Source organism: Frateuria sp. GZRe12 (assembly GCF_051900535.1).
In the GTDB taxonomy this organism is placed as follows: domain Bacteria; phylum Pseudomonadota; class Gammaproteobacteria; order Xanthomonadales; family Rhodanobacteraceae; genus Frateuria_A.
Genome location: NZ_JBHZGI010000002.1, coordinates 1 through 227826, shown reverse-complemented (window position 1 = coordinate 227826; position 227826 = coordinate 1). Strand labels below are relative to the sequence as shown.

196 protein-coding genes, 1 tRNA gene, 1 other RNA gene and 1 pseudogene (1 of these 199 only partly in view) are annotated in these 227826 nt (G+C 68.9%); 121 read left to right on the top strand and 78 right to left on the bottom strand.

Going from position 1 to position 227826, the window contains the following annotated elements:
• The 6 genes from ACFWZ4_RS06765 to rpoH form a co-directional block, all read left to right on the top strand.
• Positions 1-1336, top strand: partial view of a DEAD/DEAH box helicase gene (locus tag ACFWZ4_RS06765; RefSeq protein ID WP_439703967.1) — the 3' portion only. Its footprint begins 374 nt before the window's first position; only the last 1336 of its 1710 coding nucleotides appear in the window; the start codon falls outside the window, past its left edge; its stop codon occupies positions 1334-1336.
• A gap of 154 nt (positions 1337-1490) precedes the next feature.
• Positions 1491-2168 (top strand): cell division ATP-binding protein FtsE, encoded by a 678-nt coding sequence (ftsE, locus tag ACFWZ4_RS06760; RefSeq protein WP_439703966.1) that lies wholly within the window; start codon positions 1491-1493, stop codon positions 2166-2168.
• Positions 2165-3136: a permease-like cell division protein FtsX gene (ftsX, locus tag ACFWZ4_RS06755; RefSeq protein WP_439703965.1), complete on the top strand. Its 972-nt coding sequence runs from the start codon at positions 2165-2167 to the stop codon at positions 3134-3136. The genes ftsE and ftsX overlap by 4 nt, the downstream gene beginning before the upstream one ends.
• A gap of 105 nt (positions 3137-3241) precedes the next feature.
• A complete protein-coding gene (locus ACFWZ4_RS06750; protein WP_439703964.1) occupies positions 3242-4078 on the top strand; it encodes a response regulator in 837 nt (278 codons plus the stop codon).
• On the top strand, positions 4075-4797 hold the full coding sequence (gene ung / locus ACFWZ4_RS06745) for a uracil-DNA glycosylase (protein ID WP_439703963.1): 723 nt from the start codon (positions 4075-4077) through the stop codon (positions 4795-4797). The genes ACFWZ4_RS06750 and ung overlap by 4 nt, the downstream gene beginning before the upstream one ends.
• 196 nt (positions 4798-4993) lie before the next feature.
• Positions 4994-5845, top strand: a complete 852-nt coding sequence (gene rpoH / locus ACFWZ4_RS06740; protein ID WP_439703962.1) for an RNA polymerase sigma factor RpoH — start codon at positions 4994-4996, stop codon at positions 5843-5845.
• A 141-nt stretch (positions 5846-5986) separates the two neighbouring features.
• On the opposite strand, the gene tal is transcribed toward rpoH, so the two are convergent.
• The 4 genes from tal to ACFWZ4_RS06720 form a co-directional block, all read right to left on the bottom strand.
• Positions 5987-6940, bottom strand: coding sequence for a transaldolase (gene tal / locus ACFWZ4_RS06735; RefSeq protein WP_439703961.1), 954 nt, complete (start codon positions 6938-6940; stop codon positions 5987-5989).
• A gap of 15 nt (positions 6941-6955) precedes the next feature.
• Complete coding sequence (locus ACFWZ4_RS06730) at positions 6956-8257, bottom strand: NAD(P)/FAD-dependent oxidoreductase (RefSeq protein WP_439703960.1); 1302 nt, start codon at positions 8255-8257, stop codon at positions 6956-6958.
• Between the two features lie 128 nt (positions 8258-8385).
• Entirely contained in the window at positions 8386-10551 is a 2166-nt protein-coding gene (locus ACFWZ4_RS06725; RefSeq protein WP_439703959.1) for a primosomal protein N', read from the bottom strand.
• Between the two features lie 368 nt (positions 10552-10919).
• Complete coding sequence (locus ACFWZ4_RS06720) at positions 10920-12116, bottom strand: DUF3667 domain-containing protein (protein WP_439703958.1); 1197 nt, start codon at positions 12114-12116, stop codon at positions 10920-10922.
• Between the two features lie 104 nt (positions 12117-12220).
• Between ACFWZ4_RS06720 and ACFWZ4_RS06715 the strand changes: the two genes are divergently transcribed.
• Together ACFWZ4_RS06715 and sppA are read left to right on the top strand one after the other, a co-directional pair.
• The gene (locus tag ACFWZ4_RS06715; protein ID WP_439703957.1) at positions 12221-13636 is read left to right on the top strand and encodes an MATE family efflux transporter; all 1416 of its coding nucleotides are present in this window, start codon (positions 12221-12223) and stop codon (positions 13634-13636) included.
• An 18-nt stretch (positions 13637-13654) separates the two neighbouring features.
• Positions 13655-15532 (top strand): signal peptide peptidase SppA, encoded by a 1878-nt coding sequence (gene sppA / locus ACFWZ4_RS06710; RefSeq protein WP_439703956.1) that lies wholly within the window; start codon positions 13655-13657, stop codon positions 15530-15532.
• A gap of 52 nt (positions 15533-15584) precedes the next feature.
• Here sppA and ACFWZ4_RS06705 read toward each other — a convergent pair whose 3' ends face one another.
• Entirely contained in the window at positions 15585-15794 is a 210-nt protein-coding gene (locus tag ACFWZ4_RS06705) for a hypothetical protein (RefSeq protein WP_439703955.1), read from the bottom strand.
• 81 nt (positions 15795-15875) lie between these two features.
• On the opposite strand from ACFWZ4_RS06705, the gene ACFWZ4_RS06700 reads away from it, so the two are divergent.
• Positions 15876-16658, top strand: a complete 783-nt coding sequence (locus tag ACFWZ4_RS06700) for an SDR family oxidoreductase (protein ID WP_439703954.1) — start codon at positions 15876-15878, stop codon at positions 16656-16658.
• A gap of 76 nt (positions 16659-16734) precedes the next feature.
• Here ACFWZ4_RS06700 and ACFWZ4_RS06695 read toward each other — a convergent pair whose 3' ends face one another.
• Both ACFWZ4_RS06695 and ACFWZ4_RS06690 read right to left on the bottom strand, forming a co-directional pair.
• Positions 16735-17397 carry a DUF4124 domain-containing protein gene (locus ACFWZ4_RS06695; protein ID WP_439703953.1) on the bottom strand — a complete coding sequence of 221 codons (663 nt, stop codon included), beginning with the start codon at positions 17395-17397 and terminating at the stop codon, positions 16735-16737.
• Between the two features lie 188 nt (positions 17398-17585).
• On the bottom strand, positions 17586-18527 hold the full coding sequence (locus ACFWZ4_RS06690; protein WP_439703952.1) for a DegV family protein: 942 nt from the start codon (positions 18525-18527) through the stop codon (positions 17586-17588).
• Between the two features lie 226 nt (positions 18528-18753).
• Between ACFWZ4_RS06690 and ACFWZ4_RS06685 the strand changes: the two genes are divergently transcribed.
• The 7 genes from ACFWZ4_RS06685 (at position 18754) to ACFWZ4_RS06655 (ending at position 28066) form a co-directional block, all read left to right on the top strand.
• A complete protein-coding gene (locus tag ACFWZ4_RS06685; RefSeq protein ID WP_231323102.1) occupies positions 18754-19545 on the top strand; it encodes an AMP nucleosidase in 792 nt (263 codons plus the stop codon).
• A gap of 275 nt (positions 19546-19820) precedes the next feature.
• Positions 19821-21611 (top strand): thiamine pyrophosphate-requiring protein, encoded by a 1791-nt coding sequence (locus ACFWZ4_RS06680; RefSeq protein WP_439703951.1) that lies wholly within the window; start codon positions 19821-19823, stop codon positions 21609-21611.
• A complete protein-coding gene (locus ACFWZ4_RS06675; protein WP_439703950.1) occupies positions 21608-22756 on the top strand; it encodes an enolase C-terminal domain-like protein in 1149 nt (382 codons plus the stop codon). Before ACFWZ4_RS06680 ends, ACFWZ4_RS06675 begins: the two co-directional genes overlap by 4 nt.
• Positions 22757-22970: 214 nt before the next feature.
• Positions 22971-26117 (top strand): FAD-binding and (Fe-S)-binding domain-containing protein, encoded by a 3147-nt coding sequence (locus ACFWZ4_RS06670; protein ID WP_439703949.1) that lies wholly within the window; start codon positions 22971-22973, stop codon positions 26115-26117.
• Positions 26118-26181: 64 nt separating this feature from the next.
• Positions 26182-26628, top strand: a complete 447-nt coding sequence (locus ACFWZ4_RS06665) for a PPC domain-containing DNA-binding protein (protein ID WP_439703948.1) — start codon at positions 26182-26184, stop codon at positions 26626-26628.
• A complete protein-coding gene (locus ACFWZ4_RS06660) occupies positions 26625-27005 on the top strand; it encodes a sensory rhodopsin transducer (protein WP_231323112.1) in 381 nt (126 codons plus the stop codon). The genes ACFWZ4_RS06665 and ACFWZ4_RS06660 overlap by 4 nt, the downstream gene beginning before the upstream one ends.
• A 53-nt stretch (positions 27006-27058) precedes the next feature.
• Positions 27059-28066: an SDR family oxidoreductase gene (locus ACFWZ4_RS06655; protein WP_439703947.1), complete on the top strand. Its 1008-nt coding sequence runs from the start codon at positions 27059-27061 to the stop codon at positions 28064-28066.
• Between the two features lie 60 nt (positions 28067-28126).
• Here ACFWZ4_RS06655 and grxD read toward each other — a convergent pair whose 3' ends face one another.
• From grxD to ACFWZ4_RS06640, 3 genes are all read right to left on the bottom strand, one after another.
• A complete protein-coding gene (gene grxD, locus ACFWZ4_RS06650) occupies positions 28127-29050 on the bottom strand; it encodes a Grx4 family monothiol glutaredoxin (RefSeq protein WP_439703946.1) in 924 nt (307 codons plus the stop codon).
• A gap of 75 nt (positions 29051-29125) precedes the next feature.
• Positions 29126-29725: an SGNH/GDSL hydrolase family protein gene (locus ACFWZ4_RS06645; protein ID WP_439703945.1), complete on the bottom strand. Its 600-nt coding sequence runs from the start codon at positions 29723-29725 to the stop codon at positions 29126-29128.
• Positions 29726-29815: 90 nt separating this feature from the next.
• Positions 29816-31075: an aminotransferase class I/II-fold pyridoxal phosphate-dependent enzyme gene (locus ACFWZ4_RS06640; protein ID WP_439703944.1), complete on the bottom strand. Its 1260-nt coding sequence runs from the start codon at positions 31073-31075 to the stop codon at positions 29816-29818.
• A 91-nt stretch (positions 31076-31166) separates the two neighbouring features.
• Here ACFWZ4_RS06640 and rsgA point away from each other — a divergent pair, with 91 nt between their 5' ends.
• The 5 genes from rsgA to aceE all read left to right on the top strand — a co-directional run bounded on the left by rsgA (position 31167) and on the right by aceE (position 40221).
• Complete coding sequence (gene rsgA / locus ACFWZ4_RS06635) at positions 31167-32219, top strand: ribosome small subunit-dependent GTPase A (protein WP_439703943.1); 1053 nt, start codon at positions 31167-31169, stop codon at positions 32217-32219.
• 67 nt (positions 32220-32286) lie between these two features.
• Entirely contained in the window at positions 32287-33558 is a 1272-nt protein-coding gene (locus ACFWZ4_RS06630; RefSeq protein WP_439703942.1) for a flavohemoglobin expression-modulating QEGLA motif protein, read from the top strand.
• Between the two features lie 173 nt (positions 33559-33731).
• Positions 33732-36044, top strand: coding sequence for an NADP-dependent malic enzyme (locus ACFWZ4_RS06625; protein WP_439703941.1), 2313 nt, complete (start codon positions 33732-33734; stop codon positions 36042-36044).
• A 260-nt stretch (positions 36045-36304) separates the two neighbouring features.
• The gene (locus tag ACFWZ4_RS06620; RefSeq protein ID WP_439703940.1) at positions 36305-37288 is read left to right on the top strand and encodes a glycosyltransferase; all 984 of its coding nucleotides are present in this window, start codon (positions 36305-36307) and stop codon (positions 37286-37288) included.
• A 209-nt stretch (positions 37289-37497) separates the two neighbouring features.
• Entirely contained in the window at positions 37498-40221 is a 2724-nt protein-coding gene (gene aceE, locus ACFWZ4_RS06615) for a pyruvate dehydrogenase (acetyl-transferring), homodimeric type (RefSeq protein WP_439703939.1), read from the top strand.
• A 310-nt stretch (positions 40222-40531) separates the two neighbouring features.
• On the opposite strand, the gene ACFWZ4_RS06610 is transcribed toward aceE, so the two are convergent.
• Entirely contained in the window at positions 40532-42133 is a 1602-nt protein-coding gene (locus tag ACFWZ4_RS06610; RefSeq protein WP_439703938.1) for an MFS transporter, read from the bottom strand.
• Between the two features lie 305 nt (positions 42134-42438).
• On the opposite strand from ACFWZ4_RS06610, the gene ACFWZ4_RS06605 reads away from it, so the two are divergent.
• Positions 42439-42663, top strand: coding sequence for a hypothetical protein (locus ACFWZ4_RS06605; RefSeq protein ID WP_439703937.1), 225 nt, complete (start codon positions 42439-42441; stop codon positions 42661-42663).
• A 57-nt stretch (positions 42664-42720) separates the two neighbouring features.
• On the opposite strand, the gene ACFWZ4_RS06600 is transcribed toward ACFWZ4_RS06605, so the two are convergent.
• The 5 genes from ACFWZ4_RS06600 to ACFWZ4_RS06580 form a co-directional block, all read right to left on the bottom strand.
• Positions 42721-43053 carry a hypothetical protein gene (locus ACFWZ4_RS06600; protein WP_439703936.1) on the bottom strand — a complete coding sequence of 111 codons (333 nt, stop codon included), beginning with the start codon at positions 43051-43053 and terminating at the stop codon, positions 42721-42723.
• Between the two features lie 85 nt (positions 43054-43138).
• Positions 43139-43807, bottom strand: a complete 669-nt coding sequence (locus tag ACFWZ4_RS06595) for a glutathione S-transferase (protein ID WP_439703935.1) — start codon at positions 43805-43807, stop codon at positions 43139-43141.
• 4 nt (positions 43808-43811) lie between these two features.
• Positions 43812-45434, bottom strand: coding sequence for an alpha/beta hydrolase-fold protein (locus ACFWZ4_RS06590; protein ID WP_439703934.1), 1623 nt, complete (start codon positions 45432-45434; stop codon positions 43812-43814).
• A gap of 114 nt (positions 45435-45548) precedes the next feature.
• Positions 45549-46466 carry an arginine deiminase-related protein gene (locus ACFWZ4_RS06585; protein ID WP_439703933.1) on the bottom strand — a complete coding sequence of 306 codons (918 nt, stop codon included), beginning with the start codon at positions 46464-46466 and terminating at the stop codon, positions 45549-45551.
• 38 nt (positions 46467-46504) lie between these two features.
• On the bottom strand, positions 46505-47761 hold the full coding sequence (locus tag ACFWZ4_RS06580) for an MFS transporter (RefSeq protein WP_439703932.1): 1257 nt from the start codon (positions 47759-47761) through the stop codon (positions 46505-46507).
• Positions 47762-47891: 130 nt separating this feature from the next.
• Here ACFWZ4_RS06580 and ACFWZ4_RS06575 point away from each other — a divergent pair, with 130 nt between their 5' ends.
• On the top strand, positions 47892-48194 hold the full coding sequence (locus ACFWZ4_RS06575) for a DUF3247 family protein (RefSeq protein ID WP_439703931.1): 303 nt from the start codon (positions 47892-47894) through the stop codon (positions 48192-48194).
• A gap of 89 nt (positions 48195-48283) precedes the next feature.
• Here the strand turns inward: ACFWZ4_RS06575 and ACFWZ4_RS06570 are convergent, their stop codons facing one another.
• Positions 48284-50086, bottom strand: coding sequence for an FAD-dependent oxidoreductase (locus tag ACFWZ4_RS06570; RefSeq protein ID WP_439703930.1), 1803 nt, complete (start codon positions 50084-50086; stop codon positions 48284-48286).
• 212 nt (positions 50087-50298) lie between these two features.
• Here ACFWZ4_RS06570 and ACFWZ4_RS06565 point away from each other — a divergent pair, with 212 nt between their 5' ends.
• The 3 genes from ACFWZ4_RS06565 to ACFWZ4_RS06555 all read left to right on the top strand — a co-directional run bounded on the left by ACFWZ4_RS06565 (position 50299) and on the right by ACFWZ4_RS06555 (position 52460).
• Positions 50299-51171 (top strand): LytTR family DNA-binding domain-containing protein, encoded by an 873-nt coding sequence (locus ACFWZ4_RS06565; protein WP_439703929.1) that lies wholly within the window; start codon positions 50299-50301, stop codon positions 51169-51171.
• A gap of 76 nt (positions 51172-51247) precedes the next feature.
• Complete coding sequence (locus tag ACFWZ4_RS06560; protein WP_439703928.1) at positions 51248-51967, top strand: hypothetical protein; 720 nt, start codon at positions 51248-51250, stop codon at positions 51965-51967.
• Between the two features lie 64 nt (positions 51968-52031).
• Complete coding sequence (locus tag ACFWZ4_RS06555; protein WP_439703927.1) at positions 52032-52460, top strand: DUF6491 family protein; 429 nt, start codon at positions 52032-52034, stop codon at positions 52458-52460.
• A 149-nt stretch (positions 52461-52609) separates the two neighbouring features.
• Here ACFWZ4_RS06555 and ACFWZ4_RS06550 read toward each other — a convergent pair whose 3' ends face one another.
• The 3 genes from ACFWZ4_RS06550 to ACFWZ4_RS06540 all read right to left on the bottom strand — a co-directional run bounded on the left by ACFWZ4_RS06550 (position 52610) and on the right by ACFWZ4_RS06540 (position 54874).
• Complete coding sequence (locus tag ACFWZ4_RS06550; protein ID WP_439703926.1) at positions 52610-53431, bottom strand: ferritin-like domain-containing protein; 822 nt, start codon at positions 53429-53431, stop codon at positions 52610-52612.
• A 115-nt stretch (positions 53432-53546) separates the two neighbouring features.
• Positions 53547-53963 (bottom strand): universal stress protein, encoded by a 417-nt coding sequence (locus ACFWZ4_RS06545; protein ID WP_439703925.1) that lies wholly within the window; start codon positions 53961-53963, stop codon positions 53547-53549.
• A gap of 41 nt (positions 53964-54004) precedes the next feature.
• Complete coding sequence (locus tag ACFWZ4_RS06540) at positions 54005-54874, bottom strand: YihY/virulence factor BrkB family protein (RefSeq protein ID WP_439703924.1); 870 nt, start codon at positions 54872-54874, stop codon at positions 54005-54007.
• Positions 54875-55033: 159 nt separating this feature from the next.
• Between ACFWZ4_RS06540 and ACFWZ4_RS06535 the strand changes: the two genes are divergently transcribed.
• The 9 genes from ACFWZ4_RS06535 (at position 55034) to ACFWZ4_RS06495 (ending at position 61363) form a co-directional block, all read left to right on the top strand.
• Positions 55034-55492, top strand: coding sequence for a hypothetical protein (locus ACFWZ4_RS06535; RefSeq protein ID WP_439703923.1), 459 nt, complete (start codon positions 55034-55036; stop codon positions 55490-55492).
• A 163-nt stretch (positions 55493-55655) separates the two neighbouring features.
• A complete protein-coding gene (locus ACFWZ4_RS06530) occupies positions 55656-56111 on the top strand; it encodes a hypothetical protein (protein WP_439703922.1) in 456 nt (151 codons plus the stop codon).
• A gap of 44 nt (positions 56112-56155) precedes the next feature.
• Entirely contained in the window at positions 56156-57004 is an 849-nt protein-coding gene (locus ACFWZ4_RS06525; protein ID WP_439703921.1) for an energy transducer TonB, read from the top strand.
• Positions 57005-57072: 68 nt separating this feature from the next.
• Positions 57073-57825 (top strand): DUF2884 family protein, encoded by a 753-nt coding sequence (locus ACFWZ4_RS06520; protein WP_439703920.1) that lies wholly within the window; start codon positions 57073-57075, stop codon positions 57823-57825.
• Between the two features lie 151 nt (positions 57826-57976).
• Positions 57977-58417, top strand: a complete 441-nt coding sequence (locus ACFWZ4_RS06515) for a PA2169 family four-helix-bundle protein (RefSeq protein WP_439703919.1) — start codon at positions 57977-57979, stop codon at positions 58415-58417.
• A 37-nt stretch (positions 58418-58454) separates the two neighbouring features.
• Positions 58455-59027, top strand: a complete 573-nt coding sequence (locus ACFWZ4_RS06510; protein WP_439703918.1) for a DUF924 family protein — start codon at positions 58455-58457, stop codon at positions 59025-59027.
• Between the two features lie 31 nt (positions 59028-59058).
• On the top strand, positions 59059-59346 hold the full coding sequence (locus ACFWZ4_RS06505) for a DUF2845 domain-containing protein (protein ID WP_439703917.1): 288 nt from the start codon (positions 59059-59061) through the stop codon (positions 59344-59346).
• Between the two features lie 99 nt (positions 59347-59445).
• The gene (locus ACFWZ4_RS06500) at positions 59446-60261 is read left to right on the top strand and encodes a DUF2884 family protein (RefSeq protein WP_439703916.1); all 816 of its coding nucleotides are present in this window, start codon (positions 59446-59448) and stop codon (positions 60259-60261) included.
• A gap of 259 nt (positions 60262-60520) precedes the next feature.
• On the top strand, positions 60521-61363 hold the full coding sequence (locus tag ACFWZ4_RS06495; protein WP_439703915.1) for a mechanosensitive ion channel family protein: 843 nt from the start codon (positions 60521-60523) through the stop codon (positions 61361-61363).
• A gap of 78 nt (positions 61364-61441) precedes the next feature.
• On the opposite strand, the gene ACFWZ4_RS06490 is transcribed toward ACFWZ4_RS06495, so the two are convergent.
• Complete coding sequence (locus tag ACFWZ4_RS06490) at positions 61442-65029, bottom strand: M1 family aminopeptidase (protein ID WP_439703914.1); 3588 nt, start codon at positions 65027-65029, stop codon at positions 61442-61444.
• A gap of 4 nt (positions 65030-65033) precedes the next feature.
• On the bottom strand, positions 65034-65918 hold the full coding sequence (locus tag ACFWZ4_RS06485; protein WP_439703913.1) for an ABC transporter ATP-binding protein: 885 nt from the start codon (positions 65916-65918) through the stop codon (positions 65034-65036).
• Between the two features lie 201 nt (positions 65919-66119).
• Here ACFWZ4_RS06485 and aceF point away from each other — a divergent pair, with 201 nt between their 5' ends.
• The gene (gene aceF / locus ACFWZ4_RS06480) at positions 66120-67928 is read left to right on the top strand and encodes a dihydrolipoyllysine-residue acetyltransferase (protein WP_439703912.1); all 1809 of its coding nucleotides are present in this window, start codon (positions 66120-66122) and stop codon (positions 67926-67928) included.
• A 15-nt stretch (positions 67929-67943) separates the two neighbouring features.
• On the top strand, positions 67944-69776 hold the full coding sequence (gene lpdA, locus ACFWZ4_RS06475) for a dihydrolipoyl dehydrogenase (RefSeq protein WP_439703911.1): 1833 nt from the start codon (positions 67944-67946) through the stop codon (positions 69774-69776).
• A 110-nt stretch (positions 69777-69886) separates the two neighbouring features.
• On the opposite strand, the gene ACFWZ4_RS06470 is transcribed toward lpdA, so the two are convergent.
• Both ACFWZ4_RS06470 and dinB read right to left on the bottom strand, forming a co-directional pair.
• On the bottom strand, positions 69887-70561 hold the full coding sequence (locus ACFWZ4_RS06470) for a hypothetical protein (RefSeq protein WP_439703910.1): 675 nt from the start codon (positions 70559-70561) through the stop codon (positions 69887-69889).
• Between the two features lie 17 nt (positions 70562-70578).
• Positions 70579-71673, bottom strand: coding sequence for a DNA polymerase IV (gene dinB, locus ACFWZ4_RS06465; protein WP_439703909.1), 1095 nt, complete (start codon positions 71671-71673; stop codon positions 70579-70581).
• Between the two features lie 136 nt (positions 71674-71809).
• Here dinB and ACFWZ4_RS06460 point away from each other — a divergent pair, with 136 nt between their 5' ends.
• The gene (locus tag ACFWZ4_RS06460; protein ID WP_439703908.1) at positions 71810-73813 is read left to right on the top strand and encodes a protein-L-isoaspartate(D-aspartate) O-methyltransferase; all 2004 of its coding nucleotides are present in this window, start codon (positions 71810-71812) and stop codon (positions 73811-73813) included.
• An 11-nt stretch (positions 73814-73824) separates the two neighbouring features.
• Here the strand turns inward: ACFWZ4_RS06460 and ACFWZ4_RS06455 are convergent, their stop codons facing one another.
• Positions 73825-74457, bottom strand: coding sequence for a LysE family translocator (locus tag ACFWZ4_RS06455; protein ID WP_439703907.1), 633 nt, complete (start codon positions 74455-74457; stop codon positions 73825-73827).
• Positions 74458-74521: 64 nt separating this feature from the next.
• Positions 74522-75475, bottom strand: a complete 954-nt coding sequence (locus ACFWZ4_RS06450) for a UPF0104 family protein (protein WP_439703906.1) — start codon at positions 75473-75475, stop codon at positions 74522-74524.
• Between the two features lie 236 nt (positions 75476-75711).
• On the opposite strand from ACFWZ4_RS06450, the gene ACFWZ4_RS06445 reads away from it, so the two are divergent.
• The 3 genes from ACFWZ4_RS06445 (at position 75712) to ACFWZ4_RS06435 (ending at position 79535) form a co-directional block, all read left to right on the top strand.
• A complete protein-coding gene (locus ACFWZ4_RS06445; protein WP_439703905.1) occupies positions 75712-77034 on the top strand; it encodes an APC family permease in 1323 nt (440 codons plus the stop codon).
• Between the two features lie 46 nt (positions 77035-77080).
• Positions 77081-79165, top strand: a complete 2085-nt coding sequence (locus ACFWZ4_RS06440) for a beta-agarase (protein ID WP_439703904.1) — start codon at positions 77081-77083, stop codon at positions 79163-79165.
• A gap of 175 nt (positions 79166-79340) precedes the next feature.
• Positions 79341-79535: a hypothetical protein gene (locus ACFWZ4_RS06435; RefSeq protein ID WP_439703903.1), complete on the top strand. Its 195-nt coding sequence runs from the start codon at positions 79341-79343 to the stop codon at positions 79533-79535.
• A 50-nt stretch (positions 79536-79585) separates the two neighbouring features.
• Here ACFWZ4_RS06435 and ACFWZ4_RS06430 read toward each other — a convergent pair whose 3' ends face one another.
• The 7 genes from ACFWZ4_RS06430 to ACFWZ4_RS06400 are packed head-to-tail and all read right to left on the bottom strand — an operon-like array spanning position 79586 to position 86128.
• The gene (locus tag ACFWZ4_RS06430) at positions 79586-80977 is read right to left on the bottom strand and encodes a sugar porter family MFS transporter (RefSeq protein ID WP_439703902.1); all 1392 of its coding nucleotides are present in this window, start codon (positions 80975-80977) and stop codon (positions 79586-79588) included.
• Positions 80974-81933, bottom strand: a complete 960-nt coding sequence (locus tag ACFWZ4_RS06425) for an SMP-30/gluconolactonase/LRE family protein (protein ID WP_439703901.1) — start codon at positions 81931-81933, stop codon at positions 80974-80976. The genes ACFWZ4_RS06430 and ACFWZ4_RS06425 overlap by 4 nt, the downstream gene beginning before the upstream one ends.
• On the bottom strand, positions 81930-82691 hold the full coding sequence (locus ACFWZ4_RS06420) for an SDR family NAD(P)-dependent oxidoreductase (RefSeq protein ID WP_439703900.1): 762 nt from the start codon (positions 82689-82691) through the stop codon (positions 81930-81932). Before ACFWZ4_RS06420 ends, ACFWZ4_RS06425 begins: the two co-directional genes overlap by 4 nt.
• 2 nt (positions 82692-82693) lie before the next feature.
• On the bottom strand, positions 82694-83842 hold the full coding sequence (gene dgoD, locus ACFWZ4_RS06415; RefSeq protein WP_439703899.1) for a galactonate dehydratase: 1149 nt from the start codon (positions 83840-83842) through the stop codon (positions 82694-82696).
• Positions 83839-84486, bottom strand: a complete 648-nt coding sequence (locus ACFWZ4_RS06410; RefSeq protein WP_439703898.1) for a 2-dehydro-3-deoxy-6-phosphogalactonate aldolase — start codon at positions 84484-84486, stop codon at positions 83839-83841. The genes dgoD and ACFWZ4_RS06410 overlap by 4 nt, the downstream gene beginning before the upstream one ends.
• Positions 84483-85406, bottom strand: coding sequence for a 2-dehydro-3-deoxygalactonokinase (locus ACFWZ4_RS06405; protein ID WP_439703897.1), 924 nt, complete (start codon positions 85404-85406; stop codon positions 84483-84485). The genes ACFWZ4_RS06410 and ACFWZ4_RS06405 overlap by 4 nt, the downstream gene beginning before the upstream one ends.
• On the bottom strand, positions 85403-86128 hold the full coding sequence (locus ACFWZ4_RS06400; RefSeq protein WP_439703896.1) for a FadR/GntR family transcriptional regulator: 726 nt from the start codon (positions 86126-86128) through the stop codon (positions 85403-85405). The genes ACFWZ4_RS06405 and ACFWZ4_RS06400 overlap by 4 nt, the downstream gene beginning before the upstream one ends.
• A gap of 386 nt (positions 86129-86514) precedes the next feature.
• Between ACFWZ4_RS06400 and ACFWZ4_RS06395 the strand changes: the two genes are divergently transcribed.
• From ACFWZ4_RS06395 to ACFWZ4_RS06375, 5 genes are all read left to right on the top strand, one after another.
• Positions 86515-87666, top strand: a complete 1152-nt coding sequence (locus ACFWZ4_RS06395) for an aldose epimerase family protein (RefSeq protein WP_439703895.1) — start codon at positions 86515-86517, stop codon at positions 87664-87666.
• A gap of 88 nt (positions 87667-87754) precedes the next feature.
• On the top strand, positions 87755-88939 hold the full coding sequence (locus tag ACFWZ4_RS06390) for a 1,4-beta-xylanase (RefSeq protein ID WP_439703894.1): 1185 nt from the start codon (positions 87755-87757) through the stop codon (positions 88937-88939).
• 115 nt (positions 88940-89054) lie between these two features.
• Entirely contained in the window at positions 89055-91856 is a 2802-nt protein-coding gene (locus tag ACFWZ4_RS06385; protein ID WP_439703893.1) for a TonB-dependent receptor, read from the top strand.
• Positions 91857-91962: 106 nt separating this feature from the next.
• Complete coding sequence (locus ACFWZ4_RS06380; protein ID WP_439703892.1) at positions 91963-93522, top strand: sialidase family protein; 1560 nt, start codon at positions 91963-91965, stop codon at positions 93520-93522.
• 40 nt (positions 93523-93562) lie between these two features.
• Positions 93563-94558 (top strand): glycoside hydrolase family 43 protein, encoded by a 996-nt coding sequence (locus tag ACFWZ4_RS06375; protein WP_439703891.1) that lies wholly within the window; start codon positions 93563-93565, stop codon positions 94556-94558.
• A gap of 56 nt (positions 94559-94614) precedes the next feature.
• Here the strand turns inward: ACFWZ4_RS06375 and ACFWZ4_RS06370 are convergent, their stop codons facing one another.
• From ACFWZ4_RS06370 to ACFWZ4_RS06360, 3 genes are read right to left on the bottom strand one after another with little or no spacing between them, the layout of a single operon-like run.
• Complete coding sequence (locus tag ACFWZ4_RS06370; protein ID WP_439703890.1) at positions 94615-95022, bottom strand: hypothetical protein; 408 nt, start codon at positions 95020-95022, stop codon at positions 94615-94617.
• Positions 95023-95493, bottom strand: a complete 471-nt coding sequence (locus ACFWZ4_RS06365) for a DUF962 domain-containing protein (RefSeq protein ID WP_439703889.1) — start codon at positions 95491-95493, stop codon at positions 95023-95025. It lies immediately after the preceding gene.
• Positions 95494-95505: 12 nt separating this feature from the next.
• Complete coding sequence (locus tag ACFWZ4_RS06360) at positions 95506-96402, bottom strand: phosphoribosylaminoimidazolesuccinocarboxamide synthase (RefSeq protein ID WP_439703888.1); 897 nt, start codon at positions 96400-96402, stop codon at positions 95506-95508.
• Between the two features lie 175 nt (positions 96403-96577).
• Here ACFWZ4_RS06360 and ACFWZ4_RS06355 point away from each other — a divergent pair, with 175 nt between their 5' ends.
• From ACFWZ4_RS06355 to ACFWZ4_RS06330, 6 genes are all read left to right on the top strand, one after another.
• A complete protein-coding gene (locus ACFWZ4_RS06355) occupies positions 96578-96889 on the top strand; it encodes a c-type cytochrome (RefSeq protein ID WP_439703887.1) in 312 nt (103 codons plus the stop codon).
• Positions 96886-97689, top strand: coding sequence for a co-chaperone DjlA (gene djlA / locus ACFWZ4_RS06350; protein WP_439703886.1), 804 nt, complete (start codon positions 96886-96888; stop codon positions 97687-97689). The genes ACFWZ4_RS06355 and djlA overlap by 4 nt, the downstream gene beginning before the upstream one ends.
• Positions 97690-97790: 101 nt before the next feature.
• The gene (rpe, locus tag ACFWZ4_RS06345) at positions 97791-98459 is read left to right on the top strand and encodes a ribulose-phosphate 3-epimerase (protein WP_439703885.1); all 669 of its coding nucleotides are present in this window, start codon (positions 97791-97793) and stop codon (positions 98457-98459) included.
• Positions 98460-99161: 702 nt separating this feature from the next.
• Positions 99162-99851 carry a proteobacterial dedicated sortase system response regulator gene (gene pdsR, locus ACFWZ4_RS06340; RefSeq protein WP_231323229.1) on the top strand — a complete coding sequence of 230 codons (690 nt, stop codon included), beginning with the start codon at positions 99162-99164 and terminating at the stop codon, positions 99849-99851.
• Entirely contained in the window at positions 99848-100405 is a 558-nt protein-coding gene (locus tag ACFWZ4_RS06335) for a hypothetical protein (protein WP_439703884.1), read from the top strand. The genes pdsR and ACFWZ4_RS06335 overlap by 4 nt, the downstream gene beginning before the upstream one ends.
• Before the next feature lie 27 nt (positions 100406-100432).
• Positions 100433-102457 (top strand): ATP-binding protein, encoded by a 2025-nt coding sequence (locus ACFWZ4_RS06330; protein WP_439703883.1) that lies wholly within the window; start codon positions 100433-100435, stop codon positions 102455-102457.
• A 13-nt stretch (positions 102458-102470) separates the two neighbouring features.
• On the opposite strand, the gene ACFWZ4_RS06325 is transcribed toward ACFWZ4_RS06330, so the two are convergent.
• Positions 102471-103418, bottom strand: a complete 948-nt coding sequence (locus ACFWZ4_RS06325) for a pilin (RefSeq protein WP_439703882.1) — start codon at positions 103416-103418, stop codon at positions 102471-102473.
• 119 nt (positions 103419-103537) lie between these two features.
• Between ACFWZ4_RS06325 and trpE the strand changes: the two genes are divergently transcribed.
• The 8 genes from trpE to recD all read left to right on the top strand — a co-directional run bounded on the left by trpE (position 103538) and on the right by recD (position 120856).
• Entirely contained in the window at positions 103538-105013 is a 1476-nt protein-coding gene (trpE, locus tag ACFWZ4_RS06320) for an anthranilate synthase component I (RefSeq protein WP_439703881.1), read from the top strand.
• A 349-nt stretch (positions 105014-105362) separates the two neighbouring features.
• Positions 105363-106880 (top strand): efflux transporter outer membrane subunit, encoded by a 1518-nt coding sequence (locus tag ACFWZ4_RS06315; protein WP_439703880.1) that lies wholly within the window; start codon positions 105363-105365, stop codon positions 106878-106880.
• Positions 106870-108021 (top strand): efflux RND transporter periplasmic adaptor subunit, encoded by a 1152-nt coding sequence (locus ACFWZ4_RS06310; protein WP_439703879.1) that lies wholly within the window; start codon positions 106870-106872, stop codon positions 108019-108021. Before ACFWZ4_RS06315 ends, ACFWZ4_RS06310 begins: the two co-directional genes overlap by 11 nt.
• 41 nt (positions 108022-108062) lie before the next feature.
• Positions 108063-111137: an efflux RND transporter permease subunit gene (locus ACFWZ4_RS06305; protein WP_439703878.1), complete on the top strand. Its 3075-nt coding sequence runs from the start codon at positions 108063-108065 to the stop codon at positions 111135-111137.
• A gap of 43 nt (positions 111138-111180) precedes the next feature.
• On the top strand, positions 111181-111894 hold the full coding sequence (locus ACFWZ4_RS06300) for a hypothetical protein (protein WP_439703877.1): 714 nt from the start codon (positions 111181-111183) through the stop codon (positions 111892-111894).
• Between the two features lie 58 nt (positions 111895-111952).
• Positions 111953-115393, top strand: a complete 3441-nt coding sequence (gene recC / locus ACFWZ4_RS06295; protein ID WP_439703876.1) for an exodeoxyribonuclease V subunit gamma — start codon at positions 111953-111955, stop codon at positions 115391-115393.
• Positions 115390-118947: a UvrD-helicase domain-containing protein gene (locus ACFWZ4_RS06290; RefSeq protein WP_439703875.1), complete on the top strand. Its 3558-nt coding sequence runs from the start codon at positions 115390-115392 to the stop codon at positions 118945-118947. The genes recC and ACFWZ4_RS06290 overlap by 4 nt, the downstream gene beginning before the upstream one ends.
• Positions 118948-119029: 82 nt before the next feature.
• Complete coding sequence (gene recD / locus ACFWZ4_RS06285; protein WP_439703874.1) at positions 119030-120856, top strand: exodeoxyribonuclease V subunit alpha; 1827 nt, start codon at positions 119030-119032, stop codon at positions 120854-120856.
• Positions 120857-120881: 25 nt separating this feature from the next.
• On the opposite strand, the gene ACFWZ4_RS06280 is transcribed toward recD, so the two are convergent.
• The 7 genes from ACFWZ4_RS06280 to ACFWZ4_RS06250 form a co-directional block, all read right to left on the bottom strand.
• On the bottom strand, positions 120882-121928 hold the full coding sequence (locus ACFWZ4_RS06280; protein WP_439703873.1) for a serine hydrolase domain-containing protein: 1047 nt from the start codon (positions 121926-121928) through the stop codon (positions 120882-120884).
• 51 nt (positions 121929-121979) lie between these two features.
• Positions 121980-122657 carry a M15 family metallopeptidase gene (locus ACFWZ4_RS06275; protein ID WP_439704279.1) on the bottom strand — a complete coding sequence of 226 codons (678 nt, stop codon included), beginning with the start codon at positions 122655-122657 and terminating at the stop codon, positions 121980-121982.
• Between the two features lie 92 nt (positions 122658-122749).
• Positions 122750-124264 (bottom strand): serine hydrolase domain-containing protein, encoded by a 1515-nt coding sequence (locus ACFWZ4_RS06270; RefSeq protein WP_439703872.1) that lies wholly within the window; start codon positions 124262-124264, stop codon positions 122750-122752.
• Between the two features lie 67 nt (positions 124265-124331).
• On the bottom strand, positions 124332-125540 hold the full coding sequence (locus tag ACFWZ4_RS06265) for a dipeptidase (protein WP_439703871.1): 1209 nt from the start codon (positions 125538-125540) through the stop codon (positions 124332-124334).
• Between the two features lie 16 nt (positions 125541-125556).
• On the bottom strand, positions 125557-126846 hold the full coding sequence (gene lysA / locus ACFWZ4_RS06260) for a diaminopimelate decarboxylase (RefSeq protein ID WP_439703870.1): 1290 nt from the start codon (positions 126844-126846) through the stop codon (positions 125557-125559).
• A 69-nt stretch (positions 126847-126915) separates the two neighbouring features.
• Positions 126916-129915, bottom strand: coding sequence for a TonB-dependent receptor (locus ACFWZ4_RS06255; RefSeq protein WP_439703869.1), 3000 nt, complete (start codon positions 129913-129915; stop codon positions 126916-126918).
• Between the two features lie 48 nt (positions 129916-129963).
• Positions 129964-131391 carry a transglutaminase-like domain-containing protein gene (locus ACFWZ4_RS06250; RefSeq protein WP_439704278.1) on the bottom strand — a complete coding sequence of 476 codons (1428 nt, stop codon included), beginning with the start codon at positions 131389-131391 and terminating at the stop codon, positions 129964-129966.
• 208 nt (positions 131392-131599) lie between these two features.
• On the opposite strand from ACFWZ4_RS06250, the gene ACFWZ4_RS06245 reads away from it, so the two are divergent.
• The 7 genes from ACFWZ4_RS06245 to ACFWZ4_RS06215 all read left to right on the top strand — a co-directional run bounded on the left by ACFWZ4_RS06245 (position 131600) and on the right by ACFWZ4_RS06215 (position 139469).
• Complete coding sequence (locus ACFWZ4_RS06245; RefSeq protein ID WP_439703868.1) at positions 131600-132751, top strand: DUF819 family protein; 1152 nt, start codon at positions 131600-131602, stop codon at positions 132749-132751.
• A gap of 19 nt (positions 132752-132770) precedes the next feature.
• Positions 132771-134171: a C40 family peptidase gene (locus ACFWZ4_RS06240; protein ID WP_439703867.1), complete on the top strand. Its 1401-nt coding sequence runs from the start codon at positions 132771-132773 to the stop codon at positions 134169-134171.
• Positions 134172-134233: 62 nt separating this feature from the next.
• Positions 134234-135331, top strand: coding sequence for a dipeptide epimerase (locus ACFWZ4_RS06235; protein ID WP_439703866.1), 1098 nt, complete (start codon positions 134234-134236; stop codon positions 135329-135331).
• Complete coding sequence (locus ACFWZ4_RS06230; RefSeq protein WP_439703865.1) at positions 135331-136182, top strand: MurR/RpiR family transcriptional regulator; 852 nt, start codon at positions 135331-135333, stop codon at positions 136180-136182. The genes ACFWZ4_RS06235 and ACFWZ4_RS06230 overlap by 1 nt, the downstream gene beginning before the upstream one ends.
• 71 nt (positions 136183-136253) lie before the next feature.
• Entirely contained in the window at positions 136254-137018 is a 765-nt protein-coding gene (locus ACFWZ4_RS06225; protein ID WP_439703864.1) for a L,D-transpeptidase family protein, read from the top strand.
• Positions 137015-138277 (top strand): dicarboxylate/amino acid:cation symporter, encoded by a 1263-nt coding sequence (locus tag ACFWZ4_RS06220; protein WP_439703863.1) that lies wholly within the window; start codon positions 137015-137017, stop codon positions 138275-138277. The genes ACFWZ4_RS06225 and ACFWZ4_RS06220 overlap by 4 nt, the downstream gene beginning before the upstream one ends.
• A 61-nt stretch (positions 138278-138338) precedes the next feature.
• Complete coding sequence (locus ACFWZ4_RS06215; protein ID WP_439703862.1) at positions 138339-139469, top strand: NAD(P)/FAD-dependent oxidoreductase; 1131 nt, start codon at positions 138339-138341, stop codon at positions 139467-139469.
• Positions 139470-139572: 103 nt separating this feature from the next.
• Here the strand turns inward: ACFWZ4_RS06215 and ACFWZ4_RS06210 are convergent, their stop codons facing one another.
• Both ACFWZ4_RS06210 and ACFWZ4_RS06205 read right to left on the bottom strand, forming a co-directional pair.
• Positions 139573-140208 (bottom strand): Vgb family protein, encoded by a 636-nt coding sequence (locus tag ACFWZ4_RS06210; protein WP_439703861.1) that lies wholly within the window; start codon positions 140206-140208, stop codon positions 139573-139575.
• A 10-nt stretch (positions 140209-140218) separates the two neighbouring features.
• Positions 140219-141439 carry a helix-turn-helix domain-containing protein gene (locus tag ACFWZ4_RS06205; protein ID WP_439703860.1) on the bottom strand — a complete coding sequence of 407 codons (1221 nt, stop codon included), beginning with the start codon at positions 141437-141439 and terminating at the stop codon, positions 140219-140221.
• Positions 141440-141551: 112 nt separating this feature from the next.
• Between ACFWZ4_RS06205 and ACFWZ4_RS06200 the strand changes: the two genes are divergently transcribed.
• The 7 genes from ACFWZ4_RS06200 to ACFWZ4_RS06170 all read left to right on the top strand — a co-directional run bounded on the left by ACFWZ4_RS06200 (position 141552) and on the right by ACFWZ4_RS06170 (position 147587).
• Positions 141552-142346 (top strand): DUF899 domain-containing protein, encoded by a 795-nt coding sequence (locus tag ACFWZ4_RS06200; protein WP_439703859.1) that lies wholly within the window; start codon positions 141552-141554, stop codon positions 142344-142346.
• Complete coding sequence (locus tag ACFWZ4_RS06195) at positions 142334-143179, top strand: DUF2182 domain-containing protein (protein WP_439703858.1); 846 nt, start codon at positions 142334-142336, stop codon at positions 143177-143179. Before ACFWZ4_RS06200 ends, ACFWZ4_RS06195 begins: the two co-directional genes overlap by 13 nt.
• 137 nt (positions 143180-143316) lie before the next feature.
• Positions 143317-143916 (top strand): anthranilate synthase component II, encoded by a 600-nt coding sequence (locus tag ACFWZ4_RS06190; protein WP_439703857.1) that lies wholly within the window; start codon positions 143317-143319, stop codon positions 143914-143916.
• The gene (gene trpD, locus ACFWZ4_RS06185) at positions 143913-144965 is read left to right on the top strand and encodes an anthranilate phosphoribosyltransferase (RefSeq protein WP_439703856.1); all 1053 of its coding nucleotides are present in this window, start codon (positions 143913-143915) and stop codon (positions 144963-144965) included. Before ACFWZ4_RS06190 ends, trpD begins: the two co-directional genes overlap by 4 nt.
• 81 nt (positions 144966-145046) lie before the next feature.
• Entirely contained in the window at positions 145047-145841 is a 795-nt protein-coding gene (trpC, locus tag ACFWZ4_RS06180) for an indole-3-glycerol phosphate synthase TrpC (RefSeq protein ID WP_439703855.1), read from the top strand.
• A complete protein-coding gene (locus tag ACFWZ4_RS06175) occupies positions 145819-146523 on the top strand; it encodes an HAD family hydrolase (RefSeq protein ID WP_439703854.1) in 705 nt (234 codons plus the stop codon). The genes trpC and ACFWZ4_RS06175 overlap by 23 nt, the downstream gene beginning before the upstream one ends.
• Positions 146524-146618: 95 nt before the next feature.
• The gene (locus ACFWZ4_RS06170; RefSeq protein WP_439703853.1) at positions 146619-147587 is read left to right on the top strand and encodes a bifunctional helix-turn-helix transcriptional regulator/GNAT family N-acetyltransferase; all 969 of its coding nucleotides are present in this window, start codon (positions 146619-146621) and stop codon (positions 147585-147587) included.
• Positions 147588-147635: 48 nt separating this feature from the next.
• On the opposite strand, the gene crp is transcribed toward ACFWZ4_RS06170, so the two are convergent.
• The gene (gene crp / locus ACFWZ4_RS06165) at positions 147636-148331 is read right to left on the bottom strand and encodes a cAMP-activated global transcriptional regulator CRP (protein WP_231323291.1); all 696 of its coding nucleotides are present in this window, start codon (positions 148329-148331) and stop codon (positions 147636-147638) included.
• 274 nt (positions 148332-148605) lie between these two features.
• Between crp and speD the strand changes: the two genes are divergently transcribed.
• Positions 148606-149391 (top strand): adenosylmethionine decarboxylase, encoded by a 786-nt coding sequence (gene speD / locus ACFWZ4_RS06160; RefSeq protein WP_091334588.1) that lies wholly within the window; start codon positions 148606-148608, stop codon positions 149389-149391.
• A 105-nt stretch (positions 149392-149496) separates the two neighbouring features.
• Here the strand turns inward: speD and coq7 are convergent, their stop codons facing one another.
• Both coq7 and ACFWZ4_RS06150 read right to left on the bottom strand, forming a co-directional pair.
• Positions 149497-150138, bottom strand: a complete 642-nt coding sequence (gene coq7 / locus ACFWZ4_RS06155; protein WP_439703852.1) for a 2-polyprenyl-3-methyl-6-methoxy-1,4-benzoquinone monooxygenase — start codon at positions 150136-150138, stop codon at positions 149497-149499.
• Positions 150135-151331, bottom strand: coding sequence for a (Fe-S)-binding protein (locus tag ACFWZ4_RS06150; protein WP_439703851.1), 1197 nt, complete (start codon positions 151329-151331; stop codon positions 150135-150137). Before ACFWZ4_RS06150 ends, coq7 begins: the two co-directional genes overlap by 4 nt.
• 131 nt (positions 151332-151462) lie before the next feature.
• Here ACFWZ4_RS06150 and rplM point away from each other — a divergent pair, with 131 nt between their 5' ends.
• The 4 genes from rplM (at position 151463) to ACFWZ4_RS06130 (ending at position 154312) form a co-directional block, all read left to right on the top strand.
• On the top strand, positions 151463-151891 hold the full coding sequence (gene rplM, locus ACFWZ4_RS06145) for a 50S ribosomal protein L13 (protein WP_231323297.1): 429 nt from the start codon (positions 151463-151465) through the stop codon (positions 151889-151891).
• A gap of 8 nt (positions 151892-151899) precedes the next feature.
• Complete coding sequence (gene rpsI / locus ACFWZ4_RS06140; protein WP_439703850.1) at positions 151900-152292, top strand: 30S ribosomal protein S9; 393 nt, start codon at positions 151900-151902, stop codon at positions 152290-152292.
• A gap of 54 nt (positions 152293-152346) precedes the next feature.
• Positions 152347-152420: transfer RNA gene (locus ACFWZ4_RS06135), tRNA-Gln, on the top strand.
• Positions 152421-152734: 314 nt separating this feature from the next.
• Complete coding sequence (locus ACFWZ4_RS06130) at positions 152735-154312, top strand: MASE1 domain-containing protein (RefSeq protein ID WP_439703849.1); 1578 nt, start codon at positions 152735-152737, stop codon at positions 154310-154312.
• Between the two features lie 99 nt (positions 154313-154411).
• On the opposite strand, the gene ACFWZ4_RS06125 is transcribed toward ACFWZ4_RS06130, so the two are convergent.
• Entirely contained in the window at positions 154412-154900 is a 489-nt protein-coding gene (locus ACFWZ4_RS06125) for a hypothetical protein (RefSeq protein WP_439703848.1), read from the bottom strand.
• A gap of 351 nt (positions 154901-155251) precedes the next feature.
• On the opposite strand from ACFWZ4_RS06125, the gene ACFWZ4_RS06120 reads away from it, so the two are divergent.
• Positions 155252-157138 (top strand): chloride channel protein, encoded by a 1887-nt coding sequence (locus tag ACFWZ4_RS06120; protein WP_439703847.1) that lies wholly within the window; start codon positions 155252-155254, stop codon positions 157136-157138.
• Between the two features lie 121 nt (positions 157139-157259).
• Here the strand turns inward: ACFWZ4_RS06120 and rpiA are convergent, their stop codons facing one another.
• The 6 genes from rpiA to ACFWZ4_RS06090 form a co-directional block, all read right to left on the bottom strand.
• Complete coding sequence (rpiA, locus tag ACFWZ4_RS06115; protein WP_439703846.1) at positions 157260-157895, bottom strand: ribose-5-phosphate isomerase RpiA; 636 nt, start codon at positions 157893-157895, stop codon at positions 157260-157262.
• A gap of 53 nt (positions 157896-157948) precedes the next feature.
• The gene (locus ACFWZ4_RS06110) at positions 157949-158416 is read right to left on the bottom strand and encodes an EVE domain-containing protein (protein ID WP_439703845.1); all 468 of its coding nucleotides are present in this window, start codon (positions 158414-158416) and stop codon (positions 157949-157951) included.
• Positions 158417-158534: 118 nt separating this feature from the next.
• Positions 158535-159140, bottom strand: a complete 606-nt coding sequence (locus tag ACFWZ4_RS06105; RefSeq protein ID WP_439703844.1) for a 5-formyltetrahydrofolate cyclo-ligase — start codon at positions 159138-159140, stop codon at positions 158535-158537.
• A 91-nt stretch (positions 159141-159231) separates the two neighbouring features.
• Positions 159232-159416, bottom strand: a non-coding RNA gene (ssrS, locus tag ACFWZ4_RS06100) — 6S RNA.
• A 7-nt stretch (positions 159417-159423) separates the two neighbouring features.
• Complete coding sequence (locus tag ACFWZ4_RS06095) at positions 159424-159741, bottom strand: cell division protein ZapA (protein WP_231323313.1); 318 nt, start codon at positions 159739-159741, stop codon at positions 159424-159426.
• Positions 159741-159965, bottom strand: coding sequence for a TIGR02449 family protein (locus ACFWZ4_RS06090; RefSeq protein WP_231323315.1), 225 nt, complete (start codon positions 159963-159965; stop codon positions 159741-159743). Before ACFWZ4_RS06090 ends, ACFWZ4_RS06095 begins: the two co-directional genes overlap by 1 nt.
• 154 nt (positions 159966-160119) lie before the next feature.
• On the opposite strand from ACFWZ4_RS06090, the gene ACFWZ4_RS06085 reads away from it, so the two are divergent.
• From ACFWZ4_RS06085 to cydB, 4 genes are all read left to right on the top strand, one after another.
• Positions 160120-160686, top strand: coding sequence for a UPF0149 family protein (locus ACFWZ4_RS06085; protein ID WP_439703843.1), 567 nt, complete (start codon positions 160120-160122; stop codon positions 160684-160686).
• Positions 160683-161993 carry an aminopeptidase P N-terminal domain-containing protein gene (locus ACFWZ4_RS06080; protein WP_439703842.1) on the top strand — a complete coding sequence of 437 codons (1311 nt, stop codon included), beginning with the start codon at positions 160683-160685 and terminating at the stop codon, positions 161991-161993. The genes ACFWZ4_RS06085 and ACFWZ4_RS06080 overlap by 4 nt, the downstream gene beginning before the upstream one ends.
• Before the next feature lie 339 nt (positions 161994-162332).
• Positions 162333-163736 (top strand): cytochrome ubiquinol oxidase subunit I, encoded by a 1404-nt coding sequence (locus tag ACFWZ4_RS06075; RefSeq protein ID WP_439703841.1) that lies wholly within the window; start codon positions 162333-162335, stop codon positions 163734-163736.
• 2 nt (positions 163737-163738) lie between these two features.
• Entirely contained in the window at positions 163739-164749 is a 1011-nt protein-coding gene (gene cydB, locus ACFWZ4_RS06070) for a cytochrome d ubiquinol oxidase subunit II (protein WP_439703840.1), read from the top strand.
• Positions 164750-164802: 53 nt separating this feature from the next.
• Here the strand turns inward: cydB and pepQ are convergent, their stop codons facing one another.
• The 8 genes from pepQ to rph form a co-directional block, all read right to left on the bottom strand.
• On the bottom strand, positions 164803-166122 hold the full coding sequence (gene pepQ / locus ACFWZ4_RS06065) for a Xaa-Pro dipeptidase (protein ID WP_439703839.1): 1320 nt from the start codon (positions 166120-166122) through the stop codon (positions 164803-164805).
• Positions 166123-166225: 103 nt separating this feature from the next.
• The gene (locus ACFWZ4_RS06060; RefSeq protein WP_439703838.1) at positions 166226-166573 is read right to left on the bottom strand and encodes a PilZ domain-containing protein; all 348 of its coding nucleotides are present in this window, start codon (positions 166571-166573) and stop codon (positions 166226-166228) included.
• Positions 166570-168702: a DUF1631 family protein gene (locus ACFWZ4_RS06055; protein ID WP_439703837.1), complete on the bottom strand. Its 2133-nt coding sequence runs from the start codon at positions 168700-168702 to the stop codon at positions 166570-166572. Before ACFWZ4_RS06055 ends, ACFWZ4_RS06060 begins: the two co-directional genes overlap by 4 nt.
• Before the next feature lie 69 nt (positions 168703-168771).
• Positions 168772-169119 carry a PilZ domain-containing protein gene (locus tag ACFWZ4_RS06050; protein WP_439703836.1) on the bottom strand — a complete coding sequence of 116 codons (348 nt, stop codon included), beginning with the start codon at positions 169117-169119 and terminating at the stop codon, positions 168772-168774.
• Positions 169116-171362, bottom strand: coding sequence for a DUF1631 family protein (locus tag ACFWZ4_RS06045; RefSeq protein ID WP_439703835.1), 2247 nt, complete (start codon positions 171360-171362; stop codon positions 169116-169118). The genes ACFWZ4_RS06050 and ACFWZ4_RS06045 overlap by 4 nt, the downstream gene beginning before the upstream one ends.
• Positions 171363-171476: 114 nt before the next feature.
• Positions 171477-172637, bottom strand: coding sequence for a radical SAM family heme chaperone HemW (gene hemW, locus ACFWZ4_RS06040; RefSeq protein ID WP_439703834.1), 1161 nt, complete (start codon positions 172635-172637; stop codon positions 171477-171479).
• 2 nt (positions 172638-172639) lie between these two features.
• Complete coding sequence (rdgB, locus tag ACFWZ4_RS06035) at positions 172640-173236, bottom strand: RdgB/HAM1 family non-canonical purine NTP pyrophosphatase (RefSeq protein ID WP_439703833.1); 597 nt, start codon at positions 173234-173236, stop codon at positions 172640-172642.
• A gap of 3 nt (positions 173237-173239) precedes the next feature.
• Positions 173240-173968 carry a ribonuclease PH gene (gene rph / locus ACFWZ4_RS06030; RefSeq protein ID WP_439703832.1) on the bottom strand — a complete coding sequence of 243 codons (729 nt, stop codon included), beginning with the start codon at positions 173966-173968 and terminating at the stop codon, positions 173240-173242.
• A 78-nt stretch (positions 173969-174046) separates the two neighbouring features.
• On the opposite strand from rph, the gene ACFWZ4_RS06025 reads away from it, so the two are divergent.
• The 7 genes from ACFWZ4_RS06025 (at position 174047) to ACFWZ4_RS05995 (ending at position 179183) form a co-directional block, all read left to right on the top strand.
• Positions 174047-174910, top strand: coding sequence for a YicC/YloC family endoribonuclease (locus tag ACFWZ4_RS06025; protein ID WP_439703831.1), 864 nt, complete (start codon positions 174047-174049; stop codon positions 174908-174910).
• Positions 174907-175530, top strand: a complete 624-nt coding sequence (gmk, locus tag ACFWZ4_RS06020) for a guanylate kinase (RefSeq protein ID WP_439703830.1) — start codon at positions 174907-174909, stop codon at positions 175528-175530. The genes ACFWZ4_RS06025 and gmk overlap by 4 nt, the downstream gene beginning before the upstream one ends.
• 183 nt (positions 175531-175713) lie before the next feature.
• Positions 175714-176541 carry an ABC transporter ATP-binding protein gene (locus ACFWZ4_RS06015; RefSeq protein WP_439703829.1) on the top strand — a complete coding sequence of 276 codons (828 nt, stop codon included), beginning with the start codon at positions 175714-175716 and terminating at the stop codon, positions 176539-176541.
• Positions 176538-177308: a lipid asymmetry maintenance ABC transporter permease subunit MlaE gene (gene mlaE / locus ACFWZ4_RS06010; protein ID WP_439703828.1), complete on the top strand. Its 771-nt coding sequence runs from the start codon at positions 176538-176540 to the stop codon at positions 177306-177308. The genes ACFWZ4_RS06015 and mlaE overlap by 4 nt, the downstream gene beginning before the upstream one ends.
• A gap of 20 nt (positions 177309-177328) precedes the next feature.
• Complete coding sequence (gene mlaD / locus ACFWZ4_RS06005) at positions 177329-178189, top strand: outer membrane lipid asymmetry maintenance protein MlaD (RefSeq protein ID WP_439703827.1); 861 nt, start codon at positions 177329-177331, stop codon at positions 178187-178189.
• A 26-nt stretch (positions 178190-178215) separates the two neighbouring features.
• On the top strand, positions 178216-178887 hold the full coding sequence (locus tag ACFWZ4_RS06000) for an MlaC/ttg2D family ABC transporter substrate-binding protein (protein ID WP_439703826.1): 672 nt from the start codon (positions 178216-178218) through the stop codon (positions 178885-178887).
• Entirely contained in the window at positions 178884-179183 is a 300-nt protein-coding gene (locus tag ACFWZ4_RS05995; protein ID WP_439703825.1) for an STAS domain-containing protein, read from the top strand. The genes ACFWZ4_RS06000 and ACFWZ4_RS05995 overlap by 4 nt, the downstream gene beginning before the upstream one ends.
• A gap of 101 nt (positions 179184-179284) precedes the next feature.
• Here ACFWZ4_RS05995 and ACFWZ4_RS05990 read toward each other — a convergent pair whose 3' ends face one another.
• A complete protein-coding gene (locus ACFWZ4_RS05990) occupies positions 179285-180115 on the bottom strand; it encodes an MlaA family lipoprotein (RefSeq protein ID WP_439703824.1) in 831 nt (276 codons plus the stop codon).
• Between the two features lie 191 nt (positions 180116-180306).
• On the opposite strand from ACFWZ4_RS05990, the gene rpoZ reads away from it, so the two are divergent.
• The 7 genes from rpoZ (at position 180307) to ACFWZ4_RS05955 (ending at position 188504) form a co-directional block, all read left to right on the top strand.
• Entirely contained in the window at positions 180307-180597 is a 291-nt protein-coding gene (rpoZ, locus tag ACFWZ4_RS05985) for a DNA-directed RNA polymerase subunit omega (RefSeq protein WP_231323352.1), read from the top strand.
• A gap of 112 nt (positions 180598-180709) precedes the next feature.
• On the top strand, positions 180710-182869 hold the full coding sequence (locus ACFWZ4_RS05980) for a RelA/SpoT family protein (protein ID WP_439703823.1): 2160 nt from the start codon (positions 180710-180712) through the stop codon (positions 182867-182869).
• Positions 182870-182991: 122 nt separating this feature from the next.
• The gene (locus tag ACFWZ4_RS05975; RefSeq protein ID WP_439703822.1) at positions 182992-183375 is read left to right on the top strand and encodes a RidA family protein; all 384 of its coding nucleotides are present in this window, start codon (positions 182992-182994) and stop codon (positions 183373-183375) included.
• 100 nt (positions 183376-183475) lie between these two features.
• A complete protein-coding gene (gene recG / locus ACFWZ4_RS05970) occupies positions 183476-185590 on the top strand; it encodes an ATP-dependent DNA helicase RecG (RefSeq protein WP_439703821.1) in 2115 nt (704 codons plus the stop codon).
• An 83-nt stretch (positions 185591-185673) separates the two neighbouring features.
• Positions 185674-186606, top strand: coding sequence for a nucleoside hydrolase (locus ACFWZ4_RS05965; RefSeq protein WP_439703820.1), 933 nt, complete (start codon positions 185674-185676; stop codon positions 186604-186606).
• Positions 186607-186713: 107 nt separating this feature from the next.
• Positions 186714-186959, top strand: coding sequence for a type B 50S ribosomal protein L31 (locus ACFWZ4_RS05960; protein ID WP_231323361.1), 246 nt, complete (start codon positions 186714-186716; stop codon positions 186957-186959).
• A 249-nt stretch (positions 186960-187208) separates the two neighbouring features.
• Entirely contained in the window at positions 187209-188504 is a 1296-nt protein-coding gene (locus ACFWZ4_RS05955; RefSeq protein WP_439703819.1) for a citrate synthase, read from the top strand.
• A gap of 228 nt (positions 188505-188732) precedes the next feature.
• Here ACFWZ4_RS05955 and ACFWZ4_RS05950 read toward each other — a convergent pair whose 3' ends face one another.
• Positions 188733-189407 carry a hypothetical protein gene (locus tag ACFWZ4_RS05950; protein ID WP_439703818.1) on the bottom strand — a complete coding sequence of 225 codons (675 nt, stop codon included), beginning with the start codon at positions 189405-189407 and terminating at the stop codon, positions 188733-188735.
• 72 nt (positions 189408-189479) lie between these two features.
• Positions 189480-192011 carry a penicillin-binding protein 1A gene (locus ACFWZ4_RS05945; protein WP_439703817.1) on the bottom strand — a complete coding sequence of 844 codons (2532 nt, stop codon included), beginning with the start codon at positions 192009-192011 and terminating at the stop codon, positions 189480-189482.
• Between the two features lie 251 nt (positions 192012-192262).
• Here ACFWZ4_RS05945 and ACFWZ4_RS05940 point away from each other — a divergent pair, with 251 nt between their 5' ends.
• From ACFWZ4_RS05940 to ACFWZ4_RS05890, 11 genes are all read left to right on the top strand, one after another.
• Entirely contained in the window at positions 192263-193321 is a 1059-nt protein-coding gene (locus ACFWZ4_RS05940) for a pilus assembly protein PilM (protein WP_439703816.1), read from the top strand.
• Positions 193321-193959 (top strand): PilN domain-containing protein, encoded by a 639-nt coding sequence (locus ACFWZ4_RS05935; RefSeq protein WP_439703815.1) that lies wholly within the window; start codon positions 193321-193323, stop codon positions 193957-193959. Before ACFWZ4_RS05940 ends, ACFWZ4_RS05935 begins: the two co-directional genes overlap by 1 nt.
• On the top strand, positions 193956-194627 hold the full coding sequence (locus tag ACFWZ4_RS05930) for a type 4a pilus biogenesis protein PilO (RefSeq protein ID WP_209617436.1): 672 nt from the start codon (positions 193956-193958) through the stop codon (positions 194625-194627). The genes ACFWZ4_RS05935 and ACFWZ4_RS05930 overlap by 4 nt, the downstream gene beginning before the upstream one ends.
• Complete coding sequence (locus ACFWZ4_RS05925; RefSeq protein WP_439703814.1) at positions 194624-195166, top strand: pilus assembly protein PilP; 543 nt, start codon at positions 194624-194626, stop codon at positions 195164-195166. Before ACFWZ4_RS05930 ends, ACFWZ4_RS05925 begins: the two co-directional genes overlap by 4 nt.
• Before the next feature lie 53 nt (positions 195167-195219).
• Positions 195220-197418: a type IV pilus secretin PilQ gene (pilQ, locus tag ACFWZ4_RS05920; protein ID WP_439703813.1), complete on the top strand. Its 2199-nt coding sequence runs from the start codon at positions 195220-195222 to the stop codon at positions 197416-197418.
• Between the two features lie 164 nt (positions 197419-197582).
• Positions 197583-198578 carry an AAA family ATPase gene (locus ACFWZ4_RS05915; protein WP_439703812.1) on the top strand — a complete coding sequence of 332 codons (996 nt, stop codon included), beginning with the start codon at positions 197583-197585 and terminating at the stop codon, positions 198576-198578.
• Positions 198578-199507, top strand: coding sequence for a DUF58 domain-containing protein (locus ACFWZ4_RS05910; protein ID WP_439703811.1), 930 nt, complete (start codon positions 198578-198580; stop codon positions 199505-199507). Before ACFWZ4_RS05915 ends, ACFWZ4_RS05910 begins: the two co-directional genes overlap by 1 nt.
• Entirely contained in the window at positions 199504-199998 is a 495-nt protein-coding gene (locus ACFWZ4_RS05905) for a DUF4381 family protein (RefSeq protein WP_439703810.1), read from the top strand. The genes ACFWZ4_RS05910 and ACFWZ4_RS05905 overlap by 4 nt, the downstream gene beginning before the upstream one ends.
• The gene (locus ACFWZ4_RS05900) at positions 199991-200989 is read left to right on the top strand and encodes a VWA domain-containing protein (protein WP_439703809.1); all 999 of its coding nucleotides are present in this window, start codon (positions 199991-199993) and stop codon (positions 200987-200989) included. Before ACFWZ4_RS05905 ends, ACFWZ4_RS05900 begins: the two co-directional genes overlap by 8 nt.
• A complete protein-coding gene (locus tag ACFWZ4_RS05895) occupies positions 200986-202881 on the top strand; it encodes a tetratricopeptide repeat protein (protein ID WP_439703808.1) in 1896 nt (631 codons plus the stop codon). The genes ACFWZ4_RS05900 and ACFWZ4_RS05895 overlap by 4 nt, the downstream gene beginning before the upstream one ends.
• Positions 202878-204560, top strand: coding sequence for a BatD family protein (locus ACFWZ4_RS05890; RefSeq protein ID WP_439703807.1), 1683 nt, complete (start codon positions 202878-202880; stop codon positions 204558-204560). Before ACFWZ4_RS05895 ends, ACFWZ4_RS05890 begins: the two co-directional genes overlap by 4 nt.
• Here the strand turns inward: ACFWZ4_RS05890 and ACFWZ4_RS05885 are convergent.
• Entirely contained in the window at positions 204547-205074 is a 528-nt protein-coding gene (locus ACFWZ4_RS05885; protein WP_439703806.1) for an O-acetyl-ADP-ribose deacetylase, read from the bottom strand. The genes ACFWZ4_RS05890 and ACFWZ4_RS05885 overlap by 14 nt on opposite strands.
• 65 nt (positions 205075-205139) lie before the next feature.
• Between ACFWZ4_RS05885 and ACFWZ4_RS05880 the strand changes: the two genes are divergently transcribed.
• From ACFWZ4_RS05880 to ACFWZ4_RS05865, 4 genes are all read left to right on the top strand, one after another.
• Positions 205140-205595, top strand: a complete 456-nt coding sequence (locus ACFWZ4_RS05880) for a MarR family winged helix-turn-helix transcriptional regulator (protein WP_439703805.1) — start codon at positions 205140-205142, stop codon at positions 205593-205595.
• Between the two features lie 147 nt (positions 205596-205742).
• Positions 205743-206864, top strand: coding sequence for an efflux RND transporter periplasmic adaptor subunit (locus ACFWZ4_RS05875; RefSeq protein ID WP_439703804.1), 1122 nt, complete (start codon positions 205743-205745; stop codon positions 206862-206864).
• Between the two features lie 192 nt (positions 206865-207056).
• A complete protein-coding gene (locus ACFWZ4_RS05870) occupies positions 207057-210158 on the top strand; it encodes an efflux RND transporter permease subunit (protein ID WP_439703803.1) in 3102 nt (1033 codons plus the stop codon).
• A 54-nt stretch (positions 210159-210212) separates the two neighbouring features.
• Positions 210213-210602, top strand: coding sequence for a hypothetical protein (locus ACFWZ4_RS05865; RefSeq protein WP_439703802.1), 390 nt, complete (start codon positions 210213-210215; stop codon positions 210600-210602).
• A gap of 53 nt (positions 210603-210655) precedes the next feature.
• On the opposite strand, the gene ACFWZ4_RS05860 is transcribed toward ACFWZ4_RS05865, so the two are convergent.
• From ACFWZ4_RS05860 to ACFWZ4_RS05850, 3 genes are all read right to left on the bottom strand, one after another.
• Positions 210656-212092: a M20/M25/M40 family metallo-hydrolase gene (locus ACFWZ4_RS05860; RefSeq protein ID WP_439703801.1), complete on the bottom strand. Its 1437-nt coding sequence runs from the start codon at positions 212090-212092 to the stop codon at positions 210656-210658.
• Between the two features lie 128 nt (positions 212093-212220).
• Positions 212221-212622 carry a large-conductance mechanosensitive channel protein MscL gene (gene mscL / locus ACFWZ4_RS05855; protein ID WP_439703800.1) on the bottom strand — a complete coding sequence of 134 codons (402 nt, stop codon included), beginning with the start codon at positions 212620-212622 and terminating at the stop codon, positions 212221-212223.
• Between the two features lie 71 nt (positions 212623-212693).
• Positions 212694-213380 carry a fumarylacetoacetate hydrolase family protein gene (locus tag ACFWZ4_RS05850; RefSeq protein WP_439703799.1) on the bottom strand — a complete coding sequence of 229 codons (687 nt, stop codon included), beginning with the start codon at positions 213378-213380 and terminating at the stop codon, positions 212694-212696.
• Between the two features lie 481 nt (positions 213381-213861).
• Here ACFWZ4_RS05850 and ACFWZ4_RS05845 point away from each other — a divergent pair, with 481 nt between their 5' ends.
• The 4 genes from ACFWZ4_RS05845 (at position 213862) to ACFWZ4_RS05830 (ending at position 218369) form a co-directional block, all read left to right on the top strand.
• Positions 213862-215094, top strand: coding sequence for an efflux RND transporter periplasmic adaptor subunit (locus ACFWZ4_RS05845; protein WP_439703798.1), 1233 nt, complete (start codon positions 213862-213864; stop codon positions 215092-215094).
• An 84-nt stretch (positions 215095-215178) separates the two neighbouring features.
• Positions 215179-215865, top strand: a complete 687-nt coding sequence (locus tag ACFWZ4_RS05840; protein WP_439703797.1) for an ABC transporter ATP-binding protein — start codon at positions 215179-215181, stop codon at positions 215863-215865.
• Between the two features lie 10 nt (positions 215866-215875).
• Positions 215876-217042 carry an ABC transporter permease gene (locus ACFWZ4_RS05835; protein ID WP_439703796.1) on the top strand — a complete coding sequence of 389 codons (1167 nt, stop codon included), beginning with the start codon at positions 215876-215878 and terminating at the stop codon, positions 217040-217042.
• A 10-nt stretch (positions 217043-217052) separates the two neighbouring features.
• The gene (locus ACFWZ4_RS05830; RefSeq protein WP_439703795.1) at positions 217053-218369 is read left to right on the top strand and encodes an ABC transporter permease; all 1317 of its coding nucleotides are present in this window, start codon (positions 217053-217055) and stop codon (positions 218367-218369) included.
• Positions 218370-218417: 48 nt separating this feature from the next.
• Here ACFWZ4_RS05830 and ACFWZ4_RS05825 read toward each other — a convergent pair whose 3' ends face one another.
• The 5 genes from ACFWZ4_RS05825 to ACFWZ4_RS05805 form a co-directional block, all read right to left on the bottom strand.
• Positions 218418-219836, bottom strand: coding sequence for a short-chain fatty acid transporter (locus tag ACFWZ4_RS05825; protein ID WP_439703794.1), 1419 nt, complete (start codon positions 219834-219836; stop codon positions 218418-218420).
• Positions 219837-219899: 63 nt separating this feature from the next.
• Positions 219900-220817: a drug/metabolite exporter YedA gene (yedA, locus tag ACFWZ4_RS05820; protein WP_439703793.1), complete on the bottom strand. Its 918-nt coding sequence runs from the start codon at positions 220815-220817 to the stop codon at positions 219900-219902.
• Positions 220818-220847: 30 nt separating this feature from the next.
• A complete protein-coding gene (locus ACFWZ4_RS05815; RefSeq protein ID WP_439703792.1) occupies positions 220848-221234 on the bottom strand; it encodes a VOC family protein in 387 nt (128 codons plus the stop codon).
• Between the two features lie 143 nt (positions 221235-221377).
• Positions 221378-222244 carry a methylated-DNA--[protein]-cysteine S-methyltransferase gene (locus ACFWZ4_RS05810; protein ID WP_439703791.1) on the bottom strand — a complete coding sequence of 289 codons (867 nt, stop codon included), beginning with the start codon at positions 222242-222244 and terminating at the stop codon, positions 221378-221380.
• 75 nt (positions 222245-222319) lie between these two features.
• Complete coding sequence (locus ACFWZ4_RS05805) at positions 222320-222592, bottom strand: hypothetical protein (RefSeq protein ID WP_439703790.1); 273 nt, start codon at positions 222590-222592, stop codon at positions 222320-222322.
• Between the two features lie 76 nt (positions 222593-222668).
• Here ACFWZ4_RS05805 and ACFWZ4_RS05800 point away from each other — a divergent pair, with 76 nt between their 5' ends.
• The gene (locus ACFWZ4_RS05800) at positions 222669-223010 is read left to right on the top strand and encodes a Rieske (2Fe-2S) protein (protein WP_439703789.1); all 342 of its coding nucleotides are present in this window, start codon (positions 222669-222671) and stop codon (positions 223008-223010) included.
• Between the two features lie 186 nt (positions 223011-223196).
• On the opposite strand, the gene ACFWZ4_RS05795 is transcribed toward ACFWZ4_RS05800, so the two are convergent.
• Positions 223197-224279 carry a polysaccharide biosynthesis/export family protein gene (locus ACFWZ4_RS05795; protein ID WP_439703788.1) on the bottom strand — a complete coding sequence of 361 codons (1083 nt, stop codon included), beginning with the start codon at positions 224277-224279 and terminating at the stop codon, positions 223197-223199.
• A gap of 91 nt (positions 224280-224370) precedes the next feature.
• On the bottom strand, positions 224371-224634 hold the full coding sequence (locus ACFWZ4_RS05790) for a hypothetical protein (RefSeq protein ID WP_439703787.1): 264 nt from the start codon (positions 224632-224634) through the stop codon (positions 224371-224373).
• Positions 224635-224944: 310 nt separating this feature from the next.
• On the opposite strand from ACFWZ4_RS05790, the gene ACFWZ4_RS05785 reads away from it, so the two are divergent.
• The 3 genes and pseudogenes from ACFWZ4_RS05785 to ACFWZ4_RS05775 all read left to right on the top strand — a co-directional run.
• Positions 224945-225379, top strand: coding sequence for a low molecular weight protein-tyrosine-phosphatase (locus ACFWZ4_RS05785; protein ID WP_439703786.1), 435 nt, complete (start codon positions 224945-224947; stop codon positions 225377-225379).
• Between the two features lie 24 nt (positions 225380-225403).
• Positions 225404-227620: a polysaccharide biosynthesis tyrosine autokinase gene (locus tag ACFWZ4_RS05780; RefSeq protein ID WP_439703785.1), complete on the top strand. Its 2217-nt coding sequence runs from the start codon at positions 225404-225406 to the stop codon at positions 227618-227620.
• 40 nt (positions 227621-227660) lie between these two features.
• A pseudogene (locus ACFWZ4_RS05775) lies at positions 227661-227826 on the top strand (UDP-glucose 6-dehydrogenase); the annotation flags it as partial.

The following is a 227826-nucleotide window of genomic DNA, read 5'->3' as shown; positions in this document are numbered from 1 at the left end:
CAAGCAGCGCCAGCAGCTCAAGGACGGCTGCGACATCATCATCGCCACGCCCGGCCGCCTGCTCGACTACTACAAGCAGCAGGTGTTCGGCTTCAACGGCGTCGAGGTGATGGTGATCGACGAGGCCGATCGCATGTTCGACCTCGGCTTCATCAAGGACGTGCGCTTCATCTTCCGCCGCCTGCCGGCCCGCGAGCAGCGCCAGGTGCTGCTGTACTCGGCTACGCTCAGCCACCGCGTGCTCGAACTGGCCTACGAGCACATGCACGAGGCCGAGAAGCTGGTGGTGGAGACCGACAACGTCACCGCCGACAAGGTGCGCCAGGTGGTCTACTTCCCGGCCAAGGAAGAGAAAATGCCGCTGCTGCTCAACCTGCTGGAGCGCGAGAAGCCCAGCCGCAGCATCGTTTTCGTCAACACCAAGGCCGCCGCCGAGCGCATCACCGATCGGGTCAAGCGCCAGGGCTACCGCGTCGGCGCGCTGTCCGGCGACGTGCCGCAGCTGAAGCGCCAGAAGCTGCTGCAGCGCTTCCAGGAAGGCCAGCTCGACATGCTGGTGTGCACCGACGTCGCCGCGCGCGGCCTGCACATTCCGGCGGTCAGCCATGTCTTCAACTACGACCTGCCGCAGGACGCCGAGGACTATGTGCACCGCATCGGCCGCACCGCGCGCCTGGGTGCGGAGGGTGATGCGGTCAGCTTCGCCTGCGACCTGTACGCGATGAGCCTGCCGGATATCGAGACCTACATCGGGCAGAAGATACCGGTGGCGACGGTCGAGGCGGACATGCTGGTGATGCCCAAGCCGCGCGAGATCGACCCGCAATTCGCCGCCGAGGCGGCCGCCGACAGCGCGCAATTCGGCGACAAGGTCGAGCCGCGCGGCGACGAGCGCAAGTCGTCCGGTGGTCGCTCGCGCCAGGGCGGTCGCGGTGGCGAGCGTGGTTCGCGCGACGGCCGTCCGCCGCGTGCCCCGCGTCCGCCGCGCGCCGAAGGCGAGGTCGCCGTCGCGACCGAGCCGCAACCGGGCGTGGTGGCTGCCGGTCCCGCGGCACCGGACGCCGCGCCGGCCGTGGATGGGGACGGCGCGCGCAAGCGTCGGCGTCGCCGCGGTGGGCGAGGCCGCCGCCGCGAGGGCGGCGAGAATGCTGCGGCCCAGACACAGGCTGCGCCGGAGAACCGCGCGTCGCATGGCGAGCGCAAGCCGCCGCGCGAGCGTGGCGCAGGTCCGTCACGGCCGTCGCGACAGGTGACGGTGCAGTCGGGCGTGGGTGATGCGCCCTCCAAGAAGCCGAGCTTCTTCCGCCGTCTGACGCGCCTCTTCACCGGGCGCTGAGCGCACCGAACCCGCCGGGTGCGGCAGGAGCCCATTGCAGGTGATGCCGCTGGAGGCATCGCCACGCAGGTGGGCTCCTGCATCGGGAGCCCGCCTTTCCGACCCGTGCATCCCGTATCCTTTGCCCCTGGTGCGGGACAAGGAACCACACGCGGTGATCCGCTTCGACCAGGTGAGCAAGCGCTACGAGGGCGGCCATGAGGCGCTTTCGCAACTGTCCTTCGAGGTGGCGGCGGGCGAGATGGCCTTCGTCACCGGTCATTCGGGCGCCGGCAAGAGCACGCTGCTCAAGCTGATCGCGTTGATCGAGCGGCCCTCTCACGGGCAGATCGTGGTCGACGGCCAGGCCCTGGCCAAGGTCGGCCGCGGCGGCATCCCGAAGTTGCGGCGCCGGCTGGGCATGGTGTTCCAGGACCACCGCCTGCTGATGGACCGCACGGTATTCGCCAACGTGGAGCTGCCGCTGCTGATCGGCGGCATCGCGCCCGCCGAACGCAGCCGTCGCGTGCGCGCCGCACTGGAAAAGGTCGGCCTGCTTTCCTACGAGCGGCAGCTGCCCGACTCGCTCTCCACCGGCGAACAGCAGCGCGTCGGCATCGCGCGCGCCATCGTGGCGCGCCCGGCGGTGCTGATCGCCGACGAACCGACTGGCAACCTCGACCCCCAGTTGGCGGTGGAGATCATGGGCCTGTTCGCCGAATTCCAGGACATCGGCACCACTGTGCTGATCGCGAGCCACGATCTTCCCTTGATCAAGCGCATGCACAAGCGCGTGGTGGTGCTCGACCACGGCCGGCTGGTGGCCGACATCCCGGGCGAGGAGGTGCTGTGAACGCGCCTGCCGCTACCGAAAAGGCCGCGCCGCGCAGCGAGCGCAGCCAGTCCCGCCGTTTCGCCGGCTGGCGCGAGCACCACGGCTGGAGCGCGGTGGCGAGCCTGCGCCGGCTCGGTGGCCGCCCGCTTGGCACGCTGATGACCGTGGCCGTGCTGGGCCTGGCACTGGCACTCCCGCTCGCGTTCTACCTGTTGCTGGCCAACGTGCAGTCGATGGGCGGCGCGCTGGGCCAGAACCCGGCGATCAGCGTATTCCTGAAGACAGACCAGGCCGGTGCGCAGGCCAATCTGCTGGCCGGCGAACTGCGCGGCCGCGCCGACGTGACGGCAGTGACCGTCAAGTCCCCGCAGCAGGGCCTGGACGAACTTGCCACGCTGCAGGGTTTTTCCGGCGCCGTGCACGCGCTCGACGAGGCCAATCCGCTGCCGTGGGTTCTGGTGGTGCAACCCAGAGCCGGGCTCGACGCGGCCGCGGTGGGGTCGCTGGTCGAAGCGCTGCGCGATGAGCGCGCGGTCGACCTGGTGCAGGATAGCGGCCAGTGGCGGCAGCGACTCGATGCGCTGCTGGGCGTTGGCCATCGCGTGGTGCTGGTGCTGGCCGCCTTGCTCGCGCTGGCCGCGCTGCTGGTGGTCGGCAACACCGTCCGCACCGACATCGCCAGCCGGCGCGAGGAGATCGGCGTACAGATGCTGCTGGGCGCCAGCCGCGCCTTCGTGCGCCGGCCGTATCTGTATGCGGGCATCTGGTACGGCCTGTTCGGCGGCGTGCTGGCCTCGCTGCTGGCGCTGGCGATCGAACTGTCGCTCGCCGGCCCGGCGGCGGAACTGGACCGCGCCTATGGCGGCAGCCTCAACCTTGGCGCGCTGCCGTGGTGGCTGCTGCTGGCCGTGCCGCTGGCCTCGGCCGTGCTGGGCTGGATCGGCGCGCGGCTGGTCAGCGCGCGGCAGTTGCGCAAGGCCGCCTAGGCTCCCTTAGTGACCGCCTTCGCAACCCGTGCAAGGCGTGATGGTGCAAGATAGTCCCGGGTGCGCGCGGGGCGTACACGGGGTTCGGATGTGGATGGGTGGGGCATGAATGCAGACGTTGGCAGCCGCAGCGCCGGCACCGCTCCGCGGGTGCTGGTGGTGGATGGCTCCAAGGTGGTGCGCCAGCTGATCACGCGCGTGCTCAAGACCGAATTGCCGGAAGCCGAACTGGTCGATTGCGGTAGCGGCGCCGAGGCGCGCGAACTGATCGAGCGGGGTTCGTTCGACTTCATCACCATCGCGTTGCGCCTGCCCGACATGGACGGGCTGGAACTGGCGCGCCACGTGCGCGAATCGGCCCAGGCCTATGTGCCGATCGTGGTGGTTTCCGGCGATGTCGACGCACGCCTGCACAAGCGCGAACTGGGCGACGTCACCGACTATTTCGACAAGTCGCTGGGCTTCCAGGCGTTGGCCGACTTCATCCGCGGCTACGTGCGGCCGGAAGCGACCGCCGAGGGCACCGTGCTGTACGTGGAGGACAGCCGCGTAGTGGCGCTGGCCACCCGCCGCATGCTCGAGAAGATCGGCCTGACCGTGCGCCACGTGGTCAGCGTGGAGGACGCCCTGGCCATGCTGGAGACCGATCGCGCGCAAGGCCGGATCGGCGCCGACGTGGTGCTCACCGACGTCAGCCTGAAGGGCGAGCTCACCGGCGGCGACCTGCTCGAACGCATCCGCAGCCAGTTCGGCTATGGCAAGGGTGCGCTGCCGGTGCTGGTCATGACCGGCGACGAAAACCCCGCCAACCAGGCCGCGCTGCTCAAGGCTGGGGCCAACGACCTGGTCGAGAAGCCGGTCGAGGAAAAGCTGCTGGTCACGAAGCTGTTGTTCCAGTTGCGGGTGGCCCGGCACCTGCGCCAGCGAACCGAAGGCGCGTGAGCGATACCGCCGAAGCCGAACGCGTCCGCCTGGAGCCTTCCTGGAAGGCGCGCCTGGGCGATTACCTGGAACGCCCGGACATGCGCGCGCTGGCGGATTTCCTTCGCACTGAGAAGCGAGCCGGCAAGGTGCTCTATCCACCGGGGCCGGAGATCTTCAATGCCTTCGCCCACACGCCCTTCGACAAGGTGCGCGTGGTGATCCTGGGCCAGGATCCCTATCACGGCCCCGGCCAGGCGCATGGGCTGTGCTTCTCGGTGCGGCCCGGCGTGCCGGTGCCGCCTTCGCTCAACAACATCTTCGCCGAGATAGAGCGCGACCTCGGCATCCCGCGCCCGGACCACGGCTGCCTAACCCCTTGGGCCGACCAGGGCGTGCTGCTGCTCAACAGCGTGATGACGGTCGAGCAGGGCCGCGCCGGCGCGCACCAGAACAAGGGCTGGGAAGGTTTCACCGACGCCGCCATTGCGGCGCTCGACCGCGAGCGCGAGGGGTTGGTGTTCCTGCTCTGGGGCGCCTATGCCCAGCGCAAGGGACGCCTGGTCGACCCGAATCGCCACCTGGTGCTGAGTTCGGTGCATCCCTCGCCGCTGTCGGCCCATCGTGGCTTCATCGGGAATGGCCACTTCTCCGCCACCAACCGCTATCTGGAAAGCCGCGGACAGCCGCCCATCGACTGGTCGCTGCCACCACGCGACGCGCTTTCCCTACGCGCCTGAGCGCGCCAGCGGGTCAGTTCACGACCGATAGATCGCCCAGGGTAAACAATGGCTGCACGACCGCACAGCAAGGGCTGGCCGCGCCGCCCATATTGCTGTACGATTCGGTACATTAAATCTCGCAGCGAACTTTTCGCCCCTTTAGCACTCTCTATACTAGAGTGCTAAGCTGCGATTTACTTGCCGGAGGTTCCACATGTCCCAAGCCTTGGTGACCGCCAACCTGCCGATCCCCAGCGTTGTTGGCAGTCTGGACGCCTATATTTCCGCCGTGCACCGTATCCCGGTGCTCAGCCACGACGAGGAGCAGGCGCTGGCGCGCCGCTTCAACGAAGAAGACGACCTGGGTTCGGCCAAGAAGCTGGTGATGTCGCACCTGCGTTTCGTGGTCCACGTAGCCCGTGGCTACTCCGGTTACGGCCTGCAGCTGGGCGACCTGATCCAGGAAGGCAACATCGGCCTGATGAAGGCGGTCAAGCGCTTCGACCCGGACCAGGGCGTGCGCCTGGTCAGCTTCGCGGTGCACTGGATCCGTGCCGAGATGCACGAGTTCATCCTGCGCAACTGGCGCATCGTCAAGGTTGCCACCACCAAGGCCCAGCGCAAGCTCTTCTTCAACCTGCGCAAGAGCAAGAAGCGCCTGGGCTGGATGAACGCCGAGGAAGTGCGCGTGGTGGCCAAGGATCTCGGCGTGCCGGAAGCGACCGTGCGCGAGATGGAATCGCGCCTGTCCGGTCGCGACATCGGCTTCGAGGCACCTGCCGACGCGGACGACGATGCCAAGCCGGCACCGGCGGCCTTCCTGGTCGACGATGGCGCCGACCCGTACGACAACGTGTCCGACGCCGATCAGGCCGACAACCAGCTGGAGACGCTTTCCAGCGCGCTGTCCAAGCTGGATGAGCGCTCGCGCGACATCATCCAGCGTCGCTGGCTCAACGAGAACAAGGCCACGCTTCAGGACCTGGCCGATGAGTACGGCGTATCGGCCGAGCGCATCCGCCAGGTCGAGGCGAACGCGATGAAGAAGATGCGCGCGCTGTTCTGATTTGCGCCATCACCGCAGATGACAAAAGCGGCCCTCGCGGCCGCTTTTGCCTTTTGCGCTTCTGCTTCTTCTCTCTCATCCGGAGAGGGGATTCGGGGTGAGCCGGACCGCTCCGCCCCTCCCCGGAAGAAGCAAGGAGCGTCAGAGCCGCTCGGCCAGCAGCTTCTCCAACTGGCGCTGGTCCGCAGCGAACTTGCGGATGCCTTCGGCCAGCTTGTCGCTGGCCATCGCATCCTCGTTCATGCCCCAGCGGAAGCGCGCCTCGTCGATGGCCGGGGGACGTTCCGTACGGGTGCCATCGTCGGCCATGCGGCGCGGCAGTGGCTCGTCCGACGCATCCAGTTGCTCCATCAGGTCGGGACTGATCGTCAGGCGGTCGCAGCCGGCCAGGGCCTGGATCTGGCCGACGTTGCGGAAGCTCGCGCCCATCACCACGGTCTCGTAGCCGTGGGTCTTGTAGTAGTGGTAAATGCGTCGCACCGACTGCACGCCCGGGTCCTCGTCAGGCGCGTACTGCTTGACCCCGGTATTGGCCACGTACCAGTCCATGATGCGGCCCACGAACGGCGAGATCAGGAACACGCCCACCTCGGCGCTGGCCACCGCCTGTTCGAACGCGAACAGCAGGGTCATGTTGCACTGGATGCCGCGACGCTCCAGTTCGCGCGCCGCGCGTACGCCTTCCCAGGTCGAGGCCAGCTTGATCAGGACGCGGTCGCGCTTGATGCCGGCGTCCTCGTACAGCCCGATCAGCCGCTCGGCCTTGGCGATGCTGGCGTCGGTGTCGAACGACAGTCGCGCATCCACCTCGGTGGACACGCGCCCGGGGACCAGCTCCAGGATCTTTCGCCCGACCGCCACCGCCAGGTGGTCGCCGGCATCCACCAGCTGCTGCTCGCGCGAATGGCTCTTGGCGCGCGCCCAGGCCAGCGACTCCTCCAGCAGGGGGGCGAAACTGCTCTGCGTGACCACCTTGAGCAGCAGCGACGGGTTGGTGGTCGCGTCGACCGGCCGCCAGCGGGCGATCGCATCGATATCGCCGGTGTCTGCGACGACGGTGGTGTATTGGCGCAGTTGTTCGAGTTGGGAAGGCACGATGGGGTCCGTGTGTCAGGGGATGTCGGAGGGGCGCTCGTCCGCGGTGGGCACGTCATCCGCGTCGGCACCGGTGACGATGCGGGCGTGGCGCTCGTAGGTCCAGTAGGCCCAGGCCCAGTCCAGCAGCACCACCATCCGGTTGCGGAAGCCGATCAGGAAGTAGATGTGGGCGACGAGCCAGACCCACCACGCCGGCGGGCCGGAGAGCCGCAGCCGTCCGAATTGTGCCACCGCGGCCATGCGCCCGATGGTGGCGAGCGCACCCTGGTCCCGGTAGTGGAACGGAGCGGGCGTCGACTCGGCGTCGACGCGCGCGCGGATGCACCGCGCAACGTGGTGACCCATCTGCTTGGCTGCCGGTGCCACGCCTGGCACCGGCGAACCGTCCGCACGCTCGACGCAGGCCAGGTCGCCGATCACGAATACCTCCGGATGCGAGGGCAGGCTGAGATCTGCTGCTACGCGCACGCGGCCGGCGCGATCGACCGGCGCGCCAAGCCGGCGGCCGAGCGGCGAGGCGGCCACGCCGGCTGCCCACAGCACGGTATGGGCGGCCAGCGGCGTGTCCTGCAGGCACACGCCGGCGTCGTCGATGGCGGTCACCGTGGTGCCGGTACGCACCTCCACGCCCAGGCGCTCGAGCTGCTGCTGCGCCTTGGCAGACAGCGCCGGATCGAACGCCGCCAGCAACCGTGGACCGGCCTCGACCAGCACCACGCGCGCGCTGTGCGGCGTGCTGCGTCGGAACTCGCGCGGCAGCGTGTGGCGGGCGATCTCGGCCAGCGTGCCGGCCAGCTCCACGCCGGTCGGGCCGCCGCCCACCACCACGAAGTTCAGCCAGGCCCGGCGTTCGGCCAGGTCGTTCTCGCGCTCGGCCCGCTCGAAGGCGAGCAGCACGCGGCGACGGATCGCGAAGGCATCGTCCAGCGTCTTCAGGCCGGGTGCCCAGCGCGCCCATTCGTCGTGGCCGAAGTAGGCGTGGGTGGCGCCGGTGGCGACGATCAGGAAGTCGTAGTCCAGCGACTCGTGGACGAAGCGCACGCGGCGCGCCTGGAGATCCACGTCCAGCGCTTCGTCCAGCAGCACGGTCACGTTGTCCTGCTTGCGCAGGATCTGCCGCAGGGGCGCGGCGATCGAGGGCGCCGACAGCCCGGCGGTGGCGACCTGGTAGAGCAGCGGCTGGAACAGATGATGGTTGCGTCGATCGACCAGGGTGACGCGTACCGGGGCACCGGCGAGGTCGCGGGCGGCGGCCAGCCCGCCGAAGCCGCCGCCGAGGATCACGACGTGGGGAAGCGCCGGGCCGTCGTCCATGGGCCTGCCTCATGCAAGGATGCGTGCGCCCATTGTCCCACCGCGGCATGCGGAAGCCGAATCCCCTGCCATGCGCGTCCCACCGCGCGGCCGCGCGCAGGTGCGCTCCTGCATCGATCAGGGAACCGTCAGTAAAGGTCGATCGGGTCGACGTCGATCGACCAACGCACCTTGCGCGCCGACGGCAGCGCGGCCAGCGCGTGCTGCCAGGGCCGCAGCGCGGCATGCAGCGGGCCGCGGGCGTCGGCCTCGACCAGCAGCTGCCCGCGATGGCGCCCGGCGCGCAGCGGCATCGGCGCGGGCATGGGTCCTGCGATGCGCAGCGACGGATCGGCCGGCAGCGCCGCGTGCGCCTCGGCGAGAAAGGCATCGACCGCTGCGCGCTGGTGCGCTTCCACGCGCAGCAGCGCCTGGTGGCTGTAGGGCGGCAGCAGCGCATCGCGCCGCTCGGCCAGCAGTTCGCGCGCGGCCGCGGCGTAGCCGTGCGCGAGCAGGCCGCGCAGCAGCGGGTGTTCGGGATGGTGGGTCTGCAGCAGCACGCGGCCAGGCTTGCGCGCGCGCCCGGCGCGGCCGGCCACCTGCACCACCAGTTGGGCGAGTCGCTCGCCCGCGCGGAAATCGATGCTGTGCAGACCCTCGTCCACGCCGACGATGGCGACCAGCGTGAGGTTGGGCAGATCGTGCCCCTTGGCCAGCATCTGCGTGCCGACCAGGATCGCGGGCGCGTCGTCCTGCAGCCCGTCCAGCAACTGCTCGAACGCATCCCGACGGCGCGTGGTCTCGCGGTCGATGCGCAGCACCGGCACGTCGGGAAAGCGTGCGGTGAGCGCTTCCTCCAGCCGCTCGGTGCCCTGGCCTTGGGGCTTGAGTTTGGCACCGCCGCAGGCAGGGCAAGCCGGCGGCACGCCCGCATGGCGGTCGCAGTGGTGGCAGACCAGGGTGCGGCGTTGCGCGTGCAGGGTCATCGGGCGCTCGCAGCGCGGGCATTCGGCATGCCAACCGCAGGCGTGGCACAGCAGCACCGGCGCATAACCGCGACGGTTGCGGAACACCAGCGCCTGTTCGCCGCGGCCGACTGCCTCGGCCACCGCGGCCAGCAGCGCGGGCGACAGGCCGTGGTCCAGCCGCTGCGCGCGCATGTCCACGATCTGCACCTGCGGCGGGCGCACCGCGCCCGGCCGCGCGCGCAGGTGCAGGGAGCGGTAGCGGCCGGCCTCGACGTTGGCGAGCGTCTCCAGCGACGGCGTGGCCGAGCCCAGCAGCACCGGGACGCCCAGCGCGCGGCCGCGCACCAGCGCCAGGTCGCGGGCGTGGTAGCGGAAGCCTTCCTGCTGTTTGTAGGCGCCGTCGTGTTCCTCATCGACCACGATCAGGCCGGCCTGCGGCAGTGGCGTGAACACCGCCGAGCGGGTGCCCAGCACCACGCGCGCCTCGCCGTTGCGTGCGCGCAGCCAGGCGCGCGCGCGCTCGCCCTCGGCCAAGTTGGAATGGATCACCTCCACCGGCACGCCCAGCCGCTCGCGCAGGCGGCGCACGGTCTGTGGGGCCAGCCCGATTTCCGGCACCAGCAGCAGCGCCTGCCTGCCTGCCGCCAACGCCTGGGCGATCAGCGCCAGGTAGACCTCGGTCTTGCCGCTGCCGGTGACGCCGTCGAGCAGGAATGGCTGGAAGTGGCCGGCGGCGCCGGCGACCGCCGCCACGGCAGCCTCCTGTTCGGCGCTCAGCGGCGGGGCGGGGGAGGGCGCCGGCTCCGCGGCCTCGGGTGCACGCTGTTCGACCAGTGCCGCCTCCAGCAGGCGCCGCGCGGCGGGGCGCCAGCCCGGCAGGGCGAGATCCAGCTCGGCGGCGCCCAGCGGCGCCACGGCGAGCAGGTCGAGCAGCGCCCGGCTGGAGCCGCGCCGGCTGCCCGCATCGCGCGCGCTCTGCCCGGCCATGGTGAGCGCGTAGCAGGGGTCGGTGGTTTCCGGCAGCGGGCGTGGCTCGCGCAGCGCCAGTGGCAGCGCGTTGGCGTAGGCCTCGCCCGGCGCCGCCAACCAGTAATCGGCCGCCCAGGCGAGGGTATGCATCAGCTCGGCATCGAGCAGAGGGCCCTCGTCCAGTACCGCCAGCACGGACTTGAGCCGCACCCCGGCCACGGCCGCCTCGACGTCGCCGGCCACGACAACGCCGACCATCTTCTTGCGTCCGAACGGCACCAGCACGCGGCTGCCGACCGCCACGCCGCCCGCGGGCGGCAGGTAGTCGAACAGGCGGGCGAGCGGAACCGGCAGGGCGACGCGGACGACGGCGGGCATGGACACCTCGTGGGCAGCCCAGTGTAGCGGCTCGCCCGCGGTCCCCTGCGGCCGGCCGGGGGAGTGCTGCCCAGTCATCTAGGAATCTTTCCTAAGTGGCTCTCTCCCGGAGGAAAATTCCCTTATCCACAAAGGTTGTGGATAAGTCTGTGGACGGGCCGGGGAGAGTGCTGTCAAAGCCCTGTCACAGTGGCCCTCGGGCACGTGCTGGGCAAAAAATAACCAGCAAAATTAGGACTTCGAAATCAAAGGCTTGCGGTAGCGTGCGTGACGGTGTTCACGTTCCACTCATGCTCCCCTAAGCGGCCTTGACAGTTCCACGACGCTGTGCAAAACCGCCTTGACAGGCAATCCCGGACGCCGATCTCTCAGTGGCCTGCGCCCATGACCGCAGCCACCGTCAGAACGATCCCCAGGAGCCAGAAGTAGCACCAGCCCACGCACCAGTATTTGAGCAGGGTCATCGGCCAGCCCTGGCGGTAGACGCGCTTCTGCATCACCAGAAGATAGGCGGGCATCCACAGCAGGACGGCGGTCTGCAGGTAGTTCACGCCGTGGCCGGCCCAGGCCGCGTGCGGTCGCAGCCACCCGGCAAGCATGCCCAGGAGAGTGGCCAGCAGGAGCGCAAGGAACAGGAAGGCATGGCTGTGCAGGGCGACGATGAGGTGTTCCATGTAGAGCCGGCGCCGGAAAAAATAGAACAGCTTCAGCAGCAGCGCGAAGAGCGGGATCATCACGACCATCGCTTGCGGCAGCACCGAGAAGACGCCCGTGGTCAGCCGGTCGCGGGCGGTTTGCCGCACCGCCGGGTCGCGATTGCTCAGTTCCTTCAGGTTCGCCAGCGTGCGCTGGACGTAGGTGTTCATGCGCTCGTTCACGAACGCGGGCAGCCAGGCGAACTCGATCTTCTTGCCGGCCAGTTTGCTCTCGACATGGGTCGGGCCAGAGGCCTTGTCCGAGGGCTTCGCCGGCGTCCGGACACTGGCTGCGGGCACCGGAGCGGCACCTGGCGCAAGCGGTGCGGCGCCCAGCGCGACCAGTCGCTTGTCGGCCATGGCGCGAAGCTGTCGCTCGCTCGTGTCCAGCGCAGGGTGCGCCACCGCCGGAGTCACCCTGCGCGAAACGGCCAGGCCGTCCAGCTGCTCGGCCAGTTGCGCGCGTACTTCCTGGGGCGTGCGGGCGTCGGCAAACGCGTCCTCGTCCACGTGCTGTGCATCGGCCAGGTTCACGCCCTGACCTTCCATCACCCTGTTCACCGCCAGGTGCATCGCGAAGAACGCCAGCAGGCACAGCACGAACATCAGCCGGAACGGCGCTACGTAGCGTTGCCGCCGGCCGGAGAAGTACTCCATGGTGAGGAAGCCGGGCCTGGTGAGCAGCGGCGGCACCGTGTGCAGGATGCGCCCGTCCACGTGCAGGAACATGTCCATGCCGTCCTCGAGCATGTGATGCACGGGCTTGAGCACGCTGTGCATGGATTGGCCGCAGTGGTGGCAGAACTCGCCCTCCAGCGGCGTGGCGCAGTTGGCGCAGTGCACTTTGCCGGCTTCGATCAGCTCGTTCATCGGGAGGCCGCCCCTGGGAAAGCGTGCGATCTTGGCACAGCGCGCCTGCCGGGGCAGCCCCGGCACTGGGCTAGAATGGCCCGCCATCCCTGGATGCCTGACCCATGAAGACCATCGACCGCGCGCGCATCGTGCACGAGGTCGGCGCCACCGTGCGCCTGGCCCTGCCGCTGGTGCTCGCGCAGCTGGCCGCGGTGGGCACCAACGTGGTCGATGCGCTGCTGTCCGGGCATTTCAGTGCGCACGTGCTGGGCGCGGTGGCGGTGGGCACCAGCGTGTGGTCGCTGGCGATCGTCAGCGGCATCGGCGTGATGATGGCGGTGCCGCCGTCGGTCGCGCAGCTCGATGGAGCCAACCGCCGCCACGAGGTGGGCGCGGTGTTCCGCCAGGCGCTGTGGCTGGCGGTGATCCTCGGCGCACTGCTGTGGTTCGGCGTGCGCCATGCCGGGCCGCTGGTCGACCTGATCGGCGTGACGCCGAGCCTGCGCCACGACGTCGTCGAATTCCTCCACGCGATCAGCTGGGGCGCGCCGGCGCTGGCCTGTTACTTCACCCTGCGCGGGCTGTCCGAGGGGCTGTCGCTGACGCGTCCGTCGATGATGTTCAGCCTTGGCGGCCTGGCCGTCCTGGCGCCGCTGGGCTACGTGTTCATGTTCGGCAAGCTGGGCCTGCCGCCGCAGGGCGCGCGCGGCTGCGGCATCGCCACCGCCCTGGTGCTGTGGCTGGAGATGCTGGGATTCCTCATCTACGTGCTGTGCCACCGCAACTACCGCGGGCTGAACCTGTTCGAGCATTTCGAATGGCCGCACTGGAAGCGCATCGGCGCGCTGCTGCACATCGGCCTGCCGATGGCGGTAACGCTGCTGGCCGAGGCCGGGCTGTTCGTGGCGACCGCGCTGCTGATCGGCACCATGGGCGAGAACGTGGTGGCCAGCCACCAGGTGGCGATCAACGTCGCCTCGGTGTTCTTCATGATCCCGCTGGGACTGGCCATGGCGATCACCGTGCGGGTCGGCAACGCGGTGGGTCGCGACGACGCTCGCGGCGTGCGCTACGCCGGTTTCTGCGGCATCGGCCTGGCTTTGCTGACCCAACTGCTCTCGGCCGCGGTGATGCTGGGCCTGCCGCATGCGATTGCCTCGCTGTACACGCGCAACGCGTCAGTGATCGACCTGGCCGCACAGTTGCTGGTGCTGGCGGGCCTGTTCCAGTTTTCCGACGGCATCCAGGTCGCTTCCAACGGTGCGCTCAGGGGCCTGAAGGACACCCGCGTGCCGATGGCGATCACACTGTTCGCCTACTGGGGCGTGGGCATGCCGGTGGGCTGGTGGCTGGCATTCCGGCACGGGCTGGGCGCGCGCGGCATGTGGATGGGGTTGATCGCGGGCCTCAGCGTGGCGGCGGTGCTGCTGTTCGCGCGCTTCGGGCGCAGCGCCTGGCGGCACCGCTGGCTGGCGACTCCCCCCGAAGACACCATGACGGTGCGTTCCCAAGCGGTTACGCTCAACGATCATCTCTAGCATCAGCGACAACGACCCATGAGCACCCCGCCGCCCCTGCGCCGCCCGAACGGATTCTGGGCCTTCCTTTGCGTGATCGGCCGCGGCTTCAACGTGGTGCGGCTGGTGATCCTCAACCTGGTGTTCTCCGTGCTGCTGTTCTTCGTGCTGCTGCTGCTCCTCGGCGGCGTGGCGGGCAGCCGCCTGGCGCACACCATCAAGGACTCCAGCGTGCTGGTGCTCCAGCCCAAGGGCGAGCTCGTCGAGCAGTACAGCATCGAGCCCCTGCAGCGCGCGCTGGAGAGCCTCTCCGGCGAGCCGCCCAAACAGGTGCAGATGCGCGATCTCGTCGGCGCCATCGACGCGGCGGCCAGGGACAAGCGGATCAGCCGGATCCTGCTGCTGCCGGACGAACTCAAGGGCGGCGGCTTCGCCGCGCTGCGCGAGGTGGGCGCGGCGCTGGACCGCTTCCGCGCCGCCGGCAAGCCGGTGATCGTGTGGGGCGTGAACCTCGACCAGGGTCAGTACTACCTGGCCGCGCACGCCGACCGCATCCTGCTCGACCCGCAGGGCGGAGTGATGATCACGGGTCTGGCGAGCTACCGGCTGTTCTACAAGGACCTGCTCGACAAGCTCGGCGTGGACGTGCACCTGTTCCGCGTCGGCCGCTACAAGAGCGCCGCGGAGCCCTACATCCTCGACCACGCCTCGGACGATTCCAAGGCGGCCGACCGCTTCTGGATGAGCGGGCTGTGGGACGAGTACATCGATGAGGTAGCCAGGCTGCGCCGGCTCGATCCGGCCACCTTCCGCGCCGACATCGACAACCTGCCTCAGGCGATCGAGCGCACCGGCGGCGACCTGGCCCAGCTGGCGCAGGACGAGCATCTGGTCGATGGCACCGCCACCCGCGCGCAACTCGACGCGATGATGCGCAAGGCCGGCGTGCCGGCCGGCGACAAGCCGCAGGAAGGCTTCCGCCAGGTGAGCCTGGCGCGCTACGTCGCCAACCTCGAACTCGACAACCCGTTCGCCTCGGGTGTGGCCGTGGTGGTGGCCGAGGGCGAGATCGTCGGCGGCCGGCAGCCGCAGGGCAGCGTCGGCGGCGAGTCGACCGCCGAGTTGATTCGCGCTGCACGACAGGATCGCCGGACCAAGGCGCTGGTACTCCGGATCAATTCCCCCGGGGGCGAGGTCTACGCCGCCGAGCAGATCCGCCGCGAAGTGGAGCTGACCCGCAAGGCCGGCATCCCGGTGGTGGTCTCGATGGGCAACGTGGCCGCCAGCGGCGGCTACTGGATCGCGATGGACGCCGATCGCATCTATGCCGACCCGAACACCATCACCGGTTCGATCGGCATCTTCGGCATGTACTACGCGGTGCCCGGCACGCTGGAGAAGATCGGCATCCACAGCGACGGCGTGGGTACCGGCCCGATGGCCGGCGCGTTCGACATCACCCGCCCGCTCGATCCGCAGGCGGGCCAGGTGATCCAGGCGATCATCAACAAGGGCTATCGCGACTTCGTCGGCAAGGTCGCCCAGGCACGCGGCAAGAACTTCGAGGCGATCGACGCGATCGCGCAGGGCCGCGTGTGGACCGGCCGCCAGGCGCTCGAGCGCGGTCTGGTCGACCAGCTCGGCGGCCTCGACGCCGCGCTCGACCAGGCGGCGGCGTTGGCGAAGCTGGGCAAGGGCTACCACGTGCACTACGTCGAGGCGCCGCTCGGTGGCCTGGAGCAGTTCGTGGTCGGCATGAACCAGAGCGCGATGGTGCAGATGGCGCAGGGCTACGGCCTGCGCCTGCCGACGTGGCTGGCCGAACTGCCCGAGCTGGCACCCGAACTCAAGTTGCTGCGCCACGCCCAGGCCGGTCGGCCGAACGTCTACGCCTACTGCTTCTGCGCTCCGCGCTGAGGGTGCCCCGGTTCCTTCCCCCGCGTTTGCGAGGGAAGGCTCGATGGCGGGGCTACTGCTCGGCCTCGTCCAGCGCCTTCTGCTGCTCCTTGGCGCGATCGTCGACCAGCTTCTGCACGTCCTTTGCCTTCTGTTCGTCCTTCTTCATGTCGTCCCACGGCGTGGCCACGCGCTTGGATGCGGCGGTGGCCTGCGGTTCGGGTGCCTTGTTCGAGCAGCCGGCCAGCGCGAGCAGGCAGGCCAGTGGCAGCAATGGCTTCATGGTGGTTTCCCCTTGTCGACCGGCCTGCAGTGTCCCGCCGCCGCGCGATGGCGGCAAGCGCATCGGCTAAGCTCTGCGCCCATGAACCTGCGCACCGACGCCTGGCAGCTCACCGGCCACACCGCCCTGATCACCGGCGCCAGCAAGGGCATCGGCCTGGCCGTCGCGCGCGAGCTCGGCGGGCTGGGCGCGGACCTGCTGCTGGTGGCCCGCGACGATGTCCACCTGGAACAGGTGCGCGCCGAACTGGCCGAGGACCTGCCCGGGCGCGAGGTGCTGGCCTTCGGTGCCGACCTGACCGAGGAGGAGGAACGCCTGGCGGTGTTCGACTGGATCGCCGACCTCGACGCGCCGGTCTCGCTGCTGGTCAACAACGCCGGCGGCAATGCGCCGGAAGCTACGCTCGCCTACGACAGCGCCGGCTACCGCGCGATCTTCGAGCAGAACCTGTTCAGCGCCTTCGAGATGTGCCGTCTGGCGCATCCGCACCTGGCCGAGCACGGCAACGCGGCGATCGTGAACGTCGGTTCGGTGTCGGGCGTGGTGCATGTGCGCACCGGCTCGCCCTACGGCATGGCCAAGGCCGCGCTGCACCAGCTCACCCGCAACCTGGCGGTGGAATGGGCGGTGGATGGCATCCGCGTGAACGCGGTGGCGCCCTGGTACATCCGCACGCAACGCTCGGAGCCGGCGCTGGCCGATGCGGACTACCTGGAGGAAGTGCTCGATCGCACGCCGCTCAAGCGCATCGGCGAGCCGGAGGAAGTGGCCGCCGCCGTGGCCTTCCTGTGCCTGCCCGCGGCCGGCTACATCACCGGCCAGGTGCTGGCGGTGGATGGCGGGTTTCTGAGCTTCGGCTTCTGACGTTCGCAGGGAGGGCTCCGGCCCATCCTGGGCGTCGCGATGAGCGGTGGGCCTGAAGCCCAACTTACAATGGCCGTCAGTCGCCGCAGTTGGTCAGTTGCGCCTGCAACTGCGCCTCGCGCTTCTCCAGCGGCGGGCGCTGGCTCTTGAAGGCGTTGCCGAGCTTGTGCTCGTTCTGGTCGTAAGCGTCCTGCAGGGCCTGGCAGGTTTCCTCGACGTCCATCTCGCGGCATTGGTCCTGTACCCAGACATAGTCGTTGGCGACCATCCCGGAGGTGACGCGCCCGCGGTTGGCCTCCGGCGCGGAAATGCCCGCCGCGCCACGGTCGGGGCCGTAGACATCCGACAGTGGCAGCTGTTCGGCGCCGAGCACGCCGTAGGGCGCCTGGTAAGGCGGCGGGTTGCCGTTGTCGCTCAGGTAGGTCTTGCCGTCGGTGGCGCGCACGCAGGTGTACATCAGCGGCAGGGGTGCGGAAGGGGCGCGAGCGGGTGGCGGCGCGGTGGGTTCCGGCGGCGCTTCGGAGGTTGGCGGGGCCGCTGGGCGTGACGCCGCGGGGGCGTCGGCGACCTGCATCGTGCGTTGCTGCTGGCCGGCGCCGCAGGGGGTGTCCTGGTAGATGACCCGGCCGTCGGCGGTGGTGCACTCGTAGATGGTGGTGGCCGCTGCATTGGCGCACCACGTCAGCCCGGCGAAAAGCAGGCCGAGGCCCAGCAGAATGGGAAAAGGCGGGCGGCGCATAAGGCGATTGTAGGACCGCGCGAGTGAACCGGACGGCCGAAATGCACTGCGCGGTCGCGCCGGAAGGGAAGGCCGGCCGCCGATCGCCTTGTCCCAACGATTCCCGCGAGCCTGACCCTCGCCTTGGTCTTCTGCCCCATTTCTGACCATGGATGGGGCGAGGGCGCAGACGCGGTTGAGGTTGAAGGCTAGAAATCGGGCTCGTGTTCTTCGGCGGCGAAGCCCAGCGTCACCGCGCCTTCGCCCACGTTGACCATGCCGGTGATGCTCATCGGCGCTTCGAGCAGGGACACGCCGGTTTCCTCGCATGCCCGGCGCAGGGCGTCGTAGCCGGGCAGCTTGGCCAGTTCGGCCAGGTTGCCGCCATAGCTGACGCAGACCACCGGCACCATCAGGCCGGCGCGTACGCGCCGGGTGGCATAGCCGAACAGCATCTCGGCACCGTGCTCGAAACCGCGCACCTTCCCGACCGGGCCGGTCTCGCCTCGGAAGCAGCGCAGCAGCGGCTTGATGTCCAGCGCCGTGCCGACCACCGCGCTGAACAGGCTGACGCTGCGGTCGCCGCGCTTGCGGGTGCGGCTGCGCAGGTGGTGCAGGTCGCGCGGCAGCATGTAACCGTAGGTATGGTTGGCGACCACGCCCAGGCGCTCGCGGATCGTCGGCGGCGCTTCGCCGGCCTGGATCAACCGCGTCGCCTCGAACACCGCGGGGCCTTCGCCGGCGAACACGTTGCGCGTGTCGACCACGCGCATCAGGAACGGGCCCGGCACGCCAGCGCGCTCGCGCACCTCGCGGTAGTTCTTGAGGATCGCGAAACTGGCCTTGAGCACGTGCTCGTGGATCGGGCTGCGCGTGGCGGTGATGGTCAGGCAGAAGACGCAGTCCTGCTCCAGCACCAGCTTGTCCAGGAACATCCGCTGTACGTCCTCGACCGAGCACGGTTCGGTCTCGGCCGCGTGGGTGCCGGCCAGCTTCATGTACAGGAAGCGGTCGATCTCCTCCTGGTTGCGGTCGTCCTTGAACACGCTCCCATCGAGCTTCACGATGATCGGCATCACCGCGATGTCGTGTTGCTCGAGGAACGCCTGCGGAAGGTCGCAGGACGCGTCGATAGCCAGCCCCATCCGCATGTGTCATTCCCCCTGGTCAATGACGCGCTGAACATAACACGCGCGTCAATATTGCGACTTGGGTCATGGTGCGCGGTTTCCACTCGGGTTAACGGCGGCTTGCACGCCCGCTTGAGTGACGATCCGTGGCACGCACCGTAGAATGCCCGCACTCGAATGGCTCCTGCCGGCGTGGCGTCGCCGGCGCGCGCATCGCGACCGCGGTGCGTTTCCCTTCGGATTCACCATGAAAGACAAGCAAGCGATCGTCTCCAACTGGCTGCCGCGTTATACCGGCACGCCGCTGGAACAGTTCGGCCAGCACATCCTGCTGACCAATTTCGGCCTGTACGTGGACCTGTTCGCGCAGTGGCATGGCGTGGAAGTGCAGGGCCGTGACCGGCCGATGCCCAACGCCACCGCCGACGGCATCACCCTGATCAACTTCGGCATGGGCAGCCCCAACGCCGCCACGGTGATGGACCTGCTCAGCGCGGTGCAGCCGCACGCGGCGCTGTTCCTGGGCAAGTGCGGCGGACTCAAGAAGAAGAACCAGCTCGGCGACCTGGTGTTGCCCATCGCCGCGATCCGCGGCGAGGGCACTTCCGGTGACTACCTCTTGCCCGAGGTGCCGGCGCTGCCGGCGTTCCAGTTGCAGCGCGCGGTATCGACAATGATCCGCGACCTCGGCCACGACTACTGGACCGGCACCGTCTACACCACCAACCGGCGCGTGTGGGAGCACGACGAGGCGTTCAAGGATTACCTGCGCCGCACCCGCTGCATGGCGGTTGACATGGAGACGGCCACGATCTTCGCGGCGGGCTTCGCCAACAAGATTCCCTGCGGCGCGCTGCTGCTGGTGTCCGACCAGCCGATGGTCCCCGAGGGCGTCAAGACCGAAGCCAGCGATCGAAGCGTGACCGAAAAGTACGTCGAGGCGCACATCCGCATCGGCATCGAGGCGCTCAAGCTGGTTCGCCGCAACGGGCGCAGCGTCAAGCACCTGCGGTTCGAGGACGAGATGGAAGGCGACTGATGCCTTTGGCGCCATCTCCTTCGAGGGGATGGCGCCAAAGGCGCGCAAGATTCTGCGCTGCGGATCGCGTCCGTATCGCGCCGCTTTCACCCGCAGATGACCGGCCGCGCGGCAAGGTGGTGGAGTCCGATCCCCAGCGCGTGTCGGCGTCGACGTTCCTCCGTTCCGCCGATCCTTGCCAGATCCCCACCGCTCTGACAGGCACGCGCTCCCCGCGCGAGGCGAACCCTTGCGCCCGTTTCGAGGCGCCACGCGCCCGCAAGGAGCCAGCACCCATGAGCGAAACCGTCGGCGACTTCATCCTGCAGCGCCTCACCGACTGGGGCATCCGGCGCATCTTCGGTTTCCCGGGTGATGGCATCAACGGGATCATGGGTGCGATGGGCCGCGCGGCGGAGCGCTTCGACTACGTGCGCGTGCGCCACGAGGAAATGGCCGCCTTCATGGCCGGCGCGCACGCCAAGTTCACCGGCGAGATCGGCGTGTGCATGGCCACCTCCGGTCCCGGCGCGATCCATCTGCTCAATGGCCTGTACGACGCGCAGATGGACCACATGCCGGTGCTGGCGATCGTCGGCCAGTCCGCGCGCAGCGCCATCGGCAGCGATTACCAGCAGGAAGTCGACCTGCAGGTGCTGTTCCAGGACGTTTGCGGTTACGTCGAGACAGTGTTCTCGCCGGTGCAGGTGCGCCAGGTGATGGACCGGGCGATCCGCATCGCGGCCGCGCGGCGAACCGTCACCTGCGTGATCGTGCCCAACGACATCCAGGAACTGCCGGCGGTCAGGCATCCGCCGCGCAAGCACAACGACGTCTACACCGGCGTGGGCTACGCCAACCCGTGCCCGGTGCCCGGCGACGAAGACATCAAGCGCGCCGCCGACATCCTCAACGCCGGCCGCAAGGTGGCGATCCTCATCGGCGCCGGCGCCATGCACGCGGGCGACCAGGTGGTCGCTGTCGCCGATCGGCTCGACGCCGGCATCGCCAAGGCGCTGCTCGGCAAGGCCGCGCTGCCGGACGACCTGCCGTTCGTCACCGGTTCGATCGGCCTGCTGGGTACGAAGCCCAGTTGGGACATGATGAACGACTGCGACACGCTGCTGATGGTCGGCACCACCTTTCCGTATTCGGAGTTCCTGCCCGAGGAAGGCCAGGCGCGCGCGGTGCAGATCGACATCGATCCGCGCAACGTGTCGATGCGCTATCCGACCGAAGTGAACCTGATCGGCGACAGCGCGCAGGTGCTCGAGCGCCTGCTGCCGCTGCTGCGGCCGAAGGAAAACCCGGACTGGCGCGAGCGCATCGAACTGAACGTGCGCAAATGGTGGCGCGACCTCGAAGCCAAGGCGATGCAGCCGGCCAACCCGATCAACCCGCAGCGCATCTTCTGGGAGCTGTCCCCGCGCCTGCCCGACAACACCATCATCTGCGGCGACTGCGGCTCGCACACCAACTGGTATGCGCGCGACGTGAAGATCCGCAAAGGCATGATGGCCTCGCTCTCGGGCAAGCTCGCCACCATGGGCAGCGGCATGCCCTACGCGATCGCGGCCAAATTCGCCTATCCCGAGCGTCCGGTGCTGGCGATCGTCGGCGACGGCGCGATGCAGATGAACGGCAATGCCGAGCTGATCACCGTCAAGCAATACTGGAAGAAGTGGTCCAACCCCTGCTTCGTGGTGATGGTGCTGCACAACGACGACCTGAACCAGGTGACCTGGGAGCAGCGCGCGTTGGGCGGCGATCCGAAGTTCTCCGAGTCGCAGGACGTGGAGGAATTCTCCTACGCCAGATACGCCGAGCTACTCGGCTTCAAGGCGATCCGCGTCGACCGGCCGGAGGACCTGGGCACCGCGTGGGAGCAGGCGTTCGCCGCCGACCGGCCGGTACTGCTGGACATCATCAGCGACCCGGACGTCCCGCCACTGCCGCCGCACATCACCTGGAAACAGGCCAGGGACTACATGACCGCACTGGCCAAGGGCGATCCTGACGAGGGCGGCATCATCAAGCAGAGCCTGCGCCAGGTGCTGGCCGGCATACTGCCGAACCATTCGCAATGAACGGCGTACGGCCCGCGCCCGTCGCGACCGTTCCCGCAACGCGCCGCATCGCCCGCATCGAAGTGGATGCCTATCGCATTCCCACCGATGCGCCGGAAGCCGATGGCACCATCGCCTGGGATGCGACCACCATGGTGCTGGCGCGGGTCTCGGCCGGTGGGCACACCGGCCTGGGCTGGACCTATGCGCACGCCGCCGCGGGGGCGGTGATCGCCGACCCGCTGCGCGACGTGCTGCTCAACCAGGACATCGACGACATCCCCGGCGCGTGGGCTTCCATGAACCGCGCCTTGCGCAACGTCGGTCGGCCCGGCGTGGGGTTGATGGCGATCGCCGCCGTCGACGTCGCGCTGTGGGACCTCAAGGCACGCCTGCACGGCACCTCGGTGGTGCGCCTGATGGGCCGCGCGCGCGAGGCGGTGCCGGTGTACGGCAGCGGCGGTTTCACCTCCTATTCGATCGGGCGCCTGCAGGAACAGCTCGCCGGCTGGGTTGGCGAGGGCATGGCGAGGGTCAAGATGAAGGTCGGCAGCCATCCGGATGACGATCCGACGCGCGTGCACGCCGCGCGCGAAGCGATCGGTCCGGCCGTCGAGCTGATGGTCGATGGCAACGGTGCCTACGAACGCAAGCAGGCGCTGGCGCTGGCCGAGGGCTACGCCCGCGAAAGCGTGGGCTGGTTCGAGGAACCGGTGTCCTCCGACGACCTCGAAGGGCTGCGCCTGCTGCGCGACCGTGCGCCGGCCGGCATGGACATCGCCGCCGGCGAGTACGGCTGGGACGCCTGGTACTTCCGCCGCATGCTCGAGGCCGGCGCCGTGGACGTACTGCAGATCGACGGCACCCGCTGCGGCGGCTTCACCGGCTTCCTGCACGCCGCCTCGCTGGCGCACGGCTTCGGCATACCCGTATCCGCGCATTGCGCGCCGCACCTGCATGCGCACGTGTGCAGCGCGGTGGGGCACCTCAAGCATGTGGAGTACTTCCACGACCACGCGCGCATCGCGTCGATGTTCTTCGACGGGCTGCCCGCGCTGCGCGATGGCGCGCTGGTGGTCGACGCGGACGCGCCGGGCCTGGGCCTGACCTTCAAGCAACGCGACGCGGAGCGTTTTCGCGTCGCCCCGGAAGAACTCCTGACATGACTGCCAGCATGCTCCGTCGCCAAACAAGCCGCACCCTCAAAGAAGACCCGCGCGCCCTGCCATGGATCAGTTCGCACAGCGCCGCGGGCCGGCTTGGCGGGAGCGCACCCGGCGCGCAACCGCCCGGAACGTCAGGCCCACAGTCGCGCACAAAGCGGGCTCCCATGGGAGAGCCATCGGCTTCGCCGGCTTCGTTGCGCGGAGGGGTGAGCGCATGACCAGGCAGCGACAGCACGGCTCCGTCCCCTCGTTTCCGCGCCAATCCGACGCCTCCGGCGCCGAGGCGGCCGCGTCGTCCACCGACGGCCGCGGCCGGCAGGAAAGCCGCCGCGACGCCGCCGTGTTTCCGCTGGCGCCGCCCCGCGTGCGCCACTCGCACAGCAACCGCTTCGCCTTCTCCAGCGCCGCCGCCGCGGTGCTGGCGCAAGACCTGGCGGCGAGCCTGGACGGCGAGGTCTGCTTCGACGACGGCAGCCGCGCGCTCTACGCCACGGACGGCTCGATCTATCGCCAGGTGCCGATCGGCGTGGTCAAGCCGCGCCACGCCCGCGACGTGATCGAAACCCTGCGCATCTGCCGCGAACACGATGCGCCGGTGCTCTCGCGCGGCGGCGGCACCAGCCTGGCGGGCCAGTGCTGCAACACCGCGGTCGTGATGGACTTTTCCTACCACCTCAACCAGATCATCGCGATCGACCCGGACCTACGCCGTGCACGCATCGAACCGGGCTGCGTGCTGGACGACCTGCGCGACGAGGCGGAAAAACACCACCTGACCTTCGGCCCCGATCCCTCCACCCATGCGCACAACACGCTGGGGGGCATGATCGGCAACAACTCCTGCGGCGTGCACTCGGTGATGGCCGGGCGCACCGCCGACAACGTGCATGCGCTGGAGATCGTCACCTACGACGGCCTGCGCATGCGCGTCGGTCCAACCAGCGAGGAGGAACTGGAGCAGATCATCCGCGAGGGTGGACGGCGCGGCGAGATCTACGCGGGCCTCAAATCCATCCGCGACCGCTACGCGGACCTGGTCCGCGCGCGCTATCCGAAGATCCCGCGCCGCGTGTCCGGCTACAACCTGGACGAACTGCTGCCTGAGAATGGTTTCAACGTGGCGCGGGCGCTGGTCGGCACGGAAGGCACCTGCGTGACCATCCTGGAGGCCGAGGTGCGCCTGGTGCCGAGCCCGCCGGTGCGCTCGCTGCTGGTGCTCGGCTACCCGGACGTCTTCGAGGCCGGCGACCACGTGCCGCAGATCCTGTCCTTCGGCCCGACGGGCCTGGAAGGCATCGACGATGCGCTGATCGCCGACATGAAGCGCAAGGACATGCACCCGAAGGACCGCGCCCTGCTGCCGCCCGGAGGCGGCTGGCTGATGGTCGAGTTCGGCGGCGACTCCAAGGATGAGGCCGACGGCAAGGCCCGCAAGCTGATGCAAGCGCTCAAGGCCGAAGAGCACCCGCCGAGCATGAAGCTGTTCGACGACCCGGCCGAGGAGGCCATGCTGTGGACGATCCGCGAGTCGGGCCTGGGCGCCACCGCGCGCGTTCCCGGCCAGCCGGACGGCCATCCCGGCTGGGAGGACGCCGCGGTACCGCCGGACAAGGTCGGTCCGTACCTGCGTGACTTCCGCAAGCTGCTGGCCAAGTACACCTATACCTGCGCGCTGTACGGCCATTTCGGCGATGGCTGCATCCATTGCCGCATTGCCTTCGACCTCTCCACGCCCGAGGCGGTGGCGCAGTGGCGCGCCTTCATGGACGAAGCCTCCGACCTGGTGTTGTCCTACGGTGGCTCGCTCTCGGGCGAGCATGGCGACGGACAGGTGCGTGCCTCGTTCCTGCCCAAAATGTTCGGCGACGAACTGGTCCAGGCGTTCGGCGAATTCAAGGCGCTGTGGGATCCGCGCGGGCGCATGAATCCCGGCAAGGTGGTCGATCCCAACCCGATGGACGCCGACCTGCGCGATGGCCCCGGCTACCAGCCGCCCAAGCTCAAGACCGCATTCGCCTTTCCCGCCGACGGCATGAGCTTCGCCCAGGCCGCGCGCCGCTGCGTGGGCGTGGGCAATTGCCGCAACAAGCACAAGAACGTGATGTGCCCGAGCTACCGCGCCACCCACGAGGAGAAGTGGAGCACGCGCGGGCGCTCGCACCTGCTGTTCGAGATGCTCGAAGGCGATCCGCTCAAGGACGGCTGGCGCAGCGAGGCGGTACGCGACGCGCTGGACATGTGCTTGGCCTGCAAGGGCTGCAAGAGCGACTGCCCGGTCAACGTGGACATGGCCACCTACAAGGCCGAGTTCATGCACCATCATTACGAAGGTCGCCTGCGCCCGCGCGCAGCCTACGCGATGGGGCGCATCTTCGACATCGCCCGCGTCGCGTCGCACGTGCCGTGGCTTGCCAACGCGATCCTGCAGACGCCGGGCCTTTCGCACCTGGCCAAGGCGATCGGCGGCATCGCCCAAAAGCGCACGATGCCACGCTTCGCCAGCGAGACCTTCCGCGACTGGTTCGCCGCCCGCGAGAAGTCCCGCATGCGCGGCCCGGACGTGCTGCTGTGGCCGGACACCTTCAACAACTACCTGCACCCCGACCCGCTCAAGGACGCGGTCGGCGTGCTGGAGGCGGCCGGCTACCGCGTGGTGGTACCGCAGGCGACGCTGTGCTGCGGGCGTCCGCTGTATGCCGAGGGCATGCTGGACAAGGCACGCGCGCAGCTGTCGGACATCCTCGATGCGCTCTCGCCGTACATCGACCGCAGCGTGCCGGTGATCGGGCTCGAGCCCTCCTGCGTGGCGGCGTTCCGCGACGAGTTGCCCAACCTGTTCCCGGGCGACGAACGCGCCCACTGGCTCTCGCGCAACACCTTCCTTTTCAGCGAATACCTCGACCGCGTGGGCTACGCGCCGCCGCAGCTCAAGCGCAAGGCGCTGGTGCACGCGCACTGCCACCACCACGCGCTGATCGGCACCGATGCGGAGAAGCGGCTGCTCGCCAAGGCAGGGCTGGACTTCGAACTTCTCGATGCCGGCTGTTGCGGCATGGCCGGCTCGTTCGGTTTCGACGCGAAGAAGGTCGACGTCTCCCTCGCGATCGGCGAGCTGGAACTGCTGCCGGCCATCCGCGCGGCCGATCCGGACACGCTGATCATCACCAACGGTTTTTCCTGCCGCCAGCAGATCGGGCAATGCACCGGCCGCACCGCCCTGGACGTGTCGCAGGTACTGGCGATGGCGCTGGCGCAGGGAACGTCCAACCTCGACCCGATCCCCCGACGCGAGCGCGAAGCGTCGCTTCCCTCGGCGCGGCCGGAGCCGGGGCGCGGGGGCGAGGGGTGGGGCGGAAGGTGAGGGTGGACGCCGCGCCCGTCGATCCTGCTCCAACCGGCCGACCACAACGCGGGAGCGCCAACCCATGCACTACCAACTGATCCACGAGGACGACACGCGGACCTGGGCCGTCGTGCTCGAAACCGGCGACGAGGCCAACGCCTGCCTCCTCGCCTTCGCCAGGGCGCAGCAGCTGTCGGCCGCGCACCTGACCGCCATCGGCGCCTTCGAGCGCGCGGTGCTGGGCTATTTCGACTGGGACACCAGGGACTACAAACGCAACGCCGTCGACGAGCAGGTGGAAGTGGTCTCGCTGATCGGCGATGTGGCGCTCAAGGACGGCGAGCCCAAGCTGCACATGCACGCGGTGCTGGGCCGGGCCGACGCCCGCGCGCTGGGCGGCCACCTGCTGGAGGGCCACGTGCGGCCCACGCTGGAAGTGATCGTCACCGAGGCGCCCGCGCACCTGCGCCGCCGCCACGACCCGGTCTCGGGTCTTGCATTGATCCACCTCGACAAGGAGCTGCCATGACCACCCCAGAACCGATCGGCCAGCGCCGCTGGGCCATCGCCGAGGGCTACATCCCGCCCGGCGGCACGCATGCCGACGACCCGCGTTTCCTCAGCCACGAAACCGCCTGTCTGCTCAACACCAACGCGCAGGACGCGCAGGTGACCCTCACCATCTACTTCAAGGATCGCGACCCGGCCGGTCCCTACCGCGTCACCGTGCCAGCGCGGCGCACGCTGCACCTGCGCTTCAACGACCTGACCGATCCGGAGCCGATCCCGCGCGACACCGACTACTCCAGCGTGATCGAGTCCGACGTCCCGATCGTGGTGCAGCACACGCGCCTGGATTCTCGCCAGGCCGCGCTCGCGCTGCTCTCGACCATCGCCTACAGCTGATCGCCTTGTACGAGCACCCGAGGGTGTTCGTACAGACAACGAGGAGCCGCACCATGAAAAAACCCGAAGTCGTCGTGATCACCGGCGCCTCCGCCGGCGTCGGTCGCGCCACCGCCCACCGCTTCGCCCGCGACGGCGCGCGCATCGCCCTGATCGCGCGCGGCAGCGAGGGCCTGGAGGTCGCCGCCGAGGAAGTGCGGCGGCTGGGTGGCGAGGCGTTGCCGATCCCGCTGGATGTTTCCGACGCCGACGCGATCGAGGCGGCTGCCGCGCGCGTCGAGCAGGAGCTCGGCCCGATCGACATCTGGATCAACGATGCCATGGCGACCATCTTCGCGCCGGTCCACCAGATCAGCCCGGCGGAGTTCCGCCGCGCCACCGAGGTCACTTACCTGGGCACCGTGTACGGCACCATGGCGGCGCTCAAGCGCATGCGCGAGCGCGGCCGCGGCACCATCGTGCAGGTGGGTTCGGCGCTGGCGTACCGGGCGATACCGTTGCAGGCGCCCTACTGCGGCGCCAAGTTCGCCATCCGCGGCTTCACCGACGCGCTGCGCGTGGAATTGATGCACGAGCGCAGCGACATCCACATCACGATGGTGCAGCTGTCCGCCTTCAACACGCCGCAGTTCCAGTGGGGCCGCACCAAATTGCCACGGCGGCCGCAGCCGGTGCCGCCGATCTTCCAGCCGGAGGTCGCGGCCAGGGGCATCCACTGGGCCGCGCATCATCGCCGGCGCGAACTCAACGTGGGCTTTCCCGCGGTCAAGGCGATCCTCGGCAACAAGCTGTTCCCCAAGCTGGGCGACCGCCGCCTGGTCAAGCTCGGCTACGCCGGCCAGATGGGCCAGCTGCCGTTGCCGGAAGACCGGCCGGACAACCTGTACGAAGCGGTGCCCGAGGATTACGGCACGCACGGCCGCTTCGATGCGCGCTCCAGGGCGTACAGCCTGCAGTTGTGGGCCACGACGCACCGCGGCCTGCTCGCCGCCGGCGTACTGGCGGCAGGGGCGCTGTTGTGGGCGGGAAGCCGCGGCCTGCGCCGGGCGGAGCACCGGTAGGGTGGGCTTCAGCTCACCGCCAAGGTGCGCGAAAGGTGGGCCGTGGCCCACCCTGCGACATCAATAGCGCGGCACCGAGGGATCGATCTCGCGCGCCCACGCGTCCATGCCGCCCTCGACGTTGAACACGTCGGTGAACCCGTGCGCCGCGAAGCGCTCCGCCACGCCGCGGCTGGAGTTGCCGTGGTGGCAGATGAAGGCGATCGCCGTGTCCTTCGGCAGCGCGGCCAGCGCGTCGTAGCCTTCGTCCTCCAGCACGCGAGCCTGCGCCAGCGACGGGGCCTGGGCGCGGCCGGCGGCCGGGCGCACGTCGACCAGCAGCACGCTGCCGTCGGCCAGGCGTGCTTTCAATTCCTGCACGCTGAGCGACTTGATCTCCTGCGCGCCGGGGAATTTCAGGCTCAGGCCTTCGCCCTGCACGGTAGAGACCCAGTCGATCACGATGCCCTTGGCGCGCTGCGCGCTGCCCGGGTCGAAATGGACCTCGATGCCGTTGGCGGTCACCACGATGTCGTGGTCGCCGGCCGGCGCCAGCTGGAAGCCGGCACTGTGGTCCGGACCGATCTCCAGGTGCAGCGCCAGGCCCTGCGCATTGGCGATGCCGTTGCGGATGGCTTCGGCCGCCTTGTCGGTAATCGTGATTTCCGGCGGCGTGCGGTCCGGCGGCGTGGCGCCGAACAGCGAATGCAGCTCGCCGCTGGCGTACATCTGGCGGATGATGTCGGCGCCGCCGACCAGCTCGCCCTCGACGTACAACTGCGGGATCGTCGGCCAGTCGCCGAACACCTTGATGCCCTCGCGGATCTCCGGGTCGTCCAGCACGTTGACCGTGTGGTATTCGGGCAAGAGTTCGTTGAGCGTGTTGGTCGCGGCGGCGGAGAAGCCGCACATCGGCTGGCGACGGTCGCCCTTCATGAACAGCACCACGCGGTGGTCCTTGAGCAGGGTTTCGATGCGTTCGCGGGTGGCAGGGTCGAGGGACATGGGAAAGCTCCGGCAAAGAGGGCCAATGATACGCCCCGCAGGTGGGAGCGGTGCCAGGCGATCCCAATCGCCGCGCTATTTCACCGCAGCGGCGGCGACCGGCAGGATCGCATCGGTCCACAGCGCGTATTGCGCGGCGCCGGGGTGCAGGCCGTCGTCGGCCACCAGTTCCGGATGGCGGCGGGAGATGGGTGTGATGTCCACCCAGCGCGCGCCCACGCGGCCGGCCTCGTCGCGGGCGATCGCGTTGTACACGTCCAGGGCATGGGCGATCTGCGCCGCGTCGCGACCCTGCTCGCGGGCGAAACGGGTGACGCCCCAGTCGGGAATCGACACCACCACCACGTGCCCTGCAAGGCCACCCGCCAGTTCGATCGCCCGCCGGAGCAGGCCGCCGAACTGGGTGCGGAATTCGCCGGCGGCGCGTCCCCGGTACTGGTTGTTGACGCCGATCAACAGGGTGACCAGGTCGTAGGGCGGCGTGAGAGTGGCCGCGTCCATCCCGGCGCAAAGCTCGTCGGTGGTCCACCCGGTCACGGCAATGATCTGCGGGTCGTCGATGGCCACGCCACGCGCGCGCAGCTGGTGCACCAGTTGCGCGGGCCAGCGGTTGGCGGCGGGGACGGCTTCACCGATGGTGTAGGAATCGCCCAGGGCAAGGTAGTGCAGGGGCATGGCAGCTCTCCGGTGGGTGGGTCCTTCGACTCCGGCGCTGGCCACGAACCTCGCGCCCGAACCCTTCTCCCGAGGGAGAAGGGCTTTGGATCAGGCGATGGCCGACTCCCGCGCCTGCTCCTGCGCCATGCGCGAGAGCACCCGCTCGATCCGCATGAACACCTCGGCCAACTGGTCCGGCGGCGGCAGCAGGGTCAGCCGGAAGTGGCGGCTCTGCGGCACGTTGAAGCTGGACCCGGGCACGACCAGCACCGCTTCCTCCTCCAGCAGGCGCAGCGCAAACGCGTTGTCGTCGAACCGCGGCAGGCGCTCGGCACGAACCTGCGGGAACGCGTACAGCGCGCCTGCGGGAGCGACCAGGTCGAGAAACCCGCTCGCCGCCACGCCTTCCAGCACCGCGCGACGCGCTTCGTGCAGGCGCCCGCCGGCGGCGGTGAGGGCGGCAATCGTGGTGCGACCGGTCAATGCCGGCTCGACCGCCCACTGCGCGGTGACGTTGGCGCACAGGCGCAGCGCCGCCAGCAGCTGCAGCGCATCGCGGTAGGCGCCGGTGCGCGCCGGGTCGCCGGACAGGCTCAGCCAGCCGACGCGGTAGCCGCAGGCGCGGTGCACCTTCGACAGGCCGCCGAAGCTCAGGCACGGATGCGCGCCGGCGACCTCGGCCAGCGGCTGGAATGGCGCGTCGTCGTAGAGGATCTCGTCGTAGATCTCGTCTGCGAACAGCAGCAGGTCGTGGCGCTGGGCGATCGCCACCAGCTGTTGCAGCAGCGCGCGCGGATACACCGCGCCGGTGGGGTTGTTCGGGTTAATCAACACCAGCGCGCGGGTGCGCGAAGTGATCAGCGACTCGAGTTCTTCCGGATCGGGCAGGTGCGCGTTCTGCGCCAGGCAGCGGTAATAGCGCGGGCTTCCGCCGTTCAGGATGGTTGCCGCGCTCCACAGCGGATAGTCCGGACTGGGCAGCAGCACCTCGTCGCCGGGCTGCAGCAGCGCGCGCAACGACAGGTCGATCAGCTCGCTGACGCCGTTGCCGATGAAGATGCGCTCCACCGCCACGCCCTGCGCGCCGCGCGCGCGTTGCTGCGCGGCGATCGCCTCGCGCGCCTCGTCCAGGCCCTGTTCGTGGCCGTAGCCCTCGCTGTCGGCCAGGTGTGCGGCGATCGCCTGGCGCAGGTGGCCCGGCGTCTCGAAGCCGTAGCGGGCCGGGTTGCCGATGTTGAGCTTGACGATGGCGCGGCCGGCCGACTCCAGTTCGCGGGCGCGGCGGGTGAGTGCGCCGCGGATCTCGTAGCGGACGTCGGCGAGGTGGGGGCTGGGGGTGATCGACGCGGAAAGGGACGGAACCGGCACGGGGTCCTCTGCGGGGCCTTGTAAAGCCGCCGATGCTAGCAGCGCGGGGTACGCGGCGGACACCGCCGAGGCAGGGCATAATTGGGAACCTATGAGCGATGCCGCGACCATCGAACGCCTGCGCCACATCGGTTGGCGCGGCGACCTGCCACCTGGCGGACACCGCATCGCGCGCGTGGTGGCGCAGCATCGCGCCGGCTACGAACTGCACGACGGCCAGGCCGTGTTCGGCGCGCAGCCGGCCGGGCATTTCCTCAAGCGCACCCTCGATCCGGCCGACCGCCCCGCGGTAGGCGACTTCGTCCAGGTGGAGGAGGGCCGGCCGCCGCACATTCTCAACGTGCTGGCGCGGCGCAGCGTGCTTTCGCGCGCCGCGGCGGGCGAGCGCTACGAGCGGCAGATCATCGCCACCAACATCGACTACGTGCTGGTGCTCACCGGGCTGGACAACGATTTCAATCCGGCGCGCATCGAGCGCTACCTCTCGCTGATCGAGGACTCCGGCGCGAAAGCGGTGGTGCTGCTGAGCAAGCTCGATCTGCAGGCCGATGGCGATGCGCGCCTGGGCGCGCTGCGCGAGCGCCTGCCCGAAGCCACGCCGGTCCACGCCATCAACGGCAAGGATCCGACCAGCGCCGAGCTGCTCGCGGGTTACCTGGGGCCTGGCGACAGCGCGGTGCTGGTCGGATCCTCCGGCGCCGGCAAGTCCACCCTGACCAACACCTTGCTCGGCACCGAACGCATGGCCACCGGCGCGGTGCGCGAGCACGACAGCCGCGGCCGCCACACCACCACCCATCGCGCGCTGCTGATGCTGCCCACGGGCGGTTGCCTGATCGACACGCCGGGCATGCGCGAACTCAAGCTCACCGGCGAGGAAAACCTCGACCTGTTTGCCGACATCGAGGCGCTGGCCGAAACCTGCCGCTTCGCCGATTGCGGCCACGGCAGCGAGCCCGGCTGCGCGGTGCAATCGGCACTGGACTCCGGCGACCTGACCGCCGAGCGCTGGCGCAATTACCTCAAGCTGCGCGACGAGCGCGAGGAGCAGGCGGCGACGCTGGAGGCGCGCCTGCGCCGCCAGCGCGGCGGCCGTCCGCCGGACCGTCCGCACGGACATCGTGGCCGGCGCGAGCGGGAGTAGGGCGCGGCATGCACGGCACCTGCGTCAGTCCGAATCGTCCCTGCACCGCGTGTGCGCAGATGCCACGATGAACGTCGACGCATCCGCCCGCCGGCACTACGCCGCGCTCGACCAGCGCCTGCTCGCCGCCACCCGCACCATCAACATCCTGCCCACGGTGAGCTGGCCGGCCTCGCTGGAGCAGCGCATGATCGCCGCCTACGACAAGGGCGATTTCGCGTTGCCGGAGGTGCATTACGTCCGGCCGGACCTGGCCGCGGTGCGTACCGAGCTGGTCGCGATCGAGCGCGAAGCCGAGGTGCTGCTGGCCGGCGACCCGATCGGCGACTACCTGTGCCGCACCGCCGCTTCCTGGCGCGTGGCCGCCGAGATGCTCGAGGCAGTCGGCAGCGGCGGCGTCACCGCGCCGTCGATCGCCCTGTACGGGCGGCCGGGCGATGCGATACCGGGCAGCGAGAACAGCAACCTGGACGCAGCGCGGTACTTCGTCGAGCTGTCCGACGAACTCGGCGCCGACTTGCTCTCCGACACGGTCGGCATGAATCTCTCCGCCGAAGAACTGTGCACGGACCTGGGCCAGGTCCTGGACGGCTTCTTCGGCCCCGGACGGATCGCGGTGGAAGTCGACCCCGAGCTCACCGCCAAGGCCGCCGCCGGCGCCACGCGCATCCGCCTGCGCGGCGGTGCGCACTTCAGCGAGTACGATCGCCACCAGCTGCTGGCGCACGAGGCGTTCGTGCATTCGCTCACCGCGCTCAACGGCCGCGAGCAGCCCTTGCTCGGCTCGCTGGCGCGCACCTCGCCACGCGTCACCGCCACGCAGGAAGGGCTGGCGGTGTTCGCCGAGCTGATTTCCGGCGCCATCGACATCGCCAGGCTCAAACGCATCAGCCTGCGCATCCTGGCGATCGACATGGCGCTCAACGGGGCCGATTTCGTCGAGGTCTACAAATACTTCCGCCATTGCGGGCAGGGCACGGCCGACAGTTTCCACTCGGCGCAACGGGTGTTCCGCGGCGTGCCGCTGACCGGCGGCGCGGTGTTCGCCAAGGACAACGTCTACTTGTCCGGCCTGCTCACCGTGCACACCTTCTTCCGCTGGGCGTTCAAGCAACAGCGCATGGACCTGTTGCGCTACCTGTTCGCCGGCAAGCTGGCGCTGCACGACGTGATCACCCTGCAGCCGCATTTCGAGGCCGGCACCCTGCTGCCGCCGCGCTGGCTGCCACCGTGGATGCAGCGCGTGCATGGTCTGGCCGGCAAGCTCGCCTTCTCCTTGTTCGTCAACGGCATCCACATGGGGCAGGTGCAGGCAGACGAACTGAATCTGCGGCTCTGAGCGCCTTCGGACGCGCCTGACCGACGATGGGTGGGCCTGGGCCCACCTTTTGCGCACCGTGGCGGCGGGCTGAGGCCCACGAGCGGGCTTCCACAGGGGCGCCGGCAGGCTCGCAGGCGACCTGCCTGTTACCATGTGAGACCGCTTCCCCTCGCAGAAAAAAGCCGCCACCCATGGCCCATCCCGACGACCTGCGCCACGCCGCGCTCGAGTATCACCGCCATCCCCGCCCGGGCAAGATCAAGGTCACCGCGACCAAGGCGATGGTGACGCAGCGCGACCTGGCGCTGGCCTACTCGCCCGGCGTGGCCTACGCCTGCGAGGCGATCGTCGAGGACCCGCAGGCGGCCAGCCAGATGACCGCGCGCGGAAATCTGGTGGCGGTGATCACCAACGGCACCGCGGTGCTCGGCTTGGGCGATATCGGTCCGCTGGCCGGCAAGCCGGTGATGGAAGGCAAGGGCGTGCTGTTCCAGAAGTTTGCCGGCATCGACGTGTTCGACATCGAGCTGAACGAGCGCGACCCCGACAAGCTGGTCGACATCATCGCCGCGATGGAGCCGACCTTCGGCGGTATCAACCTGGAAGACATCAAGGCGCCGGAGTGCTTCATCGTCGAGCGCAAGCTGCGCGAGCGGATGAACATCCCGGTGTTCCACGACGACCAGCACGGCACCGCGATCATCGTTGGCGCCGCCGTGCTCAATGCGCTGGAAGTGGTCGGCAAGAAGATCGGGGACGTCAAACTCGCCACCACGGGCGCCGGCGCGGCCGGCATCGCCTGCCTGGACATGCTGGTGGCGCTCGGCGTGAAACCGGAGAACATCCTGGCGTTCGACCGCGAGGGCGTGATCCACACCGGCCGCCCGGGCCTGGATCCGGACAAGGCACGCTACGCGCGCGACACCGACAAGCGCTCGCTGGCCGATATCGTGGACGGCGCCGACGTGTTCCTGGGCCTCTCCGCCGGTGGCATCCTCAAGCCGGAAATGGTCGCGACCATGGCCGAGCGCCCGGTGATCCTGGCGCTGGCCAATCCCAACCCGGAAATCCTGCCCGAGGACGCCAAGCGCGTGCGGCCGGACTGCATCATCGCCACCGGCCGATCGGACTACCCGAACCAGGTCAACAACGCGCTGTGCTTCCCGTACATCTTCCGCGGCGCGCTGGACGTGGGCGCCACCGGGATCAACGAGGCGATGAAGCTCGCCTGCGTGCGCGCGATCGCTGCGCTGGCGCGGATGGAGGCCTCCGACCTTGCCGGCGCCTACGGCGGCGAAGTGCCCTCGTTCGGCGCCGACTACCTGATTCCGCGGCCGTTCGACCCGCGCCTGCTGGTGATGCTGGCGCCTGCGGTGGCGCAGGCGGCGATGGATTCGGGGGTCGCCGCGCGACCGATCGAGGACATGGACGCCTACCGCGAGAAGCTCGGCCAGTTCATCTACCGCACGAGCCTGCTGATGAAGCCGGTGTACGAGCGGGCGCGCACGGACCTCAAGCGCGTGGTCTATGCCGAGGGCGAGGAAGAAACCGTGCTGCGCGCCGTGCAGACGGTGATCGACGAGAAGCTCGCCTTCCCGATCCTGATCGGCCGGCCGGACGTGATCGCCCAGCGCATCGAGCGGCTCGGCCTGCGCATCCGCGAGGGCGTGGATTTCGAGCTCACCAACATCAACGACGACCCGCGCTTCAACGACTACTGGCAGCAGTACCACGCACTGACCGAGCGCCGTGGCGTCACCCCGGCCGCGGCCAAGAACCTGCTGCGCTCGCGGCCGACGCTGATCGCCGCGCTGATGGTCGAGCGTGGCGAGGCTGACGCGATGATCTGCGGCCTGGTCGGGCGCTACCACAAGAAGCTCGGCTACCTGCGCAGCGTGTTCGGCCTGGATCCGAACGTGCAGTGCACCTCGGCGATGAGCGGCGTGATCAATGACCTGGGCGCCTGGTTCTTCGTCGACACCCACGTACAGGTCGACCCGACCGCCGAGCAGATCGCCGAGGCCACGCTGCAGGCGAGCTACCGCCTGAAGCTGTTCGGCATCGTGCCGAAGGTGGCGCTGCTCTCGCATTCGAACTTCGGAAGCCACGACAACCCCAGCGCCGCCAAGATGCGCAAGGCCTACCAGCTGATCCGCGAGCATGCGCCGCGGCTGGAGATCGATGGCGAGATGCAGGCCGACACCGCCTGGGACGAGGCGCTGCGCCAGCGCATCTTCCCCCACAGCACGCTCACCGGCCGCGCGAACCTGTTCGTGCTGCCGAACCTGGACGCGGCCAACATCGTCTACAACATGGTCAAGGTGATGACCGGCGGCGTGGCGATCGGCCCGATCCTGATGGGCGTGGACAAGAGCGCGCACATCCTTACTCCCGCCTCGACCGTGCGCCGGGTGGTCAACATGACCGCGCTCGCGGCGGTGGACGCGCAGCTGCGCGGTTCGGGCCGCACGACCGGCGCGGAAGCCTGGCGGAGCATGCGCTAACGCAACCGCGGCCGGTACGGCGTATGCTGCGCTCGCGCGCCGGTTCCCGCGGCGGACGCGGGGGCGTCCGTCCGGCATCCAGAGGCAGGACGAGCGCGCGCAGGGATCCGGAGGCACGACGGCAGGGTGGCGCATCTGCGCCCAGCGTTGGCTGGGTGCAGGCCTTTGCGCAGGTACCAGGCAGTCCGGCAACTGAACGGCGGATACCCGGCCATGGAGCGGCTTCGGAAACGCAAGGCATCCTTGGGGTCGGGTGACTCATGTCTGAAACCGCACTTTCCGCCAGCATCCTGCTGCTCTGCTACCGGGATGCGCCCTACATCCGTGCTGCGCTGGAATCGGCGCTGGCGCAGACGGTGCCGTGCGAGATCATCGTCTCCAATGACTGCTCCGACGACGGCACCTTCGAGCTGGCGCAGGAGATGGTGGCCAACTACCGCGGCCCGCACCGCGTCAGCGTGCGCCGCAACGAGCACAACCTGGGCGTGGCCGCGCACGTCAATGCCGCCGTGCCGCTGACCCATGGCGACATCGTGGTGATGATGGCGGGCGACGACGTCTCCTACCCGCACCGCGTGGCGACCATCCTGGACGCGTTCCGGCGGCGGCCGCGAGCGACCGTGCTGGGCAGCGACTTCGACGGCATCGACGAGAACGGCCACGCGCGCGAGGTGTCGTTCCGGCAGCGGCCGGAAGTGTTCGGGCTGGACTACTACGTCAGCATCGGACGGTTGATCGGCCTGCTGGGCGCGGCCATGGCGTTCCGGCGCGAGGTGTTCGAGCGCTTCGGTCCGTTGCTGGGACCGATCGAGGACAACGCGCTCAGCCTGCGCGGCGCGCTGCTGGGCGAATGCCTCAACCTGCGCCAGCGGCTGCTGCAGTATCGCCAGCATGCCAACAGCGTCAGCGCAGGCGTGTTCGCGCGGCACGAACCGCCGATGCTGCGCATGCAGCGCCGCTACGAACGCACCATCCGCTTCTACCGCGGCACCGCCGACGACCTGGAGCATTGTCTCGCGCAGATGCCCGAGCTGCCGCCGCGCCGTCGCGGTCTCGCCCGCGACATCGTATCGATGTACCGGATCGAGGCCGACGCCCGCGAAGCCCTGCTGCACAAGGCGCGCCGGCACTGGCTCAAGCCCATCGGCCGCGGCCTGCTGCACCTGGGCCTGCGCCGCAAGAGCGCCGAGCGCGCGCTCAAGCTGTTCGTGCCGCGGCGCTGGTTCGGGCTGTACGGCCGCTAGCTTCCTGGCGTTCGCCCGGATCGCGCGCCTCATGCGCGGGCGATCCACCGCCCTCCATCCGCCCGCGTATGCCGCTGCCTGCGGCGCACCGCGGCGTGCCGAGTCACGCCGGACCGCTTCATATGGCAGCGCAGCACCCCGAAAGCTAGAATCGGGGGCTCCCCACACGTCGAATACATCAGGCGCCCAGCGCGCCGCGGAGAAGCTTCATGGATCAGTTCGATGACATCCTGAACCAGGATATCGACCCCACCGAAACCCGCGAGTGGGTCGAATCGCTCAACGCGGTCATCCAGCACGACGGCACCGAGCGCGCGCACTACCTGCTCGAGCGCATGGTCGATTCCACGCGGCGCTCCGGCGGCTACCTGCCGTTCGACCCGACCACCGAGTACGTCAACACCGTCGCGCCCAGCCAGGAGGCCAAGAGCCCGGGCGACGCGGCGATGGAGTGGCGCATCCGCTCGCTGATCCGCTGGAACGCGATGGCGATGGTGGTGCGCGCCAACCGCAAGCCCGGCGAGCTCGGCGGGCATATCGCCAGCTTCGCGTCCTCGGCCACGCTCTACGACGTGGGTTTCAACCATTTCTGGCGCGCACCCAGCGCCGAACATCCGGGCGACCTGGTGTTCCACCAGGGCCACTCCAGCCCGGGCGTGTACGCCCGCTCGTTCCTGGAAGGGCGCATCAGCCAGGAGCAGCTGGACCTGTTCCGCATGGAGGTCGTCGGCAAGGGCCGCGGCCTGTCCTCCTACCCGCATCCGTGGCTGATGCCCGACTATTGGCAGGTGCCCACCGTGTCGATGGGCCTGGGCCCGATCCAGGCGATCTACCAGGCGCAGTTCTGGAAGTACCTGGAGCACCGCGGCCTGATCCCGAAGACCGACCGCAAGATCTGGTGCTTCATGGGCGATGGCGAATGCGACGAGCCCGAGTCGCTCGGCGCCATCTCGCTGGCCGGCCGCGAAGGCCTGGACAACCTGGTGTTCGTGATCAACTGCAACCTGCAGCGCCTGGATGGCCCGGTGCGCGGCAACGGCAAGATCATCCAGGAACTGGAAGGCGTGTTCCGTGGCGCCGGCTGGAACGCGATCAAGGTGATCTGGGGTTCCTACTGGGATCCGCTCCTGGCGCGCGACAACGATGGCGTACTGCGCAAGCTGATGATGGAAACGCTCGACGGCGAGTACCAGGCCTGCAAGGCTTTCGGCGGCGCCTACACGCGCGAGCATTTCTTCAACAAGTACCCGCAGACCCGCGAGATGGTCGCCAACCTCTCCGACGACGACATCTGGCGCCTGAACCGTGGCGGCCACGACCCGCACAAGGTCTACGCCGCCTACCACGCGGCGGTGAACACCAAGGGCATGCCCACGGTGATCCTGGCCAAGACGGTCAAGGGCTACGGCATGGGCCTGGGCTCGGGCGAATCGCAGAACCCGACCCACCAGCAGAAGAAGCTCGACACCGATTCGATCCGCGCCTTCCGCGACCGCTTCAACATCCCGGTCGCCGACGACAAGCTCGACGAGGTACCTTATTTCCATCCGGGCAAGGACTCGCCGGAAGTCGAATACATGCTCGAGCGCCGCCGCGCGCTGGGCGGCTTCCTGCCGCAGCGCCGCCGCAAGACCGACGTGCAGCTGAAGGCGCCGGACCTGTCGGCGTTCGAGCAGATCACCAAGGGCACCGGCGAACGCGAGATCTCCACCACCATGGCGCTGGTGCGCGGCATGAACCTGTTGCTGCGCGACAAGGCGATCGGCCCGCGCGTGGTGCCGATCGTCGCCGACGAGGCGCGCACCTTCGGCATGGAGGGCATGTTCCGCCAGATCGGCATCTACGCGCCGTTCGGCCAGAAGTACCGTCCGCAGGACGCCGACCAGCTGCTCTATTACCGCGAGGACCAGAAGGGCCAGGTGCTGCAGGAAGGCATCAGCGAGGCCGGCGGCATGGCCGCCTGGATGGCCGCGGCGTCGAGCTACTCGATCAGCAACCAGCCGATGCTGCCGTTCTTCATCTACTACTCGATGTTCGGCTTCCAGCGCATCGGCGACCTGGCCTGGGCGGCCGGCGACATGCGCGCGCGCGGCTTCCTGATCGGCGGCACCTCCGGCCGCACCACGCTGAACGGCGAAGGTCTGCAGCACGAGGACGGCCAGTCGCACCTGATGTCCGGCGTGATCCCGAACGTCAAATCGTACGACCCGACCTTCTCCTACGAGGTCGCGGTGATCCTGCAGGACGGCACGCGCCGCATGCTGCAGGAGCAGGAGGACGTGTACTACTACATCACCGTGATGAACGAGAACTACGAGCACCCGGATCTGCCCAAGGGTTGCGAGGAGGGCGTCATCAAGGGGATGTACCTGTTCCGCGACTCGGGCACGGGCAACGGCGGCAAGGGCAAGTCCAAGGCCAAGGCCAAGGCGCCGTGCGTGCAGCTGCTCGGCTCGGGCACCATCCTGCGCGAAGTGATCGCCGCGGCCGAGCTGCTGCAGAAGGACTTCGGCGTGGCCGCCGACATCTGGTCCTGCCCCAGCTTCGCCGAGCTGCGCCGCGACGGTTTCGATGCCGAGCGCTGGAACCGCCTGCACCCGGAAGCCGAGCAGCGCCTGCCGTACGTCACCCAGCTGTTGCAGGGCCGCTCGGGCCCGGCCATCGCGGCGACCGACTACGTGCGCGAGTACGCCGACCAGATCCGCGCCTTCATGCCCGACGGCATGCGCTACACGGTGCTGGGTACCGATGGCTACGGCCGCTCGGACACGCGCGAGCACCTGCGTGACTTCTTCGAGGTCGACCGCTACTGGATCGCCCACGCCGCGCTGGCCGCGCTGGCGAAGGACGGCCTGGTCAATGCCAAGGACGTGGCGCGGGCGATCAAGGAGTACAAGCTCGACCCGGACAAGCCGAACCCGCAGACGGTCTGATCGTCCGTCTCATAGTTCCCTCTTTCCGCCGGGGAGAGGGTTGGGGTGAGGGGTCGGGGCTCGCGGGGATGCTTTTGCATGGACGTTGCCTTGCATGTCGTTCTTGCGGGTATCTGCGGCGACTGGGCTCGCCTGCGGCGGGCTTTCGAGCGCCGGCAGGCGATCGGAAGCCCGCGGCAGGCGAGCCAGGTCGCGGGAAGTTATCCAAGCACGGGCAAGCGGTCTCTCGTGCGCGAAGCGTTTCAGCACACAGCTTCAGCCTGCAAATTCGCTCGCACCGAGTGCAGTGCAGGCAAGGCGCCTGCCGGGCCTACTCGGACAACACCTGCTGGATCGCCTCCAACCCGTGCCCACGCGTCTCGATCCCGCGTCGCACCAGTAGCCACGCAGCCAGGCCCATCGGAAGCGCGATCAGCAGAGCCGACAGCATGAAATGCTCGAACAGCCCGAGCACGCCCAGCAGCGCGCCGAGAATGCCGCCGAGCTTCGAACCGCCGGCGATCAGCCCCGACCCGGTGCTGCGCAGGTGAACGGGGTAGATCTCCGCCGCATAGGGAATGAGTGTTGCGATCACGCCGCTGATGCTGAGCAGCAGCGCCACCGTGGCGGCCGTGGTCAGCGCGTTCGAGCGCAGCTCCATCATTCCGATCGCGAAGAACAGCAGCAGCGACGCCGCCGTCAGCGCGATGAACAGCACCAGCGTGCGGATGCTGCTCCAGCGCTGATAGCAGGCCACTACGACGGCGATGCCCGGCAGCGCGAGGACCGCCGAGCGCGCCAGCAGCGCGGCGCTCGCCTGGGCATCGATGCCCAGCTTGACCAGGTTGGCTGGCAGCCACAGCAGGAAGCCGAAATTGGCCAGCCCCCAGGCCACCGCGCAGACCATCAAGCCCCAGGTGATCGCCGCATGCCGCCCGCGCAGCAGTTGGCGCATCCCGACCCGTTCGACCCCGTGCGCATGGGCTTCCGCCGGCAGCGGCGCGATCCCGCGTACCGGCGGCTGGTTGCCGGAGAACTTCAGCAGCACCGCGCGCGCCTGCTCCTCCAGGCCGGCCAGCGCCAGGAAGCGCGGCGATTCGGGGATGTAGCGGTTGAGCAGCACGATCAGGGCGCCCGTGGGCAGGTTGAGCAGCCATAACGCGCGCCAGCTGTAGGTCGGCTCGAACAGCGTCGCCGCGCCCGAGGCGAGCAGATAGCCGGCCGAGGTGCCGACGCCGCCGAGCGCCACCAGCAGCCAGCCACGGTGCGCGGTCGGAATGGTTTCGGCCATCAGCGTGAAGGTGATCGGCAGCATGCCTCCGGCGGCCGCGCCCATCATGAAGCACATCACCAGGTTCCAGCCGAACGATGGCATCGCGCCGCAGATCGAGGTGCCCATGAACATCAGCGCCGAGAGCAGGATGGTGGCGCGCCGCCCGAACAGGTCGCCCAGGCGCCCCCACACGACCGAACCTACCGTGGTGCCGATCAGCGCCGAGAGCGCCAGCAGGCCGCCGGTGGCCGCGCTGATGCCGTATTCGGACGACATGCCCGGCATCACGAAACCGATCGTTGCCGGCTTCATCACGTCCACCGCCAGCGCCATGGTCAGCACGCCCACCAGCTTCCAGTGTTCGCGGTTGAGCGGCACGTGGTCGGCCACGTGGAAAGGCAGCGGGCTGGCATCGGCATGCAGCGTGCGGCGCATCTGCGCCAGTCGCGGCATCAGGCCGTAGCCGGACAACAGAACGCCCAGCGGGACCAGCGCCATGCCGATGAGCATCATGTTGTCCATCGGCATGCCGGCCAGCCGGTAATGCATCGGCGCGGCCATCGCGAGCATCGGCAGATGCGCCAGCACGCCGGCAATCACGCAGAGGCAGCCGGCCCAGAAGGCGATGGGGTGGTGGAAGGTGACGCTCTTGTGGGACATGCGGGTGAAGTTGGCGAGGGAAGGGCAAGCTTACCCTGCCGAGCTGCTGCGCCTTCTCCCCCGGGGGAGAGGGCTGGGGCGGGGCCGCTCTGGGGACAGACACCCGTGCGTGCGTCGTGCGTTGGCCGCTTTTGGCGGGTGGGGCCCCACAACCTGCTTCTCCCGGTCCACGCTCAATCCCTCTTTCCGCAGGGGACGGCCCTTCGAGCGCGCAACGCTGGCCTGCGCAAAGTGAACGGGCCCTTCGCGCAGCACGCACGGCTGTCTTCCGATACTCGGCGCATAGCAGCCACACGTAGGTTTCCATGATCGAGCGCATGCACGGCGCCGCCACGGCCACGCCGATTCATTCTTCTCTCCTCCGGGACTCGGACTGGTCCCTCAGCGGCCCGCCCGGCGAGCCCGAGCACCCGCAGCAGGACCCGCCGCCGCAGCGTCCGAACGATCCGATCGATCCCGGCCGTCCGCAACAGCCGGAAGTGCCGCCCATCGAACCTCACAGCCCGACGGTGCCCGAGCCGCGCATGTAAAAATGCGGTGTTCGAAGGCGCGCTCCCTCTCCCGTTCGGGGAGGGAGCGTGACGCCTTTAGTCCTCGTCGCTGCGCAGCAGCTTGCGCAGCAGGAAGAACGCGCCGATGGTGCCGGCGACCACGGCAACCGTCGCCACCGGATGGCGGCTGGCGTGACGGCGCGCGCGGCGGTACTGGTAGCTCGCTTCATCGGCCAGGTCTTCGGCCATGTGCGAGATCTGCTTGCCGTAGCCGGAGCTGCGGCGTCCAAGGCGCGTGGTCAGGCGGCGGCCACGCTCGACCAGGTTGCTGGCCGTGTCGGCGGTGCCGGATGCGTACTGGCGCACGCGGTCGCGAACGCGTTCGCTGGCGCCGTCGAGACGCTGCTCGATATCGTGGGTTCGGTTCATTGAGGCCTCCTGTGCGTCGAGGCCCCAGCCTGACCGCCGCGGCGTGAGAGGGGCGTCGAAACTGCTCCCCCGGTTCAGGCTGGCCTTAGCCCAGCCGGTATTCGCCACCGCGTTCGAGCGCGCGCCCGTAGGCCGGCCGCGCGTGGATGCGCTCAAGCCACGCCCACAAACGGGGACGGCCTGCATCCAGGCCGCCGCGCGCGCTGGCCGCTTCCAGCGGGAAGCTCATCGCGATGTCGGCCACGCCGAACTCCTCGCCGGCGAACCAGGCGCTCTTGCCCAGCTCGCCTTCCAGATAATCCAGGTGCAGCGCGATCTGCGGATCGACGAACGTGCGCTGCACCTTGGCCGCGATAGCGCGCGCAAATGGCCGCACGAAGAACGGCCCCGGCGCCTTGGCGACGCGGGAGAACACCAGCTTGAGCAGCAACGGTGGCATCGCCGAGCCCTCGGCGTAGTGCAGCCAGTAGCCGCAACGCCGGCGCGCGTCGCTGCCGGGCGGGGGCATCAGCGTGCCGGCGCCGTAGGTGTCGCCGAGGTACTCGATGATCGCGCCGGATTCGGCCAGCAAGAGCCCGCCGTCGCTCACCACCGGCGATTTGCCCAGCGGATGGATCGCGCGCAGCGCCGGCGGGGCGAGCATCGTCTTCGGATCGCGCTGGTAGCGCTCGACGCGGTAGTCCAGGCCCAGTTCTTCGAGCAGCCAGAGAATGCGCTGGGAGCGCGAGTTGTCGAGGTGGTGGACGGTGATCACCGGCTCAGTAACGCCAACCCGTGCGATCCGCATCGGCTGGCGCGTGGCCGTCGATGTACCGCGTGACCGTCTCGATCAGTTCCTTGCCGCGCGGTCCCCAGCAGTGCGGCGCCATCGGCTGGTAGGTCACGCTGCCGCGGAAGGGCGGGTTGCGCGCGCTCCTGAGGAACGCATCCATCGCGCGCACGCCCATGTTGAGGTTGTAGGTGTCGGCATCGCCCACGTAGATGTGGATCTTGTCGGTCACCTTCGGACCCAGCGTGGCCCATTGCGATTGAAGCAGGTGGCGCAGGTCGAAGTGCGCCTTCCAGTACTGCGCGACGTCGTGGTCGATCACGCCCGTGCGCTTGTCCCAGAGCCGCTTCGGATAGCCGTCCGCGCCGACCGGGCCGAACGCCGCCTCCCAGATGTCCCACTGGCCACCGGAGCGGCTGTGGTCGCCCACCGCCCGTTCGTACCAGTTCTCGTCCTTCATCATGGCCTCGACGTTGCCGTCGGGCTGGCGCGTGTCCACGCGCTCGACCTTCACCCAGCCCGTGTCGAGCCAGTACGCGTTGGCGTCGTCGTAGATGTTCACCACCTGGTGATGGCGGAAGTCCAGCGCGTCCGGGCAGGAGGCGAAGGTGGCGCCGTAGTAGTCCGGGTGGAAGATCATCTGGGCCATCGCGATCCAGCCCCCGGTGGAACCGCCTTCCAGGATGCGCGCCCACGGTGCGTCGATGGTACGGAAGCGCTTCTGGACGTCCGGCAGCAGCTCCTGGTGGATGGCGTCGTCATACGGGCCCTCGTTGGCCGAGTTCACCGCGTAGGAGTCGTCGTAGTACGGCGAGGGGTGCTGCAGGCTCACCATGATGTAGCGCGGCGTGCCGTCGGCCAGCCAGTAGTCGCGGAAATGCGACTTCGGATGATCGAAGCCGCCGGGCGCGCCGGTAGAGAAGTGGCCTTGCTCGTAGATCACCGGATAGCGCACGTCCGGGTGTTTGTCGTAATCCTTCGGCAGCAGCACCGTGGCGCCGAGATAGATCGGCTGGCCCCACCAGTCGCTCAGGAGCTTGCTCCTGATGCGGAAGCGCTTGACGTAGGGCGTGTCCTTCGGGAACGGGATCGGCGGGATCACCTGGTCCGCCACCAGCGTCACCGGCGTCGGCGCGGCGGGGTCGTAGTGCACCTTCACCGGCTTGCCGTAGAGGTTGCCGGGCGAGTGCTTGAAATCCTGGCCTTCCCACTGGTCCATGTGTAGCCACACGGTGTGGCCGTCCGCGCGCTTGAACTCGGTGTAGACGTTGACGAAGGGCTGCATCCAGTAGTCGCCGGCGGGGAGCTGGCGCAGGCTGGTCAGCGGCGCGCCGAAGTCGTCGGCATCGATGGTCGCCGCCTGGCCGGGTGCGAGCGCCGTGACGTCGTGGCCGAACAGCGGCACGCCGGTGATGTCAGTCTGCTCGATCGGCGGGGTCTCGTTGCTTCGGCTGACCGCGACGTAGACGCGCCCGGTGATCGGTTGCGCGTGCGCCTTGGCGCTGAAGCTGACCTGGATGCGCGGGCCGTCCGCCGCGTGCACGGCAGGCACGGTGGCCAGGACGAGGAGGGCGGCGCCGGCGAGGCGCAGGAAGGGCAGGGGCGTGGTCATGCCGGCGATCGTAGCGGTTGGCGGGCACCCGTCACACTGCCCGTTTGCCTGATACCCCCCGGCGAGCGGTAGGCTCTTCGAACCGCGGCATGCGTATCCGGGTGCGCTGCGCCGTCAGAAAATCTCCGCCACGCAACACCGCAAACTGCCGCCGGCCTTCTCGATCTCGTCCAGCGCCACCGCGCCGATGCGAAAGCCCCAGCCGGACAGCGCCTGCCGCTGCGTGTCGGTGAGCGCGGCGGCGGCCGCGCCGCTCATCCACACCCGCTCGTCCGATAGCGCGATCGCGTTGCCGGCGAAGGCCTGTTTCTGCGCCGGCGTGAGCCACAGCGCACGGTCGCCGTAGGCCCGGGCGATCGCCGCGGGCACGGCCGGATCGGCGAAGCCGTCCGGCGCCACGATCGCGGCGCGACTGGCCAGCAACGCCAGCACCACGTTGGTGTGGTATTCGCCCGCGGCGAGCGGGAAGCAGAACATCAGCCGCAGCCCGAACGCCTCGTGCATGGCCCGCGCTCCGGCCTCGTCGCAGCGTTCGGACAGGCCGCAATAGCCCACGCCGCGGGCGCGGTCGATCACCAGTGCGCCGGTCAGCTCGGCCACGCAGTCGGTGCGGCAGGACAGGTCGATCTCCTCGTAGCCGAGCACCTGGGCGAAGAAGTCGCGCACGTCGCGCCGCCCGGCCTCGCGCTGGCGCACCGCATGGCGCATGCGCCCGACGATCAGCCGCCCCGGCGCGGTGGCGAACACGTTGTTGGGGAACACCGCATCGGGGGTGCTGGCGTCGCCGGGGAAGGTGACCACCGGGCAGTCGGCGCGCAACGCCTGCGCCAGCGCCGCGTGCTGGGCCAGCGCGCGCAGCGGATCGACTGCAAGCCCCATGTCCATGTAGCGGTTGTCGCTGGCGGACTCTTCGGCCAGCGCGAATTCCGCCGGGGCGAGCAGGAACGCCGCGCGCGCGGTGGCCTGGGCATGGGCGAGCGGTGGCAAAGCCGCGAAGGCGTCGAGGAAGGCGGCGGGCGAAGTGACGATCACGGCTTGGGCTCCTCAGGGCCAGGCCATGGTAAGCCCGCTCAAATCGTCTTGGCGTCGGCCTCCCCGGCCACCTCGATCGCCTCCGGTTCCAGATGCAGTCTCTGGCGGCGACGCAGGCCGGGGAACATCGCCATCCACAGCCCCACGACCACCAGCGTGCCGACGCCGCCCAGCACCGCCGCGCCCACAGCGCCCAACCATGCAGCGACCAGGCCGGACTCGAACTCGCCCAGCTGGTTGGAGGTGTTGATGAAGATCGAGTTGACCGCGTTGACCCGCCCGCGCATCGCATCGGGCGTGTCCAGCTGCACCATCGAGCCGCGGATCACCATGCTCACCATGTCGAACGCGCCACCTGCGAACAGCGCAATCAACGACAGCCACATCCACGAGGACAGCGCGAACGCCAGCGTAGCCACGCCGAAGCCGGCTACCGAGCCGAACATGATCATGCCCACGCGCCGGGTCAGGTCGTGCCGGGCCAGCCAGAAGGACATCAGCAGTGCGCCCACCGCCGGCGCCGCGCGCAGCAGGCCCAGGCCCCAGGGGCCGGTATGCAGGATGTCCTTGGCGAAGATCGGCAGCAGAGCGGTGGCGCCGCCGAACAGCACGGCGAACAGGTCCAGCGAGATCACGCCGAGCACGTCCTTGCGTTCGCGGATGAAGTGCACGCCGGCGAACAGCGACTCGAGCGTGGCCGGCTCGCGCCTGGGCGGCGCCTGCTCGTAGCGAAGCTGCGCCATCAGCGTGGCGGCGACCAGGTACAGGCCCGCGGCCGTGGCGTAGACCACGCCAGGGCCCGCCACGTAGAGCAGGCCGCCCACTGCCGGCCCCAGCACCATGGCCATCTGGAAGGCCGAACCACTGACCGCCACCGCGCGCGGCAGGATCGCCGGCGGCACCAGCGCCGGCAGCAGCGAGGACATCGAGGGCGACTCGAACGCCCTGGCCGTGCTGATCACGAACACCAGCGCCAGGATGCCGGCCTCGTGGATGCGTCCGGTGAAGCTCAACACCGCCAGCGCGGCGATCGCGCACCATTCGACGATCTGCCCGATCAGCACCACGCGCCGGCGCTCGAACTGGTCGGCGACGTGGCCGGCCGGCAACGCCAGCAGCACCGAGGGGAAGAACTGCACCAGGCCGATCAACCCCAGGTCCAGGGCCCGGCCGGTGATCGCGTAGATCTGCCAGGCCACCGCCACCGACAGCATCTGGAAGCCGAAGCCCGAGGCGATGCGGGCGAACCAGAACTGCACGAAGGCGCGGTGCGTGAGCAGAGACTCGGTGGGCATGGGGAGTCCGGTGGGGCCAAGAGGGGATTATCGCCGCCGCCCGCCGTCGACACGAGTGCACGGCCGGCTTCACGGCCACTTGCCCATCCGCGCCCTAGCCTCGCCCCATCGCCGCAGCAGGAGACCGGCCATGGGCCGCCAGGCCGAACACGTCTACACCGACCAGCCGACCATCGCCCGCTTCAACCAATGGGTCGAGCACCTGCAGAACGGCGCACGCGTGCGCCTGCACCTGGTCGACGGCAGCACCTGCGACGGCATCGTCGCCGCGCGCCCGACCGTGCAGGAGTTCTACGACGGCGACGGCAACGAGGGGGCCAATGGCGTGGTGCACCTGGAACAACTGGGCACGTCCGAATGGAAGCGCTACATCTGGTTCGACCAGATCGAGCGTATCGAACACCTGGATTCCGATGCGCAATTGCGTGCCTGACCGGTAGTTGCCTGCAAGCGCGTCGTGGGCGCGACCGCCATGCACCGGTCGCGTACAGGCGCTCCCGTACCGGGCGATCCCTTGTCCCGCTAATCGACGCGCGTGAACCCGTCCGCGCTCCAGCCCTCGCTCCCAACGCCGTGGTGCACGACGAACAGCCCGTCGGGATCGTAACGGCGCTTGGCGCGCAGCAGCCGCGCATAGTTCGACCCCCAGAAGCCGCGCTGCCAGTCACGCAGGAAGTAATCGCTTTCGGACACGTACGAGCCGGCGTGCGGTGCGACCAGGCGCAATGCGTCCATCGCACCGGCGACCGCCGCCGCGTCGCCGCGCGCCTGGGCCAGGTCCGCTTCGCGCAACCCCGGGAAGGCCGGGCCGCTGCCATCGGCGCAGATCGCCAGGGCAAAGGCGTCGGCCACCTGCGGGTTCATGGCGGTATCGCGCGTGCGTGCAATCGCCGAGGGCTCGCCGCCGGCCATGCCCTTGTTGAAATGCAACGCGAAGTCGTGCCGGCGGGACGCCGCGAACAACGCGTCGGCCAGCGCCGACTGCAGCCCGGGGGCGAGCAGCGCAGCCGGCATCCATGCCGACTGGTAGGCATGGATGAACCAGCCGACCTGGCCGCGATCGCCGGTCCAGACCATGTGATAGGACGGCGCGCCGGGGCGATCGTCGTTCACCATCAGCTGCGGCGCGTGCTGGCGGAAGAAGTCCGCGTCCCAGAAGTGTTGCGCGGGCAACGCCAGCGTGCGCGGTGCTTCGGCGAAACTGTATTCGTCGTGCGCGCGCACCCAGTCGAAAAAGGGCTTCCACGCCTGCTCGGCCTGCGCCTGGGTCAGGCCCTGGAACACCATATTGATCGACAGGGTGTTGTCCGGCGCGAAGGTCATCTGCTCGCCCCAGTGCCGGTTGAACAGCGCCTCGCGGTAGAACGCCATCGCCCGCGCCACCAGTGCCCGGTAGGCCTGGTCGGAGGACGCCTGGATGGTGCCAAACACCGCGCCGAAGAACGGCGGCAGCTCGAACGTGCGCAGGGTCAGCCGGGTCACCGCGCCCAGGCTGCCGCCACCGCCGCCCTTGAGGCCCCAGAAAAGTTCCGGATGCGCATGCTCGCTGACGGTCAGCACCGCGCCATCGGCCGTGACCACCTCGGCCTCCAGCAGGTTGGACGCGGCGGTGCCGAAGCCCTTGGAAAAACTGCCGAAGCCGCCGCTCTGCACCAGTCCGGCCACGCCGACGGTGGTGCAGCCGCCACCCTGCACGTAGCGCCCGCCGAGCGTGGTCACCGCGTGGTAGACGTCGATCCACATCGCGCCGGCCCCTACGCTGACCGCCGGCAGCGGTGTCACCTTGCCCTCGCCGCCGCTGGGCACGAAGCCCTCGTGCAGGGTGACCTTGTTCATGCGCCGCGGCCAGACCAGCAGCGAGTCGGGCGCCTCCGACGTGCCCTGGTAGCTGTGCCCGCCGCCCTTGACCACCAGCCGCAGCCGATGCTGCCGCGCGAAGGTCACCGCCGCCGCCACGTCGGCCGCCGACTCGGCCGCCACCGCGTAGGCGCTGGGCCGCGAGGTCCACGCGTCGGCCCAGCCACTGGTCTGGGTGAGCGCCGGATCGTCGCCCAGCGCGAACGGGTTCTTCAGTTGCTCGACCGCCTCGACGTAGGCGGCCGTGCCCGGCCCGCCGGCAAACGGCGATACCGGCTTGAGCAGGCGGCCGCCCACGGCCCGCTTGAGCGCCTCCCACTCGGCCGGCGCTGGCCAGCCCGGCTGCCCCGGCCGCAGCCGCGCGCGCACCGCGCCGGCCAGCGCGGCCGGCATCGCCTGGGCGTTGCGCATCAGGGCGGGCAGCAGCGGCAGGGCCAGCGCGGCCTTGAGCAGTTCGCGTCGTTTCATGGGCGGTCCTCGGTGGCGGTCGGGGCAACTTACGTCACGGTGCGGCCGGTGGCGTGGGACAGGTGTCCGGTGGCGGACGGGCTGGGACGAATGGCGGGGGCGCGGGACGAGTCGCGGGGGCGCGCGACATCCATCGGGGCGCCACCCGCCTTGAAGGGGCACGGCGGGACGGGTGTCGGTCACGCTCGCCCGCGCCCCACTAGAATCGCCCGATGCCTCCCACCCCGACCCTCGAATACCGCGACTTCCACCGCTGGCGCCGTCCGGCCGAGGTCGCCTTCTGGGTGGGCCTGGCCATCCTCAATACCGTGTTCAACAGCATGGTGGCGCAGATCGACCACGCCCGCGTCGCGGCCTGGGAACCGTGGGTGTGGGAGTGGACCAGCTCGCTGGTGATCCTGGCACTGGTACCCGCCATCCTGGCGACGGAGCGGCGCTGGCCGTTCCGCTTCGACACCTGGCGCACCAGCCTGCCCTGGCACCTGCTTGCCACCGTGCCGTTCAGCCTGGTGCACGTGACCGGCATGGTGGCGCTGCGCGTGCTGGCCTACCGCGTCGCGGGCATCCGCTACGACTTCGGCCGCTGGGAGCCGGGCTTCGGCTACGAATACCTGAAGGACTTCCGGACCTACTTCATCATCATCGCCCTGATCAGCCTGTCGCGGTTGTGGCTGGTGCGCTGGCAGGGCGAAGCGCGACTGCTGGCGGCGCCCGACGAGGGCCCGCCGGTCGAACCGGTCGAACGGCCCGAGCGCTTCCTGGTGCGCAAGCTCGGCAGGGAGTTCCTTGTCAACGCGCGCGAGATCGAGTGGCTGCAGGCGGCCGGCAACTACGTGAACCTGCGCGTGCGCGGGCGCGACTATCCGCTGCGCTCGACCATGGCGGCGATCGAGGAGCGGCTCGACCCGGCGCGTTTCGTGCGCGTGCACCGCAGCTACGTGGCCAACCTCGACTTCCTGGCCGAGATCGAACCGCTGGACACCGGCGATGCGCGCCTGAAGTTGCGCGACGGCGCGATCATCCCCTGCAGCCGGCGCTATCGCGCACAGCTGCGCGAGCGGTTTGGCGAGGCGGCAGCGGTCTAGGCGGGCATCGTCCGCGCTTGCACCGCCCGCCTGCGCGTCCCACGCTAGGGCCTTTCCCTTGCCTGGAGAGCACCCGATGAAGCTGCCCTTCCATCCGTCCGTGGCCGTGCTGTGTGGCGTGCTGGCGCTGGCCGGCTGCAACTCGCAGGACCAGGAGCAGGCGGCCAATGCGCCGGCGGCCTCGGCGCAGAACGATGACGCCGCGCGCAAGCTCGACACCTACCGCCAGCTCGTGCGCATCCACAACGACGAGATGACGGTGACCATGGGCCACGACATCCTCGACCGTTACCCCGGCAGCGCCGCGGCCAGGGAAGTGCAGCAGACCCTGCCCGGCATCGAGAAGCGCTGGAAGGAAGAAAGCGAGAAGCGCCGGCTCGACGCGCTGTGGCAGTACCAGGTCTCGCCGATGCAGGGTGGCACCCAGTCCACCGCGACCACCTATTCCAGCCAGGCCGCCGGCAACGACCGCGTGCGGCTGGTGCTGCGCCGGCACACCGCCTGGGGCCAGAACGTGTTCCTGTATGGCGGCGGGCACGGCTTCGTCTGCCGGGGCAACTGCACCATCCACGCCACTTTCGATGGCAAGGCGCACGGCATCAGGGCGTTCGCGCCGTCCACCGGCGAACCGGCGCTGATGATCCGCGACGACGACGACTTCATCGCGCGGATGAAGAAGGCGAAGAAGATCACCCTGGACGTGACCCTGGTCGACGGCGAGAAAAAGGAAACGCTGGTCTACGAGGTGGGCGGTTTCGACCCGGCCAAGTGGAAGGCGCTGCCGAAAAAGAAATGAGCGTGCACCGACCCGGCGCCGATGCGTTAGCGGTCAGGTGGGTCGACCCGGAAGGAGAAGCGCCATGAAACGAAGCTTGCTGGCCGGCGCCGCCGTGATGGTCATTGCCGGTTGTTCCAGTGTTCCCAACGCGCAGCGCGTGGCACAACGCCAGGCGGCCTATGCGACGGCCGCCGGCGCTCCGGTCAGGAACTTTCGCTTCTTCCTGCCGATGTGGTCGTGGGAGCCGCTGGGCAGCGACCAGGTGGTGGTCTACACCAGGCCGAAGGAAGCCTGGCTGCTGGACGTGCCCGGCTGCACCGAGCTGCCCTACGCGAACACTATCGGCGTGACCTCGAACCTCAGCCAGGTCTCGATCAACTTCGACAAGGTGATCACCGGGCGCAACCAGCTTGCGTGCACGATCCGGCAGATCCGCCCGGTGGATATCGGCAAGCTCAAGGCGGTGCAGCAGGAACAACGGCAGGTCACGGCGGAACCGCGCCGGGACTGAGCCGCGCGTTCGATGCAGCAAGCCTGGTAGCACTTCGGTAGGAGCGCACCCTGTGCGCGATCGTAGGCTGGCGCTCTACGGTCGTCGCGCACCGGGTGCGCTCCTGCAAGGGTTCGGGGAAACCGGTTATTCGAGGCTCCTGCAACGGCTCAGTTGAGGAAGAGCCGTTCGGCCAGCTTCGCCAGCGGCCTCTCCAGTGCCCCCTGCAGCCGCGGCGGAAAATCCAGCGGCTTGAGCAGCATCTTCACCGTCATCTCCGCCGGGATGTGCCGGCGCAGCAGGTCCTGCGCCTTGCCGGCGATCCGGCGGAAGGCCTCGCGGTCGCCCTTGTGCTGCGGGTAGCACTGCTCGAAGACGTGGCGCAGCGCGATGTCGCTGTCCTCGCTGCGGATCTCGTTGACCCGCTTGAGCACCGCGCGGAAGACCTTGTAGCGGCCCAGCCCCTCGTTCTCGCGGTAGCGGCGGAAGTGCTGGTAGAAGTACTTGAAGTGGCGTACCTCGTCGCTCTTGATATGGCCGGTCAGCTGCTTGAGCACCGGCTCGTCGGTGATCTCGTGCAGCGCGCGGTACAGGCTGGCGGTGCCGGTCTCGACCACGCAGCGCGCGGCCAGCTCCAATCCGCGGCTGTCCTCCAGTTCCTCGGCGGTGCACACGGCGCCGTATTCGGTCCAGAAGGCGGCGAAGCCCTTGTCCCAGTCGAACTCCGGCCATACCGCGCGCACGTAGGCGGCCAGCGCGCGGCCGTGCTGCAGTTCCTCATGCTCCCAGTGCTGGCTTAGCCAGGTCTGCAGCTCCTGGTCGCCGTTGAAGTGGGCGACCAGGTTGTGCGTATAGAGGTCCGAACCGCTTTCGACGAAGGACGAACTGCACAGCAGGAAGAACAATTCCTCGTTATGGCGGACGCGCGAGCGGTCGATGCACGACAGGTCGAGGCTTTCCAGCGTCCAGGGCAGGGCAGGGGCATAGCTCACGCGGGTGTCCTGTGAGGGCGCGGCATGGAGCGCGCGCGTGACGGGCGAATGACGGACAGCATACGGACTCGTGACTCGCGCGGATTAACCCATCCCCACCCCGCAACATCGGCTGCTACGGCACTACCGTCACCGGCACGTGCGCACGCGCCAGCACATCGCTGGAGACCGAACCGAGCAGCCAGCGCGCCAGCGTGCCGCGGTCGGTGTGGCCGATCACGATGTGGTCGACGCCACGCTGCTCGACCTGGCCGAGCAGCACGTCGCCAGGGCTGCCGTGGGTGACTTCCACGTCGATCATGCCGCGCGCATCCGGCTCCATCGCCACCAGCTCGTCGAGCAGCTCCTGCGCGCGCTGGGCGCTGGAGTCGGCCATCATCAGCGCGCACGCGTCGGCACCGCCCTCGGTCACCTGCAACACCGACACCACCCGCACCCGACCCTGGCCGCACCGCGCGAGCGCGACCGCGGTCTGGAACGCGCGTTGCGAGGAGGGCGAACCGTCGTAGCCGACCAGCGAATACCTGAACATGGCGCGTCTCCGTGCGTGTGGTTCCGATTATGCCGCGGGCCTCACTGGTCACACGGTGCCACCACCTCGGCATGTTCGTTGGGCCGGATCGGCACCCCGCGCACCTCGGCCACGTTCTGGGTGAGCTCGGCACCCAGCAGCAGGATCAGCACCGAGTAATACACCCACACCAGCAGCACCACCACGCTGCCGGCCGGACCATAGGCCCCGCCCACGTCGCTGTGTGCGAGATAAAGGCTGATGCCGAACTTGCCGATGGCAAAGAGGATCGCCGTGAAGGCGCCGCCGAGGAGCGTGTCCCGCCAGTCGATCTGCGCATCGGGCAGGACCTTGTAGATGGAGGCGAACACCAACCCGAACAGCAGCAGTGCCACGATCGCCTCCAGCGCGTCCCACACCACCGTGTCGCCGCGTGCAAACAGCGCGATCGCGGTGCTTGCAACCAGCGACACGATCAGCAGGAAGGCCAGCGTCAGCAGCAGCCCGAACGCATGCATGCGGGTCAGCACCCAGCTGAAGAGCGCGTTGCGCGGTGCCGCCTTGAGGTTCCACACGCGGTTGATCGCCAGTTGCAGCTGGGCAAACACGGTCGAGGCGCCGATCAGCGTCACCGCCATGCCGATGATGCCGGCCCAGTGGCCCAGCTGGGGGCGGTCCTCGGCATTGTTGATCACCAGCTTCACCGCGTCGGAAGCGCGCGCACCGACCAGGTTGTTGATCGAGCCCACCAGCTGCTGTTGCCAGGCTGGCTGGAGCGAGGCGACCAGCCACAGCAGCAGCACCAGCATCGGCGCGAAGGACAGCGCCGAGTAGAACGCCACCGCCGCCGCGTGCGTCATCAGGTCGTCCGCGGCCGCGCCCTTGGCGGTGCGCTTGACGACCTCCACGGTCGATTGCCACAACGAGCGCATTGAGCTGTCTCCTGGATCTGCGAGCAGGCCAAGCATGGCGAGGCTCCTGCGCGGCGATCGTGAACGCGCGCGGCCGTTCCCGCTGGCGCTTCCTTCACCCATCCGGGGGCAGACTCGACCGCAGCTTCAACACGCCCCGCACGGGGAAGGAGACCTGCGATGAATCTGCGTACTACCGCACTGGCGGGCCTGTTCATGGCCGGCACGATGACGCTGGCCGCCTGGCCGGTCGCGCCTGCCCGGGCTGCCGAACCCATGGTCAAGTGCGAGATCAGCTACAACCTGCAGGGCTGGTCGATCATCTACAAACATGCCGAGGGAGCGGGCACGGTCACCTGCAACAACGGCGAGAGTGCGCCGGTGAAGATCAGCGTGGTCGGCGGCGGGCTCACCGCGGGCAAGTTCCGCGTCACCGACGGCAAGGGCGAGATCACCAAGGTATCCGGCATCGCCGAAGTGTTCGGCGACTACGTGCAGGCCGGCGCCGAAGCGGGCGTGGTCAGGAGCGCGCAGGCGCAGGTGCTGACCAAGGGCACCACGTCGCTGGCATTGTCGGGCACCGGCCAGGGCATCAACCTCGGCGTCTCGGTGGGCAAGTTCACCATCTCGCGTCCGTAAGGCGCATCACGCGCAGGGTGGGCTTCAGCCACCGGTTACGCGCAGCGCGGTGGGCTGAAGCCCACCGCGCGCCGGCCAGCGCGTAGACTTTGGCGGATCTTTCCATGGAGACCGCCATGCGCCTGTCGATCACGTCCTTCTGCCACGCGGTGGTCCATTCCTGATGGACCTCGCTGCCGCGCCCGTGTCGCGTTTCGGCCTCTGGCGGGTCGCCACCTGGATTGTCCTGCTGCTGGCCGCCTTCGGCGGCGTGCAATACCTGCGTCATGGCGACTGGCCCTACCTGGTCGGCACCTTCGTCGTGATCGTGGTGTGTGCCGGCGCGATCCTGCGCCAGCCTTGGGCCCGCCACGCGCTGCAAGTGGTGGCCGTGCTGTTGGTGCTGTGGGCGCTGGCTACCGGTGGCCTGATGCTGACGCAGTGGGGTCAGTTCGACGTTGCCCGCGCGCGCGCCATGAGCCAGCCGCAATCCGAACTGCTGTTGCTGGTGATCGAACAGGCGCGCCGCAGCTTCCTGCTGGGACTGGTGCTCAAGACACTACTGGTGCCGCTGCTGCTGTGGTTGGCCTGGCGCCTGGGCCGGCCATCGGTGCGCGCCCAGTTCGTTGCGCGCCGCTGAGGTCCGGCGCAGACTTTCCCGAACCGACCTGGGGAGGCTTGGGGATGAAGCGCTTGCTGATGGGGATGGTGGGGTTGCTGCTGGCTGGCACGGCGTTGGCCGCTGGACCACGGGCGACCCGCGAAAAGGTCGAAGCCAGCATGGTCGTGACAGGTTCGATCGGCGTGACGCCGCAAGGAACGGTCCTTGGCTACACGCTCGATCATCCGGAGAAGCTGCCGCCGCTGGTCGCCGACCTGATCGGCAAGGCGGTCCCAGGCTGGACCTTCCAGCCGGTGCTGCGCGACGGCAAACCGGTGGCCGCCAAGGCCCGCATGAGCCTGCGCGTGGTCGCCCAGCCGATGGGTGACGGCAAGTTCCGGGTCGGCGTGCGCAGCGCGTGGTTCGGTGATCCCGGCCGGGGCATCAGCCAGGACAAGGGCACGCCTCCGCGCTACCCGATGCAGGCCATCCGCGGCCGGGTCGAAGGGACGGTCTATATCGCCTTGCGCCTGGATCGCGAGGGCCGCGTGTCCGACGCCGCGGCCGAACAGGTCAACCTGCAAGTCATCGCCAGCGACAACGAGATGAAGCACTGGCGCGAGGTGTTCGCCAAGGCCACGTTGAGCGCGGCGCGGCAATGGACGTTCAGTCCGGCCGATCCCTCCGACCACGCGCTCTACCGGGACGTCACGGTGCCAGTGGCCTACGAACTGCACGTGGGCCCGGCCCCGACCGCGCCCAGCCCCGAAGCGAAGTACGGCCAATGGCAGACGTACGTCCCCGGACCGCTCGAACCGGTGCCGTGGAGTGACGCCGACCGCATGCTCACCGGCAGTGTGGATGCCTTGCCCGACGACGGCGTCTTCGGCGCGTCGAGCCTGTCGCTGCTCACGCCGCTGGACCGGGGCTGAGCTGCCAGTTCAGGCGCCGTTGACGCGCGGGCGGGTATCGCTTCAGGTCCCTTTCCGGAACGACACCGATGCGCCTGCGGCTCCTGTTCGCCAGCCTGATCCTCGCCACCGCCCAGCCAGTCCTGCACGCACAGGACCTGGGCGACACCTGCCACGCCAGCAGCAGCTACGACCTGACGGTGAAACCGGACAGCCTGCTGTTCGATCGCGCGCAGCCGGCGCCCTTCCACGTGCAGGTCGCCGACGGTGTCTTGAGCACCGACGGCCAGCCGGTACGCCTGCACGCCGAAGCGCAGGACCGGCTGGTGCTGTTCGAGCGCGAGCTGCGCGCGCTGGTCCCGCGCGTGCGGGCGGTGGCGGATGCGGGCGTGGACCTGGCGGTGCGCGCGGTGCACGAGGAGGCCGCCGGCATGCAACTGGCGCCCGCCACCCTGGCCGAGCTCGACCGGCGATTGTCCGCGCATGCGACGCAGCTCAGGCAGCGCATCGCCCAGAGCAACAGCACCCACGACTGGCAGGGCGACGCCGCCCAACAGCTTGCCGACCGCATCATCGGCGACCTGGCGCCGCTGGTTGCCGCCGACCTCGGCCAGCAAGCCCTGGCCGCGGCCCTGAACGGCGATCTGGCCGAGGCCGCGCGCCTGCGTGACGAGGCGGCGGACCTGACCACGCAGCTGCAGCCGAGGCTGCAGCGTCGCATGCAGGCGTTGCAGCCGCAGGTCCAGGCGCTGTGCCCGTCGATCCAGCGGCTGGCCGATCTGCAGCAGGGCGTGCGCGGAGCCGATGGGCAGCCACTGAACCTGGTGCGGATTGGGCAATAGCCCCCGCCCCGGCCAGTGCGCAGGCGTGAACCCGAACGCCGCCTGACGGACGATCCACAGCGAGCCCCGCCGCCGGCGCGAGTTAATCCGCGGCTAAGTGCGCAAGGCCGACCATGGTCGCCCATCTCGATACCCCAAGGAGCCGCTCGCTGTGGCCCCACGCCCGCAAACGCTGTTCAACGCGCTGATCCGCCAGGGCATCGACCTGCGTGCGATGTACCGCGACGCTTCGGACCAGGCCAGGGAACCGGGCCTGCGCGTGGTGCTGGGCGAGAACGCGAGCGCGCTGGACCAGGTGATCGCGGACCTGCAGGGCCAGGTCAGCCACCTGGGCGGTACGCCGGCGCGGCGGGGTCGGCTGGGCGGATCCGCGCGGCGCCAGTTGATCGAATGGCTGCTGCCGGACACGCCGCGCCGCGACACCGCCTGGATTGCCCGGCTGGCGCACGGCGAAGCGGCGCTGGTGCACGCCTTCGAACAGGGCCTGCAGCGCGCCACGCCGGAGGCCGCGCTGGTGCTGCGCCGCCAGTTGCCGCGGCTGCAGGGCATCCACCTGGACATGCATAGCCTGGCCCGCGCCCGGCGCTGCTAAGCTCCGCCCACCCGGGGCGGGCCCAGGGAGAAACGGCATGACCGCGACCGCGCAGGATGTACTGGATTTCTGGTTCGCCGACGAGCATACGGTGCGCTGGTTCGTGCGCGATCCCGGGTTCGACGAGGTCGTCCGTGCACGCTTCGGTCCCACGCTGGACGCAGCCACCACCGGCGCGCTGGACCTGTGGGCCATCACTCCGCACGGCTGGCTCGCACTTCTGATCGTGCTCGATCAATTCAGCCGCAACATCCATCGCGGCGACGCGCGCGCCTTCGCCCAGGACAACCGGGCCCAGTCGCTGGCGCTGGAAGGCCTGGAACGGCGCGACGATGAGGCGCTGACGCCGCTCGAGCGCGTGTTCGCCTACCTGCCGCTCGAACACGCCGAGGATCTCGCGTTGCAGTGGCGTTCGGTGACGCTGTTCCGCGCGCTCGCCCTACAGGCCTCGCCCCATGCGCGCGGGCAATATGAGAATTTCCTCGACTACGCGCGCCGGCACTGCGAAGTGGTCACGCGCTACGGCCGCTTCCCGCATCGCAATGCGTTGCTGGATCGGCCCAGCACGCCGGACGAAGAGGCCTACCTCGCGGAGGGTGGCGGCTTCTAGCGCGCGTCGTCGACTCCACGGAGGGAACGACATGCGCACCATCCTGATCGGCGGCCTGTGGCTGCTCGCCTTTGCCGCGATCGCCTCGGACACTTTCCGCGTGGGCAGCCGCCTGCTGGTGGCCGGCGACAGCGCCGCGCAGGTGCGCGAACTGCTGGGCCGGCCCATGCGGGTGACCCACCAGCGCGCGCGACATCACGGCCGCGGTGTCGTGGTCGTGACGCCCGCCAGCGAAAGCTTGATCTATCGCGACGACGGGCGCGAGATCACCGTGACGCTGGTCGACGGCGTGGTGGCGGACATCGAGCAGCACCCCTGAGCTTCCCAGGCATGACCGATGGCACGGCATGACGCCTGGCCCATGTCCGCGGCGCGCTGCCGCGGGAAGCTGGCGCCAACGTCACCGCGGAGCCGGTCCATGCGCACGCTGATCCTTTCCCTCGCAATCGCCACCGGCCTGGTGCTGGGCGCGCCGGCGCAGGCGGGCGGCCTGCACGTGAATCACGAACAGTGCAACTTCGGCACCGACTACGACGTGCTGGTCAAGCCGGAGGGCATCACGTTCGAACGCCAGGATGGCAAGCCCGGCAGCGTGTTCATGCATGAGGGCGCGCTGCGCATCGACGGCCGCGACGTGGCCGTCTCGGCCGCCGACGCGAGCCGCCTGCGCGAGTACGAGGGCCAGGTGCGCAGCCTGTTGCCCGAAGTCGCCTCGATCGCCCGCGAGGGCGTGGACATCGGCTTCGACGCGCTTACCACGGTGGTCGCCAGCTTCGCCGACGATCCGGCCGAACGCACGCGGCTGATGACCGAACTCAACGAGCAGCACAGGCAGGCCCTGACCAAGGTCGACAGCGGCCTGGGCCACGGCGAATGGCGCCAGCACAGCGTCGAGGACCTGATGGAAAACCAGGTTGGCAACGCGGTCGAGTCGCTGGTCAGCACGGTCACCGCCAAGGCGGTGAAAGCCGCGCTGAGCGGCGACCAGAGCCAGGTGGCCGCGCTGGAAGCGCGCGCCGATTCGCTGGACCGCAGCATCGATCAGCAGGTGGACGCGCGTGCGGACAAGCTCAGCGAACGCGCCGAGGCGCTCTGTCCGCGCATGGCCCGGCTCGATCAGTTGCAGCAGCAATTCGAATTCCGCCTGAAGGACGGCTCGCGCCTGGCGCTGGTCGACCACCAGCCGGAGCATGACAACGAGGCTTCCGCCAAGACGAAGCCCCAGACCCGCTAGCCATCCCACGGCTTGCGGGGCCGGCCGCTCTCCCACACCACACCCCAAGTGCGGCCATGCGCCGTGCCGGTTTCCCCAGACCGGCGCGGTGTTTTTTTTGCCTCCACGCGACCGCGCGCCCCTTGCAGAACCCACCTGTGGGCGACGCTCCTTGTGGTGATCCGGGCAAAAGGCATCATCCCCAAGCGGGCTCTTGCGAAGCATCGCCTCGACATGCCCCTGCTAGGCTTCACGGCTGGTTCGTACGCGGAGTGACGCCATGCCCGACCTGCTTGCCCGGATCCATTTTTCCGAGAACGCCACGCAGCTGGGGATCAACATCCTCATTGCCCTGCTGATCCTGCTGATCGGCAGCTGGCTGGCGGCGCGCGTCGCCAACCTCGTCCAGCGGGCGATGCACCGGGCGAGCGTGGACGAAACGCTGATCGGCTTCCTGCGCAACCTGATCTATGGCGTGCTGGTGGCGGTGCTGGTGGTCAGCGCGCTGATCACCGCGGGCGTGCCCTCCGCGCCGCTGGTCGCCGCGCTGGGCGCCAGCGGCCTGGCCATCGGGCTGGCCTTGCAGGGTTCGCTCAGCAACCTGGCCTGGGGCGTGCTGCTGATCGTGTTCCGGCCTTTCCGCGCGGGCGATTTCATCCATGCCGGCGGCGTGGAGGGCACGGTGGAGACGGTCAACCTGATGTACACGCAGCTGGTGCTGCCGGACAACCGCGAGGCGATCGTGCCCAACGCCAAGATCGGCGGCGACGCGATCATCAACGCCAACCGTCGCGGCACGCGCCGGTTCGAGCTGAAGGTGGGCATCGGCTACAAGGACGACATCGGCCAGGCGATCGGCGAGATCGAGAAGCTGTTCGCCGCCGACCCGCGCATCCTCAAGGAACCGCCGCCCAGCGTGGTCACCGGCATGCTGGCCGAAAGCTCGGTGGAGCTCATCATCCGCGCCTATACGCGCAGCGGGGACCTGTGGGCTGCGCAGACCGAGCTTTTGCGCAAGATCAAGGAACGTTTCGACGAGGCCGGCATCAGCATCCCGTTCCCGCAGCGCGAGCTGACCGTGGTGCAGGGCGCCTTGCCGGACGGGAGCAGGAAGTCGGGTTGAGCTGCCGTAGGGTGGGCTCCGACCCACCGCCCCCTCCGCGCAAGCGTGCGGTGGGCCGAAGCACCACCTACATGGTGCTTATTGCACCGTCACCGGCCGCCTGTTGTCGCCCGACACGCGGTCGATCAGTTCGTTGAACGGGTCGATGCCCGCCTCGGCGGGCGTCTCCTCCACGGTGACGGTGACCGTGCTGTCGCCCGCCGGCAGCAGGCGTTTTTGCAAATACAGCGGCTTGCCGTCGCGGCCCCCGACCGGCGAGGCGGCGAACACGCCGATGTCCACCGGAACGTCCGGTTCGGCCGGCGTCTCCTTGCCGGTACCATCGACGTGGACCTTGCCGGCGTGGACCTTCAGGGTCACCGCGTAGCGACCGTCGGGCAGCTTCTTAGCCATGGCCTCGCTGATGCGGTTGTCGAACAGCGTGATCTTCCAGAACAAGTCGTCCAGCAGCCACTTCCACTTCGGGTCCAGCGCGCCGGAGAGCGTGTCCATGAAATCCTGCGCGCTGGGGTAGGGCGGGCCGCGGAACTGCCAGTGAAGCAGGAACTGCTTCAGCGCCCGGTCGAACACGTCCTCGCCGACGTAGTCCTGCAGCGCGTAGAACACCAGCGAACCCTTGTTGTAGTGGATGTATTGCTGGTTCTCGACCTTTGCCAGGGGCTCCTCGGCGACCTTCTCGGTGGCGCGGCTCATCAGATACCTGTCCAGCTCGTACTTGAGGAACTTGCGCATCTGGTCGGCGCCGTACCTGTGCTTCATCACCATCAGCGCCGAGTACTGCGCCAGCGATTCGCTGAGCATGGTCGAGCCCTGCATGTGCGCGCCGATCACCTGGTGCGCCCACCATTGGTGCGCGACCTCGTGCGCGGTCACGTAGTAGACGTAGTCGACCTTGGACCGATCGCGCAGGTCGGCGATGAAACCCACGCCTTCGGAATAGGGAATCGTGTTGGCGAAGGACTGCGCGAAGTGCGCGTAGTTGGGGAATTCCAGGATTCGCACCTGGCGGTACTGGTAGGGCGTGAAATGGGCCTGGTAGTAGGCCAGTGCGTCCCTGGTCGCCTGGATCATGCGCGCCACGTTCCAGGTGTGCGCCGGGTTGTAGTAGACCTCGATGGCGATGCCGTCGTAGCTGACCTTCTTCACGGCGTAGCGCGCTGACAGCCAGGCGAAGAAGTCCAGCATCGGCCGGTCGGCGGTGTAGGTGAAATAGCGCCGGCCGTTGGCGGTCCAGCTCCGGGTGAGGTCGCCGGGCGCCAGCGCGATCTGGTCGGCGGCGGTGGAGACGGTGGTCTCGAAGTCGATCCAGTCGGCGTCGTTGCTGACGTAGTTGTCGCCCAGCGCCCTGGTGTCGCCCAGCTTCGGCATGCGCGGCACGTCGGGCGGCAGGCCGTACTTGCGCCGATCGCCGCGGTCGGTCAGCTGCGCCTCGCTCTGGTAGCCGAAGCGCGGCAGCAGCTGGCTGTTGAAGAAGCTGCCATTGGCGACCAGGAACTGGCCGGAGGGCTCGTTGGTGAAGCCGCGCGGGGCGTATTCCAGCTGGAAATCGAAGGTCATCGACGCGCCGGGCGGCAGCGGCCGCTTCAGGCGGTAGATCGCGTAGCCCAGGCGCGTGTCGTTGCTGACCGTTTCGTGCGGCGCGAACTGGAGCGACTTCAAGGTGAAGTCGGTATCGAAGTTCACGTGGAGCCTGTCGATCGGCTGGCCGCTGCGGTTGACCAGCGTGTAGTGGCCGCGGATCCCGAGCCGTCGCTGGTACGGATAGATGTCCACGTCGGTCCTGACCGCCGTGATCCGAGGCTGGGGCAGGTGCTCGTATTTCGAGTACTTCTTCTCGTAATCGGCGCGCTGGCGCGTCTCGTCCTCACTGCTCGTGTAGTGGTTGAGCACGTTCGTGTTGTAGAAGATCCAGGCGCCGGTCGCGACGAAGCCGGCCAGCGCCAGGCCCAGCGCGATCGCGGCCGGACGGCGCAGCCGCGCGCGAACCTCCTGCAGGCGCTCGCGCCAGGTGGTGCCGGTGCCGCGCACGTTGAACAGCGCGGCGACCACCAGCATCGCCGCCGCCGCAAGACCCCAGTACAGGTCGAACCACAACGCGGCGGCCAGGAAATGGCCGAAGCCGTTCATGTCCGAATACGGCACCGACGAGGCGTGGCCGAAGACGTACAGGTTGTGCTCCCAGTGCAGCAGCGGGAAGCCGATCAGCGAGGCGACCAGCCACACGATGCCCAACAGGTAGCCCATGAACTTGCTGCCGGCCAGCGTCTGGAACAGCAGCATCAGCACCGCCAGCAGCACGAACGGCGCGGCATCCAGCCCCAGCATGGCCAGGTACAGGCCCGTCTCCAGCCGGGTGTACCCATGGGCGAGCTGCCAGGCGATGCCGACCAGGTCGCCGATCAGCAGGTAAACCAGCACGACGGCGACCAGCGCCAGCAACCGCGCGGCCAGCGGCAGCCAGTCCGGCAGCGGGAACGCATCGACCACCTCGGCGGTGTGCCGGTCGCGCTCGCGCCAGACCAGCTCGCCCGCATAGAAGGTCACGATAATCGCCAGCAGCCAGTGGAAGCTGCCCTGGATCGTCTCCAGCACCGTGTGCGTGACGGGGTAGACCGGCGTGCCGTAGAAGTCCCCGGCGAAGGCCAGCGCGAACAGCAGGTTGACCAGCCCGAACACCAGCATGACCAGGAAAGGCACGCCGCGCAGCACCTGGCCGACGTCGAACGCCAGCAGCGCACGCAGCTGCATGAGGCGGGCGCGAAGGTCGTGCCCCAGTCGCACGGTCGGCAGGCCGCTGCGCAACGCGCCGGGCATCGGGCGCAGCAGCGGCGGCTCGGCGCGCATCTTGCGCCCGGGCAGGCGCAGCCCCTCGCGATCGGTACGGAAGAGCGCGAAGGCGGCGCCGGCCAGCAGCACCGAAACGCCCAGCCAGAGCAGCCGGTTCCACAACAGGAGCCCGTCCAGCGGCGGCAGGCGGTGGTTGAGCTCGTCGGCGGACCAGTAGCGCGTGACGATGCCCAGCGTGCGGCCTCCGAAGGGATCGAGCATGGCCGCCACGATGTGATGGTTGACGTCGCGGGTCAGCAGGCCCGACAGCGACAGCAGCACGATGAAGGCGATGATCCCGATGTAGGTGGCCAGCAGCGAGCGCGTGACCGTCGCCAGCAGGAACAGCAGCGAGGTCACGAACAGCATGTCCGGCAACACCATCACGCCGAACGCCCAGGCGTAGCCGTGCCACCCGGGAGGCCCCAGGCGCGCCGGGTCGACCCACGGCATCGCGCCGCCCAGCGCCACGCCCAGCGCCACCGCCAGCATGATCGCCATCGCCGCCGCGTAGCCGGCGGCCAGGCGGCCGCCGAGGTAGGCGCCGCGGCTGACCGGCGTGGCGAACACCAGCTCGGCGGTGTTGTGGTCGAAATCACGCAGTGCCGCGCCCGCGACGAACACGCCGCCGGCCAGCATCCCGAAGATCGTGAAAGCACTGACCAGCCGCACGATCACCATCGGCGCGTTGCGCAGCACGTTGCCGCTGGCGCCGCCCATCACGACCGCGTCGGTGCTGGCGACCGCGAAGGCGAGCCCGCCGAAGGCCAGCGCCATGATCCAGAACAGCGGTGCGCGCCACTGCTGGCGCCATTCAAAGGAAAAGACCTCTCCCAGCATGGCGTCAGGCCGCCCGTGCCGTGGCCTGCGCGCGCAGCCGGCCGAAATAGACGTCCTCCAGGTCCGGCGACACCGGCTCGAAGCCCGGTTCCGGCAATGCGTCGGCCAGCACGTGCAACAGGGTGCGGCCGCCGGCCAGGCGGGTGGAAAGGATGGTCATGCGGGCGCGGTAGTTGTCCAGTTCCGCCTTGTCGATCGTGCGGCGCCACACGCGCCCGTCCAGGCCGCGGATCGCCTCGCGCGGCTCGCCGGCCAGCAGCACCTGGCCCTGGCCGATGATCGCCATGCGCGGACACAGGTCCGTCACGTCGGCCACGATGTGGGTGGAGAGGATCACCACCACCTTCTCGCCGATCTCGGCCAACAGGTTGAGGAAGCGGTTGCGCTCCTCCGGGTCGAGGCCCGCGGTCGGCTCGTCCACGATCACCAGCCTGGGGCTGCCGATCAGCGCCTGGGCGATGCCGAAGCGCTGGCGCATGCCGCCGGAAAAGCTGCCGAGCTTGCGCTTGCGCACGTCCCACAGGTTGACCTGGCGAAGCAACGCCTCGGTGAGGTCGCGCCGCTCGCCGCGGGTGGTGACGCCCTTGAGCACGGCGAAGTGCTCCAGCATGGCCTCGGCCGACACCTTCGGGTACACGCCGAATTCCTGCGGCAGGTAGCCGAGCAGGCGGCGGGTGGCCGGCTTGTCCGCCAGCAGGTCCATGCCGTCGAGCTCGATGCTGCCCTGGTCCGGGTCCTGCAGCGTCGCGATCGTCCGCATCAGCGAGGATTTGCCTGCCCCGTTGGGCCCCAGCAGGCCGAACATGCCCTGCGGGATGTCCAGGTCGATCCCACGCAGCGCGTGCACGCCGTTGGCATAGGTCTTGGACAGGTGGCGGATGGTCAGCATGCAGGCTACTCCGCGCCGCCCCGCGCGGCGCCGGAAACCAGCATAGGCAGCGCTGCCGGCGGGCACATCGGCACAAGGTCATGCATGCCAGACGGCCCATCGCCGGTCAGCCCTGTGCGGCGGGCGGCCGTTCGCTATCATGGGAGGCCTTGCGCGGCCGTCATCCCCGGGCGCTGCGCGCTTGCCATCGCAGGAGACCCCATGGCCGACCCCAAAGAAGCACGCGTCCCCGACATCGGCGGCCACGACAACGTGCCGGTGATCGAAGTGCTGGTGAAGGCCGGCGACCGCGTCGAGAAGGAACAGAGCCTGATCACGCTGGAATCGGACAAGGCGACCATGGAAGTGCCCTCGCCGTTTGCCGGCGTGGTGAAGGAGCTCAAGCTCAAGGTCGGCGACGAGGTTTCCGAGGGTGCGCTGATCGCCATTATTGAACCCGCCGGCGAAGCCGGCTCCGCGTCCCCCTCTCCCCACCGGGGAGAGGGCAGGGGTGAGGGGGCGGCCTCGCCGCAAGCTCCCGCGCCCGCCGCGGCGCCACTCGCTTCCGATCGACAGGCCAAGGCCGCTGAGCCCGGTTCGGGCAAGGGCGCCGTCGACGAGGCGCCGCCCACCCCCGCGCCGGCCGGCCCTCCGGCGGCCGGTGGCGTGCGCGAGGCGCGCGTGCCGGACATCGGCGGCCACGACAACGTGCCCGTGATCGAGGTGCTGGTGAAGGTCGGCGACACGGTCGCCAAGGACCAGAGCCTGATCACGCTGGAATCGGACAAGGCCACGATGGAAGTGCCCGCGCCGTTCGCCGGCGTGGTGAAGGAGCTCAAGCTCAAGGTGGGCGATGAAGTTTCCGAGGGCGCGGTGATCGCCCTGATCGAAGGCGGTGCTGCCGCCCCGGCGCCGGCCGCCTCGGCGCCGTCGCCCACGGCCTCGCCGGATGCACAGTCCGCGACCGGCTTGCCGGTCAGTGGTGGCGGTCCCAAGGTCTCCGGCCCGTCCGCGCCGGCCGGCGGCCGGGCCGTGCTGCCGGGCAACGTGCCCGAGGGCGACGTCGCGCCGCGCGCCCGTCCGCCGATGGACGCCCAGGTGATCATGCCGGGCGACGCGCCCTATGCGAGCCCGGCGATCCGCGCCTTCGCGCGCGAGCTCGGCGTGGACGTGGCCCAGGTGAAGGGCTCCGGCCGCGCCGGGCGCATCCAGCGCGAGGACGTCAGCGCCTACGTCAAGCACGCGCTGGCCTCCGGCGCGCGTCCGGTGCAGGGCGCGCCGGTGGCCGCCGGTGGCGGGCTCAACCTGTTGCCGTGGCCGAAGGTCGACTTCGCCAAGTTCGGCCCGGTCGAGGAGAAGCCGCTCACCCGCATCCAGAAGATTTCCGGCGCGAACCTCTCGCGCAACTGGGCGATGATCCCGCACGTCACCCAGCACGAGGATGCGGACATCACCGAGCTGGAGGCCTTCCGCAAGAAGCTCGGCGAAGAGAACAAGGACCTGAAGGTCACCCCGCTGGTGTTCCAGATCAAGGCGGTGGTCGCGGCGCTCAAGCAGTTCCCGCAGTTCAACGCCTCGCTGGACGAGGCCGGCGAGAAGCTGATCCTCAAGAAGTACTTCCACATCGGCATCGCGGTGGACACGCCCGATGGCTTGGTGGTGCCGGTGATCCGCGACTGCGACCAGAAGGGCCTCTTGGACCTGGCGCGCGAGCTGGGCGAGATCTCGAAGAAGGCGCGCGAGAAGAAGCTCGGCCCGGCCGAGATGTCCGGCGGCTGCTTCTCGATCTCCTCGCTGGGCGGCATCGGCGGCACGGCGTTCACGCCGATCGTCAATGCGCCGGAGGTGGCCATCCTGGGCGTCTCGAAGGCGTCCATGAAGCCAGTGTGGAACGGCAAGGAGTTCGCGCCACGGCTGATGCTGCCGCTGTCGCTCTCCTACGACCATCGCGTTATCGACGGCGCGCTCGCCGCGCGCTTCGCCGCCTTCCTCGCCACCCAGCTCGGCGACATCCGCCGCCTGCTGCTCTGACGGGAAGCCGAGGCCATGGCGAACACGATCGAAGTCAAAGTCCCCGACATCGGCCACGACAACGTGCCGGTGATCGAGGTTCTGGTGAAAGCCGGCGACCGCGTGGAGAAGGAACAGAGCCTGATCACGCTGGAGTCGGACAAGGCCACGATGGAGGTTCCTTCCAGCGCCGCCGGCGTGGTGAAGGAGCTGAAGGTGAAGGTGGGCGACGAGGTGTCCGAGGGTGCGGTGATCCTTACGCTCGAAGCCGAGGCTTCTGCGCCTTCTCCCCCCCGCGGAGAGGGCCGGGGTGAGGGGGCGCCCTCGCCCGAAACGAGCAATGGAGCGAAGACAAAAACCGACGTCCCCGCGAGCTCCGCCCCCTCACCTCAATCCTCTCCCCGGGGGGGAGAGGAAGCCAAGGCGCCGCAAGCGGCAGCGGTGTCGTCCAAACCCGCCGACATCGAATGCAAACTCGTCGTCCTCGGCTCGGGCCCCGGCGGCTACACCGCCGCCTTCCGCGCCGCCGACCTGGGCGTCGACACCGTGCTGGTCGAACGCTACGCGAGCCTCGGCGGCGTCTGCCTCAACGTCGGCTGCATCCCGTCGAAGGCACTGCTGCATGCCGCGGCCGTGATCGACGAGGCCGAAGCGATGGCCGCCCACGGTGTCAGCTTCGGCAAGCCGAAGATCGAGCTCGACAAGCTGCGCAAGTTCAAGGACCAGGTGGTCGGCAAGCTCACCGGCGGGCTGGCCGGCATGGCCAGGCAACGCAAGGTACGCACCGTGCAGGGCACGGGCAGCTTCGTCTCCCCGCACGAGCTGGAAGTAAAGACGGCCGAAGGTACGAAGCTGATCCGCTTCGAGCACGCCATCATCGCCGCCGGCTCGCAGGCCGTGCGCCTGCCGATGTTCCCGTGGGACGACGAGCGCGTGATGGATTCCACCGGCGCGCTGGAGCTGAAGGACATTCCGAAGCAGCTGCTGGTCGTCGGCGGCGGCATCATCGGCCTGGAGATGGCCACGGTGTATGCGGGGCTGGGCAGCGAAGTGACCGTGGTCGAGTTCATGGACCAGCTGATCCCCGGCGCCGACGCGGACCTGGTCAAGCCGCTGGCCAAGCGCCTCGGCGGCAAGCTCAAGGGCGTGCACCTGAAAACCAAGGTGGTCGAGGCCAAGGCCACCAAGAAGGGTATCGAAGTCCGCTACGAAGGCGACAGCATTCCCGACACCACCGTGTTCGACCGCGTGCTGGTCGCCGTGGGCCGCTCCGCCAACGGCAACAAGATCGGCGCCGACAAGGCGGGCGTGGCGGTGACCGAGCGCGGCTTCATCAACGTCGACACGCAGATGCGCACCAACGTGCCGCATATCTTTGCCATCGGCGACCTGGTCGGCCAGCCGATGCTGGCGCACAAGGCGACCCACGAGGCGCGCGTTGCCGCCGAAGTGGTGGCCGGCATGAAGAGCCATTTCGACGCCCGCGTGATCCCTTCGGTCGCCTACACCGATCCGGAAATCGCCTGGGTGGGCGTGACCGAGCGCGAGGCCAAGGAGAAGAGCCTCAAGGTCGGCGTGGGCAAGTTCCCCTGGGCCGCCTCCGGCCGCGCGATCGGCATCGACCGCACCGAGGGCTTCACCAAGCTCCTGTTCGACGAGGAAACCCACCGCGTGGTCGGCGCCGGCATCGTCGGCCCGCATGCGGGCGACCTGATCTCCGAACTGGCGTTGGCCATCGAGATGGGCGCCGAGGCCGCCGACATCGCGCTGACCATCCACCCGCATCCGACCTTGAGCGAGTCGGTCGCGATGGCGGCGGAAGTCTACGAAGGCACCATCACGGACCTGTACATCCCGAAGAAGAAATAGCGCGGCTCAGGCGAACAAGAAGCCAGTCGCCCACCCGGCGGCTGGCTTTTTTTGTGCGGCCGCGCCGCACCCATCGCTGCTTCGAAAGCGGAGTGGACCGGCAGGGGAGCCTAGGGGGCCTTTGTCTCGGCCAACGCAGCCTGCAAGCGATCCTGCAAGGTGCCCAGATTGTTCTTGGCCTGGTCCAGCATCAAGGTCATCTGTCCGATCACGTGCAGGAACTCACGCGGTTGCACGTTGCCGATGCGCATGTCGGTCATCGCATCAACCATGCGCGGACCGTTCATCACCAGCGCCAGGTTCGCGCTCAGTGTCGTGACCATGTCCCGTTGCCCGGCATAGGCCGCCGCATAGCGGTGCATGTGGTCGTCGTCGATCCAGCTGACCGACTGGTTGGCTACGGCCACGTCCCAGGCTTCCTGACGCAGGCTGGGCCAGCGCAGATTGAGGTTGAAACCTTCCAGCGCGACCAGCGATTGCACGTGCCTGGCTACGGCATCGTCCGGCGCACTTGCCTTGAAGTCCTCGACGAGCGCATTGCGGATCTTGGCCAGTGCCCTGGCTTGCCGCTCATCCTGGGCGAGCGACGACGTTACTTCCGCCAGGTTGGCGCGAATCTCCGCTTCGATCTGCGCGCGTGCCGTCTCGGCCGCGTGCGCATGGTGCGTATGCTCGATCCACGCCTCCAGCCCCAGCGCGGTGAGGATACTCAGCACGATCATCAGGTAATGCTTGAGGAAGTCCTTCAGCGACTCCAGGCGGGCCTTGGGCAGTTCCAGGTGCATCGGTTGTCCTTGTGGGGTCAGTCGCGCGGCGCGGCAGTTTCGAACAAGTCCCGCTGCGCGGCAAAGTGGTCGCGATCGACGAAGCCAGCCAGTCCCACGCCGACCAGCCGGTAACGGGTGCCGGCAGGGTGCTCGACCCGAGCGCGCAGCGCGCAGGCGAGCTCGGCCAGCTCGTGCGCGGTGCCGGGCAGGGTGGCGGGCGAGACGCTGCGGGTCAGCGTGCGGAAGTCGGCGGTCTTGAGCTTGAGCACGATCGTGCGCGCGATGCGGCCTTCCTCGCGCTGGTGCCCGGCCCAGGTCTTCTCGGCCAGGCGGCGGATGTGCGGTTCGAGTTCGTCCAGCGTGAGGTCCTGTTCGAAGGTGTCCTCCGCGGACACCTGCAGGGTCAGGCGGTCCGGCTGCACCGGATGCTCGTCGATACCCCAGGAAAGCTGGTGCAGCCGACGACCCCAGCGGCCGAAGCGCTGCTCCAGCTCCACCTCGCCCAGCCGGCGCAGATCGGCGGCGGTGGCCACACCCATCGCGGCGAGCTTGCCCTCCATCACCTTGCCCACCCCGGGCAGGCGTCCGACGGCGAGCGGCGCCAGGAAGGCCTCGACCTGGTGCGGACGGATCACGAACAATCCGTCGGGCTTGCGCCAGTCCGAGGCGATCTTGGCCAGGAACTTGTTCGGCGCCACGCCGGCCGAGGCGGTCAGGTTGGTTTCCTCGCGGATCGCCGCGCGGATCGCCTCGGCCGTCGCCGTGGCCGACGCCAGGCCGTTCCTGCTGGACGTCACGTCCAGATAGGCCTCGTCCAGCGACAGCGGTTCGATCAGTTCGGTGTGCCGCGCGAAGATCGTCCGCACTTGCCGCGACACGGCCTTGTAGCGTGTGAAATCCGGCGGCACGAAGATCGCCTGCGGGCACAGCCGTTCCGCCCGTACCGCCGGCATCGCCGAACGCACGCCGAACACCCGCGCCTCGTAACTGGCCGCGCACACCACCGAGCGCGCCCCACGCCACGCCACCACCACGGGCCTGCCGCGCAACGAAGGGTCGTCGCGCTGCTCCACCGACGCGTAGAACGCGTCCATGTCGATATGCAGGATCTTGCGCGGGGTGGGGGACACGATCGAAACCGGGGATGCCTTGGTGGCGATTCTAGGCGACCGGCGCACGCGCGCGGCAATCGGCCCCGGTGCGCGGGGTTTGACATGCGATTGATTGCGCCGGGACTACCCTGCGGTCGCCTCCGGGAGACTCGCCATGACCGATTTCGCCGAGCAACGCCAGCGCATGGTCGAGCGCCAGCTGGCCGGGCGCGGCATCACGGATGCGCGCGTGCTCGAAGCGATGGGCACGATACCGCGGGAGGCCTTCGTCGCCGGAGGCATGCACGAGTTCGCGTACGAAGACTCGCCGTTGCCGATCGAGGCCGGACAGACCATCTCGCAGCCGTTCATCGTCGCGCGCATGTTGCAGGCGGCCGAGCTGCACGAGGGCGACCGCGTGCTGGAGATCGGTGCGGGCTCGGGCTACGCAGCGGCGGTGATGGGGGCGTTGGCCGCCTGCGTGCACGCGATCGAACGCCACGCCGAGCTTGCCGACCTCGCGCAACAGCGCTTCGACAGGCTCGGTTACCGCAACATCCGGTTGCGCGTAGGCGACGGCAGTGGCGGCTGGCCGGACGCGGCGCCATTCGACGCCATCATCGCCGCGGCGGGCGGCCCGGCGGTGCCGGACGTGCTGCGCCGGCAACTGGCGATCGGCGGACGGTTGGTGATGCCGGTCGGCGAGACGCTCAACCGGCAGCGGCTGGTAAAAGTCACCCGCCTGGCGCAGGACCGCTTCGAGGAGGAACCGCTGGACGAAGTGCGCTTCGTACCGCTGGTGGGCAGTTATGGCTGGAGCGAGCAGGAGGCCACGTCGCCGACGCGGATGGAACCGGTCGCCGTGCGCGTGCCGGGCGATGGCGGCACCTTGCCGGCCATGATCCGCGCCGCGGCCGAGGCGCTGCCCGAGCTGGACGACCCGGCGTTCGGACGGCTCTACGACCGCTACGGCGACGCGCGTGTCGTGCTCCTTGGCGAGGCCAGCCATGGCACCAGCGAGTTCTACCGCGCCCGCGCGGCGATCACCCGCCGGCTGATCGAGGCGCACGGCTTCACCATCGTGGCGGTGGAGGGCGACTGGCCCGATGCGGCGGTGCTGGACCGCTACGTGCGTGGCCGCGCCGCCACGCATGAAGAGCCGATCTTCCAGCGCTTCCCGACGTGGATGTGGCGCAACCGCGACGTCGCCCGCTTCATCGACTGGCTGCGCGACTACAACCGCGACAAGCCGGCCGCCAGGCAGGCCGGCTTCTACGGCCTGGACCTGTACAGCCTGGACAGCTCGATCCGCGCGGTGATCGATTACCTGGACAAGGTCGATCCGGAAACCGCGAAGATCGCACGCCACCGCTACGGTTGCCTGATGCCCTGGAGCAAGGAGCCGGCGCAGTACGGCCGCATGGCCCTCAACGCAGGTTACGCGTTCTGCGAAAAGGCGGTCGTACAGATGCTGCGCGAGCTGCTCTCGCGGCGCATGGAATACGCCCGGGCCGACGGCGAGCGCTTCCTCGACGCGGCGCAGAACGCGCGCCTGGTCAGCAACGCCGAGGCCTACTACCGCGCGATGTACTACGGCTCGGCCGAATCGTGGAACCTGCGCGACAGCCACATGTTCGAGACGCTGGAAAACCTGCTCGCCGCCGCCGGACCTCGGTCGAAGGCGGTGGTGTGGGCGCACAACTCGCACATCGGCGACGCGCGCCACACCGAGATGGGCCAGGTGCGCGAGGAACTCAACCTCGGGCAGCTTTGCCGCCAGCGCTTCGGCGGCGATGCGGTGCTGCTCGGCTTCGGCACGCATACCGGCACGGTCGCCGCGGCGGACGACTGGGATGAACCGATGAAGGTGATGGACGTGCTGCCCTCGCGCAACGACAGCTACGAGCGCCTGTTCCACGATGCCGGACGGCCGCGCTGCCTGCTCGACCTGCGCGAGGGCGCGAACCGCGAACTGTGCGGACGCCTGGCCACCGGGCGCCTGGAGCGCTTCATCGGCGTGATCTACCGACCGGACACCGAGCGCTGGAGCCACTACGTGGAATGCTCGATGCCCCGCCAGTTCGACGGCTATACCTGGTTCGACGAAACCCACGCAGTCGAACCGCTGGGCGAGGAGCCGCGCAGCGGCGCCGCCGACACCTGGCCGTTCGGCCTCTGAACGTTGCGCGCCTAGCGGCGCCCCTGCGCCAGCATGCGCACCGCCAGGGTCGCCAGCACCGTGCCCATCAGCCAGCGTTGCAGCGCCTGCCATAGCGGGCGTCCGCCCAGGAACGCGGCGATCGAACCGGCCGCCAGCACGATCAGTGCGTTGACCGTGAGGCTGATGGCGATCTGCGTGAAGCCGAGCGCCACCGACTGCGCAAGGACGCTGCCACGGCCGGGCACGACGAACTGCGGCAGCAGCGAGAGATAGAGCATCGCCGCTTTCGGGTTGAGCAGGTTGGTGAGCAGGCCCATCGCGAACAGGCGGCGCGGGCTGGCGGGCGTCAGCGCGCGCAGCTGGAACGGCGAGCGGCCGCCGGGCCGGAGCGCCTGCCAGGCCAGGTACAACAGGTACACGGCCCCGCCGATGCGCAGCGCGTCATAGGCGTAGGGCACCGCGAACACCAGCGCGGTGATGCCGAAGGCCGCGCACAGCATGTAAGCAATGAAGCCCAGGCCCACGCCCGCCAGCGACACCAGCCCCGCCGCACGGCCCTGGCAGATCGAGCGCGAGATCAGGTAGATCATGTTCGGCCCCGGCGTGAGCACCAGGCCCAGCGCGATCACGGCGAAGGCGAGCAGGTGGCTGGCATCCGGCATGGCGCGGCTCCGCGGCGAAAGCGCGAAGGATACGGTCGGGCCCGACGCACGGCATGTGCCGCGGTCATGCCTGCGGTGTCGAAGGCGCGCCGCGCCGGCGCGCCTCGAACGCGCCCAGCGACAGCGCCGCCACGACGAACGGCAGCAGGTTGTAGACCAGCCGGTAGCAGAGCAGGCCGGCCAGCACGTCCGCGCGCGCCTGGGCAGGGAAGGCGCCGAGCAGGATCGCTTCGAACACGCCCAGGCCACCGGGGGCGTGGCTGACGATGCCGGCCAGCAACGCGGCCAGGTAGACCGGCACGAAATCGGCAAACGGCGGCGCGATTTCCGGCGGCAGCAGCAGGTACATCGCGCCGATCGCGGCGCTCATCTCCACGCCGCCGATCAGCATCTGCAGCAGCGCGGCGCCCGAACCCGGCAAGGCGATCGTCCAGCGGCCCACGCGCAAGCTGCGTGGCCGCCCGAGCCACCCCGCCAGGCCGGCCAGCAGCAGCACGATCACCACGCCCGCGGTGCGCCCCCAGCCGACGGCGATCGCCGGTTCCATCAGCAGGCCGGCCGCGCCCAGCACCGCATAACCGAGCCCCACGCCCAGCGTCGCCAGCGCCACCACGCGCGCGATGTCGCCCGCGCCCAGTCCCGCGGTGGCGTAGATGCGGTAGCGCACCGCGCCGCCGGTCACGGCGTGGAAGCCCAGCGTGTTGGACAACGCGTGCGCCGCAAAGCCCGCGAAGGCTGCCAGCCCGGTCGATGCGCGGGCCGGCGCCACCCGACGCGCGGCCAGCACGTCGAACGTGGCCAGCATGGCGAAGCTGATCGCCGTCGCAGCCACGGCGCCGGCCACGTGCGCGCGCGGCAGTTGCGCCAGCGCCATCGCCACGTCGCGCCAGCGCATCGCGCCCAGGTAACGGTGCAACAGCCATGCCGCCAGGGCGAGCAACAAGGCTGATGCGACCCACGACAACCCGCGCAGCCAGCGGCGCGCACCGGAATCGGCAAGAGGGGAGGGTGCGGACATCGGCCCGACCTTACGGCGCATGCGCAAGGGGCCGCGAGTGCGGGATCGTCATGCCGCCAAGGGTAGCGGGTTCCGCCCCCTGCCTTGTAGGAGCGCACCTGTGCGCGACCGGGGTGGGCGCGCCTCGCGAGGTGCGTCCCACGGGAACGGGGAGGCATCGTGCGCCAGTGGCTGAACCCCACCGCCAACTCACGCTATCGTTGCGGCTTCCGCCGCCGACGATGCCTTCTCCACGCATGAGCACCGAATCGAATACCTACCTGCGCCGCCTGGGCACCTGGGACGCGGCGATGATCGTCATCGGCGGCGTGATCGGCGCCGGCATCTTCAGCACCCCGGCCACGCTGGCCCAGCGCACCGGCTCGGGCTGGGAATTGCTGGCGCTGTGGGTGGTCGGCGGCCTGCTCACCCTGACCGGCGTGCTGAGCTACGCCGAGCTCGGCGCACGGCGGCCGCAGGCAGGCGGCAGCTACATCTACCTGCGCGAGGCGTTCGGCCAGCTGCCCGCGTTCCTGTTCGGCTGGACGATGGCGTTGATCAACTACCCCGGCAGCGTCGCCGCGGTGGCGACGATTTTCGCGCAGTACTTCTGCGCGGCGCTTGGCCTGTCGCTGCTCTACATCAAACCCGTGGCCGCCGGCGCGATCGCCTTCATCGTCGGCGTGAACCTGTTCGGCATCCGCGCCGGCGCCTGGGTGCAGAACATTTTCACCGTGCTCAAGCTCGCCGCCATCGCGCTGCTGGTCGTGGCCGGCGTGGTGCTGGCCGACGGCCACCTGGGCGTGACACTGGCCGCCGATCCCGGGCGGGACGTGCCGGCGGGGGCGCTGTTCGGGGCGCTGCTGCCGGTGCTGTTCACCTATGGCGGATTCCACTACCTCAACGACCTGGCCGGCGAAGTGCGCAACCCGCAACGCACGCTGCCGATCGCGCTGGGGCTGGGCATGGCCGGGGTGATGATCGCCTACGTGCTGGCCAATTTCGCCTACCTGGCCGGCCTGGGTCACGCAGGTCTGGCGTTCAGCACCGCGCCGGCCGCCGACCTGTTGCGCCGGCTGCTCGGCGACCGCGGCGCCACGCTGATGGCGCTGGGCATCGCCTGTTCCACCTTCGGCTACTGCAACATCGCCATCGCCGGCGGCGCGCGCGTGTTGCAGACGATGGGCGCCGACGGCATGTTCTTCTCCGCCGTGGGTCGGATCGAGCCGCAGAGCCGCGCGCCGCAGGTGGCGCTGGCCACGCTGGGCGCATGGGCGATCGTGCTGGCGGTGTCCGGCAGCTTCAACCAGCTGCTGGACTACACCACCGTCGGCGAGTGGCTGGCGCACGCCTGCAGCATCGCCACCCTGTTCTGGTATCGCCGTTACCTCACCGAGCCCTCGCCCTACCGCGTGCCGTTCTATCCGTGGCTGCCGATGATCTTCGTGGTGACCGTGCTGTGCGTGATCGGCGCCACGGCGATCCACAACCCGGGCGATGCCGGCATGAGCCTGGTCATCATCGCCTGCGGCATTCCCGCGTATTACGGCTGGCGCTGGCTGGAACGCAGCGGGGCTTGAGCGCTCATACACGTCCCTTGCGGAGCGGTGAGCGACACTGGCTGCCATGAGGACGAGCGCTGCACTGGTCTGCCTGATCCTGTCGATTGCATGCAGGGCGGAGACTCCCGCCGGCGCGACCGGTTTGCAGGTTGGCCTGGCCCATGTCCGGGCCGGCGCGGAGGAGCAGGTCGCCGGCGAGATGATGCGCCGGTACACCTTCGAGCCGTCCGCGCAGCCGAACGTGCGTTTCAGCCCGGCGCGCCCGTGGCTTGGCGAGGGCGAGCTGCGCGTGCGCGTGCAGAACGCGATGCCCTGGGCGGTCACTCTGTCGATCGACGTCGAAGGCACGACCGGCGCCCACCTCAAGGCGACGGTGGGCCTGCCCGCCGGTCCGCCGCAGACCCTCGTTGTCCCCCTGCACGCGACCGCGCCGCGCGCCTTCGGCATGCAGGCCGGACCGCCGATGCCGGTGGAGCTCGGTGGCCAGCGCGTCGTGCTGGCCACCACGGTGGAGGGCGCGTCGGCGCTCGAAGCCATACGCGCCGTGCAGCTCTCCATTCCCGCGCCGCAGGCCGCGCAGGTCCTGCTTGTCGGCACGCCGGGCACGGGTGCGGGCGACACGCTGCGCGACGCCTATGCCGGGATCGTCGATCGTTACGGCCAGTACACGCGTGGACAGTGGCCGGAGAAGGTCGACGGCGATGCCGCGCTGCGCAGCGCGCATGAGCGCGAACGTGCCCAGCTGGGCCGCACGGCCGGTGACCGACGCGATGGACGGCCGGAGGGCCCGACACAAACCACTGGCTGGTTCCACGCGCAGAAGCTCCGTGGCCGCTGGCAACTGGTGGCACCGGATGGCCGCCCGTTCTTCTCCCTAGGCGTGAACGCGGTGGTGGCCGATGGCGGGCGCAGTTACGTGCAAGGTCGCGAGTGGATGTTCGCGAGCCTGCCGCCGGCTACAGGCCCATGGCGTGGTTTCTACGGACAGGGCGACAGCCGCCGTGACACCGGCGCGGCCAGCGGCCTGGCGTACAACCACGGTCGCTGGTTCGATTTCTACGCGGCCAACCTCTATCGCGTGGACGGCGCCCGCTGGCGCGAGGCCTGGCGGCAGCGCACGCGGCAGCGGCTGGGCGCCTGGGGCTTCAACACGCTGGGCAACTGGAGCGACGAAGCTATCGCGCGCGGGCACGGCCTGGCCTACACCCGCTCGATCAACATCGCCGGCGACTACGCCAACGTCGCCACCGGCTACGACTGGTGGGGCCGCATGCCCGATCCGTTCGATCCGCGTTTCGAAGCGGCCGCCGAACGCGCGGCGGCCGCGGCGACCAACGGCGTGCGCGACGATCCGTGGCTGCTCGGCTACTTCGCCGACAACGAACTGGCCTGGGCCGCGCCCGGGCCACAGGGCCGCTGGGCACTGGCCATCGGCACGCTGCGCGGCGAACCGCGCAGCCCGGCCAAGCAGGCGTTCCTCGCCATGCTCGAGCGCAAGTACGGCGACGCCCTGCGCCTGGGAGTCGCCTGGGGCATCGGCGTGACGCGCTGGGAAGCGCTGGAACCGGCCGGCTTCGAAGCGCCCGTGCCGGACGAGGCGCATCCGGCCATCGCCGAGGACTACAGCGCCTGGCTGCGAACCTACGCCGACCGCTACTTCCGCACGGTGGCGCAGGCATTGCGCCGGCACGACCCGCACCACCTGTTCCTCGGCGGCCGCTTCGCCGTGCGTACGCCCGAGGCGGTGGCTGCCTGTGCGCAGTGGTGCGACGTGATCAGCATCAATGTCTACGCCGACCTGCCGCAGCACGGCATGGACCTGGCCGCATTGCACCGTCTCGACAAGCCGGTGCTGGTCAGCGAGTTCTCGTTCGGCTCGACCGACCGCGGCCCGTTCGCTGCGGGCCCGGTGCCGGTGTGGAACGAAGCCCAGCGTGGCGAGGCCTACGCCCGCTTCCTGGCCGCGGCCGTGGCCGATCCGGCGATCGTGGGTGCGCACTGGTTCCAGTACGCCGATCAGCCGGTGACCGGCCGCCTGCTCGATGGCGAAAACGCGCACTTCGGCCTGGTCGGCATCACCGACATCCCGTTCGGCGCCTTCGTGAAGGCGGTGCAAAGCGCAAATGCCGATGCGCGGAAATCTCCCTAGCGCGATGCCCGGCCCCCGCCTTCACGGGTGAGCTCGCGGGCCACGGAAGCTTGCCGGCCGCTTCACGGCACCGGTCGATACTGAGCCGGCCAAAGCGGCCTCGACGGGCGTCGGGCGCCGTCACGGAGCTTGCCGCTCCGTGGGTTGGCATGGGCCTGCAAGGAGGAGACCAGCCATGAACGCCGTACTCGCGATCATCCCCCGCAACGAACCCAAATGGGGTCGGCTGTCGGCGCCCGTGGATCCGGAAGAAACGCGGATCTGCATGCGTGCGCAGTCGATCCTTTCCGGTGGCGAAATCGGGCAATGCCCGCCACTGGACCTCGGACAGGCCCGCGACGTGCTGGCCTGGTACAAGCCCCAGCATTGATGCGGGCGCCGGCGGGATGGGCCAACCACCCCGCCGGCCTTTCTCGTCCGCTAGCGGCCGATCTCGCGCAGGCGCTTGCCCTGCATCAGGTTGCGCTCGATCTGCTCGAGCGTGACGCCCTTGGTCTCGGGCACCAGCCATACGGTGAGCACGAGGAACACGACGTTGAGCGCGGCGTAGAGCCAGAACGTGGCCGCGTTGCCGATGCCGTTGAGCAGGCTCAGGAAGGTGAAGCCCACGATCATGTTGCAGACCCAGTTGGTGATCGTGGAGCAGCCGATGCCGAAGTCGCGGCCCTTGAGCGGCTGGATCTCCGAGCAAAGCGTCCACACCAGCGGGCCGGCGGACATCGCGAAGCCGACGATGAACACCAGCAGCATCGCCACGGTGAAGATCTGCGCCGCATGGGTGGCGATGCCGCCGTGCATCATCGTGCCGACCACGCCCAGGCCGATCGCCATCACCGCGAAGCCGGCATACAGGATCGGCTTGCGGCCCACCCGGTCGATCAGCGCGATGGCAATGAAGGTCGCCAGCACGTTGGTCAGGCCCACCAGCGCGGTGAACCACATCTGCGCGGCCGTGTCGTAGCCCATCGTCTGGAAGATGCGCGGCGCGTAGTACATCACCACGTTCATGCCGGTGAACTGCTGCATCAGCTGCAACAGCACGCCCAGGCCGACCGAGCGGCGGAAATTGCGGTTCTCCAGGAACAGGTGCCAGCCGCGCTGGGGAGTCTTGAGCTGTTCCTCGATGTCGGCCGCCTCGCGCTCGACGATGGCCGCGTCGCCACGCAGGCGGTTCAGCACGCCGATGGCCTCCTCGCGGCGGCCGCGCATCATCAGCCAGCGCGGGCTGTCCGGCAGCAGCAGGACGCCGAGCAAAAAGAGGAAGCCGGGGATCGCGATCACGCCGAGCATCCAGCGCCACGAACCGGTGTAGCTGAAGGCGGTATCGGAGAGGAACGCGACCAGGATGCCGATGGTGATCATCAACTGGTAGGTCGAGATCATGGCGCCGCGGATGTGCTCCGGCGCCACTTCCGCCAGGTACAGCGGCGCGGCGAAGGTGGCCAGGCCGATCGCCAGGCCCAGCACCACGCGCGCGGCGATCAGCGTGGCCGGCGACCAGGCCAAGCCGCACAGCAGCGAGCCGATCACGAACAGCACCGCGCCCAGGATCAGCGAGCGCTTGCGGCCCAGGTGCACCGACAGCCAGCCGGCCCCCAGTGCGCCGACCGCGGCGCCGAACATCATCGCGCTCACGATCCATTCGAGCGCGCGGTCGCTGATGCCGAAGTCGCGCTGGATGAACTGCTGCGCGCCGGAGATGACGCCGATGTCCAAGCCGAACATCAGGCCCGCCAGCGCGGCGAGCACGCAGGTGAAGACCGCGGTCGCCTTGATGTGCGTGACGGGTGGTGCGATGACGTTGCTGTTCATGAGTGAGCTTCCCCGGAAGCGAGAGTGGGAGCGCCGGCCAGCTTGTCGATCGAGTGGGCCGATACCCGCGGTGGCGTGCCGGCAAAACGCGGTTCCGGCAGGCCGATGGTTCCTGCCGGGGCTGCGAACAGCGCGCCAGCGGACGGTTGGGAGGCGAGCGTCGCGGCGTCCAGGCCGTCGCGCGCGCTGGTGACGTAGAGCATGGCCAGGTCCGGTCCGCCGAAGGCCGGGCGGGTCGGCTGCGAGGCCGGCACGTCGATGCAGTGATCGAGGCGGCCGTCGGCGGTGTAGCACGCCACGCGGCCCAGGCCCCACTGCGCGTTCCAGAGGTTGCCGGCCGCGTCCACCGCCGAGCCGTCCGGTTCGCCGCGCGGGTCGTCCAGGCGCGCGAAGGTGCGCGGCGGGCCGCAGCGGTCGCCGTAATCGCAGCACTGGATCGTGCGCGTCGGCGAATCGCAGTAGTAGAGCGTGCGTCCGTCCGGGCTGAACGCGACGCTGTTGCTGATCGCCACGCCGGGCAGGTCGAGGCGTTCGAGCGAGAGGTCCGCATTCAGGCGCCAGAAGCTGCCCACGGGCTCGCGTGCACCGCCGGCGGGCGGTTCGTGCAGCGTGCCGAAGACGAACCGTCCCTGGCGGTCGCAGGCGCCGTCGTTGAGGCGCGTCGGCAGGCCGGCTTCTACCGGCGTGATCGGCGCGAGCGTCCCGCTGGCCGGGTGGAAGAACGCCAGCCGCGAGGCGAGGCCGAGCAGCAGCCAGCCGTCGGCTTCGCACAGCGCGATGCAGGCCAGCCGCTCGGGCATCGGCCACTGATCGGCACGCGCATCGCGCGGGCGGAAGCGCCACAGCGTCGCTGCGTGGATGTCCGTCCAGTACAGCGCCTGTTCGCGGCCGCACCACACGATGCCTTCGCCGAGCGTGTTGCCGGCGTGGAGCGCGACCACGGCGGACGCGTTCATACCCAGCCGCCGTCCACGATGAAGTCCTGCCCGGTGCACATGCGGCTGTCGTCGGCGGCCAGGAACAGCGCCGCGCGGGCCAGGTCGTCGGCCATCAGGTAGCCGGGCAGGCACTGCACGCGGGCGATCTCGGCTTCGCCTTCGGCGTCGAGCCAGAGCCGGCGCTGCTTCTCGGTGATCACCCAGCCCGGCACCAGCGCGTTGATGCGGATGCGGTCGTGGCCGAGCTCGCGCGCCAGGCCGTTGACCAGCCCGCGCACCGCGGCCTTGGCCATCGCGTACATCGGGTAACCGGCGTTCTTCTTCATCCAGCCGGTCGAGCCCAGGCAGATCACCGAGCCGCCGCCCAGGCGGCGCATGTCCTCGCGGACCGCCTGCGTGGCGAAATACTGGTGGCGCAGGTTGACCGCCACGTTGCGGTCGAAGTCCTCGCCGGTGGTGTCGCCGAACGCGTGCCGCACGTCGTTGGCGGCGTTGTTCACCAGCACGCCGATCGGCCCCATCGCGGCGCGCGCCTGCGCGATTGCCGCGCCGAGCGCGTCCAGGTCAGTGACGTCGCAGGGCAGGAACAGCGGCCGGTAGCGGGCGTCGGCCAGCGCCTCGCAGAGCGCCTCGCCGTGGGCGCGGTCGAGGTCGATGAAGGCGACGCGACTGCCCTGGCGCGCGAAATGCTCGACGAAGGACGCGCCGATGCCGGTCGCGCCGCCGCTGACGAAGACCGTGCGGTCGATCAGGCTCGGATAGGTGGCGAAAGCCATGCTCACCACTCCGCCACGCTGCCGTCGGCGTGGCGCCAGACCGGGTTGCGCCAGCGATGGCCGGCCGATGCACGCTCGGCCACGTAATCCTCGTTCACCGCGATGCCGAGGCCCGGGCCGCCGGGAATCGCGACGAAGCCGTTCTCATAGGCGAACACGCTGCGGTCGCTGACGTAGTCGAGCAGGTCGTTGCCTGCGTTGTAGTGAATGCCCAGGCTCTGTTCCTGGATGAAGGCGTTGTGGCACACCGCATCGAGCTGCAGGTTGGCCGCCAGCGCGATCGGACCCAGCGGGCAGTGCAGGGCGATGGCCACGTCGTAGGCCTCGGCCATCGCGGCGATCTTGCGCGTCTCGGTGATGCCGCCAGCGTGCGAAGGGTCCGGCTGCAGGATGTCCACGCCGCCGATCGCCAGCACGCGCTTGAAGTCGTAGCGCGAATACAGCCGCTCCCCCAGCGCGATCGGCGCGGGCGAGATCGCGGCCAGTTCCGGCAGGGCTTCGAGGTGCTCGGACAGCACCGGCTCCTCGATGAACATCAGCTTGTACGGTGCGAGTTCGCGCATCAGCACCTTGGCCATCGGCTTGTGCACGCGGCCGTGGAAGTCCAGCCCAAGCCCCACGTGCGGGCCGACCGCGTCGCGCACCGCCTGCACGTTGGCGAGCACCTGCTCGACCTTGTCGTGGGTGTCGACGTACTGCATTTCCTCGGTGGCGTTCATCTTCACCGCGGTGAAGCCGCGCGCCACCGCGTCCTTCGCCGCGCGCGCGGTGTCGGCCGGGCGGTCGCCGCCGATCCACGAATACACGCGGATGCGATCGCGCACCGGTCCGCCCAGCAGCGCGTGCACCGGCTGGCCCAGGTGCTTGCCCTTGATGTCCCACAGCGCCTGGTCGATGCCGGCGATCGCGCTCATCAGCACCGGGCCGCCGCGGTAGAAGCCGCCGCGGTACATCACGGCCCATAGGTCTTCGATGTTCCGCGGATCCTTGCCGATGAGGTAGTCGGACAGTTCGTCCACCGCGGCGGCGATCGTGTGCGCGCGGCCCTCGACGATCGGCTCGCCCCAGCCGCAGATCCCCGCATCGGTATCGATGCGAAGGAACAGCCAGCGAGGCGGCACGATGAAGGTGGTGAGGCGTGTGATCTTCATGCGTTGGACCTTTGCGAATCGAGATGGCGCCGCCAGGCCTGGGCGAAGGCCCGCGCGCGCGCGCCGACATCGTCGGCCGCGCGACCCGGCGCGTAGAGCGAGGAGCCGATGCCGAAGCCGGCCGCGCCGGCGGCGAGCCACGGATCCATGGTGTCGGGCGCGACGCCGCCGACCGGCAGCACCGCGGTGCCTGGCGGCAGGACCGCGCGCCAAGCCTTGAGCACGGCCGGCGAGGCCTGCTCGGCGGGGAAGAGTTTCAGCGCGTCGGCGCCGGCGGCGAGCGCGGCGAAGGCCTCGGTCGGCGTGGCGACACCCGGCACGCAGTAGAGCCCGGCCTGCTTGGCGGCGCGGATCACCGCCAAGTCGGCATGCGGCATCACCACGATGCGCCCGCCGGCGTCGGCGATGCCGCGCACCGCCGCCGGATCGAGCACGGTGCCGGCGCCGACCAGCCGCCCGGCGCCGTAGCGCTCGGCCATGCGGCGGATGCTTTCCAGCGGCTGCGGCGAATTGAGCGGCACTTCCAGGATGCGGAAGCCGGCCTCGACCAGCGCGTCGCCCACCGTCGGCACTTCGTCCGGGCGCAGGCCGCGCAGGATGGCGACCAGCGGCAGCGGGTCGAGCCAGGTCTTGAAGTCGTTCATGCGTGGATGCGTCCGTGGAGCAGGCCGGCCGTGGTGGCGACCTGCCAGAGGCCGGACGCGGCAGGCGCGCCGGACGTGGGTTGCAGCGTCAGGCCGAACGCCGGCGCCGCCTGCAGGTAGCGCGCGCACAGCGCGTCTTCGCCGACCAGCTGCACCGGCGCCGCGGGCGTGGCCCAGCCGGCGGCCAGCGCCATGCGCAGCTCGTCGCCGATCAGCAGTCCGGAAAGGAAATCCGCGACCGAAGCCGGCGCCAGGGCACCTTCGAGCATCAGGGCGCGCGCGGAGAACAACCGCGACAGGCCGCCGGCCGCGCCGGAGGTCCGTGCCGCGGCGACGCCGAGCGCGAACGCCTCTTCGTCCGCGCCGCCGTCGGGCAGCCCGGCGCCGAGGACGGAATACCCGCGCAGCAGCGCGAACAGCTCGCCAGTCATCACGGTGGTGAAACCGGTGACGGACCCATCACTGACGTGCACCCACTTGCTGTGCGTGCCGGGCATCAGCAGCCGCACCTCGCCGATGGGTGGCGACGGCTGCGCCAGCACGCCGGCGACCTGGGTTTCCTCGCCGCGCATCACATCCGGCCCGGCCGGATCGCGCAGGCCCGGCACGATGTGCACGGTGCGCCCGTCGGGTGCATCCACCGAGGTCAGCGCGCCGCCCAGCGCATCGAGCCGGCAGGGCGTATCCAGATAGGGCGCCTCGCGCCAGCCGCCGCGGCTGCCGACCATGCCGCAGGCCAGCACCGGTGCGTGCGGCCAGCCTTCGACCGCTTGTGCGAAGGCTTCGGCGAAACCACCCGCCGGCAGTTGTCGGCTGCCCCAGGGCAACGCGCGCGTTGCGGCTACGTGGCCCGCTTCGTCGAAGCGGTACGCGCGCAGCCGCGTGCTGCCCCAGTCCAGGCCGACCAGCGGCGTGTTCACGCCTTGGCCTTTTTGCGGGCGCGGCCGCGGCTGTGCTGCAGGTTCGCCTGCGAGTCGGCGATCATCGCGTGCATCGCCTTGCGCGCCACTTCCGGCTGCTTGCGGCGGATCGCCTCGAGCACTTTCTGGTGGTGCGGCAGCGAATACTTGAAGTCGCCCGCGGTGCGCGCGGACAGCGTGAAGAACGTGCCCAGCGCCGTCTCGATCACCGAGAACAGCGACTGCAGGAGTTCGTTGCCGGTGGCGTGCAGCACGGCGTCGTGGAATTGCAGGTCGGCCGCGGTCCATGCGTCGAGCGTCTGCGCGGCGTCCATCGCACGGAAGGCGGCATCGATCGCGGCGAGCTGTTCGGCGGTGCGCCGGCGGGCGGCGGCCGCCGCGGCAGCCGGCTCGATCACCTCGCGCATCTCCACCAGCTTGTCGACGAAATCGTCGGTGGGCATCGAGGCGCAGCGCCAGGCCAGCACGTCGGCGTCGAGCTGGTTCCAGTGGCGCGTGTCGAGCACGCGCGCGCCGACGCCGGTGCGCGACTCGATCAGGCCCTTCGCCGAAAGCACCTTGAGCGCCTCGCGCAACGCGGTGCGGCTGACCTGCAGGCTTTCGGCGAGCGTCTCCTCGCGCGGGAGCACTTCGCCAGGCTTGACCTTGCCGCCCACGATGCGCTGCCCGAGCTCGTGCATGACGTGCCCGTAGAGGCTGCGGACTGCGCTCGTCTTCCTCATGAACTGCGGCTCCAGGATGGATGGTTCGACGCTTGCGGGCGGGGCGCTTCCGGCGCCCGGACGGTTTGTCATACAAATCGACTATAAGCACTGGATGCGCGTCCTGCCAAGGTGCGGCAGCGCATTTTTTTCGGGCTTCGTCGGCGAGTCGCGGAGGCGTCGATGACGCGATGCGGAAATTGCAGCGAAACGAGCGATCGTCCGAGAGCTCGATGTCGCTACCGCACGTCGCGATGCCATGCGAAAGCGCCTTGCCGGCCAGCGCCGCGCACGCGCAATGCCGCGCTGCACAAAGAAAATTTTCGTACGTCCGAACACTTGCACGATAATCATACAATGTGCTTGCATGCCTCCACTTCGAACACCGCGGAAGGGGCTTTGGGGACATGCGACGTGCAGGGTGGATCGGTTCGATGCTCGGCCTGGTGGCGCTGTCGATGACGGCACATGCAGGCACGACGGCCACGCGCGAAACCTTCGGCACGATGCCGGACGGCAAGCCGGTGGAAGCGGTCGTGCTTACCAACGCGCACGGCCTCGAGGCGCGGGTGATCGCGTACGGCGCGAGCCTTCAGTCGCTCAGCGTGCCCGACCGTGATGGACACCTCGCGAACATCGCGCTGGGCTACGCCTCGTTCAAGGACTACCTGGACCAGCCGCAGTACTTCGGCGCGACGGTGGGTCGCTACGCCAACCGCATCGCCAAGGGCCGCTTCGTGCTCGACGGCAAGACCTACCAGGTGCCGGTGAACAACGGCCCCAATTCCCTGCACGGCGGTACCCGCGGTTTCGACAAGGTGCTCTGGACCGTCGGTGCCGTGAACCACGACGCCGACAAGGCGAGCGTCACGCTGACCTACGTCAGCCCCGACGGCGACATGGGCTATCCCGGCAAGCTTCAGGTGACGGCGATCTACACGCTGGACGACAAGGACCAGCTCTCGATCGAGTACCGCGCGAGCACCGACCGGCCGACCATCGTCAACCTGAGCAACCACGCCTACTGGAACCTCTCCGGCGAAGGCTCGGGCAGCGTGATGGACGAGCGCCTGACCATTCCGGGCGACGCCTTCCTGCCGGTCGATGCCGGTTCCATCCCCACCGGCGAGATCCGCAAGGTCGCCGGCACGCCGTTCGACTTCCGCCAGGCAAAGCCGATCGGCCGCGACATCCGCACCGATGATCCGCAGCTGCTCAATGGCCATGGCTACGACCACAACTGGGTGATTAGCCGCGAGGCTGCCGCGGCGCCGCGCATGGTCGCGCGCGTGGAAGATCCGAAGTCCGGCCGCGTGCTGACCCTGAGCTCGGCGCAGCCGGGCCTGCAGTTCTACTCGGGCAATTTCCTCGATGGCACCACGGTCGGCACCGGCGGGCACGTGTACCGCCAAGGCGATGCGTTCGTGCTCGAACCGCAGTTGTATCCGGACACGCCCAACCAGCCGGCCTTTGGCTCGGCGCGGCTGGCGCCGGGGCAGACCTACCGCAACCTGATCGTTTACCGCTTCACCACCGAGCCGGCGCGCGGCGCGCACTGACCCGGCCCATCCCGTCCCGAGGGTGCCGCGAGCGGCGCCCACGGGGAGCGTTTGCCTGCAAGGCGCCCCGGCGCCACGAGGAGTTCGCATGAAACACGCACTGTTGGCCCTGGCATTCGGCGCGGCGGCGCTCGTCGCCCCGCGCGCGCCGGCCGCCGATGCCCCGGCGCGCTGGACGAGCGCCAAGGCGCACGCCTGGTACGAACACCAGCGCTGGCCGCTGGGCAGCAACTACGTGCCGGCGAACGCGATCAACGAACTGGAGATGTGGCAGGGCGAGACCTTCGATCCGGCGCGCATCGACAAGGAACTAGGCTGGGCGCAGCAGTTGGGCATGAACACCATGCGCGTGTTCCTGCACGACTTGCTGTGGAAGCAGGACCCGCAAGGTTTCAAGCACCGCATCGAGCAGTTCCTGACGATCGCCGACAAGCACGGCATCAAGCCGATCTTCGTGCTGTTCGATTCGTGCTGGGACCCCGAGCCGAAACTCGGCCCGCAGCATCCGCCGATCCCCGGTGTGCACAACTCCGGCTGGGTGCAGAGCCCCGGCGTGGCGATGACCGATCCCGGCCAGTACCCGCGGCTGGAGCAGTACGTGAAGGACATCGTCGGAAGCTTCGCCAAGGACGATCGCGTACTGGCGTGGGACGTCTGGAACGAGCCTGACAACCCGGGTGGCGGCAACTACGACGCGCGCGAGCCCAAGGACAAGGTCGCGCTGGTCGCCAAGCTGTTGCCGCAGGTGTTCGGCTGGGCGCGCAGCGCCGCGCCGACGCAGCCGCTCACCAGCGGCGTGTGGCATGACGAGGACTGGTCGGACCTGGGCAAGCTCAATGCGGTCGAGCGTACGCAGCTCGAGCAGTCCGACGTGATCACTTTCCACAGCTATGGCTGGCCGGAGGAATTCGCCAGCCGCGTGCGCCAGCTCGCCGGTTATGGCCGTCCGCTGATCTGCACCGAGTACATGGCGCGCGGCGCGGGATCGACCATCGACGGCGTACTGCCGCTGGCCAAGAAGCTCGACGTGGGCATGGTCAACTGGGGCTTCGTCGAAGGGCGCAGCCAGACCATCATGCCGTGGGATTCCTGGCAGCGTCCCTACACGATGCAGCCGCCGACGATCTGGTTCCACGACCTGCTGCACGGCGACGGCACCCCGTACCGCCAGCGCGAGGCCGACATCCTGCGCGCGCTTTCCCACGCCCCGCGCGGCGTGGTGCCCGAGGCGGCGCTGATGGTTCCCGCGTCCGCCGCGGCGACGACGCGATGACTGCTCCGCTCTTCACCGTCCTTCCCGCGGCACGGCGTCCCAGCCTGCCGCGCACCCAGACCCAGCACGGCGCCGCGGTTGCGGCCGCCGCGATCTTCTGACCGGAGGTTCCACCATGTACCGCAACCGCATTTCCGTGACGATCCTGGCGGCCGCGATCGCCGCGGCTTTCGCCTCCGCGCACGCGCAGGATGCGCCGGCACCCGACGCCACCGGCGCCCAGTCTTCTACCGACGCCAGCACGCAAAACACGCAAGCGAGCAAGCGCAAGAGCGGCACCGCGCAAGCGGACGACAAGCAGAAAGTCGTCAACCTGTCGCAGGTCACCGTCACGCCGTTGCGCCAGAGCCTGGAGAGCGCGCAGTCGCTCAAGCAGGATTCGCGCATGGTGGTCGACTCGATCGTCGCCGAGGACATCGGCAAGCTGCCGGACAACAGCGTGGCCGACGCCATGCAGCGCATCACCGGCGTGCAGGTGGCGCAGGGCTTCCAGGGCGAGACCAGCTCGGTGGTGATCCGCGGGCTGCCCAACGTCATCACCACGCTCAACGGCCGCGAGATCTTCAGCGGCGTCGGCCGCGGCTTCGCGTTCCAGAACCTGCCGGCCACCGCGGTCAAGACGGTCTCGGTCTACAAGAGTTCCGAGGCGAGCCTGCCCGACGGCGGCATCGCCGGCGTGGTCGACATGCAGCTCTATCGTCCATTCGACTTCGACGGCGCCAAGGTGGCGGCGACCTACACCGCCACCCACAGCAAGTACGGCGGTCGCACCGATCCCAACTTCAGCGTGCTGGCCAGCGACCGCTGGCAGACCGGCATCGGTGAGGTGGGTGCGCTGGTCAACGCCAGCTTCATGGCGCAGCACTATCAGTACAACGCGGTGTGGGGCGACTTCCCGAAGGTGCTGACCGACGGCACCGGCACGCCGATCCGCACCGACGCGGGCAACCTGATCGCCGCGCCCAACGGCTTCGGTGCCGACTACAACATCGGCTACCGCCAACGTCCGGAACTCAACTACGCGCTGCAGTGGAAACCCAACGACAGCACCGAGGTGTACGCCGAGGGCCTGTACGACTGGATGTCGGACGACTACAACCAGCCGTTCTACTTTTCCTTCCCGGTCGGCGCGGTCAGCCCGACCAACCTGACCGTCACCGACAACTGCTACGCCAACCAGCTCACCGGCTCGCCGTTCGAGGGCCAGACCATCTGCGACGCCGCCAGCGGCACCTGGACCGGCAACACCTACGCCGCCACCAGCACCCAGGCGCACGTGCAGCACGGCCACGACATGCAGCACGCGGTCGGCGTGAAGTGGCACGGCGACCGGCTGCGCCTGAGCACGGACCTGTCCTACGGCCAGACCTCGTTCAACGACAACACCTTCATCGTCGACACCTTCCTCAAGGGGCCGGTGACCACGGTGTGGAACGGCACCGCCGGCAACCAGCAGAACTGGTCGCTGGGCAACGACCAGCAGCTCGATCCGAACAACTACTACTTGAACGGCCTGTTCCAGACCTGGCACACCGAGCGCGGCAAGCAGTGGGCCTGGCGCGGCGACGGCAACCTGGACATCGCCGGCGACTTCTTCAGCTACCTCGACTTCGGCCTGCGCTACGCCGACCACAAGGCCCAGTACACCGGCAGCGTGGAAATCTCGACCCCGCCGCCGGGCGGCGCCGGCACCGGCAACATCGTCGAGACCCCGAACCCGGCCAACCAGGTCACCGCGCGCTTCCCGGACGGCTATTTCTGCTCGATGCCGACCACCTCGGCGATCCCCGTGTCGTGGCTGACCGGCTGCTTCAACTACCTCACCGCCAACGCCGACGCGATCCGCGGCCTGTACGGCCTGCCGGCCGGCACGGCGCCGGTGAACCCGGGCCGCTACTACAACATCGACGAGAAGACTCTCGCCGGTTACCTGCAGGCGGGCTATGACACCACGCTGTTCGGCCTGCCGGTGGACGGCCTGATGGGCATGCGCGTCGAGCGCGTCAAGCGCAACCTCGATGCCTACTCGTTCAATGCCGCCACCGGCATCTACTCGCCGCTGTCGGTGGACACCAACGAGCCGGTGTACCTGCCCAACCTGAGCTTCAACCTGCACTTCACCGACGCGTTGCAATTGCGCCTGGTCGCGGCCAAGACCATCACCTACCCGGGCTTCGGCCAGCTCAACCCGTCGATCTCGCTCAATCCCGGCACGATCAATCGCGCCGGCGCGGCCGCCAGCGGCAACCCGAACCTCAAGCCGATCAAGTCGAACAACTACGACGCGTCGCTGGAGTGGTACTTCGCACCGTCCGGCTACGTCAGCGGCGGCGTGTTCTACCGCGACATCAACGGCTACATCCAGAACTACGTGACCGACGTGACGATCAACGGCGAGGCCTACCAGCTGTCCTCGCCGCAGAGCGCGGGCAGCGGCCACCTGGATGGCGCCGAAGTCGCCTACCAGCAGTTCTTCGACTTCCTGCCGGGTGCCCTGAGCGGCCTGGGCGTGCAGTTGAACTTCACCTACATCGACGGCTCGACCCGCTCGCCGCAGTTCCTGGGCGGCCCTGTGGTGGCCTCGCCGCTGCAGAACGTGTCCAAGCGCAACGGCAATGCCGTGCTGATGTACGAGAAGTACGGCTTCTCGGCCCGACTGGCCTACAACTACCGCAGCCGCTTCATCGACTTTTTCACCCAGCCGACGGTGGCCGGCAACCACGACGAGATCGAGCCGGCGAACCAGCTGGACCTGTCGATCGGCTACGACGTCAATCCCAACACCACCGTGGTGCTGTCGGCGACCAACCTGACCGGCGAGGACCTGCACCAGTACTGGGGTGATGGCACCACGCGGCCGCGTGACATCCGCTACCAGGACCGCACCGTGGGTCTGGGCGTTCGCTTCAAGCTTTGAGCGGGCAGGGCAACGACGCCGGCGGTCGCTCCCCGCCCGCCGGCGTCGCCCGCTCTTTTCTCTCCGGCACGGCGCGTGTGCCGTGGCACCGACGTGGAGGTCATCCATGAAGCGCTTGCTTCCCCTCTCCCTGGCGTTCGCCTTGGCCTGCATGGGTACGGCCACCGCCGCTTCGGCGCCGCCGGGTACGCGCGGCCAGGTGCTGGCCGACGGCGTGGGCTACGTGTCGGTGGTGCGCCTCGAACACCAGCCCGATGCCGCCGCGAACGGCCGCATGCTGATGGTGTTCGAGCGCGACGGCATGGCCGGCATCCCGCTGTACGGGAGCGATGACGGCGGCGCGCACTGGCGCTTCCTGTCGAACGTGACCGACCAGGCGCACGGCAAGGACCCACGCTGGCAACTGCGCTGGCAGCCGCACCTGTCCGAGCTGGCCAAGCCCAGCGCCGATCTGCCGGCCGGTACGCTGCTGCTGGGCGCCAACGCCACCGGCGACGACGCCACCGGGCGCCTGGTCGCCGAAGACCTGCAGATGTACGCCTCCACCGACGGCGGCCGCAGCTGGCGTTACCGCGGCTCGATCGTCAAGGGCGGCGGCAACCCGAGCGACAAGGACAACCACGGCGTGTGGGAGCCGAACATCCACCGTCTCGACGACGGGCGGCTGGTCGCCTACTACTCCAGCGAGGATCACAAGGACACGGGCTTCAACCAGCTGCTCGCGCACAAGGTCTCGACCGACGGCGGCCGCACCTGGGGCGAGGAAAAAGTGGACGTGGCCATCCCCGGCGGCGTCGAGCGTCCCGGCATGGCCGTGGTCGATCGCCTGCCGGACGGTCGCTACGTGATGACCTATGAGGACATCGACGGTCCACGCAACGGACAGGTCTATCTGAAGATCAGCGCCGACGGCCTGGACTGGGGCAACCCCGCCGATCGTGGCACGCCGGTGCGCACCGCCGCGGGCGCGTGGCCGGCCGCCTCGCCGATCGTGCGCTGGCTGCCCTGGAGCAATGGCCCCGGCGTGATCGCGGTGGTGGCCGAACGTGCCGGTGGCGACGGCGATCCGTCCGGCCGCAGCATCTACTGGAACAACGACGGCGGCCGCGGACCCTGGTGGGAAGCCGAGGCGCCGGTCCGGAAACTCACCGGCAACATCCACGCGGGCTGGACGCAGGCGCTGCTCGCGATGCCGGGCGGGCGCCTCTGGCATGCGACCACCTCGTCCACGGCGGCCGAGCCGGAGGATGCGCGCAAGAACATCGTCATGTATGCCGACGCGCCAGCCCGCTTCGACCGCTACGAGGCCGAGGACGCAGTGCGCCGCTGGTCGGTGCGTATCGGCGACGGGACGGCCTCGAACGGTGCCAAGGCACGCATGGCTTCCGCGCCAGGTGGCCAGCTCACGTTCCCAGTGCATGTGCCGACCGGCGGCAACTATCGCGCCACGGTTCGCTGGCAGGACTTGGGTTTCACGCCGGCGATGCCGGTGCTGCGCGTCAACGGCGCGGTGTGGAAGACCACCGATCGCCCGGACCGCGACGGCTGGCACGTGGCCACCGCCAGCGGCAGCCTGCGCGAGGGCGACAACACCGTGGTGCTCGAGGGCGCCGGGCGACCGGCCGACATCGATTACGTGCAGCTCGATCCGGCGACCGGACGATAGCTCGCGGTAGCGCGCACGCAACGCCACGCCCGGAGATCCCATGCCTTTGAATCGCTCGATGCTCGCCGGCCTGGCCCTGCTGCTCGCGGGCGGCACGGCATGGGCGGCCGGGAGCCAGGACTACGCGACGCCGCTCCTTCCGTCGGGACCGGATCCGTGGGTGATCCAGCGCGACGGCGTCTATTACTACACCAGCACCTCCGGCGACCGCATCGAGCTGCGCAAGACCGGCGACCTGCGCCAGCTGGCGCAGGCCGAGCCGGTGGTCGTGTGGCGGCCGCCGAAGCAGGGGCCGGGTTCGGTGGCGGTGTGGGCGCCCGAGCTGCACTTCGTCGAAGGCAAGTGGTATCTCTACTTCACCGCCGCCGAGGCCGGGCACAACGACGACGACCACCGCCATGTGTTCGTGCTGGAGAACGCCTCGCCCGATCCGACCGGTGGGCACTGGATCGCGCGGGGCATGCTCAAGACCGGCCACACCGGCATCGACGGCACGGTGTTCAAGCACGGCGGCCGCTGGTACTTCGTCTACTCGGCCTATGTCGGCGACCACAGCGACCTGGTGATCGCACCGATGACCAATCCGTGGACGCTCGGCTCGCCGCAGGTGGACATCGCCGCACCCACCTACACGTGGGAGATGCAGGGCGGGCGCAAGATCCTCGAAGGCCCGGAGTTCCTGCAGGGACCGGACGGCAAGGTGTTCCTGAGTTATTCGGCGAGCGCCTGCTGGTCGGACGACTACGCCCTGGGCCTGCTGCAGGCCGACGGAAAAGCCGACCTGCTCGATCCGGCGTCGTGGCACAAATCCCCGCGGCCCGTGTTCGCCAGTTCACCGGAACACCGCATCTACGCGCCCGGCCACAACGGCTTCTTCAAGGACACGCACGGGCGCGACTGGATCATCTACCACGCCAACGGCGGCCCGGGCTGGAAGTGCACCGCACGCCGCGCGCCGCGCATCCAGCCGATCGGCTGGACGGCCGATGGCGTGCCGGATTTCGGCAAGCCGGGTGCACCGCCGCATCAACCGTAGGGCTCGCTCCAGCCCTACGGCCGGGGTGCGGAAGGGTGGACCGAAGCGTTTGCGCCTCAGGCCAGGCTGGTCGCGATGCCGAACACCACCGCCGTCACGGCGGCCATCGCCATGCAGGCGCTGGTGGGGCGGATGCGATGGGCGTCGATGCGCGGCGTCAGCCGCCATAGCAACAGGGCGCCCACCAGCATGTCGACGACCAGTGCAAGGCGCAGTGGCAGCGAGGCAAGCAAGGGCCCGTACGGCGGCCTCACGTTGCCTTCGTGCGCCGCCACCAGCCCGACCAGCAGCAACCCGAGCAGGCTCCACAACAGGCAGGCGAAGTACACGCGGTTGAACACCACGTTGCTGCGCTCGCTCCAGCGCAACACCGGCCAGGCGATCAGGCTGGCGAACAGGGCGACGATCGAGCCGTACAGCACCCACCAGAGCAGGGTGCTGAGCAGGGTAAGCAGGGTTTGCATCTAGTCGCGAGCCTTGAAGCCGAGCCGGCGCAGGAACTTTTCCATCAGCCAGGCGGGACCGACCAGCAGGTAGGAGAGGTCGGTGAGGAAACTGGGTCGATGGCCCTCGAACTTGTGGCCGACGAACTGGCCGATCCAGGCCACCACGAACACGGCGATGGCGACCCAGCGCAGGCGCACCGGCCCGAGCAGATCGAACAACCATGCGGTGAGGAGCGCCAGCGCGACGAAGGCGACCAGCAGCGCGCCGCCGAGCCGGTGCGAGTGCTTCCAGTACCAGGCGAACGCCAGCACCATCGCGAACACTGCCCACGCGCCGGGCTTGAGAAAGGCGCTCGGCACCGGCACGGTCCACAGGAGCGCGACCACGGTCCACACGATCGGCGGCACGCAGATCCAGTGGATCACCTGGTTGACCGGGTTGCGGTGGTCGGCGCTGTAGCCGTCGAGCCAGCTCTGCATGCTGCGCATGGCGTCGCTCCTTCAGCCGAGGCGGATGCCGGCAAGGCGCTCGAGTGCCTCGGCATACTTCGCGCGGGTACGCTCGATGACTTCGGCGGGCACCTTCGGGCCGGGCGCCTTCTTGTTCCAGTCCAGCGTTTCCAGGTAATCGCGCACGAACTGCTTGTCATAGCTGGGCGGGCTGATCCCGGTGCGGTATTCGTCGGCCGGCCAGAAGCGCGAGGAGTCGGGCGTGAGCATCTCGTCCATCACGTACAGCCGGCCGTCGGCATCGGTGCCGAACTCGAACTTGGTGTCGGCGATGATGATGCCGCGTTCGGCCGCATAGGCGGCCGCCCAGCGGTAGATCGCCAGCGTCGCGTCGCGCACCTGGTCGGCCAGTTCGCGGCCCACCGCGTTCACCACCGCGTCGAAGCTCACGTTCTCGTCGTGGTCGCCCACCGCGGCCTTGGTCGAGGGCGTGAAGATCGGCTCGGGCAGCTGCTGCGCCTGCTTCAGCCCCGGCGGCAGCGCGATGCCGCAGATCCTGCCGGTGGCCTGGTAGTCCTTCCAGCCCGAGCCGATGATGTAGCCGCGCGCGATCGCCTCGACCGGCACCGGTTTCAGGCGCCGTGTCACCACCGCGCGGCCGGCGTAGAGCGTGAGGTCCGTGCCCTTGGGCAGCACGTCGGCAAGCGGCACGTCGAGCAGGTGGTTGGGAATGATGTGCGCGGTCTTGCCGAACCAGAAGTTGGAAATCTGCGTGAGCATCTCGCCCTTGCCCGGGATCGGATCGGGCAGCACCACGTCGAAGGCGGACAGGCGGTCGGTGGCGACGATCAGCAGGCGGTCGTCGGACAGCGCGTAGACGTCGCGCACCTTGCCGCGATGGATCAGGTCCAGGCCGGGCAGGTTCGATTGCAGCAGGGTGGTGGGCACGGGGCGATCCGCCGTCGAAGGGGGGAAGCGACCTATTCTAGCGAGTCCCGTGGGGCGGGCTTCAGTCCGCCACGGCGGCTGGGGGCTGGAGCCCGCCCCACGGTTACCGGAGGCGGTGGCGCCGCACTGCTAGAATCACGCCTTCCGGGAATCCATCTCGCCCCACCTCTTGCCGATGCGACTCGTCCTGTTCGCGGCGCTCATGGCCGCCGCCCTGCCAGCCTTTGCCACCGGCCCCGCCCGTCCGGCCCGCCTGGGCCTGTGCGCCGCCTGCCACGGCGAGACCGGCATCGCCCAGGTCTCCGGCGCGCCCAACCTGGCGGGGCAGCGGCTGGATTACCTGCGCAGCGCGCTGGCGCAGTACCGCGACGGCCGTCGCGACGTGGCGGTGATGCGCGCGGCGATCGGCCCGGTCAGCGACGCCGAGCTCGATGCCCTGGCGCGCTGGTACAGCGCACAGGCGCCGGCGGCGCAGGCGCAGCCATGAATTTCTCTTCCACGCTGATCCTGGCGTTCGTCGGCCTGATCCTCGGCCACGGCCTGCCGGGCGCCATCGTCGGTGCGGCGATCGGCTTCGTCATCGACAGCCTGCGCCAGAGCCAGCGGTACCGCGCGGCGCCGCAGATGGACGGCCTGTACGGCCCGCTGTTTGCGCTGCTCGGTGCGGTCGCCAAGTCGGACGGGCGCGTGTCGGAGGCCGAGATCGCGGTGGCCGAGCGGATGATGACCCGCATGGGGATGATCGACGAGCAGCGCCGGCAGGCCATCGCGAGTTTCAACCGCGGCAAGCAGCCGGAGTTCGACGTCACCCCGGCGATCGACGGTCTGCGCCAGTGGGTCGGCATGCGTCGCGACCACGCCTTTCCGGTGCTCGACGTGGTGATCGAGACGGTGCTGGCCGAGGGCAACCCGCCGCCGGAGAAGATGGCGATCCTGCGCCAGCTCGCCTTCGCCCTGCGCATCAGCGACATGGAGCTGATGGCGCTGATGGCGATGAAGGGCTACGCCTGGAACGCCGCCGCGGGCGACCGCCGGCGCGGCGCGGGCGGTGGCGGCTACGTGCCGCCGCATCGCAATACGCACGGCCCCGATCCGTACACCGTCCTCGGCATCGCGCGCGGCGCCGACGAGCGGGCGATCAAGCGCGCCTACCGCAAGCTGATCTCCGAGCACCACCCCGACCGCCTGGGCGACCTGCCCGAAGACATGCGCAAGCGGGCCGAAGCGCGTGCGAGCGAGATCAACGCCGCGTACGAGCGGATCAAGGCCGAGAAGGGCTTCAAATAATCGACGTGTAGGGGCGCACCCCCGTGCGCGAAAAACCTACGAAGCGGCAATGCGGCATATTCCGGTCGCGCACAGCGTGCGCTCCTGCAGGAAAGGCACACATGAGCAAACAGACTCCCATCATCGCCCCCTCCATCCTCTCCGCCGACTTCGCCCGCCTGGGCGAGGACACCGCCAAGGTGCTTGCCGCCGGTGGCGACTGGGTGCACTTCGATGTGATGGACAACCACTACGTGCCCAATCTGACCATGGGCCCGATGGTGCTCAAGGCCTTGCGCGACTACGGCGTCAGCGCACCGATCGACGTCCACCTGATGGTCAAGCCGGTCGACCGCATCGCCCCGGACTTCGCCAAGGCCGGCGCCAGCCTGATCAGCTTCCACCCGGAGGCCAGCGAGCACGTCGACCGCACCCTGGGCGTGATCCGTGACGCCGGCTGCCAGGCCGGCCTGGTATTCAACCCCGCCACGCCGCTCAACTGGCTCGACCACGTGCTCGACAAGCTGGACCTGGTGCTGATCATGTCGGTCAATCCCGGCTTCGGCGGCCAGAAGTTCATCCCCGAGGCGCTCGCCAAGCTGCGCGAGGTGCGCCGGCGCATCGACGAGAGCGGCCGCGCCATCCGGCTGGAGATCGACGGCGGCGTCAGTGCCGCGAACATTGGCGAGATCGCGGCGGCGGGTGCGGACACTTTCGTGGCGGGCTCGGCCATTTTCGGCGCGCCGGACTACGCGCAGGTGATCGCGGCGATGCGCCAGGCGATCGGCTGAGCCCAAAGAAAAATCCCGGTGCAGGCCTGCACCGGGATAAGAGCGTCGTCGGAAAGGGACGCGTTGAGGAGTCCACCAGAGCGGGCGCCTGGACGCCACCGCCGGACGGCGGCGGCGTATCCACGGCAATGGACGACGCCCGCCGACAGATGGGACAGGGGTTCGGCGGTTTGGTTCCCGGGCTTAACAGCCGAGCTCGCTTGCTCCATGCCCAAAAAAATCCCCTCGCGAGGAGGGGGAAGGAACGGTAGCTAACGGAGGGTATTGCAAGGTGGCCGTGGCGCGATCAAAGCGGCTGCCAGTCCGGATCGGGTTCATCGCCCGCACCCGTCGCGCCTCCCTGCGCGACGGGTGCCGCCACGCCTTCCACGGCAAACGGGTCCACAAAATCGGCGTTCATGGCGTCATTTCCTCAGTGGATGCCCATCACCAGTCCCAGCAGGAGGGCGCCGAGGGCCAGCGCTACGCGCAGGGGCTCGAAATCGCGCAGTTCGGCGTTCGGGTCGGGCTTGGTGGCGGTGCTACTCATGGCATCTCTCCGGGTGGCGACTCCATGGAACCGCCCGGCCGGGCGCGCGCGGCGGCGGCGCACGGGCGAAGCGCGGGCCGGATCGGGCAAAACGCGGGCAGCTGCGCCGCGCGCCTTGCGCCGTGGCGGCGTGCATAGCACGCTGCGCGCCACCACAGGGAGACTTCATTGCCATGGGTCGCAGCATCGCCATCGTCGAGGACGAACCGCTCATCCGCGCCAACTACGTCGAGGCGCTCACCCGTTTCGGCTACGACACGCGCGGCTACGGTTCGCGGCAGGAGGCGTCCACTGCCTTCGGCATGAAGTTGCCGGAACTGGTGATCATCGACATCGGCCTGGGCGACGAGCCCGAAGGCGGTTTCGACCTGTGCCGCGAGCTGCGCGCCAAATCGGCCACGTTGCCGATCATCTTCCTGACCGCGCGCGACTCGGATTTCGACGTGATCTCCGGCCTGCGCCTGGGCGCCGACGACTACCTGTCCAAGGACACCAGCCTGCACCAGCTGGCGGCGCGCATCGCGGCGCTGTTCCGGCGCATCGAGTCGCTGAAGGCGCCCGCGTCCAGCGAAACGGTGATCGCGCACGGCCCGCTCAAGCTCGAATCCGAGCGCATGCGCATCACCTGGAACGATGCGGAGATCCCGCTGACCGTCACCGAATTCTGGATGGTGCACACGCTGGTGCGCTTCCCCGGCCACGTGAAGAATCGCGACCAGCTGATGCGCGAGGCCGAGCTGGTGGTGGACGATGCCACCATCACTTCGCACATCAAGCGGATCCGCAAGAAATTCGTCGCGGTAGCGCCGGACTTCGACGCGATCGAGACCGTGCACGGCGTCGGTTACCGGTGGAAGCCGTGAGGCGCTTGCTCGGCCTCCTGCTGCTGGTATTCGCCGGTGCCGCCGCTGCCGCCGACGCGCCGAACGTGGCGATCGCGACGGGCAAGCCGGACGGCGACATTCCCGGTTGGACCGTGGCCGCGCCCACGCCCGCGGGCTGGACCGCCGATTGCTGCACCTACGCCCGCGCCATCGGCGTCGACGAGGTGATCTACCGCGGCGAGTGGACCGGCGAGCCCTATGGCGTGATGGTGCTCAACGTGTGGCCGCGCAAGCTGGCGAACCTGGGCGCGGAACTCGACGCCGACCGCAAGCATTACCTGCAGCGCGATCCGGCTGCGAAGGTCGACCGCTTTCCCGTGCGCCACCACGGCATGCCGTGCGAGGCGCTGGTGTTCCAGGGCAGCGACCAGGTCGATGATGCCGTGGTGTTCTGCGATCCGGGCAAGGCGTCGGGCATCCGTCTGAGCTGGTCGATGAGCTTCAAGGATGCCGATTTGCAGCGTGCCGCGTTGCTCGACGCGCTCATGCGCGTGGTCGTCGGGACGCGCTACCGGACCGGGGTGTCGCGCTAGAGCGTGGCATCGGTCTAGGCTCGCGCGATGAACCTGCGTCGCAAGCTGTTGCTGGTCGCCCTGTGCACGCTGGCCCTGCCGGTGGCCGGATGGCTGTACGTGCGGCAGATGGAAACCTTGCTGCGCGAAGGCCAGGCGCAGGCGCTTACCGCCTCCGCGCGCGCGGTGGCGCGCAGCCTGGTGGCGACCGGAGCCACGCTGCCGCGCGAGGTGCAGGGCTGGTACGTCGAGCAGGCCACCACGCCGATCACCATCGACGGCTACGGCGACGACTGGGCGCCGTTGACCCCATGGAGCCAGCCGCTGGGTCCGCGCGGCAGCGTGCTGCTGGCCGAGGATGCGGACGGGCTCTATCTCTACGTGCAGCAGCGCGGCATCCGGCGCGTGCGTGCCGACGCGGACGATCCCGGCGCGCTGCATGCCGATCACCTGGTCCTCGAACTCGAACGCGGCGACACGCGCCTGCGCTACCTGCTGGCCAGCGCCGCGCCGGGTACGTTCAGCGCGCGCCTGCTCGATCCGCCGGTCGCCGACTGGCCCGACCGCCTGGCCGGGCAGTGGCAGGAGGACGGCGGCGGCTGGCGCCTCGAGTTGCGACTGCCTCGTCCGCTGATCGTGGACCGGCTCGGCGTGGGGCTGTACGACGCCTCCGCCGGAGGCGACCCGCTGGCGGTCGAGGCGCGCCCGCTCTGGCACTACTCGCCGACGCTGGCGCAGGAACTGTCGCGCCTGGCGCCGGAGGACACCCGCGCCCGCGTGCTGGCGCCGACTGGCTGGCTGCTGGCGCAAAGCGGACGCCTGCAGACCGCCGGCCCGCAGCCGGGCTGGTTTGCCGCGCTGGTCTACCGTGCACTGCTGGCTAATCCCGTCGAGGACGCCGCGCCGTGGGCGCAGGACGCGCCGCGCCTGGAGCTTCCGGAAATCGCCCGTGCCCGCGATGGCGATCCGGCCACCGCCTGGCGCGACGGCGAAACCCGCGCCAGTGTGGTGCTTGCCGCCGCGGTGCCGATCGGCGCGCCGGGCCAGGTGCGCGGCGTGCTGCTGCTCGAACAGGCCAGCACCACCGTGCCGCTGTTGGCCAACCGCGCGCTGCTCACGCTGCTGCTGACCAGCTTCGGCGTGATGCTGGTGGCCGGCGGCATCCTGCTGTGGTTTGCCACGCGGCTGAGCCTGCGCCTGGGCCGCCTGCGCGATGCGGCCGAGCGCGCGCAACTGGCAGATGGACGTCTGGACGGCCTTTTCGCCCAAGGCCGCTTCCCGCTCACCGCCGCACCCGACGAGATTGGCGACCTCGCTCGCAGCTTCGAGCGGCTGTTCGAGGCGGTCGGCGGCTACACCGACTACCTGCGCACGCTCGCCTCCAAGCTATCGCACGAACTCAACACGCCGCTGGCCATCGTCAAGAGTTCGCTGGACAACCTCGAGCACGCGCTGGAGGCCCACGCCGCGCTGCCGCCGGAAGCGAAGCCCTATCTTGCGCGCGCCCGCGACGGCGTGGCGCGGCTGGGCACGCTGGTGCGCGCGATGAGCGAGGCCAGCCGCATGGAGCGCGCGATTGCCGCCGCCGAAGCCGAGGATGTCGACTTGCGCGAAGTGGTGCGCGGCTGCGCCGAGGCCTACCGTCCGCTGGTCGGCAACCGCACGCTGGCCTGCGAGTTGCCACAGGCGCCGCTGCCGATGCACTGCGCCCCCGAGCTGATCGCCCAGGCGCTCGACAAGCTGCTCGACAACGCGCTCTCGTTCACCCCGGCCGACGGCTGGCTGCGCCTGGTGCTTGCCTCGTGCGACGACGGCGCCGAGATCACCCTCGCCAACCAGGGCCCGCCGCTGCCCGCGGCCATGCAGGCGCGCCTGTTCGACTCGCTGGTCAGCCTCCGCGACAAGGCCACCCCGGGTGACGCGCCGCACCTGGGGCTCGGACTCTACGTGGTGCGCCTGGTCGCCGAACGCCACGGCGGCCACGCCAGCGCCCGCAACCTGGACGACGGCAGCGGCGTGGCCTTCACCCTGCGGTTGCGCAACATGCCGCGCCAGCGGCTCGGCGGCGGCTGACCGGCAAGCGCCGTTAGCGACAGCCGGCAGGCAGGTAGCGCGGGTCGATGTCCGGGCTTTCGCAGGTCCAGCTGATCACGCCATCGCGGCCTTCGGCGATCAGTGCCAGTTGCTTGCCGCGAAGGGCCATGGGGGCGTTGCCGGCGAAGGTGGCCACCAGCACCGTGCCTTCGTCGATCGCCTGCACCTCGAAGCCGGCCAGGTTGCTGGTGGCATAGGCGCCGGCTTCCTTGAGGCCGGCTTCGGTGTTGTCCTGCGGCCAGGCGCGGTTGCGGCCGATTGCGTCCAGCACCTGCTGCTTGAGCGGTTCGGCCTGGGCCAGTGCGCTGGCCACCTGCGAGCGCACCACGTACATCTGGTAGGCGGGCAATGCCACGGCGGCCATGATGAAGGCAAACGGCACGACCATGACCACCCAGAACACCGCCTTGGGTGGCTTGGCCAGGGTCTGGCCGGTCTGCTGCCACCGAGCCAGCCAGGTCAGCTGGCCCTGCAGGTACCAGGTGTTGAAGAAGAACAGGGTGATGCCGCCGATCCGCATCGGAACCCGGTAGCCCGCCATCACCCGGCGGATCGTTCCGGCCATCGCGAAATAGGCACCCAGGAACAACACCACGTAGACGAGCTCCAGCAGCCAGCCCAGGCGCTCCATGGTGGTCGTGGGGGACGCCTCGTCGGCCGGGGCGCCGGCCGCGGCGAGGAAATACCCGACGAAATAGCAGGTCAGGGCAGCGCCCAGCATGGGCGTCGCGCGGCTTCCCGGGTCGATCTTGCGCACCCAGTTGGCCTGGATGAACGGCCAGACGATCGCGAAGATGCCGAGAGTGACGATGCTGAGCAGGAACACCCAGCCCCAGTGCAGCGAGGGCGGCGTCGGCAGGGCGGCGCGATCGGCCGCCTCCCTGTGCCACTGCCCGGCGTCCCGGTCCATGAGCCCGGGTATCGTATCGGTGCGTTCCATGTTGTCCCCCTTGTCCCGCCGCGCAGATTAAGCGGGCGTCTCGCGCCGTCGCAAGCGACGGTGCCCGCCGGCGAATGGACTGCTATCGTGATGGGCCGCCCCTTATCGATTCCTAGCCCGTGATCTCCCGAGACCAATTCGACGCGCTGGCCGCCCAGGGCCACACGCGCATCCCGCTGGTGCGCGAGGTGTTCTCCGACCTCGACACGCCGCTGTCGGTGTACCTGAAGCTTGCCGACGGGCCGTACACCTTCCTGTTCGAATCGGTCGAGGGCGGCGCCACCTGGGGCCGCTATTCGATCATCGGCCTGCCGGCCAGGCGCGTGTACCGCCTGCGTGGGCACGAGCTGGAAGTGGAAGACGCCGGCGAGGTCATCGAACGTCGCCGCCTCGACGACCCGCTGGGCGAAATCGAGACGCTGCGCGCGCAGTACTCGGTGCCGCGCCTGCCCGAGCTGCCCGCCTTCACCGGTGGCCTGGTCGGCTATTTCGGGTTCGAGACGATCGGCTACATCGAGCCACGCCTGGCGCAGTGGGACCGGCCCGACGAACTGGGCACGCCCGACGTGCTGTTGATGCTGGCCGAGGAAGTGGCCGTCTTCGACAACCTCAAGGGCCGCCTGTACCTGATCGTGCACGCCGACCCCTCGCAGCCGCAGGCGTACGCGCAGGCGCAGCGGCGGCTCGACGCGCTGGTCTACCGCCTGCGCCAGGGCGGCGCGGCGTATCCCCAGTTGACCCAGTCCACCGCGCTGGACGAGGGCGACTTCAAGTCCTCCTTCACCAAGGCGGAGTTCGAGGCGATGGTGGAGAAGGCCAAGGAATACATCCGAGCCGGCGACATCTTCCAGGTGGTGCCCTCGCAGCGCCTGAGCGTCGGCTTCAACGCGCGGCCGGTGGACGTGTATCGCGCGCTGCGTGCGTTGAACCCTTCGCCCTACATGTACTTCGTCGACCTGGGCAGCACGCAGATCGTCGGCTCCTCGCCGGAAATCCTGGCGCGCCTGAAGGACGGCAAGGTCCTCGTGCGACCGCTCGCCGGCACGCGCAAGCGTGGCGCCACGGAAGAAGAAGATGCGGCGCTGGAGGCCGAGCTGCTCGCCGATCCGAAGGAGCGCGCCGAGCACGTCATGCTGATCGACCTGGGCCGCAACGACATCGGCCGCATCAGCGAGACCGGCACCGTCGAGGTCAGCGAATCGTTCGTGATCGAGCGCTACTCGCACGTCATGCACATCGTCTCGCAGGTGCAGGGCAACGCGCGTCCGGGCCTGTCCTACATGGACGTGCTCAAGGCCACTTTTCCCGCCGGCACACTCTCCGGCGCGCCGAAGATCCGCGCGCTGGAAATCATCCAGGAGCTCGAACCCTACAAGCGCAACATCTACGCCGGCGCGATCGGCTGGATCGGCTGGTGGGGCGATGCGGACACCGCCATCGCGATCCGCACCGCGGTGATCCAGGACGGCCGCCTGCACGTGCAGGCTGGCGCGGGCATCGTCTACGACTCCGACCCGGCCGCCGAGTGGGAGGAGACGATGAGCAAGGGCCGTGCGCTGTTCCGCGCGGTGGCGCAGGCGGCTAAGGGCCTCTGAACCTCGCGAAGATCCAACGCTCCCTCGCCCCGCCGGGGAGAGGGCTGGGGTGAGGGGTGGGCTGGCCCGGCTGTGGAATGGGTCCGGGCTCTGCTTCCGGGCCGCCCGCACCTCCGGTCCGCACCGCCCCGCTCTTGCAGGAGCCCACTTGTGGGCGATGTGCTGGGATTCGCGAAGAGCATCGCCCACAAGTGGGCTTCTACAAAGGCTCCCCGTAGCGGTGCGCACGGCACCTTCCCGCTTGCCTGGCCGCAAGAACTTTCGCTCGCGCCCGTGACTTCCGGCAGGGAGGATGCCGGTTGCAACGTTATATCGTTTCGGCCCTCGTTGCCCGCCGAAACCGCATCGCATGATCAAGCCGTCCACTGCCGTGCTGGCCTCGCTCCTGTTGGCCGGATGCACAGTGGGTCCGGACTTCCAGCGGCCGGCGGCGCCGACCGTCCACGGCTACACCGCCGCGCCGGTCACGGCGACGGTCGCGAGCACCGGTGTCGCCGGCGGCGCCTCCCAGCACTTCGACCGGGGCGGTGACATCCCCGCGCAGTGGTGGCAGCTGTTCCATTCGCAGCCGCTCGATGCGCTGATCAAGCAGGCGCTTGCCAGCAATCCCGACCTCAAGGCCGCGCAGGCCGCATTGCTGGCGGCCAGGGAAAACGCGCTGGCCGGGCGCGGCGCGTACTACCCGAGCGTGGGCGTGGGCATCTCCGCCAACCGCCAGCAGGATCCACCGGGTGCGCTGGCGCCGGTGCCCAGCTCCAACGCTTCGCTGTACAACCTGCTCTCCGCGCAGGCCAGCGTGTCGTACGCGCCCGACGTGTTCGGCCTGAACCGGCGCGCGGTGGAATCGCTCGACGCGCAGGCACAGGCCGCGCGCTACGAGATGATCGCCACCGACATGGCGCTGGCGGCGAACGTGGCGGTGACGGCGATCCAGGCTGCCTCGTTGCGTGACCAGGTCCAGGCCACGCAGGAGCTGGCCGGCATCGATGCGCACGTGCTCTCGATCATGCGCTACCAGTTGGCCAGGGGTTACATCGGCCGGCTCGACGTGGCCGCGCAGGAAACCCAGTTGGCGCAGGTCAACGCCTCGCTGCCGGCGTTGCGCACGCAGCTCGCGCAGCAGCAGCACCGGCTGGCGGTACTGGCCGGGCATTTCCCGGGCGAAGGTGCGGGCGCGACCTTCGCGCTGGCCGACCTGACGCTGCCCGAGCAACTGCCGCTCAGCCTGCCCTCCGCGCTGGTCGCGCAGCGGCCGGACGTGCTGCAGGCGCAGGCCAACCTGCACGCGGCCAGTGCGCAGATCGGCATCGCCATCGCCAACCGGTTGCCCAACCTCACGCTGAGCGCCGATGCCGGCAGCACGGCGCTGGCGATCGGCCGCGTGTTCCAGTCGGGCACCGGGTTCTGGGGGCTGGGCGCCGCGCTTGCCGCGCCGCTGTTCGATGGCGGCTCCCTCAAGCACCAGGAGCGCGCGGCGAAGGCCGCCTATACGCAGGCGGCCGAGCAGTACCGTGGCACCGTCCTTGCCGCCTTCGAGGACGTCGTCGACACGCTGACCGCGCTGCAGCAGGACGCCCAGGCGCTGCAGGCCGCCGCAGCGGCCGACCAGGCGGCCAAGGTCACGCTGGATCTGTCGCAGCGGCAGTGGAAGGACGGCTACGCCGGCTACCTCGCCGTGCTCGACGCCGAACAGGCCGCGCTGCAAGCGCGCATCGGCCTAATGCAGGCGCAGGCCAGCCGCTATGCCGACACCGTGGCGTTGTTCCAGGCGCTCGGTGGCGGCTGGTGGAACCGCACCGACCTGACGCAGGGCGATGCGCCTGCCGCTTCCATCACGCTTCCGACCAAGGGTGACCATGAACATTGACGCTCGCGCGATGACGCGCGTGCGGCTTGCCGCCACGACGCTGGCGCTGGCCGGCCTGCTCGCCGGCTGCGGCTCGCACATCTCCGCGCCGCCGGCCGCCGATACGCCGCACAACCCGATGCTGACCACTGCGCAGCGCCGGCACATCACCCTCGACACGGTGGCCCTCGCGCCGTTCCACAAGGCGATCGAGGCGACCGGCGTGGTCGACTTCGACAACGACCAGGCGACCCAGGTGCTGGCGCCGTTCTCCGGTCCGGTCACGCAACTGCTGGTGAGTGCCGGCCAGCACGTCACCAAGGGCCAGCCGCTGGCGCGCGTCGACTCGCCCGACTTTGCCGCCGCCGTGGGCGCCTACGGCAAGGCGCTGGTCGCCGCGCGCAACGCGCACCGTCTCGCCGACGCGGACCGCGACCTGAGCGAACACGAAAGCCTGCCACGACGCGAGCTCGAGCAGGCCCAGGCCGACGCCGCCAGCGCCGAGGCCGACCGCGACGCCGCGCTGCAGGCGCTGCTCGCGCTGGGCGCCGATGCGCCGACGATAAAGGCGATCCAGGCCGGCCAGCCGCTGTCGCGCATCCAGGCGATGATCCGCGCGCCGGTCGCCGGCACCGTGGCGGAGAAACTCATCACGCCCGGCCAGCTGCTGCAGGCCGGCAGCACCGCCTGCTTCACCGTGGCCGACCTCTCGCGCCTGTGGGTGATGGCGCAGGTGGCGCCGGCCGAGTCGGGCGGGGTAGCCGTGGGCGATCCCGCCACCATCGACGCCGGCGGCGCCGGCACGCTGCGGGGCAGGGTGGACAACATCGGCGCGGTGGTCGATCCGGACACGCGCGCGATTCCGGTGCGCGTGCTGGTGGAGAACGCCAGCGGCCAACTGAAGAAACAGATGTACGTGCGTGTGCGGATCGAATCGGGCCAGACGGAACGCGGGTTGCTGGTGCCGGCGTCGGCGGTCCTGCGTGACGAGCAGAACCTGCCGTTCGTCTACGTCGCGCAGCCCGACGGCAGCTTCGCCCGCCGCGGCGTGGCGCTCGGCTACCGCGCGGGCGACCGCTACCAGGTGTCCGAGGGACTCCACGCCGGCGATCGCGTGGTCGCGCAGGGTGGCCTGTTCGTCCAGTTCATGCAGAACCAATGAGCGAGCACCTGCCTCCGATGCCGCCGCGCTCGGCGTCGCTGATGAACCGTCTCATCGGCGCCTCGCTGGCGCAGCGTTTCCTGGTCGCGCTGTTGACGCTGGTGCTCGTCGGCGCCGGCATCCGCGCGCTGCAACGCCTGCCGGTCGATGCCTATCCGGATCTCTCGCCGCCCAGCGTCGACATCGTCACGCAGTGGCCCGGGCACACCGCCGAGGAGGTCGAGCGGCTGATCACCGTGCCGGTCGAACGCGGCATGACCGGCATCCCCAGGACCACCAGCACGCGCTCGGTTTCGCTGTACGGTCTGTCCGACGTCACCCTGAACTTCGCCAGCGGCAGCGACTACGCGCAGGACCGCCAGGAAGTGTTCAACCGCCTCGGTGACCTGGAGCTTCCCGATGGCACCGTGCCGTCGGTGTCGCCGATGTCCTCGCCCTCGGGGCTGATCTACCGCTACGTGCTGCAGAGCTCCGACCGCACGCCGACCGAACTGAAAACCTTCGAGGACTGGGTGGTCGAACCGCAGTACCGCGCCGTCCCCGGCGTGGCGGACGACTCAGGCTTCGGCGGCGGCACTCTGCAATACCAGGTGCTGCTCGACCCGCTGAAGCTTGCCGGGGTGGGCATGACCGCCACACAGGTGCAGGCGGCGCTGGCGGCCAACAACGCCAATGCCGGCGGCGGCTTCTACGCGCAGGGCGGGCAGTTCTATTACGTGCGCGGCGAAGGCCGCCTGCGCTCGCTGGAAGACATCGGCAACGTGGTGCTGGCCGTGCACGACGGCAAGCCGGTGCTGGTCAGGGACGTCGGCCGCGTGACCACCGGCATCGCACCGCGGTTGGGCGAATTCGGCTACGAAGGCCAGGACGACGCGGTCGAGGGCGTGATCTCGCTGCGCACCGGCGAGAAGACCCAGGACGTGCTCGAGCGCGTCGAGGCGAAGACGAAGGAACTCAACGAACGCATCCTGCCGCCGGACATCAAGGTCCACGCCTTCTACGACCGCAGCGACCTGGTCGCGCTGACCGTGCAGATCGTGCGCGAGAACCTCGTGCGCGGCATGCTGCTGGTGGTCGTGGTGCTGATCTTCTTCCTCTACGACCTGCGTGCTGGCCTGATCGTCGCCGCCACCATCCCGCTGGCACTGCTGTTCGCCTTCACCTGCCTGGACCTGCAGGGCGCCTCGGCGAACCTGCTCTCGATCGGCGCGATCGACTTCGGCATCCTGGTCGATGCGGCCGTGGTGATGGTGGAGAACATCTACCGCCAGATCGCCGACCGCGAGGGCCGCGACTTCGACGTCATCGAGGTCATCCGCGACGCCGCCGCCGAGGTGGACCGGCCGCTGTTCTACGCTGTGGCGGTGATCGTGGTCAGCTTCCTGCCGATCTACGTGCTGTCGGGCCCCTCCGGCACGCTGTTCAAGCCGATGGCCGACACCATGGTGTTTGCGCTGGCCGGCTCGCTGATCGTCACGCTGACGCTGCTGCCGGTGTTGTGCTCGTGGTTCATGCGCAAGGGCGTGCGCGAGCGGCGCAACGCGATCTTCGAGGCGATCAAACGCTCTTATGCGCAAGGCCTGGACGTCTGCCTCGCGCACGCGCGCGGCACCATCGTCGCCTCGGCGTTGCTGCTGGGCGCATCGTTGCTGCTGACTCCCGCCATCGGCGCCGAGTTCATGCCGCACCTGGACGAAGGCGCGCTGTGGGTGCGCGCGACCATGCCCTACACCATCTCGTTCGACGAGTCGGCCAGGATCACCCCACAGATTCGCGACATCCTCCACTCGTTCCCCGAAGTCACCACTGTGGCCTCCGAGCTCGGGCGGCCCGACGACGGCACCGACGCCACCGGCTTCTTCAACGTCGAGTTCTACGTGGCGCTCAAGCCGTACGACCAGTGGCACGGCGCCTACCGCAACAAGCCCGAGCTGATCGCGGCGATCAACAGGAAGCTGGCCGCCTTCCCGGGCATCATCTTCAACTACACGCAGCCGGCCGAGGATGCGGTGGACGAGGCCGAGACGGGCCTGAAGAGCGCGCTGGCGGTGAAGGTGTTCGGCCCGGACCTGGGCACGCTGGAGGCGAAGGGCAAGGCGATCAAGCACGTGCTCGAGCAGGTGCGCGGGATCCACGACGTCACGCTGGTTCAGGAGCTCGGCCAGCCGTCCCTGAGCATCGTCGTCGACCGCGCCGCGATCGCCCGCTACGGACTGAACGTGGACGACATCAACGGGCTGATCCAGACCGCCATCGGCGGCGATGTCGCCACGCAGGTCATCCAGGGCGAGAAGCAGTTCGACCTCGTCGTGCGGCTGGACAAGCCCTACCGCGACGGCCCCGAGGCGATCGGCAACATGCTGGTTGCCACGCCCGGCGGACAGCAGGTCCCGCTGAAGACGCTGGCGCACATCCAGGTGACCGACGGCGCGGCCTTCATCTACCGCGAGAACGACTCGCGCTACATCGGCGTGCAGTTCTCGGTCGAAGGCCGCGACCTGGCCGGTGCGGTGGAGGACGCCATGGCGCAGGTGAACAAACAGGTCAGGCTGCCGCAGGGCTATCGCGCCGACTGGGGCGGCGAATATTCGGAGTACACCGCCTCGCGCGCGCAGCTCAACATGATCGTGCCACTGACCCTGGCGCTGATTTTCCTGCTGCTGTTCACCCTGTACGGCAACTTCAAGTTCCCGCTCATCACCGTTGCCGGCGTGCTGCTGTCGGCCCCGGTCGGTGGCCTGCTGGCGCTATGGCTCACCGGCACGCCGTTCTCGGTGTCCTCGGGCATCGGCTTCCTGGCGCTGTTCGGCGTCTCGGTGCAAACCGCGGTGGTGTACATCTCCTATGTCAACGAGCTCAGGCGCAACGGCACGCCGCTGGCGGCGGCGATCCGCGAGGGCGCGATCCTGCGCCTGCGCCCGATCATGATGACCGCGCTGGTCGCCGCGCTCGGGCTCCTGCCGGCGGCGCTGGCCACCGGCGTGGGCACGGACACGCAGCGGCCGTTTGCGCTGGTGATTGTCAGCGGCCTGTTCACGCGCCTGCTGATCAGCGTGTTCCTGATGCCGGCGCTGTATGCGGTGGTGGCACGGCCAAAGGACCGGCTGGAGGTGTAGCGGGTCTGGCTACACTTCCGGTCCGGCCTTGACGGGAAGACACATGCAGCGAGACAAGCCACGGCACACCATCCCCGCGGTCCCGCGCAAGCGACGCCTGGCCGTGCTGCTGTTCGGCACGCTGATGCCCGCCGCCGCGGCGGCAGGCGACTGGCCGGACACACCGCTCGCGCGAACCGAGGCGCTGGCGTTGCTGCAGACACTCAATGCCGATCTGCTCAGCCATCCGAGTGCCACCCTCACGCTGGAACGCTGGTGCGGCGCGCACCGACTGACGACCACGCCCGAGGTCATCGCCCGGCGCGACCGCAAGGCGGACAAGCCGTTGCCCGAGGACCTGCGTCGCGCACTCGGTATCGGTGCCGACACGCCGGTGCGCTACCGCCGCGTGCAGCTCGCCTGCGGCGGACGCGTGCTGTCCGAGGCGGACAACTGGTACCTGCCAGGCCGCCTCACCGCAGCGATGAACCGGACGCTCGACCACGGCGACACACCGTTCGGCAAAGTCGTCGCCCCGCTGCACTTCCGCCGCCACACGCTTTCCGCGCAACTGCTGTGGTCGCCGCTGCCGCAGGGCTGGGAGATGCACGGCCTGCCGGCAGCCACCGGGCAGCCGCTGGCCATGCCGCACCACCTCCTGCAACACCGCACCCTGCTGGAGGATGCGCAGGGCCGCCCGTTCAGCGCGCTGGTGGAAACCTATACCGAACAGGTGCTCGCGTTTCCGCCGCCCGCGGCCGGAAGGCACGCCGACTGAGCGGCCGCGCCGCCCCGGGGTCGCATGGCATGCGACCCCGGGCGGCTATCATCGGCGCATGGCAGCACTTCCCCTTGACGACCTCACCCGTGGCCTGGCCGTGATTCGCGCCAGCCGCCTGGAAGCGCTGCTCGATCCGTTGGTGCAGTTGCTCGACGCCGTGCCGCCGGCCAACGTGCTGGCGCCGCAGACGGTGATCGCCGCGCATCCTGGCATGCGCCAGTGGTTGTCCGGCGCGCTGGCGCGCGCGCGCGGTCCGGGCGGGATCGTGGCCAACCTCGACATCCGCCTGCCCAGCGCGTGGCTGGACGACCTGGCCCGCACGCTGCTCGGCGAATCGGCCGTGGCCCTCGCGCCGTACCGCCGCGAGCGGCTGCGCTGGCGCATCCACGCCATGCTGGACGAGATCGACGACCCGCAGCTGCGCGGGTACCTCGCCGGCGGTGATCCGGCGCGTCGCCGCTACCAGCTCGCCGACCGCCTCGCCCGGCTCTACTCGCAATACCTGGTCTACCGCCCGGACTGGCTGCGCGCCTGGCAGGCCGGCCGCGACGACGTGCCCGAGCGCAGCTTCCTCGCGCCACTGTGGCGAGCGTTGCGCCGCGCGATCGACAAGCCGCATCGCGCCGAGGTGCTGGGCGAACTGCTGCAGAAGCTGCAGCGCGACGCACCCGCCGGCCTGCCGCGCGAACCGCTGCACGTGTTCGGCATCAGCCACCTCGCGCCGGCCGAACTGGCCGTGCTCGCCGCGGTGGCACGGCACCGGCTGGTGGTGCTCTACGTGCCCGATCCCTGCCGCGAGTACTGGGCCGGCCTGCGCGGCGAACGCGCGCAACTGCGCGAGCTCGCCCGCCGGCTGGACGAAGGCGAACGCGAGGAGGGCTGGTTCCTCGAGCGCATGGGCCATCCGCTGCTCGCCGACTGGGGCCGCCTGGGCCAGCACTTCATGCTTGCCCTCTCGGGCCAGGCCGAGATCCGCCTGGACGTGCGTCACTGGCAGGACGAGGACGCGCACGTGCCGCCCCGGCTCGCGCTGCTGCATCGCCTGCAGGAAAGCATCCGCCGGCTCGATCCGGCACTGCTGCGGCCCGGGCAGGGCGATGCCATGCACGACCGCTCGCTGCGCGTGCACCTGTGCCACACCCGCCTGCGCGAACTGGAAGTGCTGCGCGACGTGCTGCTCGACGCCCTGGCGCGCGACCCCACGCTGCAGCCGGCCGACATGGTGGTGATGGCGCCGGACATCGGCGCCTACGTGCCGTTGCTGCCAGCGGTCTTCGGCGAACCCGGCCGCGCGCAGGGACCGCTGCCCTACCACCTGGCCGACGTGGCGGTGGCGCGCGTGCATCCGCTGCTCGCCGCGTTCGACCGCCTGCTCGACACCCCGCAATCGCGCCTCACCGCGCCGCAGGTGCTCGACTTCCTGCAGACGCCGCCGATCGCCGCCGCGCTCGGCCTGGACGAAAGCGCGGTGGACCTGCTCGGCCAATGGCTGGGCGCGGCACGGGTGGCCTGGGGCCTGGACGGCGACTGGCGCGAGGCCTTCGGCGTGCCCGGCATCGAGGAATACACCTTCGCCTGGGGCATGGATCGCCTGCTGGCCGGCTACGTGATGGGCGAGGACGCCATCGCGGCCTTGCCCGATGGCGAGCTGTCGCCGGTCGCCGGCGCGCATGGCCCGCAAGCCGCTGCACTGGGCGCGCTCGACCGCCTGCTGCAGGAGCTGGCGGGGCTGCACCGCGATGCCACGCAGCCACGCAGCGCCTCGGCCTGGGCCGCGCGACTGGAGTCGCTGCTCGACGGGCTGTTCCGCGTCGACGCCGGCGACCATGCCGGCCATGAGGCGATGGGCCTGTTGCGCCGGATGATCCGCGCGACGGTCGCGGAAACCGAAGACAGCGGGCTGGACCCGGAACTGGATTTCACCGTGGTGCGCGAAGTGCTGCGCGAGCGCCTCGCCGCCACGCCGGAGCGCCAGCGCCTCCTGCTCGGCGGCATCACCTTCTGCGGCATGGTGCCCCAGCGCGCGATCCCGTTCCGCGTGATCGCCGTGCTCGGCCTGAACGACGGCGAGTTCCCGCGCAGCGCCAGCGACGCCGGGCTGGACCTCATGCTGCGCCATCCGCGCCTGGGCGATCGCGACGTGCGCAGCGACGACCGCTACCTGTTCCTGGAAACGGTGATGGCCGCGCGCGATGCGCTGCATCTGTCGTACCTGGGCGAGGGCGTGCGCGACGGCAAGCCGCGCAACCCGGCCGCGCCGCTGGCTGAGCTGCTCGCCCTGCTCGATGCCCAGGCGGGGCTGGCCGACATCGCCGCCGATGCCGACGACAAGGCGCGCGCCGAAGACCCGGCGGCCCCGGTGCGGCGGCCCTGGCGCGTGCGCCATCCGCTGCAGCCGTTCGACGCGCGCTATTTCGACGGCGGCGATCCGCGGCTGTTCTCCTACCAGTCCGCGTTCGCCGCGATGGTGCCCGGCGGTCGCCGCGCCGGCTTCCTGGTCGGCACCGACACGCTCGACGTGCTGCCGCTGGACACGCCGGTGCCGCTGCGCGAGCTGCTCGCCTGGTATCGCGATCCGGCCCGGCAACTGCTGCGCGGCCGTCTGGACGTCCGCCTGGATGCATTGGACGAGGACCGCCTCCGCGAGAGCGAGCCGCTGGAGCCCAAGTTCGAGGCGCTCGACCGGGTCGGCCGCCGCCTGCTGCTCGATGCGCTGGAGGCCGGGCTGGTGCTGCCGGCCGAACCGCCCGAGTGGCTGCGCCTGACCGGGCTGCTGCCGCCGGGCCGTGGCGGCATCGCCGCGTGGACCGCCGAACGCGAGCGCGCACAGGCGCTGCTGGAAGTGGCCCGCGAGCATCCGTTGTTCGCCGACGGCCTGCCGCCCCACCTGCCGGTCGCGCTGGAGCTGGACGTCGGCGGCGCGCGCGTCGAAGGCGAACTCGGGCGCGTCCACCAGCACGCGGGTACGCGCTGGGTGTTCGAGCTCTTCGTCGGCCGGAAGGAGGGCGACCTGGGCTTTCGCGAGCGCCTGCCGTTGTTCATCGAATGGGCGCTGCTGCGCCTGGTCACGCCGGCCGCCACGCCGGTGCGCCTGTGCCTGCTCGCCGAGGGCGAGCATCCCTGGCAGGAGCACATCAACGCGTGGGACGAGGCGCTGGTCGGTGCCTCCGCCGCCGAACAGGCCACGCTTCGTGCGGACCTCGAATCCCGCCTCGCCGTGCTGCTCGACCTCTGGCGCGAGGCCCAGCGCCAGCCCGCGCGCTACTTCCCCCGCACCAGCTGGGCGGTGGCGCAGTGCCTGAGCGGCGACAAACCGCCGAACTTCACCGCCTGGCTGGGCAACGACCGCAGCCACGGCGAGTGCGACTACGCGCCCGGCTACGCGCGCCTGCTCGCCGGCGACGTGCGCTTCGAGCCCGGCCAGCCCGAGTACGTGGCGCTGCTGGACACCGCCGCGCGGTTGTCGCGGCTGATCGAACTGGGAGTCCCCGCATGAGCGCGCCGCTGCGCGTGCACGACTGGCGCGAGTTGCCGCTGGCGCATGTCCCGGAGCAGGGTGGCCGCTGCCTGATCGAGGCGAGCGCCGGCACCGGCAAGACCTGGACCATCGCGGTGCTGTATCTGCGCCTGCTGCTGGAACAGTCGTTGAGCCCGCGCCAGATCGTGGTGACCACTTTCACCGACGCGGCCGCGCAGGAGCTGCGCGAACGCCTGCGCGCGAAACTGCGTGCTGCCGAGCGTCTGGCGCAGTCGCCCGGCGCGCCGGCCGATGGCCAGGACGAGGCCTGGCTGCAGGCGCGCTGGGCCGGCGATCCCTCGCGCGCCGCCGCCGACGCGTTGCGCCTGCGCCTGGCGCAGGCCGACCTCGATCTCGCTCCGGTCGGCACGCTGCACGGGCTGTGCCGGCGCATTCTCACCGACTTCCCGTTCGAATGCGGCAGCGCCTTCCGCCTGGGCGAACTGGTCCCCGGCCGCGCGCTGGACGATGAACTGATCGACGACCTGTGGCGGCAGCTCGGCCAGTCCGCCGGCGAACTCGCGCCGGGTGACCTCGCCTGGTGGCGGCAGGGCCTGGACAAGCTGCGCCGCACGTTGCGCGCGGTGATGCGGCCTGGTGTGAGCGTGCGGGTCGAAGCCGACGGCGGGACCGCCGAACTGATGCAGCCGGAGCAGGCGCAGGCGATTCGGGAATTCATCGGCGACGGCACGCCGTTCAAGCGCAGCAACAGCGCGCTGCTGACCGCGCTGCGCAAGCTCGCCGATTATCTCGAGGCCGGCGACCGCTCGACCCCCTTGCCGGATCTGTCCGACGCGCTCGGCAAGCCGCTGGACACGCAACTCAAGCCGGCCTTCGTGGAGGCGGCGCGGGACAGCGAGGTGCTCGCCTTCGCCCATCGTGCCGCCGCCATGCTGGCCGACCCGGACCTTCCGGCGCGCAGCGCCGCGCTTGCACGCTACCGCGGAGACCTTCTTGTACGCCGCGACGCGCGCCTGCGCGAGCGCGGCCAGCTCACCTTCGACGAGCTGATCGCCCAGGTGCACCACGCGCTTGCCACCCGCGGCGGCGTGCTCGCCGACCGGCTGTTCCGCGAATGGCCGGTCGCGCTGGTGGACGAATTCCAGGACACCGATCAGCAGCAGTACGCCATCCTCGACCGCATCTACCGCGACGACGAAGGCGCCACGCGAGGGCGGCTGGTGATGATCGGCGACCCGAAGCAGGCGATCTACCGCTTCCGCGGCGGCGACATCCATGCCTATCTGTCGGCTCGGCAGGACGTCGACGCCGAGCTGCGCCTGGACCGCAACTTCCGCTCCTCCGAAGCGCTGGTGGAAGGCTTCAACGAGCTCTATGCGCTGGCCGGGCCCGCGCTTTCGCAACGCACCGAGGGCGCCATCGCCTATGAGCGCGTCAGCGCGGGTCGCCCGGCGCGCGTGCTGCGCCATCGGGGCGAACCGGTTGCGCAGCCGCTCGCGCTGCACCTGTGCGCCGAGGTGCCGGTCAACAAGGACGCGCGCATCGCCTTCGCGCTGGACGCCTGCGCCAACCACGTGGCGCACCTGCTCGCGGACGACTGGCGCATCGACGACAAGCCGCTGCGGCCGGGCGACATCGCGGTGCTGCTGCCTACCAACGACCACGTCGCCGCCCTGCGCGAGCGCCTTCGCGAGCGCCACGTGCCGTGCGTCGGCGCCGGGCGCAGCAGCGTGTTCGCCACCGCGCTGGCCCGCGAGCTCCAGGTCGTGCTCTACGCGGTCGACCAGCCGGGCGACGAGGGCGCGCTGCGCGCGGCACTGGCCACGCGCCTGCTCGGCGTTGGCCTTGCCGAACTGGCCGCGCTGCGCGAGCGCCCCGATGACTGGCTGCGCCACGAGCAGCGCTTCGCGCTGTGGCACCGGCAGTGGCGCGAAGAAGGCGTGCTGGCGGTGGTGCAGTCCCTGCTCCATCACGCCGCGCCGGCCCTGCTGGCCACGCCCGCGGGCGAGCGCGCGCTGACCGACCTTCGCCACTTGGGCGAACTCCTGCAACAGGCCGAGGACGAGCATCCCGGCCGCGAGCAGCTGCTCGCGTGGCTCGCCCAGCAACGCGGCGGCGAGGGCGCGGCGAGCGACGACGCGGCGGAGGAGCAGCAGCTGCGCATCGAATCGGACGCGCGCCGGGTGCGCCTGATGACGCTGCACGCGAGCAAGGGCCTGGAGTTTCCGCTGGTGCTGTTGCCGCTGATGTGGGCGCAGGAAGGCCGCGAAGAAAAACTGCCGCTCCGCTACGACCCCGCGACCGGCGGGCGCGAACTGGTGCTCGGCGGCCCGGGCCATGCCGATGCCTGTGGCGAAGTGGCGGCGGAGGACCAAAACGAACGCTTCCGCGTGCTCTACGTCGCGCTGACCCGCGCCGAGCTCGCCTGCCACGTTTACGTGATGGATCCGCAGCGTCCGACCAACGGCAGCGTGAAGCGCCCGCCGGCGGATCCGGCGCGTTCCGCGCTGGACGCTACCGTTGAGCGCCTGCTCGCCGCGAATGTTGGCGCCACGGCGCAGCACATGGCCTGGCTGGCCGACGACTGGCCCTGGCCCTATCCGGCGATCCCCGACGCGGCACCGCCGGCGACGCATGTGCGCCGGGCCCTGGCGCCGCCGCCGCCGCGGCCCATGCAGCAGTTGCACAGCTTCTCCACGCTGGCCCGGGTCCAAGCCGTCGGTGCGCTCGAAGAGCAATCGGCGAGCGACGAGGCGGCCTCGACGGAGATGCCGGACCCGACCGACGAGGCTGGCGCGGACATGCTGCCGGCGCCTGCGCCCGGCGAACCGGCATTGCTCGCGCTGGCGCCCTGGCGTGGCGCCGAATTCGGCAACGCGATGCACGCGGTGTTCGAACACCGCGAGGTCGGCGTGCCGGTGCTCCAGCAGCACGCACTGGTCGCGCGCTGCCTGCACGAAGCAGGCGTGAGACGCGGCGAGGAGCCGGCCGAGGTGCTGGTGCGCCGGCTGGCCGCGCGGGTGCAGGCGACGCTCGATGCGCCGCTCCTGCCCGGCCTCGCGCTGGGCGCGCTGCCGGCTTCGGCGCTGCGTGCCGAAATGGCGTTCCACTATGTGCTCGACGCGGTCTCGCTGGACGCGCTGCGCGAGGCCTGTGCGCGGCACGGCGAACCGGCGCTGGTGCCCCGCGCGCCGTTCGGCGCCCTGCGCGGGCTGATGACCGGCAAGATCGACCTGGTGTTCGAACATGCCGGGCGGTTCCACGTGCTCGACTACAAGAGCAACTGGTTGGGCGAGCGGCTGGATGCCTATGCGCCCGAACGCCTGCCGGCCGCGATGGACGCGCATCACTACCGCTTCCAGGCGCTGCTCTACACGGTGGCGCTGGACCGCCTGCTGCGCCAACGGCTGCCGGCGTATCGACGCGAGGCGCACCTGGGTGAGGCGATCTACCTGTTCGTGCGCGCCGTCGGCCTGGCTCCGGGCGCGGGCGTGTGGCGGCAGCGTTTTGACGATGCGCTGCTGGACGAGGTCGACGGCGTGCTGGCAGCACGCGTGGCAGAGCCGGCATGACGCGCTTCGATCGCCCAATGTCGCCGGATCGGCTCCCTCGCCGCGCCGGGGAGAGGGCGCCGAGCACTCGGCGGAGGAAGCCATGAGCCACTTCGACTTCCGCATCCGCGGCGACGAGCCCATCGAGACCGCCTGGCGCCCGCTCGATCGCACGCTGTGGCGCTGGGTGCGCGCGCACGGTGGTTCGCCGCGGCTGGCGGCGTTGGCTGCCTGGGCGTCCTTCGCCGACGGCGCGGGGGATACCGCGCTGCCGCTGCTCGGCGAGGATGCCGGCCGCCACGGGCTCGAGCCGCTCGCGCAGGACGAAGTCGAGGCGCTGCGCGACGAAGCGCTGGTGGGCGACGGTGCAGGCGTCACCCCGTTCGTACTTGATGCCACCGGTCGCCTGTATCTGCGGCGCAACTATGCCGACGAGCTGGCGGTCGCCGCGCTGATCCACCAGCGACTGCGCGACGGCCAGCCAGGTGCGGCCGATGACGACGCACTGGACGTGTTGTTCCACGGCGAGCGCGGCGCGGCGGTGAAGCGCCAGCGCGAGGCCGTGCGCGGCGTCGCCGGACGGCGGCTGTTCGTGCTCACCGGCGGACCGGGTACCGGCAAGACCACCACCGTGCTACGCATGCTGCTGATCCTCCAGCGCCAGGCGGCGCAGCCGCTGCGCATGGCCGTCGCCGCGCCGACCGGCAAGGCCGCCCAGCGCCTGCTGCAGTCGCTGCGCGCGGGCAAGCAGGGACTGCTCGATCACCCGCGCGCGCCGCTGCCTGCGGACTGGCAGCCGCTGCTCGAACGCATTCCCGACACCGAGGCGCTGACCCTGCACCGCCTGCTCGGCTACAGCCCGCGCAGCCACCGCTTCACCCGCGACCGCGAGCATCCGCTGGCGGCCGACGTGGTGGTGGTCGACGAGGCCTCGATGGTGGATCTCGCTCTCCTGCGCGCCCTGCTCGACGCGGTACGCCCGGACGCCACGCTGATCCTGGTCGGCGATGCCGACCAGCTCACCTCGGTCGCCGCCGGTTCGGTATTGATGGACCTGGTCGCCGTGCTCGAAGCCGAACGCTCCCCCGCGCTGGTACGGCTGGAACACAGCTTCCGCGCGGAGCGGCCGCTGGTGTCGCTCAACCGTGCCGTGCGCGCCGGCGACACCGCGGCGCTGGAAGCCACCTTCGGCGACCAGGTCCTTCGGCAGCCGGTCGCCGGCGGCGCGACGCTGCGGCAGGCGATCGAGGCGTGGGCCGACGCGCTCGCGGCACTTCCGATCCATCCGACGCTGCCGGCGGTACCGGGCGATGCGGATGATCCGGCGCAGGCGTCCACGGTACTCGCGGCGCTGCGCGAGCTCGCTTCGCGCCAGTTGCTGTGCGCGCTGCGCGAGGGCGAGTTCGGCGCGCTCGCCGCCAGCGCGCTGATCGAGCAGCGGCTCAAGCGCCGCTGGAACATGGCGGCCGACCGCGTGTGGTACCCGGGCCGGGCCGTGCTGATTACCCGCAACGACTACGCCAGCCGGCTGTTCAACGGCGACGTCGGCCTGTGCCTGGCCGACGCGGAGGGTCGACTGCGAGTGTGGTTCGAAAGCGCGGGCAGCGACGACCTGGCCGGCGTGCGCAGCCTCAGCCCCGGCGCACTGCCGGCGCACGAAAGTGCGTTCGCGATCACGATCCACAAGTCGCAGGGCTCGGAATACGCCCGCGTGGCGGTGCTGCTGCCGCCCGATCCCGCTCATCGCATCCTGTCGCGCCAGTTGCTCTACACCGGCGTATCGCGTGCGCGGCAGATGGTGGAGCTGTGGGCGGGCGAGGCGACCCTTCGCGCCGCGCTGGCGTTGCCGGTGCGCCGCGCAGGCGGCCTGGCCGACCGGCTCGCAGGCGTGCCGTCCAGCGGCGAGCCGCAGCAGCTGGCGTTGCTGTAGTCCGGCGCGAGAGCGTGCCTGCGCGTCAGTGCGCCAGGAACGGCTGCGCGATCTTCAGCACCGTCTGGTACGGCTCCGGATCGTTGCGGTTGCTGAGCAGGATCACGGTCAGGTGCTGCCTGGGCCAGCGCACGATCACGTTGCGGAAGCCGATGCTCTCGCCCGAGTGCCACAGCGTGTCGCCGGTGATGCGCCAGCCATAGCCGTAGCTCGCCTCGTAGGGTTCACCGGTGACCTTGGCGTGCGGGCTGAAGGCGGTCTTGCGCGAAGCGTCGCTGAGCAGGCGGTCGTCGTAGAGCGCGGCGTCCCATTTGGCCAGGTCGTCGATGTTCGAGTAGATACCGCCGTCGCCGCGGGTGGCCGAGGTGAGGCTCTGGTCGGTGCGCAACCAGCGGCCCTTGGTCCAGCTGTAGCCATAGGCGCGGTTCGGCACCGTCTTGCTGTCGTGCACGTAGAGCAGCGTGTGGTCCATGTGCAGCGGCTCGAAGATGCGCTGCGCGAGGAAGTCCTGCAGCGTCTTGCCGGAGGCTTTCTCCACCACCAGCCCGAGCAGCACGTAACCGGAATTGCTGTAGCGATAGGCCGTGCCCGGCGCGAAGTAGCTGCGCGACGTGGCCGAAAGCAGCCGCAGCACGTCCTGGTCATTGAGCTGGGCGGTCTGCTCGGGAGGCATGAGGTCCTCGTAATCGATCAGACCGCCGGTGTGGCTGAGCAATTGGCGCAAGGTGACCTTGCCGGTGCTCGCCGGCAGCGAGGGCAGCCAGTGGCGGATCGAATCGTCGAGCTTGAGCTTGCCGTCCTGCGCCAGCAGCAGGATCGCCGCGGCGGTGAACTGCTTGCTCACCGAGGCGAGGCGGAAGTCGGTGTCCGGCGTGACCTTCGCGCGCTCCTCCAGGTTGGCCAGGCCGTAGCCCTTGCGCAGGAGTGGCTTGCCGTCCTTGAGCACGAGCAGGGCGGCGCCGGGGACGTCGCCCCGGTATGGCTGCATCAAGCGGTCGGGGTTCTGCACGGCGTCACCGGCATGGGCGGTGCCGAGCATCAGCAGCGAAGCGGCAACTAGGACCAAGCGCATGGCATTTCTCCGGAAGCTTTCCAGATCACCGAGTGGGGTGAAAATGCCGCGTCACTGGACCGGCACGTCGTAGATCGTGTGCGGCGTGGGCTCGCTGGCCCAGGTGTAGTGCCACCACTCCAGCGGATAGTTCCTGAACCCTTCGCGCTCCATCGCCGCGCGCAGGCGCAGCCGGTTCGCGTGCTGCTCGGGCGTGACGTCCGGCGCATCGGTGTGCGCGCGCACGTCGAAGAAGTCGAACGGCGTGCCCATGTCCAGCGGCAGGCAGTGCTCGCCACGGGCATCGCACTGCTCCATCGTCAGGTCGGCCGTGCCGCCGCGACTGTGTCCGGACACCGGCGCGATGTAGTCGCCCAGCAGCACGGACTTGTCCAGGCGCGGGTAGTGCGCGGCCTTGGTGTGCTGGTCGGACAGGTCGTGCGCCCAGCGCACGAAGTGCGCCACGGCGCGTGCCGGGCGGTAGCAGTCCCACAGCTTCAGGCGCTGGTGCGTCGTGCGCAATGCGTGCTCGACGCGCGCCAGCGCCTCAGCCACGGGGCGCTTGAGCAGGCATTTGGGGGCGAGATAGCCATCCACTGGCGCGCCGACGAAGTTGTCGTGGCCGGCGTACTTGATGTCCTCGGCGATGTCGGGCGCGAGGGCGCGGATGTCGACCAGGTCGGCTGCGGCAGCGGTCCGGGCAGGGGAGAGCGAGACGGTGTCCTTGGCGAGCGCCGGCATCGACAACATCCATGCGCATGCCAGTGCGATCCGACCGTAGGAGCGCACCCTGCGCGCGAGGTCGCGCGGGGGGTGCGCTCCTGCAGGGGCGAAGAGGCGGTTCATGGGCAATCTCCGGTGCGTTCGAAGTGCAGGTCCTCGTAGTCGGAACTGAAGTCGCCCAGCGGGTCGAGCTTGGCCATGGTGAGGGTGGGCGGCGAGCCGGCATGCGGATCGAGCCACGCGTCGAGGTCGACGGCCGGGTCGTCCCAACGGACCAGGTAGCGTTGGCCGAGCCGCTTCACTGTGCCGTGCATGTGCGGCGATTTCCGAGAGGCCCATTCGACGCGGTCCCCGCGCGGGCACAGCGTGACCTGGCCGAACCATGGGTCGCGGTAGCTGCCGCTCCAGCTGAAGTCGGCCGGCGCCACCGGGGCGGCCGTGGCGGTGTCGGGCGGACGCGCGGCGGCCGGGCGCTCAGCCGCTTCGTGGTCGAGCGCGTCGGCATACCAGTCGACGCCGTGGCCGTCGCCGGGCGCGGTGAAGTGCTTGGTCAGCACCTCGCCCAGCACGGTGCGTGCGTCCTCGGCCTCACCGTTGATCATGAATACGAAGCCGCTCTTGCGGTCGGGCAAAAGCGCAAGCATCGAGTACATGCCGCCCAGCGTGCCGGTGTGCCAGACCACCCAGGTTCCGTCTACGTCGGCCATGCGCCAACCGTAGCCGTAGGCCATCACGTGGCTGTGGTCCCAGGCGCGGCGCTGGCTGGACACGGGGATCAGCATGTGCGGCGACTGCAGCACCTCGCGCTGGGTGGAAGAGAGCCACTCCAACTGCCCAGGCGTGGGTGTCAGCCAGTTCCGTGCCCAGCTCAACATGTCGGTGAGATCGCAGCGGATACCGCCGGCGGGATCGGAAGTGATCGCGGGGACGATCGCCCCGTCCTGGCGCATCGGCAGGTTGTGGCCGTCCTTCCGGTAGTGCGGCTGGGCCACGTTGCCGACCTGCTCGCGGTTCCAGGTGCCGACCTGGCAGCGGGACAGCCCCAACGGCTGGAACACCTCGCGATGCATCAGCTCCTCGTAGGGCGCGCCGCCGGCGGCCGCGGCGACTTCGCCGGCGACCACGTAGAGCAGGTTGTCGTACTGGTACTGCGAGCGGAAGCTGTAACCGGGCTTGATGTAGCGCAGCCCATGGATGATGTCTTGACGCGTGAAGGCGTTCGGCTCGGGCCACAGCATCAGGTCGCCGCCGCCTTCGGGCAGGCCGCTGGAGTGGGTAAGCAGGTCGGCCACGCGCATGTTCTTCGTGACCCACGGGTCGGACATGCGGAAGTCGGGCAGGTATTTCGCGACCGGGTCGTCCCAGGCGAGCCTGCCCTCATCGACCAGCCGCCCGAGCAGCGCGGTGGTCATCGCCTTGCTGTTGGAGGCGATCTTGAAGAGCGTTTCCGCGGTGACCGGTTGGCCGGAACCGGCGATGGTCTCGCCGCGGGTGGCGGTGTAGACGACCTGGCCGTTCTCGATCACGCCGACCGCGATGCCCGGCAGGCGATAGCGGGCAACGACGGCATCGACGATCGGGTCGTAGGTGTGGTCGGCAGGTTGCGCGGCGAGGCCGAACGACGCGAGCAGCATCGCAAGGCAGAGAGAGGAGCTTGCACGCCTCCGCCACGCGCTGCGGCGTCGCGGGAGCGCGAGTCGATCAACGGCTCGCATCGCGCTCCACCTCGCGCCACACGCGCAGCAGGTTGCCGCCCCAGATCTTGGCGATGTCGGCGTCGCTGAACCCGGCACGGCGCAGCGCGGCGGTGACGTTGCGGGTCTCGCTGGCGTCCTTCCAGCCGGTGATGCCGCCGCCGCCATCGAAGTCCGAGGCGATGCCGACGTGGTCGATGCCGGCCACGTCGGCGATGTGGCGGATCTGCTTCACGTAGTCCTCGACCGTGGGCAACGGGAACTGCGCCTGGATCTTCGCCATGCCCGCGGCCATCGAAGGCAGGTAGTCGTGCTTGTCGCTGTCGTATTCCTTGTCTCCGGCCTGGCGCGCAACCTCGGCCTGCAGCTTTTTTTCTGCCGCCTCGCGGCCCGGGTCGTTCTTGAGGAACTCCTTGTAGGCCACGGCCTGGATCACGCCACCCTTGGCGGCGATCGCGCGCAGCAGGTCGTCAGGCAGGTTGCGCGGGTGGTCGAGCACGGCGCGGGCGCCGGAGTGCGAAGCGATGAGCGGCGCCTTCGACGCCGCCAGCGCATCGCGCACGCAGGCATCGGAAGCGTGCGAGACGTCGACCATCATGCCCAGCGCGTTGGCGCGCGCGACCACCTGGCGGCCGAAGTCGGTCATGCCGTGGTCGCCCTTGCTGTTCATCGCCGGCTCGCCTTGGTCCTTGTCCGGCAGCGAACTGGTGCACAGGTCGTTGTTGCCTACGTGGACCAGGCCGACGTAGCGCGCGCCGCGATCGTAGGCGGCATCCAGCCGGTGCAGGTCGTGCCCGAGCGAGTAGGCGTTCTCGATGCCGATCATCGCCGAGAGCAGGCCGGCCTTGCGGTTGGCCAGCGCCTGTTCGGGCGAGGTGGCCGCACGGATGCGGTCCGGATACCGCATCAGCATGTCGCCGATCGCCTCGTATTTCTCCTCGGCCTGTTGCACCGCCGTGGCGTAGCCGGCCGCATCGAGCTTGTGCTGCGGCACCCAGATCACGAAGAAGGCCGCGTCGAGTCCGCCGCGCCGCATCTTGCCCAGGTCCACCAGCAGCGGCGTGTCCTTGCCGACGTCGAAGCGCGGCTCGTGCATGTAGGTGAAAGGAATATCGACGTGGGTGTCGATGGTGATCGGCGGGTCCTGCTGCGCGTGCGCGGGAAGCGTGGCGGCCAGGGGCAGGGCGAGCAGGGCAAGGCGGGCGAGTTTAGGCATGCGCGGCGGTCGTCCTCTAGAGTTCGGCCCAATCCTGCGCCGACTGTTCGCCGGCGACCATCTCCTCGAGGGTCTGCCGGCGCCGGATCACCGCGTAGCGGCCATCGTCCAGCAGTACCTCGGCAGCGAGCGGGCGCGAGTTGTAGGTGGAGGCCATCGACGCGCCGTAGGCGCCGGTGCCCTGGATGGCGAGCAGGTCGCCCGGTTCGCATGCCGGCAGCACGCGGGCGCGGGCGAAGGTGTCGCCGGTTTCGCAGACCGGTCCGACGACGTCGTAGGTGGCGAGCGGCCGCGGATCGGGCGACACCGGCACGATATCGTGCCAGGCGTCGTAGAGGCTGGGCCGCTGCAGGTCGTTCATCGCCGCATCGAGTACCAGGAAGGACCGCTCGGTACCTTCCTTGATGCGCAGCACGCGGGTGAGCAGCACGCCGGCCTCCGCCACCAGGTAGCGGCCCGGCTCCAGCAGCAGGCGGCCCTCAAAGCCGGCCAGCGAGTCGCGAATCACTTGCGCGTAACTGCCGGCAGCGATGGGCTGGTCATGGCCTGCGCGGTAGCGCACGCCGAGGCCGCCGCCGACGTCGATGCTCGCAATCGGGTGGCCGGCGTGCAGCAATTCGCGCCAGAAGGACGCCACGCGATTCAACGCCAGCCGGAAGGGCTCCAGGTCGAGGATCTGCGAGCCGATGTGCACGTGCAGGCCGTCCAGCCGCACGTGCGCCAGCTGCCGGCGCTCGGCGAACCAGCGGCGCGCCTCGGCGATGCTCACGCCGAACTTGTTCTCGGCGCGGCCGGTGGAAATCTTGGCGTGGGTGAGCGCGTCGACGTCGGGGTTGATGCGCACCGCGGCGTTCGCCATCACGTGTCGTGCAGCGGCCACGCGCTCGATGGCGTGCAGTTCGTCCAGCGATTCGACGTTGAAGCGGGCGATGCCGGCGGCCAGCGCGGTGCCGATCTCCTCGTCGGTCTTGCCGACGCCGGAGAACACGATGCGGCTGGCCGGGATGCCCGCGGCCAGCGCGCGTTGCAGCTCGCCGGCGGAGACGATGTCCGCGCCCAGCCCGGCAGCGGCCATCAGTTCGAGGATGGCGCGGTTGGAGTTGGCCTTGACCGCGTAGCAGATGGTGGCGTCCAGGCCGGCCAGCGCGGCCTTCAGCCCGTCGATCCGCTGGCGGACCGCGTTGGCGGAATAGGCGTAGAGCGGCGTGCCCAGCCGTGCGGCCAGCGCGTGCAGGTCCACGCCATCGAAGGTCGGTTGCGGATCGGGCACGGAAGCGATGTCGTCGTGCCGGGAGGAGACGGTCATGGGGTCCATTTGAGCGGGGCCCAAAAAAGACGGCCCGCGGTGACCGCGGGCCGCCAGGCGGGGAGGGCCTTAGAAGTCCACGGCCACGGTCAGCTGCGTGAAGCGCGGCGACTGGAAGCCGATCGGCTGCATGAAGCTGGCGCTGGTGTCGTTGGAGATGGTGGTCTGCAGGTCCTGGTCCACCTGCACCGTGCGCTGCTGGTTGAGCAGGTTGTACACGGCCAGTTTCACGCGCAGGTTGCCGCCGCCCTGGAAGGGCAGGATGTAGCTGATGCCGGCATTGAGCGTGTAGGTCCAGGGCAGGCGGCCATAGGCGCCGCGGGGCGAACGCTCGTACACGCGATCCTCGGAATTGGGCGACGTGCAGTTCTCCACGCAGATGAAGTAGCTGTGGTAGTTCTGCGCGTCATACGGGTTGCCCACGCCGAAACCGGTGATCGGGCCGCCCGAATGGACGTCCAGGTCGCCGCTGACCTGCCAGTGCGGGGTGATCGCATAGGCACCGCGCAGCTTCAGCTGGTGGCGGCGATCGTTCGGCAGGTAGCCGTTGCCGCCGAAGTTCACCCACGGATCGTCGAAGTTCTCGGTGCGACCGGTGTCGTCGAAGTTGGTGTCGGAGTTGACCGGGCCCTCGGCGTTGCCGCGGTTCCAGGCCAGCACGTAGGACGCGTTGAACGACCACTTCTCGTCCCACGCGCGATCGAGCTGGAACTCCAGCGAGGTGTAGGTGCGCTTGGGCTTCACCCAGCCGCGCTGGCCCAGGTAGTTGCCGTCGGCGTCGTACAGCGCCCAGCCTTCCTTGGAGGTGTCGACCGTCAGGTAGCCGTCGGCGGTGCCGTCACAGTTGGTGTCGCCCCAGACGGTGACCTTCTCGCCCGGGTTGGCCATCACCCAGCCGACATAGCCATTCTCGCCGCACTGCGCGGTGGCGCTGATTTCCATGTCGTCGATGGCGTTGTGCAGGCGGCGGTAGGTGCCGCTGACGCCCCACGACCAGTTGTTGCCGATCATCTGCTGGAAGCCCAGGATCGCCTCGTCCTGGTAGACCGGGTCCATGTCGTGGTCGACTTCCGAACGCAGGTCGCCCACGGTGCCGTCGCCCTGCGAGGTGTCGACCGGGCCGATCTGCGGACCCAGTCGCGGCACGACGTAGCTGACGCCGTTGAGTTCGCGGGTCTCCCAGCCGTCGAAGGCGTAGAACGTGCGCTCGTCGAGCAGGCCGCCGGCCTGCTTGATGTTGATCACGTTGGCCACCGGCAGGAAGTAGCGTCCCAGGTTACCGAACAGCTTGGTGGTGCCGTCGCCGGTCATGTCCCAGGAGAAGCCCAGGCGCGGCGCGATCTGGCGGTCCATCTTGATGTAGCTGTTGCCCGCCGAATCCTGGTTGTCGAAGCTGTCGTTGCGCAAGCCCATGTTCAGCACGAAGTTGGGCGTGATCTGCCAGTTGTCTTCCAGGTAGTACGCCGAGTCGATGGTCTTGAAGGTGCCCTCGATCTCGTAGCGGCGCGCGCGGACGTAGTTGGTGTAACCGGCCGGGATCACCCCGCCGTTGTCGATGGTGTCGCCCGCCGCACCGGCATACACGGTGTAGTAGAGCGCGCCGGGACCGGGGTAGTAGCGGCTGTATTCGGAGGTGTTGACCTCGTGGTCGTAGCCGAAGCGCAGCAGGTGGTCGCCCAGCGTCCACTCGAAGTCGGCGCGGCCCTGCTTGCGCTCGTCGTTGCGCTTTTCCACGCGCGTGCTGGTCGAGCAGCCCAGCTGCGGGCCGGGCGGCGGCACGGCGGTGGTGTCGTCGATGGCGACCGGGTTGCATTCCAGGTCCAGCTGCGAACGGGTGAACGCCTCGCGGTTGTTCTTGCCGTACATCAGCTTCATCGACAGGTCGTTGGTCAGGTAACTGGTCCAGGTCAGCGCCCAGTTCTTGCCGCCGGTGTCGGTGTAGACCTCGTTGGTTTTGGCGCCGCGGGTGTCGGTGTCGTAGTCGTACTCATAGACGTCGCCGACGTTCTTGTTCTTGTCGGAGAAGGCCATCAGCGACAGCGTGTTGCTGTCGGTGATGTTCCAGTCGACCGTGGTGCCCCAGAAGCCCTGGTTCGAGGAGTTGTCGGTGATCGCGTTGCCTTCGTCGTTCGTATTGCGGGGCGATGCGCCGCGCGCCTCGTACATGGCGAAGAAGAACAGCTTGTCCTTCACGATCGGGCCGGACGCCCACACATTGGTCTTGATCAGCGAATCGCGGTCGCGGCTGGCGGTGATGTAGCGGTTGCCATTGGCGTCGTAGTGGTTCGCCGCCACCGAATGCCAGTTGCCCGGCTCCATCGTGAGCTCGGCGCCCGCCTTGAACTCGTTGGTGCCCGAACGCGCCACGGCGTTGACCACGCCGCCGGTGGTGCGGCCGAATTCCACCGAGTAGCCGCCGGTCTTGACCTGGAACTGGTCGTAGAAGGCGAACGGCGCCTCGGAGAAGCCGTTGCGGTTGTAGAAGTCGGTGACGTTCAGGCCGTTGACGTAGAACGCGTTCTCGGCGATCGAGGAGCCGCCGAAGGAAATGCCGCCGAAGCCGGCGTTGCCCTTGACCACGCCGGGCGCCAGCAGCGCCACCGAGGCCACGTTCTGGTCGACCGGCAGGCGCACCAGGTCGGCGCGCGAGACGATCGTGGCCGATTCGGTCGAGCTCACGTCGATCACCGGCAGCACCGAGCCGGTGACGTTGATGGTGGAAAGGTTGGTCGCGTTCATCGCGCCCAGGTCCACCGTGGTGGTGGTGCCCAGCGCGACCGTCACGTTGCGGGTCGGGCCGACCGGCTGGCCGCCGCTGGTAGCGCTGATGGTGTACTGGCCCACCGGCAGGTACGGCAGGCGGTAGTTGCCCTCGTCGTCGGCGACGACCGAGCGGGTCAAGCCTGTATCCGGGCTGGTCACCGTCACCGTGGCGCCGGCCTGGGTGTGGCCGGCCACCGTGCCGTCGGTGTTGGCCGCGTGCGCCGGTGGCGCGCCAAAGGCGGCGAGCGCCAGTCCGAGTGCCGTGCCGAGCACGGTCCTGCGCATGTTCCAAACCTTGCTGCTCATTTCCCCTACTCCCCTCGACGCCGGGTCGATGTCAGTTGAACTTGTTGGTTACTTGTCGTTGCGTCCGTGCAGGAACTGCCAGTCGAAGTGGTAATCCCACTTGTCGAAATAGAGATTGCCGCCGCGCCACTCGACCTCGCCGCGTTGCGAGTCGACCGTCTCGGAGCGCGGGAACTGCTTGGCCGGCACGAATGGACGGCTGTAGTCGTCGTTGAAGGCGATGCGGTAGGCATCCAGGCCGCCCAGGTAGAACCAGCGCAGGCGCGGATCGTCGCCGGGCTTGGGCTCGAGCTGGCCGAAGGTCACGTCCACCGGGACCCAGCCATAGGGCGCGAGGTAGAGCTGGCCCCAGTCGTGGATGTTGTCGTAGTCGCCATCGGAGAACATCCAGCCGGACTGCCAGCGCGCCGGGATGCCGTTCAGGCGCAGCAGGGTGAGCAGCAGCAGGGTCTGTTCGCCGCAGTCGCCGTGGCCAGCGTGCAGGGTGTAGTCGCTGATGTTGCTGATGGTGGAGTACTCGCGCGCGCCAGCCCAGGGAATCCGGTCGACGGCGGCGAACAGTTTTTGCGCGATGCGGTAGGGATTCTTTTCCTCGCCCACCACCTTGCGCGAAAACGCGCGCAGGTCGTCAGTGAAGACGATGTGCGGCGCGCGCTCCTGGACGAAGGGATCCAGTTGGGGCGTGATCGTGGCCGGCACCACTTTGTCCGGATCGATCGGGTGCGATTGCGCGCGCAGGGTCAGCTCGTAGGTGAGCTTGAATACGGTTGGCTGGCCGGCCTTCGCCGGCGTTTCCATGTAGGCGGTGCGCTGGAGCGTATCCGCCGGCGCGACGCGCGCGCCGGCCGGCGCGCTGGCGACGAAGCGGATGTCGTCCTGCTGGCCCGGGATCGCGCGCGGGTAGGGGATCCAGGCCTTGACCGTCTCGCCGGCCGGCACGGCGTCGGCGTCGACCGTGACCGTCTGGGTCACGCGTACGCGCATCGGCAGCACGCCGGCCTTGCCGGTCGCGAGTGCCTCGCGGAACGCGGCGCGGTGGTGGTCGTTGAGTGTCTCGTTCGGACCGTCGCCGAGCGGCGTCTGCACTGCGCGGCGGTTGCGGGCCTCGGCGCTCAGGCGATAGAGGTTCGACGGGGCGCGGTTGAAGTAGAGCGTGCGGCCGTCGATCACCATGTGTTCGAGCAGGCCGGCCTGGTCCCAGCGCGCGAACTCGGCGTCGGTGAGGTCGGGGATCTGCTTGCGGATGCGCGCCTTGGCTTCGTCGGCGGTCAGCGTGAAGTCGAGCAGGATGCGATGCATGCGCTCGCGCTGGAACTCGAGCGCCTCGCGCGCTTCGGGCGCAAGGCCCGGCTGGGCGAGCGCGGTCTCGATGGCCTTGCGGGCGGCATCGAAGTGGCCCTGGTCGATCTGCGCCACGATGGCGGGCGGGCCGGGCGGCGGCAGGCTGGCCAGCGCAGGAATAGCGCAGCAGAGCAGGCCCGCCAGGGCGGCGCACGCCAGTGCCCGACGGCGCGCCGGTTCGTGTTTGCCTTGCGTCGCTGGCACCCTCGTCATCGCACAACGCCCCCGCCAGTTGGCATCAAGGCCTTGTGTAACACGCTTGCAAAAGGTGGTCAATAATTTATGCTTCGGACCAATGTATGAGGAATGGCATATTCCTGACACGACGCACGAGGGGTAGCGCGTGATCCACACGGTATGGCCGTACCTGGCCGTGATGCTGCTGGCCGCCGGCCTGTTCCCGGCGCTCGAGCGGCGCACCGGCTGGCGCGTGTTCAACGTGCTGCCGCCGATCGTCTTCACCTACCTGCTGGTGACCGCGCTGGCGGTGTCCGGGTTGTGGGAGGTCAACGGCGAGATCCACGCCGCGCAGTCGATGCTGGTCTCGCGCATGGTGCCGGCGCTGTTGTTCCTGTTGATGATCAACTGCGACCTGCGCGCGATTTTCAAGCTGGGGCCGCGCGTGCTGGGCGTGTTCGCCTGCACCTCGGTGAGCCTGTTCATCGCCTTCATCGCCACCTTCCTGATCTACCGCCGCTGGCTGCCGGGCGATGCCTGGCACCCGCTGGCGGCGCTGTCGGGCAGCTGGGTGGGTGGCACGGCGAACATGATCGCGGTGAAGCAGGCGATCGGCATGTCCGACCAGCACCTGGCGATGAGCCTGCTGACCGACGCGCTCTGCTATTCCACCTGGGTGGCCGTGCTGTTCGCGGTGGCGCGGCTGGCGCCGGCATTCAACCGCTGGACCAAGGCCAAGTCGACCGGCGACCTGCCGTTGGCCGAGGCGAAGGCGACCGGACCGACCACGCCCGACTCGGTGCTGCTGTGGCTGGGCATGGCGCTGGCGGCGGCTGCGCTGAGCGCCTGGCTTGCCGGGTACCTGCCGACCTCGACCATGATCAGCGCCACCACCTGGACCATCCTGCTCGCCACCGGCGCGGGGCTGGTGGTGGCGCACACGCCGCTGGCGCGCTATCCCGGGGCCGGGACCATCTCCAGTGCGCTGTTGATCAGCGTGGTGGCGGTGCTCGCCTCGCAAAGCAACTTTCAGGGCATCGGCGAGGCGCCGCTGTACCTGCTATGCGGGGTGACCGTCATCGCGCTGCACGCGGTGTTGCTGGTCGGCTTCGCCAAGCTGTTCCGTTTCGACCTGTATCTGTGCGGGATTTCTTCGCTGGCCCACATCGGCGGCGTGGCGGCCACGCCGGTGCTGGCGGCGAGCTATTCGCGCGCGCTGGTGCCGGTCGGCATCCTGCTCGCGCTGCTGGGCTACATACTGGGCACCGGTTTCGGCCTGCTGGTCGCGTCGATCATGTCGGCGCTGGCGGGAACCTGACCCCATGAGGACCACGACCATGCGAACCCTTCTTCCTTCGGCGCTGCTGGCCCTGCTGCTGGCGACGCAGCCGCTGCATGCGCGCGAGCAGGTGTCGACGCTGAGCGTTCCACCCTCGGGCGTGCTGGGCGTGGGGGAGGCGCAGCTGACGCCCGCGTTCTGGATCGGCCTGCAGCCGCAGCCGGACAGGGTGATCCTGACCCGCGCGCAGATCGAGGCGCAGAACGCGAAGCTGTTCGCGCAGGACAGGTCCATGCACGAGCTGGGCAAGCTGCCGGCGAGCTTGAGTGCCGCGCAGGTGCGCGGCTGGATCGAAGACCTCGCCGATCCGCCGTCCAAGCCGCTGTACGACGTCGACGGCAAGCCGGTGGCGCAGGCGACACTCAAGGACATCGTCGACGAGCGTGCGCTCGATGCGGTTCCAGCCAGCCAGCAGACCCGCTTCGGGCTGGTGGTGCGCCGCGCCGCGCTGCGCACCTTCCCGACCACGCTGCGCGTGTTCAGCCATCCGGGCGACACCGACATCGACCGCTTCCAGGAAACGGCCGAGTTCCCCGGCACGCCGGTGGTGATCGCTCACGCCACCCGCGATGGCCGCTGGCTGTTCGTGGTGAGCCCGCGCTACGCCGCCTGGACCGAGGCGAAGAACGTCGCCGAGGGCAATCGGGACGCAGTGCTTGGCTACGCCGCCAAGACGCCGTACCGCATCGTCACCGGGGCCAAGGTCCACACGGTCTACACCCGCGAAGCGCCGGCCGTCTCGCAGGTGGAACTGGACATGGGCACGCGCGTGCCGGTGCTCACCGGCCTGCCGCCGGACCAGGCGGTCAACGGCCAGACGCCCTACGCCGCGCACGTGATCGAACTGCCGGTGCGCAAGGCCGACGGCTCGCTCGCCTTCAGTCCGGCGCTGATCCAGAAGAACGCCGACACGTCCGCGGACTACCTGCCGCTGACGCCGCGCAACCTGATCACCCAGGCGTTCAAGTTCCTGGGCGAGCGCTACGGCTGGGGCCATGCCTACGACGGGCGCGACTGCTCCGGCTTCGTCTCCGACGTTTACCGCTCGATGGGCGTGCAGATGCCGCGCAACACCTCCACCCAGGGCGTGAGCCCGGCCTTCGCCAGGCATGCCTTCAGCGACGCGAGCTCCCACGACGAGCGCCTGCAGGCGGCGCACGCGCTGGAGCTGGGCGACCTGGTCTACATCCCGGGCCACGTGATGATGTCGCTGGGCCAGTGGAAGGGTCAGCCCTGGGTGATCCACGACGTATTGGGCATGAGCTACCGCAAGGCCGACGGCTCGACCGCGCGCGTGAAGCTCAACGCCGTTTCGGTGACGCCGCTGCTGCCGATGCTCTACGGCAAGGACTCGACCTTCATCGACCACATGACCAGCAACGTGCGGATGCGGCCCTAAGCGTTCCCGCAAGGGCCGGTGGGCGCCAGCCCACCCTACGGACAACACAAGACCAAGACATCATGAAGATCACAGACATCCAGTTCGGCATGCTGAGGGTGCCCTTGAAGACACCCTTCAAGACCGCGTTGCGCACCGTCAACCAGGTGGAAGACATCGTGGTGATGGTGCACACCGATACCGGACAGGTCGGCTACGGCGAGGCGCCGGCCACCGCGGTGATCACCGGCGACACGCACGGCTCGATCGTCGATGCGATCCGCCACTACATCTCGCCGCGGCTGATCGGCCAGGAGATCGCCAACCTCAACCGCCTGACCCACCTGGTCCAGGGTTCGATGGAGAAGAACTCCAGCGCCAAGGCGGCGGTGGAGATCGCCATCTACGACCTGTGGGGCCAGCTCTACGGCGCGCCGCTGTACAAGCTGCTGGGTGGCGGCGACCCGGTGATCACCACCGACATCACCATCAGCGTGGACTACATCGACAAGATGGTCGCCGACTCGGTCGCGGCGGTGGAGCGCGGCTTCGAGTCGCTGAAGATCAAGGTCGGCAAGGACATCGGCGTCGACATCGAGCGGGTCAAGGCGATCTACGCGGCGGTCGAAGGCCGCGCGCTGCTGCGCCTGGATGCCAACCAGGGCTGGACGGCCAAGCAGGCGGTCTACGCACTGCAGACGCTGGAGGAGGCCGGCATCAAGCTGGAGCTGGTCGAGCAGCCGGTCAAGGCGCGCGACCTCGAAGGCATGCGCTACGTCACCGAACGCGTGCACACGCCGGTGATGGCCGACGAGAGCGTGTTCGGCCCGATGGAAGTGATCGAGCTGATCCGCATGCGCGCGGCGGACATCATCAACATCAAGCTGATGAAGACCGGCGGCATCTCCAACGCGATCAAGATCGCCGACATCGCCGCGCTGCACGGCATCGACTGCATGATCGGCTGCATGCTGGAGTCCTCCATCAGCGTGGCGGCCGCCGTGCACGTGGCGGTGGCCCGCGCCGACGCGATCAGCAAGATCGACCTGGACGGGCCATCGCTGGCCCAGTTCAACCCGGTCGACGGTGGGGTAATCTTCAACGAATCGGAAATCTCCGTGACCGACGCCCCGGGCCTCGGCATCCGCGAGATCAGGGGCCTGGAGAGGATCGCGGACTGATGTCGCCGCTGGTCAAAATCCGTTCGGAACGCGACCAGATGTCCGCGGTCGAGCGGCGCGTGGCCGACTTCATCCTGGAAAACGCGCACCTGTTGCGCGACTACTCCTCGCAGCAGCTGGCCAACGCGCTGGGGATCAGCCAGTCCAGCGTGGTCAAGTTCACCCAGAAGCTGGGCTTCAAGGGCTATCCGGACCTCAAGTACTCGGTGAGCGAGGCGATCGCTCGCGCCGACAACGGCGACGCACCGGCGCTGGCGCGGGCCGGCGAGGGCGAGGAGGAAGGCCCGGGCGCGCTGTGGCGGTGGAAATCCGAGGCGGAGGAGGCGAGCCGGCTGATCAATCCGCCGGAAGTGATCCAGTCCATCGCCACGGCCATCGAGCAGGCCGGGCGCGCGGGCAAGGTCTTCATCATCGGCCTGGGCGAGGACGACATCTACGCGCGCAACTTCGCGCTGCGGCTGTCGCTGCTGGGCATCCTCACCGTGCACAACTTCGATACCGCGCGGATGACCGCCAACGTATCGGCGGCGGGCGCCGGCGACGTGCTGCTGGTGTTCTCCGAGCACGGCAACCATCCGGCGCTGTGCAAGATCGCGCGCTACTTCCGCGAGCGGCGCGGCAAGGTCATCACCGTCACCCGGCACACCGCCAATCCGCTGCGCACGCTGGCCGACATCCAGTTGCTGGTCAGCGCGCACGACGAGCGGCCGTACATCCAGCCGCTGCTCTACCAGTCGGCGCTGCAGCACCTGCTGGACAACGTGTTCGTGCGCCTGTGCGAGGAGCACGACGATCGCCATGCGCAGCTTTTGGCCAACCTGGAGCGCATCCAGTTGATGCTGGAGCCGTAACGTGGTCGTTCGCGCTTGCGCTTGCCATCCACGCGGGCGGGCGCTCGCTTACCCCGAGAGATCCATTTCCCATGCGTAACTGTCTGCTGCTGGGTCTGGCGTTGGTCGTCGCCGGAAATGCCGTCGCCGCGGCCGACGAATCCGCCGCCTGGTCCGACGCCCGACAGATGGTCGTGGTCACCACGTCCGGCTGGAACGTCAACCACGGCACCCTGCGCACCTACGAGCGCACCGCGGACGGCTGGAAGGAAGCCGGCGCGCCCGCGCCGGTCACCATCGGCAAGGCTGGCGCCGGTTGGGGGCTGGGCCTCAACGTCCCGCGCCACGACGGCCCGGTCAAGCGCGAAGGCGACCTGCGCAGCCCCGCAGGCGTGTTCGACATCGGCGAGGCGTTCGGCTACGCCGCCAAGGCCGATACCGCGATGCCGTACCGCGCGCTCAGCGCCACCGACTACTGCGTCGACGTCAGCGGCTCGCACCAGTACAACCGCATTGTCGATGCCAAGGTGGTGGGCGAGAGGGCGGTCGAGGGCTCCACCGAGCCGATGCGTCGGGACATCCACGTCAACGGTGACCAGCGCTACCGCCAGGGCTTCGTGATCGAGCACAACCCGAAGCAGCGCCCGCAGGGCGGCAGCTGCATCTTTGCCCACCTGTGGAAGTCGCCGGTGGACGCGACCACCGGCTGCACTGCGATGGATCCCTCGCTGATGCACCGGCTGCTGGCCTGGCTGCGTCCGGACGAGCACCCGGTATTCGTGCTGTTGCCGGTAGCTGCGTACGAGAAGCTGCAGGCCGAATGGCATCTGCCGGCGCTGGAGGAAGCGGCACGATGAGTCCGACCGCGCGCGTGCTGGGCGGCCTGGCCGCCGGCGCCATCCTCGGGCTGATCCTGGCGGCGTGGAATCCGCTGGTGGCTGCACAAGTGGCCGACGTGGTGCAGCCGATCGGCAAGCTCTGGCTCAACGGCCTGCAGATGACCGTGGTGCCGCTGGTGCTGGCGCTGGTGGTGGTGGGCGTCAACACGGCCACCGATGCGGCGGCGTCCGGGCGCATCGCGCGGCGCGCGATCGTGGTGTTCATCCTGCTGTTGTTGCTGGGCGCCCTGTTCACTGCCGCGGCGGCGCCAGCGCTTTTCTCGCTCTTCCCGCACAACCCGGCTTTGCGCGACGCGCTCGACCACGCGGTGGTGGGCAGCGCGGCGCAAACGGCTCCGGTGAGCTGGTCGGCGGCGCTGGTCGCCATGATTCCGAGCAACGCCATCATGGCCGCCGCGCAGAGCGCGATGCTGCCGCTGGTGGTGTTCGCGCTGTTCCTGGGCTTTGCGCTGACGCGCATCGCGCCCGCGCGGCGGGCCACGCTGGTGGAGTTCTTCCAGGCGATCGCCGACGCCATGATCGTGATCGTGCGCTGGGTGCTGTGGGTGGCGCCGCTGGGCGTGTTCGCGCTGATCCTTGGCGTTTGCGCGCGCTCGGGGCTGGGCATGCTGAGCGCGCTGGGCGTGTACGTGCTGGCGGAGATCGTGTTGTACCTGGCGGTGACCGCGATGATGTACGTGGTGGCGGTGGCCTGGGGAGGCGAGAACCTGCGCCGCTTCGCCAGCGCGCTGCTGCCGCCGCAGGCGGTCGCGATCAGCACGCAGTCCTCGCTCGCCTCGTTGCCGGCCATGCTGGAAAGCGCCGAGCAACGGCTGGGCTACCCCAAGCAGGTCAATGCACTGGTGCTGCCAATGGCGGTCACGCTGTGCCGCCTGACCAGCCCGGTGCAGTACCTGACCTCGGCCGCGTTCATCGCCTGGGCCTACGGCGTCGACCTTTCCGCGACCCAGCTCATTGCCGGCGCGGTGCTGGCGGTGGTGATCAGCCTGGGCTCGGTGGGCCTGCCCGGCGCGGTGACCTTCATCGCCACCAACCTGCCGGTGGCGCAGTCGATGGGGCTGCCGCTCGGGCCGCTGGGCCTGATGCTGGCGGTCGACACACTGCCTGATGCTTTCGCCACCCTCGGCAACGTCACCGCCGACGTTACCGCCACCAGCGTGGTGGCGCGGCAATCGCGCGATACCGCATCGGCGCAGCCGGACGCTGGCCCGGCATAACCCACGCACAACCTTCCCCGCCTCCCCCGCAACAGGGGAGGGAATCCGCGAGAGTCCCAGCATGCAATCGATCGAAACCGATGTGATCGTGATCGGCGCCGGCATGGCCGGCGCGTCGGTGGCCTACTTCCTCGCGCCGCACGCGCGCGTGCTGGTGCTCGAGCGTGAGGCCTACGCCGGCATGCATTCGACCGGCCGATCCGCGGCGTTGTTCAGCGAGACCTACGGCTCGCCGCAGGTGCGCGCGCTGACCCGCGCGACGCGGCCGTTCCTCGACAGGCCGCCGGAGGGTTTCGCCAACGCGCCGATCCTGACGCCGCGCGGAGCCACGGTGATCGGCACCGCGGAGGACGCCGAACGCGTGCGCGCGGAATACGAGGCGATCCTGCCGTACACGCGCGACCTCGAACTGCACGATGCGACGCGGCTGCGCACGAGCGTGCCGGTCCTGCGGCCGGGAGCCGCCGCCATCGGGATGCACGAACCGGGTGCCGCGGACATCGACGTCAACGAACTGCACCAGGGCTTCCTGCGCGGCCTGCGTACACGCGGCGGGCAACTGCGGGTGAACGTGGCCATCCGCGCGATCGAGCGCACGGCCGCCGGTTGGGAAGTCGATGCGGGCGAGGCGGTCTACCGCGCGCCACTGTTGCTCGATGCCGCTGGTGCCTGGGCCGATCAGGTCGCACGGATGGCCGGCGTCGCGCCGCTGGGCCTGCAGCCCAAGCGCCGCTCGGCGTTCGTGTTCGAACCGCCGGCCGGCATGGACGTGCACCGCTGGCCGTTTATCTGCGACATCGCCGAAACGTTCTACTTCAAGCCCGACGCCGGCCTGCTCCTCGGCTCGGCGGCCAACGCCGATCCGGTCGATCCGCACGACGTGCAGCCGGAGGAGTACGACATCGCGCTGGGCATCCATGGCATCGAGCAGGCCACCACCATGGAGATCCGTCGCCCCACGCGCACCTGGGCCGGCCTGCGCTCCTTCGTCGCCGACGGCGACCTGGTCGGTGGCTTCGCACCTGACGCGCCGGGCTTCTTCTGGGTCGCCGCCCAGGGCGGCTATGGCATCCAGACCAGCGCCGCGATGGGCGAGGCCTGCGCCCATCTGGCGCTGCGCCGACCGTTGCCCGGGCCGCTGGTCGATGCCGGCATCACCGCGGCGATGCTGTCGCCCGCGAGGCTGTCGTAGGGGCGACTGCACCGCCCGTGGGCGGGCGACGAACCGCGATTCCTTCTGGAAGCGGGTGTGGCGCGAGTGCTCCCGGGCGCGGCGTTGCCGGGAATTCGACGGCCTAGGCGACGCGTCGCGGCCGGCGTACGACGCGCAGCTTGCCGCTGCCACCGCCGCCGCAGAAGAAGCGCTCGCCGTCGCTGTCCAGGCCGGAGACACCCGTGCCCTCGGGCATGTCGATGCTTTCCAGCACCATGCCGTCGCGCGGGTCGATCCGGCGCAATTCGCTTTCGCCGCCTTCCCAGGTGCCGTGCCAGAGCTCGCCGTCCACCCAGGTGACGCCGGTGACGAAGCGGTTCGATTCGATGGTGCGCAGGATCGCGCCGGTGTCCGGGTCCACCTGGTGGATCTTGCGGTCCTGGTACTGGCCCACCCACAGCGACCCTTCGGCCCAGGCCAGCCCCGAATCGCTGCTGCCGGGCGCGGGAATGGCGGCGAGCACGCGGCCGGTCTGCGGATCGATCTTGTGGATACGGTTCTCGGCGATCTGGTACAGGTGCCGGCCGTCGAAGGCGGTCCCGGCGTGCGCGGCCGTTTCGATCGAGCGCAACGGCTGGCCGCTGTCCGGGTCCACGGCGGTGAGGCCTTCGCCACCGGCGAACCACACCTGGCGGCCGTCCCAGGTCACGCCATGGACAATGTCGACGCCCGGATAGGGACCCAGTTCGGCGAGGATGTCGGCGTGCGAACGTTTCATGCGGGGCATCCTAGTCGCCCGGCAGCGGGGCGGGGAGTAACAAGGCCGTCGCGAAACCGGGCATCGGTGGCGACATCCAGCGGCGCGTGCGGCCGCGGCCGAGCGGCTGCACCTTGCCGGCGGCGGCCAGCGCATCGAGCGAGCGTTGCACAGTGCGCTGGCTCGCACCGAGCGCAAGCGCGAGAGCCGAACTGGACCACGACTCGCCGTCGGCGAGCAGGGCGAGCACCGCCGCATGCGCCTCCTCCGCCGGCCGCGCCAGCACCGCGACGTCGCGCGTTGCGTGTGGCACCAGCGCAAAACCCTGTTGCGTCGCGCGAACATCGGCCAGCGGCCTGAGCAGGGCGCGCAGCCGCCCGATCTCCACGCGCAGGCGCGCGCGATGCGTTTCGTCCGGCAGCTTCGCGCGGAACGCGTGGCGGATCAGCACTTCGCGCGGTGCGTCGCCGGGCCAGGCCTCCGCCAGCTTGCGGGCGAGTGCGAACAGCACCGGGCGGCTGGCCAGCGCGACCGTCGTTCCGGCGGCGTGCATGGCGTGGCGGCAGCCATCCAGCACCAGCGTTTCCGAGGCCAATAGTGTTTCGACGTCTGCCAGCGGCAGCGATCGTTCCCCGTCCCTGGACACCAGGCGCGCCGCGGGTGCATGCAGCGCCAGCGCCAGGCTCTCCACTTCCGCCGCCAGCGCCGGGATGCCCGCATGGCGCACGGCGTGCCGGGCGCGTTCGAGCGCGGCCTGCGCCGCCGCGGCCCGCAGCCGCCGCATGGCGATGCCGGCGACCGCCAGTTCGTGGGCGGTGCGCAGGGCGGGCGGCAGCAACGCGGGTTGGATCCCTTCGAGTTCGCGCTCGGCCTCGTGCAGCCGGCCGATCAGCAGCAGGCGGCGGATCGCGAGGCAGCGGGCGTGGGCGGCATTGATGCGGTCGCCATGCTCCTCCAGCGTCTTCCGTGCGGCCGCGAGCGTCTTCTCGGGCCAGCCCAGGTCGCGCGAGACCAGCGCGATCTCCGCCTCGGCCACGACGCAGCGCGCGCGGGCCAGCGCCTCCTTCGGACCGAACGCGTGCGTCGCCTGCCGCACCAGCGCACGGGCCCGGGCGAGATCCCCAAGCTGCGCCATTGCGATGCCGCGCAGCGCGAGCGCCGGCGCGTCCTCGCGCAGCGCGACGCGGTTCAGCGCGCCGAGCGGATCGCCCGCGGCGAGTGCGCGGCCCGCAGCCACGATCAGGGAATCCATCGCAATCCCGCCAACTTTGTCACTCCCGCCTGCCCATGCCACCGCGCCAATCTAGCCCACGACCACCACGCGCGTCGCCGCGGCGACCGCGCCATCCACGGGAGAGCGAAACATGGCAAGCCACGAGACCACAACGCGAGAGCAATGGCTGGCAGAACGACTGGATTTGCTGGCGGCGGAGAAGGAACACACCCGGCGCGGCGACGAACTGGCGCGACGTCGCCAGGCCCTGCCTTGGGTACGCATCGACAAGCCGTACCGCTTCATCACCGAGCACGGGAGCGCCACGCTGGCGGAGCTGTTCCAGGGCCGTTCGCAGCTGATGGTCTATCACTTCATGTTCGGGCCCGACTATGCCGCAGGATGCCCGTCCTGCTCGGCGATCGCGGACGGCTTCGACGGCATCGCGGTACACCTGGCCAACCATGACGTGACGCTGATGGCGGTATCGCGCGCGCCGCTGGACAAGCTGCTGGCGTACCGCCGTCGGATGGGCTGGTCGTTCCCGTGGGCGTCCGCCCATGGCAGCGATTTCGCCGAGGACTTCAACGTCGCCTTCGACCAGGCGCAGCAGCGTGCCGGTAAGGTCGAGTACAACTACCGCCGCGGCGGCCATGCCATGGACGTGGTGCCCGCGCCCGCGCCGGTGGAACAGTTCGCCGCCACCTGCGGCACCGACGCATCGACCTACGCGCGCGACCGGCCGGGCATGAGTACTTTCGTGCTGGAAGACGGCGTGGTCTATCACAGCTATTCGGCCTATGCACGCGGCCTGGACGGATTGTGGAACATGTACCAGTGGCTGGACCGCGCGCCGCGGGGGCGCAACGAGTCCGGAATCTGGTGGCGTCGCCACGACGAATACGGCGATGCGATGCGCGCAATGGATGAGCCATGCTGCGCCTGAGCAACGTCGGGACCACCGCGTCCGCGGGCGCGCCGCAAAGGGTTTCGCCGGGAGTGCGCCCGGGCGTCCTGGCGCTGGCGTTCGTCGCGAGCGTGGCTGTCACGGTGCTCGGTGGCGACGCCATCGCCCTGATGGGTGCCATGCCGATGCCTGGCTACTGGACCCTGTCGATGGTCTGGATGCGGATGGGCGGGCAGGGCTGGCTCGCGGCGGCCGGAGGCTTCCTGGTCATGTGGATGCCCATGATGGCGGCAATGATGCTGCCGTCGCTGGGGCCGGTGCTGTCGCGCTACGGCCGCACCCTGGCATGTGCCGGCGTCCGGCGCCCGGGCCGCATGGCCGCCGCGGCCGCATTGGGCTATTTCCTCGTCTGGGCCACGGTCGGCGTGGCGATCTACCCGCTCGGCGCCGCTTTGGCGCAGGCGGCGATGGGCCACAGGTGGCTGGCGCGCATGGCGCCGTTCGCGGCCGCGGCGGTCGTGGTGCTCGCCGGCGCGCTCCAGTTCACCGCATGGAAGGCGCGCCGCCTCGCCTGCTGCCGGTCGGCGCCGGGCGCCATGGCGCCACCACCGGGCGGCATGGCTGCGGGCCTTCGCCGTGGCCTGCGCCTCGGGCTCTATTGCGCTTGCTGTTGCGGCAACCTGATGGCGATTTCGCTGGTCGCGGGAATGATGGACCTGCGAATCATGGCGGCGGTGACGCTGGCGATCACGGCGGAGCGCCTGCTGCCGGCAGGCGAGCGGGTGGCGCGAGGCGTCGGTCTGCTTGCCGTGGGTGTCGGCGTGCTGTTGATCGTGCGCGCCATCAGCGGGGGCTGGCGTCTTTCGCTCTGAAGCCCCGGCGAAACCGGGTGGCGATCTCCACGGGATCGGCCCGGGCGGATACACTTTGGGCATCCATCTGGAATCGGACCGCGCTCGCCAACAGGCGATCGACGCGGCAAGTTTCCGCCCGCCGGAGGCCCAGGCCCGTGCTGCTGATGATCGACAACTACGACAGCTTTACCTTCAACCTCGTGCAGTACCTGGGCGAGCTGGGGCAGGAGGTGAGGGTGCTGCGCAACGATGCGCTGGACGTGGCCGGCATCCGCGCGCTCAAGCCCGCGCACATCATGATCTCGCCCGGGCCGGGCACGCCGGACGACGCGGGCGTGTCGCTGGCGGTGCTGCGCGAGCTGGCGGGGGAGATCCCGGTGTTCGGCGTGTGCCTTGGCCATCAGGCGATCGGCCAGGCGTTCGGCGGCAAGGTGATCCGCGCCAAGCAGATCATGCACGGCAAGACGTCGCCGGTGCGCCATCGCGGGCACGGTGTCTTCGCCGGCCTCCCCGATCCGTTCGAGGCCACGCGCTACCACTCGCTGGTGGTCGAGCAGGGTTCGCTGCCCGATTGCCTGGAAGTCACGGCGTGGACCGAGCACGCGGATGGTTCGATCGACGAGATCATGGGCCTGCGCCACAAAACCCTGCCGGTCGAGGGCGTGCAGTTCCACCCCGAGTCGATCCTGACCCAGTACGGCCACGACCTGCTTGCCAATTTCCTCGGCCTGCCGCGGCGGAAGCTCGCTGCATGAGTCCGCGCGAGATCTCGATCACGCCCCAGGAAGCACTCCAGCGGACCATCGAACATCGCGAGATCTTCCACGACGAGATGATCGCGCTGATGCGCCAGATCATGCGCGGCGACGTGAGCCCGCTGATGACCGCGGCGATCATCACCGGCCTGCGCGTCAAGAAGGAAACCGTCGGCGAGATCACCGGCGCGGCGCGGGTGATGCGCGAGCTGTCGGCCAGGGTCGAGGCGCCTGCGCATCCGCATTTCGTCGACATCGTCGGCACCGGTGGCGACGGCGCGTCGAGCTTCAATATTTCCACCGCTTCGATGTTCGTCGCCGCCGCGGCGGGCGCGCGCGTGGCCAAGCACGGCGGGCGCAGCGTGTCGTCCAAGTCCGGCAGCGCCGACGTGCTCGAGGCGCTGGGCGCCGTGATCGACCTGGATCCGGCGCGGGTCGCCCAGTGCATGGAAGAGACCGGCATCGGCTTCATGTTCGCGCCCAACCACCACCCGGCGATGAAGGTCGTCGCGCCGGTCCGCAAGGAAATGGGCGTGCGCACCTTGTTCAACATCCTAGGTCCCCTGACCAACCCAGCCGATGCGCCGAACATCCTGATGGGCGTGTTCCACCCCGACCTGGTCGGCATCCAGGTGCGCGTGTTGCAGGCGCTGGGTGCGCGCCACGCCATGGTGGTGTGGGGCCGCGACGGCATGGACGAGATCTCGCTGGGCGCGTCTACGCTGGTCGGCGAGCTGCATGGTGGCGAAGTACGCGAGTACGAGATCGAGCCGGAGGACTTCGGCCTGGCAATGGCCTCAAGCCGCAACCTCAGGGTCGAGAGCGTGGACGAATCGCGCGCCATGCTGCTCGAAGCGCTGGGCGGACGCCATGGCGTGGCGCACGACATCGTCTGCCTCAACGCGGGCGCGGCGCTCTATACCTCCGGGGTGGCGGCAGACATCGACGAAGGCATCGCGCTGGCGCGCCATACCATCGCCAGCGGCGCCGCGCATGCGAAAATGATGGAATTCATCGCCGCGACGCGAAGGCTCGCCGGATCCATGTAGGAGCGCCCTTGGGCGCGACCGCGTGTCGCCGGCCCACCCCGGTCGCGCCCAAGTGCGCCCCCTACAGAAATCCATTCCGCCATGACCGACATCCTGCAACGCATCCTCGCCCGCAAGGCCGAGGAGATCGCCGAGCGCAGCGCCACGCTGCCGCTGGCCGAGCTCGCCTCCCGCATCGAGGAGCTGCCGCCCACGCGTGGGTTCGCCGCCGCCATCGAGGACAAACTCGCCGCTGGCCTGCCGGCGGTCATCGCCGAGGTGAAGAAGGCCAGCCCCAGCAAGGGCGTGATCCGCGCCGACTTCGATCCGGCCGCGATCGCGCGCAGCTATGCCGCGGGTGGCGCGACCTGCCTGTCGGTGCTGACCGATCGCGACTTCTTCCAGGGCAGCGAGGATTACCTGAAGCAGGCACGCGAGGCCTGTGCGCTGCCGGTCCTGCGCAAGGACTTCATCATCGATCCGTACCAGGTGTACGAGGCCCGTGCGATCGGCGCCGACTGCATCCTGCTGATCGTCGCCGCGCTCGGCGACGCGGCGCTGCTGGATCTTTCGCTGGTTGCCGCCGAGCTCGACCTGGACGTGCTGTGCGAAGTGCACGACGCGGAGGAGCTGGAACGCGCGCTGGCCCTGCCGGTGCCGCTGATCGGCGTGAACAACCGCAACCTGCGCACCTTCGAGACCTCGCTGGATACCTCGCTCACGCTTCGGCCGCGCATGGCGGGCGACGACCGCGTGCTGGTGGCCGAGTCGGGCATCCACGCACGGGAGGACGTGGCGCGCCTGCGCGAGGCCGGCATCCACGCCTTCCTGGTCGGGGAGGCGTTCATGCGCGCCGGGGATCCGGGCCAGGCGCTTGATCGGCTGTTTGCGGCCTGACGCGGTGGACGACGGGCAGGACACCGCAGCCGCCGACGCATCGTCGGTCGTGCTGTTCGATTTCGACGGCGTGCTCACCCACGCCGATACCTATGCCTTGTTCGTGCGCGAGCGCTACGCCCGCTCAACCTGGCGCCAGCTGCTCGCCCTGCTGGCGCTGCCCTGGTTGATGTTGCTGTGGCCCCTGACGCGCCGGCTGCAACGCCCGCTGGTGCACATCGCGCTGCTGGGGCTGGACGAGAAGCGCTACGGCAGCGCCATCGAGGCCTTCGCCGCCGAGCTCGTGCGGCGACCCGGCCATTTTTGCCGCGATGCCGTGCGGGCGCTTCGGCGCCATCAGGCGGCGGGCGAGCGCGTGATCGTGGTGACCGGCTGCGAGCACACGCTGGTCGAGAGCCTGCTCGCCCAGCTGGGGCTCGCCGGGGTGGAGCTGGTCGCTTCCCGGCTCAAGCGCGGCCCGTTCGGCCTGCGCGTGGCCCACCACAACATCGGCGCGGGCAAGCTCAAGGCGCTGACGGCGCACGGCGTCCCGGCCTGGCGACGCGCCTACGGCGATTCGCTGCATGACCTGCACATGCTCAAGGCGGCGGCCGAACCCGTGCTGGTCAATGGCACGCCCAAGCTGTGCAAGCGGATCGAGCGGGCACTGGGCCGGTCGATCGAACGGGTGGCCTGGCACTGACGACGCGCGGAGCGACTGCGTTCCCCAAGGGGACTTGCAAGCCATCGATGCTTTAAATACGTTAGTGCTTACGTATTTGTCTGGCGGGCAATCGCATGTATCTGGCATCCCTTGGCAAGTTGGCCCTCGGCAGCCGGCTGAAGGCACTCAGCGATCACTTCTACGGAGCCGCGGATGAGGTCTACCGGACGCTCGGTGCACCCATCGAATCGCGCTGGTTGCCGGTACTGCGCTATCTATGGGATGCCGGCCCGAACACGGTGACGGACGTGGCACACGCCATCGGCCAGACCCACTCGGCGGTGAGCCAGCTCACCGACAAGCTGGTGCGCGCCGGGATGGTCCGGCGCCGGCGCGACCCCGCGGACGGTCGACGCAGCGTGCTGACGCTCACCGACAAGGCGCACGCGGCACTCGCCGGGCTGGGCCCGATCTGGTGTGCCGTGCAACGCGGGGTGAGCAGCTCGCTGGAAGCGCACGCCGCCCAGCTGCTGGACGCCATCGAGGCGTGCGAGCGGTCCCTGCAGGAACGTCCCGTCGCCGCCGCCATTCTGGCCGAGCATGACGCCATCAAGGCGACGCCGCTTCGGATCGTGCCGTATGCGCCGGCGTTGCGCGAACACTTCTACCGGTTGAACGCGCAATGGCTGGAACACCACTTCCGTATCGAGGAGATCGATCGCGCGGTGCTGAGCGACCCGGAGCGTTACATCCTGCAGCCGGGCGGCGCGATCTTCTTCGCCTGCCTTGGCGAGGAAGTCATCGGCACCTGTGCGCTGCTGCAGGAATCGCCCGGGGTGTTCGAGCTCACCAAGATGGGCGTGGACGAGACATTCCGCGGCCTGGGTGCCGGCAAGCGCCTGCTGGAGGCCTGCATCGCCGAGTTCCACCACCGCGGCGGGCAGACGCTGTTCCTGGAGTCCAACAGCCGCCTGCAGACGGCGTTGCGGATGTACGAGAAGGCCGGGTTCGTGATGCAGCCGTCGGTACGTCCGGGCTCGCATTACGAGCGCGCGGACGTCTACATGATCTATCGGCCGGAAACGTCGCCGCGGCAACCCTGATCAAGCCGCGGCCATGGTGGCCTTGCCGCAAAGCGGCAAGGGCGAAGCTCAGCGCGTGCCCTTGACCACGATGGTCTTGCCCGACACGTTGATCATGCCCTGCTCCTCGAGCTGCTTGAGCACGCGACCGACCATCTCGCGCGAGCAACCCACGATGCGGCTGACTTCCTGGCGCGAGATGCGGATCTGCGTCCCGTCCGGATGGGTCATCGCGTCCGGCTCCTGGCACAGGTCCAGCAGCGTGCGCGAGATCCGGTTGGTGACGTCCATGAAGGCCATGCGGCTGACCTGGCGCGAGGTGCGCAGCAGGCGGTTGGTCAGTTGCGACCCGATCGCGAAGAGGATCTTCGGGCATTCCTCGCGCAGCGGGCCTTCCATCAGCTGGAACAGGCGCTCGTAGCTGATCTCGGCCATTTCGCACGGGGTGCGGCTGCGCACGATCGATTCGCGCTGCGCCTGCTCGACGAACAGGCCCATCTCGCCGATGAACTGGCCGCGGTTGAGGTAGGCCAGGATCAGTTCGCGGCCCTGCTCGTCTTCGGTGCAGACCGCGAGCGAGCCTTCGATGATGTAGTAGAGCGTGTTGGCCGGGTCGCCCGGGCGGATGATCGCGGTCTTGCCGGGATAGCGGCGGCGGTGGCACAGCGCCAGGAAGCGCTCCATCGATGCCGGGTCCGGCGCAAAGCTCAGCGGCGCCTGGGACCGTTCGAAAGCCTGTTGGAGTTGGTATTTGAGTTGCGCCACGAGAGTATCCGCTGGTGAGCCACGGCGCTGCCGCCAAGGCCTTACCATGCATCACGCGTCTCGGCTGATCAAGAGATGACGCCGCTCGCGCCCGTGAGTTCTGTTTTCCGGGGTTTTGCCGCATACTTCGCAGTCTTTCGGCCAAGCTGCATTCCAGCCGGAACTTCGGGTCGCGCAGGATGAGGGTCCTGGCGCGCCTTTTTCTTTTCGCGGGGACCCTTAAGCTGCTAACCCGCCTCATCTGCTGGCCGCATTCCGGCCATGGAGAGTCGCCGTGGTGAAACCGCTCCCGCGCCTGCGCCTGCAGGGCTTCAACAACCTGACCAAGGCCCTGAGCTTCAACATCTACGACATCTGCTACGCGGTGTCCGAAGACCAGCGCCAGCGCTACATCGAATACATCGACGAACAGTACGATGCCGATCGCCTGACCCAGATCCTCACGGACGTGGCGGAGATAATCGGCGCGAACATCCTGAACATCGCGCGCCAGGACTACGACCCGCAGGGTGCCTCGGTCACCATCCTCATTTCCGAGGAGCCGGTGGTGGAGAAGCTCGGCCGCGACACCATCTCCGGTGCCGTCGTCGCGCACATGGACAAGAGCCACATCACCGTCCACACCTATCCGGAAACGCATCCGCACAACGGCATCGCGACCTTCCGCGCGGACATCGACGTGGCCACCTGCGGCGTGATCTCGCCGCTGAAGGCCCTGAACTACCTGATCGACAGTTTCGAGTCGGACATCGTGGTGTGCGATTACCGCGTGCGCGGCTTCACCCGCGACGTGAAGGGCAAGAAGCACTTCATCGACCACAAGATCAACTCGGTGCAGGACTACCTGGCGCGCCACATCCGCCAGAAGTACGAGATGTTCGACGTCAACGTCTATCAGGAAAACATCTTCCACACGAAGATGCACATCAAGGACTTCGATCTGGACACCTACCTGTTCGAGGCACACGCGGACGACCTTTCCTTCAAGGAGCGCCAGCGCATCGAGTCGCTGCTCAAGCGCGAGATCGAGGAACTGTTCCACGGCCGCAACCTGATGTGATCGAGACCCCGCCGCGAGGCGGGGTTTTTCGTCGTGCGGCTCGCCGAGCCCGCTTGGGACCCAGGCCCATCGCCCGCAAGCGGGCTCCGCATGGAAGCAGGGCCGTCAGACGCGGTAGGCGACACCCTTCATCACCAGTGAACTCAGGTGCATCAGGCCGGGGATCGGGAAGGGCAGGTCAATCCCGCCGCGCGCCTTGGCGTCGTCGGCATGGCGCACCTCGTCGGCCTGCATCTGCGCAAGCACCGCGCGCGAGCGTTCGTCCTGCGGCGGCAGGCGCTGGAGGTGATCCTCCAGGTGTGCTTCCACCTGGCGCTCGGTTTCCACCACGAAACCCAGGCTGACCTTGTCGCCGACCAGCGCGGCGGCGGCGCCGATCGCGTAGCTGCCGGCGTACCACAACGGGTTGAGCAGGCTGGGGCGGCTGTCCAGTTCGCGCAGGCGTTGCGCGCACCAGGCCAGGTGGTCGGTCTCTTCGTCGGCTGCGTGTTGCAGATGGCGGCGGGTATCTTCGTCGCGCGCGAGCGCGGCCTGGCCGTCGTACAGCGCCTGCGCGCAGACCTCGCCGGTATGGTTGATGCGCATCAGGCCGGCGGCGTGGCGACGCTCCTGCTCGTCGAGCGTGGCGTCTTTCAGGTCCTCGGCGGGCGACGGGCGTGCCGGTTCCGGCGCCCCGGCGACGGTTTCCAGGGCGCGCTCGATGCCGGACAGCAGGCGGTCGAAGGGGGAAAGCGTGCGGGCGTTCATGAGGTTTGTCCCGTTACAAGTTGCTGCGCCAGCAGCGCCAGTGGATGCAGGGTCGGTACGATCGAGCCGTGTTCGGCGAGGCCCGCGGCCAGATGCAGCCGGCACCCTATATTTGACGACAGCAATGCCTCCGGCGCCATCGCGCCGACGGCCTCGAGCGTAGGTTCGCGCAAGGCTGCGGCGCGCTCGGGGTATTCCAGCAGGTGGCTGCCGGCCGCTCCGCAGCAGCGTGCCGGCAGCGGCGTGACCTCCAGCGTCGGCACGCGTCCGAGCAGCGCCTGCAAGGCTTCGCCGCTGCGCGCCACATTCAGTTGCGTGCAGGGCAGATGGAGCGCCACGCGCCGCGGGAGCGGGCGGAACCGCAGGTGATCAGCCTGGACGGCGAGCAGCGTATAGGGGTCGTCCACCCTCACCTCGGAAAGCGCGCTTCGCAGTTGGCTGATGCAGCCGGGCGTAACCGTCACCAACACTGAGGCGCCGCTGGCCTGCCAGGCGTCGCGTACACGCCGCGCCGCGCGCGCGGCCGCCTGTGCGTCACCGCCGTGGGCGTCCAGTGCGCCACAACAGAAGCCGGGCAAGCGGATGACCGGGTGACCGGCCGCCTCGAGCAGGGTGATGGCCGCCTGTTGCGCCGCCGCGTCTTCCACGCGGGCCACGCACCCCGGGAAGAGCGCTACGCGCGCCAGCGTCCGGGCGCGCCCTCCATCCGCACGGGTTGGCGCCAGATGCGGAGGCGACGTCGAGGCCGCAAGCGCCAGGGCGGTACGCCAGCGGGACGGCAGCGGCAGCCAGCGAGCGAGGCGGGCATGCCAGCGGTGCAATCCGACGAGCCGGGTCAAGCGCAACAGGGCGGGTTGCCTGGCCAGCGCGAGCAGCACACGCGGCCGCTGCGGTGCGGGACCGAGCAGGCCCCGGGTTTCCACCAGCAGCTCGCCGAAGCGTACCTGCGCGGGACACACCCGTTCGCAGTTCAGGCAACCCAGGCAGTGGTCCAGCGGCTCACGCACCTCGTCGGTGACCGGTGCCAGCCCCTTGGCCAGCGCCGCGGCTATCGCGATGCGTCCGCGTGGCGACTCGGCCTCGTTGCCGTCCAGCGCATAGGTCGGGCACACCGGCAGGCACAGGCCGCACTGCACGCACTGGTCGGCCAGCGCGGCGATGTGCTGGGACTTGTTCTGAGGCATGGTCGGCATGCTATCATTGGCAGCTCACAGTCGGCCGACCGGCAGGCTTGCGCGATCGATGACGGCTCCGCTATCATCTCGCGCCTTTGTTCCACCGATTCCGCTAACCGCCCCCGTGGCGGCAGACAGGTATTCTTGAAATGAAAACGTTCAGCGCCAAGCCGGAAAGCGTCAAGCGCGATTGGTACGTGGTCGATGCGACGGGCAAGACGCTCGGCCGTCTGTCCACCGAGATCGCCCGCCGCCTCCGCGGCAAGCACAAGCCGGAGTTCACCCCGCACGTCGACACCGGCGACTACATCGTCGTGGTCAACGCGGAGAAGGTCGCGGTCACCGGCGCGAAGCTGGACGACAAGATGTACCACCGCTTCACCGGCTACGTCGGCAACCTCAAGACGATGTCCTTGAAGGATCTGCTGGCCACGCACCCGGAGCGGGTGATCGAGATCGCCGTCAAGGGCATGCTGCCGAAGAACCCGCTGGGCCGCGCGATGTACCGCAAGCTCAAGGTGTACGGCGGCGCCGAACATCCGCATACCGCCCAGCAGCCGCAGGCGCTGGAGATCTAAGGAAACCCATGGCTATCCAGCAGAATTACGGCACCGGCCGCCGCAAGACCTCCGCCGCCCGCGTGTTCCTGCGCAAGGGCAATGGCGCGATCGAAGTCAACGGCAAGACACTCGACCAGTTCTTCGGTCGCGAGACCTCGCGCATGATCGTGCGTCAGCCGCTCGAGCTGACCCAGAGCGTCGACAAGTTCGACATCAAGGTCACGGTTGCCGGCGGCGGCATCACTGGCCAGGCCGGCGCGATCCGCCTGGGCATCGCCCGCGCGCTGATCGAATACGATGAATCCCTGAAGTCGGCGCTGCGCAAGGCCGGTTTCGTGACCCGCGACGCCCGCGAGGTCGAGCGCAAGAAGGTTGGTCTGCACAAGGCCCGCCGCGCTACCCAGTTCTCGAAGCGCTAAAATCCGCTTCGAGGGGCGATGCATCCGGTCAGAGCGCATCGTTCCCAAGGGTTTTGGGAGATCGTCTAACGGTAGGACAACGGACTCTGACTCCGTTTATCTAGGTTCGAATCCTAGTCTCCCAGCCAAACAAAAGAGGCCCGCCATTGGCGGGCCTCTTTTTTGCATGTCAGATGGCGACGACGGAAAGCCGGCGAGTCTCTTTTCGATGGCGGGTGCCCGGATGCAAATCCTGCGACGCACGGCACAACGAAATAGGATCGCCGAACGTCGCGCAGGGCCGGCTTGCGCTAGGATGAGCATCGTCGGCGGAGGCTTGATAGGTTATTGGTTTCACTCGTTTTTCACGCAATAGATTGTTGGATAGACGGAATAACATGACGACGTGGACCGGTCGCTGGATTGGGGCGATTCAGGCCAGCCATGCCAAGGGGGAAGGACGATGCTGACAAGGATCTGGGGCAACATCTGGTTTCGACAGCTGGCGGTCGCGGCCGGCTACGCGGTGAGCTACCTCCTGCTCCGCGAAATTTCCTTCTCCCACTGGGTGCTGTTCGCAGGCTTGCGTCTGTGCACGCTCATGTTGATGCCCTATCGCTACTGGCCGGCGCTGCTGCTCGGCGAGTTGCTGCCGCTCAGCTACATCAGCTTCAGTTGCCTGGAACAGTACGGCTGGATGTGGTCGGGGGTCATGCTCGTGCCGCCCATCGGCCTGGCCATGCCGATCGTGCGTTTCTGCAGGGAACAGAGGCGCCTGTTCCCGTCGCGCTCGATCACCAGCATCAACGTCCTGCTGCTCTGCTCGTTGCTGGTTTCGGTCGTCTGGACGGTTGCCGACACCACGGCGCTGCTCGTGGCCACGGTCAAGCCGCAGTACGACTTCCGTACGGCGGCCGGATGGTATTTCCTGGGCTCGTACATCGGCATCCTGACCATCGTGCCGCTGGCGCTGGCGGTGCGCGAGGAGCTGGCCAACCGGCCGCTCCGACAGATCCTGACAGGTATTTCAGAGAGTCGCCTGGTGCTCGAAACGGTTTCGCTGTTGCTGCCGGCCCTGGCGTTGCTGGTCTGGCTTGCTTCGGGCGTGGCTGGCGACGCGAGCCAGGCTGCGCGGATGGCGATGTTCCTGCCTGTCGCCTGGCTGTCCTTGCGCCATGGCTGGCGTGGGGCCGCGGTCGGCGGCACTGCGGCAAGCATTGCGGTCATCCTGACCATGCCGGTGGTGCGCGACCACGAAACCGTCCAGGCCCAGGTCTTCATCGCCTTCACGATCACCACCATGCTGATGCTTGGCGCTCGGATCGCGGTGCTGCACCAGCGGGAGGAGCGGGAGCGCATGGATTCGCGCCTGGCCCTGGCCATGGCGCAGCGGAACGTTTACCTGGGCGAACTGCAGTTGCGGCAAACTTCCTATGCGCTGGAGCAGATGAGCGGCGCGATCCAGGCCTCTTATACCCAGTTGCTCGGCCGGTTGCGCTGCCTGCTGCCGGGAACCGACGAGCGCACCTACTACCGCCAGGCGGCGGTGGCGCAGCACCAGATCTATCGCCTGGCCGACTCGCTGTACCCGCTTTCCTGGCGTGACCGCGGCCTGCCGGCGGCGCTGCGCGAAGGGTCGATCCCCCGCGCGCTCGACGAAGGCGGCATCGTCTACTGGTGCGATATCCAGGGCGACGTCGAACAGCTGTCCACCAGCGTGCACATGGCTCTGTACCGGTTGGCGTCGGAAGCCATCGCGCTTGCCTGCGCCAAGCGCAACGTCAGCAAGGTGCGCATGCGGCTGCGCGGTGGCCGCTCCGGCGGCCGTCGCTGGGCGGTGCTGTGCGTCGACAGCGACGTGGACTACGAACGGCTTGCGCGCGTGCGCTGGGACGACATCCAGTCGGCGCTCGGTGGGAGCGGCATGGGGCTGGGGGCGCTCAAGGATCGCGCCGGCATCTTCGAGGGCAAGGTGCATGTGCGCGCCCACGGCACCGGCAACCGGATCAGCCTGATGCTGTTCGATCCCGAGATCGCCTGATCGAAGTCCGAGGGAGAGCGTGGCTCTTCCCGCGGATCATCTGGAAGAAAAAAACCGCCCTTGGGGCGGTTTTTTTTCGTCGCTGTATCGCCCGCGGGCTTACGGCGAATGGCTGCTGCACTCGACCGGATCATTGCACGGCGCAACCGTCGCGCTGCTGGTGGCAGGCGCCGCGGTAAACGTGGTCGTGCCATCGCTCATGGGCGTTGCCAGCACCTGGACGTCGCTGCCCTGGTAGATCGTTTCGGCGTACGAGGTCAACGGCACGGCCGTGCTGCTGGTCGAAGCCGTCTGCTGCGGGGTGGAGAGGCGCTGGGCATCGCGACCCATGGGCAGGACCAAGAACTGGCCGTTCACGCTGGCGAAGGCCACGCGCAGGTTGCCGTAGAAGTCATTCACCTGGAAGTACTGCACGCCATTGTTGGCGAACGTGTACACATGCCAGTGCGTGCTTGCGCTCACGTCCTGTGCATTTGGCCAGGCTTGACCCAGGCCCGTGCTCGTCGCCGCCGCGGCGGAAGCCGAAAGACCCATGACGACCAAGCCGGCGAACAATGCACGGCGCGGCAGGAATTTGATCATAGCCATGTCCCCTTGTTGGACTGCTCACTGATTGAGCAATCGCACTCTACCTTGCAATAGTGAGTTTTTCGCGAAGAGAGATGGTGAAACTGAGCGTCACGTTAAGTTTTTTCGGTGCGCATGGCGCCCCAGGCGTGACGACCCACCGAGCAGCCTCCGTCGACTGCGCCGCCGGAGCTCGCCTTCCACGCGAGCGTCTGCGTAGGTGGCTGCGACACCGCGCCACAGCTTCGAGCGTTCTGCCGATGGCTCCTTGAAGAGGGGGGCGCCGACGCCGGCCCCGGTCACAGGGACGGCCCGCTCTTCGGTTCCTCGACCCGGAGGCGTAAAATCCCCGTTTTACCTTGCGGTACTTCGATGACTCCCCCCACCGAGAAGCCGGCGCCGCCGCCGGGCGTGCGTCTGGAAGGCAGCACGGACGCCTTGCCCCTTTCCCCCGCGTTGGGTGTCAGTCTCGATGTTACGCGTATGCCACGCCGCTCCACGCTGGTGGATCGGCGGGTGCTGCGCATTACTGCGGTATCGGTGGTGTTGGGCGTGGCGGCGGCCCTCATCGCGCAGGTATTGACCTCGCTGATCGGGCTGGTCACCAACCTGGCGTTCTATGGCCGCGTTTCGACCGCCTTCTCCTCGCCGGCCGGCAACCATCTGGGCATCTGGGTGATCGTGGTGCCGGTGATCGGCGGCCTGATCGTCGGCGCCATGGCGCGCTGGGGCTCGCGCGCCATCCGTGGCCACGGTATTCCCGAGGCGATGGAGCAGGTCCTGCTCAACGAGTCGAAGATTCCACCGCGGATCACCTTCCTCAAGCCGGTGTCGTCGGCGATCGCCATCGGCACTGGTGGCCCGTTCGGCGCCGAGGGCCCGATCATCGCCACCGGCGGCGCGCTCGGCTCGTTCATCGGACAGCTCCTGCGGGTCACCGGCGGCGAGCGCAAGGTGCTGCTGGCTGCCGGTGCGGCCGCGGGCATGGCGGCGGTGTTCGCCTCGCCGGTGGCGGCCGTGGTGCTGGCGGTGGAACTGCTGCTGTTCGAACTGCGCCCGCGTTCGCTCATCCCCGTGGCCCTGGCCACCGTGGCCGCCACATCTGTGCGCTACGCCATCCAGGGCACCGCGCCCGTATTCGCCATGCCGGAACTGGCCGAGCCGGGTGCCGTCGCGCTGGCCTGTTACGTGGGCGTGGGCGCGCTGCTGGGCCTGATCAGCGTCGGCGTCACCCGGGTCGTCTACGGCATAGAGGATGCCTTCGAACGGTTGCCGATCCACTGGATGTGGTGGCCGGCGCTGGGCGGCATCGCGGTGGGCGTGGTCGGCTATTTCGCACCGCTGACGCTCGGCGTGGGCTACACCAACATCGAAGGCATCGTCAGCGGCCAGTTCACCCTGCACACGCTGTTCTTCCTGTGCGTGATGAAGTTCATCTCCTGGTCGATCTCCCTGGGTAGCGGTACCTCCGGGGGTACGCTGGCGCCGCTGTTCACCATCGGCGGTGCGCTGGGTGCGCTGATCGGGCTCGGCCTGGCGGCGATGCTGCCGCAGTTCGGCATCGATCCGCGCATCGCGGCGCTGGTGGGCATGGCGGCGATCTTCGCCGGCGCCTCGCGCGCATTGCTGACGGCGGTGGTGTTCGCATTCGAGACCACCGGACAGCCGGCCGGCCTGCTGCCGTTGCTGGGAGGCTGTACCGCGGCCTATCTGATCTCGGCTTTGATGATGCGCAACACGATCATGACCGAGAAGATCGCCCGCCGCGGCGTGCGGGTGCCCTCCGAGTACGCGGCCGATTACCTGGACCAGGTGGCGACCGGCGACGCCTGCTCGCGCAAAGTGGTGACCCTGCGCACCACGCAGACCTTGGGCGAGGTGCGCAACTGGCTGGGCGAGGGCTCGCCCGAGGCGCAGCACCAGGGCTATCCGGTCGTGGACGAAAACAACCAGGTGCAGGGCGTGCTGACCCGGCGCAGCCTGCTCGATCCGCAGTGGTCCTATTCGCTGCCCCTGGGTGACCTCATCACGCGTCCACCGATGATGGTCAAGGAAGATCATTCGTTGCGCGAAGCCGCCGACCACATGGTCGCCGAGCAGGTCGGCCGGTTGATCGTGGTCAGCAAGGATGCGCCGCACCGTATGGTCGGCATCATCACCCGTGGCGACCTGCTGAGCGCGCACAAGCGGCGCCTGCAGGAGGCGCGGCAGGCCAGCCGCCACCTGCGCTTCGGCAGGAACGGCGTGCGTACGGCCTAGCGATCGCGAAAAGGCCCTCCCGTTCAACGGGAGGGCCTGCGTGGCGATGGGTTTGCGCAGGGCCGGTTTTCGGCCTGGCCACCCGGCGCTCCCTTGAACGGGAAAGCGCCAAGCTCCGGCGTCACATCTCCTTGTCGCCCACCAGCACGATGTCGGCGGGGCGCCGCGCAAACAGGCCGACGGTGACCACGCCAGGAATCTGGTTGAGTTCGGCCTCCAGCGCCACCGGATCGGTGATCTGCCAGCCGTGCACGTCGATCACCCAGTTGCCGTTGTCGGTGACCACGCCGTCGCGCCACACCGGCTGGCCGCCGCGCTTGACGATCTCGCGCCCGACCAGGCTGCGCGCCATCGGAATGACCTCGACCGGTAGCGGAAAGCGCCCGAGCAGGTCCACGCGCTTGCTCGCGTCGATGATGCAGACGAACTGCGCGCTCGCCTCGGCGATGATTTTCTCGCGCGTGAGCGCGGCACCGCCGCCCTTGATCAGCCGCTTGTGCGGATCGCACTCGTCGGCGCCGTCGACGTACAGCGAGAGCGGGCCGGTGGCGTTGAGGTCGAGAACTGGAATGCCGTGGCGTTTCAGCTGTGCGGTCGACTGCTCCGAACTGGACACCGCACCATGGATGCGGTGCTTGATGCCGGCCAGCGCGTCGATGAAGTAGGCCACGGTCGAACCGGTGCCGACGCCGACGATGGCGCCATCCTCGACGTAGCGGATGGCGGCCTCGCCAGCCAGACGCTTTTCGTTGCTCATGAATTTTTTCCTCGGAGTGTGCGCGCCGGCCCGGAGCAGGCATCGATCGGTAGCTATTCGAGCGCCAGGATGAAATTCCAGTCCTGCGTGCCCACCGGCATCACGGACAGCCGGTTGCCCTTGCGCACCAGTGCCATGTCGGTAAGCGCGGGCTGCGACTTGAGTTCGTCCAGCGTGATCACGCGCTTGAGCTTGCGCACGTATTTCACGTCCACCAGCATCCATCGCGGATTGTCGCGCGAACTGGCCGCGTCGAAGTACTTGCTCGCAGGATCGAACTGGCTGGGATCCGGGTAGGCATCGCTGGCCACCTCGGCGATGCCGGCGATGCCGGGCTCGGCGCAGTTGGAGTGGTAGAAGAACACCTTGTCGCCCTTGCGCATGCCGTCGCGCATGAAGTTGCGCGCCTGGTAGTTGCGCACGCCATCCCACGGCTCGCGCTTGCGCTGCTTGAGGTCGTCGATCGAGAAGGTGTCCGGCTCGGACTTCATCAGCCAGTGGGTGTAAGGCCGCTCGCTCATCGGGATCTCCGGACGCAGCAAAGTTGTAGAAGCGCATCCGGTGAACCGGCGAGCCGCGCATGGCGCTCGCGCGCAGGGTGCGCGCCTGCAGGGGACGCCAGAGCGGCAAATGCGGCGATCACGGCACTTCTTCCGGATGGCAATCGATCAGCTCGCGGTCGGTGGCGATGTAGTCCAGCGGCACGTCCCACGGCTCGGACGCGATCGCCGGCAACTCCTGGAAATCGTAGGCGATGCCGACCAGCAACGGCTCGGTGGGACGCGCCTGGTCGTTCAGGAAGGCAAAGCTGCGGTCGTACCAGCCGCCGCCGTAGCCAAGCCTGTGGCCGCGGCGATCGAAGCCAAGCAGAGGTACCAGCACCAGGTCGAGCTGGAACGGCGCGAACCACTCGCGCGGCGCCACCGGTTCGGGGATGCCATAGCGGTTGGGTTGCACGTCCTCGCCGGCCGACCAGGGCGCGAAGCGCAGTTCGCGGTCTTCGCCCAGCAGGGGCAGCAGAAAGCGCTGGCCGCGCGCGGCCAGCGGCGGGATCACCAGATTGAGCGGCAGCTCGCCGTCGCAGGCCCAGTAGCCAGCCACTCGTGCATCGGTGTGATATTCGGGGAGCTTTTCGAGACTGTGCCGCAGGCCCTGAGCGGCGGCGATGCGCTGGGTCGGAGTCAGTGCGCGACGACGGGCGGCGAGATGCTGGCGCAGTTCGCGGCGTTGGGCGGTGGCGTCCACGTTCGCGCATCTCCTTGGAAGACGGCGCGACCGGCGCCGCTCGCGCCCGGCCGGCGTTGTATCAACGTCGGCCAGGCGGGGAAAAGGGGTGGCGTCAACCGCGATGCCGCTGCCCACCGAACGACCTTGATCCACTTGGATCAGGTGGGAGGGCTACATGGCCTTCAAGGCTTTCCGCACGCGGCGGACATGCACAACAACCATGTGAAGCCGACCCGGGGCCGTATATAGGAACAAGGCAAATGTAGAGTGTGCTGGCGCACACCGCAGAAAACGCCGGGGTCTATCTTACTTGTGCGTCGAGCGCTGCTTCAAGCTTGCGGCGCAGTGCGGCGAGGCCGTCAGTCACGCTGCGATCAGCCCCGTCGTGTTGCTTGCGCAGGCCCAGGTATTCATGGGTGATGCTGATGGCCGCCAGCACTGCCAGCCGGTCGAAGCCGGGAGTGCGGGCGTTGGCGCGCAGTTCGCGCATCTTGCGGTCGAGGAAGGTGGCCGCTTCGAGCAGGCCCTCGCGTTCTTCGGGGGCGCAGGCGATCAGGAATTCGCGGTCCAGCAGGCGCAGCGCGACCGGCTCGGAGGCGGAGGGGGGCGTGCTGCTCATCAGCCGTTGTTCTCGAGGGCTTTCAACCGTTGGATCATCGCCTCGACGCGGCTGCGCGCCTGGTCGTTGCGCGCCATCAGGCCCGCCCGCTCGTTGGCCAGCTGTTCCTGGCTGTGCCGCAGGCTGCGGTTTTCTTCCTGCAGTCGGCGCACGAGGTCCAGCAGGCGATCCAGCTGCTGGTTCAGGATGGCCAATTCCTGCTGGGCGGGATCGGGCGTGCTCATGGTGTGAAATATAGCAAGCCTTCCGCAGGAAAAGGTGCCGCACTTGGCTGTAGGGAAGCCCTTGGGCGCAGCCTTGTGCGCGGGTCGCATCCAGGGCATCCCCGCAGGGCCCGGGCAGTTTAGACTTGGTGGTCGATTCACGAGGAGAGCCCCCATGACTGCCACCGATATGCTCGCCTACGAAGACCTGGACGCTGCGCTCTTGCGGATGCGTATCGGCGCGGACGCCAGCGAACTGCACGGCTCGTTGTGCGGTTACCTCGCGGGCGGTGGCTCGCTGGACAAGCAGCCCTTGCTGGCGGCGCTGGAACTGGAGGGGGGCGAGGCGGTCGTGCCGGCCCCGAACGACCAGGCGCTGCTCGAGCGGCTGGCGACCCAGTCCCGCGGCGAGCTGGCCGATCCTGAACTTGGCTTCGAGCCGATGCTGCCGGCGGACGACCGCCCGCTGACCGAGCGCGCCGACGCGCTGGTGGAGTGGTGCCGCGGCTTCCTCGGCGGCTTTGGCCTCGCCGGCGCCGGCGCGCACGCGCAGTTGTCCGACGAGGCGCAGGAAATCCTGCGCGACCTCACCACCATCGCCAGTTCCGCCTTCGATTTCGGCGACGAAAGCGAAGACGAGGACGCACTGATCGAGGTGCACGAATTCGTGCGCATGGGCGCGATGTTGTTGTTCGCCGAGTGCCACAGCGCCCAGCGCCCGGCGAACGACACTCTGCATTGAGCATCGCGATCGCCGAATTCGCGCGCCGGCGGCGCCAGCTGATGCGCATGGCCGGCGCCGATGGCGCGCTGCTGGTCGCCGCGGCGCCCGAGCGCATGCGCAATGCCGATGCCGCCTGGCCGTACCGGCAGGATTCGGATTTCCATTACCTCACGGGCTTTCCGGAGGCGGACGCCGTGCTGGCGTTGTTGCCCGGGCGCGCGCACGGCGAGGCGGTGCTGTTCTGCCGCGAGCGTGACCCGGCGCACGAGCGCTGGCACGGCGAAGTGGCCGGCACCGAGCGCGCGGTGAGCGTGTTCGGGTTGGACGACGCCTTCCCGATCGAGGACATCGACGACATCCTGCCCGGCATGATCGAGGGGCGCGCGCGGGTGTATTGCCATTTCGGGCGCGAACCGGATTTCGACGCGCGGCTGCTCGGCTGGATGCGTCGCCTGCGCCAGTTGCGTGGCGGTGGCGTGGTGCCGAAGGAGTTCGTGGCGCTGGGACACCTGCTGCATGACCTTCGGCTCTACAAGTCGCGCGGCGAGCTCAAGCTGATGCGCCAGGCCGCGGCCGTTGCGGCCGAGGCACACGTGGCCGCGATGGCCGCCGCGTCGCCCGGTCGCCTGGAATACGAGGTCGAGGCCGAGCTGCTGCGGGTGATGCGCAGCCGCGGCGCGGTGCCGGCGTTTCCGCCGATCGTCGCCGGTGGGGCCAACGCCTGCACCATGCATTACCTGGCCAATCGCGCGCCGCTGAAGGATGGCGACCTGCTGCTGATCGACGCCGGTGCAGAGGTGGACTGCTACGCCTCCGACATCACACGCACCTTCCCGGTCAATGGCCGCTGGACGCGCGAACAGCGCGCGTTGTACGAGGTGGTGCTGGCCGCGCAGCAGGCGGCGATCGACGAGGTGCGACCCGGTCGCCCGTTCGACGCCGCGCACCACGCGGCGGTGCGGGTGATTGCCGAGGGCCTGTGTGCGCTGGGGCTGCTCAAGGGTTCGGCTGACGCGGCGATCGAGAGCGGGGCGTACAAGACGTTCTTCCCTTCCAAGACCGGGCACTGGCTCGGGCTGGATGTGCATGACGTGGGCGACTACCGCGTCGATGGCGAAGCGCGACTGCTCGAGCCGGGCATGGTGGTGACGGTGGAACCTGGCATCTACGTGCCGCCCGACCTGCGCGGCGTGGCCGAACGCTGGCGCGGCATCGGCATCCGCATCGAGGACGACGTGGCGGTGAGCGCCGAAGGAAACGTGGTATTGACCGCGGCGGTGCCGAGGGAGCCGGAAGAGTTGGCGCGAGTGCTGGGCGGGCGCTGAAGCGGGCCTGTGCCTGTCACTCCACTACCGACCCTCTCATCGCCCCCGGCGGAGAAGGCCTCAAGCCCAGCGAAGAAGATCGCTCGCGCCGAGCGTAGCCCGCGAGGCGAACTCGAGGCGCACGCCTCCAGGCTCCACGTCCGCATCCCCTCTCCAGGGAGAGGGAGCCGGCAGGCGAATGAGGGTTCGCGCGGCCAGGATCTCCCACGCGGCTCCGTCCTTCCCGCGTTGCGCATCCCGCGCCTGCGACGCCGCGCCGCGCGGCAGCCTGTCGCGATGCCGCAGCCGTCACGCGATGCACGTCTATAGTCGCCGATGCCCTTCCTTCGGGAGTGAAGCATGCCGACCGCGGAGTTCCTGTCCCGCCTGCAGTTCGCATGGGTGATGTCCTTCCACATCCTGTTCCCCGCCTTCACCATCGGCACGGCGGCGTGGCTGGCGTTCATCGAGGGCGTGTGGTTGGTCAAGCGCACCGACCTGTGGCGAGACCTCTATTTCTTCTGGCTGAAGATCTTCGCCGTCGCCTTCGGCATGGGCGTGGTCTCCGGCATCGTGATGAGCTTTCAGTTCGGCACCAACTGGGCCGGTTTCTCGATCGTCGCCGGCAACGTGGTCGGACCGTTGCTCAACTACGAGGTGTTGACCGCCTTCTTTCTGGAAGCGACCTTCCTTGGCGTAATGCTTTTCGGCTGGAAGAAGGTCAGCGACGGCATGCATTTCCTTGCCACCTGCATGGTCTCGCTGGGCACGTTGCTGTCCTCGTTCTGGATCATGTCAGCCAACAGCTGGATGCAGACGCCGGCCGGCTACGAGATCCGCGACGGCGTGTTCTACCCGGCCGACTGGTGGCAGGTGATCTTCAACCCGTCCTTCCTGGTGCGCTTGCCGCACATGGTAATGGCCGCGTTCATCTCCACCGCGATGGTGGTCGGCGGCGTGTCGGCCGTCTATCTGCTCAAGGGCCGCTTCGTCGACCGCGCGGGCGTGATGCTCAAGCTGGCGCTGGCGTTCCTGGCCATCGTGATCCCGATCCAGATCGTCATCGGCGACATGGCGGGCCTGAAAGTGCGCCAGTACCAGCCTGCCAAGCTCGCGGCTATCGAGGCGCGCTGGGAGACCGCAAAGAGCGTGCCGCTGGCGCTGTTCGCCTGGCCGGACGAGCAGGCCGAAACCAATCACTATGCGGTGGAAGCGCCGCACCTGGGCAGCCTGATCCTCACCCATTCGTGGGATGGCGAGGTCAAGGGCCTGAAGGACTTCCCGCGCGACGAGCGCCCGCCGGTGAAGATCCCGTTCTTCTCCTTCCGGGTCATGGTGGGCCTGGGCCTGCTGATGCTGGCGTTGGCGTTGCTCGGCCTGTGGCGCTGGATGCGCGGCAGCCTGGTCCGCGACCGCTGGTACCTCAGGGCCTGGGTAGTGATGATTCCCTCCGGCTTCATCGCGCTGCTCACCGGATGGTGGGTGGCCGAGGTGGGCCGCCAGCCGTGGGTGGTACAGGGACTGCTGCGTACCTCGCAGGCGGCATCGGACGTGCCGGCGTCCAGCGTGCTGGCCTCGCTGATTACTTTCGTGGTGGTCTACCTGGGCATCTTCGGCGCCGGTATCTGGTACCTGTTCAAGCTCTTCCGTGACGGTCCCTTGCCGGCGCCGCAACGCGAACAGCCGGCCACGCCGGTGCACGGCAACCGCCGCCGCACGCCGGCGCGCCCGTTGTCGGCGCCCGACGAGCCGATGGGAGACTGACGATGAACTGGACAACCGCGCTCCCGGTGGTGTGGTTCTTCATCATCGGCTTCGCCGTGATCATGTACGTGCTGCTGGACGGCTTCGTGCTGGGGCTTGGCATTTTGTTGCCGTTCGCCGACGACGAGGACCAGCGCGACCACATGATGAACACCGCCGCACCGATATGGGATGGCAACGAGACCTGGCTGGTGCTCGGCGGCGCCGGCCTGATGGCGACCTTCCCCAAGGCTTACGCGGTGGTGCTCTCGGCGTTGTATCTGCCGATCCTGGTGATGCTGATCGCGCTGATCTTCCGCGGTGTGGCGTTCGAGTTCCGCTTCAAGGCGCACCGCTCGCGCTGGCTGTGGGGCGTGGCCTTCAGCGTGGGCTCGGTGCTGACGGCCTTCGCGCAGGGATTGATCCTGGGCGCGCTGGTCGAGGGCATGCCGCTGACCGGCGGCAAGTACGTGCAGGGCGCGTTCGGTTGGTTCAGCCCGTTCGCGGTAATGACGGCCGTGGCGGTGGTGTTCGGCTACGCGCTGCTGGGCGCAACATGGCTGATCCTCAAGACCGACGGTCGGCTGCAGCGCATCGCCTTCGACCTCACCCGGCCGCTGATGCTGGCAGTGATCGGCTTCATGCTGATGGTGAGCGCGTGGTTGCCATTCCTGGATTCGCAGTTGATGGAACGCTGGTTCACCGGCGCCCACATGCTTTGGCTTTCGCCGGTGCCGATCCTCACCGTGCTCAACGCGATCGCGTTGTGGCGCGCGGTGTTGAAGAACCGCGAGGTGCAGCCGTTCGTGCTGGCGCTGTGCTTCTTCGCGCAGGGGTTCATCGGCCTGGTGGTGGGCATGTGGCCGAACATCGTGCCGCCGAGCATGAGCATCTGGGAGGCCGCGTCGCCCCCGTCCTCACAGGGTTTCGTGCTGGTCGGCGCGGCGTTCCTGATCCCGGCGGTGCTGGCCTACACCGTGTATTCGTACCGGGTATTCCGCGGCAAGGTGCTGGCGGGCGAGGGTTATCACTAGCGCGGCCGCCGTTGCAGGAACCCAGTTGTGGGCTCCCGCAGCTGATCGGTGCTTCACATGGCGGCGAAGGCGTCGCGGGTGAGGTTTTCCGGCGTGCCGTCGGTGCACACCACGTCGTCCTCGATGCGGATGCCGCCGTAGGGACGGAAGGCGTCGACGCGCGCCCAGTCCACGTCCCTGGCCGCGGGGTTGGCGCGCAGTTCGTCCAGCAGCATGTCGATGAAGTACAGGCCCGGCTCGATGGTCACCACCATCCCGGCTTCGAGCACGCGGGTCATGCGCAGGAAGGGATGGCCCTCCGGCCGCGGGATGCTGCCGCCGCGTTCGTTCTGCTGGAAGCCCGCCACGTCGTGCACCGCCAGCCCGATAGGATGGCCCAGGCCGTGCGGGAAGAATGCCGACGTCACGCCGCTGGCGACCGCCGCCTCGGCTTCCATGCGGATGATGCCGTGCTCGCGCAGCACGTCGGCGACCAGGTGGTGGGCGTGGATGTGCAGTTCGGGGTAGCTCTGCCCTGCGCGCACCTTCGAGGCCAGCTCGCGCTGGGCGACGTCCATGCTTTCGATCAGCGCCTGAAACTCGCTCGCGCCGGTGGCCGCGTAGGTGCGGGTGATGTCGCTGGCGTAGCCGGCGCAGCTGGCGCCCGCGTCGATCAGGAACGAGCGGTGCACGGTCGGCGGCCGGCGGTCGAAATGGGTGTAGTGCAGGACCGCCCCATGCTCGTTCAGGCCCACGATGCTCGAGTAGGGAAGCTCGGCATCGATCTGCCGGGCGGCGGCGAGGTAGGCCATGTGGATGCCGAACTCGCTCTCGCCGCTGCGGAAGGCCGCCTCCGCCGCGCGGTGCGCGCGCGTGCCGATACGGCTGGCTTCGCGCATCAGCGCGAGCTCGTAAGGCGTCTTGTAACTGCGATGCCAGTGCAGGCAGTTCATCACTGGCTCGGGGTTGTTCGCTTCCACGCCTTCGATGGACGGGCAGGCCGGGCCGATGACGGCGTTGCGGCCCTGCTTCGGCAGCGCGGCGACCGCGTCGGCGTCGCTGCGCACCACGTCGATGTCGAAGTGCTCCACCCAGTAGCCGTTCGGGGCGGCCGGCACCACGTGCCAGTAGTCGCGCGGCTGCACGAACACCAGTTTCGGCTTCGTGCCGGGCGCGTAAACGATCCAGCTGCCCGGCGCGTCGGTCAGCGGCAGCCAGTGGCGGAAGTGGGGATTGGAGACGAACGGGAAGTCCTGGTCGTCCAGGAACTTGTTCAGCGGCTTGCCCGCGGCGATCAGCAACCGGTCGAAGCCGCCCAGCGCGAGTGCCTTGTCCGCGCGTTCGCGCAGGGTGGCCAGGTGCTGGGCGTAGAGCGGGGCGAGGTTCTCGGTCATGCGGCGTCCTTCGTCGGGCGGCGGGCGCGAGGCGGTCCCGCCGGTGGGGAGCTGCCCATGATCGCGCGGTGGGCCGCCGAGGGCCACCCGTGGAAGAAAAACCTCAGCCGGGCATGTCGAGCCAGCGCTGGAGCTGCGCCGACTCCTGGTCGCCGATGGCGATGATGCGATAGCCGGCCCAGAACTGCCCGGGGGTGGCCGCTTCCTCGTGCCACTGCTCCTGCACGCCGACCTCGATCGCCGTGATCGCCTCGCCGAGCCCGGGCAACGGCAGGCGCAGCTGGTAGATAGCCTCATTGCGCGGCGCCTCGCTACCGATCAGCAGCATGCCGCTGGCCGACAGGTTGCCGAGCTGGCCCATGCGCCGACCGCTGATCGCATCGATCACCTCGGCGGCGATGTTGACCGGCTTGCGATGGGCGCGGCGGCTTTCCTGCGGATTGGGCGTCACGAACGGGCTCCGGGTATCGGGGTCGCCTGACGCAGGCTGTCGGTCAGCGCGCGCCAGGCACGGTCCAGGTCGCTCTCGTTAACGGCCGGTACCTCGCGAACTTTACCGGCGGCGATCGCCTGGGCGAGATCGGCCAGGCTCGTCTCATCGGCGCGCTGCCCCTGGCGCGTCACGAACAGGCCGCGCGCGGCGCGCGGGGAATACCAAGCCAGCTTGCGGCGGACCCGGCCACCATCGGCCTGGACGAACTCGAACCACTCGCCGGGATGCCGGCTGAGGCGCTGGTGCAGGCGCAACGCCTCGGCCGAGGGCACCGCCGGCGTGGCCGGGGTGGTCGTCTCGGGCGAGTCGCCAGGCACACGCCGCTGTTTGAGGCGCATCGCCAATCCGGTAAGGCCTGGTCCGTCGCCTTCCTGCATGACGGCACCCGCGCCGATCAGTCGTTGGGCAATCTCGGTGGCTTCCTCGCCATGCATGCCGATCTGCTGCAGTCCGGCGATCACTTCCGTCTGCAGGGTTTCCAGGTTGCCGGGCGGCAGCCGGCCCAGCAGCTGGTCGGTGATCACCAGTCGGCGCGCGAAAGTTTCGCTCTGCTCGCCGTGACGCAGCAGCGTCAATGCCAGCACGTCCGACCAGGCATGTTCGAGCAGTGCGCGCAGCGCGGCGCGCGGCGGCGCCTTGGCGAGCAGGCCGGTTAGCAGTTCGGCGGCGCGCTGGCGGGCCTGTTCCAACCGCTCGCGGCCTTGCATCGCCTCGACGTGTCGGCGCTCGGTGACCTGCGCCTTGCGCTGCAGCTGGGCAACCTGGCGTTCCAGTTCGGCCGCCAGCTCGGCATGCAGTGCGGGCGTCGGCGGCTCGCGGTCCAGGCGTTCGAGCAATTGCTCCACCGGAGCGAGCAGGCCGCCGTCGCCCCCTTCCAGCCAGTCGCGGGCAGCTTCGATGAGTTGGTCCAGCAACTGGCGGGCCGGCTGTTCGCGACGCTCGAAAAAGCTCTCGTCGGCCAGGGCAGCGCGCAGCATGGGCAGTTGGGCGCGGTCGAGCAGGCCGTGCGCAAGCGCGGGGGGCGGCAGCTGGCGACGCAGCGTATCGAACAGTCGCGCGATCAACTCCAGTGTGTCGTCGGCGTCCGGGCCGGGCAGGATCGGCACCGCGTCGAGCGGCTGACCGGCATTGAGCTGGTCGACCAGCGCCTCACGCAGGCGTTGGGCGCGCCGGAGCATGTCCGGATCCGCGCGCCGCCGCGACAAGGCGGCAAGCGCGGCATCCAGCTCGCCAGCATTGGCGAAGCGCGCATGATCGGACACCGGGCGCGGGCCGCGTTGGCGGGTGAGCAGTTCACGCAGGCCGGACGGGCGCGCCGGCGCGTCGGGCGTCTCGGGCACCGGGGCGGGAGAGGCCGGCAGGGGGCGTGGCCGGCCGCGTGGTCGCGGCGAACGTGGCAGCGGGAACGGTCGCAGCCGCGGCAGGATGCCGGCGGCGGCCAGATGGTTGTTGACCACCTCGTGCAACGGGGTCAGGCCCTGGATCAGCTTGCCCTCCACCGCCTGCAGCAACAGCAGGTGGTGCTCGGCCGGCAGTCCGAGCGCCGCACTGGAATCGCGGAATGCCTTGGCGATCGCCTGCGGCCCCAGCGGCATGGCATCGCTTTCCAGCGGTGGCGTGCCGATCAACACCGCCAGGCGGTAGCTGAGCTCCACCAGCAGGGGGCCGCCGCGTGCCGCACTGCGGGCGACCAGCTGGTCCAGCGCCGCGGTCATTTCGTGTTCGATCGGGTCGAGCAGGCTCAAGGTCGGGCGCGCGGTCGGCGCGCTTGTTGCGGCGGGCTGCGCGCCCAGCTCCAGCAACGCCCGGTCGATGCAGTCGATGAACCGTTGCTCGAATGCCTGGCGCTCCTGTACCAGGCGCTGGCGGGTCGCCTGGTAGCGCTGCTGTTCGATGTGGCTGCGGGCGTTGGCTGCGTGTTCGTGCAGGGCACGGTCGAAGTCCGCCAGGCACAGCTTCAGCGGTTCGGATAGCCACTCGCGGCAGAGCTCGCGCACGTCGTCGACCAGACGGCGCGTCTTCGCCGGCCAGTGCGCCGGCGGGGCGACTGTGCTCGAACGCGACCGGCCCGGTTGTTCGACATCCATGGGAAGCCTTGCTCTACCACGATGCCTGCGAGTCTATGCCGATGACGCAGGTACGTCACGGTGGCCGGTTCAGGCGCGTTGCAGCCAACGCACCAGCGTCAACGCGTCTTCCGGGGCGATCGCGATGATGCGGTAGCCGACCCACACCTGGCCGGCATTGGCCGCCTGGTGCCATTGCTCCTGGAGGCCGATTTCGATCGCCGCGGGACCTTGCCGTGCATCGGCCAGCGGCAGGCGAACCTGGAACACCGCCTCGCTGCGCGGACGTTCGGGGGCAATCAGCAGGACGCCGCTGGCCGACAGGTTGCACAGGTGGCCCAGCGGCCGCGCGCTGATGGTGTCGGTTACCAGCGGCGAGGCGGCCGCGCGCTTGCGCGGCGCGCGACGCTGCTCGAACGGGATGACCTGGGCGGTCATGCGCGGGCGGTCGGGCGCTGCAGACTGCCGGTGAGGGCGCGCCAGGCGCGGTCGAACAGCCCGTCGCGCGGCGTTACCTGTTCACGCACCCGGCCGCTGGCGATGGCCGCGGCCAGCTCGCGAAGGTTCATCTCGGTCGCGCGCTGGCCACGCCGGTTGACGAACAGGGTGTTGCCCGAAAGGGGCGAGAACCAGGCCAGTTTGCGCCGCTCGACGGCGCCGGTCTGCGGGTCGATGAATTCGAACCAGCTGCCGAAGGGCAGTTGCCGCAGGCGGTTGTGGATGCGCGCTTCCTGCGGGCCGAGCGGGGCCTCGGACGTTTGCGGGGCGGTCGGACGCGGTTCCTGTCCACGCTGTTCGCCCAGCCGCTGGCGTTGCTTCAGGCGCAGGGCCAGATCGGTCGCGCTGGGCGGCTCGGCGGCCAGCGCATAAGCGGCCAGCGCGGGCATGTCCGCGACGGCCGAAGCCCCCGCAGGGACAGTGTTGCCGGCCGCTTCGAGCGACTTGCCGGGAGCGGCCTCGCCGCCGATCAGCCGTTGTGCCACCTGCTCGGCTTCCTCGGCCTGCATGCCGATCTGTTGAAGGTGGTCTTCCACCGCCAGGCGCAGCCCAAGCGAGTCGTCCACCGGCAGGCGGCCGAGCAGCTGGTCGGTCAGGCGCAGCCGTTCGTTGAAGGCGTCGCTGTCCTCGCCGTGGCGCAGCAGCGCCAGCGCCAGCACATCGGACCAGGCGCGGTCGAGCAGGGCACGCAGCAGGCCGCGCGGCGTCGTTTCGGCAAAGCGTGCCGCCAGCACTTCGGTAGCGCGCTCGCGCGCCTGGTGCAGGCGCTCGCGGCCCTGCATGGCCTCGACCTGGCGTCGTTCGGTGACCTGCGCCTTGCGGCTGAGCTGGGCCAGGTGGTGGCGGATGTCGGCCAGCAGACTGGTGTACAGCCCGGCGCTGGGCGCTTCGCGCTGTGCGCGTGCCACCAGCCGGCTGAGTTGCGTGGCGAGGTCGGGGTCGATGTCCTTGCCGTCGCCCCAGTCGTTGGTCGCTTCGGCCAGGGTGCCGAGCAGGTGGCGGGCAGGGTGCTCGGCTTGTTCGAAGAAGCCGCGATCACTCATCGCCACGCGCAGGATCGGTACCTGCAGGTCACCCAGCAGGGTGGTCGCGCCTGGGCCGGGATGAAGCTGCTGGCCAAGCTGCTCGAACAGCCGCGCGACCAGTTCCACCGTGTCGTCCTGCTCGGGACTCAGGGCGGTGCGGGGGGTGCCGGCGGGCTTGCCCGCATTGAGATGGGCCAGCAATTCCTCGCGCAGGCGCTGTGCGCTGCGCAGTTCGCGACTGGCGCGGTCGGTCACCTGGGCCAGGTGCTGCTGCAGGGCGCCGAGGGCCACCTCAAGCTCGGCCGAACTGGCGGCGTGGCCGGTGGCCACCTTTGCCTCGCCGGCGCGCTGGCGCGACAGCAGGTCGCGCAGGTTCTCCAGCACGGCGATCGGTTCGTGGCTGGCGACCGGCGCGGACTTGGCGGGCTCGCCCGTGGATGCGGGTGCCTTCATCGAGGGCGGTGCCGGTGGCGCGTTGGCCGGTCGCGCACCGGCGAAGGCGCGCAGGTGGGGCAGGATGCCGTCCGTCACCAGGTGCGCGTTGGCGGCTTCATAGAGCGCCGGGAGGATTGGCGCCAGCTTGCGCTCCAATGCCTGTACCAGCAGGACCTGGTGGTCCGCCGGCAGGTCCAGCGCCGGGATGGCATGGCGCACGGCGGCCGACAGGCTTGGCGGCGAGGTGGGCAGCGCCTCGCCTTCCAGCGGCGGGGCGCCGACCAGCACCGCCATGCGATAGGAGAGTTCGGCCAGCACCGGCCCGGTGTGGGCTTCGCCGCGGGAAATCAGTTGTTCCAGTGCGGCATTGAGTTCGTGTTCCTCGCGTCCGAGCAAGCTCAGCGAGGCCACGGGCGCGGGAGTATCGCCGCCTTCGTTTGCTTCGCCAAGACGGGCGAAGCTGCCGGCGACATGCTCGGCCACCCGCCGAAGGAACGCCGAACGATTGCAGCGGAGCATCGCCCGGCTGTCGAAGCAGCGCTGCTGTTCGAGATGGCCGCGCGAGCGCTCGGCCTGCTGGTAGAGACCCTCGTCGAGCGCGTCGAGCGCATCGACCAGCGCGGGTTCCAGCCGCCTGGCGCAGAGCCCATGCAGATCCGCAACCAGGCGCTGGACGCGCATGGGCTTCTGCTGCAGGGTGGCCGGGCCGTCCAATCCGGGCATGGCCGCTGGGTGCTGCCTTTGCTCGACATCCATGACGCAGTTCTCGGATTTTTGACGTTCGGCAGTGTATGCGCCCGCGGTCCGGTCCGCCATAGGCCGGGCTTCACCCGCGAATCAGGCCAGGAAAAGCTCGATCAGGTCGTTCAGGAAGCGCTGGCCGAGCAGGGAGGGCTGCAGCCGTCCCGGCGTGTCCTGCAGCCAGCCGCGGGCTTGGGCTTGGGCCAGGGCGGGGGCGATGCGATCCGCGGGCAGCCCGGTCCGCTGGGTGAATGCTTCCCGCGGCACGCCCTGGTAAAGGCGCAGGGCGTTGAGCATGTATTCGAACGGCAGCTCGGCCGGCGCGACCGGGCCGCTTCCGCCGATGCGCGCGGGGCCGCCTGCGGCGCCCAGATAGGTGCGCGGATGGCGGCTCTTCCAGCGGCGTGTGACGGCGGTGGCGTCGGTGATCTTGCCGTGCGCGCCGGCGCCGATGCCGAGGTAGTCGCCGAACTCCCAGTAGTTGAGGTTATGCCGGCAGCGGCGGTCCCGCCGCGCGTAGGCGGACACCTCGTACTGACCATAACCGGCCTCGGCCAGGCGTACTTCGCAGGCCTCCTGCATGGCCCAGGCCGAATCGTCGTCGGGCAGCGGCGGCGGGCTGGCGGCGAAGGCCGTGTTCGGTTCGAGGGTCAGCTGATAGTGCGATACGTGTGTCGGCGCCAGCGCGATCGCGCGCTCCACGTCGGCCAGCGCGCCTTCCAGCGACTGCTGCGGCAGGGCGTACATCAGGTCCAGGTTGAGGTTGGCGTAGCCGGCGTCCTGCGCCGACTTCACCGCCGCCTCGGCCTCGTTGGCCGAATGAATGCGGCCCAGCCGCTTCAGCTTGTCGTCGTCGAAGCTCTGGATGCCGAAGGAAAGCCGGTTGACGCCCGCGGCCAGGTAGCCGTCGAAGCGGCCGTGTTCGACCGTGCCGGGATTGGTCTCCAGCGTGATCTCGCAGTCCTCCACGAACGGCAACCGCGAGCGCGCACCGTCCAGGAAACGGCCGATGTGATCCGGGGCGAACAGACTGGGCGTGCCACCGCCGAAGAACACGCTGACGATCGGGCGGCCCTCGACGGCGGCGCCGAAATCGGCCAGATCCGCGTCCAGGTCGGCCAGCAGCGTGTCGACATAAGCCGCGTACGGCGGCGGTTCGCCGCGCGCGCCGTGCGAGTTGAAGTCGCAGTACGGGCACTTCTTCACGCACCAGGGCATGTGCACGTACAGCGACAGCGGGGGCGCGACCAGTGGCATGGCTAGGGCTGCGCGCCGAGCTGTGCGTGCAGCCTGGCCAGCGCCTGGCCGCGATGGCTCAGGCGGTTCTTGAGCATCGGATCGAGCTCGGCTGCTGACAGCGACTGGCCGTCCGGCAGGAACAGCGGGTCGTAGCCGAAGCCGCGGTCACCACGCTCAGCCTCCAGGATGCGGCCGTGCCAGCGGCCCTCGGCGATCAGCGGGGCCGGGTCGTCGGCGTGGCGCAGCAGCACCAGCACGCAGATGAAGAAGGCGCCGCGCCGCTCGGTCGGCACGCCTTCGAGCGCGTGCAACAGCTTGGCGCGGTTGGCGGCGGCGTCGCCATGGCTGCCGGCATAGCGGGCCGAGTACAGGCCGGGGGCGCCGTCCAGGTGTTCCACGCACAGGCCGGAGTCATCGGCCAGTGCTGGCAGCCGGGCGATGCGGGCGGCATGGCGCGCCTTCAACAGCGCGTTTTCGACGAAGGTGGTGCCGGTTTCCTCGATGTCGAGCACGCCCAGGCTGCCCTGCGTGACCACCTCGAAACCGCTGCCGGCGAGCAAGCCCTCGAACTCGGCGAGCTTGCCGCGGTTGCCGCTGGCGAGCACCAGGCGCCGCACGGATCAGCCCTCCGCCAGCGCCGCGCGCTGTGCCGCGACCAGTTCGGCAATGCCCTTCTCGGCCAGCGCCAGCATCGCGTCCATCTCGTCGCGGCGGAACGCGTGGCCCTCTGCAGTGCCTTGCACTTCGATGAAGCCGCCACCGTCGTTCATCACCACGTTCATGTCGGTATCGCAAGCTGAATCCTCGGCGTAGTCGAGATCCAGCACCGGCACGCCCTGGTAAACGCCGACCGATACCGCGGCGACCGCGCCGATGATCGGGCTGCGCTTGAGGTTCTCGCGTCGCATCAGGAAATTGACCGCGTCGACCAGTGCGACGTAGGCGCCCGTGATCGCCGCGGTGCGCGTGCCACCGTCGGCCTGGATCACGTCGCAGTCGAGCGTGATGACGCGCTCGCCCAAAGCCTGCCGGTTGACGCAGGCACGCAGCGAGCGGCCGATCAATCGCTGGATTTCCAGCGTGCGTCCGCCCTGCGCACCGCGCGCCGCCTCGCGCTGGGTGCGCGTGCCAGTGGCGCGCGGCAGCATGCCGTACTCGGCGGTGACCCAGCCCTCGCCCTTGCCGCGCAGCCACGGCGGCACGCGGTCCTCGATGCTGGCGGTGCATAGCACGCGGGTGTCACCGAAGCTCACCAGCACCGAGCCCTCGGCGTGGCGGGTGTAGTGGCGTTGCAGGGTCACCGGACGCAGCTGGTCGCTGGCGCGGCCGCTCGGGCGGGTCATGGTCATGCGAGGGGCCTGGATTGGGCAAGGCGGGAGGCGAGAGTTTACCATTGCCGCTTTCCACCGACCGCAAGGGCTCGACGCATGATCCGCAGCATGACGGCCTACGCCAGCGCCGAAACCCAGGGCCCCGCAGGCACGCTCAGCTGCGAGCTGCGCACCGTCAATCATCGCTACCTGGAGCTCAGCCCGCGCCTGCCCGAGGAGCTGCGCAGCTTCGAGTCGGCACTGCGCGAGCGCGTGGCCGGGCGGCTGTCGCGCGGCAAGGTCGACCTGACCGTTCGCCTGCGCGGCAACGAGGCGCGCGGCGAGTCGCTGGAAGTCGATGAGGTGACGCTCGGCCGCCTGGCGACACTGAACCGGGAATTGGCCGGGCGCTTTCCAGGCATGCAGGTGCAGCTGACCGAGCTGTTGCGCTTCCCCGGCGTGCTGCGTCAGGCCGAGGCCGATCCCGAGGCCCAGCAGGCGGCACTGTTCGAGGTACTCGACCGCGCGCTCGACGCGCTCAGCGCCACCCGCGAGCGCGAGGGTGCCCAACTGGAAGCGATCCTGCGCGACAAGCTCGACGCGATCGAACGCATCGTCGGCCAGGTGCGAGAGTGGATGCCGGAAATCCGCACCGCCCTGCGCGGGCGCCTGGAGGCGCGGCTGGCCGATCTCAAGCAGCCTGCGGATCCCGGCCGGCTGGAGCAGGAGCTGGTGATGCAGGTCACCCGCAGCGACGTCGACGAGGAGCTCGACCGCCTGGCCACCCACGTGGTCGAGACCCGCCGCGTGCTGGGCCTGAAGGAACCGGTCGGGCGCCGGCTGGACTTCCTGATGCAGGAATTCAATCGGGAGGCCAACACGCTCGGTTCCAAGTCGGTCGACGCGCGTTCGACCAACGCCGCGGTGGAACTGAAGGTGCTGATCGAGCAGATGCGCGAGCAGGTGCAGAACATCGAATGAGCGCGCCCATGGCCGGCACACTGTTCATCGTCGCCGCGCCGTCGGGTGCGGGGAAATCCACGCTCGTCAACGCGCTGCTGGAGCGCGAACCGTCGATCTCGCTGTCGATCTCGCATACCACGCGGCCGCCGCGGGTGGGCGAGGAATACGGGCGCCACTATTACTTCGTCGAGCGCGGCGAGTTCGAGCGGCAGATCGCCGCCGGCACCTTCCTCGAGCACGCCGAGGTGCACGGCAATTTCTACGGCACCTCGGTCGCGACGGTGCAAGCGCTGCTGGACCGGGGTCGCGACGTGCTGCTGGAGATCGACTGGCAGGGCGCCGCGCAGATCCGTCGCGCCAAGCCCGACTGCGTGAGCGTGTTCATCCTGCCGCCCTCGCGCGCCGAGCTGGAGCGGCGGCTGCGCGGGCGCGGCTCGGATGCGCCGGAGGTGATCGAGCGGCGCCTGCACAACTCGCGCGAGGAGATCGCCCACGCCCACGAGTTCGATTACATCGTGGTCAACGACGGGTTCGACGAGGCGTTGGGTGACCTGCAGGCGATCGTGCGGGCGGTGCGGCATCGTGGTGAGTTGCAGTGGAAGCGGCACGAGGCGTTGATCGCCGAGCTGCTGGCCTGAAAGCTTCTTTCTCCCGGGAGCGGGATTGGCCGCGAGGATCGGGCGGAGCGGAAATCACCGAGCTCGCATGAACGGTCTCCCACCCAAGCCCGACCGCTTGCCCTGTGCCCTCTCGCCGGAAGGGAGAGGGTGCAGGGTGCGCGGCTTGGCCTGCATTCGACGCTCGGCTACCTTAGTCCGCTTATGACCGCCCCCGCCGCCCTTCCCGAACCGCTGGTGCGCATCCGTGGCCTGACCACGGTGCTCAACGGAAAGACCATCTTCGATGCGCTGGACATGGACATCCCGCGCGGCAAGGTGACGGCCATCATGGGCCCCAGCGGCACCGGCAAGACCACGCTGCTCAAGCACATCACCGGGCAGATGCGCGGCGACGGCGGCCAGGTGCTGGTCGATGGCCAGAACGTGCCTGGGCTTTCGCGCGAGAAGCTGTTCGGCCTGCGCGAGAAGATCGGCTACCTGTTCCAGAACTCGGCGCTGCTGACCGACTTCGACGTGTTCGAGAACGTCGCCTTCCCGCTGCGCCAGCACACGAAACTGCCGGAAGTGCTGATCCGCAACATCGTGCTGACCAAGTTGCAGGCGGTGGGCCTGCGTGGCGCGGCCGGCCTGATGCCGGCCGAGCTCTCCGGCGGCATGGCGCGGCGCGTGGCACTGGCGCGGGCGATCGTGTTCGATCCGATGCTGATCCTCTACGACGAGCCGTTCGTCGGCCTGGACCCGATCGCGCTCAGCCAGGTGCTCAAGCTGATCCGCACGCTCAACGAAACGCTCGGTATCACCAGCGTGCTGGTGGCGCACGAGCTGGACGCGATCAAGCAGGTGGCCGACCTGGTCTATCTGATTGCCAACGGCAAGGTGGTGGCGCAGGGCGACCCGAAGACCATCGCCGGCGACGGCTCGCCCTGGACGCGCCAGTTCTTCGGCGGCGACATCGACGGCCCGGTGCCGTTCCAGTACCCCGCCGGCGACTACGCGCAGGCGCTGGGCCTGGCCGGAGGGAAGGCATGAGTGCGCAGCCGCAACGTAACGTGATCCTCAACGCGCTGGCGCAGATCGGCGAAGCCGGGCTGTTCCTGCTTACCTTGCTGGCGGCGGTGCCGCGCAGCATGAAGTACGCGCGCGAGACGGTGCGCCAGCTGTGGTTCGTCGGCGCGATGAGCCTGACGATCATCATGGTCTGCGGCCTGTTCGTCGGCATGGTGCTTGGCCTGCAGCTCTACTACGTGCTGTCGATCTTCGGTGGCACGGCGGCCAGCGGCACGGTGGTGGCGATCGCGATCTACCGCGAGCTCGGGCCAGTGGTCACCGCGTTGCTGTTCGCCGGTCGCGCCGGCACCTCCATCACGGCCGAGATCGGCCTGATGCGCGCGACCGACCAGCTCGCCGCGATGGAGATGATGGCGGTCGACCCGATCGCGTACGTCGCCGTGCCGCGTTACCTCGCCGGCCTGATCGCGATGCCGCTGTTGTGCGCCGTGTTCTGTGCATTGGGCATCTTCGGCGGCCACCTGGTCGGGGTGACCTGGCTGGGCATAGACAACGGTACGTTCTGGTCGAACATGACCGCCACCGTCGACGTCTGGAAGGACGTGGTCAACGGCATCCTGGTCAAGAGCCTTGCCTTCGGCGCCGTGGTCTCGCTCATTGCCGTCTACCAGGGCTACACCACGCCGCCGACCAGCGAGGGCGTGGCCTACGCCACTACCCGCACCGTGGTTGCCTCGTCCATCGCGATCCTGGCGCTGGACTTCGTGCTGACCGCCTTTTTGATGTGATTCCCCTGAGGACCTGAGCCGTGAGCCAGAGACATTCCTACGCCGTGGGCACCGGCCTGTTCATCGTGCTCGGCTTCGCCGCGCTGGCCTACCTGGCGACACAGACCACCTCGGTGGCCAACACGCACCAGGGCGCGAGCTACAGGGTCGAGGCGCACTTCGCCAATATCGGGCAGCTCAAGGAGCGCGCTCCGGTGAAGATCGCCGGCGTGCGCGTGGGCCAGGTGAGCTCGATCGTGCTCGATCCGAAGCAGGAAGCCGCGGACGTGACGCTGTCCATCGATCAGGCGTACAGCCACATTCCCGACGACTCGATCGCCACGATCTTCACCAGCGGCCTGCTCGGCGACCAGTACGTGGGCATCCAGTACGGCAGCTCGAAGAAGGATCTGGCCGACGGTGGCACGCTGGCACGTACCAAACCCGCGCAGCAGCTTGAGGAGATGCTCGGCAAGTTCTTCGGCGCCGGCGGCGTGGCCGACAACCTGGGCGGGAGCTACACGGTGAAGGCACGCTTCAGCAACGTCGGCGCGCTCTCGGTTGGCGCCCCGGTGAAGATGGCTGGCGTGGCGATCGGCAGCGTGGCCGCGGTGCGCGCCGACCCGGTCAGGCTGGACGCCGAAGTGGAGCTGTCGATCGACAAGAAATACGACCAGATTCCCGACGATTCGGCCGCGGCAGTGTTCACCAGCGGTTTGATCGGCACCCAGTACGTTGCGATCCAGCCCGGCGGCTCGCCGGAGTTCCTCAAGAGCGGCGACGAAATGGTGCTGACCCAGTCGGCGATGCAGCTGGAAGACCTGATCGGCAAATTCCTGGTCAACGGCTCGCCCGCCGAGAAGAAGGACGCCGCCAACGAATCCCCCGCCGGCAAGCAATGAGCCGGTATCCCACAAGGAGTTTCCCCATGTTGCGCACTCTGGCTTTCGCCATGGTCATCGCGTTCGGCACCGTGGCGGCCTCGCCCGTGCTCGCCCAGGACGCGGCCGCACAGGCGCCCGCCTCCCAGCAGAACCCCGAGCAGGTGGTGCAGGAGATCGCCCACCAGCTGGACACCACCATCGCCGGCCATCGTGACGAGCTGAAGAACGACAAGGAAAAGTTGATCTCGGTGATCGACGACGTCTTCCTGCCGCACTTCGACATCGACTACGCCTCGATCCTGGTGCTCGGCCGCCATGCCCGCGAGGCGACGCCCGAGCAGCGCGAGCGCTTCGCCAAGGCGTTCTACAACTCGATCACCCACCGTTACGCCGAAGGCCTGCTCAACTACACCAAGGGCGCGGTGCAGGTGTTGCCGTTCAATGGCGACCTCAATGACAAGCGCACCGTGGTGCGCACCCAGGTGGTGCTGGATGACGGCAAGAAGCTTTCGGTCGACTACGCCTTCCGCAAGAGCAAGGAAGGCGACTGGAAAGCCTATGACGTGATCATCGAAGGCATCTCCTACGTCACCAACTACCGCAACCAGGTCGACGCGGAGATCCGCAAGGTCGGTATAGAGAAGCTGATCGCCAACCTCGAGAACCAGGGCGAGAAGGCGCTGGAATCGATGGACAAGGACAGCAAGGCTCCGTGAGCGTGCCCGCCTTCCAGCTCCATCGCGAGACGCCAGGCACGCTCGGCGTCAGCGGCGTGCTGAGCTTCGACACCGCCGCCGCGGCGCTGCAGGCGATCGGCGCGGCGCTGACGGCTGCGCCGGTGACCAGGCTGGATCTGGGCGGCATCGAGCGTGCCGACAGCGCTGGCCTGGCTTGCGTGCTGGCGGCGCAGGCCCAGGCCCGGCAGCTCGGCCGCGAACTGGTCGTGGAGAACATGCCGGAGGGCATGCGCGCGCTGGCACGGGTGTGCGAAGTGGACACACTGGTCGGCTGAGCAGGGCGACGCAGGGACAGGAAAAAGGGGCCGCCAGGCCCTTTTTTTTATCGTAGATCGGGCTTCAGCCCACCTCGCCGGGTAGTGGGTTGAAGCCTACCCTACGGCTGTTTCTTGTCGTTGTCCGGATGCTTGTTTTCCCACTGGTGCTGCTCGTCCAGCAGTTGTTCCGGGTCGAAATTGTCGTCGTTCAGGCCCTGCATTTGCTGGATGACCTCGGCCGGCGGGTTGCCGTCGTAGATCTGGTACAGGCGCCGCTGGCGGTAGGCGTCGCGCATGAATACGTACGGGTCATACGCCGACTCCAGGAAGCTTTCCGCATCGATGCCGCGCGAGCGCAGCGTCACCAGGTACATCATCTGGGGCAGGAACTGCTGGCCGTACTTGTAGTCGTGGTTGTGCGCGTAGATCGACAGCGGATCGAAGAAATAGCTGTCCACCGGCATGCGCCACACGTCGCGCACGGTGGTCGGGCCGATCAGCGGCAGCACGAGGTAGTCCCCATCGGGCACGCCCCAGCGCGCCAGGGTCACGCCGAAATCGTTGTCTTCCAGCGGAATGCCAAGCTGGCTGGCCGGATCGAAAAAGCCGCCCAGGCCCAGCGTCAGGTTGACCAGGAAGCGCCCGGTACTCTGCAGTGCCTGTTTCGGCCGCGCCTGCAGGAGATCGTTGGCGACCGTGATCGGCATGCGGATGTTGGTGAAGAAGTCGCTGACCGAACGGCGCACCGGCGGGTTGGTGACCTTGCGATAGCCCACCGCCACCGGGCGGATCACCGCCTGGTCCACCGCGTTGTTGAACGTGTAGACCTTGCGGTTGAACTTCTCCAGCGGATCGTCGGTGCGCGGCTTGGCAATGGTGCAACCGGCCAGCAGGGCCAGGGCAGCCAGTGGCATCAGGCGGCTGGGTGAAAAACGGGGCAGGGAGAGCATCGGCTGAAGGGATCCGCTACGGGCACCACAAAAGTGTACCGCCTGGTTTTATATTTTTGCAGTCAGGCGGATCGGCGCCGGTCGGTCGGCGATCGAACCGCGCATGATACGCGCATGCCGCATTGCCAGCCAAGCCGGCGCTCGGCTACACTTGCCGGTCTCTAAGTTGCCTTTGTGCTTGAGGATTTCGCATGGCCCGCATTACCGTGGAAGATTGCCTCGAGGTGGTCGACAACCGCTTCGAGCTGGTGTTGATGGCGACCAAGCGCGCCCGCCAGCTGGAGAAGGGCGCCGAGCCGGCGGTCCATCCGGATCACGACAAGCCGACCGTGCTCGCCCTGCGCGAGATCGCCGATCGCCGCATCGACCAGGCGACCATCGACGAGATCGACAAGGCCGAGCGTGAGCGCGCCGAGCGTGAGGCGCTGGAGTGGGCTGCGGCCGAGGTCGACGACGATCTGTCCAAGGGCGGCGACGACTGATGCGCGCCGGCGGCTGCTGCTCGTGCAGTCGCCTTGCCGGCGTCGCCGGCACTTTCGCCACACCTGGCCATAACCCGCACGGAAGCACTGTCTGAACGGGGATCGCGAACCCATGACGGCGACCACGCCCTCCGCTTCCGTGGACCCGTCCGTGCTGCCCCCCTACGTGCTGGCGCTCAAGGAGCGCGTGGCTTATCTCCCGGAAGCCCAGGTGGCGCGCGTGCTGCGCGCCTACGAGGTGGGCGCGCATGCGCACCGCGGCCAGGAGCGCAAGAGCGGCGAGCCGTACATCACCCATCCGGTCGCCGTCGCCGGCATCCTGGCGGAGCTCGGGCTGGACGCCGAGACCATCATCTCGGCGATCCTGCACGACACGCTGGAAGACACCGAGCTCAGCCGCGAAGAAATCACGGCGGAGTTCGGCGACGTCGTGGCCGATCTGGTCGACGGCGTTACCAAGCTGGACAAGATGCGCTTCTCCAATCGCCAGGAGGCCGATGCGGAAAGTTTCCGCAAGATGCTGCTGGCGATGGCGCGCGACATCCGCGTGATCCTGATCAAGCTTGCCGATCGCCTGCACAACATGCGTACGCTCGGCGCCAAGGAGCCGTCCGCGCGCCGGCGCATCGCCCGCGAGACGCTGGAGATCTATGCGCCGATCGCCCAGCGGCTGGGCATGAACAAGTTCAAGGCGGAGTTGCAGGACCTGGGCTTCCGCGCGCTTTACCCGGATCGCTACCGCGTCATCAGCGAGCGTATCCGCGCGGCGCTGGGCAACCGCCGCGAGGTGATGAGCAAGATCGAGCACGCGCTCGCCACCCGGCTAGCCGCCGAGCACCTGCCGGCCAAGGTGGTCGGGCGCATCAAGTCGCCGTGGAGCATCTATTCGAAGATGCGCAACGAGCACAAGAGCTTCGCCCAGCTGATGGACGTGTACGGCTTCCGCGTGGTGGTCGACACCGCGATGAGCTGCTACATGGCGCTGGGCGCGGTCCATTCGCTCTACAGCCCCGTCGACCGGCGCTTCAAGGACTTCATCGCGATCCCCAAGGCCAACGGCTACCAGTCGCTGCACACCGTGCTGCTGGGGCCCTTCGGCGCGCCGATCGAGGTTCAGGTGCGCACGGCCGAGATGGATTCGGTGGCCGAGCGGGGTGTGGCCGCGCACTGGGCCTACAAGACCGACTCGGCCCCGGCCAACAGCGCGCAGGCGCGTGCACGTGAGTGGCTTTCCGCACTGGCCGACAGCCAGGCGCACACGCCCTCGTCGGCCGAGTTCATCGAGAACGTCAAGATCGACCTGTTCCCGGACGAGGTCTACCTGTTCACGCCGCGTGGCGACATCCTGGCGCTGCCGCGCAACTCCACGGCGCTCGACTTCGCCTACGCCGTGCACACCGATGTCGGCGATCACGCGGTCGCCGCGCGGGTAGACAAGAAGCTGCTGCCGCTGCGCACGCGACTGGAGTCGGGCCAGCTGGTGGAAATCATCACCGCGCCATCGGCGGTACCCAATCCGGCATGGCTCGAATTCGTGGTCACCGGCAAGGCGCGCACCGCGATCCGTCAGTACCTCAAGCACCTGCAGCACGAGGACGCGGTGGACTTCGGCCATCGCATGCTCGACCGCGCGCTGGACGCGTTGGGTACCAACATCGACGCGATTCCCGCCAAGGTGCTCGAACGTTTCCTGGAGGAGGCCAAGCTGCGCCGGCTGGAGGAGCTGCTGGCCGACATCGCGCTGGGCAATCGCATGCCCGACCAGGTGGCCCATCACCTGGTCGCGTTGCGTGGCGGCGGCCGCCCCACCGAGGCGCCGCACACGCACGAGAACATCCGCATCACGGGCGCCGAGCGCGGCGTGCTGAGCTTCGGCAACTGCTGCCATCCGCTGCCGGGCGACGAGATCATCGGCTACCTGTCCTCGGGCAAGGGCATCGTGGTTCACCGTGTGGAATGTCCCAACGTGGCCGAGTTCCGCAAGTCGCCCGCGCGCTGCGTGGGGATCGAATGGGATCGCGACGTGCAGGGCGATTACCGCGCGGAGTTGCGCATCGAGGTCATCAACCGACCGGGCGTGCTTGCCACCGTGGCCGCCGCCATCGCCGCAGCCGACTCCAACATCGAGAACGTCGAATACGTCGAGCGTGACGCTGCCGCGGCCACCCTGCTGTTCGCGATGGAAGTGAAGAATCGCAAGCACCTGGCCGACGTGATCCGTCGCGTGCGGCGCACCGGCGTGGTGAGCGGGGCCTACCGTTATCCGTTGTAACGCGTAGGGCGGGCTTCCGCCCATCGACCGTTTCGCGCGAATGGCCGTGGGCTGAAGCCAGCCCCCTCGCCGACCACCCCGACGCGCCTCTAGACTTAGCCTTCCCCCAACGAGGCCACGCCATGTCCCGCAGCATTGTCACCACCGACCAGGCCCCGGCCGCCATCGGTCCCTACTCGCAGGCCGTGCGCGCCGGCAACACCGTGTACTTCTCCGGCCAGATACCGCTGGATCCGGCCAGCGGCAATTTGGTCGAGGGAGACATCGATAGGCAGACCCGTCGCGTGTTCGACAACCTCACCGCGGTGGCCAAGGCGGCAGGCGGTTCGCTGTCGCAGTTCGTGCGGGTGGGCATCTACGTCACCGATCTTGCCAATTTCGCGGCGGTCAATGCCGTGATGGCCGAATACTTCCAGCAGCCGTACCCGGCCCGTTCCACCATCGAGGTGTCGGCGCTGCCCAAGGGCGCGCAGGTGGAAGTCGATGCGATCATGGTGCTGGATTGATCCGTCGCTCCCATCGCGCCGCGGACTGACTGCCCGGCGCGGCCTGCACCGACGTCGCCTTGCTGCATCCTTGCGTAGCGCTGGGCTAGGCTAGCGCTTCATGCCCGCCCGCAGCGCCAGCGTCGCCACTCCGCCTGCCGTCGATCCCGGCCTGTCGCCGGTGGGCGCGCTGCCGGGCGTCGGTCCGGCGCTGGCCGCCACGCTGGCCAGGCTCGGGCTGGAACACGTGCAGGACCTGTGGTTCCACCTGCCGTTGCGCTACGAAGACAGGACCCGCGTCACCGCCATCGCCGATCTGCGGTCCGGCGAACGCGCGCAGGTACTGGGCACGGTGGAAGCCGTCGAGCGAGGCTTCCGCTACCGGCCGCAGTTGAAAGTCGCGATCGGTGACGACTCGCGCCAGACGCTGCTGCTGCGCTTCTTCCACTTCAATCGAGCGCAGGCCGAGCAGCTCAAGCCTGGCCAGAAGCTGTTGTGCTACGGCGAAGTACGCCATGGCGCCCAGGGCCTGGAGATGGTGCACCCGCAGTATCAACGCGTAGGCGAGGATCAAGCCGTGGCGGTGGACGAGCGGCTGAGCCCGATCTATCCGACCACCGAGGGACTGGGCCAGAAGCGGCTGGTCGGCGTGATCGACAAGGCGCTGGCGATGCTGCCGCCGGATGCGGCGCTGGAGCTGATTCCGCCGCCCTTGTGTGCGGCGCACGGGCTGACCTCGCTGCGCGATGCGCTGCTCTACGCACACCGCCCGCCGGCGGACGCGCCGCTGGCGGATCTGGTCAACGGTGGCCACCCTGCGCAGCAGCGGCTCGCTTTCGAGGAACTGCTATCCCAGCACCTGAGCCTCAAGCGCATGCGCGCGGCCGTACGCCGTCGCCGTGCGCCGGAGCTGGACGGCAGTGGCGAACTGCGCGGTCGCTTTGTCGACGGCCTGCCCTTCCAACTCACGGGCGCGCAGCAGCGCGTAGCGCACGACGTGCTTGCCGATATCGCGCGCGCCAAACCGATGCTTCGGCTGGTGCAGGGCGACGTGGGCAGCGGCAAGACCGCGGTCGCCGCGCTGGCGGCGCTGGCCGCCGTGGAAGCGGGCTGGCAGGTGGCGCTGATGGCGCCGACCGAACTGCTCGCCGAGCAGCACCTGCGCAATTTCCGTCACTGGCTGGAGCCGCTGGGCGTCGCGGTGGAATGGCTGGCCGGCAAGCAGCAGGGCAAGGCACGCGCCCAGGCGCTGGCGCGCGTAGCCGCAGGCGCGTCCGTGGTAATCGGCACGCACGCGCTCATGCAGGAAGGCGTGGCATTCGCCCGCCTGGGCCTGGTCATTGTCGACGAGCAGCATCGCTTCGGCGTGCAGCAGCGGCTGGCACTGCGCGACAAGGGGATGGAAGGCGATCTCGTCCCGCACCAGCTGGTGCTCACCGCCACGCCGATCCCGCGAACGCTGGCGATGAGCGCGTATGCGGACCTGGATGTTTCTTCCATCGACGAATTGCCGCCTGGGCGCACGCCGGTGCAGACCGTGGCGGTGTCCAGCGCCCGCCGCGCCGAGGTGATCGAACGCATCCATGCCGCGTGCGCGGAGGGGCGACAGGCGTATTGGGTATGCACGCTGATCGAAGAGTCCGAGCAGCTGCGTGCACAGGCGGCCGAGGTAGCGCACGCGGAGCTTTCCGCAGCGCTGGAAGGGTGTCGCGTGGGATTGGTCCACGGCCGGATGAAGCCGAAGGAAAAACAGGCGGTGATGGATGCGTTCAAGGCCGGCGAGCTCGCCGTGCTGGTCGCCACCACCGTGATCGAGGTCGGCGTGGACGTGCCCAACGCCAGCCTGATGGTGATCGAGAACAGCGAGCGCCTCGGCCTTGCCCAGTTGCACCAGTTGCGTGGGCGCGTGGGCCGCGGCGCGGTCGCTTCCAACTGTGTGTTGCTGTATCAACCGCCGCTGGGCCAGCTCGCGCGCGAGCGCCTCAACGTGATGCGCGAGACCTGTGACGGCTTCCGCATTGCCGAAAAGGACCTCGAGTTGCGCGGCCCGGGCGAAGTGCTCGGCACGCGCCAGACCGGCCAGCTCGCCTTCCGCATTGCCGATCTCGCGCGTGACGCGCACCTGCTGCCGGCAATGCAGCAGGTCGGCGAAGCGATGTTGCGCCAGCATCCGCGCGCAGCCGAACGGCTGATCGAGCGCTGGATCGGCGCCGCCGCGCGTTACGCGCACGCATGACCCGGCGCTCCCGAGTCCTCGACCCGCCCGACAAACGGAAAGCCCCGATCCCCTAAGCTAACGGTTTTTGCCGCAGGCTCCGCATGACCCGACCGCAGCTCCTGATCGATACCGACCCCGGCGTGGACGACGCGCTGGCCATCCTGATGGCGCACGCGCACGCCGACGTCGCCGGCCTCTCCATTGCGGCGGGCAACGTTGGCCTTGACCACACGGTGCACAACGCGCGCGTGCTGGTCGACCTGCTCGGCGTTGCCACGCCGGTGTTCCCCGGCTGCGCCACGCCGCTGGTGCGCCTGCCCGAGGAGGATGCCGCCTTCGTGCACGGTCGCGACGGGTTCGGCGACGTGGGCTTTCCGCAGCCTGCGGGCACGGTGGAAGACGAGGCGGCCGCGCTGGCCCTGCTGCGGCTTACCCGCGAGCGGCCCGGCGAACTGACCCTGGTCGCGCTCGCGCCGCTGACCAACGTGGCGCTGGCGCTGCGGCTGGACCCGACCCTGCCTCAACGGGTCAAGCGACTGGTGGTGATGGGCGGCGCGGTGACCGGGCAGGGCAATACCAGCCGCGTGCCGGCCGAATTCAACATCGGTTTCGATCCGGAGGCCGCACACGTAGTGTTCGAAGCGTTCGCGGATTTCGATTTGGTCGACTGGGAGCTGACCCTGCGCCACGCCTTCGACGAGGATGCGTTCGATGGCTGGCTCGCCGCCGGCGACCAGCGCGCGGCGTTTTACGGCAACATTTGCCAGGTGGCTCGCAAGACCAATCGCGAGCGTGGCCGGCGAGGGATCATCGCCGCCGACGCGCTGGCGATGGCCGTAGCAATCGATCCGGCGGTGGTGGTGCGCAGCGAGCGGCGCGCTGTAGCGGTGGAACTTGACGGCCGGCTGACCCGCGGCGCCACCGTGGTGGACTGGGCCGGCCGGTTGGGCCGCCCGGCCAACGCCACCGTGGTGCTGGAACTGGATCAGGATCGGTTCGCGGCGATGGTGCGTCGGGCGCTCGGCGCCAATTGAAACGCCACGCGATACTCGGCCGCTCCCCGTTACCTGGGGTCAAGTTGACCGTGCCGTCACCCGGCAGCTACAATGCCGCTCTTTTCACCCGCCGCTTTGAGTCCGTCATGAAGCCCGATATCCATCCCAACTACCGTCCGGTCGTTTTCCAGGACCTGTCGTCCGAGTTCGCGTTCCTGACGCGTTCGACGATCGCCACCAAGGAAACCGTCAAGTGGGAAGACGGCAACGAGTACCCGCTGGTCAAGGTGGATATCTCCAGCCAGTCGCACCCGTTCTACACCGGCAAGCAGAAGACCCTCGACGTGGGCGGCCGCGTGGACAAGTTCCGCCGCCGTTACGGCCAGAAGTAAGCGAAGGTCGTTGCACGCCCGCCGCCGCGGCGGTGGCGGGTCTGACATTCCAGGACACGGGGCGGGCCAGTGGCTCGCCCCGTGTCTTTTGCGTGTCCGTGCGGTCCATCCGCGGGCGGATGTGCGCCGGCCGATGTGCGATAATGCTTCGGTTGCATCGGCCGCTTTCCCCAAGTGCGATGCCATTCCCTTGCCGGGCGGTGCCTTTTCGCGGACGCCTCCGGTACGTCTTTAGAGAAGGAGGTTCCCGTGTCCGATTCCAAGGTCGTCAAGCTCGTCGATGAATCGAGCAATCGCAGCGCCGAGCTGCCCCTGCTGAGCGGCACGCTGGGGCCCTCGTGCATCGACCTGGGCACGCTGTACAAGGACACCGGCCACTTCACCTACGACCCCGGCTTCGGTTCGACCGCCAGCACCAAGAGCGCGATCACCTACATCGATGGCGACAAGGGCGTGTTGCTCTACCGCGGCTATCCGATCGAGCAGTTGGCCGAGAAGTCGACGTTCCTGGAAGTGGCTTATCTACTGCTCAATGGCGAGCTGCCGAAAAAGGACGAGTTCGTATCCTTCGAGCACCAGATCACGCATCACACGATGATGCACGAGTCGCTGAAGAATTTCTTCCAGGGCTTCCACCACGACGCGCACCCGATGGCCATGCTGGCCGCCTCGGTCGCCTCGCTGTCGGCGTTCTACCACGACGACCTCAACGTCGATGATCCGGCCGACCGCAAGCTGGCCGCGATCCGCCTGATCGCCAAGATGCCCACGATTGCCGCGGCCTGCTACCGCTATTCGATCGGCTGGCCGTTCCGCTATCCGCGCAACAACCTCGAGTACGTCGAGCGTTTCCTGCACATGATGTTCGAGGTGCCGAGCGAACCGCTGCAGCTCAACCCGGTGGCAGCCAAGGCGCTGGACCTGCTTTTCATCCTGCACGCCGACCACGAGCAGAACGCCTCCACCTCGACCGTGCGCCTGGTCGGTTCCACCGGCGCCAACCCGTACGCATCGATCGCCGCGGGCATCACCGCGCTGTGGGGACCGGCGCACGGCGGCGCCAACGAGGCGGTGCTGGAGATGCTGCAGGAGATCGGCACGCCCGATCGCGTCGACACCGCGGTCAAGCGCGCCAAGGACAAGAACGACAACTTCCGCCTGATGGGCTTCGGCCACCGCGTCTACAAGAATTTCGACCCGCGCGCCAAGATCATCCGCGAGATGTGCCACAAGGTGCTCGCCGAGCTGGGCGTCAACGACCCGCTGCTCGACGTGGCGATGAAGCTTGAAGAGGCGGCGCTGAAGGACGACTACTTCGTCGAGCGCAAGCTGTATCCGAACGTCGACTTCTACTCCGGCATCATCTACAAGGCGCTGGGCATTCCGACCGAAATGTTCACCGTGATGTTCGCCATCGCGCGCACGGCTGGCTGGATCTCGCACTGGATCGAACAGCACGAGACCGCCGGCTCGCGCATCGGCCGCCCGCGCCAGATCTATACCGGCGCGGACGTGCGCGACTACACCGTGCTCGACAAGCGCTAAGTAGAGCGCTTTGCCGACACGAAGCGCCGCGGCCATGCCGGGGCGTTTTTGTTTGCGTTCACTGGTAGGAGCGCACCTGAGCGCGACCGCGCGATGGCTGGAGTATGACGTTCGCGCTCTTGCCAGCGCGAAGGTTTGCGGCATGAGGCAACGCCCCATGCGCGACTGCCCGGCCGACCGCTACATGGCGGTCGCGCGCAGGTGCGCTGCTGCACGATGTGGGGGCATTCAGCGGCGAACCGCGGCCAGCATGCGCTCGAACTCGTCCTCGGCATCGGGCTCGGCCAACAACTCTTCGACGGCGCCCAGCGAGGCGCGTCGCATCGGCTTCTCGTCGATGCGATCCAGCGGTGCCTGGCGCAAGGCATCGCGCGGCATCACGGTGAGATCGAAGGGCAGTCCGTCGGCGGCGAACAACAAAACCGGATAGTCGGCCTGTTCCTCGCGGTCAAGGCGAAGCCGGCGGGTCTGAACTTCCGCTGGTACGCCATGCTCGTGCAGGAACAGCATCACCGCATCGGGATCGTCACTGAAGACGTGGAGGCAGACGGCCGAATGCGCATCCGCCGTGCCTTCGAGCACCGGGCCGACCAGCCGTGGGTCGAAGCGTCCAAGAAAGCGCATCGCCTCCAGCGCGGCCTCGCGCCGCGCTTTCAACTGCTGCGGCTGGCTGTCCGCGCCGAACAATCGCTGGCGCTCGCGCAGCGCATCTTCGATTTCGTGGTTGCGCGGCAGCGCCTGCGCGTCATGAATGCCCAGCCGCTCGGCGGCCTTGAGCTTGGCATGGTGGAAGTCGCGGATGCCGTGCTCGCTCATCAGCCGGGCCGCCTCCTGGGCCACGCGCAGCCGGTTGCGCTGCTGGCGGTCCTGGGCATGGATGCGATGGTGATCGCCGCGTGCCATGTCATTCCTCCGGTGGTGCCGGACCGGCAGCAAAGCCGATCCGGCGTGAGCGGTGCGTCGCCGCGGTGGCCGTCAGAAGATGTCGTACGGGTGCTGCTCGTCCTGGTTCTGCTGCTGCTGCGCCGCCTGGGCGCGCAGTCGGTCGACGTCCTCGACCTTGAGGATCTCGCCCATCGCGTTGGGATCGTTGGGGGCCGTGGGCAAGCCGCTCTGGCGGTTGATCTGCACGGTGGCGATGCCCGGCGGCATCGGCAAGGCGTTGGACGGCATGTCCTTGAGCACCGTGCCCATGTACCCCATCCAGATCGGTAGCGCAGCCTGTGCGCCGAATTCGCCGACGCCGTTGGCGCGACCGAGCGAGCTGAAATCGTCGAAACCGACCCACACCGACGTCGACACGTCGCCGTTGAAGCCGACGAACCAGGCGTCGCGGTGGTCATTGGTCGAGCCGGTCTTGCCGGCCAGGTCATCGCGACCCAGGGCCTTGGCCGCATAACCGGTGCCGCGCAGGATCACGTCCTTCATCAGCGAGGTGATCAGGTAGTCGTTGCGTACATCTATTACCTGCGGCGCGAGCAACGGTGGGTGTGCGCCCTCGCCGTGGGCGTCGGCCGGCAGCACGGCATCGCCTACGCCCGCCACGGTGCTGGCACCGGCCGGCACCGCGGCGACCGCGTTCGCCGGGTGTGCCCCCATGTCCGCCGGCGGCGGGCCGGGCGGGCGGGTGTCGAGCAGGCGCTCCTGGCAGGTGCGGCAGGCGCGTATCGGGTTGGCGACATAGACGGGCTTGCCATCGCGGCCGTCGATCTCCTTGATGAAGTACGGCGAGACGAGGTAGCCGCCGTTGGCGAACACCGCGTACCCGCGCGCCATGCCCATCGGCGAGACCGACGCGGTGCCCAGCGCCAGCGACAGGTTCTTCGGCAATGCATCGGGCGGGAAGCCGAAGCGCGTGATGTAGTCGCGTGCGAAGCGCACGCCGATGGCGTCGAGCAGGCGCACCGAGACAAGGTTCTTCGATTGGACCAGCGCCTCGCGAAGGCGCATGGGACCGTCGAACTTGCCGTCGTCGTTCTCCGGCGTCCACAGCCCGTTGGGCTTGGAAGGATCGGGCAGGGCGAGCGGCGCGTCGTTGACGATCGAGGCGGGCGTGAAGCCGCGTTCGAAGGCCGCCGAGTAAAGGTACGGCTTGAAGCTGGAGCCGGGCTGGCGTGCAGCCATCACCGCGCGATTGAACTTGCTGCGCAGGAAGCTGTAGCCGCCGACCAGCGCCTGCACCGAGCCGTCTTCCGGGTTCACCGAAACCAGCGCGCCCTGCACCTTGGGGAGCTGGGCCAGTTCCCAGTCGCCCTTGTCGTTGCGCGCCACGCGCACGATGTCACCGCGCGTGAGTACATCGCCGACGCTCTTGGGCGTCGCGCCGGTGTGGTTCTCGTTGCGATAGGGGCGAGCCCACGCGATCGCCTCCAGGCCCAGTTCCACCGTTTGCCGGCTGGCCAGGTACAGCGTGGCCTTGCCGTCGGCCACGGCAGTGACGATCGCCGGCTGCATGCCGGAGATGTCGGTATAGCCGGACAGCAGTCGGTCCAGATCGTCGTTGCCCGCGTCGGGCGCCAGTGCCTGGTGCGCCTCGGGCCCTCGCCAGCCGTGGCGGCGGTCGTAGGCGACCAGGCCGTCGCGCATGGCTTCCACCGCCGCCTGCTGCCGCCCGCTGGTGACCGTCGTGCGGACTACGTAGCCTTCGGTCAGAGCGTCATTGCCGAGCCGGTCGAGCGCCTGCAGGCGCACCATCTCGGCTAGGTAAGGCGCATCCACCTCGATCGGCTGCTCGTGTGGGAAGGCGTTGTTCGGCTCGTGCACCGCCTGTTCGTACTCGGCCTTGCTGATGTAACGGTGTTCCAGCATCTGTCCGAGCACCCAGTCGCGGCGAGCCAGCATGCGCTTGGGGCTGTTGATGGGATTGACCAGCGAGGGCAACTGGAAGGTCGAGGCGATGGTCGCGCACTGGGCTATCGTCAGCTGGTCCAGCCTCTTGCCGTAGTAGTACTCGGCGGCGGCGGCCACGCCGTAGGAGCGGTGGCCCAGGAACATCTTGTTGAGGTAGAGCTCCAGGATCTGATCCTTGGTCAGCTCGTTCTCCATGCGCAGCGCGATGAAGATCTCGATCAGCTTGCGCGAGTAGAGCTTCTCCGGACTCAGGAAGAAGTTGCGCGCCACCTGCTGGGTGATGGTCGAGCCGCCCGAACCCTTGTCGCCGCCGGAGATGATGACGTGCCAGCCGGCGCGCGCGATGCCGTGCCAATCCACGCCAGGGTGGTTGTAGAAGTCCGCATCCTCGGCCGCCAGCACCGCGTGCTTGAGCTTGTCCGGCACATTGGCGATGTCGACCGGGATGCGCCGGGTTTCGCCGAACGTGGCGATCAGCTTGCCGTCGGCGCTGAGCACCCGCAGCGGTACCTGCATGTGGTAGTCCTTCAACACCGCTACCGAGGGCAGGCGAGGGGAGACCAGCCAGTAGGCGACTCCGACGGCGGCGATCGCCAGGAACACACCGGTGAAGGCCAGGATCAAGGCCCAGCGCAGCAGACGCTTAAAAATTTGCATGGTTTGGAAGAGCGAGACTCAAGTCAAAACACTGTCGAGTATAGATGTTGCACTATCGATCGCCCGCCCGAACCGGGGCTGGATCGCGAAAACGGCCCACCAGGGGCGGTGTCAACCAAATGTGCAGGCCATCACGCCATTTTGTTGAGAAAGTTGCCGTAGGCCGTTGCCATAGCGTTAATTTTTCGATCTAATGCCTTCGCGCATCCGCCGGTTTCCGGCCCGGACGCCAGGGGCCAAGGGGGAAAATCGTGGGTCTGTTTACACCCAAGAAGCCGTCGCTGATCGGCGTCGACATCAGTTCGACCGCGGTCAAGCTGCTACAGCTGAGCCAGACCGGCGGGCGCTATCGCGTGGAACATTACGCGGTCGAGCCGCTGCCCCCCAATGCCGTGGTCGAGAAGAACATCGTCGAGGTCGAGGCGGTGGGCGAGGCGATCCGACGGGCGCTGGCGCGGTCCGGCTCCAAACTCAAGCACGCCTCGGCCGCGGTGGCCGGATCGGCCGTGATCACGCGCATCGTGCCGATGTCCGGGGATCTTTCCGAGGAAGACCTCGAAGGCCAGATCCAGGTCGAGGCCAACCAGTACATCCCCTACCCGATCGACGAGGTCAGCCTCGACTTCGAGGTGATGGGGCCCGTGCGCGACAACCCGGACATGAACAACGTCCTGCTGGCCGCCTCGCGCACCGAGAACGTTGACATGCGCGTCGCCGCGCTGGACCTGGGTGGCCTCGCTGCCAAGGTGATCGACGTCGAGGCGTTCGCGATGGAGAACGCCTTCGCGATGCTGGTCGACCAGCTCAACGTCAGTCGTGATGCGCTGGTCGCCGTGGTCGACATCGGCGCCACCATGACCACGCTGTCGGTGCTGCGCCACCAGCGCACCATCTATTCGCGCGAGCAGGTCTTCGGTGGCAAGCAGCTGACTGACGAGATCATGCGCCGCTACGGCCTTTCCTACGAGGAAGCTGGCCGCGCCAAGCGCAAGGGCGGCCTGCCCGAGTCCTACGAGACCGAGGCGCTGGAGCCGTTCAAGGAGGCGCTGATCCAGCAAATCAGCCGCCTGCTGCAGTTCTTCTTCGCCGGCAGCGAGTACAGCAAGGTCGACCAGGTGGTGCTGGCCGGCGGCTGCGCCTCCATCGAGGGCCTGTGCCCGATGCTGGAGGAGCAGCTGGGCGTGCCGTGCATGGTGGCCAATCCGCTGGCGCGCATGTCGCTGGCGCCCAAGGTGCAGGCGCAGTCGCTGGCACAGGATGCCCCGGCGCTGATGATCGCCGTCGGCCTGGCGCTCCGGAGTTTCGACTGATGGCACACATCAACCTGCTTCCCTGGCGCGCCGAGCGGCGCAAGCAACGCGAGCGCGAGTTCTTCCTGCAGCTGGGCGCGGCTTTCGGTGCGGCGCTGCTGGCGCTGTTCCTGTGGTCGTTCTGGATGGGCATGCGCATCGACAACCAGAACGAGCGCAATGCCTACCTGCAGGGTGAGATCAAGCAGCTGGACGAGCGCATCGCCAAGATCAAGGATCTCGAAAACGTCCGCCAGCGGCTGCTTGCCCGCAAGCAGATCATCGAACAGCTGCAGGCCAACCGCTCGCAGATGGTCCACCTGTTCGACGAACTGGTTAAGACGATCCCGGCCAGCGTTCGCCTCACCAGCATGAAGCAGAACTCCGACTCGATGGTGCTTTATGGCGTGGCCCAGTCCAACGCCAGCGTGGCCGAATACATGCGCAACCTCGATGCCTCGCCCTGGATGGGCAACGCGGACCTCGACAAGACCGAAATCAAGTACCGCGCCGGGCGCATGCCCTACACGTTCGGCTTGAGCGTCAAGCTGAGCCAGCCGACCGAAGAGGAGACTGGCAAGACGCCGGTGCTGCTGCAGGGCAACGGTGCCCCCGCCGCATCGGGATCCGCGGCCGTCAGTGGGGGGGCTGCCAAATGAAGTTCTTCGACGAACTGCGCAACCTCGACCGCAACAACATTGGCGGCTGGTCCAAATCGATCAAGATCTTCTTCACCGTGCTGGTGTTCCTGGTCGTGATGTTCCTTGGCTGGTATCTGCACGTCAGTGACCAGCAGGACTCCCTGGAGACGCTGGCCGCGAAGGAGGTGTCGCTGAAGCAGGAGTTCACCCAGAAGCAGGCCAAGGCGGTCAACCTCGAAGCGCTGCAGCAGCAGCTCGACGAGATGCAGGACATGCTGCGCCAGTTGCTGCGCCAGCTGCCCAGCAAGACCGAGATGCCCGAGCTGCTGGTGGACATCTCGCAGACCGCGCTGGCTGCAGGGCTGGAAATCCAGGTGTTCGATCCGGGCACCGAGCAGCCCAAGGACTTCTACGCCGAGGAGCCGATCAACCTGAAGATGGTCGGCACCTACCACCAGTTCGGCAATTTCATCAGTGGCGTCGCCTCGCTGCCGCGGGTGGTGATCCTCACCATGCACGACGTTTCGCTGTCCACGCAGCTTCCGATCGGCGCCAATGGCGAACCACCGGCCGGCGGGCAGCTGGTGTTGCAAGGCACGGTCAAGACCTACCGCTATCTGGAAGACGAAGAGAGCGGTGAGACCAAGCCCGCCAAGGGCAAGGGCAAGGCGAGGGGGCGCAAATGAGCAGGTTTAACGCCATCAGGCCTACCCATGTGGCGCGGTTGCTGCTGATGCTTTGCGCCTTGCTGCTGCTGGCCGGTTGCACCCGCGGCATGTCCGACCTGCGCGACTGGGTGGCCCAGGAAAAGAGCAAGAAGGGCGCGCCGATCCCGCCGCTGCCGGTCATCAAGACATTCGAGACCTTCCAATACTCCGATGACGGCAAGCGCGATCCGTTCAGCGCGAGCACCGCCGAGCTGCAGCCGAGCGGCCCGTCGAACGGACCGCGTCCGGACGAGGGGCGCGCCAAGGAGCCGCTCGAGATGTTCGCGCTGGACAGCCTCAAGATGGTGGGCACGGTCGGCACCGGCGCCGGTATCGAAGCGCTGGTGAAGGACCCCGGTGGCGTGATCCACCGCATCCACGTCAATGAATACATGGGACAGAACTACGGTCGGGTCACCGACATCGCGGAAGACCACGTCGACCTGGTCGAACTGGTCTCCAATGGCAATGGCGGCTGGATGGAACGTTCGGCCAGCATCGGGCTCGGCGACAAATGAACACAGGGGCTGACGCAATGAGCAACCACATCCAACCTGTCCGGGGCCGAGCCATGCGCCAAGCACGCCGATGCCTGTTGACGGGCCTGCTGATGGCCGCCGCCGCATGGGCGGGCGATGCCGTGGCAGCCACCAACACGCTCAAGGGGATCAGTTACGACACGTTGCCGGGGGGCAAGGTCGAGCTGCACATGAATTTCGCGGGCGGCCCGCCGCCGCAGCCGCGCATTTTCACTACCGGCAATCCGCCGCGCATCGCCGTCGATTTCGCCGACACGACCAACGCGGCGCCGCGCCACCTGGACATCGGCAAGGGTTCGACCTCGGGCGTCTCGGCCGTTTCCGCCGGCGGGCGTACCCGTGTGGTGGTCGAACTGATGCGCGATGCCTCGTACGACACGCGCGTGGACGGCAACGACCTCGTGATGACCGTCAACAACGGCACCGCGGCGCAGACCACCACCACTGCCTCGGCGATCGACCCGACCAAGGCGCTGCCTTCGAGCATGGATGGCCCGTCCGTGTCCGGCATCGACTTCCGCCGTGGTCCGAACGGCGAAGGCCGCGTGCTGGTCGGTTTCACCGGCGCCGGGGCGGATGTCGACATGCACCGCGAGGGCGACAAGCTCATCATCAACCTGAGCCACGTGAAGCTGCCGGCCGAACAGGCCCAGCGCCTGGATGTGCTCGATTTCGCCACGCCGGTGCAGTCGATCACCACCCGCGCCGGCATGGGCGGCGGTGCGCACATGGAGATCGACCTCAAGGGCAACGTGGAGACCTCCTCCTACCAGACGGCCGACCAGTACGTGGTCGAGGTCGCGCCCAAGAAGGATGCCGCGGCCGCCGATGGCAAGCTGGCCAAGGGCCAGCCGCCGGCCTACAGCGGCACCCGCGTGACGTTCAACTTCCAGGACATTCCCGTGCGCGCGGCGCTGCAGTTCATCGCGGAGATGTCCAAGAAGAACCTGGTCGTGGCCGACAGCGTGGGCGGCAGCGTTACCCTGCGGCTGGTCAACGTGCCGTGGGACCAGGCGCTGGATGTGATCCTGCGTGCCAAGGGCCTGGACAAGCGCAGTGACGGCAACGTCATCTGGATCGCTCCGCAGCAGGAGCTGGCCAATTACGAGCAAAACCTGGCCGAGGCGCGCCTGAAGGCCGAAGACACCGCCGAGCTCGTCACCGACTACGTGCCGATCAGCTACGGCAAGGCAGCCGACATTGCCAAGCTGCTGACCACCGGCAGCAAGAGTGGCGCCGGGAGTGGTGGTGGCGGTGGCACCCGTGGCTTCCTGTCGCCGCGCGGTAGCGTGTCTTATGACGAGCGCACCAACACCTTGTTGCTCAACGAGACGCCCGACAAGATCCGCGAGCTGCGCGAACTCATCGGCGTGCTCGACCGTCCGGTCCAGCAGGTGCTCATCGAGTCGCGCATCGTGGTGGCCACCGACGACTTCACCCGCGAGTTGGGCGTGAAGTGGGGCGTGCAGGCACTGCACACCACCAGCGGCGGCAACGTGATCACCACCGCACCGCAAGGCGGCGCCAACGGCGCAGGCAGCCTTGCGATCGAACGCGCCAACAACAATTCCGGCGCGGGCAACGCCTCGGGTGTCACCACCTATCAGACCGGCGCGGGCGGCTTCAATGTCAACCTGCCGGCGGCCAATCCGATGGGCAGCTTCGGTCTGGCGATCCTGGGCGCGAACTACCTTGTCGACCTGGAACTGTCGGCCGCGCAGACCGAAGGCCGGGGCGAGGTCATCTCCAGCCCGCGCGTGATCACCGCCAACCAGCAGGAAGCGGTGATCCGCCAGGGCCAGCAGATCGGATACGTGACCTATCAGAACAGCGCCACCGGCTCGGCCGGCAGCGGCACCGCCACGGTGCAGTTCAAGGATGCCGTGCTGGAACTGCGCGTGACCCCGACGATCACCGCCGACAGCCGCGTATACCTGAAGATCAACGTCAAGAAGGACGCGCTGGCCCGCTTCATCGACGCCCCGGGCAGCGGCCAGGTGCCGCAGATCGACACGCGCGAGATCAACACCTCGGTGCTGGTGGACAATGGCCAGACGGTCGTGCTCGGTGGCATCTACGAGATCACCAAGGCCAATACCATCAGCAAGGTGCCTGGCCTGGGCGACATTCCTGGCGTGGGCGCGCTGTTCCGCAAGACCGTCAAGAACAACAATAAGGCGGAACTGTTGATCTTCGTGACGCCACGCATCCTCAGCGAAACGCTGCAGTAAGCGCACGACGCAAGGGAAAAAAAGGCGGCTTCGGCCGCCTTTTTTTCGTTTGGAGCCAATGCAGGCGCGACCATGCGGTCCGGCACACGCGGCCCTTGCACGTGCGCACCTAAACTTCCGTGCGTTGGCGCGGTCATTACCGCGTTGCCTTGCCTGGATCGTCGATGGACACACCGCACAGCGCCGCCCCCCACCGCCTGCAGCAGGCCTTCGTGCATTTGCGCGACGAACTGCAGCGCGAGGTGATCGGCCAGCCGCACCTGATCGAATGCCTTCTGATCGCGCTGCTGGCCGATGGCCACCTGCTGGTCGAGGGCGCGCCCGGCCTGGCCAAGACCACCGCGGTCAAGGCGCTGGCCGCGCGCATCGAGGCCGATTTCCATCGCGTGCAGTTCACTCCCGACCTGCTGCCGGCGGACCTCACCGGCACCGACGTGTTCCGCCCGCAGGCAGGCAGTTTCGAGTTCGAACGTGGGCCGCTGTTCCACAACATCGTGCTGGCCGACGAGATCAACCGCGCGCCGGCCAAGGTGCAGTCGGCGCTGCTGGAAGCGATGGCCGAGCGCCAGATCACCGTCGGCCGCAGCACCTGGCGGTTGCCCGACCTGTTCCTGGTGATGGCCACGCAAAATCCCATCGAGCAGGAGGGTACCTTCGCATTGCCCGAGGCGCAGCTTGACCGATTCGTGATGCACGTGACGATCGGCTATCCCGACGCGGCCTCGGAGCTCGCCATCCTGAAGCTGGCCCGCGAACAGGCGCGTCGCGCCCTGCACCCGGCCGCGTCGCCGCGCGCGCTGCTCAGCCCGGCCGACGTCTTCGCCGCGCGCGACGCCGCGCTCGAAGTGCACGTGGCGCCCGCGCTCGAGGAATACCTTGCGCAACTGGTGCTGGCCACTCGCGATGCCGGCCGCTACGGCGCAGAACTGAAGCGTTGGATCGCCTGGGGCGCGAGCCCGCGTGCAACCATCGCACTCGACCGTTGCGCCCGCGCGCACGCCTGGCTGGCCGGGCGCGACTACGCGTTGCCCGAGGACGTGCACGGTGTGGTGCATGAAGTGCTGCGCCACCGCGTGCTGCTCAGCTACGAAGCCGAGGCCGAGGGCGTGCGCAGCGACCAGGTCATCGACCGCCTGTTGGATCTCGTGCCGCTGCCGTGATGTCCGCCGTGCCCGCGCGCGCCGACGGCGATGGCCGCGCCACCGTATCGCTGGCCGAACTGCTCGCCCTGCGCGCGCGGGTCGGTCGCGTGCGTCCGCTTCCGCTGGACAGCCGCGCCGCGCAGGCGGGGCAGCAATCCAGCCGTCTTTACGGCCGCGGCATGGATTACGCCGAATCGCGCGTCTACCAGCCGGGCGATGACGTGCGCCGGCTCGATTGGCGCCTCACCGCGCGCAGTGGCGAATTGCACACCAAGCTGTTCCAGGAAGAGCGCGAGGGACGCTTGCTGATCCTGCTCGACACGCACGCCAGCATGCGTTTCGGCACCCGCGTGCGCTTCAAGTCGGTGCAGGCCGCGCGCGCGGCGGCGCTGGCGGCCTGGTATGCCGTGCGTGCGGGCGAGCGCGTCGGTGCGATGGCCTTTGGCAACGGCCAGCACCTGCTCAAGCCGCGCGGTGGTGCGCGTGGTGCGGTGGCCCTGTGTGGCGCGCTGGCGGAATGGGATGCCGATGCCGCAACCGACGATATCGACGAGCCGCTATCCGATGCGATCGCACGTGCGGGTCGCCTGCATGGCGCCAGTCGTGTCCTGCTGATCAGTGACGGCTTGAGTTGCGACGAGGCGGCACGCAGTCGCCTGCGCGAAGTGACGCGCCACGCGCGTGTCGCCGTGCTGGTTGTGGCCGATGCACTCGAGCGCGAGCTGCCGCCACCCGGTCGCTATCCGTTCGAACACGACGGCGAACGCCGCGAGGTCAGTCTCCAGGGCACGCGCCAGCGCAGTGAATTCCAGCGAGCCCTCGGCGCAGGCCATGCGCGCCTGGCAACGTTGGCCCAATCGCTCGGGCTGCGCTGGCGCAGCATCGACACTGCCGCCGACCCGCTGGAGGCGTTGACGGCCTTGCTCGGCGTGAGGCCCGCCCGATGATGCGCCACCTGCCTCCCCCCAAGGGCCCGGAGCTGCGCGACATTCACCTGCCGCCAGCGCCACCCTGGTGGCCGCCGGCACCGGGTTGGTGGCTGCTGGCAGCATTGGTGCTGGTGCTCCTGGGCACGGGAGTGTGGCTGTTGCTGCGCGAGCGGAAGCGGCGCCACCGCCGCGCACGCATCCTCGCCGAGGTCGATGTGCTGGCCACTCGCCACGCGGCCGACGCGCAGGCGCTGGCGGCCGGCCTGCATCAGCTGTTGCGCCGGGTGGCGCGGACGCACGACCCGGCGGCTGCCCGTCTGCGCGGCGAAGCCTGGCGCCAGGCGCTGGCGCGGGTGCCGGTCGATGCACCGACGCTGGAGCGCCTGCTCACGCTGGAGCCCGCGATGTATCGCCCGCACCCCTACGACACCCGCGCCATGCTGGAGGCCGTTCGCTGCTGGCTGCGGGTCGCGCTTGCCACGCAGGGCAAGGGGATGCGCCGTGCCTGAGCTCGCCTGGCCCGATTTCGCCTGGCCGTGGGTGGTGCTGCTGCTGCCGCTGCCCTGGCTGCTGCGTCGCTGGCTGCGTCCGTTGCCGCCAGGACAAGCCCTGCACCTGCCGCATCCGGGCGTGGCGTTGGCGGCGATCGAGCGGCAACCGGGTCGCGGCCGAGCCAACTGGTGGCTGGCGCTGGCCTGGCTGTGCCTGGTCGCCGCGGCGGCGCGACCGCAGTGGGTCGGACCGCCCCAGGCACAGCAGCGCAGTGGACGCGCGATGCTGCTGGCGATCGATCTCTCCGGCAGCATGCGCACCGAGGACATGAACCTGGCCGGGCAGGATGTCAGCCGTTTCGAAGCGGTCGAGACCATCGCCAGCGACTTCATCGCGCGTCGCGCCGGCGACGAGCTGGGCTTGGTGTTGTTCGGCAGCCGCGCCTTCCTGGTCACGCCGCTGACCTACGACCTCGACGCCGTACGTGCGCAGCTGAAGGGTTCCGCCGTTGGTCTGGCCGGCACCGAGACGGCCATCGGCGATGCCATCGCGGTGGCGGTCAAGCGCCTGGCCGGCCTGCCGCAGCAGGCGCGCGTGCTGGTGCTGCTCACCGACGGCGTCAACAACGCCGGCAACATTGCGCCCGAACAGGCTGCCGCCGCGGCGAAGGCGGCCGGCGTGCGCGTCTACACCATCGGCGTCGGCGCCACGCAGATGCGCGTGCCCGACTTCTTCGGCATGCGCCTGGTCAATCCCTCGGCCGACCTGGACGAGGCCATGCTGACGAAGATCGCCCAGGACACCGGCGGGCGCTTCTTCCGCGCCACCGACACGCACGAGCTGGCCTCGGCCTACCGCACGATCGACACGCTCGAACCGATGCCCCAGCACGGGCCGGTGTTGCGCCCGCGCCACGAGCTGTTCCGTTGGCCGCTGGGTGGGGCCATGCTGCTGCTTGCGCTGGCCCTGGCCTCCCGCGCAGGCGCGATGAGGGAGCGCCTGGCATGAACGAGGCGCTGCAGATGTTCCATTTCCTGCGACCGGCCTGGTTGTGGCTGCTGCTCGTCATGCCTCTGCTGGCGTGGCTGGCCACACGCGGGCAGGGGGCGCGCGCGCAGCTGGAAAGGCTGGTCGACCCCGAGCTGTTGCCGCATCTGCTCCAAGGCCGGGCCCAGCGGCACAACGTGCCGCCAGTCTTGCTGGCGCTGGGCTGGTTGCTCGCCGTGCTGGCGTTCGCCGGGCCGAGCTGGAGCCGGGTACCGCAGCCGCTCTTTGCCGACCGCGCGGCGCAGGTGGTGGCCATTTCCCTGAGCGACCGCATGCTGGCGCGCGATGTCGCGCCGAGCCGGCTCGACCGCGCGCGCTACAAGGCGCGCGATCTCTTCGCCGCCAATCGCGGCGGACTCAACGGCCTGGTCGCCTATGCCGGCGAGGCTTTCGTGGTCGCGCCGCTGACCAGCGACGCCAACAGCCTCGACGACCTGCTCGACGCGCTCGCCCCGGACACGATGCCGGTCGAGGGCGACAACGCCGCCGCCGCGATCGCGCGCGGCGCGGCGCTGATCCGCGACGCCAAGGTGGGCGGCGGTTCGCTGATTCTGGTCACCGACGACGCCGATACCGAGGCCCTGCAGGCCGCACGCCAGGCTCGCGCCGACGGCGTGCGCGTCTCGGTGTTGGGCGTCGGGACCTCCAAGGGCGGGCCGGTACCGCTTGCCGAGGGCGGTTTCCTGCGTGATGCACACGGTGGCGTGGCCATGGCCGGCCGCGACGATGCCGCGCTGGCGGCGCTCGCCGCCGCCGGTGGTGGGCGCTATGTTCCCATGCGGGCTGACCATATCGACATCGAGGCGTTGCAGGATCAGCTGCGCACGGGTGATGCCGACCTCGCTACCGGCCAGGTCAGTTCGCAATGGGAGGACCGGGGTCCTTGGCTGCTGCTGCCGCTGCTGCCTTTGCTGGCGTTGGCCTTCCGCCGCGGCTGGCTGTTGCTGTTGCCGTTGGCGTTGGCGCCGCTGCTGGTGCCGGCGCGCGCGGAAGCCGGTACCTGGCACGATCTGTGGCAGCGCCGCGACCAGCAAGCCACCCAGGCGCTGCGCCAAGGCCATCCGAAACAGGCCCTGGCGCTTGCCCGCGATCCGGTGCTGCGCGGCGTGGCCGCCTACCGCGCGGACGATTACGACAAGGCGATCGAAGCGCTGCAGCCGGTCGGCACCACCGACGCGCAGTACAACCTCGGCAACGCGCTGGCCAAGGCCGGCCAATACCAGGAGGCGCTTGCGGCCTACGACCGCGCCCTCGCACTCGATCCGCACAATGCCGACGCCAAGGCCAACCGCCAGGCGGTCGAGGACTGGCTGCGCCGCCAGCCGCCACCGCAGGATCCCAATTCCGACGCGCAGAATCAGAATGGCGGCAAATCCTCCCGGTCCCAGCAGGGCCAGGGCGATGAGCAGTCCAAGAAGGACAGCCAGGGCAACCGCCGCGGTGAGCAGCAGGACGGCAAGCAGGACAACCAGGGCCAGCAAGGCCAGGGCCAGCAGCAGCCGGACGCACAGGGCAACCAGGACAGCCAGCGCAATGGCGGGCAACGCGAGCAGCAGGGCGCCAACCGCCCGCTGACCGCGCAGGAACGCGCCGAGCAGCAGGCCCGCATGGCGCGCGCGGGGCAGGCGCTCAAGCAGCAGATGGACCGTGCGTTGGGCGACCAGGCCAAGGCCAAGGGCAACGAGCACCAGCTCGGCGCGCTGGACAAGGACGACCCGCAGGCGCGCCTGCCGACCGAGCTCCGCCAGGCGCTGCAGCGCGTGCCGGACGATCCGGGCGCGCTGTTGCGGCGCAAGTTCGAACTGGAATACCGCCAGCGCCACGGCGTGGCGAACCCGGAGGACCTGCCGTGAGGCGATGGATCGCGCTCGTCCTGCTCGCGTTGCTGCCGATGTTGGCGCAGGCCGCGCAGGTGCACGCCTCGCTCGATCGCAACCAGGTGCAGCTGGGCGAGACGGTCACGCTGAATCTGCAGGTCGAGGGCGGCGCCCTGGCGCAGGCGCCGGACCTGGCCGCGCTGGCCCCGGACTTCGAGGTGCTTGGCCGTTCCAGCAACACCAGCGTGAGCATCCTCAACGGGCAGCGCAGCGTGCAATCGACCATCGGCATCGCGCTGCGGCCCACGCATGCGGGCCAGCTGACGATCCCGGCGCTGGATTTCGCCGGCGGACAGACCCAGCCACTCACGCTGACGGTCACGCCGCCCGATCCCCGCGCGGCCGCCAACAGCGGCAAGGCGGTGTTCCTCGAAGCGAACGCGCAGCCGACCACGGTACGCGTGGGCCAGCAACTGCTTTTCACGGTCCGGCTGTACTTCGCCGGCAGCCTCAGCAGTGGTTCGCTGGAAGATCCGCGGCTGCCCGGCATCGATGCGCGCCGTCTGGGGGATGACCTCGATTACGACGTGGTGCGCGGTGGCCGTGCCTACCACGTGATCGAGCGCCGCTACGCCCTGATCCCCCAGCACGCCGGTGCCATCGAACTCCCGTCGCTGCAGTTCCAGGGCGAATTGATCGATCCGACCGACCCGGACAGTTTCTTCGCCATGGGCACGCCGGCGATGGCCGCCTCGCCCACGGTTTCCATCGACGTGCAGCCGGTCCCGCCGCAATGGGGCAGCAGCACTTGGTTGCCGGCGCGCGCGCTCGCCCTGAGCCTGGAAGGGCTTCCCGCCGACGGCAAGGCGCGCGTCGGGCAGCCGCTGGACCTGGCGATGACCTTGCAGGCCACCGGCTTGCCCTACGAGGCGCTGCCCGCACTGAGCCTGCCGGAGCTCAAGGGCGCCACCGTCTATCCTGACAAACCGGTGACCGGCACGCGCAACGACGGCCAGTGGCTGATCGGACGTCGCCAGCAGAACTTTGCCGTGGTGCCCGGCCAGGCCGGCACGCTCACGATTCCCGCGATCACGCTCAAGTGGTGGAACGTGCAGAGCGGCCGGGTCGAGGAGGCGCGGATTGCGGCGCATGCGCTCACCGTGCTGCCTGCGGCCGGCGGCTCGGCGGCGCCGGCGGCGAGCGTTCCCGCGACGACCACTTCCGCGCCGATGCCAGCCGCGGTCGCGGCCGCGGGGAAGGCCGTTGCCGGCCGCGTGCCTGCGTGGCGCGTACTCGTGCTGATCGGGGCAGGCGTGCTGTTGCTCGGCGGTGCGCTGGCCGCATGGTGGGCATGGCGTCGGCGCGTGCGCCCAGGCGCCGAGCCAGCGTCCGCCTCCCCAACCAACCGTGCGTTGCGCCTGGCTTTCCTGGCCGCCGCGCGCGGCAGCGACGTGGCGGCCCAATCCCACGCGTTGCTCGCCTGGGCGCGCGCGGAGCGTCCCGGGCTGACCGGCCTCGGCGCTCTGGCCGAGGCGCTGGCATCGTCCGCGCAGCGCGAGGCGATCGAGGCGTTGCAGCGCCGCCGCTTCGCCGCTGCCGCAAGCGGCCCGTCGCCGGATCTGGCGGGCACCTTCCGGCGGGGTTTCCAGTGGCGCGAACCGCCGTCGGGCGAGGAGCCGCCCTTGCCGCCGCTCTACCCGTTCAAGCTGCGTTGAACACGCGCTGCCACAGTTGCGTCATTGCCTCGTTGAGGAAACACAGCCGTACGTCCATGGCTGGCGCGGGCAGCCGGGCAAGCGTCCTGCGCAGGCTGGCGCAGGCGACCTCGGCCGCCAGCTCCGGCGGGTAGCCGTAGACGCCGCAGCTGATCGCGGGAAAGGCGATCGAGCGCAGGCCATGCTCGTGTGCCAGTTGCAGGGAATGGCGGTAGCAGGCGGCGAGCAGTTCCGGCTCGTCGTGGCCGCCGCCGCGCCAGACCGGACCCACCGTGTGGATCACGCACGTGGCCGCCAGATCGAAGCCGGGCGTGATGCGCGCCTCGCCGGTGGGACAGCGCACGCCGGCCGAGGCTTCCGGCAGCGCCGCGCAGGCTTCCAGCAGGCGGGGGCCGGCCGCGCGATGGATCGCGCCGTCGACACCGCCGCCACCGAGCAGTTGCCGGTTGGCGGCATTGACGATGGCATCGACCGACAGGCGGGTCAGGTCGGCAGTAAGCAAGGTAATGGACATGGACAATAGTGTTTGGCGCGGGCCGCGCTTTATGCTCTGGCTTGGGACGGGAGACGCATAAAAAAATGAAACCGGAAGACATTCCGTTCGGTTACCTGCTCAGCGATGTCACCTTGCTGTTCCGCAAGCATTTCGATCGGCGTGCCGTGCGCTTCGGGCTGACCCGGGCGCAGTGGCGGGCGATCAAGATGCTGCATCATCGCGAGGAAAACCTGCGCCAGACCGAGCTCGCCGAACTGCTCGAGATGGAGCCCATCGCCGTGGGCCGCGTGATCGACCGGCTGCAAACGGCGGGCTTCGTCGAACGGCACCCTGATCCGAAAGACCGTCGCGCCTGGCGATTGCACCTGACACCCCGTGCGCGTGCAGTGATCGACGACATGCAGGACATCGGCCGTGGCCTGCGCAAGGACGCCACCGCCGGCATCAGCGCCGAGGAACTGGCCCAGGCGCTGGCGGTGATCGGTCGCATCAAGGACAACCTGCAGTCGCTGGAGCAGAGCGAAAACGGCGGCGACTAGGTCGCATGGCAGGGGGCGTTGCCGTGCGCTTTGCGGAAAATGGCCGCGACAGGTAAACCCATGGCCGGCTGCCGCGTTGTGGCAGGCTCACTCCGTGGCACAAGCCTGCCCGCGCGCTGACCGCCCGGGCCCCAATCGACCGTCCGCATGTCCCCGAAAAAAATCCTGCTGCTCCTGGCCGTCCTCGCGCTCGTCGCGCTCGTCGCGCTCGGCGTGCGTTTCGCCTGGCGTGCGGACACGGCCGCGCCTGCCGATGCACGACCGGCCGCCCGCGCGGTCCCGGTGCAGGTGGCGGTGGCGCGGCAGGGCAACCTGGACCTTTCGCTCAGGCTGGTCGGCCGCGCGGAGGCCTGGTCCAGCGTGACCCTGCGCGCGCAGGTCACCGGCCAGCTCGAGTCGCTGGCGTTCCAGCCCGGCAGCCGGGTGAAGAAAGGGCAACTGCTGGCCCGGCTCGACACCCGCCTGTTGCAGGCGCAGCTGGATCAGGCGCGCGGCCTGGTCGCGCGTGACCAGGCCCAGCTGAAGAAGGCCCAGGCCGATCGCAAGCGCTATGCGGACATGCTGGGCAAGGGCTACGTGTCCAAGGCCGACTACGACACCTACCAGGCAAACCTCGCCGTGGCGCAGGCCACGTTGCAGGGCGACCGCGCCGCCCAGGAACTGGCCCAGGCCAACCTCGACTATGCGCGCATCGTGGCGCCGTTCGACGGCATCACCGGCGCGCCGCTGGTGTGGCCCGGCGCCCAGGTCAGCGCACAGACGACCGACATCGTGGTGCTCAACCAGGTGCAGCCCATCCGCGTCGCCTTCAGCCTGCCCGAGGCCAGCCTGGGTTCGGTGCGCGACGCGCTGGCGCGCGGTCCGGTGACGGTGCGCGCGAGCGTCCCCGGCCAGTCGACCTCCCTCGCCGGCACATTGCAGTTCGTCGACAACGCGGTGGACAACAGCACCGGCACGATCCTGCTCAAGGCGCGCTTCGAGAACCCGGACATGCGCCTGACGCCCGGGCAGTTCGTGCAGGTGACCCTGCCCACGACGCGCATTGCCAACGCGGTCTCGGTGCCGGTGGTCGCGCTGCAGAGTTCCTCGCGCGGCAGCTTCGTATTCGTAGTGGGCGCGGACGACACCGTCACGCAGCGCTATGTCACGCCCGGGCCGGCCGCGGACGGGCAGCAGGTGATCGCCAGGGGGCTCAGGGCCGGCGAGCGGGTAGTGACCGAAGGGCAGATGTTGCTGGTCGAAGGGACGAAAGTCCGTGTTGCGGGCTGACCGCTCTGCTCCCTCTCCCCTCCGGGGAGAGGGCTGGGGTGAGGGGCCGGGGCTCGCGGGGAGCTCTCTACAGGGCCAAGTTGAAGAGCCAGCGACTCTCCCGTCAACAACCGCTATCGCAAGGGCCGCCCCTCACCCCAACCCTCTCCCCGAAGGGGAGAGGGAGCAAGCTCACGGGTAACTGGTCCATCGATGAACATCCCCCAGCTCTGCATCCGCCGCCCGGTGATGACCACGCTGCTGATGGCCGCGCTGCTGGTGTTCGGCATCGTGGCCTATCCGCGGCTGCCGGTGAACGAACTGCCCAACGTCGACTTCCCCACCATCAGCATCAGCGCCAGCCTGCCTGGCGCCTCGCCCGAGACGATGGCCTCGGCGGTGGCGACGCCGCTGGAAGGCAAGCTCTCGACGATCGCCGGGATCAGTTCCATGAGTTCGACCAGTGCGCTGGGCTCGACCTCGATCACGCTGACCTTCGAGCTGGACCGCAACATTGACGCCGCCGCGCAGGACGTGCAGGCGGCCATCTCCTCGGCCCTGCGTCAGTTGCCGAAGGAGATGACCACGCCGCCGACCTTCCGCAAGGTGAACCCGGCGGACGCGGCGATCCTCTACCTGGCGATGAGTTCCTCGACGTTGCCGCTCACCCAGGTCGACGAGTACGCCGAGACCGAGCTCGCGCAGCAGTTGTCGATGGTCGACGGCGTGGCGCAGGTGAACGTGTACGGTTCGCAGAAGTACGCCGTGCGGATCAGCCTGGATCCGGACAAGCTCGCCGCCAGCGGCATCGGCATCGACCAGGTGCAGGCGGCGGTGGCCGACGCCAACGTGAACAAGGCCACCGGTTCGCTGTACGGACAGCGGCAGCAGCTGCCGATCCGCAGCGACGGCCAGCTCGAGCGCGCGGCCGCCTACAACGACGTGGTGGTGGCCTACCGCAACGGCGCGCCGGTGCGCGTCGGCGACCTCGGTCGCGCGCGCGACAGCGTGCAGGACGACCAGAAGGCGAGCTGGTTCAACGGCGAGCGCGCCATCGTGCTGGCGATCCAGCGCCAGCCCGGCGCCAACACGGTGGAGACGGTCGACCGCATCAAGCAGGTGCTGCCCGGCTTCGAGGCTGGCCTGCCGCCGTCGGTGAAGCTGCAGGTGCTGTACGACCGTTCCCAGTCGATCCGCGAATCGGTGGACGACGTGCAGTTCACCCTGCTGCTGGCCGGGGTGCTGGTGGTGCTGGTGATCTACCTGTTCCTGGGCAACCTCTCCGCGACGCTGATACCCGCGGTGGCGCTGCCGATCTCGGTGATCGGCACGTTCGGCGTGATGTACGCGCTGGGCTACAGCCTGGACAACTTGTCGCTGCTGGCGCTCACGCTCGCGGTCGGTTTCGTCGTGGACGACGCGATCGTGATGCTGGAAAACATCGTGCGGCACATCGAGGCGGGCGAGGCGCCCTACGACGCGGCGATAAAGGGTGCAGGCGAGATCGGCTTCACCATCTTCTCGATGACGTTGTCGCTGATCGCGGTGTTCATCCCGGTGATGTTCATGGGCGGCATCGTGGGGCGCCTGTTCCACGAGTTCGCGGTGGTCATCAGCGTGGCGATCCTGATCTCCGGCGTGGTCGCGATCACGCTGACGCCGATGCTGTGCAGCCGCTTCGTCAAGGCGCACGATCACGAGGCCAGGAACTGGCTGATCGCCGGCTTCGATCGCGGCTTCAACGCCGTGCACCGCGGCTACCTGTCGAGCCTGCGCTGGTGCATGGACCGCCCGCGGCTGGTGCTGGCCGCCTTCGCGGCGAGCCTGGCGGTGACCGCGCTACTGTTCGTCGTCGCGCCCAAGGATTTCATTCCCGCCGGCGACAGCGGCCAGCTGCGCGTGAACACCGAGGGACCGGAGGACATTTCCTACGATGCGATGGTCGCGCGCCAGCGTGAGCTGGCCGACATCGTCGCGAAGGATCCGAACCTCGCCGGCTACATGTCCAGCGTGGGTGCGGGCGGTTCGCGCGCCACAGTCAACAACGGCTCGATCCTACTGCTGCTCAAGCCCGCGAGCCAGCGCGCGCTCGACGTCGATGGCGTCACCGAGGAACTGCGCCGCAAGTTCGCGGAAGTACCCGGCATCCGCACCTACATCCAGAACCCGCCGGCGATCCGCGTGGGCGGACGGCAGAGCAAGGCGGAGTACCAGTACACGCTGCAGTCGATCGACATCAACGCGCTGTACGACTGGTCGGCCAGGGTCACCCAGTCCTTCGCCGCGCTCCCGGGCTTCCAGGACGTCACCAATGACCTGGACCTCAACAGCCCGTCGATCGTGGTCGAGGTCAACCGCGACAAGCTCGCGCCGCTGGGCCTGACCATGGCGCAGGTGCAGGACGCGCTCGGCGCGGCCTTCGGCGAAAACCAGGTGTCGACCATCTACGGTGCGGCCAGCCAGTACTGGGTGATCCTCGAGGTGCAGCGCGCGCTGCAGGACGATCCGTCGGTGCTCTCGCGCCTGTACGTCACTTCCGACACCGGCAAGGCGGTGCCGCTGGACACGGTCGCCAGCTTCGCGCGCAAGCCCCAGGTGCTGACCGTCAACCACCAGGGCCAGCTGCCGGCGGTGACGGTGTCGTTCAATCTGGCACCCAGCATGAGCCTGAGCGAAGCGGTCGGCGAGATCGATGGCGCGATGGCGAAGATGGGCCTGCCGGCGACCATCACCGGGTCGGTCCAAGGCACCGCGCAGGCGTTCGCCGAGTCGATGCAGGGCATGGGCCTGCTGCTCCTGCTGGCGGTGTTCGTGATCTACCTGGTGCTGGGCATCCTGTACGAGAGCTTCATCCATCCGCTCACCATCCTCTCCGGCCTGCCGGCCGCGGCGGTGGGTGCCTTGCTCACGCTGGTGCTGTTCGGCGCGTCGCTCGACCTGTTCGCCTTCGTCGGCATCGTGATGCTGATCGGCATCGTCAAGAAGAACGCGATCATGCTGATCGACTTCGCATTGGAGCGGCAGCGCGAGGAAGGCATGGCGCCGGCGGCGGCGATCTTCGACGCCTGCCGCGTGCGCTTCCGCCCGATCATGATGACCACCATGGCTGCCTTCGCCGGCACGCTGCCGATCGCGCTGGGTGTCGGCGCCGGCGCCGACGTGCGCCGCCCCCTGGGCCTGGCGGTGGTGGGCGGCCTGGTGGTGTCGCAGGTGTTGACGCTTTACCTGACGCCGGTGATCTATCTGGCGCTCGACCGCCTGCGTGCGCGGCTGGCGCGGCATGGCGACGTAGCGGTGTCACCGCGGGGAACGTGAGGGCGCGTCGACCGGGCTTGGGTTAAGTTGGGGGCATTCGCCCGGAGATCCGCCATGCCTCGCACAGCCACCGCTGTTCTCACGCTTCTGTTCACCTTGGCGGGAGCCGGTTGCACGACACGTGCGAGCGAGCCGGGATTGCTCGATGATGCCGCGCTCGCGGCCTACGCGGCCAAGCCATTCGACAAGCACGCGATGATGGGCCGGACGGTCGAGCTCGGCCGCAATCACGGCGTTGCGGTGGTAGCCGAGTTTCCCTGTTCGGACGTCTGTCCGCAGTACACCGTTCGGATCATCCATTATCGGCTGCCCGAAGGCGCTGATTGCGCCAGCGCCGGCGGCGTGGAGAAGACCGTCGGTGTGCCGGTGGCGATCGCGGTGCTGCCCAAGACGTTCTGCGTGCCAGAGGCGCTTGTGGACAGTGGTGGCTATTACACCCGCTAGCGATTCCGCGGGAGAAGCCCGGGGTGGCAGAGCCCGCCCCGGGCCAGCCGGACTCAGTCCCCGGCGCCGTCGTCGGCGAAGGCGCCTGGCGCGGAGCCGAAATCACCCTCGGCCTGGGCGGCCATGTACGAGAACGCCGCATACACCGCCACGTTCTGCGCCAGGTCCTTCGGGTCGATCTTGTCGAGCGTGTCGTTGGCGGTGTGGTGCCAGTCGAAGTAGTACGTACCGTCCTGGGTCAACGAAAGCGCGGCCATGCCCTTGCCGTGCATCTGCGACAGGTCCGAGCCGCCGCCGCCGGGGCGCTTGGCGTCATAGGCCACGCCGATCGGCGCCAGCACCTTGGCAATCTGCCCGATCGCGCCGCGTGCCTCGGGCTTGACGCTGGCGCTCATGCGCCAGACGCGGCCCGAACCGAAGTCCGACTCGGTGCCCAGCTGGAACTTGTGCACTTCGTTCGCGTGCTTCTCCGCGTAAGCGCGCCCGCCCCACAGGCCCATCTCCTCGTTGGCGAAGGCGATCACGCGGATCGTGCGGTCCGGGCGCTGGGGCAGGTCGTGGATCAGCTTGCCGGCGCCCATGGCGATCGCCACGCCTGCGGCGTCATCGATCGCGCCGGTGCCGAGGTCCCAGGAATCCAGGTGGCCGCCGATCGCGACGATCTGGTCCGGATATTTCGCGCCGGTGATCTCGCCGATCACGTTGGCGCCGGTGTACTCGCCTTCGATGCCGCAATCGAGATCCAGCTTCACCGTCACCGGCTTGCCGTAGCCGAGCACGCGCTCGAGCTGGTCGGCGTCGGGGTTGGACAGTGCGGCCGCGGGGATGGCCTTGGCCGGATCTCGGAAGCCGGTGACGCCGGCGTGCGGCGTGCGGCTGTTCGGATCGGTGCCGGCCGAGCGCAGCAGGTAGCCTGCGGCGCCCTTGGCCTGCGCGATCACCGGGCCCTGCACGCGGATCGGCGAGCCGATGCCGTAATCATGGCCATCCTTGTGCCGCTGCATGCGGAACCCGATGTACACGATCTTGCCCTTGATCGTGGACGGATCGGCCGCCTTGAGCGCGTCGAGGCTGTCGAACTTCACCACCTGCGCGGTCAGGCCGCCCTTGGGCGTGCCCGGCGAATAGCCCAGCGCGGTCAGCACCAGCGACTGCGGGAACGGCGAGACGATCGCGCCGCTCTCGCTGTGGCGCACCCACTTCGGGTAGATGACCGGCTCGGTGTAAACCTTGTCGAAGCCCAGCTCCCTGAATTTGGCGAGCGCCCAGTCGACGCCGCGCTTGTCGGCCGGGCTGCCGGCCAGGCGCTGGCCCACCTCGGTGGTGAGCGACTCGACGATGCGGTAGCCGGTGTCGTCGTGCATCGCCTTGTCGCGCAGGTGTTCGGCCGTCTTTACGGCCGCGGCGGGAATCGTGGTGTCGGCGGCGCAGGCAACGCCGCTGGCCAGCAGCAGGCTGGCGGCGAGCAGGGTGAGGGAGGGACGGCGCATCGGGGAACTCCGCTGGGGATGAACGCCCGATTATTGAGGCCGCGGCAGCTAACGGCGTAGGCCAGAAGTCACGGGGGCAAGGGACGGAGGACGTGGCGCGCCGCTCCATCCCTCGCGCCTCGGATTCTTTATGGCTTCGTCCGGAGCAGGTCGCGAATCTCAGTCAGCAGCACCACGTCGGCCGGCGGCGCTGCGGGCGCGGGTTCCGGCTTGCGACTTATCCGGTTGATCGCCTTGACCATCAGGAAGATCGCCAGCGCGATGATCAGGAAGGTGATGACCGTATTGATGAACGCACCGTACTGGATCGCCACCTCGGCTACCTTGTTGGCCGGGTCGGCAGGCTTGAGCACCCACTTGAGGTTGCTGAAATCCACGCCACCCGTGGCCAGGCCGATCGGCGGCATGATGATCTGGTCGACCAGCGAGGTCACTACCTTGCCGAACGCAGCACCGATGACCACGCCGACGGCGAGGTCGATCACGTTGCCGCGCATGGCAAATTCCTTGAACTCCGTGAGCATGCCCATGCGAATCCTCCCATTGCAGGGAATTCCCCCGCGAAAGACTCTAGCGCGGCCGCGTTGCGTGGAACAGCGGCTCAGACCACGCGGCCATCCAGCACGGCGATGCCTTCCAGCCCGGCGTGGAAACGGTCCCCACGATGCAATGCGGCCACGCCCGCCGGCGTGCCGGTGAACAGCAGGTCGCCCGGCTTCAGTTCGAACAGCTTCGATAGCGCCGCGATGATCGCCGGCACGTCGTGGACCATGTCCTGGAGCGTGGCCTGCTGGCGTAGAACGTCGTTCACTTCCAGGCTGAGCCGCGTCTGCGGACCGGGCCGGCCCTGCTCGGCAGGGCGCAGCGCGGACACCGGCGCGGAATGGTCGAACGCCTTGGCCACGTCCCAGGGATGGCCTTTGGCCTTGGCCTGCGCCTGCAGGTCGCGCCGGGTGAGGTCCAGCCCTACGCCGTACCCGAAGATCAGTGTCTCGGCCAGATCGGCCGTGAGGTCGCGACCGCCACCGGCCAGCGCCACCACCATTTCCACCTCGTGATGCAGTTCGGCGGTGGCGGTCGGGTAGGGCACGTCCGCGCCATCGGTGACCACCGCATCGGCCGGCTTGCAGAAGAACATCGGCTGGTCGCGGTCGACCGTCGCGCCCATCTCGCGCGCGTGGTCGGCGAAATTGCGACCGATGCAGAAGATCCGGCGCACAGGGAAGCGGTCCTCGCTGCCGAGCACCGGCAGGCTGGGGACGGCGGGCTGGGGAATGGCGTAGCGCATGCGCTCGAGCCTAGCAGACCGTATTGTCGCGCTGGCGCAAAAAAACGCAGCTGGTGTCGTCCCACCGCGCGCTGCGCGGCGCGCCGACGGCGCAGCCTGGCGGGGCCGTCGAGGTTGCCGGGGGCGCGGCCGGCACGTTGTTGGCCAGCCTTCCCGGCTGCCGGCGAGCTCCCTGCCGAGGCGCTGGCTCGCTGGGCGCGGGCTGTGGTGGGGCACGCCCACGATGTCACCGTGCCGCGCTACGCTGGTACGCAACTACGCCATCCTGTCCGAGGCGACCTTGACCGCCGCCGCGGCGCGTCTGGCGCGGGCGGTCGGCGCCGTCGCCGCGCATCGGGAGAGGTCGGCAGGGACATGCGTCGCCGCCTGAGCCCGTGCGCGTGACACCTGTCATCGCCGATGACTGATGGCACCATCTGCCGTCGGACCGCGGCTTGCCGCATCGTTTGCACTTGCGAAATGGACTTGTGGGAGCCAAGGCGTGGACAACGGGGAACTGCTCAGGCAGCTGAAGATCGATCGCGGGCACCGTGAAGCGGTGCAAACTGCGTCCGTGCGCTGGCCGTGGATCGTCGGGGCCGTCGTGCTGGCGCTGCTGGCGCTGGGCATCGGCGGCTGGTGGATGCTCGGCAACCGCGCGGTGGCGGTGCAGACCGCCGCGGCCGCGGCCCCCGGCGGCGGCGATGCCGGCGCGGTGCTGCAGGCGACCGGCTATGTCACCGCGCGCCGCCAGGCGACGGTATCAGCGCAGATCACCGGCACGCTCACCGATGTGCTGATCGAGGAGGGCGACCACGTCACCAAGGGGCAGGTGCTGGCGCGATTGGAGGACAGCGCCTACCGCGCCAACCTCGACGCTGCCCAGGCCAGCGCCCGCGCGGCGCAGGCGCAGGTGGGCCAGCTCCAGGCGCAGCTGGCCCAGGCCCGGCATGATGCGGCCCGCCAGGACGCGCTGGTCGGTCGCGGGCTGGTCGCCAGGCAGGCCGCCGAGCAGGCTCACACCCAGGTTGCTGCGTTCGTCGCTCAGCTCAACGCGCAACAACGCCAGGCCGAGGCCGCGCAGGCGCAGGCCAAGGTCGCCCAGGTCGACTTCGACTACACCGTGGTGCGTGCCCCGTTCGACGGCGTGGTCACCGACAAGTCCGCGCAGGTAGGCGAGATCATCTCGCCGCTGTCGGCTGGCGGCGGCTTCACCCGCACCGGCGTGGGCACGATTGTCGATATGGATTCCCTCGAGGTCGATGTCGACGTGAACGAGGCCTACATCGGCCGCGTCAAGCCGCACATGCCCGCCGAGGCGGTGCTCGATGCCTATCCCGACTGGCGCATCCCGGCCCACGTGATCGCCATCGTGCCGGCCGCCGATCGCGGCAAGGCGACGGTGAAGGTGCGCGTGGCGCTGGAGAACAAGGACCAGCGCATCGTGCCGGACATGGGCGTGCGCGTGTCGTTCCTGGAAACCCGAACCAAGACCACCGCGCAGTCGCCGCGCGGCGTGCTGGTGCCGGCCGCGGCGATCGCCCGGCGCGACGGCCATGAGGTGGTGTTCGTGGTGCAGGGCGAGCGCGTGCAGCAGCGGCCCGTGCAATCGCAGGCGCGCGGCGACCAGCGCCTGGTGCCCGAGGGCGTGCAGCCCGGCGAGACGGTGGTGCTGTCGCCGCCGGCCGAGTTGCGCGACGGCACGGCGGTGCGTGTCGAGAACAAGCAGTCCTGAACGTCGAATTGCAGTGACGGGTGCCCCTTCGCGGGCATCGGCGCAAGCCTCAAGCAAACCATTACGGCTGACCGGAGATAGCCCATGGGCAACCTGATCGAAACCCGCGACCTGGCCAAGGTCTACGCGCGCGGCAAGCAGAAGGTCGAAGTGCTTCACCACATCGACCTGGACATCGCCGAGGGCGACTTCCTCGCTTTGATGGGCCCTTCGGGCTCGGGCAAGACCACCCTGCTCAACCTGATCGGCGGGCTGGACACGCCGTCAGCCGGCGTCATCAGCGTGGGCGGGCAGCGCATCGACCAGCTCGGCGCCGGAGCACTCGCCAAGTGGCGTGCGGCCAACGTCGGCTTCGTGTTCCAGTTCTACAACCTGATGCCGATGCTCTCGGCGCAGCGCAACGTCGAGCTGCCGCTGCTGCTGACCAAGCTGTCCTCCGCGGAGCGGCGCCAGCGCGCCTCGATCGCGTTGCAGCTGGTGGGTCTGGCGGACCGCGCCTCGCACAAGCCCAGTGAGCTATCCGGCGGACAGCAGCAGCGCGTGGCGATCGCCCGCGCGATCGTGTCCGATCCCACGCTGCTGGTGTGCGACGAACCGACCGGCGACCTGGACCGCCAATCCGCCGAGGACGTGCTCGGCCTGCTGCGCACGCTCAACCGCGAGCACGGCAAGACCATCGTGATGGTCACCCACGACCCCAAGGCCGCGGAGTACGCCAACCACACCCTGCACCTGGACAAGGGCACGCTGGTCGAGCAGGCAGTCGCCTGAGGAGGCTCGCATGAAATACCTGCACCTGATCTGGGCCGCGCTCTGGCGGCGCAAGACGCGCACCATCCTCACGCTGGTGTCGATCCTGGCGGCGTTCCTGCTGTTCGGCATGCTCGATGGCGTGCGCACCAGCTTCGCCAACGCGGGGAAAAGCGCCGCCGGCGCCGAGCGCCTGCAGACCGGCTCGAAGCTCTCCTTCATCGAAACCCTGCCGCAGTCGCTGCAGGCACGGATGGAACAGGTCCCGGGCGTGAAGATGGTGGCCTACGCCAACTGGTTCGGTGGCGCCTACCAGGACCCGCACAACCAGATCTTCACCTTCGCGGTGAGCGACAACTATGTGGACATGTACCCCGAGGTCGCGGTCTCGCCGGCCGAGCGCAAGGCCTTCGAACAGACCCGCACAGGCGTGCTGGTCGGCGACCTGCTGGCGAAGAAGTACCACTGGAAGGTCGGCGACAAGCTGCCGCTGCAGTCGAACATCTTCCCCAACCGCGATGGCAGCAAGAACTGGAGCTTCGACATCGTCGGCGTGATGCGTCCGGCCAAGCCGGACGACAAGCAGATGCTCCAGGGCGGCATCCTGATGCACTGGAAGTACTTCGACGATTCCAACCCGTACAACCACGGCCGGGTCGGCTGGTACGTGACGCGCGTGGTCGACGCCAGCCAGTCCGACCGCGTGGCCAATGCGATCGACGCACTGTCGGCCAACTCGGACCACGAAACGCGGACGATGACCGAGCAGGCCGCGTTCGCGCAGTACATCAAGCAGATGGCCAACGTCGGCTTCATCGTCATCTCGATCATGGGCGCGGTGTTCTTCACCCTGCTGCTGCTGACCGGCAACACCATGGCCCAGGCGGTGCGCGAGCGCACCTCGGAGCTGGCCGTGCTCAAGACCATCGGCTTCTCCAGCGCCAGCGTGCTGGGACTGGTGCTGGCCGAATCGGTGGCGCTGGTGCTGCTGGGCGGCGTGCTGGGCCTCGGGCTGGCCGCGGTGCTGGGGCCGGCGCTCAGTGCCGGCAGTGGCGGGATGGTCAGCATGCCGCCGGTACCAGCGAGCAGTTGGGCGATCGGCGTCGCGCTGATGCTGGGGATCGGCCTGCTGGTCGGCGCGCTGCCCGCGATGCGCGCGATGCGCCTGAACATCGTCGATGCACTGGCCGGGCGCTAAGGAGATAGCCATGAAATCGTTTCTGCGTGGATTCCTGCTCGCCCTGGTGGTGGTGGCGAGCATCGTGGCCTGGACCGCCTTGCCCTGGCCGGCATGGCTGGCGCTGGCGGTGGTCTTCGTGTTGTGGATGCAGCTGACCCGCGCCGGCCGGCAGGCCGGATCGGCCGCCAGCGTGGGCGTGAGCACGTTGCCGCAGCGCATCGGCTCCTCCTCGGTGGTGGTGATCGGCATCGCCGGGGTGGTGGCGGTGCTGGTGTCGCTGCTGGCGATGGGCGTGGGCTACAGCGAAGCGCTGAGCAACAGCGGCAGCACCGACACCGCCATCGTGATGCGCGACGGCTCGGCGTCGGAAGTCTCCTCGGTGCTCGAACACGACAGCATCGTGGCGATCTCCGAGGCGCCGGGCATCGCGCGCGACAAGGCCGGCAAACCGATCGCCTCGCCCGAACTGGTGGTCGCGGCCAACCTGCCGCTCAGCGACGGCAGCGGCGACGAGGGCAGCGTGCAGTTGCGCGGCATCGGTGACCAGGCGTGGACGTTGCGGCCGGACGTGAAGATCGTCGCGGGGCGCAAGTTCAAGCCGGGCCTGCGCGAACTGGTGGCCGGCAAGGGCGCGCAGCGCCAGTTCGCCGGGCTGGAGCCGGGTCGCCAGATCAGGCTGGGCAGCCAGGTCTGGACGGTGACCGGCATCTTCGCCTCCGGCAACGCGATGGACTCGGAGCTGTGGGGCGATGGCGACGTGGTCGCCTCGGCGTACCGGCGCGGCAGCAGCCGCACCTCCGTGTTCGCGCGGCTGACCGGCGCCAACGCATTCGATGCCTTCAAGGCTGCGCTCAAGAGTGATCCGCGGCTGCAGGTGGACGTGGAAACCACGCTGGACTACTTCAGCAAGCAGTCCGAGCAGACCAGCAAGGCGATCAGGATCATCGGCATCGTGGTGGGCGTGATCATGGCGATCGGCGCCGTGTTCGGCGCGCTCAACACCATGTTCGCGGCGGTCGCCGGGCGTGCCCGCGAGATCGCCACCTTGCGTGCGATCGGTTTCCGCGGCACGCCCGTGGTGGTCGCGGTGATGCTCGAAACCATGCTGCTCGCGCTGCTCGGCGGGCTGCTGGGAGGCTTGCTGGCATGGCTGGCGTTCAACGGTTTCGCCGCCTCGACGCTCGCCGCGGGTACCACCGGGCAAATGAGCTTCCAGCTGCACGTGACGCCGGCGCTACTGTGGACTGGCCTGAAGTGGGCGCTGGCGATCGGCTTCATCGGCGGACTGTTCCCCGCCGTGCGCGCCGCGCGGCTCCCGGTGACCACGGCGCTGCGCGAGTCCTGATCGAGACAACGCAGGGTGGGCTTCGGCCCATCCTGCGTGTTTTCGCAATCAGCCGGGCATCAAGGGCGGCACGTATTCCAGCGTCAGCCCCAGCGCCCACAGCAGCCCCAGCACCAGCGGCACGTGCACCAGCAGCTGGACGAAGGTGAAGCCGACCACGTCGCGCGCCTTCAATCCCAGGACGCCCAGGAGCGGCAGCATCCAGAACGGGTTGACCAGGTTGGGCAGCGCCTCGGCGGCGTTGTAGACCTGCACCGCCCATCCCAGATGCACGTGCAGGTCATTGGCCGCCTGCATCACGTACGGCGCCTCGACCAGCCACTTGCCGCCGCCCGAAGGCACGAAGAAGCCCAGCACCGCCGAGTAGCCCCCCATCACCAGCGGAAAGCTGTCGGTAGTGGCCACGCGCACGAACACGCCGGCCAGCCGGTGCGCCAGCGTGGCGCCGTCCTGCCCGGGCGCGTGGGTGAGCAGGGCGGCGATGCCGCCGTAGAGCGGAAACTGGATCAGCACGCCGGCCGTACCGGGCACCGCGCGGGCCACCGCGTCGAGGAAGCTGCGCGGGCGCCAATGCAGCAGCAGGCCGACGGTGAGGAACAGCAGGTTGTAGGTGTCGAGGTCGGCGATCGCCATGGCCGCCGGCAGGCTGGCGAAACGCCGCAGCAGCCAGCCCAGTCCAAGCGTGCCGACCAGCAGCGACAGCAGCGGGCTGTACTCGAGCCATTCGCCCGGCCGCGTGCGCGGCGGCAGCGCCGGCACCGCGTCCGAATCGGCCACGCCGCAGTCGCGGGCGTTGCGCACGCCTTCGCCGGTGGGCGTGGTGAACCAGCACACCAGCAGCGACACGACGATCAGCACCGCGGTGAGCAGCAACGACTGCCACAGGAAGATCGTCTGGCTGAAGGGCAGGACGCCGGTGATCGCCAGCAGTCCCGGCGGCATGCTGGCGGGGTTGGCCTGCAGCTGCGCGGCGGAAGAGGACAGGCCCATCGCCCACACCGCGCCCAGGCCGAGATAGGCCGCTGCGCCGGCGGCGCGGTAATCCATCGCCAGGTCGCCGCGACGCGCCAGCGCGCGCACCAGCAGGCCGCCGAAGACCAGCGAGAAACCCCACGACAGCAGCGAGGCGAGCATGCTGACCAGCGCCACGTAGCACACGGCGCCGCGGCCGCTTTTCGGTACGCGCGCCATTGCATCGATCAGGCGCGCCACCACGGGTGCACTGGCCACGACGTAGCCGCCGATCACCACGAACGCCATCTGCATGGTGAAAGGGATCAGGCTCCAGAAGCCATCGCCGAACGCCTGCACGGTGGCCGTCGGGGTGGCGCCGAAACCCAGCGCGAGCAACGCCACCAAGGCGACGCCGAGAGCGGCGAAGACCCAGGCATCGGGAAACCAGCGTTCCGACCAGCCGGCGCAGCGCAACGCCGCGCGTGCGAGCAGACCTTGCTGCGGGTGATCCATGCCGCTCTCCGTTGCCTTTGCCCGCGGCATGGTGGCACGGGTGCGCTCTGCATGGACTTCCGCCTAATGCGCGGGCTTCTTCGCCAGCGTGATCACGCCGACGCCCACCAGGATGATCGCCATGCCGCCCAGGTCGAACGGACCGACGTGTTCGCCGGCCAGCAGCACGCCGAACAGCACCGCCACCGGCGGGTTGATGTAGGCGTAGCTGGTCGCCAGCGCCGGCCGTGCGTGCTTGAGCACGTACAGATACGCGCTGAAGGCGACGATCGACCCGAACAGCGCCAGGTACACCACCGCCGCCGTGGCGCGCAGGGTGGGATGGGCAGGCAGCTGTTCGCCCGTGCCGAAGCCGACCAGCAGCAGTGCGACGCTCGCGCAGAGCATCTGCGCGGCGGTGTTCATCGGGCCGGCGGGCATGTCCTGGCGCTTGCTCCAGGCCGAACCGAAGGCCCAGCTCATCGCCGCCACGATCAACGCCAGCGCGCCCAGCCGCGAGCCGGAAAGCCCGCTGCCCAGATTCAGCACCACCACGCCGGCGAAACCGATCAGCAAGCCGACCGTCTCGCGTCGGTTCGGCCACTGGCCGTACATGCCGGAGAAGACCGCGGCGAACAGCGGCATGCTCGCCACCGCCACCGCGGCGATGCCCGAACTCACGCTCTGCTCGGCGTAGCAGACCAGGCCGTTGCCGCCCAGCAACAGCAATACGCCGGTCACCGCCGCGTTGCGCCACTGACGCCGCGTGGGCGGGCGCACGCCGCGGATACGCAGAAACGCGTACATGGCCGAGCCTGCGCCTAAGAAGCGCACGCCAGCGAGCAGGAACGGCGGGTAGCTCTCCAGCGCGTAGCGGATGCCCAGGTAGGTCGAGCCCCAGACCACGTACAGCGCGAGCAGGCCGAGCGGGATCAGTACGCGCGGCTCGTCCAGCGTGCGGACGGAAGCAGGAGCGGCGGAGGTGTCATCGATGGCGGACATGGCAGGTGATCATGCAGGGGGGAGGGGATTTCAGCCGGCCTGGTGGGTGCCGATCCACCACACATGGCCTTCGGGGTCGCGCAGTCCGGCGGTGCGGTCGCCGTAGGGCTGGTCGCCCGGCGGGGACACGCTGGACGCGCCGGCAGCCAGGCCCGCGGCGTGACAGGCATCGACTTCGGGTACGTACACGTGGATGGAATCGCGCACCGGATCGCGCCCATCGGGGCGCTCGCCGACCATCACCACCGAATCGTCGATCCGCACCTCGGCGTGCATGATCGAGCCGTCCTCGCGCATCTTGCGCAGCTGTTCCTTCGCGCCGAACGTCGCGTGCAGGAAGGCCAGCATGGCGCGCGCGTCGGCGACCAGCAGGTACGGCGAGACGGCGTTGTGGCCGGCGGGCTTGTGCGTGGGCATCGGCGGGATCCGGTGGACGAAGGGCAAACGCCCGCAGCCGGCGAAGCCGGCGTCGATCACGTGGGGTTGCCCGAAGCGCGCACGATAGCCGGAGCGGCACCGGCGCGGTAGCGCGCAGTTCTCAATCCAGTCTTGAGCGACGGTCAAGACGCGCGGCGGCGCCCCGGCTCGGCGACACGGTTGCGCTCGCGCGCCAGCAGCTCGCGCTTGCGCTCGACGCCCCAGCGCCAGCCGCCCAGCGAGCCGTCCTCGCGCACCACGCGGTGGCAGGGCACGATCAGCGCCAGCCGGTTGTTGCCGCAGGCGTTGCCGATCGCGCGGGCGGCGTTGGCGTCGCCCAGTTCCGTGGCGAGCGCACGGTAACTGCGCGTCTGTCCGGCGGGAATGCGGGTGAGCGCATCCCACACGCGCCACTGGAACGCGGTGGCGGCGATGTCCAGCGGCGGCATGGCGGGCGCCGCGGCATCGCTCCAGCCCAGCTCGCTGGCGATGCGCGCGATCACCGCATCCAGCCACTCTTCGCGCCCGGCGTCCACGCGTTCGCGCGTGGCATGCGGAAATTCCCCGGCCAGGGCGCTTTCCAGCGCCGCGTCGTCGTCGCCCAGGTTGACCGCGCAGATGCCACGCGTGGTGGTCGCCACCAGCAGCCGACCCAGCGGCGTGCCGGTGGTGGTGTAGCGGATGCTCGCCCCGGCACCGCCGGCGCGATAGCTGGCCGGGGTCATGCCGAGCAGGCGGTTGCTGTGCTCGTAGACGCGGCTGCCGGATCCGAAACCAGCGTCATAGACCGCGTCGGTTACCGCCGCGCCTTCGCGCAGGGCGGCCTTGAACTGCCCGAAGCGGCGCGAGCGATGGTACTCGGCCGGGCTCATGCCGAAGCGCCGCCGGAAGGCGCGCTGGAGGTAGGTGGGGCTCAGCGCAACCGCGCTGGCGAGGGCGTCCAGACTGGGCGCCGTTTCGGCCTCGTCGAGCAGCCGGCGGGCCTGTTCAAGCGGTTCGATGGCGGACATGGTGGCGTTCCGGTTTCCAGATGCCGCCAGTTTGTGGCCGCAGTACGCCGGCGGGCTATCCGCTTCTTGCGCGCGTCAACGCGCGACCGGGCGCCCTTCATGCAGGACCACGAAGTCGCCCTCGAGCACCTGCGGGCGCGCACCGGCGGCAGGCGCGGCACGGCCGACGGCGCGCGCGCGGTTCCACTGGCGCAAGGCCAGCCACAGCCCGCCGCCGACCAGCAGCACGCCGGCAACGAACAGCCCGAACACCAGCATCACGCCCAGCACGGCAACCCCCACGACCAGCGAAAGGGCGCGCGCAAGCGGGTGGCGGGGACGGGACGAGGGCAGCTGGAACAGGCGCATGTTAAAAATCCGTGTGGTAAAATCAACGACTTACGTGCGCAACGATGGGGCTTTCACGCCCCCGAGGCAAGTGCCGATGGACCTACCCCCCGGGGCGCTTTGTCGCCTCGATCACATTCCCGACGGAACCGCGGTGGCGGTGGACGCCACGCTGCCCGAGGGTCCGGAAACCCTCATCCTATTGCGCGACGGGGAGGAGGCACGCGCCTGGATCAACGTCTGTCCGCACGCCGGGCGGCGTCTCGACTGGGCGCCCGGACAGTTCCTGATCAGCCGCGGCACGCTGATCTGTGCGGTGCATGGGGCGAGCTTCCGCACCGGGGACGGTCTGTGCGTGGGTGGGCCCTGCCGCGGACAGTCGTTGCGCGCGGTGCCCGTTCGGGTGGAGCGCGGGGTGGTCTGGCTGGCGAGCGATTGAGCTTCCATTCCGCGACGCGGAGCGAGCGCGGCGGCTCCGGCGGTGAAGCCTGCCCATGCCCGGGTTGCCCTTGATTCGACCTGCGCCGGAGACTCGATCCCCAGGCAATAAAAAAGGCCCGGCATGCGCCGGGCCTTTGTGTTCCATGCCGGTGGACCTTCCCTGGTCCACCAGCCAAACCTTCCGTCAGGGGTTGTTGACGCGATCGGCGGTGCCGGCCGCCTGATAGATCAGGCCGGAGAGCGGCAACAGCTGGCTCAGGAAGCGGTTCCACTTGGTGATGCCGGCCGCGCCAACCCACACCACGTCGCCCGGCTTGACCCGGAAGTTGTCCGCCAAGGCATAGGACGCCGGCGAGCGTGCGTTGAGGTGGAACACCTGCGCGGGGGTCTGGGTGAGCTTTTCCGAACCGCGGATCACATACACCGCATTGCCCGAGGAGGTGACCGGGCTCAGGCCGCCGGCACGACCCAGCGCCTGGGTGAGGGTCAGCGCGTTGGTCTTGAAGGTGATGGCCTGCGGACGGATCACCTCGCCGACGACATACACCTCCTTGTTGTCGTTGTACGGGAGGAACACCTTGTCGCCGGGCTTGAGATAGATCTGGCCGTTCCCGCCCTGGTTGATCTCGGTGAGATCGATCGGGTAGGTCTTGCCGTCACGGGTCAGCGTCAAGCCGGAAAGGTCCGCTTCCTGCGTGTTGACGCCGGCCACGCCGATCGCCTGCGACAGCGTCATCGGCACCGAATTGAGCACCTGCGCGTCGGTGTGCTGGAACGCGCCCTCCAGCGTGATGCGATGGCTGCCGTAGCCGACCACATTGACGTCCACCTGCGGCTCGCGCACGAAGCTGCTCAGCTTCTTGGTCAGCGCCAGGCGCAGTTCCTCGACGGTCAGCCCGGCCGCCTTGATGGTGCCGGCATAGGGGTAGAACAGCGTGCCGTCAGGGCGCACCAGGCGGCCGTTGGCCACGGTCTGCTGCTGCGAGCCCGCCGGCGAGGTCAGTTCCGGGTGATCCCACACGGTGATGTACAGCGTGTCGCCCGCGCCGATGCGGTAGTCCTCCGGCTGGTACGAGGCCAGTTCCTGCGGAATCGTGCTGGCCTGCGTCTGGCTGCTCTCCACCAGCTCCGGCGTGATCTGCAGCAGCTGCATGTGGCTGCCGTCACTTTGCAGCGCGCCCTCGTCCATGCGCTGGCCGGGGACGATCGCGCAGCCGTTCAGCGCGACGGCGAAGAGAAGGATGGCTACTGCGGGTAGCGTTTTCATAATGCGTCCTTTCTGCTGGGCCACCGTGGGGATAATCGTGACGAATTATTGAAGTCATTCGTCAGACACGCCCGCGACATGGCGGTTTTGGCTAATGGCGACGGTTAATGCGAGTGGGTGTATCTATGTTTTTGCCGATGGCTTCCGCGGTGGCCGCAGCGGGCGTTTCCGGCGTGCCGCGGACGCTTCGTCCACGCACGCCATCGAGCAGCGCGGCGGGTCTGGCGACGGCCTGCACCAGCGCAGGCCCGGCGGAAGCCTGGGCGCCGGTCATACCGTGCGGCGCCTTGTGTGCCAGGGCCTGGCCGGCGATCAGCAGACCGGCAAGCGGAAGCACGAGCTTCAACTGGTGCATGGGTTGGGCCCCCGAAGATGGAACGATTGCCAAGCGGGCTCGACGAATCTAACGCGATCATTCGTGAATGCGGTGAGAAAGACGTGTTTCCAAGTTGGCGATATGCCAGGCCCAGCCCGCGTGAAGAAAAGATGTAGCTGCGAAAGCATTTTCTTCACGTAAATGAAGGAAGTGTCCAACATGATTTTTTCACGGACCACGAGTTTTACTGCCGGCTCTCTACCGGCCGGTTCGGCGTCCATCGCGCGCCCGGCCGGCGTGGCATCGACAGGGGCCACATGGCCTTGGGTTTTTCGGGAGTGTGCGGATCGTGTTCAACAGCATCCTCGTGGTCTGCGTCGGCAATGTGTGCCGCAGCCCGGTGGCGGAATTCCTGTTCCGCCGCGAACTGGGCGAGCGCGACATCCACGTCAGCAGCGCCGGCCTGGGCGCGCTGGTGGGGCGGCCGATCGACCAGAACGCGGCCGCACTGCTCGAAGACGACGGCATCGATGCCAGCGAACACCGTGCGCGTCAGCTCGAGGCATCGATGCTGCGCGAGGCGGACCTGGTCCTGGCGATGGAGCGCCGACACCTGAACGCCGTGGCCAAGCTCGCCCCGGAAGCCAGCGGCAAGGTGTTTCTTTTCGACAAATGGCACGCGGGCAGCGACGTGCCGGATCCATTTCGACGTTCGCGCAGTGTGTTCGAGCAAGTACACGCCTCAATCGAACGTGGCGTCGGCAGTTGGCTGCGCTACCTGTGAACCCCCAAGCCTAGGAACCGGGCTATGACCACCAAACAGACCTTCCCGTCCTCACCGCGTCGCGATGACGACATCGATCTGCACGCACTGCTCGGCACGTTGCTCGACCACAAGTGGTTGATCATCGGCGTCACCGCGGTGTTCTTCGTGATCAGCGTGATCTATGCCACGCTGACCACGCCCATCTACGAGGCCACCGCCACCGTACAGGTGGAACAGAAAGTCCCCAGCCTGCCTGGCCTTGACGACCTGTCGCAGACGTTGGGTACCTCTTCCTCGCAGGCGACCACCGAGATCGCACTTATCACCTCGCGCACGGTCATCGGGCAGGCGGTGAACAACCTGAAGCTGGACATCACCGCCAAGCCGGAACGCTTCCCGGTGATCGGCGACTACATGGCGCGCAGCTACAACCCGCAGATGCCGGGTGACGTGGCCCCGCCGTTCATGGGCATGGACAGCTACGACTGGGGCGGCGCGGAACTGGACATCTTCCAGCTCGACGTACCTTCCGCCCTTCTCGACAAGCAGCTGCACCTGGTCGCAGGCGAGCATGGCACCTATACGCTGACCGACGCGGGCGACAACGTGCTGCTGACCGGCCGCGTGGGCGAATCGGCCACCGGCAACGGCATCACGATGCAGGTGCAGTCGCTGCACGCCAATCCGGGCGCCGTGTTCGACGTGGCGCGCCACTCGCACCTTGGCACGATCACCGGCCTGCAGGGCGCGATCAATGCGACCGAGCAGGGCAAGGACTCGGGCATCATCGTGCTCACCTACGACAACATCGATCCGGTGCTGGCCACGCAGCTGCTCGACCAGATCAGCGCGCTGTACGTACAGCAGAACGTGGAGCGCAACTCCGCCGAAGCGGCCAACAGCCTGAAGTTCGTCAAGGAGCAGCTGCCCAAGGTCAAGATGGACCTGGAGAAGGCGACCGCCGCGTTGAACGCGTTCCAGATGCGCGCGCACTCGGTGGACATCAGCCTGCAAACCAAGGGCCTGCTTGACCAGACGGTCGCGCTGGACACGCAGATCGAAAACCTGCGCATGCAGATGGCCGACGTCGAGCGCAAGTTCACCTCCAACCATCCGACCTACCAGGCCCTCGCCGCGCAGATCGGCCAGTTGCAGGGCAAGAAGAATGCGCTGGAGAAGCAGGTCGGCCACCTGCCCGACACGCAGCAGGAACTGCTGCGCCTGACCCGCGACGTGCAGGTCAGCAACGAGACTTACACCAACTTGCTCAACCAGGCCCAGCAGCTCGACATCGCGCGCGCCGGCACCGTCGGCAACGTGCGCGTGGTCGACCGCGCCGCCACCAACACCAACCGTCCGGTGTGGCCGCCGAAGATGATCCTGGTGCTCGCCGGCACCGCCCTGGGCGGCCTGCTGGCGCTGGCCTTCATCTTTATCCGCCAGCTGCTCAACCGCGGCGTCGAAGACCTGGCCGCCATCGAGCACGTCGGCCTGCCGGTCTACGCCTGCGTGCCGCTGTCGGCCGCCGAGCGCGAGATCACCGAGCGCAACGGCCGCGTGCGACGAGGGGCATACGCCCAGCACCTGCTGGCGCAAAGCGCGCCAGACGACCTGGCGGTGGAGGCGCTGCGCAGCCTGCGCACCAGCCTGCACTTCGCTCGCCTGGAGGCAAAGAACAATCTGCTGATGATCTCCAGCCCGGGCCCCGGTGCCGGCAAGACCTTCGTCGGCTCGAACCTGGCGGCGGTGATCGCGCAGGCCGGCCAGCGCGTGCTGCTGATCGACGCGGACATGCGCAAGGGCGCGCTGCACACCGTGGTCGGCGGGCGTCCGGAGCAGGGCCTGTCGGAACTGATCTCCGGCCAGATCGGCCTGTCGGAGGCCGTGCGCACGGTGGAGGGAGCGAACAACCTCTACTTCATCTCGCGCGGCAAGGTCCCGCCGAATCCGTCCGAGCTGCTGATGCACTCGCACTTCACCGCGTTGCTGGAGAAGCTCAAGCCGCGCTTCGACCTGATCATTATCGACACCCCGCCGATCCTGGCGGTGACCGATGCGGCGGTGATCGGCCACCACGTGGGCACCAGCCTGATGGTCGTGCGCTTCGGCGTGAACCAGGCGCGCGAGATCGCGCTGGCCAAGCAGCGCTTCGAGCAGAACGGCGTGCCGGTGAAGGGCGCGATCTTCAACGCGGTCGAGAAGCGCAGCGCCGGCTACTACGCCTACGCGTACTACGAGTACGCAGGCGCCAAGGCCTGATCACGCTTTCCACCTCGAATCAGAAGGATTTCGCATGACACTGAAAGTCACCCTGTTCGGCACGGGCTACGTCGGCCTGGTCACCGGGACCTGCCTGGCGGAAATGGGCAACCACGTCCTGTGCGTGGACGTGGACGCGGCCAAGGTCGCGCGGCTCAAGGGCGGCGAAGTGCCGATCTACGAGCCGGGCCTCGCGCCGATGGTCA

Bases quoted from the DNA above. Each gene is read 5' to 3' on its own strand.
- ACFWZ4_RS06560 (WP_439703928.1), top strand. From the start codon at position 51,248: ATGAAGCTGCCCTTCCATCCGTCCGTGGCCGTGCTGTGTGGCGTGCTG.
- ACFWZ4_RS05815 (WP_439703792.1), bottom strand. From the start codon at position 221,234: ATGCCCACGCACAAGCCCGCCGGCCACAACGCCGTCTCGCCGTACCTG.
- ACFWZ4_RS05790 (WP_439703787.1), bottom strand. From the start codon at position 224,634: ATGCACCAGTTGAAGCTCGTGCTTCCGCTTGCCGGTCTGCTGATCGCC.
- rpsI (WP_439703850.1), top strand. From the start codon at position 151,900: ATGGCTATCCAGCAGAATTACGGCACCGGCCGCCGCAAGACCTCCGCC.
- ACFWZ4_RS06000 (WP_439703826.1), top strand. From the start codon at position 178,216: ATGTTGCGCACTCTGGCTTTCGCCATGGTCATCGCGTTCGGCACCGTG.
- ACFWZ4_RS06090 (WP_231323315.1), bottom strand. From the start codon at position 159,965: ATGAGCACGCCCGATCCCGCCCAGCAGGAATTGGCCATCCTGAACCAG.
- ACFWZ4_RS06510 (WP_439703918.1), top strand. From the start codon at position 58,455: ATGACCGCGACCGCGCAGGATGTACTGGATTTCTGGTTCGCCGACGAG.
- ACFWZ4_RS06705 (WP_439703955.1), bottom strand. From the start codon at position 15,794: ATGAAGCCATTGCTGCCACTGGCCTGCCTGCTCGCGCTGGCCGGCTGC.
- ACFWZ4_RS05905 (WP_439703810.1), top strand. From the start codon at position 199,504: ATGATGCGCCACCTGCCTCCCCCCAAGGGCCCGGAGCTGCGCGACATT.
- ACFWZ4_RS06725 (WP_439703959.1), bottom strand. From the start codon at position 10,551: ATGCCCGCCGTCGTCCGCGTCGCCCTGCCGGTTCCGCTCGCCCGCCTG.
- ACFWZ4_RS05930 (WP_209617436.1), top strand. From the start codon at position 193,956: ATGAAGTTCTTCGACGAACTGCGCAACCTCGACCGCAACAACATTGGC.
- ACFWZ4_RS06570 (WP_439703930.1), bottom strand. From the start codon at position 50,086: ATGAAACGACGCGAACTGCTCAAGGCCGCGCTGGCCCTGCCGCTGCTG.
- ACFWZ4_RS05960 (WP_231323361.1), top strand. From the start codon at position 186,714: ATGAAGCCCGATATCCATCCCAACTACCGTCCGGTCGTTTTCCAGGAC.
- rplM (WP_231323297.1), top strand. From the start codon at position 151,463: ATGAAAACGTTCAGCGCCAAGCCGGAAAGCGTCAAGCGCGATTGGTAC.
- ACFWZ4_RS06410 (WP_439703898.1), bottom strand. From the start codon at position 84,486: ATGAACGACTTCAAGACCTGGCTCGACCCGCTGCCGCTGGTCGCCATC.
- coq7 (WP_439703852.1), bottom strand. From the start codon at position 150,138: ATGAACGCCCGCACGCTTTCCCCCTTCGACCGCCTGCTGTCCGGCATC.
- ACFWZ4_RS06400 (WP_439703896.1), bottom strand. From the start codon at position 86,128: ATGAGGAAGACGAGCGCAGTCCGCAGCCTCTACGGGCACGTCATGCAC.
- ACFWZ4_RS05860 (WP_439703801.1), bottom strand. From the start codon at position 212,092: ATGCGCCGTCCCTCCCTCACCCTGCTCGCCGCCAGCCTGCTGCTGGCC.
- ACFWZ4_RS06125 (WP_439703848.1), bottom strand. From the start codon at position 154,900: ATGGCTATGATCAAATTCCTGCCGCGCCGTGCATTGTTCGCCGGCTTG.
- ACFWZ4_RS06130 (WP_439703849.1), top strand. From the start codon at position 152,735: ATGCTGACAAGGATCTGGGGCAACATCTGGTTTCGACAGCTGGCGGTC.
- ACFWZ4_RS06430 (WP_439703902.1), bottom strand. From the start codon at position 80,977: ATGAACAGCAACGTCATCGCACCACCCGTCACGCACATCAAGGCGACC.
- ACFWZ4_RS06275 (WP_439704279.1), bottom strand. From the start codon at position 122,657: ATGTTGTCGATGCCGGCGCTCGCCAAGGACACCGTCTCGCTCTCCCCT.
- ACFWZ4_RS06655 (WP_439703947.1), top strand. From the start codon at position 27,059: ATGAAAAAACCCGAAGTCGTCGTGATCACCGGCGCCTCCGCCGGCGTC.
- ACFWZ4_RS06545 (WP_439703925.1), bottom strand. From the start codon at position 53,963: ATGTTCAGGTATTCGCTGGTCGGCTACGACGGTTCGCCCTCCTCGCAA.
- ACFWZ4_RS06470 (WP_439703910.1), bottom strand. From the start codon at position 70,561: ATGCACCTGGAACTGCCCAAGGCCCGCCTGGAGTCGCTGAAGGACTTC.
- ACFWZ4_RS06255 (WP_439703869.1), bottom strand. From the start codon at position 129,915: ATGAGCAGCAAGGTTTGGAACATGCGCAGGACCGTGCTCGGCACGGCA.
- ACFWZ4_RS06690 (WP_439703952.1), bottom strand. From the start codon at position 18,527: ATGCGGATGGGGCTGGCTATCGACGCGTCCTGCGACCTTCCGCAGGCG.
- ACFWZ4_RS06210 (WP_439703861.1), bottom strand. From the start codon at position 140,208: ATGAAACGTTCGCACGCCGACATCCTCGCCGAACTGGGTCCCTATCCG.
- ACFWZ4_RS05925 (WP_439703814.1), top strand. From the start codon at position 194,624: ATGAGCAGGTTTAACGCCATCAGGCCTACCCATGTGGCGCGGTTGCTG.
- ACFWZ4_RS05830 (WP_439703795.1), top strand. From the start codon at position 217,053: ATGAAATCGTTTCTGCGTGGATTCCTGCTCGCCCTGGTGGTGGTGGCG.
- ACFWZ4_RS05835 (WP_439703796.1), top strand. From the start codon at position 215,876: ATGAAATACCTGCACCTGATCTGGGCCGCGCTCTGGCGGCGCAAGACG.
- ACFWZ4_RS06220 (WP_439703863.1), top strand. From the start codon at position 137,015: ATGAGTCCGACCGCGCGCGTGCTGGGCGGCCTGGCCGCCGGCGCCATC.
- ACFWZ4_RS06395 (WP_439703895.1), top strand. From the start codon at position 86,515: ATGCGACGTGCAGGGTGGATCGGTTCGATGCTCGGCCTGGTGGCGCTG.
- ACFWZ4_RS05945 (WP_439703817.1), bottom strand. From the start codon at position 192,011: ATGCAAATTTTTAAGCGTCTGCTGCGCTGGGCCTTGATCCTGGCCTTC.
- ACFWZ4_RS06355 (WP_439703887.1), top strand. From the start codon at position 96,578: ATGCGACTCGTCCTGTTCGCGGCGCTCATGGCCGCCGCCCTGCCAGCC.
- ACFWZ4_RS06565 (WP_439703929.1), top strand. From the start codon at position 50,299: ATGCCTCCCACCCCGACCCTCGAATACCGCGACTTCCACCGCTGGCGC.
- ACFWZ4_RS06290 (WP_439703875.1), top strand. From the start codon at position 115,390: ATGAGCGCGCCGCTGCGCGTGCACGACTGGCGCGAGTTGCCGCTGGCG.
- ACFWZ4_RS06675 (WP_439703950.1), top strand. From the start codon at position 21,608: ATGAACGGCGTACGGCCCGCGCCCGTCGCGACCGTTCCCGCAACGCGC.
- aceE (WP_439703939.1), top strand. From the start codon at position 37,498: ATGGATCAGTTCGATGACATCCTGAACCAGGATATCGACCCCACCGAA.
- ACFWZ4_RS06590 (WP_439703934.1), bottom strand. From the start codon at position 45,434: ATGACCACGCCCCTGCCCTTCCTGCGCCTCGCCGGCGCCGCCCTCCTC.
- ACFWZ4_RS05810 (WP_439703791.1), bottom strand. From the start codon at position 222,244: ATGTCCGCCATCGAACCGCTTGAACAGGCCCGCCGGCTGCTCGACGAG.
- ACFWZ4_RS05795 (WP_439703788.1), bottom strand. From the start codon at position 224,279: ATGAAAACGCTACCCGCAGTAGCCATCCTTCTCTTCGCCGTCGCGCTG.
- ACFWZ4_RS06075 (WP_439703841.1), top strand. From the start codon at position 162,333: ATGCCGACCGCGGAGTTCCTGTCCCGCCTGCAGTTCGCATGGGTGATG.
- ACFWZ4_RS05865 (WP_439703802.1), top strand. From the start codon at position 210,213: ATGCCTCGCACAGCCACCGCTGTTCTCACGCTTCTGTTCACCTTGGCG.
- cydB (WP_439703840.1), top strand. From the start codon at position 163,739: ATGAACTGGACAACCGCGCTCCCGGTGGTGTGGTTCTTCATCATCGGC.
- ACFWZ4_RS06385 (WP_439703893.1), top strand. From the start codon at position 89,055: ATGTACCGCAACCGCATTTCCGTGACGATCCTGGCGGCCGCGATCGCC.
- ACFWZ4_RS06380 (WP_439703892.1), top strand. From the start codon at position 91,963: ATGAAGCGCTTGCTTCCCCTCTCCCTGGCGTTCGCCTTGGCCTGCATG.
- ACFWZ4_RS06660 (WP_231323112.1), top strand. From the start codon at position 26,625: ATGACCACCCCAGAACCGATCGGCCAGCGCCGCTGGGCCATCGCCGAG.
- ACFWZ4_RS06110 (WP_439703845.1), bottom strand. From the start codon at position 158,416: ATGAGCGAGCGGCCTTACACCCACTGGCTGATGAAGTCCGAGCCGGAC.
- ACFWZ4_RS06085 (WP_439703843.1), top strand. From the start codon at position 160,120: ATGACTGCCACCGATATGCTCGCCTACGAAGACCTGGACGCTGCGCTC.
- ACFWZ4_RS05895 (WP_439703808.1), top strand. From the start codon at position 200,986: ATGAACGAGGCGCTGCAGATGTTCCATTTCCTGCGACCGGCCTGGTTG.
- ACFWZ4_RS06620 (WP_439703940.1), top strand. From the start codon at position 36,305: ATGTCTGAAACCGCACTTTCCGCCAGCATCCTGCTGCTCTGCTACCGG.
- ACFWZ4_RS06445 (WP_439703905.1), top strand. From the start codon at position 75,712: ATGAGCACCGAATCGAATACCTACCTGCGCCGCCTGGGCACCTGGGAC.
- yedA (WP_439703793.1), bottom strand. From the start codon at position 220,817: ATGTCCGCCATCGATGACACCTCCGCCGCTCCTGCTTCCGTCCGCACG.
- grxD (WP_439703946.1), bottom strand. From the start codon at position 29,050: ATGTCCCTCGACCCTGCCACCCGCGAACGCATCGAAACCCTGCTCAAG.
- ACFWZ4_RS05980 (WP_439703823.1), top strand. From the start codon at position 180,710: ATGACGGCGACCACGCCCTCCGCTTCCGTGGACCCGTCCGTGCTGCCC.
- ACFWZ4_RS06460 (WP_439703908.1), top strand. From the start codon at position 71,810: ATGACCGATTTCGCCGAGCAACGCCAGCGCATGGTCGAGCGCCAGCTG.
- ACFWZ4_RS05880 (WP_439703805.1), top strand. From the start codon at position 205,140: ATGAAACCGGAAGACATTCCGTTCGGTTACCTGCTCAGCGATGTCACC.
- ACFWZ4_RS06645 (WP_439703945.1), bottom strand. From the start codon at position 29,725: ATGCCCCTGCACTACCTTGCCCTGGGCGATTCCTACACCATCGGTGAA.
- ACFWZ4_RS06425 (WP_439703901.1), bottom strand. From the start codon at position 81,933: ATGAACGCGTCCGCCGTGGTCGCGCTCCACGCCGGCAACACGCTCGGC.
- ACFWZ4_RS06330 (WP_439703883.1), top strand. From the start codon at position 100,433: ATGAACCTGCGTCGCAAGCTGTTGCTGGTCGCCCTGTGCACGCTGGCC.
- ACFWZ4_RS06625 (WP_439703941.1), top strand. From the start codon at position 33,732: ATGGCCCATCCCGACGACCTGCGCCACGCCGCGCTCGAGTATCACCGC.
- ACFWZ4_RS06150 (WP_439703851.1), bottom strand. From the start codon at position 151,331: ATGCCGACCATGCCTCAGAACAAGTCCCAGCACATCGCCGCGCTGGCC.
- ACFWZ4_RS06700 (WP_439703954.1), top strand. From the start codon at position 15,876: ATGAACCTGCGCACCGACGCCTGGCAGCTCACCGGCCACACCGCCCTG.
- aceF (WP_439703912.1), top strand. From the start codon at position 66,120: ATGGCCGACCCCAAAGAAGCACGCGTCCCCGACATCGGCGGCCACGAC.
- ACFWZ4_RS05800 (WP_439703789.1), top strand. From the start codon at position 222,669: ATGGACCTACCCCCCGGGGCGCTTTGTCGCCTCGATCACATTCCCGAC.
- ACFWZ4_RS05910 (WP_439703811.1), top strand. From the start codon at position 198,578: ATGTCCGCCGTGCCCGCGCGCGCCGACGGCGATGGCCGCGCCACCGTA.
- ACFWZ4_RS06025 (WP_439703831.1), top strand. From the start codon at position 174,047: ATGATCCGCAGCATGACGGCCTACGCCAGCGCCGAAACCCAGGGCCCC.
- ACFWZ4_RS06325 (WP_439703882.1), bottom strand. From the start codon at position 103,418: ATGGAACGCACCGATACGATACCCGGGCTCATGGACCGGGACGCCGGG.
- ACFWZ4_RS05975 (WP_439703822.1), top strand. From the start codon at position 182,992: ATGTCCCGCAGCATTGTCACCACCGACCAGGCCCCGGCCGCCATCGGT.
- ACFWZ4_RS06575 (WP_439703931.1), top strand. From the start codon at position 47,892: ATGGGCCGCCAGGCCGAACACGTCTACACCGACCAGCCGACCATCGCC.
- ACFWZ4_RS06390 (WP_439703894.1), top strand. From the start codon at position 87,755: ATGAAACACGCACTGTTGGCCCTGGCATTCGGCGCGGCGGCGCTCGTC.
- ACFWZ4_RS05935 (WP_439703815.1), top strand. From the start codon at position 193,321: ATGGCACACATCAACCTGCTTCCCTGGCGCGCCGAGCGGCGCAAGCAA.
- ACFWZ4_RS05825 (WP_439703794.1), bottom strand. From the start codon at position 219,836: ATGGATCACCCGCAGCAAGGTCTGCTCGCACGCGCGGCGTTGCGCTGC.
- ACFWZ4_RS06265 (WP_439703871.1), bottom strand. From the start codon at position 125,540: ATGCCTAAACTCGCCCGCCTTGCCCTGCTCGCCCTGCCCCTGGCCGCC.
- ACFWZ4_RS06230 (WP_439703865.1), top strand. From the start codon at position 135,331: ATGTCGCCGCTGGTCAAAATCCGTTCGGAACGCGACCAGATGTCCGCG.
- mscL (WP_439703800.1), bottom strand. From the start codon at position 212,622: ATGGGCATGCTCACGGAGTTCAAGGAATTTGCCATGCGCGGCAACGTG.
- ACFWZ4_RS05990 (WP_439703824.1), bottom strand. From the start codon at position 180,115: ATGCTCTCCCTGCCCCGTTTTTCACCCAGCCGCCTGATGCCACTGGCT.
- ACFWZ4_RS06530 (WP_439703922.1), top strand. From the start codon at position 55,656: ATGGACCTCGCTGCCGCGCCCGTGTCGCGTTTCGGCCTCTGGCGGGTC.
- ACFWZ4_RS06525 (WP_439703921.1), top strand. From the start codon at position 56,156: ATGAAGCGCTTGCTGATGGGGATGGTGGGGTTGCTGCTGGCTGGCACG.
- ACFWZ4_RS05915 (WP_439703812.1), top strand. From the start codon at position 197,583: ATGGACACACCGCACAGCGCCGCCCCCCACCGCCTGCAGCAGGCCTTC.
- trpC (WP_439703855.1), top strand. From the start codon at position 145,047: ATGACCGACATCCTGCAACGCATCCTCGCCCGCAAGGCCGAGGAGATC.
- ACFWZ4_RS05875 (WP_439703804.1), top strand. From the start codon at position 205,743: ATGTCCCCGAAAAAAATCCTGCTGCTCCTGGCCGTCCTCGCGCTCGTC.
- ACFWZ4_RS06365 (WP_439703889.1), bottom strand. From the start codon at position 95,493: ATGCGCAGCATGCAGAGCTGGCTCGACGGCTACAGCGCCGACCACCGC.
- ACFWZ4_RS05885 (WP_439703806.1), bottom strand. From the start codon at position 205,074: ATGTCCATTACCTTGCTTACTGCCGACCTGACCCGCCTGTCGGTCGAT.
- ACFWZ4_RS06715 (WP_439703957.1), top strand. From the start codon at position 12,221: ATGAAGACCATCGACCGCGCGCGCATCGTGCACGAGGTCGGCGCCACC.
- pdsR (WP_231323229.1), top strand. From the start codon at position 99,162: ATGGGTCGCAGCATCGCCATCGTCGAGGACGAACCGCTCATCCGCGCC.
- ACFWZ4_RS06490 (WP_439703914.1), bottom strand. From the start codon at position 65,029: ATGCTGGGAGAGGTCTTTTCCTTTGAATGGCGCCAGCAGTGGCGCGCA.
- hemW (WP_439703834.1), bottom strand. From the start codon at position 172,637: ATGCCACTGGTCGCGCCCCCGCTGTCGCTGTACGTGCACATGCCCTGG.
- ACFWZ4_RS06205 (WP_439703860.1), bottom strand. From the start codon at position 141,439: ATGGATTCCCTGATCGTGGCTGCGGGCCGCGCACTCGCCGCGGGCGAT.
- ACFWZ4_RS06310 (WP_439703879.1), top strand. From the start codon at position 106,870: ATGAACATTGACGCTCGCGCGATGACGCGCGTGCGGCTTGCCGCCACG.
- dgoD (WP_439703899.1), bottom strand. From the start codon at position 83,842: ATGAAGATCACACGCCTCACCACCTTCATCGTGCCGCCTCGCTGGCTG.
- ACFWZ4_RS06050 (WP_439703836.1), bottom strand. From the start codon at position 169,119: ATGACCGCCCAGGTCATCCCGTTCGAGCAGCGTCGCGCGCCGCGCAAG.
- ACFWZ4_RS06055 (WP_439703837.1), bottom strand. From the start codon at position 168,702: ATGGATGTCGAACAACCGGGCCGGTCGCGTTCGAGCACAGTCGCCCCG.
- ACFWZ4_RS06015 (WP_439703829.1), top strand. From the start codon at position 175,714: ATGACCGCCCCCGCCGCCCTTCCCGAACCGCTGGTGCGCATCCGTGGC.
- ACFWZ4_RS06500 (WP_439703916.1), top strand. From the start codon at position 59,446: ATGCGCACGCTGATCCTTTCCCTCGCAATCGCCACCGGCCTGGTGCTG.
- ACFWZ4_RS06485 (WP_439703913.1), bottom strand. From the start codon at position 65,918: ATGCTGACCATCCGCCACCTGTCCAAGACCTATGCCAACGGCGTGCAC.
- ACFWZ4_RS06095 (WP_231323313.1), bottom strand. From the start codon at position 159,741: ATGAGCAGCACGCCCCCCTCCGCCTCCGAGCCGGTCGCGCTGCGCCTG.
- pilQ (WP_439703813.1), top strand. From the start codon at position 195,220: ATGCGCCAAGCACGCCGATGCCTGTTGACGGGCCTGCTGATGGCCGCC.
- rpoZ (WP_231323352.1), top strand. From the start codon at position 180,307: ATGGCCCGCATTACCGTGGAAGATTGCCTCGAGGTGGTCGACAACCGC.
- trpD (WP_439703856.1), top strand. From the start codon at position 143,913: ATGAGTCCGCGCGAGATCTCGATCACGCCCCAGGAAGCACTCCAGCGG.
- ACFWZ4_RS06535 (WP_439703923.1), top strand. From the start codon at position 55,034: ATGAATCTGCGTACTACCGCACTGGCGGGCCTGTTCATGGCCGGCACG.
- ACFWZ4_RS06270 (WP_439703872.1), bottom strand. From the start codon at position 124,264: ATGCTGCTCGCGTCGTTCGGCCTCGCCGCGCAACCTGCCGACCACACC.
- ACFWZ4_RS06750 (WP_439703964.1), top strand. From the start codon at position 3,242: ATGAATGCAGACGTTGGCAGCCGCAGCGCCGGCACCGCTCCGCGGGTG.
- ACFWZ4_RS06730 (WP_439703960.1), bottom strand. From the start codon at position 8,257: ATGGACGACGGCCCGGCGCTTCCCCACGTCGTGATCCTCGGCGGCGGC.
- ACFWZ4_RS06520 (WP_439703920.1), top strand. From the start codon at position 57,073: ATGCGCCTGCGGCTCCTGTTCGCCAGCCTGATCCTCGCCACCGCCCAG.
- ACFWZ4_RS06540 (WP_439703924.1), bottom strand. From the start codon at position 54,874: ATGCGCTCGTTGTGGCAATCGACCGTGGAGGTCGTCAAGCGCACCGCC.
- ACFWZ4_RS06315 (WP_439703880.1), top strand. From the start codon at position 105,363: ATGATCAAGCCGTCCACTGCCGTGCTGGCCTCGCTCCTGTTGGCCGGA.
- ACFWZ4_RS06170 (WP_439703853.1), top strand. From the start codon at position 146,619: ATGTATCTGGCATCCCTTGGCAAGTTGGCCCTCGGCAGCCGGCTGAAG.
- ACFWZ4_RS06505 (WP_439703917.1), top strand. From the start codon at position 59,059: ATGCGCACCATCCTGATCGGCGGCCTGTGGCTGCTCGCCTTTGCCGCG.
- ACFWZ4_RS05850 (WP_439703799.1), bottom strand. From the start codon at position 213,380: ATGCGCTACGCCATTCCCCAGCCCGCCGTCCCCAGCCTGCCGGTGCTC.
- ACFWZ4_RS06045 (WP_439703835.1), bottom strand. From the start codon at position 171,362: ATGCCCGGATTGGACGGCCCGGCCACCCTGCAGCAGAAGCCCATGCGC.
- ACFWZ4_RS05780 (WP_439703785.1), top strand. From the start codon at position 225,404: ATGACCACCAAACAGACCTTCCCGTCCTCACCGCGTCGCGATGACGAC.
- ACFWZ4_RS06450 (WP_439703906.1), bottom strand. From the start codon at position 75,475: ATGTCCGCACCCTCCCCTCTTGCCGATTCCGGTGCGCGCCGCTGGCTG.
- sppA (WP_439703956.1), top strand. From the start codon at position 13,655: ATGAGCACCCCGCCGCCCCTGCGCCGCCCGAACGGATTCTGGGCCTTC.
- rpiA (WP_439703846.1), bottom strand. From the start codon at position 157,895: ATGAGCAACGAAAAGCGTCTGGCTGGCGAGGCCGCCATCCGCTACGTC.
- ACFWZ4_RS05805 (WP_439703790.1), bottom strand. From the start codon at position 222,592: ATGCGCCTGTTCCAGCTGCCCTCGTCCCGTCCCCGCCACCCGCTTGCG.
- ACFWZ4_RS06235 (WP_439703866.1), top strand. From the start codon at position 134,234: ATGAAGATCACAGACATCCAGTTCGGCATGCTGAGGGTGCCCTTGAAG.
- recG (WP_439703821.1), top strand. From the start codon at position 183,476: ATGCCCGCCCGCAGCGCCAGCGTCGCCACTCCGCCTGCCGTCGATCCC.
- ACFWZ4_RS06695 (WP_439703953.1), bottom strand. From the start codon at position 17,397: ATGCGCCGCCCGCCTTTTCCCATTCTGCTGGGCCTCGGCCTGCTTTTC.
- djlA (WP_439703886.1), top strand. From the start codon at position 96,886: ATGAATTTCTCTTCCACGCTGATCCTGGCGTTCGTCGGCCTGATCCTC.
- ACFWZ4_RS06495 (WP_439703915.1), top strand. From the start codon at position 60,521: ATGCCCGACCTGCTTGCCCGGATCCATTTTTCCGAGAACGCCACGCAG.
- ACFWZ4_RS06630 (WP_439703942.1), top strand. From the start codon at position 32,287: ATGAACGTCGACGCATCCGCCCGCCGGCACTACGCCGCGCTCGACCAG.
- ACFWZ4_RS06670 (WP_439703949.1), top strand. From the start codon at position 22,971: ATGACCAGGCAGCGACAGCACGGCTCCGTCCCCTCGTTTCCGCGCCAA.
- rpoH (WP_439703962.1), top strand. From the start codon at position 4,994: ATGTCCCAAGCCTTGGTGACCGCCAACCTGCCGATCCCCAGCGTTGTT.
- ACFWZ4_RS06215 (WP_439703862.1), top strand. From the start codon at position 138,339: ATGCAATCGATCGAAACCGATGTGATCGTGATCGGCGCCGGCATGGCC.
- ACFWZ4_RS05950 (WP_439703818.1), bottom strand. From the start codon at position 189,407: ATGGCACGCGGCGATCACCATCGCATCCATGCCCAGGACCGCCAGCAG.
- ACFWZ4_RS06300 (WP_439703877.1), top strand. From the start codon at position 111,181: ATGCAGCGAGACAAGCCACGGCACACCATCCCCGCGGTCCCGCGCAAG.
- recD (WP_439703874.1), top strand. From the start codon at position 119,030: ATGAGCCACTTCGACTTCCGCATCCGCGGCGACGAGCCCATCGAGACC.
- ACFWZ4_RS06555 (WP_439703927.1), top strand. From the start codon at position 52,032: ATGAAACGAAGCTTGCTGGCCGGCGCCGCCGTGATGGTCATTGCCGGT.
- rph (WP_439703832.1), bottom strand. From the start codon at position 173,968: ATGACCATGACCCGCCCGAGCGGCCGCGCCAGCGACCAGCTGCGTCCG.
- ACFWZ4_RS06680 (WP_439703951.1), top strand. From the start codon at position 19,821: ATGAGCGAAACCGTCGGCGACTTCATCCTGCAGCGCCTCACCGACTGG.
- ACFWZ4_RS06440 (WP_439703904.1), top strand. From the start codon at position 77,081: ATGAGGACGAGCGCTGCACTGGTCTGCCTGATCCTGTCGATTGCATGC.
- ACFWZ4_RS06610 (WP_439703938.1), bottom strand. From the start codon at position 42,133: ATGTCCCACAAGAGCGTCACCTTCCACCACCCCATCGCCTTCTGGGCC.
- gmk (WP_439703830.1), top strand. From the start codon at position 174,907: ATGAGCGCGCCCATGGCCGGCACACTGTTCATCGTCGCCGCGCCGTCG.
- ACFWZ4_RS05965 (WP_439703820.1), top strand. From the start codon at position 185,674: ATGACCCGACCGCAGCTCCTGATCGATACCGACCCCGGCGTGGACGAC.
- ACFWZ4_RS06195 (WP_439703858.1), top strand. From the start codon at position 142,334: ATGCTGCGCCTGAGCAACGTCGGGACCACCGCGTCCGCGGGCGCGCCG.
- ACFWZ4_RS06120 (WP_439703847.1), top strand. From the start codon at position 155,252: ATGACTCCCCCCACCGAGAAGCCGGCGCCGCCGCCGGGCGTGCGTCTG.
- rpe (WP_439703885.1), top strand. From the start codon at position 97,791: ATGAGCAAACAGACTCCCATCATCGCCCCCTCCATCCTCTCCGCCGAC.
- ACFWZ4_RS06370 (WP_439703890.1), bottom strand. From the start codon at position 95,022: ATGCAAACCCTGCTTACCCTGCTCAGCACCCTGCTCTGGTGGGTGCTG.
- ACFWZ4_RS06240 (WP_439703867.1), top strand. From the start codon at position 132,771: ATGCGAACCCTTCTTCCTTCGGCGCTGCTGGCCCTGCTGCTGGCGACG.
- ACFWZ4_RS06720 (WP_439703958.1), bottom strand. From the start codon at position 12,116: ATGAACGAGCTGATCGAAGCCGGCAAAGTGCACTGCGCCAACTGCGCC.
- ACFWZ4_RS05870 (WP_439703803.1), top strand. From the start codon at position 207,057: ATGAACATCCCCCAGCTCTGCATCCGCCGCCCGGTGATGACCACGCTG.
- ACFWZ4_RS06305 (WP_439703878.1), top strand. From the start codon at position 108,063: ATGAACCGTCTCATCGGCGCCTCGCTGGCGCAGCGTTTCCTGGTCGCG.
- ACFWZ4_RS06600 (WP_439703936.1), bottom strand. From the start codon at position 43,053: ATGAACCGAACCCACGATATCGAGCAGCGTCTCGACGGCGCCAGCGAA.
- ACFWZ4_RS06685 (WP_231323102.1), top strand. From the start codon at position 18,754: ATGAAAGACAAGCAAGCGATCGTCTCCAACTGGCTGCCGCGTTATACC.
- ACFWZ4_RS06200 (WP_439703859.1), top strand. From the start codon at position 141,552: ATGGCAAGCCACGAGACCACAACGCGAGAGCAATGGCTGGCAGAACGA.
- mlaE (WP_439703828.1), top strand. From the start codon at position 176,538: ATGAGTGCGCAGCCGCAACGTAACGTGATCCTCAACGCGCTGGCGCAG.
- ACFWZ4_RS06225 (WP_439703864.1), top strand. From the start codon at position 136,254: ATGCGTAACTGTCTGCTGCTGGGTCTGGCGTTGGTCGTCGCCGGAAAT.
- rsgA (WP_439703943.1), top strand. From the start codon at position 31,167: ATGAGCGATGCCGCGACCATCGAACGCCTGCGCCACATCGGTTGGCGC.
- lysA (WP_439703870.1), bottom strand. From the start codon at position 126,846: ATGACCGTCTCCTCCCGGCACGACGACATCGCTTCCGTGCCCGATCCG.
- recC (WP_439703876.1), top strand. From the start codon at position 111,953: ATGGCAGCACTTCCCCTTGACGACCTCACCCGTGGCCTGGCCGTGATT.
- ACFWZ4_RS06435 (WP_439703903.1), top strand. From the start codon at position 79,341: ATGAACGCCGTACTCGCGATCATCCCCCGCAACGAACCCAAATGGGGT.
- lpdA (WP_439703911.1), top strand. From the start codon at position 67,944: ATGGCGAACACGATCGAAGTCAAAGTCCCCGACATCGGCCACGACAAC.
- ACFWZ4_RS06455 (WP_439703907.1), bottom strand. From the start codon at position 74,457: ATGCCGGATGCCAGCCACCTGCTCGCCTTCGCCGTGATCGCGCTGGGC.
- ACFWZ4_RS06605 (WP_439703937.1), top strand. From the start codon at position 42,439: ATGATCGAGCGCATGCACGGCGCCGCCACGGCCACGCCGATTCATTCT.
- ACFWZ4_RS06280 (WP_439703873.1), bottom strand. From the start codon at position 121,928: ATGCGCTTGGTCCTAGTTGCCGCTTCGCTGCTGATGCTCGGCACCGCC.
- ACFWZ4_RS06420 (WP_439703900.1), bottom strand. From the start codon at position 82,691: ATGGCTTTCGCCACCTATCCGAGCCTGATCGACCGCACGGTCTTCGTC.
- pepQ (WP_439703839.1), bottom strand. From the start codon at position 166,122: ATGACCGAGAACCTCGCCCCGCTCTACGCCCAGCACCTGGCCACCCTG.
- ACFWZ4_RS06665 (WP_439703948.1), top strand. From the start codon at position 26,182: ATGCACTACCAACTGATCCACGAGGACGACACGCGGACCTGGGCCGTC.
- ACFWZ4_RS06580 (WP_439703932.1), bottom strand. From the start codon at position 47,761: ATGCCCACCGAGTCTCTGCTCACGCACCGCGCCTTCGTGCAGTTCTGG.
- ACFWZ4_RS05840 (WP_439703797.1), top strand. From the start codon at position 215,179: ATGGGCAACCTGATCGAAACCCGCGACCTGGCCAAGGTCTACGCGCGC.
- ACFWZ4_RS06375 (WP_439703891.1), top strand. From the start codon at position 93,563: ATGCCTTTGAATCGCTCGATGCTCGCCGGCCTGGCCCTGCTGCTCGCG.